A 169667-nucleotide genomic window follows, 5' to 3' on the forward strand; every position below is an offset into this window, starting at 1 on the left:
CCACCACCTCCGCGAAGATCGTGGTGGCGGGCGGGTTCGGCGTGGGCAAGACGACCTTCGTGGGCGCCGTGTCGGAGATCAACCCGCTGCGCACCGAAGCCGTGATGACCGCCGCGTCCGCCGGGATCGACGACCTGACGCACACCGCAGACAAGACCACCACCACGGTGGCGATGGACTTCGGCCGTATCACGCTGGACCAGGACCTGATCCTGTACCTGTTCGGTACGCCGGGCCAGGACCGGTTCTGGTTCATGTGGGACGATCTGGTACGCGGCGCGATCGGCGCGGTGGTGCTGGTGGACACCCGCCGACTGGCGGACTGCTTCCCGGCGGTGGACTACTTCGAGAACTCGGGTCTGCCGTTCGTGATCGCGCTGAACGGGTTCGACGGGCATCAGCCGTACACGCCGGACGAGGTGCGCGAGGCGCTGCAGATCGGTCCGGACGCGCCGATCATCACCACCGACGCGCGGCACCGGGCGGAGGCGAAGAGCGCGCTGATCACGCTGGTCGAGCACGCGCTCATGGCACGCCTGCGCTGAACATCTCTGCGCCGGGCGGTCAAAAGAGTCTCCTCCCCGCTTCCCACGCTACCCGGGAGCGACACCTCCACACATGCGCACGGCAGGGCCCCGCACACCGCGAGTGTGCGGGGCTTACCCTTGAGTGTCATCTCCCACCCGCGATCAACGAGGGGCAGCACCACCCGTGCGCATCGCCAGATTCTCCATCGACGGCAACGTCGCGTTCGGAGTCGTGGAAGGGGACGCCGGCAGTGGCGACGGCCCTGTCCTCGACATCATCAAGGGCCACCCCTTCGCCGAGTTCGAGCGCTCGGGCAAGAGGGTCCCCCTGGACAAGGTGCGGCTGCTGCCGCCCGTGCTCCCGAACAAGGTGGTGGCCATCGGGCGCAACTACGCCGAGCACGCGGCGGAGATGGGCGGCGAGGTCCCCGAGGTGCCGGTCGCGTTCTTCAAGCCCTCCACCTCGGTGATCGGCCCCGGCGACCCGATCGTCTACCCCTCCTTCTCCCACGAGGTGCACCACGAGGCCGAGCTGGCCGTGGTCATCGGCCGGATGTGCAGCCAGGTGCCCCGGGAGCGGGTGGCGGACGTGATCCTCGGCTACACCTGCGCCAACGACGTCACCGCCCGTGACGTCCAGCGCACCGAGTCCCAGTGGGCCCGGGCCAAGGGCTTCGACAGCTCCTGCCCGCTGGGCCCGTGGGTGGTCACCGACGTCGACCCGGCGGACCTGGCCGTCATGTGCACCGTCAACGGCGAGCAGCGGCAGCTCGGCCGCACCGGCCAGATGGTGCGCTCGGTGGAGGACCTGGTCGTCCACATCACCGAGGCGATGACACTGCTCCCCGGGGACGTCATCCTCACCGGCACCCCGGCGGGCGTCGGCCCCATCAACGTCGGCGACGAGGTCGCCGTCACCATCGAAGGCATCGGCACTCTCACCAACAAGGTGATCAAGCGTGGCTAGCGCATCTGACGTACGCGTACGGTTCTGTCCCTCGCCGACCGGCAACCCACATGTGGGCCTGGTCCGCACCGCCCTGTTCAACTGGGCGTTCGCCCGGCACCACGGCGGCACCCTGGTCTTCCGCATCGAGGACACCGACGCGGCCCGCGACTCCGAGGAGTCCTACGAACTGCTGCTGGACTCGATGCGCTGGCTGGGTCTGTCCTGGGACGAGGGCCCCGCGGCGTTCGACAGCGCCTCCGGCACGGGCGGCGGCCCGCACGCCCCCTACCGCCAGTCGCAGCGCCTGGACATCTACGCCGACGTCGCGCGGAAACTGATGGAGGCCGGCCACGCCTACCGCTGCTACTGCACCGCCGAGGAGCTGGAGGAGCGGCGCGAGGCCGCACGCAAGGCCGGGAAGCCCTCCGGCTACGACGGCAAGTGCCGCACCCTCAGCGAGGAGCGCAAGGCCGAGTACGAGGCCGGAGGCCGCGCCTCCATCGTCCGCTTCCGGATGCCGGACGAGGCGATCACCTTCACCGACCTGGTACGCGGCGAGCTGACCTTCGCCCCGGAGAACGTCACCGACTACGGCATCGTCCGCGCCAACGGCGCCCCGCTGTACACGCTGGTCAACCCGGTCGACGACGCCCTGATGGAGATCACCCACGTCCTGCGCGGCGAGGACCTGCTCTCCTCCACCCCCCGCCAGATCGCGCTGTACCGGGCGCTGGCGGAGATCGGCGTCGGCAACGGGAGCACGCCTGAGTTCGGGCACCTGCCGTATGTGATGGGGGAGGGCAACAAGAAGCTCTCCAAGCGCGACCCGCAGTCCTCGCTCAACCTCTACCGCGAGCGCGGCTTCCTCCCCGAGGGCCTGCTCAACTACCTGGCCCTGCTGGGCTGGTCGATCGCCGAGGACCGGGACATCTTCTCGCTGGAGGAGATGGTCGCCGCCTTCGAGATCGGCGAGGTCAACGCCAACCCGGCGCGCTTCGACATCAAGAAGTGCGAGGCCATCAACGCCGTCCACATCCGGGACCTGGACACCAAGGAGTTCGTCGCCCGCTGCGAGCCGTGGCTGACCGCCCCGCACGCGCCCTGGGCGCCCGAGAACTTCGACCGCGCCGCCTTCGAAGCGCTCGCGCCCCTGGCCCAGACCCGTCTGACGGTCCTGTCCGACATCACCGCCAACGTCGACTTCCTCTTCCTGGACGAGCCGGTCGAGGACGAGGCGGCCTGGACCAAGGCCATGAAGCCCGGCGCGGACGCCCTGCTGCGCACCGCGCGGGCCAAGCTGACCGAGGCGGAGTGGAACGCCGAGGCACTCAAGGCGGCCGTCCTGGCCGCCGGCGAGGAGCACGGGCTCAAGCTCGGCAAGGCCCAGGCCCCGGTCCGCGTCGCCGTCACCGGCCGCACCGTCGGCCTGCCCCTGTTCGAGTCCCTGGAGGTCCTGGGCCGGGAGCGCACCCTGGCCCGCGTGGACACCGCCCTGGCCAAGCTGGAGGCCGCCGCGCAGGCGTGAGCCGTCGACGAGGGGCGTGGAAAACCCTGTGGGAGAGGCCGGGAGCTCTGCTCCCGGCCTCTCCGGGCTCGTAGGGCGGACCCCGGGGGCCCCGATCCTTCACCCGTCGTGGTCACGTCGCGTGCGGGAACGGTGTCCGCGGCGGGTGTCTCCGGCCGCCGGCGACCCGGCGGGAACTCGTTTTGGAGCACGGGCTTCGATCGGGTAATGTTCTTCCCGTCGCCAGGCGGAACGGGCCGAAAGGCCGGAGACGCAAGGCGGTCACCAGGACAAAAGTTCCACAAGAGCTTGAGTTCCGGTGGGGTATGGTGTAATTGGCAGCACGACTGATTCTGGTTCAGTTAGTCTAGGTTCGAGTCCTGGTACCCCAGCGTGATCTTCCCAGCAAGATCCAGGCCCCCGTTGTGTAGCGGCCTAGCACGCCGCCCTCTCAAGGCGGTAGCGCCGGTTCGAATCCGGTCGGGGGTACTCGCGGTCCTTCGGGACCGCTGCTGGGCCCCCGTTGTGTAGCGGCCTAGCACGCCGCCCTCTCAAGGCGGTAGCGCCGGTTCGAATCCGGTCGGGGGTACAAGAACGAGGAGGGGCCCTCCGCTTCGGCGGAGGGCCCCTCCTCGTTGCTTCGCCGGTGCGTCCGCGCGGTCATCGCGGCAGGCGCATCGGCGGGGCGTTTCAGCCGCCGTTGCGGCGCAGCGCCTCGGTGAGGCGGCCGGCCGCCTCCACGATCGCCTGGGCGTGCATCCGGCCCGGGTGGCGGGTCAGGCGCTCGATCGGGCCCGAGACCGACACCGCCGCCACCACGCGGTTGGACGGGCCGCGTACCGGCGCCGAGACCGAGGCGACGCCGGGCTCGCGCTCGCCGATGGACTGGGCCCAGCCACGCCGCCGCACTCCCGAGAGGGCCGTCGCCGTGAAACGGGCGCCCTGCAGCCCTCGGTGCAGCCGCTCCGGCTCCTCCCAGGCCATCAGGATCTGGGCCGCCGAGCCGGCCTTCATCGGGAGGGTGGAGCCGACCGGCACTGTGTCCCGCAGTCCGGACAGCCGTTCCGCCGCGGCGACGCAGATCCGCATGTCCCCCTGGCGGCGGTAGAGCTGGGCGCTCTCCCCGGTGATGTCGCGCAGGTGCGTGAGCACCGGGCCCGCCGAGGCGAGCAGCCTGTCCTCGCCCGCGGCGGCGGCCAGCTCGGCCAGCCGCGGACCCAGGATGAAACGGCCCTGCATGTCGCGGGCCACGAAGCGGTGGTGTTCCAGTGCCACCGCGAGCCGGTGCGCCGTGGGGCGCGCGAGCCCGGTCGCTCCGACCAGCCCGGCGAGGGTGGCCGGACCGGACTCCAGAGCGCTCAATACCAGAGCCGCCTTGTCGAGTACGCCGACGCCGCTAGAGTTGTCCATGCAACGATATTCGCGTCTCACATTACGAAACGCAAGTTCCTTTTCCCCGTGAACCCGCCAAGCTGGGGTGACAGTCGCCACCCCGCCCTTGCGGAGGCGGCGGCACGGATGTCGAGACGAGGCCGGCAGTGCGGCCGGTCGGAGGGAAAGCGATGGGACGGACACTCGCGGAGAAGGTCTGGGACGACCACGTCGTCCGGCGCGCGGAAGGCGAGCCCGACCTCCTCTTCATCGACCTGCACCTGCTGCACGAGGTCACCAGCCCCCAGGCGTTCGACGGGCTGCGCAAGAACGGGCGCCGGGTGCGGCGCACCGACCTCACCATCGCCACCGAGGACCACAACACCCCCACCCTCGACATCGACAAGCCCATCGCCGACCCCGTCTCGCGCACCCAGCTGGAGACGCTGCGCAAGAACTGCGCGGAGTTCGGAGTGCGGCTGCACCCGCTGGGCGACGTCGAGCAGGGCGTCGTCCACGTCGTGGGGCCGCAGCTGGGGCTGACCCAGCCGGGCATGACGGTGGTCTGCGGCGACAGCCACACCTCCACGCACGGCGCCTTCGGCGCGCTGGCGTTCGGCATCGGCACCAGCCAGGTCGAGCACGTGCTGGCCACCCAGACCCTGCCGATGGCGCCCTTCAGGACCATGGCGGTCACGGTCAACGGCGAGCTGCCCGAGGGGGTGACGGCCAAGGACCTGATCCTGGCGATCATCGCCCGGATCGGCACCGGCGGCGGACAGGGCTATGTGATCGAGTACCGCGGCGAGGCCATCGAGAAGCTGTCGATGGAGGCGCGGATGACCATCTGCAACATGTCCATCGAGGCCGGCGCCCGCGCGGGCATGATCGCTCCGGACGACACCACCTTCGCCTATCTGGAGGGGCGCGAGCACGCGCCCAAGGGCGCCGACTGGGACGCGGCCGTGGAGTACTGGCGCACCCTGCGCACCGACTCCGGCGCCGTCTTCGACCACGAGGTGGTCATCGAGGCGTCCGAGCTGGCGCCGTTCGTGACCTGGGGCACCAACCCCGGCCAGGGCGCGCCGCTGAGCGCGAGCGTGCCGGACCCGGCGTCCTTCACCGACCCCAGCGAGAAGCTGGCCGCCGAGAACGCGCTGAAGTACATGGGCCTGACCGCCGGGCAGCCGCTGCGCGAGATCGCCGTGGACACCGTGTTCGTCGGCTCGTGCACCAACGGCCGTATCGAGGACCTGCGCGCGGCAGCCGCCCTGCTCCGGGGCCGGAAGGTCGCCGACGGGGTGCGGATGCTGGTGGTGCCCGGCTCGGTACGGGTGGCGCTGCAGGCCGTCGAGGAGGGCCTGGACAAGGTGTTCACCGAGGCCGGCGCCGAGTGGCGGCACGCGGGCTGCTCGATGTGCCTGGGCATGAACCCCGACCAGCTCAAGCCCGGTGAGCGCTCCGCGTCCACCTCCAACCGCAACTTCGAGGGCAGGCAGGGCAAGGGTGGCCGTACCCATCTGGTCTCCCCGCAGGTGGCCGCCGCCACCGCGGTCCTGGGCCATCTGGCCTCGCCCGCCGACCTGTCCGATGTACGCGAGCCCGCGGGAGTCTGAGGAAAAGCCATGGAAGCCTTCACCACCCACACCGGCCGCGCCGTCCCGCTGCGCCGCTCCAACGTCGACACCGACCAGATCATCCCCGCGCACTGGCTGAAGAAGGTCACCCGCGACGGCTTCGAGGACGGTCTGTTCGAGGCCTGGCGCAAGGACGAGGAGTTCATCCTCAACCGGCCGGAGCGGCAGGGCGCCACCGTGCTGGTGGCCGGGCCCGACTTCGGCACCGGCTCCTCGCGCGAGCACGCCGTCTGGGCGCTGCAGAACTACGGCTTCAAGACCGTGATCTCCTCCCGCTTCGCCGACATCTTCCGCGGCAACTCGCTGAAGAACGGTCTGCTGACCGTCGTCCTGCCGCAGCGAACCGTGGACGCGCTGTGGGAGCTGACGGAGGCCGACCCGACGGTCGAGATCACCGTCGACCTGGTGGCCCGCAAGGTCACAGCGCCCGGCGTCGAGGCGGACTTCGAACTGGACGAGAACGCCCGCTGGCGGCTGCTGGAGGGGCTGGACGACATCAGCATCACCCTGCGCCACGAGGAGGACATCGCCGCGTACGAGGCGAAGCGTCCCTCCTTCAAACCGCGGACGCTCACCGTCTGACGACCGGCACTTCGGCGACCGCCCGCCGCGGCGGACGTACGCGCACCCCTTCGAGCGCCCCCGGCTCCACGAGCCGGGGGCGCTCCGGCGTACGGGCGGACGTACGGGGGGAAGGGGAGGAAGGGGGGAAGGGAAGAAAGGGCCAAGTGCCCTGCCGCCGCGCACGGTTGCCTCACCCGTACGGGTCCGCCCGCGGCGTGTTGGGGCCGGCCGGGGCGACAACTCACCCCCAATGGCACAATCGGTGCATGGACAGCGACGGCCAACTTCCCCTCTACGACCTCGTCGCCGACCGGCTGAAGGACGCGCACACCATGGTGCGTGCGATGCAAGTGCCCGATGACGTACGGGCGGCGCTCGCCCGCAGGCTCCTCGCCGTCACGGCCGCCGCGAAGCACGACCTGGCCGGTGCGGCACGCCGGCTGGACCGGCTGATGGAGGACATCGGGACCGGCGACGGCCTCCTCCCCGGAGAACGGGAGGACCGGCGCGCGGACCGAAGTGCGTGATGGTCTATTTCGTTGCGACACAAGGGTGATTCGCACGTTTCGCGTTTGATTTGCGGTAAATATCTGCCTAACGTGCGAAAAAGCTTGGACAGATTCGTTCCGGCAATGCCTCCGAAGGGGAAGACGTGAACAAGGCGCAGCTCGTTGAAGCAATTGCCGACAAGCTCGGCGGACGGCAGCAGGCCGCCGACGCGGTCGATGTGGTGCTGGACGCGATCGTCCGTGCGGTCGTCGCCGGCGACCGGGTCTCGGTCACCGGTTTCGGCTCGTTCGAGAAGGTCGAGCGCCCGGCCCGCTACGCCCGCAACCCGCAGACCGGCGAGCGCGTCAGGGTCAAGAAGACCTCCGTTCCGCGTTTCCGCGCCGGCCAGGGCTTCAAGGACCTGGTCAGCGGCGCCAAGAAACTCCCCAAGGGCGGCGAGGTGGCCGTGAAGAAGGCACCCAAGGGCAGCCTCTCGGGCGGAGCCGGCGCCACCACCCGCAAGGCGGCCGCCAAGAAGGCCGCCGCCAAGAAGTCGGCTCCGGCGAAGAAGGCCGCCGCGAAGAAGACCGCGGCGAAGAAGTCCACCGCCAAGAAGACGACGGCCAAGGCCACCCCGGCGAAGAAGGCGGCGGCGAAGAAGTCCACCGCCAAGAAGACGGCCGGAAAGAAGAGCGCCGGAAAGGCCGTCGCCAAGAAGGCGCCCGCCAAGAAGGCCCCCGGCCGCAGGACCTCGGCGCGCAAGAGGGCGGCGACCCGCAGGAAGTGAGCCGGGCACACGGACATGCGGTGACCGCGCCGGGCCGGACTCCAGCGGAGCCCGGCCCGCGGTCCGTTCAGGGGCCGCGGGCCGCAGGCGTCCGCCCGTCCGCCCCCCCGTCCGCCCGGCTCGTCTAGGCTCGGCGCCATGCAGGCCACCGCGTACACCTATGACCCCGCGACCCGCAGCGGCAGCGTGCTCCTCGACGACGGCACACCCCTCCCCTTCGACGCCGAGGCGTTCGACGCGGGGGGCCTGCGGCTGCTGCGCCCGGGCCAGCGGGTGCGGATCGAGACCGAGACCGAGACTTCGGCCGGAACCGGAACCGGAACCGGAACCGGCGCCGAGGGCGGGCGGCGCCGGATCACGCTGGTGACGCTGCAGACGTTCTGAGCGTGTGAGGGCCCACTCCCAGGGCCAGTGCCGCGGCCAGATCCTCACCGGTGTCCACGTCCCGCCGGACGCTGTCCACCCCGGACAGCGTGATCTCCGCCGCGCCGGAACGCAGATGACGGGCGCGCGAGGCGCCTCCGAAGGCCGGGGCCAGTGCCGCGCCGCCGGACGCGGCGAGCAGCGTGGTGCCGACCCCGGCGGCATCGGCCAGGAAGGCCCGGCGGTGCGCCCGTGCCGCATCCAGCACCCGGGCCAGTTCCGCGGGGCGCAGGGCGGGCAGATCGGCGTTGAGCGCGGCCACCGGTGCGCCGGGGTGATTTGACCGTACGGCCGCCTCGCCGTGCTCCAGCGCGGCGTTCAGCCCGGCGCCCGGCGCGTCCGGCACGATCCGCGCCCCCAGGGCGGCCAGTTCCGCCCCCGCGCGCGGATCGTCCGTGACGATCACCACACCCCCCACCGCCGCGCAGGCCAGTGCCGCGGTGACGGTGTCCTGGGCGAAGGCCAGGGCCAGTGCGGGCCGCAGTCCCCTCCCCACCGCCGGGGCCAGCCTGTTCTTCGCCAGCGCCAGGGGCTTGAGAGGCACCACCAGGGTCCACCCCCGGGCCGCCGCGGCCCGCGCCGCCGTCTCGTCGTGGTGCATCGGCACCATTCTCACCCGCCCCGGAGCCGCCCGGGGCTTCGCGGGGTTACGGTGTGCTCGACAGGGCGACGACCCGGGGCGACACTTGTGCGGTTGTTCCCCGGCGGCGCGTGCCGCAGCAGGCAAGAGGAGATGGTGTCCGGGTGTCCCGCCGCAGAATCGGCTTCTGGTACCGCTTTGCCGCGGTTTTGGCGAAACCGCCCCTGGTGGTGCTGTTCAAGCGGGACTGGCGCGGAATGGAGCATATTCCTCAAGAGGGCGGATTCATCACCGTGGTGAATCACAACTCCTATCTGGATCCGCTCTCCTACGCCCACTACCAGTACAACACCGGTCGCGTCCCCCGTTTCCTGGCCAAGAACTCCCTGTTCAAGGGTGGGTTCGTGGGCGCGGTGATGCGCGGCACCGGGCAGATCCCCGTCTACCGCGAGACCGCCGACGCCGTGAGTGCCTTCCGCGCCGCTGTCGAGGCGATCGACAAGGGCGAGTGCGTGGCGTTCTACCCCGAGGGCACCCTCACCCGCGACCCGGACATGTGGCCGATGGAGGGCAAGACCGGCGCCGCCCGCGTCGCCCTGATCACCAGGGCGCCCGTCATCCCCGTCGCGCAGTGGGGCGCCAACGAGGCCGTGCCGCCGTACGCGGGGATCAAGAAGATCCGGTTCTTCCCGCGCAAAACGCTGAAGGTGCTGGCCGGACCGCCCGTCGACCTGTCGCGGTTCTACGACCGCGAACCCACCGCGGAACTGCTGCGCGAGGTCACCGGCGTCATCATGGACGCGATCACGCAGCTGCTGGCCGAGGTGCGCGGCGAGCCCGCGCCCGCCCAGCGCTACGACCGCCGACGGATGCTTCCGCGGGGCCGGCGCGAACCCGGTGCGAGGACGGCCGTGGCAGGCGAGCCCGCGGGACGCGCCGCCGGCGAGGAGGCGGCCGTCGGCCAGGAGCCCGTCGGCCGGGTGGCAGCCGAGGGAGAGAGCGCGTGACGCGAGTCGCCGTCTACGGCACCGGATCCTGGGGCACCGCCTTCGCGATGGTGCTCGCCGACGCCGGCTGCGAGGTGACCCTGTGGGGCCGCCGCGCGGAGCTGGCCGAGGCGGTCAACACCACCCGCACCAACCCCGACTACCTGCCGGGGGTCGTCCTTCCCGAGGCCGTGCGCGCCACCACCGACCCCGCCGAGGCCGCGGCCGGGGCCCACTTCACGGTGCTGGCCGTGCCCTCCCAGACCCTGCGCGGGAACCTCTCGGCCTGGAAGCCGCTGCTGCCGCCGGACACCGTGCTCGTCTCCCTGATGAAGGGCGTCGAACTCGGCACCGCCAAGCGGATGAGCGAGGTGATCGAGGAGGTCGCCGGGGCCGGCCCGGACCGGATCGCCGTACTGTCCGGTCCCAACCTCGCCCGCGAGATCGCCGAGCGGCAGCCCGCCGCCTCCGTCGTCGCCTGCCGCGACGAGGAGGTGGCCCGCGGGCTCCAGGCCGCCTGCCACACCCCCTACTTCCGCCCCTACACCAACACCGACGTCGTCGGCTGCGAACTGGGCGGGGCGGTGAAGAACGTCATCGCGCTGGCGGTCGGCATCGCCGACGGCATGGGCCTGGGCGACAACGCCAAAGCCTCGCTGATCACCCGCGGTCTGGCCGAGACCACCCGGCTCGGCCTGGCCATGGGCGCCGACGCGCACACCTTCGCCGGCCTGGCGGGCCTGGGCGATCTGGTCGCCACCTGCTCCTCGCCGCTGTCGCGCAACCACACCTTCGGCACCAACCTCGGCAGGGGCATGACCCTGGCGGAGACCGTCGCGGCGACCCGGCAGACCGCCGAGGGCGTCAAGTCCTGCGAGTCGGTGCTGGACCTGGCCCGGCGGCACGGTGTCGACATGCCCATCACCGAGACCGTCGTCGACATCGTCCACGACGGCAAGCCGCCGCTGGTCGCCCTCAAGGAACTGATGTCGCGCAGCGCCAAGGCCGAGCGCCGCTGACCGCCCACCACCGTCACGTCAGGTAATCTCGCCCGGATATGAGCAGCCAGTCCTTCTCCCCAGGCCCCCAGACGCCCCCGCCCGGCCGGCGGCCGCGCGTCGCCGTCGTCTTCGGTGGCCGCAGCTCCGAGCACGGGATCTCCGTGGTCACTGCGGGCGCCGTGCTGCGCGCCATCGACCGCGGCGCCTACGACGTCCTGCCCATCGGTATCACCGCCGACGGCCGCTGGGCGCTGACCGCCGACGATCCCGAGCGGATGGCGATCGCCGACCGCGCCCTGCCGAGTGTGGAGCAGCTCGCCGAGTCCGACACCGGCTCCGTGCTGCTGCCCTTCGAGCCGGACAACCGCGAGGTCGTCTACAGCGAGCCGGGCTCGGTGCCCAAGGTGCTCGGGGAGGTCGACGTCGTCTTCCCCATGCTGCACGGCCCGTACGGCGAGGACGGCACCCTCCAGGGCCTGCTGGACCTGGCCGGGGTGCCCTACGTCGGGTCGGGTGTGCTGGCCTCGGCGGTCGGCATGGACAAGGAGTACATGAAGCGGGTCTTCACCTCCTTCGGGCTGCCCGTCGGGCCCTACACGGTGGTCAGGCCGCGCGAGTGGGAGCGGGACGAGAAGGCCGCGCGCAGGAGGATCGTGGACTTCGCGGCCGACCACGGCTGGCCGGTCTTCGTCAAGCCCGCCCGGGCCGGGTCCTCCTTCGGCATCACCAAGGTCGACGACCTGGCGGGCCTGGACGAGGCGATCGCCGAGGCGCGGCGCCACGACCCCAAGATCATCGTCGAGTCGCTGCTGCGCGGCCGTGAGATCGAGTGTGGCGTCCTGGAGTTCGAGGACGGCCCGCGCGCCAGCCTGCCGGCCGAGATCCCGCCGGCCACGGCCCACGACTTCTACGACTTCGAGGCCAAGTACATCGACTCCGCCGAAGGGCTGGTGCCCGCCCCGCTGACCGGCGAGCAGACCCGCGAGGTCCAGGAGCTGGCGGTGCGCGCCTTCGAGGCGGCCTCCTGCGAGGGCCTGGTCCGCGCGGACTTCTTCCTGCTGGACAGCGGCGAGTTCGTCATCAACGAGATCAACACGATGCCCGGCTTCACGCCCATCTCCATGTACCCGCGGATGTGGGAGGCCAGCGGGGTCGGCTACCCGGAGCTGGTCGACCGCCTCATCAGGGCCGCACTGCGCCGCCCGACCGGCCTGCGCTGAACCGGCCCGCGCCGCTCGGCCCGTGCGGATCCGGCCCGGACCCGCGGAGGGAAGGCGGGCCCGGGGCGGACGCGGCGGGACGTCACAGCGGCTTCTCCGGGACCGTCTCCCGCACCGCGTCGGCGAGGTCCACCAGGGCGTTGACCTCGGGCGCGTACGCGTCGGGGACGGTCACCCGGACGAATACCTCGCGGTCGAGGAGGGTGAACCGGTGGCCGCCGTCCCGCTTCTCCAGCAGCCAGGAGACCCCGTTGACGTCCACCGACTCGGAGACGGGGTTGTAGTGTTCACCGCCGGGCGTGAGGACCTCGGGCCGCGGCACCCCGCAGCCCAGTTCGATCGCGGGATCGCCCCACACGGCGGCGAACCGCGTCTCGGGCTCGATCTCGCCCCGGGGCTGTCCGTCCACCTCCTCGGGCAGCGCGCCGTACAGCTCGCGGCAGATGCCGGCGGCCTCGCCCGTCGGGCTCGGCACGGGCGGGCCGGGGCGGTCGCCGCCGGACGCACAGCCCGCCGCCGCGGCGAGCACGGCGAGCAGGACGGCGGGCGCACGGAGGGCGGACGGCAGGGACCGGCGGGGTGCGAAGCTCACCGGGCGAGCATACGGGGGAGCTACAGATGCACGACCGGGCAGGTCAGGGTGCGGGTGATGCCTTCCACGTGCTGGATGCGGGCCACCACCATGCGGCCCAGGTCGTCCACCGTTTCGGCCTCGGCCCGCACGATCACGTCGTAGGGACCGGTCACGTCCTCGGCCCGGACCACTCCCGGAATCGCGCCGACGACCTCGGCGACGGACGACGCCTTGCCGACCTCCGTCTGGATCAGGATGTACGCCTGTACCACGGAACCTCCAGGGCGGCTACGAGGATCATGTGGGAAGAAGGGACGCCACGGTACCGCGTCGCCCGTGCCGCCGGGGAGACCCGTACCGCGGGCGGGCGCGGCGGGACGGCGACGCGGAGGGACGGACCGGCGGCCGCGGCGGTACCGTTCGAGCGCACAGAAGGAGGGGCACGACGATGCTGAGTTCTCCCGGGGGGCAGCCTCCCCCCGGATTCCCCGGGGGCGCCCCCAGGACCCCCGGCCGTACCGTGGGGGAGCTCGGGGAGTTCGGACTGATCCGCGAGCTGACCTCGCGGATCACCCCCACCCCGGCCGTACGGATCGGCCCGGGCGACGACGCGGCCGTGGTCGCCGCGCCCGACCGGTGCGTGGTGGCCAGCACCGATCTGCTGCTGGAGGGGCGGCACTTCCGGCGTGACTGGTCCACCGCCTACGACGTCGGCCGCAAGGCCGCGGCGCAGAACCTGGCCGACATCGCCGCCATGGGAGCCGAGCCCACCGCGCTGCTGCTCGGCCTCGTCGTGCCCGCAGAACTCCCCGCCACCTGGCCCACCGAGCTGATGGACGGCCTCCACGACGAGTGCCAGGTCGCGGGCGCGGCCGTGGTCGGCGGGGACGTGGTGCGCGGCGAGACCATCACCGTGGCCATCACCGCGCTGGGCGACCTGCACGGACGCGAGCCGGTCACCCGCTCCGGGGCGCGGCCCGGCGACGTCGTCGCGGTGACCGGCTGGCTGGGCTGGTCGGCCGCCGGGTACTCGGTGCTCGCCCGCGGGTTCCGCTCGCCGCGGGCCTTCGTCGAGGCCCATCGCCGCCCCGAGCCGCCCTACCACGCGGGCCCGGCGGCGGCGGAGCTGGGCGCGACGGCGATGACGGACGTCAGCGACGGGCTCATCGCCGACCTCGGGCACATCGCCGAGGGCAGCAAGGTCCGTATCGACATCCGCTCGTCGGCCCTCGACGTCCCCGTCCAGATGTCCGACATCGGGCAGGCGGTGGGCATCGACCCGCTGCAGTGGGTCCTCACCGGGGGCGAGGACCACGCGATCGTCGCCACCTTCCCCGCGGACGCCAAACTCCCCGCGCGCTGGCGCCGTATCGGCGAGGTGCTCCACCCCTCCGCCGCGCCGCAGGTCACGGTGGACGGCGCCCCGTGGGACCGGGCGGGCGGCTGGGACCATTTCGGCGACTGACCCGCCGACGCTGCCGCTCTCGCGAACCTGGTCGCTCGCCGGGGGGTACTCAATCGATGGTTGCCGTGAACATGGGCGCGAGTCGCCCGACGGAGGAGGCGGCCTAGGCTGCGGGCATGCGTACACCACCACCGCGCGTCCTGACCGTCGCCGGGTCCGACTCCGGCGGCGGGGCGGGCATCCAGGCCGACCTGAAGACCATGCTCGCGCTCGGCACCCACGGGATGAGCGTGCTCACCGCCGTCACCGCGCAGAACTCCCTGGGCGTGCAGGGCGCCTGGGAACTGCCCGCCGAGGCGGTGCGGCAGCAGTTCCGCAGCGTCGTGGACGACATTGGGGTGCAGGCGGTCAAGACCGGCATGCTGGCCACCGCCGAACTGGTCGCGACCGTCGCCGGTCTGCTGGACGGCCTCACCGCGCCCGTGGTCGTCGATCCCGTCGGGGTCTCCAAGCACGGCGACCCGCTGCTGGCCGCCGAGGCGCTGGAGACGGTGCGCGCCGAACTGCTGCCCAGGGCCACCGTCGCCACCCCCAACCTGGACGAGGTCGCCCAGCTCACCGGCGTACGGGTGGAGCGCGAGGCCGATCTGCCGCGCGCGGCGGAGGCGGTGCTGGCGTACGGGCCGCGGTGGGCGCTGATCAAGGGCGGCCACCTCGGGGACGGGGCGGACGCGGTGGACCTGCTCACCGACGGCGCCGCCGAGCACTGGCTGCGCGCGCCCCGCCACGACAACCGCCACACCCACGGAACCGGCTGCACCCTGGCCGCCGCGATCGCCGCACGGCTGGCGCAGGGGCGCCCGGTCCCGGAGGCGGTCGCCGACGCCAAGGAGTACGTGACGGGCGCCATCGCCGCGGGCTTCGCGCTCGGCGGCGGCATAGGCCCCGTGGACCACGGCTGGCGGCTGGGGCGCAAGACCCCCGGAGGAGGGTTCGAGCTCTGAGCGGGGGGCCTGAGCGGCCGTTCCGGCCCACCGCACGGCAACGCCGGAAGGCCGGTCCACCAGAGGTGGACCGGCCTTCCGGCGCAACCGGCAAAGTGGCCGCGCTGGGCGTTGCGTCAGCGCGAGACCGGATCACCCCCGCCGCACGGCGGGGGAGAGGTCATGCGTTCAGCGCGAGACCTTGCCGGCCTTGATGCACGAGGTGCAGACGTTGAGCCGCTTCGGCGTCCGACCGACCATCGCACGCACCCGCTGGATGTTGGGGTTCCAACGGCGGGGCGTACGGCGGTGCGAGTGCGAGATGTTGTTGCCGAAGCCCGGCCCCTTGCCGCAGACGTCGCAGTTGGCAGCCACGGGTCACTCCAAAGACTTCAGATGCACTTACAGTGAAATCCCGGCGTCGGCAGGATCAGAGGATGACCGGCACTGCCAGGGAATTGAGTAGAGCCCGAGCGGATCGGGCAACCGGGGAAGCATACCTCGCCCCCGTCCGGACCACGAAATTACCACGGCCCCGCACCGCCGCCCCGACCCCGTCCCCGGCCGCGGCGGGCACTAGCCTTCGCCCGTCGCAGATGTCCTTCCCGGCCGTCCGGCCGCAAGCCCCCAGGAGGCCCGTCCGTGCCGCACCCGCTCGACGCCGCCGCGGTACGGGAGTGGAGCGCCCAGACGCTCGACGCGCTGGGCCGCGCCCGCGAGACCATCGACGCGATCAACGTCTACCCGGTCGCGGACGCCGACACCGGCACCAACCTCTACCTGACCGCGGAGTCCGCCGCCCGGGCCGTCGAGGCCGCCTGCGCGGGGGAACCCACCGCGGCCCAGGCGGTGCGGGCCATGGCGCACGGCGCGCTGATCGGCGCGCGCGGCAACTCCGGGACGATCCTGGCGCAGCTGCTGCGCGGCATGGCCGAGGAGATAGCCGAGGCCGAGAACGGCGGGGACGGCGGGAGCGGCGGGACGTGCGGGCGCGGTGAGGACGACGGGGAACCGCTGCGGCGCGCCCTGGTGCGTGCCGCGGTCGCGGCGCGTGCCGCGGTCGCGCACCCGGTGGAGGGCACCGTGCTCACCGTGGCCGCGGCGGCGGCCGACGCCGCGTCGGCCACCGCCGGGGACTGCGCCGCGGTGGCCCGCGCCGCCTGGGCCGCGGCCCGCGCGGCCCTGGAGGCCACCCCCGAGCAGCTCCCGGTGCTCTCCCGCGCGGGCGTGGTGGACGCGGGCGGATACGGACTGGTCACCGTGCTGGGCGCGCTGGTGGCCGCGCTCTGCGGGGAGCGGCCCGAGGTCCCGCCCGCCCGGCGTTCCGGAACGCCGGGCCCGGGCCGGCCCATGAACCCGTCCATGAACCCGCCCATGAACCCGTCCCCGGATCCGGACGGCGGTGGCCGCACGGCCCCGGGGGAGTCGGCCGGCCCGGCCTACGAGGTCGTCTACCTGCTGGAGGCCGGGGACGACGCGGTGGCCGCCCTGCGCACCCGGCTCGACGCCCTGGGCGACTCCCTGGTGGTGGTCGGCGGCGACGGACTGTGGAACGTCCACGTCCATGTGGACGACGCCGGCGCCGCCGTGGAGGCCGGGATCGAGGCCGGACGCCCCTTCCGTATCCGGATCACGCACTTCGGCGCCCAGAGCGGCGACCGGCACGTCGGCCGTACGCCCGCGCACACCCCCGGTCGTGCCGCCCACCGTGCCGTGGTCGCGGTGGTGCCCGGTGACGGGCTGGCCGAACTGTGCGCCGCGGCGGGCGCCACCACCGTCACCGCGCGCCCCGGGGAGCCGCCCGCCAGTGGGGAGCTGGCGCAGGCGCTGCTGCGCACGGGCGCGCCCGAGGCCGTCCTGCTGCCCAACGACCCCGAACTGCGGCACACCGCCGCCGCGGCCGCCGAACAGGCCCGCGCCGAGGGGCTGCGGGTCGCCATCATCCCCACCCGCTCCCCGGTGCAGGGCATCGCCGCGCTCGCCGTGCACGAGCCCGGCCGCCGCTTCGACGAGGACGTCGTCGCCATGACATCCGCGGCCGGGGCCACCCGGTACGGCGAGTTGTGCGTGGCCGAACGGCAGGCGTGGACCACCGCGGGCGTCTGCCAGGCCGGGGACGTCCTCGGCCTGATCGAGGGGGACGTGGCGCTGATCGGCACACAGGCGGCGGACGTGGCCGCGGCCGTACTGGACCGGATGCTCTCGGCGGGCGGCGAGCTGGTGACCCTGGTGGTCGGCGCGGGCGCGCCCGGGGACCTGGCCGAGTACCTGGAGGACCATGTGCGCCGCAACCACCTGGCCGTCGACACACTCGTCCACGAGGGACGGCAGAGCGGCCCGCTGCTGATCGGCGTGGAGTGAGCGCGGCGGGCGGGCCGGGCGGGTCGCACGGCCCGCACTGTCGGCGGCGTGGTGTGCAATGGGGGACGTGCCCGCGTTGGAAGAGAACACGCAAGACCCCCTGACGGAACCGCTGCGAAAGGTGCTCGGCGGCACCACCGCGAAGGTGATGGCCGAGCATCTCGGCCTGCACACCGTCGGCGACCTGCTGCACCACTACCCGCGGCGGTACGCCGAGCGCGGCGAGCTGACCCGGCTCGCCGACCTGCCGCTGGACGAGCACGTCACCGTCGTCGCCCAGGTCGCCGACTCCCGGGTGCTCACCTTCAACCAGGGCCGCGGCAAGCGCCTGGAGGTCACCCTCACCGACGGCAGCGGCCGCCTCCGGCTGGTCTTCTTCGGCAGGGCCGTCCACCACCACCACAAGGAGCTGCTGCCCGGCCGCCGGGGGATGTTCGCGGGCAAGGTCGGCGTGTTCAACCGGAAGCTCCAGCTCTCCCACCCCGCCTACGAGCTGCTGGACGCGGGCAGCGGGGCGGAGGCGGTGGACGCCTTCGCCGGCAGGCTCATGCCGATCTACCCGGCGTGCAAGCAGCTGGAGTCGTGGAAGATCGCCAAGGCCGTCGCCACCGTCGTGGACTCCCTGCCGGCCACCGGCTGGGCGGGCGTCGCCGATCCGCTGCCCGCCGCCCTGCGCGCCGAACGCGGCCTGCCGACGCTGCCGGAGGCGCTGGAGAAGGTCCACCGGCCGCGCACCAAGGCGGACGTGGAACTGGCGAGGGCCCGGCTGAAGTGGGACGAGGCGTTCGTCCTCCAGGTCGCGCTGGCCCGCCGCCGCCTGGCCGAGGGCCAGCTGCCGGCCGTGGCACGCAGGCCGCGCGAGGGCGGGCTGCTGGACGCCTTCGACGCCCGGCTGCCCTTCACCCTCACCGACGGCCAGCGGGCCGTCAGCCGGGAGATCTTCGACGACCTGGCCACCGAGCACCCCATGCACCGCCTCCTCCAGGGCGAGGTCGGTTCCGGCAAGACGCTGGTGGCGCTGCGCGCCATGCTCGCGGTGGTGGACGCCGGCGGGCAGGCCGCGATGCTCGCCCCCACCGAGGTGCTGGCCCAGCAGCATCACCGCTCGATCACCGAGATGATGGGGGAGCTGGCCGAGGGCGGGATGCTCGGCGGTGTCGAGCACGCCACCAAGGTCGTGCTGCTCACCGGCTCGATGGGGGCCGCCGCCCGCCGCCGGGCCCTGCTGGACCTGGCCACCGGCGAGGCCGGGATCGTCATCGGCACCCACGCCCTGATCGAGGACAAGGTGGGCTTCCACGACCTGGGCCTGGTCGTGGTCGACGAGCAGCACCGCTTCGGCGTCGAGCAGCGCGACGCCCTGCGTTCCAAGGGCAAGCAGCCCCCGCACCTGCTGGTGATGACCGCCACCCCCATCCCGCGCACGGTCGCCATGACGGTCTTCGGTGATCTGGAGACCTCCGTGCTGGACCAGCTCCCGGCCGGGCGCTCGCCCATCGCCAGCCATGTCGTACCCGCCGCCGAGAAGCCCCACTTCCTCGCCCGCGCCTGGGAGCGGGTGCGCGAGGAGGTGTCGGCCGGACACCAGGCCTACGTGGTCTGCCCGCGCATCGGCGACGAGGAGGAGCCCGCGGGCGCCCGGCGGAGTGGCGGACGTGGCGCGGAAAGCGGGGCCGGGGCGGGAAGTGGGGACGGCGAGGGAGGCGCCGACGGCGAGGGCGCCGACGGCGGAGGCGAGCGCCGCCCGCCGCTGGCCGTCCTCGACGTCGCCGGACAGCTCGCCGACGGGCCTCTCAAGGGCCTGCGGGTGGCCGCGCTGCACGGCCGGATGCAGCCGGACGCCAAGGACGAGGTGATGCGCCGCTTCGCCGCGGGCGAGCTGGACGTCCTGGTCGCCACGACCGTCATCGAGGTCGGGGTGAACGTGCCGAACGCCACCGTGATGGTGATCATGGACGCGGACCGCTTCGGCGTCTCCCAGCTCCATCAGCTGCGCGGCCGGGTCGGGCGAGGCAGCGCGCCGGGACTGTGCCTGCTGGTCAGCGAGACCCCCGAGGGCAGCCCCGCCCGCGCCAGGCTGGGAGCGGTCGCCGCGACGCTGGACGGCTTCGAGCTGTCCCGCATCGACCTGGAGCAGCGCCGGGAGGGCGATGTGCTGGGCCAGGCGCAGTCCGGCACCCGCTCCTCCCTGCGGATGCTCGCCGTCATCGACGACGAGGAGGTCATCGCGGCCGCCCGGGAGAAGGCGACGCAGATCGTCGCCGACGATCCCGGACTGGAGCGCCTGCCCGAGCTGCGCGCGGCCCTGGAGGCCCTGCTGGACGCCGAGCGCGAGGAGTACCTGGAGAAGGGCTGACGGGAGCGGACGGATCCGCCGTCCGTCCGCCGCGCGCCTATCGTGGTGGGGCGGCGGCCCGCCGCGCCCGGGCACACCGGCCCCGCCCGGGCGCCCCGAACCCGGACACCCTGACCCCGAACACCCTGGAGACGGTGAAGCGATGACCCGCGTGATCGCCGGAGCGGCCGGCGGACGACGCCTGGCGGTGCCGCCCGGCCAGGGCACCCGCCCGACCTCCGACCGGGCGCGCGAGGGGCTGTTCTCCACCTGGGAGTCGCTGCTCGGCCCGCTGGCGGGTCTGCGGGTGCTCGACCTGTACGGGGGCTCGGGCGCGGTCGGCCTGGAGGCCCTCTCGCGCGGCGCGGCCCACGTCCTGCTGGTCGAGTCCGACGCCCGGGCCGTGCGCACCATCCGCCGGAACGTCCGCGGCCTCGGCCTGCCCGGTGCCGAGGTGCACGCCGGCCGGGCGGAGCAGACGGTGCGCGCGCAGGCCCCCGCAGAGCCGTACGACGTGGTGTTCCTCGATCCGCCGTACGCCGTCGGGGACGAGGAGTTGCGCGAGATCCTTCTCACACTCCGTGCCCGGGGGTGGCTCGCGGGCGGCGCCCTCGCCACCGTGGAACGGAGCACCAGGGGCGGCGAATTCCACTGGCCCGCCGGTTTCGAGGGGCTGCGGTCCCGCCGCTACGGCGAGGGGACGCTCTGGTACGGTCGCGCCGCCGAAGAAGCCGAAGAGGTCACCGACGCGTCATGACCCGTACGGAGAGCGAGGAAACGCCAGTGCGCCGCGCCGTCTGTCCGGGGTCCTTCGACCCCATCACCAACGGACACCTCGACATCATCTCCCGCGCCTCCAGGCTCTACGACGAGGTGTACGTCGCGGTGATGATCAACAAGTCCAAGCAGGGCCTTTTCGCCGTCGAGGAGCGCATCGACCTGATCCACCAGGTCACCGCCGAGTACGGCAACGTGCGCGTGGAGGCCTTCCACGGCCTGCTGGTGGACTTCTGCAAGCAGCGTGACATCCCGGCCATCGTCAAGGGCCTGCGGGCGGTCAGCGACTTCGACTACGAGCTGCAGATGGCCCAGATGAACAACGGACTGTCCGGGGTGGAGACGCTGTTCGTGCCCACCAACCCGACCTACAGCTTCCTCTCCTCCAGCCTGGTCAAGGAGGTCGCGGCCTGGGGCGGCGACGTCTCCCACCTGGTGCCGCCCCAGGTGCTCCAGGCCCTGCGAGAGCGGCTGTCCCGCTCCTGACGCATCAGGCCGCCCCGCCCCGCCCGGCCGCGGCCGGTTCCGGGGAGCGGGCGGGCCCCGTGCCGGACCGGTTCCCGCATCCGCTGTCGCACCGGCGGCCGCTGCCCGTACAGTCGCTCCCGTGGACGTACAGCAGAAACTCGACGACATCGTCGCGGCGGTCGAAGGCGCCCGATCCATGCCCATGTCGGCCTCCTGCGTGATCAACCGCGCGGAGCTGCTGGGGATGCTGGAGGAGGTGCGGCAGGCGCTGCCCGGCTCGCTCGCCCAGGCCCAGGAGCTGATCGGCGACCGGGAGCAGATGATCGCCGAGGCCCGGCAGGAGGCCCAGCGGATCATCGACTCCGCGCAGGCCGAGCGCGGCTCGCTGGTCTCCGGCACCGAGATCGCCCGGCGCGCGCAGGAGGAGGCCGACCGCATCCTCGCCCAGGCGCGCCAGGAGGCCGAGGGGATCCGGGCCGAGGCCGACGACTACGTCGACAGCAAACTCGCCAACTTCGAGGTCGTCCTCAGCAAGACCATAGGCTCGGTCGACCGGGGGCGGGAGAAGCTGCTGGGCCGGGACCCGGGCGCCGGCCCCTACGGCGAGGAGAGCGGCGAGGACATCCCGGAGCGCTCCGCCGACCCCGCCGAGCTGCGGGAGCGCGCCGACGCCTATGTGGAGACCCAGTTCCGGGCCTTCGAGGCGGTGCTGTCCAAGACCCTGGAGGCGGTCGGGCGCGGCCGGCAGAAGCTCACCGGCCACCGGCCCATCGACGAACTGGGCGCCCATATGGCCGCCCAGGACGAGCACGGGCAGCAGAGCGACGCCGACTACCTCGCGGACCTCGCCGCCGTCTCCCACGAGCCGCGGCAGGCGCAGCAAGCCCCACAGGCCCCCGCGCAGCAGCCGCAGCAGCCCGCGTACGAGCCGCAGTCCCAGCAGTCGCAGCAGGACCCCTACACCTACCAGCAGGGCGGTTACGGCTATCCGCAGGAGGGCTATCCGCAGGAGTACGGGCAGCCGCGGCAGGACCCGTACGCCTACCAGCAGCAGTCCCCGCAGCAGTCGGCGTACCAGCCGCAGCAGGCGCAGCAGGGCGGTTACGGCTATCCGCAGGAGGGCTATCCGCAGGAGTACGGGCAGCCGCGGCAGGACCCGTACGCCTACCAGCAGCAGTCCCCGCAGCAGTCGGCGTACCAGCCGCAGCAGGCGCAGCAGCCCGCGGCGCTCGACGAGACCAGCTTCTTCGACACCAGCATGATCGACATGGAGCAGCTGCGGCAGTACGAGCAGGGCCGCTAGCCCGACGGCCCGGCACTCCACCGGCCCCGCATCCCGCCGGGTCGGCCCGGATTGGGTCCGGGGCGGCCGGTCCAGTATCCTGGCCATTCGGTCGTGGTCCGCCCGCGACGTTCGGCTGCCCAGAACGCAGGAATCGGAGCCAGCCGGTGTCAGACCGTAGAAAGCAGGAAGCCCTGAACGCCCCCCTCGACCATCGTTCCCCCCTCGTGCTGGACACGCGCGAGCTGGGGCGCCGTCCGGGTGCGCTCAAGGAGTTCTCCCGGACGGTCCCGGCTCCCGGGGATCTCGGCATCGAGGTCATCGGGGTGCCGGAGGGCTCGCCCATGGAGCTCGACCTCCGCCTGGAGTCGGTCATGGAAGGGGTGCTCGTCACGGGCACCGCCCGTGCGCGGCTGAAGGGGGAGTGCGTAAGGTGTCTGGAGCCGCTGGAGCAGGAATGCGAGGCGGACTTCCAGGAGATGTTCTCCTACCCCGACGCCGACGACCGGAGCCGCTTCGCGGACACCGGCGACGACGCCGAGGACGAGGAGACGTTCCAACTCGAGGGCGACCTGCTCGACCTCGAGCCCGTGCTGCGCGACGCGGTGGTGCTGTCACTGCCGCTGCAGCCGGTGTGCCAGGAGGACTGCCCCGGACTCTGCCCCCGCTGTGGGGCGAGGCTCGCGGACGACCCCGGGCACGACCACAACGAGGCCGTCGACATCCGGTGGGCGGCTCTCGAAGGACTCGCCGGCTCCATGCGGGACGGCGAGAAGGACGAAGACAACGCACCCCGCACTGCCGGGGACGATCCACAGGAGAAATAGCCGTGGCTGTTCCGAAGCGGAAGATGTCGCGCAGCAACACGCGCCACCGCCGGTCGCAGTGGAAGGCTGCGGTCCCGACCCTGGTGAAGTGCGAGCGCTGCCAGGAGCCCCGTCAGCAGCACATCGCGTGCCCGAACTGCGGCACCTACAACCGCCGCCAGGTCCTCGAGGTCTGATCGGCTGGTGACGGGCTCCATGTCAGACGCCACTACGCCCGGAGGCACCCCCCGCAACGACGGGGGTGAGACGGCGCAGAGGGCGGGTCTGGTGGACGCGGCCTCGTCCCACACGCTTCTGGAAGGGCGGCTCGGGTACCAGCTCGAGTCCGCCCTTCTGACGCGTGCACTGACGCACCGCAGCTACGCGTACGAGAACGGCGGCCTGCCCACCAACGAACGCCTGGAGTTCCTGGGGGACTCCGTGCTGGGCCTGGTGGTCACCGACACCCTTTACCGCACCCACCCCGACCTGCCCGAGGGTCAGCTCGCCAAGCTTCGCGCGGCGGTGGTCAACTCCCGCGCGCTGGCGGGAGTCGCCCGCGGTCTCGATCTGGGCGCCTTCATCCGGCTCGGCCGGGGCGAGGAGGGCACCGGCGGCCGGGACAAGGCGTCGATCCTCGCCGACACCCTGGAGGCCGTGATCGGCGCGGTCTACCTCGACCGGGGGCTGGAGGCGGCCAGCGAGCTGGTGCACCGGCTCTTCGACCCCCTGATCGAGGAGTCCTCCAACCTCGGCGCCGGACTCGACTGGAAGACCAGCCTCCAGGAACTGACCGCGGCCGAGGGGCTGGGGGTTCCGGAGTATCTGGTCACCGAGACCGGCCCCGACCACGAGAAGACCTTCACGGCTGCCGCCCGCGTCGGTGGTGTCGCGTACGGCACCGGCACCGGCCGCAGCAAGAAGGAGGCCGAGCAGCAGGCGGCGGAGGCCGCCTGGCGTGCCATCCGGGCCGCCGCCGACCAGCGGGAGGGCCAGACCGCCGAGAAGGTCTCCTGACCGGCCCCGACCTCGCTTTGCCGCGCCTTTCGCCCACCCGCCCGGAATCCGGACGGGTGGGCGCGTCGTTCCACCAGTGACCCCACACCGCCTCCCGCTGACGCGGGATCTTCGTCGACGAGGAGCCTTCGTTGCCAGAGCTGCCCGAGGTCGAGGTCGTCCGGCGCGGACTCGAGCGCTGGGTCGGCGGCCGCACCATCGCCGGAGCCGAGGTGCTGCACCCCCGCGCGGTCCGCCGCCACCTCGCCGGAGCGGAGGACTTCACCGGCCGGCTGAGAGGGGCGCGTGTCGGCGCGCCCCGGCGCCGCGGCAAGTACCTGTGGCTGCCGCTTGAGGACACCGGCCAGTGCGTCCTGGCCCACCTCGGCATGAGCGGGCAGCTGCTCGTCCAGCCCCAGGGCGCCCCCGACGAGAAGCACCTGCGCGTCCGCGTCCGCTTCGCCGACGACGCGGGCACCGAGCTGCGCTTCGTCGACCAGCGCACCTTCGGCGGACTGTCACTGCACGCCACCACGGAAGACGGTCTGCCCGACGTCATGGCGCACATCGCCCGCGATCCGCTGGACCCGGCCTTCGACGAGATGGCCTTCCACGCCGCCCTGCGCCGCCGCCGCAGCACGCTCAAGCGGGCACTGCTCGACCAGTCCCTGATCAGCGGGGTGGGCAACATCTACGCGGACGAGGCGCTGTGGCGCTCCCGGCTGCACTACGACCGCCCCACCGCCACCCTCACCCGCCCGCGCACCGCCGAACTCCTCGGCCACGTCCGCGACGTGATGAACGCGGCCCTCGCCGTCGGCGGCACCAGCTTCGACAGCCTCTACGTCAACGTCAACGGGGAGTCGGGCTACTTCGAACGCTCCCTGGACGCCTACGGCCGGGAGGGCCTGCCCTGCCGCCGCTGCGCCGCCCCGATGCGCCGCAGCCCCTGGATGAACCGCTCCAGCTATTTCTGTCCGCGCTGTCAGCGCCCGCCCCGCCCGGTGCGCTGAACACCGCCCGCCGCCCGCACGCGGTGGCGGGTGCCCGGCGGGAGGCCGGTCAGAAGCCGAAATTCTGCGTCCACCAGGGGCCGCCCTCGGCGAAGTGCGCGCCCACGCCCAGGGTCCGGTAGTCGCAGTTGAGGATGTTGGCGCGGTGGCCGGGGCTGTCCATCCAGGCGTCCATCACCGCCTGTGCGTCGGCCTGGCCGCGGGCTATGTTCTCGCCGCCGAGGTTGTCGATGCCCGCCGCCTCGGCGCGGTCCCAGGGGGTGTCGCCGTCGGGGCCGGTGTGGGAGAAGAACCCCCGGTCGGCCATGTCCCGGCTGAAATCCCCGGCCAGTTCGGCCAGTTCGGGATCGGCGGTGACCGGACGGCAGCCGGCCTCGGCCCGTTCCAGGTTGACCAGTCTCAGTACCTCCGCCTCGGCGGCCGTCTCCTCGTCGAGGGAGGGGAGGCCGGGCGCGGTGGGCTTCCGGGAGGAGGCGGAGGGATCGCCAGGGCTTCGGGAGGGCTCGCGGACGGCGTCGTCGCCCGCGCTGTACTTCTCGGCGGGGGGCGTGCTGTCGCGTGAGGGGGTGGGCTCGGCCGCCCTCTCGGACGGCGTGGCCTCGGGTTTCTCCGGCTTCCGGTCGCGCGAGGGCTCGGCGCCGGGGGAGGCGGTCCGGCCGTCGCCGAGGCCCGCGGTGGGATCCTCGCCGCGGTCGTCCGGGGCCGGTGTCGTCGCGCCCTGGGACCGCAGGTCCCGCAGATCGTCCGGGGCCACGCCGGAGGGGGAGGCGAACCCGCCGACGGTGTAGTCGCCGTTCGGGCCGGGCAGCAGTCCCGAGGCCACCGCCACGGCTCCCATCGCCATCGCGGCCGAGGCTCCGAGGAGGCCGGTGCGGACGGGGGCGGCGCTCCGCTTGCGGTGCGGACCGCGGTGGCGTCCGCCCGCCGCGTGGCGGTCGGAGGTGACGGGGGCCGGTGCTGGAACCGGTTCGGCGCGGCGGTGGCGTCCCATCTGCTGCAGTCCTCACGTGATCGGCGTCACTTGTGTCACTCGAAAGAGTGAGTCCCGTTGCGGCGTGACTGTACGGCATCCACATGGGGCGGAGGAGCGGACGGCGCAAACCCGGGAGGCGGGAGAGGACGGGGCGTATGGGCGGGGCGTGTGGGAGCGGCGCGCGTCCGGATAGCGTGCGCCCATGGGTACGAACACGGAGGGTGCCGGCGAGGGCGCGACCGGGGAGGCCGTGCGGATGACGGCCTGGGTGCGCGGACAGGTGCAGGGGGTCGGCTTCCGCTGGTTCACCCGGGCCAACGCGCTGCGGATCGGCGGTCTGGAGGGCTTCGCGCTCAATCTCGGCGACGGCCGGGTCCAGGTGGTCGCCGAAGGGCCGCGCGATCGCTGCGAACTGCTGCTGGCATGGCTCCGAACGGGTGATACGCCGGGCCGGGTCGAAGGCGTGACCGAGATCTGGAGTCCGCCGCGCGGCGGCTACGAGGGCTTCGCGATCCGATGATCCAAAGTGGTTGCCTTTCCCCGCGTGACGTGCAAGGCTGCGGCCAGCGTCACCCCCGCGGGACCCCGCGAGCCCTCCGGCAGATTGAGTGCCGTCGAGTCAAGGCCGCCGGGGCGTGTGGCGTGATCGTGTTGACCGCCAAAACTTTTGGTGAGACGCTGGAAGCCCCGCGCACCGCAGCTGTTCTGCCTTGGGAATGAAGGCCGAACGGCAACCGCGGGTACGAATCCCTCACGACCCACCACCGTTCCGGTCGGTCACTTCAGTGTGGAGGACCATCCATCATGGCAAAGGCGCTTCTCGGTTACGTCGGCGGTTCCGACCCCCGAGTCCTCGCCGAGATGCGACGGCTGCAGCAGCGTGTTCAGGACCTGGAATCCGAGCTGGTACGGATCCAGGCCGAGAACGACGCGCTGTCGGCCGCCGCTGCACGGCACGGCGACTCGTTGCTGGAGAGCATCGACGTATCCAAGGCGGAGCCTGCGCTCACCTGACCTCCCGGTCCGGGGAACGCAGCGCCAAGCCGCTGGAGAAAACTGCAAGGGACGCTTCGGCGTCCCTTCGTCGTTTCCGGCCGGAGCCGTGACGCTTACCGTGTGATGTGCCCCACCCGTTCAGCGGCGAAACCCGCTTCGGTCGTGAAACAGACACCTGGGAGTAAAGTCCGGATACGTGCACCTCAAGAGCCTGACCCTGCGCGGGTTCAAGTCCTTCGCCTCGGCCACGACGCTGCGCTTCGAGCCGGGCATCACCTGCGTGGTGGGCCCCAACGGCTCCGGCAAGTCCAACGTCGTGGACGCCCTGTCGTGGGTGATGGGCGAGCAGGGTGCCAAGTCGCTGCGCGGCGGCAAGATGGAGGACGTCATCTTCGCCGGGACGGCCGGCCCCTCCGGCCGTCCCCCGCTCGGCCGTGCCGAGGTCTCCCTGACCATCGACAACTCCGACGGCGCCCTGCCCATCGAGTACGCCGAGGTCACCATCACGCGGATCATGTTCCGCAACGGCGGCAGCGAGTACCAGATCAACGGCGACACCTGCCGTCTGCTGGACATCCAGGAACTCCTGTCGGACTCCGGCATCGGCCGTGAGATGCACGTCATCGTCGGGCAGGGCCAGCTCGACTCCGTCCTGCACGCCGACCCGGCCGGCCGCCGGGCCTTCATCGAGGAGGCCGCCGGCGTCCTCAAGCACCGCAGACGCAAGGAGAAGGCGCTGCGGAAACTGGACGCGATGCAGGCCAACCTCGCCCGCGTCCAGGACCTCACCGACGAACTGCGCCGCCAGCTCAAGCCGCTGGGACGGCAGGCGGCCGTAGCCCGCCGGGCGGCGGTGATCCAGGCGGACCTGCGCGATGCCCGGCTGCGGCTGCTGGCCGACGATCTGGTGGCCCTGCGCGCGGCGCTGAAGGCCGAACTCGCCGACGAGGCCGCGCTCAGGGAGCGGAAGGAGTCGGTGGAGGCCGGCCTCGGGGAGGTGCTGCGGCGGGAGGCCGCGCTGGAGCAGCAGGTCAGGGAGTTGTCCCCGCGACTGGAGCAGGCGCAGCAGACCTGGTACGAGCTGTCGCAGCTCGCCGAGCGGGTGCGCGGCACCGTGAGCCTGGCCGACGCCCGGGTCCGCAGTGCGTCCGCCGAGCCCGTCGAGGAGCGCCGGGGGCGCGACCCGGAGGACATGGAGCGCGAGGCGGCCCGGGTCCGCGAGCAGGAGGCGGAGCTGACGGCCGCGCTGGAGGCGGCGAGCCGGGCGCTGGAGGACACCGTCGCCCACCGGGCGGAGCTGGAGCGCGCCCTGGCGGACGAGGAGCGGCGGCTGAAGGACGCCGCACGTGCCATCGCCGACCGCCGCGAGGGGCTGGCCCGGCTGCACGGCCAGGTCACCGCCGCCCGGGGCCGGGCCGCCTCCGCGCAGGCCGAGATCGACCGGCTGGCCACCGCCCGTGACGAGGCGGCCGAGCGCGCGGCGGCGGCCCAGGAGGAGTACGAGGCGCTGCGGGCCGAGGTGGAGGGCCTGGACGCGGACGACGCCGAGCTGGCCGAGGGCCATGAGGCGGCCGGACGGGAGCTGGCCGAGGCCGAGGCGGAGCTGAGCGCGGCCCGCGAGGCGCTGTCGGCCGCCGAGCGGGAGCGCGCGGCGACCGCCGCCCGCCGTGACGCCCTGGCCCTGGGACTGCGCCGCAAGGACGGCACCGGGGCCCTGCTCGGCGCCGGTGACGAGCTGACCGGACTGCTCGGCCCGGCCGCCGAACTCCTCACCGTCACCCCCGGTTTCGAGGTGCCCGTCGCCGCCGCTCTCGGCTCGGCCGCGGACGCCGTGGCCGTGGACGGTCCGGCCGCGGCCGCCGACGCCCTGCGCCTGCTGCGCGGGCAGGACGCCGGCCGTGCGGCGCTGGTGCTCGGCGGCGCGCCTTCACAGGAGCCCCCCGAAGCCCTGGACGTACCCGGTGCGCGGTGGGCCGCGGAGCTGGTGTCGGGGCCGGAGGTCCTGCTGCCCGCCGTGCGGCGGCTGCTGCGCGGGGTGGTGGTGGTCGGCGCCCTCCAGGACGCGTTGGGGCTGGTGACCGCCCGTCCGGAGCTGACCGCCGTCACCGCCGAGGGGGATCTGCTCGGCGCCCACTTCGCGCAGGGCGGTTCGGCCGGGGCGCCGTCGCTGCTGGAGGTGCAGGCGTCGGTGGACGAGGCCGCCGCGGAGCTGGCCGAGCTGGACGGCCGGTGCGAGGCGCTGGCCGAGGAGCGGGAGAGGGCCCGGGAGCGGCGGCGCGAGTGTGCCGCCCGGGTCGAGGAGCTGGGGGCGCGGCGCAGCGCGGCCGACAGGGAGAGGTCGCAGGTCGCCGGTCGCCTCGGGCGGCTGGGCGGGCAGGCGCGGGCCGCGGCGGGGGAGGCCGAGCGCGCGGCGGCGGCCGTGGCCAGGGCCGAGGAGGCGCTGGCGCGGGCCCGTGAGGAGGCCGAGGTACTGGCCGGGCGGCTGGCGGCGGCGGAGGAACAGCCGGGCGAGGAGGAGCCGGACACCTCGGTGCGCGACCGGCTGGCGGCCGACGGCGCCAACGCCCGCCAGACGGAGATGGAGGCCCGCCTCCAGGCGCGCACCCATGAGGAGAGGGTCAAGGGGCTCGCCGGGCGGGCGGACTCCCTGGACCGGGCGGCGCGTGCCGAACGGGAGGCGCGGGCGCGTGCGGAGCGCCGGCGCGCCCGGCTGCGGCACGAGCGGGAGGTGGCCTCGGCCGTCGCCTCCGGCGCCCGGCAGTTGCTGGCGCATGTGGAGGTGTCGCTGGCGCGGGCCGGGGAGGAGCGGGAGGCCGCCCGCGGCGCCAAGGCCGAGCGGGAACGCGAACTGGCCGCCGAACGCGACCGGGGGCGGCAGCTGAAGGAGGAACTGGACAAGCTCACCGACTCCGTGCACCGCGGCGAGGTGCTGGGCGCCGAGAAGCGGCTGCGGATCGAGCAGCTGGAGACCCGGTCCCTGGAGGAGCTGGGGGTGGAGCCGGCCGTGCTGGTCCGCGAGTACGGCCCCGACCAGCCGGTGCCGCCGTCGCCGCCCGCCGAGGGGGAGGAGCTGCCCGAGGATCCCGGTCACCCGCGCAACCGCCCGGTCGCCTTCGTCCGCGCGGAGCAGGAGAAGCGGCTGCAGGCGGCCGAGCGGGCGTACCGGCAGCTGGGCAAGGTGAACCCGCTGGCGCTGGAGGAGTTCGCGGCCCTGGAGGAGCGGCACCGCTTCCTCAGTGAGCAGCTGGAGGACCTGAAGAAGACCCGCGCGGACCTGCTGCAGGTGGTCAGGGAGGTCGACGAGCGGGTCGAGCAGGTCTTCACCGAGGCGTACCGCGACACGGCCCGCGAGTTCGAGGGTGTCTTCTCCCGGCTGTTCCCCGGCGGCGAGGGACGGCTGGTGCTCACCGACTCGGAGAACATGCTCACCACGGGGGTGGACGTCGAGGCCCGGCCGCCGGGGAAGAAGGTCAAACGGCTGTCGCTGCTGTCGGGAGGCGAACGCTCGCTGACGGCCGTGGCGCTGCTGGTGTCGATCTTCAAGGCGCGGCCCAGCCCGTTCTACGTCATGGACGAGGTCGAGGCGGCGCTGGACGACACCAACCTCCAGCGGCTGATCGGGATCATGAGGGAGCTCCAGGAGAGTTCCCAGCTCATCGTGATCACCCACCAGAAGCGGACCATGGAGGTCGCCGACGCCCTCTACGGCGTCTCGATGCAGGGCGACGGGGTGTCCAAGGTCATCAGCCAGCGGCTCCGCTGAGCCTCTCCGGTGCGGGACGGCGTGGGACAGCGCGGAACAGCGCGGAACAGCGCGGAACAGCGCCCCTGCGGGCCTTCACTCATGCTTCACTTCCCGAACGGAAAACGTTACATCCTGAGCCTGCGCCAGATCACTTCCATCTATTGACTTCAACTTCTGAATGAATAGTCTCTGCGGGGTCGACCATGCCTTCAAACGGCGGCATGCGGTTGCGTGTGCCGGGTAAAAGGCGGCAACCACTTGGCACCCCACCCGGCACCGCCGCCGGGGATCGCAGGAGTACACACCGTGACCAGCACCGCACAGGTGAGGCCGGACGGACCGGGCGCCCCGGCCGGACGGCAGCAGCACATCAGACACGTCGTCTTCATCGCCGCCGCGGCGGCGATGGGAGGCTTCCTCTTCGGCTACGACAGCTCCGTCATCAACGGCGCGGTCGAGGGCATCCGGGGCAGATTCGACATCGCCTCCGGCGTGCTCGCCCAGATCATCGCCGCCGCCCTGATCGGCGCCGCGATCGGCGCCGCCACCGCGGGCCGGCTCGCCGACCGGCTCGGCCGCATCCGGGTGATGCAGATCGCCGCGGTGCTCTTCGCCCTCAGCGCCGTCGGCTCCATGCTCCCCTTCACCATGTGGGACCTGGCCTTCTGGCGGACCCTGGGCGGCGTCGCCATCGGCATGGCCTCGGTGATCGCGCCCGCCTACATCGCCGAGGTCGCCCCCACCGAGCACCGCGGCAGGCTCGCCTCCTTCCAGCAGGCCGCTATCGTGCTGGGCATCGCCGTGTCCCAGCTGGTCAACTGGGGCGTGCTCAACCTCGCCGGCGGTAAGCAGCGCGGCAGTCTGCTGGGCGTCGAGGCCTGGCAGCTCATGCTCGGCATCGAGGTCGTCCCCGCCCTGCTGTACGGACTGCTGACTCTGCGCATACCCGAGTCCCCGCGCCACCTCGTCGCCCAGGGACGCACGGACGAGGCCAGGGCCGTCCTCGCGGACGTCGAGGCCCAGGGGAGCGACCTGGACGCCCGGATCGCCGAGATCCGCGAGCGCATGCGCGGCGAGCGCAGGCCGAGCCCGCGCGACCTGCTGGGCGGCCGCTTCGGCCTGCTGCCGATCGTCTGGGTGGGCATCGGCCTGTCGCTGTTCCAGCAGCTGGTCGGCATCAACGTGATCTTCTACTACAGCGCGTCGCTGTGGCAGTCGGTCGGCATCGACCCCGGCAGCTCGTTCTTCTACTCCTTCACCACCTCGATCATCAACATCGTCGGCACGGTGATCGCGATGCTCCTGGTGGACCGGGTCGGACGCAGGCCGCTGGCCCTGACCGGCTCCGCGGGCATGGCGCTCTCGCTCGGCGCCGCGGCCTGGGCCTTCTCCCACAAGAGCGGCACCGGCGACGACATCACGCTGCCCGACGCCCAGGGCACGGTCGCGCTGATCGCCGCACACTCCTTCGTGCTCTTCTTCGCCCTCTCCTGGGGCGTGGTGGTCTGGGTGATGCTCGGCGAGATGTTCCCGGGCCGCATCCGCGCCGCCGCCCTCGGTGTCGCCGCCGGAGCACAGTGGCTGGCGAACTGGCTGATCACCGTCACCTTCCCGAGCCTGTCGGACTGGAACCTGTCGGGCGCGTACGTCATCTACACCGCCTTCGCGGCCCTGTCGATCCCGTTCGTCCTGAAGTTCGTGCCGGAGACCAAGGGCAGGGCGCTGGAGGAGATGGGCTGACCCGCATCCAGGCCCCGCACCCCGGCCCCGCCTCCGCGGCGACGAGCGCCGTTCCGGCCCGCCCCACGGGCCGGAACGGCGCTCGTCCGCGTCCTTGACCGATACTGGGACGCGTTGTGACTCCGGCTCCGAAGGAGCTTCTCGCCCGGCCCGAACGGCTCTGCGTCACGGGCAGACCCTGCCCGTGACGCAGGTAACTCTCTAGGGAACCATGGACATCCTCATTCTCGTTGTCGTCATCGCCGTGGTCGCCGTCGTGGCGATCGGCGGACTGGTGGTCACCGGCGTCCGCAGGAAGAAGACGCCACGGCTGGACCGCTCCGCACCACCCCCGACCATCACCGCGCCTCCGACCGAACCGCAGGTCGGCGAGGAGGCCGGGCCTCCCCGCGCGGAGGAACGCCGCACCATCGAAGAGGTCGAGCTGCCGCAGCCCCCGGTCGGGGCGACGGACGCGGAGGCGGCGGCGCCTCCCGCGCCCCCGCAGCCCGAGGCCCCCGAGATCGAGGTGCCCGCGCCCACCGCCGGACGCCTGGTGCGGCTGCGCGAGCGCCTGTCGCGGTCGCAGAACACCCTGGGCCGCGGACTGCTCACCCTGCTCTCCCGCGACCACCTCGACGAGGACACCTGGGAGGAGATCGAGGACACCCTGCTCACCGCCGACGTCGGCGTCGCCCCCACCCAGGAACTGGTCGAGCGGCTGCGCGAGCGGGTGAGGGTGCTGGGCACCCGCACCCCCGCCGAGCTGCGCACGCTGCTGCGCGAGGAGCTGCTGGCCCTGATCGGCACCGACCTGGACCGCACCGTCCACACCGAGGGCGGTGTCTCCTCCGAGGGCGTGGTGCGGCCGGGCGTGGTGCTGGTCGTCGGCGTCAACGGCACCGGCAAGACCACCACCACCGGCAAGCTCGCCCGCGTCCTGGTCGCCGACGGCAGGTCGGTCGTGCTCGGCGCCGCCGACACCTTCCGCGCCGCCGCAGCCGACCAGCTCCAGACCTGGGGCGAGCGCGTCGGCGCCCGCACCGTACGCGGGCCCGAGGGCGGCGACCCGGCTTCGGTCGCCTTCGACGCGGTCAAGGAGGGCATCGGCGAGAGCGCGGACGTGGTGCTCGTCGACACCGCGGGACGGCTGCACACCAAGACCGGTCTGATGGACGAGCTGGGCAAGGTCAAGCGAGTGGTGGAGAAGCACGGCCCGGTCGACGAGGTCCTGCTGGTCCTGGACGCCACCACCGGCCAGAACGGGCTGATCCAGGCGCGGGTCTTCGCCGAGGTCGTGGACATCACCGGCATCGTGCTCACCAAGCTCGACGGCACGGCCAAGGGCGGCATCGTCATCGCCGTCCAGCGCGAGCTGAACGTCCCGGTCAAGCTCGTGGGCCTGGGCGAGGGAGCGGACGATCTGGCGCCGTTCGAGCCGGAGGCGTTCGTCGACGCCCTGATCGGCGACTGACGCACCGGGGCACCGGGCGCCCCGCCGTGCGCGGCCGAGGCCGCGGCGGGGCCCGGCCCGGGTCCGGCGGGGCGCCCGGGGGTTCAGGAACCGGGCAGCTCGCGGTGGCAGACGTACGCCAGAGTGCCCAGCAGCAGCCTGGCCTGCGGGGGACGGCCGGCCCCCTCCAGAGTGGGCGGCCGCAGCCACCGGACCGGGCCGAGCCCGCCGAGGTCGGAGGGCGGAGCGGTGACGTGGTCGCCCGGGCCGAGGCCGTGCAGATCCAGTACGGCGTCGTCCCAGCCCATCCGGTACAGCAGACGGGGGAGGCCGGCGGCGGCGCCGGTGGCCACGAAGAACCAGGCGCGGCCGTGCGGGGTGACGGCGACCGGCCCGAGCGGCAGTCCCATCCGTTCCAGCCGGGCCAGCGCCCGGCGCCCGGCGGACTCGGAGACCTCGATGACGTCGAAGGCGCGGCCCACCGGCAGCAGCAGGGCCGCGCCCGGGGTCCGCTCCCAGGCCGCGGTGGCCTCGTCCAGCGTCGCGCCGGCCGGCACCAGGAGCGACTCGTCCAGGGGGTGTGCGCCGGGGGAGGGGCACCGCGGGGCGCCGCAGGAGCACTCGGTCCGGCCGCCGGCGCGCGTGGCGCGCGCCCCCGGGACCACGTCCCAGCCCCACAGACCGGTGTACTCGGCCACCGCTGTGCCCACCGGGGCGCGGCGGTGGCGCCGGGTGCCGGACCGCAGCTCCCGGAGCTCCCGGATCTCGCGGATGCTGCCGATTGTGAAGCCCATGCCCCCTCCAACGGGTTCCGCGTGCTCTTGGTTACGAAACCGTCGCACAGAGCGACGCCGGGCGGTCCGGGTCGAAGCGGGGCGACGGGATCTCTGTGAGGGGGCGCGCCGGTCTTCGCGCGCCCCGGTGTGCATCGCTTCAACCGGTTGTGGCCGCCCTGGATCAAGTGAACCGCGCGAAACGCTGCTTGAGTTCACCCGAAGGGGTGGCGAATGGTGGCGGTTTTGCAATTTCACTCGCCACGCCAGTGATCGTAGGATTACTTTCGGTTCACACGGTGACACAGAGGCACGGAGAGACGCCCGGCGTGCGCCTATGCCAGAGGCATGCCGAGAGGGCATCCGAGCACAGGACGCGTACGGGCCGGGATGGGGGCGTTCCAGTGGGCGGCAACGGCAGCAGCGGCGGAGTCGGCACCGCCGGGAAGCGCCCGAACGGACAGCTCGCCTCGTGGTTCGCGCGCAGCGGCTGGTCCAAGGGGGAGCTGGCCCGGCAGGTGAACCGCCGGGCACGCCGGACGGGCGCGCACCACATCAGCACCGATACCTCACGGGTGCGCCGCTGGCTCGACGGCGAGCAGCCCCGCGAGCCGATCCCGCGGATCCTCTCCGAACTGTTCTCCGAACGCTTCGGCTGTGTGGTCACCGTCGAGGAGCTGGGACTGCGCGCCGCCCGCCGGACGGCCTCCGACGGCGGTGTGGACCTGCCCTGGACGGGGCCGCAGACCGTGGCGATGATCAGCGAGTTCTCGCGCAGCGACCTGATGCTGGCCCGCCGGGGCTTCCTCGGCACCTCCCTGGGCATGGCCGCGGGCCCCGCGCTGATCGAGCCGATGCAGCGCTGGCTGGTGCCCGCCCCCGCCCCCGCCGCGCCGGTTCCCGGCGCACGGGGCGACCGCCGGCTGTCGGGCCCGGAGCTGGAACTGCTGGAGCAGACGATCGTGATGTTCCGCCGGTGGGACGCCCAGTGCGGAGGCGGGCTGCGGCGCAAGGCCGTCGTCGGCCAGCTCCACGAGGTCACCGACCTCCTCCAGGAGCACCACGACGAGCCGGTGCGGCGGCGGCTGTTCCGCGTCACCGCGGAGCTGGCGGAGCTGGCCGGCTGGATGAGTTACGACGTCGGGCTCCAGCCGACCGCGCAGAAGTACTTCGTCCTCGCCCTGCACGCGGCCAAGGAGGCCGGCGACCGGCCACTGGGCTCGTACGTGCTGTCCGGCATGGGCCGGCAGATGATCCATCTGGGCCGGCCCGAGGACGCGCTGGAGCTGGTGCACCTCGCGCAGTACGGCGGCCGGGAGGACGCCACCCCCCGCACCCAGGCCATGCTCCACGCGGTGGAGGCGCGCGCGTACGCCAACATGGGCCGGCCCGACAAGTGCCACCGGGCGGTGCGGATGGCCGAGGAGACCTTCGCCGAGGCCACCGAGGGGGACGGCGACCCGGACTGGATCGGCTTCTTCTCCGAGGCCGAGCTGAACGCCGAGAACGCCCACTCCTACCGGGACCTCGCCTATGTGGCGGGCCGCAGCCCCGCCTACCTCTCGCTCGCACAGCCGGCGATGCGCAGGGCCGTGGAGCTGTTCGGCCGAGAGTGCGGCGGTGGCAACGGCCACCAGCGCTCCTACGCGCTCAACCTCGCCGGCATGGCCACCGTCCACCTGCTGCAGCGTGAACCCGAGCAGTGCGCCGAGATGGCCGGCCAGGCGCTGGCGGTGGCGAAACGCCTGCGTTCGGAGCGGGTCGACAACCGCATCCGCAAGACCGTGGCCACGGCGGCCCGCGAGTTCGGGGACGTCGCGGAGGTCGTCGAGCTCACCGAGCGGCTCGCCGACGAGCTGCCCGAGACCGAGACCGAGAACGAGACCGAGGTCGCCCTCGCGGGCTGAAGGGGCCCGAAACCGGCCGCACCCGTCTCCGTCCCTCCCCCTCCGTGCTCGTCCCGTCCGCCCCGCATCCGCTCCACCGTCCCTTCCCGGCCGCCCGCCGCCCGGCCCCCGGGTTGTCATACGACCGTGCCGACCGGTCAGGCCCTGTCTGACAAATCCCGCCCGCTCCGCGCGGCCGCCGTGCCCGGCCGGGGCGGTACGCCGCACGGGCGGCCGGGGCCGGGCCGGTGGCGCGGTTTTGGCCCACGGGCTTGTTCACCCGGGCGTAACAGAGAGCGCGCCTTCGTCACGGCCGTGAAACGCCGCGCCGCATCGGCGGAAACGGAGCTCCTGGAATCTGTGGCTCATCCTGATCCCCCAGATCCGCCCCCACGGGTCGCGTACGCGAGGAGACGCCCACATTGAACGGCGCGGATACCGCTTTCGTACTGATCAGCGCGGCGCTGGTCATGTTGATGACGCCCGGCCTGGCCCTTTTCTACGGCGGCATGGTCCGGGTCAAGAGCGCACTGAACATGCTCATGATGTCCTTCATCTCCCTGGGCATCGTGAGCGTCCTCTGGGTCCTGTACGGCTACTCGCTCGCCTTCGGCACCGACACCGGCGGTCTGATCGGCAGCCTTGAGCACATCGGTCTGAGCGGCATCGGCGTCGAGGCGCTGACCGGCGGCGACGAGGGCATCCCGGTCCTCGCCTTCGTCCTCTTCCAGCTCATGTTCGCCGTTCTGACGCCCGCCCTCATGAGCGGCGCCCTGGCCGACCGCGTGAAGTTCAGCGCCTGGGCGCTGTTCATCACGCTGTGGGCCACGGTCGTCTACTTCCCCGTCGCCCACTGGGTGTGGGCCGAGGGCGGCTGGCTGTTCGAGCTGGAGGTCATCGACTTCGCGGGCGGCACCGCCGTCCACATCAACGCCGGAGTCGGCGCCCTGGCCGCCGTCCTGGTCGTCGGCAAGCGCATCGGTTTCAAGCGGGAGCCCATGCGGCCCCACAGCCTCCCGCTGGTGGTCCTGGGCGCGGCCCTGCTGTGGTTCGGATGGTTCGGCTTCAACGCCGGCTCCGCGCTGGGCGCCAACGGCACCGCCGCCACCATGGCCCTGAACACCCAGGTCGCCACCGCCGCCGCCATCCTGGGCTGGCTGCTGTACGAGCGGATCCGGCACGGCGCCTTCACCACCCTGGGGGCCGCCTCCGGAGCCGTCGCCGGCCTGGTCGCCATCACCCCCGCCGGGGCGCACGTGAACGCCGTGGGCGCGATCGTCATCGGCCTGGTGGCCGGTCTGGTCTGCTCCTGGGCCGTCAGCCTGAAGTACCGGCTCGGCTACGACGACTCCCTGGACGTCGTCGGAGTCCACCTCGTCGGCGGCGTCATCGGCACCCTGCTGGTCGGCGTCCTGGCCACGGACGGCGTGGGCGGCCTCACCCAGCTCGGCAAGCAGGCCGTCGGGGCCTTCTCGGTGATGGCCTTCTCCTTCGCGGTCTCCTGGATCCTGGCCAAGCTGGTCGACGTGGTCGTCGGCTTCCGGGCGGACGAGGACGACGAGACCGCCGGGCTGGACCAGGCGTACCACGCCGAGACCGCGTACGACTTCAGCTCGGTGGGCGGTTCGCCCGCGTCCCGCAACGCGGCCGGCGCCGCCGGCCACGACGGCAGCGCGACGGCCTCGCCGTCCGCGAAGGAGAACGACAAGAAGGTGGACGCGTGAAGCTCATCACCGCAGTCATCAAGCCGCACCGGCTCGACGAGGTCAAGGACGCCCTGCAGGCGTTCGGAGTGCAGGGACTGACCGTCACCGAGGCCAGCGGATACGGCCGGCAGCGCGGCCACACCGAGGTGTACCGCGGCGCCGAGTACACCGTCGACCTCGTCCCCAAGGTCCGGGTGGAGGTCCTGGTCGAGGACGAGGACGCCGAGCAGCTCCTCGACGTGGTCGTCAAGGCCGCCCGGACCGGCAAGATCGGCGACGGCAAGGTCTGGAGCGTCCCCGTCGAGACGGCGGTACGCGTCCGCACCGGCGAACGCGGCCCGGACGCGCTGTGAGTCGGCCGGAACGGGGGACCGCGTGACCACGGGACCCGGTGACCCCGGCAACTACGCGGCGGCCCGGCTGCGCCTCCTCACCGCAGGGGCGCGGCCCGGGCCGCCGCGCCGCCGGGCCCTGTCCGACCTCACCGACGCCTGGCTCGCCTCGCTGCTGGGCGACGCGGGCGAGGGGGTCGCGCTCGTGGCCGTCGGCGGCTACGGACGGGGGGAGCTCTCCCCGCGCAGCGATCTGGACCTGCTGCTGCTGCACACCGGCCGCGGCACACGCGAGGTCGCCGCCCTCGCCGACCGCCTCTGGTACCCCGTGTGGGACCTCGGGATCGCCCTGGACCACTCGGTGCGCACCCCGAAGGAGGCGGAGAGGGCCGCGGCCGGCGACCTCAGGGTGCAGCTCGGCCTGCTCGACGCCCGGCACATCGCCGGAGACCCGGAGCTCACCGCCGCCCTGCGCACCCGGATGCTCGCCCGCTGGCGCGCCGCCGCCCACCGGCTGCTGCCCGAGCTGCGCGAGGCGGCCCGGGAGCGCGCCCGCCGCCACGGCGAGCTGCGCTTCCTCCTCGAACCCGACCTGAAGGAGGCCCGCGGCGGTCTGCGGGACGCCACCGCCCTGCGCGCGGTGGCCGCCTCCTGGCTGGCCGACGCGCCCCGCGAGGGGCTGGACGAGGCCCACCGCACCCTCCTCGACGTACGCGACGCCCTCCACCTGGCCACCGGCCGTGCCACCGACCGGCTCGCCCTCCAGGACCAGGACCAGGTCGCCGCCGCCCTCGCGCTGGAGGACGCGGACGCGCTGCTGCGCCGCGTCTACGAGGCGGCCCGGGTGCTCTCCTACGCCTGCGACGTGACCTGGCGCGAGGTCGACCGGGTACTGCGCGCCCGCCGCCCGCGACCGCGGCGCGCCGGGCGGCCCGCCGAGCGCACCCCGCTGGCCGACGGTGTCGTCGTGCAGGACGGCGAGGTGGTGCTCGCCCGGACCGCGCGCCCCGAGCGCGACCCCGTACTGCCGCTGCGTGCCGCCGCGGCGGCCGCCCAGGCCGGGCTGCCGCCGTCGCGCCCCGCCCTGCGGAGGCTGGCCGCCGCGGCGCCGCCGCTTCCGGTGCCCTGGCCGGCCGAGGCCCGTGAGGAGTTCGTCACCCTCCTGGGGGCGGGCGAGGCCGCCGTCGCGGTGTGGGAGGCCCTGGACGCGGAGGGCCTGGTCACCGCCTGGCTGCCCGAGTGGGACCGGGTGCGCTGCCGCCCGCAGCGCAACCCCGTGCACCGCTGGACCGTCGACCGCCATCTGATCGAGACCGCCGCGCGGGCCGGCGCGCACGTCCGCCGCGTCCGCCGCCCCGACCTGCTGCTGGTCGCCGCGCTGCTGCACGACATCGGCAAGGGCCGGCCCGGCGACCACAGCGTCGCGGGCGAGGCCGTCGTGCGCGACCTGGCCGCCCGGATGGGCTTCGACGCCGCCGACACCGCGGTCCTGGCCACCGCCGTCCGCCACCATCTGCTGCTGGCCGAGACCGCCACCCGGCGCGACCTGGACGACCCGGCCACCGTACGCACCGTGGCCGACGCCGTCGGCGACACCGGGGCCCTGGAGCTGCTGCACGCGCTCACCGTGGCCGACGCCCTGGCCACCGGGCCCGCGGCCTGGTCCGCCTGGCGAGCGGGACTCGTGGCCGATCTGGTGAGACGGACCGGCGCCGTGCTGGAGGGGGAGGGGGAGCCGGCAGGGGCCGCGGAGGCGGCCGGGGAGCGGGAGCGCTCCGCCCCGCGGCCCGCCGCCGGGGCCGAGCGGCTGGCCGCGCAGGCGTGGCGCACCGGCGGGCCGGTGCTCTCCCTGCGCACCCGGGCCCAAACCCCCACCGAGGCGGGCCGGGCAGGCCCCACCGAGGAGGAGACGGGCCCGGAACCGGTCGGCGCCGAACTGCTCGTCGCCCTGCCCGACCGGCCCGGCGTACTGCCCGCCGCGGCCGGCGTCCTGGCCCTGCACCGGCTGACCGTACACGCCGCGGACCTGCGCGCCGTCGATCCGCTCGGCGAGGGACGGGTGCTGCTGCTGAGCTGGCGGGTGGCCGCCGAGTACGGGTCGCTGCCGCAGGCCGACCGGCTCCGCGCCGACCTGGCGCGCGCCCTGGAGGGCTCCCTGGACATCCCCGCCCGGCTCGCCGAGCGCGAGCGCGCCCACCTGGGCAGCGCCCGCCGGCGCGGAGCCGGGGCCCCGCCGCCGAAGGTGACCGTCGCCCCGGCCGGATCACGGCTGGCTACGGTCATCGAGGTGCGCGCCCAGGACGCCCCGGGGCTGCTGTACCGCATCGGACGGGCCCTGGAGGACGCCGGCGTCACCGTGCGCAGCGCCCGGGTCGGCACCCTGGGCGCCAACGCGGTGGACGCCTTCTACGTCACCGGGCCCGACGGCGCCCCGCTGCCGCCGCGCGAGGCCGCCGGTCTCGCGGCGGAACTGGAGCGGGCCCTGGGCGGCTGACCGGACCGCGGGCGGGCGGATACTCTTGGAGGTCGACCGCCGACACCGCCACCAACGCGAAGGATCCGCGACCGACGTGTTCGACACTCTCTCCGATCGCCTCACAGCGACGTTCAAGAACCTCAGGGGCAAGGGCCGTCTGAGCGAGGCGGACATCGACGCCACGGCGCGCGAGATCCGTATCGCCCTGCTGGAGGCGGACGTCGCCCTCCCCGTGGTCCGGGCCTTCATCAAGCAGGTCAAGGAGCGCGCCCTGGGCGCCGAGGTCTCCAAGGCGCTGAACCCGGCCCAGCAGGTCATCAAGATCGTCAACGAGGAGCTGATCGGCATCCTCGGAGGCGAGACCCGCCGTCTGCGGTTCGCCAAGAACCCGCCGACGGTGATCATGCTCGCCGGTCTGCAGGGCGCGGGCAAGACCACGCTCGCGGGCAAGCTGGGCCGCTGGCTCAAGGCGCAGGGCCACGCCCCGCTGCTGGTCGCCTGCGACCTGCAGCGCCCCAACGCCGTCAACCAGCTCACGGTCGTCGCCGAGCGCGCGGGCGTGGGGATCTACGCGCCCGAGCCGGGCAACGGCGTCGGCGACCCGGTGAAGGTCGCCGAGGACTCCATCGAGTACGCCCGCACCAAGCAGTACGACGTCGTCATCGTCGACACCGCCGGCCGTCTGGGCATCGACGCCGAGATGATGCGGCAGGCCGCCGACATCCGCGACGCCGTCCGCCCCGACGAGACCCTCTTCGTCGTCGACGCCATGATCGGCCAGGACGCGGTCAACACCGCCGAGGCGTTCCGCGACGGCGTCGGCTTCGACGGCGTGGTGCTCTCCAAGCTCGACGGCGACGCCCGCGGCGGCGCGGCCCTGTCGATCGCGCACGTCACCGGCCGCCAGATCATGTTCGCCTCCAACGGCGAGAAGCTGGACGACTTCGACGCGTTCCACCCGGACCGCATGGCGTCCCGCATCCTGGGCATGGGCGACGTCCTCAGCCTCATCGAGAAGGCCGAGCAGACCTTCAGCCGGCAAGAGGCCGAGCAGATGGCCGCCAAGCTGGCCAAGGGACCCAAGGAGTTCACCCTCGACGACTTCCTGGCCCAGATGGAGCAGGTCCGCAAGATGGGCTCCATCTCCAAGCTGCTGGGGATGATGCCCGGCATGGGGCAGATCCGTGAGCAGATCAACGACATCGACGAGCGCGACGTGGACCGCACCGCCGCGATCATCAAGTCGATGACCCCGGCCGAGCGCACCGACCCCACGATCATCAACGGCTCGCGGCGGGCCCGCATCGCCCGCGGCTCCGGCGTGGACGTCAGCGCGGTGAAGAACCTCGTGGAGCGGTTCTTCGAGGCCCGCAAGATGATGTCGAAGATGGCCCAGGGCGGCATGCCGGGGATGCCCGGGATGCCGGGCATGCCGGGGACGGGTGGCGCCCGGAAGAAGGGCAAGCAGCAGAAGAAGGCCAAGGGCAAGCAGCGCTCGGGCAACCCGATGAAGCGCAAGGCCGAGGAGCAGGCCGTGGCCGAGCGCCGCGCCGCGGGGCAGGGCGGCGCCTTCGGACTGCCCGGCGGCCAGGGTCCGGAGGACTTCGAGCTGCCCCAGGAGTTCAAGGACATGCTCCCGCCCAAGTGACCGCCCGAGTGACCGCCCGGGCGACCGCCAGGGGGGCGCCGCCGCCCGCCGCGTGCCGGCGGCGCCCTCAGGTCATGGCGACCACGTAGCGGAACAGGTTCTGCATCCACACGGTGCCGTCCGGCCGTACGTGCGGGCGCAGCGCCTCGGCCAGCTCCTTGGCGACCTGCTCCTCGTCCGTCGCCCGGACGGCCGCGTCGTACAGCCCGGTCGAGACCAGCCCGCGCACCGCGCTGTCCAGGTCGGCGTAGCCGAAGGGGCACGCGACCCGGCCCGAACCGTCGGGGCGCAGCCCGGCCCGTCGCGCCAGGTCCTCCAGATCGTCCCGGCCGCCCGGCCGCCAGCAGCGGCCCGCCGCGCGCTCCGGCTCGGCCGGCCGCTGCGCCAGCCGCTGCGCCACCCGCAGAGCGGGGGCCGCGGCGCACCGCTCGGCCGGCCCCCAGCCCGCCAGTACCACCGGCACCCCGCGGCCGGCCGCCTGGGCCACCCGGGCGAGCACGGCGGCGTCGGGCAGGGTGTCGAAGGCGGTCACCAGCGTCGGCGGCGGTCCCTCGCGCAGCGCCGCGCCGTCCGGTCCGCCGTCCGGACCGCCCGGCAGCACCCGCGCGGTCCAGTGCCGCGCGCCCCACTGCGGCTCCGGCAGCAGCCGCTGCCGGGCCAGCTCCAGGCGTGCCTCGTCGGTGTCCGCCCCCGTGACGGTCGCGCCCCGGGCCGCCGCCATCACCAGCGCCAGGCCCGAGCCGCAGCCCAGGCCCAGCACATGGGAGTGCCGTCCGACCTCGAACCGCTCGTATACCGCCTCGTAGAGCGGAACCAGCATCCGTTCCTGAATCTCCGCCCAGTCCCGGGTGGGCCGCGGGAGGTGCCGCTGTGCGAGCGTGGGTGCCATCGCAACATCCCCATTCCGATGGAAGGATCGCCGGGTAACCGGCCGCCGTCTCGTCCCTTGATGAGGTCCTGGAAGTCCCCGAAAGCCAGGGAACTGCGCATCTGTCCCCGAGTCCAGAGGGGCGCCGGGGTGTTTCCACCCGCGCTTGCCCGCGCGCACTCCTACGTTCCCCCGGCAGTCCGGTTCACGCATCCGCAGCAGACCGCCGTAACATGCGCGACATGGCTAAGGCTCCCGTGCTCACCCCCCAGGCGGAGGACTTCCCGCGCTGGTACCAGGACGTGATCAACAAGGCCGGGCTGGCCGACAACGGGCCGGTGCGGGGCACCATGGTCATCCGGCCGTACGGGTACGGGCTCTGGGAGCGGATGCAGCGGGAGATGGACGCCCGCATCAAGGCGGCGGGCGCCGACAACGCCTACTTCCCCCTGTTCATCCCCCAGTCCTACCTGACCAGGGAGGCCGAGCACGTCGAGGGCTTCGCCCCTGAGCTGGCCGTGGTCACGCACGGCGGGGGCAAGGAGCTGGAGGAGCCGGTGGTCGTCCGGCCGACCTCCGAGACGATCGTCAACGAGTACTTCGCCAAGTGGGTGCAGAGCTACCGCGATCTGCCCCTGCTGATCAACCAGTGGGCCAACGTGGTGCGCTGGGAAATGCGTCCGAGGGTCTTCCTGCGAACGAGTGAGTTCCTGTGGCAGGAGGGGCACACCGCCCACGCCACCTACGAGGACGCGCGCGACTACGCCGCCCGCGTCCACCGCGAGGTCTACGCCGACTTCATGGAGAACGTCCTGGCCATGGACGTCGTGCTGGGCCGCAAGACCCCCAGGGAGCGCTTCGCGGGCGCCGTCAACACCCTCACCCTGGAGGGCATGATGGGCGACGGCAAGGCCCTGCAGATGGGCACCAGCCACGAGCTGGGCCAGAACTTCGCCAGGGCGTTCGACACCCGCTACCTGTCGAAGGACGGGGAGCGGGAGCTGGTCTGGCAGACCTCCTGGGGCACCTCCACCCGGATGGTCGGAGGCCTGATCATGATGCACGGCGACGACGACGGCCTGCGGATCCCGCCGCGCCTGGCCCCCGTCCAGGCCGTCGTCCTGGCGATCAAGGGCGACGACGCGGTGCTGGCGAAGGTCCGCGAGGTCGGCGACCGGCTCGCCGCGGCCGGCGTCCGGGTGAAGGTGGACGACCGCACCGACGTCCCGTTCGGCCGGCGGGCGGTGGACTGGGAGCTCAAGGGCGTGCCGCTGCGCGTCGAGATCGGCCCGCGCGACCTGGAGAACGGCACCGCGATGCTGGTGCGCCGCATCGCCGGGGGCAAGGAGCCGGTGGCGGCCGACGCCCTGGCCGAGCTGTGCCCGGGGATCCTGGAGGAGGACCAGGCGCTGCTGCTGCGCCTCTCCCGCGAGCGCCGCGAGGCCCGCACCACGGACGTACGGACGGTGGAGGAGGCGGCCGAGGCCGCCACCGGCGGCGGCTGGGCCCGCATCCCCTGGGCCGACCTGGGCCCGGAGGGCGAGGCGCGGCTCGCGGAGCAGTCCGTCACGGTGCGCTGCCTGGTCGGCGAGGACGGATCGGTACCCGAGTCCGACGACGCCCCCGGTACGGTGGCCGTGGTCGCCCGCGCCTACTGAGACGCTCCGGTGCCGAGGCACGCCCGGGAACGTTCCGCGGCGCCGCCCGGGGTCCGGCGGGCGCTCCGCCCACACGCCGGCCGGACCCGCCCGGGTGAGTCCTCCCGGATCGGCATACCCGTCCTGTCGGCGCGCATCAACCCGAACCGGCGGGTAGGTGCAAATTATTTGGGATGCCCCGTAATCGGAACACCGGGACACTCTGGCTCGTTGTGCACGACGTGAGCACGACACCACCTGTACTCGCCGCCGAGCTGGCACTCGCGTGGGCCGACATTCAACGGCACCACCCGGAGCTGCCCGACCTGGCCGCGCCCGAATCGCTGATCGGGGAGTCGTCGTCCGCCTGCGGCGCCGAGCTCTCCTTCGAACGGCTGCTCCACGAGGCCGTCCACGGGATCGCCGCCGCCCGCGGAGTCCGGGACACCTCGCGTGCCGGCCGCTACCACAACCGCCGCTTCCTGGCGATCGCCGAGGAACTGGGCCTGGAGCACCCGGAGGAACCGCATCCGAGCAGCGGCTTCTCGCTGGTCGTGATGAAGCCCGAGACCAGAAGGCGCTACCGGCCCGTCATCGAGAAGCTGCAGCGCGCCCTGCGCGCCCACAGCGTCGCCACCACCACCGACACCTCCCGGGCCTTCCGCGGCCCCGCCGCGCGGCACGGTTCGTCGGGTGGCGGGGTGCGGGTCAAGGCCGTGTGCGACTGCGGGCGCAACGTCCGGGTCGTCCCGTCCGTACTGGCCCAGGCGCCGATCATGTGCGGGGCCTGCGGGAAGCCGTTCCGCATTCCGGACAAGGAGAAGGAGGCGGTCGGGGTGGGCTGAGGCGCCGCGGATCCGCGCCGGGCCGGGGGGCCGGGGGAGGCCGGGGCACCGGCTGCCCCCGCGGGGTGCGGCACAAGAGGTGTGGCACAATGGGCGGCTGTACTCGACAGCCGCACAGGACCCCTCTCTCCTCCGGCTGACGCGTCCACTCGGACACTCGGGTACCACAACCCCACGTGGCATCCCGCCGTGTCCAACCACGCCAAAGACCAGGAGACACCACAGCCGTGGCAGTCAAGATCAAGCTGAAGCGACTGGGCAAGATCCGTTCGCCTCACTACCGCATCATCGTCGCCGACTCCCGTACCCGTCGCGACGGCCGGGCCATCGAGGAGATCGGTCTGTACCACCCGGTGCAGAACCCCTCCCGCATCGAGGTCGACTCGGAGCGCGTCCAGTACTGGCTGGGCGTCGGCGCGCAGCCGACCGAGCCGGTCCTGGCCATCCTGAAGGTCACCGGCGACTGGCAGAAGTTCAAGGGTCTGCCGGCCCCGGAGCCGATGAAGGTCGCCGAGCCCAAGGCCGACAAGCGCGTTCTCTTCGAGGCCGCCGCCAAGGAGTCGGCGGACGAGCCCAAGGGTGAGGCCATCACCCAGAAGGCGAAGAAGGCCGACAAGAAGGCGGACGAGGCCGAGGCCGCCGCCGAGTCGACCGAGGCGTGACCATGCTGGAAGAGGCCCTCGACCATCTGGTGAAGGGCATCGTCGACCACCCCGACGAGGTGCAGGTCGCCGCCCGCAACCTGCGTCGCGGGCGCGTGCTGGAGGTCCGGGTCCACCCCGACGACCTCGGCAAGGTGATCGGCCGCAACGGCCGTACCGCACGCGCGCTGCGCACCGTCGTGGGCGCTCTCGGCGGGCGGGGCGTCCGCGTCGACCTCGTCGACGTGGACCAGGTCCGCTGAGGGCCGCGGCAGACAACGCAGAGCACCGGCACGGGCCGGGAGCGGCACCGCCGCTCCCGGCCCGTGCCGTGACCGCCGGTGTACGGGAACCGGCGAGAACCTGGAGTGACGAGCAGTGCAGTTGGTAGTCGCGCGCATCGGCCGTGCCCACGGGATCAAGGGCGAGGTCACCGTGGAGGTGCGCACCGATGAACCCGAGGTGCGCCTCGCCCCCGGCGCGGTCCTGGCCACCGACCCCGCCTCCGCGGGCCCCCTGACCATCGAGTCCGGGCGCGTCCACAGCGGCCGGCTGCTGCTGCGCTTCGAGAGGGTCGGGGACCGCACCGCCGCCGAGGCACTGCGCAACACCCTGCTGATCGCCGAGGTCGACCCGGAGGAGACCCCCGAGGACCCCGACGAGTACTACGACCATCAGCTGATCGACCTCGACGTCGTCACCCGCGACGGAACACCCGTCGGCCGGATCGAGGAGATCGCCCACCTGCCCCACCAGGACCTGCTCGTGGTGCGCGGGCCCGACGGCGGCGAGGTGCTCGTCCCCTTCGTCGGTGAGATCGTCCCCGAGATCGACCTGGACGGGCAGCGGGCCGTCATCGATCCGCCGCCGGGACTCATCGACGACCGGGCCGAGATCGCCGGATCCCGCACCGGGAGCGGTGCGCGGGCCGGCGGGGACGAGGAGGACGGCGGGGACGGGGAGTACGGCGCCTGATGCGGATCGACATCGTCACGATCTTCCCCGAGTACCTGGAACCGCTGAACGTCTCCCTGGTGGGCAAGGCGCGCGCCCGCGGCCTGCTCGACGTACGCGTCCACGACCTGCGGCAGTGGACCCACGACCGGCACAACACCGTCGACGACACCCCCTACGGCGGCGGCCCCGGCATGGTGATGAAGCCCGAGCCGTGGGGCGAGGCGCTGGACTCGGTCGTCGCCTCGGGCGGGGACGGTCAGGAGGAGGGGCCGGTCCTGGTCGTCCCCACCCCCAGCGGCAGCCCGTTCACCCAGGAGACGGCCGTCGAACTGGCCGCCGAGCCGTGGCTGGTCTTCACCCCCGCCCGCTACGAGGGCATCGACCGCCGCGTCGTCGAGGAGTACGGCGAGCGCCTGCGGGTGCGCGAGCTGTCCATCGGCGACTACGTGCTGGCCGGCGGCGAGGCGCCCGTACTGGTCATGGTGGAGGCCGTCGCCCGGCTGCTGCCCGGAGTCCTGGGCAACGCCGACTCCCACCGCGACGACTCCTTCGCGCCCGGCGCCATGGCCGACCTGCTGGAGGGTCCCGTCTACACCAAGCCGCCGGTGTGGCGCGGCCGGGACATTCCCGAGGTGCTGCTCAGCGGCCACCACGGCAGAATCGCCCGCTGGCGCCGCGACCAGGCGTTCCGCCGCACCGTGAGCCACCGCCCGGACCTGGTCGAGAGATGCGACCCCGCCGCGCTGGACGCCGACGACCGCAGGCTGCTGGCGGAGCTGGGCTGGGCCGAGCGGCCCGACGGCCGATTTGGGCCCGTGGCCGAAGGCGTGGAAGAATAGGCCGCTGCCTCGCGTCCGGCGCGCGACCCTGCCACAGGGGGACCAACGCCCGACCGGTACGGCGGCTCACCGAACCCAACGAACGATTCCGCCGATGACCTGTGGCATCGGCGAGGAAAGCAGACGGTCATGCACCTTCTCGACAGCGTCGACTCCGCTTCGCTGCGCAGCGACATCCCCACCTTCCGCCCCGGTGACACCGTCAACGTCCACGTGCGCGTCATCGAGGGCAACCGCTCCCGTGTGCAGCAGTTCAAGGGTGTCGTCATCCGCCGCCAGGGCTCCGGCGTCCGTGAGACCTTCACCGTCCGCAAGGTCAGCTTCAGCGTCGGCGTGGAGCGCACCTTCCCGGTGCACACCCCGGTCGTCGAGAAGATCGAGGTCGTCACCCGCGGTGACGTCCGCCGCGCCAAGCTGTACTACCTGCGCGAGCTGCGCGGCAAGGCCGCCAAGATCAAGGAGAAGCGCGAGCGCTGATCCGAGACCGGTCCGCGCGGCGGAGCACCGGGCGCCCCGGTGTCCGGTGCCGCCCGCGGGGCACGGCCCCCGTGCCGCTGTCCGCACCGGTGTCCGCCGCGCCGCCGGGTTAGGCTCTCGGCTCGATGAACACCGACGAACAGCACACGCGACCGACGGAGCGCGACCGCTCCTCCCACCCCGTACGGGGAGGGGGGCGCCGGTCGCGTTTCGTGCGTCCGGGGGCCGCGGTGGCCGCGGCCGCCGTGCTGCTCCTGCTGGTCCACACGTTCGCGGCGGAACCCTTCCGCATCCCGAGCGGCTCGATGGGGAACACCCTCAAAGCGGGCGACCGCGTTCTGGTGAACAAGCTGGCGTACCGTTTCGGCAACCTTCCGGCGCGCGGAGACGTTGTTGTGTTCGACGGCACCGGTTCGTTCGACCGGGAGCCGTCGCGGGGGACCGACTACGTCAAGCGGGTCGTCGGAGTCGGCGGCGACAGGGTCAGGTGCTGCGACGAGCGGGGGAGGATCGAGGTGAACGGCGAACCGGTGGACGAGGCCTACCTGTATCCCGGCGACCGGCCCTCGGCCGTCCCGTTCGACATCGCGGTCCCCGGGGGGAAGCTGTGGGTGATGGGCGACCACCGCTCCCGGTCGAGCGACTCCCGGGACCACCTCGGGTCCCCCGGCGGCGGCACCGTACCGGTGGACAGGGTGATCGGCCGGGCCGACTGGATCGTCTGGCCGGCCGGCCGCTGGACCTCCCTGCGGGGCCGGGATGGGTAGGCGCGGACGGCCGCGCGACGGTCGGCGGGCGGCCGTCCGCGGCGACGGCACACCGCCGGAGCCCCGGACCACGCTGCGCGGCCCCGGCGAGGGCCGGGCCGACCGGCGGCGCGCCGCCAAGCGGATCAGACGGCGCCGGCGGCTGTCGGTGACCAAGGAGATCCCCGTCCTGGTGGGCGTCGCACTGCTGATCGCACTGGTGCTCAAGACGTTCCTGGTACAGGCGTTCGTCATCCCCTCCGGCTCGATGGAGCAGACGATCAGGATCGACGACCGGGTGCTGGTGGACAAGCTGACGCCCTGGTTCGGCTCGCGCCCCGAACGCGGCGACGTGGTGGTCTTCAAGGACCCCGGAGGCTGGCTTCCCCCCGGGGAGGAGCCGGAGCGGGACGACCCCGTGGGCATCAAGCAGGGCAGGCAGTTCCTGACCTTCATCGGCCTGCTGCCCTCCGCCGAGGAGCAGGACCTGATCAAGCGGGTCATCGGCATCGGCGGGGACACCGTCGTGTGCTGCGACGAGGACGGCCGGGTGACGGTCAACGGCACACCGCTGAACGAGCCGTACCTCCACCCGGGCAACGCGCCCTCGCGGATGCGCTTCGAGGTGAAGGTGCCCGAGAACCGCATCTTCGTGATGGGCGACCACCGCTCCAACTCCGCCGACTCCCGCTACCACCTGCAGGACCCGGGGAAGGGGACCATTCCCGAGAGCCTGGTGGTGGGCAAGGCCGTGGTGATCGCCTGGCCCTACTCCCACTGGCGACGGCTGGAGGAGCCCGAGACCTACGCGTCGGTGCCGGATCCGCGCGGCGAGACCGCCTCCGCGGCCGCGGGCGCCGACAATGACGGAGACGAAGACATGGCGCACATCCCGAGCCCTGCGGAACTCCCGCTCGTTATGGGAGTGGCAGGCGTGGGTCTGCACCGGCTGAGGCGCGGGCTGCGGCGCGGTAAGAGCGGTATCGGTGTGAGGAGTGGATGTGGGGGACGTGGCGGTCGGAGCGCGCTCCGACGCGGACGGGCCCGAGCGGCGGGCCGAAGGCGAGCCCGTGGAGCGCGGTGAGGAAACGGCCGCGGGCCCGGACAGCGGAGAGAGAGTGACGGAAAAGAAGCAACGCTCCTTCCTGAAGGAACTGCCCATCCTCATCGGCATCGCGCTGCTGCTGGCCCTGGGGATCAAGACGTTCCTGCTGCAGGCGTTCTCCATCCCCTCCGACTCGATGCAGAACACCCTCCAGCGGGGCGACCGGGTGCTGGTGGACAAGCTGACGCCCTGGTTCGGGGCCGAGCCCGAGCGCGGCGAGGTCGTCGTCTTCCACGACCCGGGCGGCTGGCTCGACCCGTCGGTCCAGCAGGACACCAATGTGTTCCAGGACTTCATGAGCTTCATCGGCCTGATGCCCTCCGCCGAGGAGCAGGACCTGATCAAGCGGGTCATCGCGGTCGGCGGCGACACCGTGGCGTGCGAGAAGAACGGCCCCGTCACGGTCAACGGCAAGGCCCTGGAAGAGGGGGCCTACGTCTACCCCGGAGACTCCCCCTGCGGCAGTGAGGGCTTCGGCCCGGTCAAGGTCCCCGAGGACCGGATCTGGGTGATGGGCGACCACCGCTCCAACTCCCTGGACTCCCGTTTCCACCAGCAGCTCCCCGGACAGGGGACGGTGCCCGTGGACGAGGTCGTGGGGCGGGCCGTGGTCAAGGCGTGGCCGATCGACCGCTGGGGCACCCTCCCGGTGCCCGACACCTTCGCCGAGAAGGGCCTGGCCGCGGCTCCCGCGGCGCTGGGCCTGGTGGGCGCGGTGCCGCTGGTGATGTGGCGGCGGCGCCTGGGGGCGAGGGCCGTGAAGGGGAACGTGGAAGAGGCCGCCGGAGCGTCTGGGACGGCGTCCGGAACCATGAGCGGGACGGACGGGCGGGCCGAGGGCTGACCCGGGACCGTACCCGGGGGTAGGGTGCGGCGCAGACCGCCGGTGGACCCAGACCTTTTCCGGGAGCGCGAGTGAGCAGAGTCGAACGTACCGGGAAAGGCCGCGGTCGTACGGGCCAGGTGCCGTCGTCGGTGGCCGTGGCGGTCGGCTGCGCCCTCTTCCTGGGCGGCTTCGTCTGGGCCGCGGTGCTGTACCAGCCCTACGCCGTGCCCACCGACTCCATGTCGCCCACCGTCGAGGCCGGGGACCGGGTGCTGGCCGAGCGCATCGACGGCGACGAGGTCCGGCGCGGTGACGTCGTCGTCTTCCTCGATCCGCTGTGGGGCGACATGCCGATGATCAAACGCGTCGTCGGTGTCGGCGGCGACACCGTGGAGTGCTGCGACGAGCGGGGGAGGATGACCGTCAACGGCGATCCCGTCGACGAGCCGTACCGGCTGGAGCGGGAACGCGCCTCCTTCACCACCTTCGAGGCGTCCGTGCCCGAGGGGCAGCTCTTCCTCCTCGGCGACCACCGGGAGGGGTCACTGGACTCGCGCACGCACCTGGAGGACGCCAACAACGGCTCCGTGCCCCGGGACGCGGTGACGGGCCGGGTCGACGCCACCGTCTGGCCGCTGGGCCACGCGGGCATGGTCGAGCGCCCGGCCGGTTTCGCGGACCTGCCCGGCGGGACCTCCCGGCCGGGGCCGCTGGGCCCCGCCCTGGCGGCGATCGGGGCCGGCGCCCTGCTGATCCTCGGCGGTGCCGGGCACGGGGCGATCGGCTCGGTCCGCGGCAAGCGCGCGGGGCTGACGCACAATGGGGGAACGCACGGCTGAAGGGGAACACGCCATGAGCGCCGAGGATCTCGAGAAATACGAGACCGAGATGGAGCTGAAGCTCTACCGGGAGTACCGGGACGTCGTCGGCTTGTTCAGGTACGTGATCGAGACCGAACGCCGTTTCTATCTCACCAACGACTACGAGATGCAGGTGCACTCGGTTCAGGGCGAGGTCTTCTTCGAGGTCTCGATGGCCGACGCCTGGGTGTGGGACATGTACCGGCCGGCCCGCTTCGTCAAGCAGGTGAGGGTGCTCACCTTCAAGGACGTGAACATCGAGGAGCTGAACAAGAGCGATCTGGACCTGCCCGAGGACTCCGACTTCAAGAGGTGAGCCCGGAGCCGGCCGTCGCTTCCATCACTCCCGTCGCTTCCGTCGCTCCGTCAAAGCCGCGCCTGTGGGATGCCCCTTGCGGGTGAGCGGGATATCCACAACCGGTCGGTAGTCCACCGAATCGGACCATGATCATCCGCCCTGCCTCCCCGGCCGCCACAGTCGGCGCCGGAGGTGGTACCGATGAACGGCAGGAACGCACTCGGGCGCTACGGCGAGGACCTGGCCGCCCGGCGGCTGCGCGAGATGGGCATGGCCGTCCTCGAACGGAACTGGCGCTGCCGGGGCGGCGAGATCGACATCGTCGCCCGGGACGCCGACGCACTCGTCGTCTGCGAGGTCAAGACACGCCGGGCCGGCCCGTACGGGCATCCGATGTCGGCCGTGACCCCGCGCAAGGCCGCGCGGCTGCGCAGACTCGCCTCCCAGTGGCTCAGCGAACGCTGGCTCGCCCGGTACGGCCGCCCGCCGACCGGGGGTGTGCGCATCGACCTCGTCGGCGTCGTCCTGCCCGAGCGCGGCGCCCCCCGGGTGCAGCACGTGAAGGGGGTGGCCTGACATGGGCTTCGCCCGTACCTGCTCGGTCGCCCTCGTGGGCGTCGAGGGCGTGGTCGTCGAGGTCCAGGCCGATCTCGAACCGGGGCTGGCCACCTTCACCCTCGTCGGCCTGCCGGACAAGAGCCTGGTGGAGAGCCGCGACCGGGTCAGGGCCGCGGTCGTCAACTCCGGTGTCGACTGGCCGCAGAAGAAACTCACCGTCGGGCTCAGCCCCGCCTCGGTGCCCAAGAGCGGCAGCGGGTTCGACCTGGCGGTCGCCTGTGCGGTGCTCGGAGCCGCCGAACGGATCGACCCCCGCGAACTCACCGGACTCGTGATGATCGGCGAGCTGGGTCTGGACGGGCGCGTCCGGCCCGTCCGCGGTGTCCTGCCCGCGGTCCTGGCCGCCGCGGACGCCGGATACCGCCAGGTCGTCGTCGCCGAGCAGACCGCGTCCGAGGCCGCGCTGGTCCCCGGCGTCTCCGTCCTCGGAGTCCGCTCCCTGCGCCAGCTCGTGGCCGTCCTCACCGACGAACCCGTCCCCGAGGAGGAGGGCCCGGAGGGGCACGGCACCGACGCCACCATGCTCGCCGGTCTCACGGTGCCCGGCGCGGGCGGAGGGATCGCGGGGCTGGGCGGCGAACGCCGGGTGGACCTCGCCGAGGTCGCCGGTCAGAAAGCCGCCCGCAGGGCTCTGGAGGTGGCCGCCGCGGGGCGCCACCACATCTTCTTCAAGGGACCGCCGGGCGCGGGCAAGACCATGCTGGCCGAACGGCTCCCCGGGCTGCTGCCGCCGCTCACCCCCAAGGAGGCACTGGAGGTCACCGCCGTCCACTCCGTCGCCGGGGCGCTGCCGCCCGGCCAGCCGCTGGTCGAGCGGCCTCCCTACTGCGCTCCGCACCACTCGGCCACCACCGCCTCCCTGGTGGGCGGCGGCAGCGGTCTGCCCAGGCCCGGGGCCGTCTCCCTCGCCCACCACGGCGTGCTCTTTCTGGACGAAGCGGCCGAATGCGGCGCACGGGTGCTCGACGCACTGCGCCAGCCGCTGGAGTCGGGGCAGGTCGTCGTGGCCCGGGCCCAGGGCATGATGCGCATGCCCGCCCGCTTCCTGCTCGCCCTCGCCGCCAACCCGTGCCCCTGCGGCCGGCACGGCTCCCGGGGCGGCGGCTGCGAGTGCAGGCCCTCGACGGTCAGACGCTATCGGGCACGGCTCTCCGGGCCGCTGCTGGACCGCGTCGACCTCCGGGTCACCGTCGAACCCGTCACCCGCTCCGAGCTGACGGCCTCCGGCGCCCGGCCGGAGTCCACCGAGACCGTGGCCGCCCGCGTACTCACCGCACGTGAGCGCGCCGCCGTCCGCTACGCCGACACGCCATGGCGCACCAACAGCGAGGTCCCCGGCCACGAACTGCGGACCCGGTGGCCCGGGAGCCCGGGGTCGCTCGGCCGGGCCGAGGAGGACATGGAACGCGGTCTGCTCACCGCACGAGGCCTGGACCGCGTCCTGCGGGTCGCTTGGACCCTGGCCGACCTCGCCGGGCACGACCGGCCCACCGCCGAGGACGTGGACGGCGCGCTGGAACTGCGCACCGGGGTACGGCGCGGCACGGCACTCGCCGGAGGCCGGGCGTGACCGGCCGTGAGGAGCGAGTGGCCCGGGCGGCGCTCACCAGGATCGGGGAGCCCGGAGACGAGGCGATGAACCGGTGGCTCGACCGGTACGGGGCGGTGGAGACGCTCAAGGCGTTCGGATCCGACTCCCCGCTGCCCGGCGCGTCCCGGGCCCGCTGGGCCGGGCTGCGCAAGCGCGCGCGAGGACTCGACCCCGAGGCCGACCTCGACACGATCGGTGGGCTGGGCGGGCGCTTCGTCTGCCCGGGTGACCCCGAGTGGCCGAGTCAGCTGGAGGACCTGGGCGACGGACGCCCCGTGGGCCTGTGGGTGCGCGGCAGGGCCTCGCTGCGGATGTGGGCACTGCGGTCGGTCGCCGTCGTCGGCTCCCGGGCGTGCACGGACTACGGCGCCCATGTAGCCGCGACGCTCGGTTCCAGCCTGGCCTCCCGTGGCTGGACGGTGGTCTCCGGCGCCGCGTACGGAGTGGACGGCGCCGCGCACAGCGGGGCTCTGGCGGTGGAGGGAGCGACCGTCGCGGTCCTGGCCTGCGGGGTCGATGTGGCTTACCCGCCGGGCAACGGCGAGCTGATCCGGCGCGTCGGGGAGCAGGGACTGCTGGTCGCGGAGCTGCCGCCCGGCGACCACCCCACCCGCAGCCGTTTCGTCCTGCGCAACCGCGTGATCGCGGCCCTCACCCGCGGCACCGTGGTGGTGGAGGCGGAGCTGCGCAGCGGCTCGCTGGTCACCGCGCGGCGGGCTCTCGGGTTGGGCAGGCTCACCATGGGCGTTCCAAGACCCATACACCAGGGTGCCGCTCCGATTCCGGCTCCAGACCGCCGCCTGACCGAAACAACCCTCCATCTGACTTCTCTGACCGACGCCCCCGGTCGTTAACGCTAGGCTGATTTGCACTCACGTAGAGCAGCAGACGCGGACGATCGGGGGACAGCCATGACGCGCACCGCTGTGGGCGGGGATGAGGAGGAGCCCGAAAGGAGCAATGCGGGGAGGAGCGGCGTAGCTGTCAGCGGCAGCATCTACGGCTCGGTTGTGCAATTCGTCAACACTGGGTCGATTGAGAGAAACCCTGCTCCATCAGAGCCCGACCTGGCGACCCAGCGGCAAAACTTCTTCTTCGACTTCCTCAAGCAGGCGCTCAAGCAAGCCGAGACCACGTTCCGGCTGAGCGTGTTCTTCATGTCCGGCGGGGCGCTCATCTTGCTGGTCGGCGGCTGCCTGGCGCTGGCCAACGCAGGCAACCCGGACTGGAGCTACCTGCCGGTACTGACCGCGCTGAGTGGTCTGTTGATCACCTCATGTGGCGGTGCGTTCGCCCTTCACTCGCACCGGGCACGCAAGCATCTGACCGAGCAGGCCGAGCGCATCCACAAGAACATCCAGGACGACCGCACCCTTGAGCAGGCCACCGCCCTGATCGACCGCATCGAGGATGACGACCTTCGGGACCGTCTCAAGAGCGTGACCGCGCTGCGGACCCTCGGTCTGTCTCCTGACCCCGGCACGGTCACCGACCGCCTGTTGCCGGGCCAGGGCGGAACGACAGGTGAGATCGAACCCGGCGGCTCTACCCGCTGACAGCCTGAGAGCCCCGGAGGTCACGGCGACCTCCGGGGCTCGCAGGCTGTCAGGGGCGGTTACCGCGTCCTCTGGCGATGCCCTCGCGAACGATGTCCTCCCAGCCCAGGTCGGCGGCCACCCGCAGCGCGTCCTTGGCGGTGACCACGTCGCCCGAGACCTGCTGGATCTGGTGACCGCCGATCCCGGCCGCGATGAGCAGCGACTTGAGTTTCGAGTCGTGCCCGGCGGCGAACGTGCGGTGAGTCGTGTCGGCGCAACCGGTGTCCCTCCGTTGCCAGACCTTGTCGCCCTTGGCCCCCTCGTGGACCAGCACCAGATACGAGTAACTGCCGCACGTGCAGGGGCGGTTGGAAGGTGTCGTTGTCGTCATGGGCGAGAGCATAAGGGCGGCAAGTGATGATCTGTACAGGGTTGCGCCGGAATGGCGTGATCAGGCGGTACGGGCAGGTGGTCGGCCGGAGCCGTCGCACCGAGGGCACTCGCACGGCGGCCACACTCCCGAGATCAGCGGAACGTCGGGCAGCCGTTCGGGTGGCGACGCCCAACGGCTGACCTCCTGTCGCCGCCTCGTCACCGGGTTGACCTTGTAGACCCTGATCCAGAAATCGGCCACGTGTCGCGCCCCCTTGTGTCGCACTCACCAGGACTTATCGAGTTATCGCGCTGATCGAGTGTACGCGTGCTCTCGTGCTCTCGGTAGCGCACCGTGGTACGTGCTCGTAGCGTCGCCAGCGTGAGTGATCTTGAGCTTGACCGCAGCAAGCCGGTGTGGAAGCAGGTGGCCGCCGAGGTCGAGCGGCGCATCGACGCCGGTACGTACCCGGCTGGCGAACGCCTGCCCGGTCTGGTGGCTCTGTCGACCGAGTTCGGCGTGGCGGTGTCGACGATCCAGAAGGCGCTGGCGCACTTGAAGACTCAGGGTGTCGTGCGCGTCGAGCTTGGGCTTGGCACGTGGCCGGTGCCTCCGGCCGACCGGGGTTAAGCACCCCGCGCCCACGGACGCCCACGGAAGACCACGAGACGGCCACCCCCGGCCCAGACGCCCGGGGTGGCCGTTCTGTGCGCCCGGAGACCCCACCGGAGCCCGGGACGACCCCACACCGCGCCACCGGCCCGGCCGGGGGACCGCCGGGGTGTCATGTTGGCGTTCCGCGACTTGGCCGGCCGCACGACGAGTGACCGCGCTGGAACGTCCCGTGCACCGGTAATACCGCACAGACCGTGGGCCGTGCTGTACTGGGTGCATCCGGGCGGCACAGCCCCCGGTCAGACCCCTCGCTTATGGCGAGTTGAGGTCCAAGTTTCCGCATGGCGGCGAATTCCACCTGACATTCCTGTCCCTGGAGCCTGCCATGAAGTTCGAGTTCGAATTCGACCCTGACGCGCTGCGTCGCATCAGGCTGGAGCGCGGTCTGTCCCAGAACAAGCTGGCCGCCAAGGTCGGCCGCCCGGCCACCGACATCAGCCGGATCGAGCGCGGGCGAGGCGGCCTCTCCGTCCCCGCGCTGGCCACCCTTGCCCGCGCCCTCGACGCCCCGATGGACGCCTTCATCAAGGCAGCGGATGACCGAGAGCCGGTGTCGGCGTGATGGAGATGCGCGACGCCCGACCGATGACGGAGTCCGAGCGAAAGAGGCTCCTCCGAATTCTCTTCGGTCCGAAGAAGTAGCCCGAACATGAATCGACCCCCGGGGGTGGCGGCCAAACCAGCCCGGGGGTCAGAGAGAAAGCGACACCCCCATGAAAACCCAGACCTTCCCCTCTGCGCAAGCGCAGGACGAGGTGCCTCAGCACGACACCAGCCGCGCCGCGTACTTCGCTGATCTGGGCTTCGGCGTGGTGCCGATGCCGACCAACAAGAAGATGCCGACCTACAAGGGCTGGCCGGACCTCGCCATGACCGACCCGGAAGAGGTCGAGGAGATGTGGCGGTCGTTCGCGCCGCACGGGTGGCAGAACATCGCGCTGACCCTGGCGAACTTCACCGTCGTGGACGTCGACCCCAAGAACGGCGGCACGGCCTCGCTGGCCAAGCTGGAGGCCGACTACGGATCGTTGCCGCTGACCCGGACCCACCACACGGCATCCGGACCCGACAGCCTCCACTTCATCTACCGGGCCGACCCCGCCCGGCCGCTCAAGAGCGCGCCACTCGACCCGGGCCGGTACCCCGGCATCGACATCAAGACCGGGCGCGGGTCGCTGATCGTCGCACCCGGGTCGGTGATCGGCGGGAAGCGGTACGAGGTGGTCAGCGACCGCGAGCCCATCGTGGCCCCTCCGTGGCTCTCGGAGATCCAGCAGGCCGCCCGGCACCCGGGCGGGTCCTCCGTGCGCTCCCGTACCCCGTCCCGGGCCGCCGCGACCCCTGCGGGGAGCCACCCCGGCGGCGCGAGCCTGGCGGAGCTGCGCGCGCTACCGCCGGACCACCCCGGGCGCGATAACGCCTGGCTGTGCCGGGTGGCCGGGCACCTCGCCCGCAAGCACACCGACTACGACACCTACCTCCGTGAGCTGCGCGAGATCGACAGCGAATCCGAGGTGCCTCACGAGGAGGACCGATTCATGAAGACCGCCCGTTCGATCTGGGAGCGCGAGCAGGCCAAGGAGCAGCCGAAGATCAGCGCGCCGACCGCTGACAGGCCCAAGTCGATTCTGTGGCACCACGATCACACCGACCTGGGCAACGGGCGGCGACTCCGTGACCTCCACGGCGAGGACATGCGCCACGCCCCCGGGTGGGGCTGGCTGACCTGGGACGGTCGACGGTGGGCGCGCGGTGACGGCCAGGCCCGGCGGTTCATGCACAACGTGGCCGACAAGATCTCCGAGGCGATCGAGGAGATGGAAGAGAAGCAGCGCGGCGAGGACCTGATGCGCTGGTTCGGCCGATCCTGCTCCGGGCCGGGCATCAGCGCTGCGCTCAGTGAGGCGTCGGTGATGCTGCCGATCGAGACGGAGATCTCAGACTTCGACGCCGACCCGTACAAGCTGCTCGTCGGTAACGGCGTGGTGGACTTGCGGACGGGCGAGCTGCTGCCGGTTGACCGGAAGTACCTGCTGACCCGGGGCACGACGGTCGAGTACGACCCGAACGCCAAGTGTCCGATGTGGATGGACTTCCTCGGCTGGGCCTTTCAGGGCGACATCGAGATGATCGAGTACATCCAGCGCATGTTCGGGATGTGCCTGATCGGCAACAACGCGCACCAGGTCGCGTTCTTCCTGTACGGGCCTGGTCGGTCGGGCAAGACCACCCTGACGCGAGTGTTGTCGAGGCTGCTCGGTGACTACGCCACCTCGGCCGATCTCAGCGTCTTCAACGAGTCGAGCAGCGGACACAACGAGCCCTTGGCCCGGCTGGCGGGTGCGCGGCTGGTCGTGTTCTCCGAGACCCGGCAGGGCCAGCGCATCAACGAGGCGCAGTTCAAGAAGTTCACGGGCGAGGACACCCTCACGGCCTCGTACAAGAACAAGAGCTGGTTCGAGTTCCTGCCCGCGTTCACGCCGGTCATGTTCGGTAACGCTCAGCCGTCCATCGCCTTCGACTCCGGCGTCGAGCGACGCATGAAGGTCATCCCGATGCGAGCGCAGATCAGCGACGGCCAGAAGAACCCGAAGCTGGTCGAACAGATGATGCTGAACGAGGGTCCGGCCATCATGGCGTGGGCGGTCGAGGGGGCCCGGCTGGCAGCAGCCGAGAGCTTCGTGCCTGACCCGCCCCAGGTCGCCCAGGCGGTCAAGGAGTACAAGCGCGAGAACGACCACATCGGCGACTTCATCGAAGAGTGCTTGGTCTTCACCGAGGGAGCCACCGTGGCCAGCGACGTGATCTGGGTCCGGTACACGGCGTGGGTGCAGGCGGGCGGCGTGGACTTCGTGAAGAAGGCCGACGACCGGGCCGGTAAGAGCCTGCTGGTCCGGATGCTCAAGACCTGGAGCATCGAGAACGGAACGCCCATCGAAACCTTCAAGTCCAGCAACGTACGGAAGCTGCGCGGGGTCGCCCTGAGCGAGTGACCCGCAGGACGCGGGCGCGGGTGGAGCAGTCGGCCACCCGCGCCCCCGTTGCGTGTCCGGGTACTTGCGTCTCGCACAAGGTACATAGGTACGGGCTAGGTACGTTCCGGAGCCGCTTACTGCCAAAAAAGAAGCTAGGGCGATTCGGTTCTGGGTGTACCTAGCCCGTACCTATGTACCTTGTCGGCCGCGCAAGTGCCGGACCCCCCGGTGGCCTCTCGTGGGATCTTGGCGGGTCGGGAGGGCTGAGGGCCGGGACGGTATCTCCGAGGGCCCGGGAGAGCAGGGCCGGGCCCGGACGCCCGGAGCCACCCCACGAGGCCACGGGAGATACCACCGGAGGCCACGACGACACCAGCGCGCGGCGCGCGGCGTGGCTGGCAGGGCTCCGCGGCTGTCACGAGTCGTTTCAGAGCGAACACGGGAAGTGCGGCCGGCGGGGTTGACCGCCAACACAACGAAGCCCCCTCAAGCAATGCCTGAGGGGGCTTCGCCGCCGTCAACGACCCTTCCGACCGGTGGAGACAGTTCCAGTAAAAGCCACGGCGGCGGTGGCCGCAATGCTTTGCGGAAAACGCAACCCCCGAATGGTATTTTGTGCGGCCCTCCGCACGTGCTGGAATTTTTACATGGACGGAGCGAGCATCCGGGAGCTTCGACATTCCCGGGGCATGACGCAAGAGGAATTCGCCGCAGCGGTGGGAACCTCGCGGTTCATGGTGAACCGGTGGGAAGCCGGAGTTCACCGACCGAACCTCGAAAGTCTCAAGAAGATCGCGCAGGCGACCGGAAAGCCACTCGGTGAAATCGTGGAGGAGGTGAAGAAATGAGCGAGTACGTGATGGCAGAAAGCGGGTGGGTGTCGATCGACAGCGGAACAGCGGCCAGCGTCGACTGGTGGCAGATCGACAGCCAGGGCGTGACGCCGATGACCAAGGGACCGGAAGGCGCGTACGGCCAGACCCCCGCCGCCGCCACGGTGGTCCGAGCCAGCGGCATGGACGCGCTGCGGATCGCCACCATGCAGAAGCTGGTGAAGCTGGCCGGGCAGGCCACCACCACCCGGCAGCTCGACGCCATCGAGCAGGCGGCAGCCGTGGTCATGAGGGGGCCGCGTGGCTGACGAGGTGGCGCAGGCGCAAGGACCGGTACAGGGTCGCGCGTGGGAAGTGGTACGCCTGATCGGTCAAGGGTTCGGCCGGAACGAGATCGCCCGAATGACCGGGGTGTCCACAGCGACCGTTTCCCGAATCGCTCAGCGCAACGGCCTGAGCTTTGACCGCACCCAGACCGAGAAGGCTCTCAAGGCCCGAATTGCCGACCTCAATCTGAGGCAGGCCGGGCTGGCCGAATCGCTGGCGGACCGGGTGGCCATCGCCATTGCTTACCTCGACGCTTCGGCCAATTACCGAGACTGGGCTTTCGCCTCCAAGGCGATTGGCGACCTGACTCAGGCTTACATCCGAATGAAGCCGCAGCGCGACGAGGGTGCCGACCTCGAAGACACCAAGGACTTCCTTGTTGACCTCAAGAAGCAGCTCGGCGCGGTACGCGACGACTTCGAGCGAATGCACGGCGTCCCGTTCGACAGCGACGAGGCCAAACGAATCATCAACCAGGAGGACAGCAGCAATGACGAATCGTGAATTCAGCCAGGTCGTGCAGGGCCCGATGACGCCGGACGGCCCGAGCGTGGACGACCTGCGGGCACAAATGCACGGCGGACAGGTGGCCGGGCGGTTCTTCACCTCCGGCGACGCCGGGCGGGTGCACACGGCCACCGTCACCAACGGCCAGTCGGAGGACGGCGACGGCACCGTGACCGACGAGGAGATGGCCCGGTACCGGCGGGTCGCCACCCACCAGGGTCGGCGCGAGGCACCCGACGAGCGCAGCCACGTCCTGAGCCGCGACCCGCTCACCGGCCAGATGGTGCGCACCTACGCCGACGGCACCACCGAGGCCGTGGACGAGCAGGCCCGGCGCGCGGCCCGGCGCGGCGAGGACTGACACAGACCGGCACCCGGCACGGGTGTGGTCGTACCCGTGCCGAGCCGCACCCGAGCGCAACGAGAGACACAGGAGAAGCAACCGATGAACGCAGACCCGATGACCCGCGCCCGGCAGGCGATCGAGGCCGAGGAGGCCGCCCGGCTGGAAGCCAAGGCCGAAGAGATCGCCGCCGCCGACGAGCGCGCCCGGCAGGCCGCCGAGCGTGAAGCCCAGCGCGAGAAGCTCAAGGCGGATGCTGAGGCCGCCATGACGGCCGAGGGCATCACGCTGCCCGACCTGGCCCGGAAGTTCGACGCGGCGGTTGCCGCCCTGGCCGACCTGGCCCGAGCCGCCTGCAACCGCAACGAGGTGATCCGGCAGCACGCGGCTGGCCTGGAGGCCGCCCAGCTCCCCAACGCTCAGCGGACCCCCGCGCCGGAGCTGCTGGCCAGGGCGGTGGTCGTGGCCGCCAGCGAGGTCGGCACCGTCGACAACGGTCTGAACCGTCTGGCCAGCGACCTGCGTGCGCACTCCGGCCCGCTGGCCCGGCTGACGCCCGTCGAGCGCGCCGACCGCTGACGCGGCCCAAGACACAGAAGCGGCCACCCCGTCACGCCTGCAAGCCAAGGCGGGGTGGCCACCCACACAGACAAGGAAACCACGGTGAAGTTCCGCACTGAAACCCGCATTCGACGGGTCGAGAAGGTCGTCGACGGCAAGGTGCACGAGGTCGATCAGAAGTACAAGGTCGAGGTGCCGGTGCCGCCGCGCGACCTTGACGCCACGGTCCTGCGAGCGGTCACGGTCGGCACCTGCCTGGTGGTGGCGGGGGCGGTGGCCTGGTCGACGGTCAGCATCGGCGATCTGCTGAGCCAGGCCGCCCCCACGTGGGTCAGCTACCTGGTTGCCGCCGTGTTCGACCTCGCGTGGATCGGCTGCCTGGCGGTGGAGTGGCTGGCCCGGTTCGACCAGCGCAGGGCCAGGCTGCCGAAGGTCGCCGGTTGGGTGGCGCTGGCGGTGTCGATGGCGGCCATCTTCACGCACGGCGCGCTGGCCGGGTCGATGTGGGTCGGCGTGTTCGGCGCGCTGGTGTCGGCCATCGCCAAGGGCATGTGGTTCGTGGTCATGCGGCACCAGACGTGCGAACTGGACGACGAGACGCGGCAGTGGGTCGAGGCCGAGCGCAGCGAGGTCAACGGCCAGCGCGCTCTGGCGGCCATCACCCGGCAGCTCAACCGGACCCGGGCCGCGACCGCCGACGAGCTGGCCGCCCTGGACTCCGGCCGGATGCTGGTGTCCGCCCGGACGGACAGTGTCCGGACGCCGGACGGACGCCGGACGGACACCCCGGACACGGTGTCCGGACAGCCGGACACCCGGATTCCCGCACCCGCTCTGACCGGCCCGGACGCCCGGACGGACACGCCGGACGCCCTGTCCGCTCTGGCCAAGGAGGCGTCCGGCCCGGCGGACCTCGTCCGGACACTGTCCGGACACGGTGTCCGGCTGGACGAGGTGGCCACGGTGGCCGCTCGTCTGCGGCCCGACATGAACGCCGACAGCATCCGGCGCACCGCCAAGCGCATGCAGGAGAAGCAGGGCCAGCCCATGCAGGGCGGCTACGCCTGAGCCCGGGAGGCCGGGATACCTCGTCCCGGCCTCCCGTGGGGTCTCGGAGCGCACAGAAGACCGCCCCGGGGCCCCGGGCCCGGCCCACCCACGAGAGGCCGCCGGAGATACCACGGAAAGCCCCGGCCGGCCCGACCTTAACGACCCGCGCAGAGAAGCAGAGGACCACAGACATGACCACCACCAAGGCGTTCCGGCCGGAATTCCGGACCCGCGACGGACGGAAAGTCAGCTTCGCCGCCTCGTACACCCACGACACCGCCGCCAAAAGGCGGGCCGGACTGACCAAAGCCGGGCGGCCGAAGGTGGCCACGGTGGGCGCTGGCACGATCGTCCGGCGGCCTCGGCGGTGGATTCCGTGGGCGGTATTCGGCGCGAATTCCGCAGCCATCGGCGGCACGCACGCGGTGGCCGAGCTGGGCCCCGTGGTGGGTGGGGGAGCGGCGGTCGGAGTGGTGTACGTCGGGTACAAGGCCGCCCGCTGGACGGCGGGGGAGGTGGCCTACTGGTCGGTGAAGCTCCGGCAGATCAGAGGCCGCCAGCAGGTGGCCGAGGAGGCCGTCCCCGCCCAGCGCATCCCGGCGGACACGGTCGCCTACCCGGACCCCGCGCGGTAACGAGCCGTAGTTGGAAACTGTGAATTGTAAGTGTGGCTGCGGCCCTCCCCGCCCCCTGCGTGCCCAGGCACGGGGGGCATGGGGGAGGGCTGCGGCTGTGTCACACTCACACTTCACAATTACGAGAAGTGACAGACGCGGTGGTAATTGAATAGTCGGCCATCGGCTTGAGCAGGCCCATGCCGGGCACCTGCTTGTGCCGGGTCAGTGGCTTTCTTGCACCACCAACTGGAACTCGACATCGCTGGTGTTCACCACGTCGGTGCCGTTGTTGAACAGCACGTACAGCGGGGTGGTGTCGCTGTAGACAGCGTTGGTCTCGCTGCCGGACTGCGAGGTGTCGCCCTGGTTGCCCGTGGTGTACGCCAGGCTGCCAGCGGCGGAGGTCGGGCGCACGGTCAGGGCTTCTATCCAGGTCGAGCCGATCTTGTAGGCCAGCCCGGCCGACTGCTCGCCGCTGGTCGCTGCTGCCATGTCGGTGGGGTTGTAGGCCCGGAATGCCAGCACCCGGCCGATCGTGGACGGGCCACCGCCGGGCGACGGCACCGCGATGCTGTGCACCTCGCCGTGTGTGTATTCGGTCAGGGCGAGCGTGAATGAATGAGTGCGAATGTTCGGCATGATGAACCCTCCTGGGAAGCGACTGCGCCAAGACAAGTGAAGCAGTCGCGGATTTCCGCTGCCAGATAAAGCCCATTCCGTATCCCCACTTGTGTCTGGCGCAAATCGGCTGATTGAATGGAATTCCCGGCGAGCGCCGGGTTTTTTGATTTCGCCGAAAAGGGAGTTTTGAAATGGCCGCCAAGACCGCCGCCGAGCCGACCGCCTGCACCTGCTCGCAGTTCGAGGCTGACGGCAAGACCACCGGTTGCACCGCCACCACCGCCCGGCTGTTCGCCCCCGGCCACGACGCCAAGCTCAAGTCGTTCCTGATCCGGGCGGGGGCCGAGGGCCACCAGGTGACCCGCACCGACGCCAGCGGCCACCGCACCATCACCAGCGCCGCCGACGCGGCCAAGGGGTTCAAGTTCGCCTACATGATCACCAGCGGCATCAAGCGCGCCCAGGACAAGGCCGCCGCCAAGAAGGACAAGGGCACGGGCCGAAAGAAGGTCGCCACCAAGAAGCCGCAGGTCGTGACCGCCAAGGTCGGCCGGTGGCTGCGCACCGGGGTCATCGAGGGCGACGAGTTCGTCTACACCGACGCCAGGGGCAACGAGCGCCGGACCGCCAAGTTCACCGTCCAGGGCTGATCAGCGGCCGGGCGGTGGGTGGAGCCACCGCCCGGCCGGACCGCTGAGCAACAAGGAGACCCAGCAGCATGCACACCCAGGGAACCATGCGGGCGGCCATCTACGCCCGCGTCAGCACCGACGAGCAGACCAGAGGGTTCGGCCTCGGCATCCAGGAGGAGGCAGGCCGGAAGTACGCCGACAGCCGGGGGTGGTCGGTCGTCGACGTGTACAAGGATGAGGGCGTGTCGGGGTCGCTGGCCCAGCGGCCGGAGTTCGACCGGTTGATCGCCGACGCCCGAGCTGGCCGCATCGACGCCGTGATCGTGCACCGCTTCGACCGCGTCGCGCGCACGGTCGGCACCTTCTACCGGCTGGCCGAGACGCTCAAAGAACACGAGGTCGGCATCGCGTCGGTCACCCAGGACATCGACACCACTTCCACGGGCGGCAAGGCCATGCTCGGTGTGCTGGCCACGTTCGCCGAGATGGAGTGGAACACCATCCGGGAGCGGACACAGGGCGGGTTGCAGAAGAAGGCCGAGGCAGGCGGGTGGCCGGGAGGTCAGCCGCCGTACGGCTACCGGATCGAGGGCAAGGGCAAGCGCGGGTCGCACCTGGTCATAGACGACCGTGAAGCCGAGGTTCTGCGGGAAGCGCGCCGGATGCTCGTTGAAGAGGGACTGTCCACGCCCGACGTGGCTGCCCGGCTGAACGCGCAGGGGCTCATGACCAGGTCCGGCCGACCGTGGAGCTACGGCAACCTGCGCAACAAGCTGGTGTCGCCCGCCGTGACCGAAGCCAAGGTCATTTTCCGGAACGCCAGCCGCACGGGGTCGGGGCACTCGGTCAAGGTCGGCAAGGACGGCACCCCCAGGCACGGCGAGTCGGTCACCATCGGGCTGCCGCCGATCTTCACGCCTGACGAGGCGGCCGAGCTGCGCCGGGCGCTGGGGCAGTCGGCCACCGGCAAGCCCAAACCGCAGGCCAGCGTCTACCCGTTGTCGACGCGGCTGTACGGGTTGTGCGGGTCGCATTACAGCGGGATGCGCCGCCCCGGTGGCCGCAAGTACAGGTGCAGTGGTCGCCGGCCTAAATTTGAAGGGGCTCCGGTGTGCGACTGCGAGATGATCGACGCCGACGCGGTGGAGGCCGCCGTGTGGGGCGACGTGGTCAAGCTGCTGAGCGACCCCGACCGCCTCAAGACCATGGCAGCCGAGTGGGTGGGGCTCGCCGGTAGCGACCAGGCCACCCACGCCGACCGCATCGCGGACCTCGACCGCCAGATCAGGGAGCGGCAGGACGCCCTGAACCGCGCGGTCGAACAGCAGATCAGAGCCGACAGCGCAGCCCTGGCCACCGCGCTGCGGGCTGCCGTCACCAAGCTGGCCGAGGAGGTCGAGCAGCTCCAGGAGATGCGGGCCGAGGCCGAGGCGTGGCAGGCCGAGTCAGCCGCCGCCGAGCAGCGCGCCCGGGACCTGGAGACGCTGGCCACCGTGGCGCGTGACCGGCTGGCCGACATGACCCCGACCGAGCAGGCCGAGGTGCTGGCGTTGCTGGACGTGCGGGTCACGGTCACCGGGCCGACGCCGAAGACGCAGGTCGGGCAGGCGTGCGGGCTGGCTCAGTGGTTTGTGGACCACGGGCGGCTGGTGCCGGGGCCGCTGACCGATGAGGCGTGGGCCAAGGTCGAGCCGATCGTGAAGGCGTGGGAGCCGTCGAACCACCGGCTTCTTGACCACCGCCGCGTGATTGACGGGGTGCTGTTCAAGCTGCGGACCGGGTGCACGTGGCGCGAGGTCCCGGCCGAGTACGGCAAGTGGTCGGCGCTGCACACCCGGGCGTTCCGGTGGCTGCGGGCGGGGGTGTGGGCCGACCTTATTAATGCGCTGCCGAATGAGGGGACGCCCGTGCCTGCCGCCGTGCCGCCGCTGCGGATCGAGGGGCGGGTGGACCCGCGCACCCTGGCCGGGCGTGACGACAGCGGGGACCTGGCTGCATCGGTGTCCCCGGCCCGGTGACCAGCGGGCTGTCGGCGGGCGTCCACCAGCTCCTGCGCGGTGAGGGCATCGTCGTCACCGACGCCGCCGAGATCGTCGAGCTGGTCGGCGCGATCGGCGAACTGGCCCCCGAGAAACGCGGGCCCATGGTGCCGCGCGACCTGCTGTCCCCGGAGGCGGCACGCGTTCTGGAGGCGCTGCCCGCCCGGGGTGCGCTCGGCGTCGAGTCGGTGGCGCGCGCCGCCGCTCTCGCGGAGGACCGCGTGCTCGTCCGCCTCCAGGAACTGCGGTCACTGGGATTCCTCGAACGTGTCGGTGACTACTGGCAGTTGGCCAGAGCGGCCAACCAACACACCAACAGGTGACGAGGCGGTCCTTGACCCGGGGCGATCGAGTGAAAGGGTGAGAGGCATGATCGCTGAACGCTTCATTCCGCATGGCCCGGCCGCGCCGTTCCGGCCACCGGGGTAACCCCGGGGTGCGGGCAGCGGAACGTATCTGCGCATGCCCGACCGGCCGCCACTCGCACTGAGCGACGCCGCAGTCACGCTACGCTCCGAAGGTTCCCGGCCCCTTCGTACGCCACTCACCGGCGTCAGCGCACAGATCACGGCAGAACGGCTCAAGACGACGCATGCCCCATCACATCCCCGGGCCCGACCGCACGGCCACGGCAGAACCGACTGCGGCCGACGACGCCGCACGCCCTGCCCCGCCCGGATCGCTCGACGAACTGTGGCGGTCGTACAAGTGCACGGGCGACGAGCGACTGCGGGAACAGCTGATCCTTCACTACTCGCCCCTGGTCAAGTACGTGGCCGGACGCGTCAGTGTCGGCCTGCCCGCCAACGTGGAGCAGGCCGACTTCATCTCCTCCGGGGTCTTCGGGCTGATCGACGCCATCGAGAAGTTCGACCCGGGCCGCTCGATCAAGTTCGAGACCTACGCCATCACCCGCATCCGCGGAGCCATGATCGACGAACTGCGGGCGCTCGACTGGATTCCCCGCTCGGTGCGGCAGAAGGCCCGTGCGTTCGAGCGTGCCCACGCCGCGCTGGAGGCGACGCTGCGGCGTACACCGTCGGAGGCCGAGGTCGCGGACGAGATGGGGATCCCGCTGGAGGAGCTCCACGGGATCTTCAGCCGGCTGCCGCTGGCCAACGTGGTCGCTCTGGAGGAGGTGCTCCACAGCGGCGCGGAGGGCGGCGACCGGCTGAGCCTCATGGACACCCTGGAGGACACGGCCGCCGACAACCCCGTCGAGATCGCCGAGGACCGAGAGCTGCGACGGCTGCTGGCCCGGGCGGTCAACACCCTGCCCGAACGCGAGAAGACCGTGGTGACCCTCTACTACTACGAAGGGCTCACCCTCGCCGAGATCGGGCAGGTGCTCGGGGTCACGGAGAGCAGGGTCAGCCAGATCCACACCAAGTCCGTACTGCAGCTTCGGGCCAAGCTCGCCGATGTCGGTCGCTGAACCGGTACCGCCCTCCCTACAGTGGGACCCGTGCCCAGGATTCGAGCGGCCTCCGTGGCCGAGCACCGGACGATGCAGCGCGACGCCCTGCTGGAGGCAGCACGATCCCTGCTGTCCGAGGGCGGCACGGAGGCGCTGACCTTCCCCGCGCTGGCGGCCCGCACGGGACTGGCGCGCTCCTCCGTCTACGAGTACTTCCGCTCCCGCGCCGCCGTCGTCGAGGAGTTGTGCGCCGTCGACTTCCCCGTCTGGGCGGCGGAGGTGGAGGACGCCATGGAGCGGGCCGACACCCCCCAGGCGAAGGTGGAGGCCTATGTGCGGCGGCAGCTTGCCCTGGCCGGCGACCGGCGCCACCGGGCCGTCGTGGCCATCTCGGCCGGCGAGCTGGACCCCGGAGCCCGGGAGAAGATCCGTGCGGCCCACGGCGGACTGATCACCATGGTGGTGGACGCCCTCGCGGCCCTCGGCCACGACGAGCCGCGGCTGACGGCCACTTTGCTGCAGGGCGTCGTGGACGCCGCGGTCCGCCGTATCGAGCTGGGCGCCGCCGAGGACCCGGACCGGATCACGCGGGCCGCCGTGTCGATGGCGCTCCACGGAGTCGCGGGCTGAGTCCCTTCCCTCCGTCCGCCCCGCCCTTTCGCCGGGCGCCGTGTTCGTTCCCCCGGGAGGGTCTCTCCGCGCGAGGCCGGACGTGGCGGTGCCGGGCCCAGAACGCGGCCACGGCCAGGACCAGTGCCGTCCCCACCCCGGGCGGACCGGCGGACGGGGAGCTCTGGGCGGCCGCCGTCCGGATCGCGTCGTCCCGCCCGCTCTCCGGTTCCCCCGGAAGCGGAACCCCCAGCACCGGAAGGAGCCGGGAGGGGCCGCGGTCGAGCAGATAGAGCGGATCCAGGTAGGCGTCACCGCGGCGCAGCCCCCAGTGCAGGCACCCCGCCGGGCAGTGGAAGCCGTCCGCCTCCAGCACACCCACCACATCCCCCGCCGCGACTCGGTCGCCCTCGCGTACCCGTGCGCCGACCGGCTCGTACGTCGTACGCAGCGGAGGGGATCCCGTGCCCGCGAGTTCGACCGAGACCACCCCGCGCCCGGCGACCTCCCCCGCGAACGAGACCCGGCCCGCGGCCACCGCGCGCACCGGCTCCCCGGGACGAGCCACCAGGTCCACACCGCGATGGCCGGCCGACCACCGCCGGGGCGGCGGCTCCCAGCCGCGTCCGACCGCCCCCGGCACCGGCCTGACCCGGCCGGAGCCGGACGGGCCGTCCCCGGGAGCGGCACGGGCCGCGGCCGTCCCCGCGGTGAGGAGCGGCAGCACCAGGCAGGGCAGCACCAGACAGAGCGGCAGGAGGAGGGGCAGGCAGAGCGACATGCAAAAGGGCGTGCGGCGCGGCGGCGCGGCGCGGATTCGGCGTCCCATGAGCACAGCGTGGCGCGAAGGCACGGGGCGCGGAGGATCTCGGACGAGGGCTGTGGAGTACCGGCCGGCTGTGGACAACCGCGTCACCCGGTCCGGGGACGACACCACCCGTCGCGGCGGCACCCGCGCCCCACGCGTGTCGCCCGCCGCTTCCCCGGTCCCGTACACTTCTGGTGCGATCCGGGTCACCGGATCGACTTCGCACGCCCCGCCGCCTTCCACGGGCGGCAGCGCATCTCGGTCCTCGAAAACGGTCTCCGGGCCGCCAACTTCGCAGGCAAGCGCATCAGGGCGTCAGGAGCGGCGGCCGTCCGGCCGCCGTGTACAACCGAGTGATCCAAGGAGATACGGCCATGGCCGTCGTCACGATGCGGGAGCTGCTGGAGAGCGGCGTCCACTTCGGGCACCAGACCCGCCGCTGGAACCCGAAGATGAAGCGCTTCATCTTCACCGAGCGCAACGGCATCTACATCATCGACCTGCTCCAGTCGCTGTCGTACATCGACCGCGCCTACGAGTTCGTCAAGGAGACCGTCGCCCACGGCGGCTCCATCATGTTCGTCGGAACCAAGAAGCAGGCCCAGGAGGCCATCGCCGAGCAGGCCACGCGCGTGGGCATGCCCTATGTCAACCAGCGCTGGCTCGGCGGCATGCTGACCAACTTCTCGACCGTCCACAAGCGCCTGCAGCGCCTGAAGGAGCTCGAGCAGATCGACTTCGAGGACGTGGCCGCCTCCGGCCTCACCAAGAAGGAGCTCCTGGTCCTCTCCCGCGAGAAGGCCAAGCTGGAGAAGACCCTCGGTGGTATCCGCGACATGCAGAAGGTGCCCAGCGCCGTCTGGATCGTGGACACCAAGAAGGAGCACATCGCCGTCGGTGAGGCGCGCAAGCTCAACATCCCGGTCGTCGCGATCCTCGACACCAACTGCGACCCGGACGAGGTCGACTACAAGATCCCGGGCAACGACGACGCGATCCGCTCCGTCACCCTGCTCACCCGTGTGATCGCCGACGCCGTCGCCGAGGGCCTCATCGCCCGCTCCGGTGCCGCCGGCGAGGGCAAGGGCGAGAAGGCCGCGGGCGAGCCGCTCGCCGAGTGGGAGCGCGAGCTGCTCGAGGGCGACGCCCAGAAGGCCGCCGAGTCCAAGGAGGGCGAGGCCCCCGCCGAGGCTCCGGCCGCCGCCGAGGCTCCGGCCGCCGCCGAGGCCGCCGAGGCTCCGGCCACCGAGGAGCAGGCCGCCCCCGCCGAGGGCGAGAAGCCGGCCGAGCAGGCCTGACCGACGCCACAGGTGGTACGGCCGGGGGCAGTGCCATGAGCGCCGCCCCCGGCCGCATGCCCGTCCCGTAGATCGATCCATCCTCATCGACCTTCCGAGAAGAGATTCACCGACCATGGCGAACTACACCGCCGCTGACGTCAAGAAGCTCCGCGAGCTCACCGGCGCCGGCATGATGGACTGCAAGAAGGCGCTGGACGAGGCCGAGGGCAACGTCGACAAGGCCGTCGAGATCCTCCGCGTCAAGGGCCAGAAGGGCGTCGCCAAGCGCGAGTCCCGCACCGCCGAGAACGGCGCCGTCGTCTCCCTGATCGCCGACGACAAGAAGTCCGGTGTGCTGGTCGAGCTCAAGTGCGAGACCGACTTCGTCGCCAAGGGCGACAAGTTCCTCGCCGTCGCCGACGCCATCGCCGCCCACGTCGCCGCCACCTCCCCGGCCGACATCGAGGCGCTGCTCGCCTCCGAGATCGAGCCCGGCAAGAGCGTCCAGGTGTACGTGGACGAGGCCAACGCCACTCTCGGCGAGAAGATCGTCCTCGACCGCTTCGCGCAGTTCTCCGGCGGCTACGTGGCCGCCTACATGCACCGCACCAGCCCGGACCTGCCCCCGCAGGTCGGCGTCCTGGTCGAGCTGGAGCAGGAGAACGCCGAGGTCGCCAAGGACGTGGCGCAGCACATCGCCGCGTTCGCGCCGAAGTTCCTCTCCCGCGAGGACGTCCCGGAGGAGACCGTCGCGAACGAGCGCCGTGTCGCCGAGGCCACCGCGCGTGAGGAGGGCAAGCCCGAGCAGGCCCTGCCCAAGATCGTCGAGGGCCGCGTGAACGGCTTCTTCAAGGAGAGCTGCCTCCTGGACCAGCCCTTCGCCAAGGACAACAAGAAGTCCGTCCAGAAGATCCTGGGCGAGGCCGGTGTCACGCTGAAGCGCTTCGCCCGCTTCCGCGTCGGCGCCTGATCCGTAGGCCCGCTCCCGGTTAGGGTCGGGTTAACGGGGGCCCGTCCCGGTGCGTGACGCACTGAGCGCAGGCGTGTACGGACCGGACGACCGCAGTTGTGACGAGGAGGCCATTGCCGCTTTCGGGGACCGAGAGGAACCATCGGCAATGGCCTCCTCACGCGTGTGCACGAGGAGATCCGCATGAAACAGGGCAACGACCCCGGAGGCAAAGCCTCCGACAAGGACCACGACCGCCGCCGCTTCCTGCTGAAGCTCTCCGGTGAGGCGTTCGCCGGCGGCGGAGGGCTCGGAGTCGACCCCGACGTCGTGCACAAGGTCGCCCGCGAGATCGCAGCCGTGGTCCGTGACGGCGCCGAGATCGCCGTCGTCATCGGCGGCGGTAACTTCTTCCGCGGCGCAGAGCTCCAGCAGCGCGGCATGGACCGGGCCCGGTCCGACTACATGGGCATGCTCGGCACGGTCATGAACTGCCTCGCCCTCCAGGACTTCCTGGAGAAGGAGGGCATCGACTCCCGTGTGCAGACCGCCATCACCATGGGTCAGGTCGCCGAGCCGTACATCCCGCTGAGGGCCGTGCGGCATCTGGAGAAGGGGCGCGTGGTCATCTTCGGCGCCGGCATGGGCATGCCGTACTTCTCCACCGACACCACCGCCGCCCAGCGAGCCCTGGAGATCGACGCCGAGGCGCTGCTGATGGGCAAGAACGGCGTGGACGGCGTCTACGACTCCGACCCGGCGACCAACCCCGACGCGGTGAAGTTCGACGCCCTGGAGTACGGCGAGGTCATCGCCCGCGAGCTGAGGGTGGCCGACGCCACCGCCATCACCCTCTGCCGCGACAACAAGCTCCCGATCCTCGTCTTCGAGTTGCTGGCCGAGGGGAATATCGCCAGGGCGGTCCGGGGTGAGAAGATCGGCACGCTGGTGAGCGACCAGGGCTCCCGGGCCTGACGCCCACGGCGGACACGAAACGACGTCCGTACGGGAGCCGCCGCACACGGCACCGTACGGCAACTCCGTGCCGCACGATGGGCACGGTACGGGGATGGACAACAGCCTGCCGGTCGGACACCGTGCAGGAATCAGGGCTTTCCGGCTCAATTCATCGAACCAGGAGCACGTGGTGATCGAAGAGACCCTCCTCGAGGCCGAGGAGAAGATGGAGAAGGCGGTCGTCGTCGCCAAGGAGGACTTCGCCGCGATCCGCACCGGCCGTGCGCACCCGGCGATGTTCAACAAGATCGTGGCCGACTACTACGGCGCGATGACCCCGATCAACCAGCTCGCGTCGTTCTCGGTGCCCGAGCCGCGCATGGCCGTGGTCACCCCGTTCGACAAGAGCGCGCTGCGCAACATCGAGCAGGCCATCCGTGACTCCGACCTCGGCGTCAACCCCTCCAACGACGGCAACATCATCCGCGTCGTCTTCCCGGAGTTGACCGAGCAGCGCCGCCGGGAGTACATCAAGGTCGCCAAGGGCAAGGCCGAGGACGCCAAGATCTCCATTCGCAGCGTCCGCCGCAAGGCCAAGGAGGCCATCGACAAGGCCATCAAGGACGGCGACATCGGCGAGGACGAGGGCCGCCGCGCGGAGAAGGAGCTCGACGACACCACCTCCAAGTACGTCACGCAGGTGGACGAACTGCTCAAGCACAAGGAAGCCGAGCTTCTCGAGGTCTGAGGTTTCGAGGCTGCGATTTTCGTGAACGACTCATCCTGGGGAGCACCACCGTCGGGCGCCGGGCCCTCCGGTCGCCCCGGCCACCCCGCCCATCCCGGCCACTTCGGATACCGGAGCACCCCCGAACAGGGTTTCTCCTCCCCGCTTCGCGCAGAGGTGGCCCAGGCCCCGGCGGGTTACATGCACGAGGACGCCGAAGCGTCGCAGACTCGGCGTATGCCCATCGTGCCCGACGCCCCCGGCGGTGACCAGGACGATCGTGACGGCCGGGCGGCCGGGCGGCCGTTCGGCGGCCCCGCCCCCGGCGGCCGGCCCGGGCCGCGGACCGGTCCCGGAGCGGAGCCCGCGGCCCCCTCGCCCAGGGGCCGTTCCTCGGGCCGTAAGCGGGCGGGCCGCGACCTGCGCGCCGCGATAGGGGTCGGCCTGGGGCTGGGTGCCGTCATCATCGCCTCGCTCTTCGTCTACAAGCACGTCTTCGTCGGTGTGATCGTCGCCGCCGTCGTGGTCGGGCTGTGGGAGCTGACCTCCCGTCTCGCCGAACGCAAGCAGATCAGTGCGCCGCTGGTGCCGCTGGCCGTCGGCGGCGCCGCGATGGTCGTCGCCGGTTACGTCCGCGGCGCGGAGGGTGCCTGGGTGGCCACCGCACTCACCGCGCTGGCCGTACTGGTGTGGCGGATGACGCAGGACCCCGCCCAGTATCTGCGGGACGTCACCGCCGGTGTCTTCGCCGCCTTCTACGTCCCTTTCCTGGCCACCTTCGTCGCCATGATGCTCGCCGCCGACGACGGCCCGCAGCGGGTGCTCACCTTCCTGCTGCTCACCGTCGTCAGCGACACCGGGGCGTACGCGGTCGGCTGGCGCTTCGGCACGCACAAACTCGCCCCGCGCATCAGCCCCGGCAAGACCCGTGAGGGCCTGCTGGGGGCGGTGGCCTTCGCGATGGCGGCGGGCGCGCTGTGCATGCACTTCCTCATCGACGGCGGCACCTGGTGGCAGGGCCTGCTGCTGGGCCTGGCCGCGGCCGTCAGCGCCACCCTGGGCGACCTCGGCGAGTCCATGATCAAGCGGGACCTGGGCATCAAGGACATGGGCAGTCTGCTGCCCGGCCACGGCGGCATCATGGACCGCCTGGACTCCCTGCTGCCGACGGCCCCCGTGGTCTGGCTGCTGCTGGTCGTCTTCGTCGGCGCGGGCTGACGGCCCGGCTGACGTCCCGTCCTCCGCGATGCTTCGGGGGCCGCCGCACCTGTGCGGCGGCCCCCGAAGCATCGCGGAGGACGGGATGCCGGGTGGTTACGCGCTCCGGCGAGGCGGCGTTCGCTCCGACCCCGGATACAGCCCCCGCGGCATCCGCGGCCCGGAGCGCCGGAGTCGATCTGCGACACTGGACGGGTTATGCCTGCACCCGGAGAACTCACCTTTGTCGCGCCGCGCGGGGCCGCCAGGCCGCCGCGGCACCTCGCCGACCTCGCCCCGGCCGAGCGGCGCGAGGCCGTCGCCGCGATCGGCGAGAAGCCGTTCCGCGCCCAGCAGCTGTCGCGGCACTACTTCGCCCGGTACGCCACCGACCCCGCCGCCTGGACCGACATCCCGGCCGCCGCGCGCGAGAGGCTGGCGGGAGAGCTGCTGCCCGAGCTGATGACCGTGGTGCGGCACGTCAGCTGCGACGACGACACCACCCGCAAGACGCTGTGGCGGCTGCACGACGGGACGCTGGTGGAGTCGGTGCTGATGCGCTACCCGGACCGGGTCACCATGTGCGTCAGTTCCCAGGCCGGCTGCGGCATGAACTGCCCCTTCTGTGCCACGGGACAGGCCGGGCTGGACCGCAACCTGTCCACCGCCGAGATCGTCCACCAGATCGTCGAGGGCATGCGCGCCCTGCGCGACGGCGAGGTGCCCGGAGGCCCCGCGCGGCTGTCGAACATCGTCTTCATGGGCATGGGCGAGCCGCTGGCCAACTACAAGCGGGTCATCGGCGCCATCCGCCGCCTCACCGACCCCGAGCCCGACGGCCTGGGCCTGTCCCAGCGCGGTATCACCGTCTCCACCGTCGGACTGGTCCCGGCGATCCACCGCCTGTCCGACGAGGGCCTCAGGTGCCGGCTGGCGGTCTCCCTGCACGCGCCCGACGACGAGCTGCGCGACACCCTGGTGCCGGTCAACACCCGGTGGAAGGTCCGCGAGGTCCTCGACGCGGCCTGGGAGTACGCCGAGAAGTCCGGCCGCCGTGTCTCCATCGAGTACGCCCTCATCCGGGACATCAACGACCAGGCGTGGCGAGCCGATCTGCTGGGCCGGCTGCTGGCGGGCAAGCGGGCGCACGTCAACCTCATCCCCCTCAACCCCACGCCCGGCTCCAAGTGGACCGCGTCCCGGCCCGAGGACGAGCGCGCGTTCGTCGCCGGGCTGGAGGCGCACGGCGTGCCGGTGACCGTCCGCGACACCCGCGGGCAGGAGATCGACGGCGCCTGCGGCCAGCTCGCCGCCACCGAGCGCTGAGGACGCGCCAGCCACTGGTACGGTGGCGATGACCTCAGCGGTCGCACACAGTAGCGAAACAAGCGGAACACCAGTACCGAAACAGCCAAACCGACAGGGGAGCGCGTACAGCGCTGAGAGTGCGGTGTCACCGGGAGAGGGCCGAGAGGCCGCCCGGGGAGCCGCAGACCCTCGGACCTGATCCGGTTAGTACCGGCGTAGGGAGTCAGAAGAAAGTGCACATCAAGTTCCGGCGCGCCCTGGGCGCCGCCGTCCTCGGCACGCTCACCCTCTCCACCCTCGCCGCGTGCGGCGGCTCGCAGTCCTCCGGGGACGGCGGGGAGGAGGGGAAGGGCGGCAGGACGGTCACCCTGGTCGCCCACGACTCCTTCGCGGCCTCCGACGCCGTGCTGGAGGAGTTCACCGAGAAGACCGGCTACAGGGTGAAGGTGCTGCGCGGCGGCGACGCCGGCTCCTCCCTCAACCAGGCGATCCTGTCCAAGGACAACCCGCAGGGCGACGTCCTCTTCGGCGTCGACAACACCCTGCTCTCCCGCGCCCTGGACAACGGCCTGTTCGCGCCGTACGAGGCGGAGGGCCTGGCGAAGATACCCGCGCGGTACCAGCTCGACGCCGGGGAGCACCGTGTCACCCCCGTCGACTCCGGCGACGTCTGCGTCAACTACGACCGCGCCTACTTCGAGGAGCGCGGCATCGCCCCGCCCGAGACCCTCGACGACCTCGCCGAGCCCGCCTACAAGGATCTGCTGGTCACCGAGAACGCCGCCACCTCCTCGCCCGGTCTGGGCTTCCTGCTGGCCACCGTCGCCGAGTACGGCGAGGGGTGGCAGGAGTACTGGAAGAAGCTGAAGGCCAACGGTGTCGAGGTCGTCGACGGCTGGGAGCAGGCGTACTACGACCGCTTCTCCGGCTCCTCCGGCGGCAAGGGCAAGGGCGACCGGCCGCTGGTGGTCTCCTACGCCTCCAGCCCGCCCGCCGAGGTCCTGGGCGCGGACCCCGCGCCCGAGCAGGCCCCCACCGGGGTGGCCACCGGCACCTGCTTCCGCCAGATCGAGTTCGCCGGACTGCTGAAGGGCGCGGACAACCCCGCCGGCGGCAAGGCGCTGCTGGACTTCATGACCGGCCGTTCCTTCCAGGAGGACCTGCCGCTGCAGATGTTCGTCAACCCCGTGCGCGAGGACGCGGAGCTGCCCGAGGTCTTCACCCGCTACGGCGAGACCGTCGACGAACCCCGCACCATGGCACCCGAGAAGATCGCCGAGAACCGCGAGGCGTGGGTCAAGGCGTGGACCTCGGCCGTCGTGAGGTGAGGACGGGCCTACGCGCGGGGACGGCGGCGCGCCTCGCGCTCGCGGCGGTGCCGGCCGTCTTCCTCGCGCTGTTCTTCGTCTACCCCGTCGCCGCCATCACCGCCCGCGGGCTGTACGACGGCGGGCGGTGGCGCCCGGACCGGATCGCCGCCGTCCTCACCGATCCCGACATCGTCGGCGTGGTGTGGTTCACGCTGTGGCAGGCGGTGGCCTCCACCGCGCTCACCCTGCTGCTGGCGCTGCCCGGCGCGTATGTGCTCGCGCGTCTGGACTTCCCCGGCCGGCGGATGCTGCGGGCGGCGGTCACCGTGCCGTTCGTGCTGCCCACCGTCGTCGTCGGCTCCGCCTTCCTGGCCCTGCTCGGCCGCGGCGGGCTGCTGGACCAGTGGTGGGGGGTGCGGCTGGACACCGGTGTCACCGCCATCCTGCTGGCCCACGTCTTCTTCAACTACGCGGTGGTCGTGCGCATCGTCGGCGGCCTGTGGGCGCAGCTCGACCCACGTCAGGAGGAGGCCGCACGGGTGCTCGGCGCGGGCCGGTGGACCGCCTGGCGCACCGTGACCCTTCCCGCGCTCGTCCCGTCGGTGGCCGCCGCCGCGCTGATGGTCTTCCTGTTCACCTTCACCTCCTTCGGCGTCGTCCAGATCCTCGGCGGCCCCCGCTACGCCACGTTGGAGGTGGAGATCTACCGGCAGACCGCCCAGCTGCTGGACCTGCCCACCGCCGCGGTCCTGACGCTGCTGCAGTTCGCCGCGGTCGCCGCCCTGATGGCCTTCCACTCCCGCGCCCTCCGCCGCCGCAGGACGGCCCTGGGCCTGGTCGACGCCGCCCGCACCGCCCGCCGCCCCCGCGGGGCCGGACAGCGGGCGCTGCTGGCCGGAGTGCTGGTCCAGATCGCCGTGCTGCTCCTGGCCCCGCTCGCCGTGCTCGCCGAGCGCTCCCTGAGCGGCCCCGACGGCTACGGGCTGCACCACTACCGCGCCCTGGGGTCGGCCGACGCGGCCGGCGGCACCTTCACCGTCGCCCCGCTGGAGGCGGTCGGCAACTCCCTGGCCTACGCGGCCACCGCCACGGCCGTCGCCCTGGCCGTCGGCATTCCGGCCGCGGTGGCCCTCACCCTGCGCGGTCCGGGAGGACGGGCCGGGCGGTTGCTGCGCGGCCTCGACGCGCTGCTGATGCTCCCGCTGGGCACCTCGGCGGTCACCGTCGGCTTCGGGTTCCTCATCGCGCTGGACGCCCCTCCGCTGGACCTGCGCTCGTCGTGGATCCTGGTCCCGCTCGCCCAGGCCCTGGTCGGCATCCCCTTCGTGGTGCGGACCCTGCTGCCGGTGCTGCGGGCCGTGGACGTCCGGCTGCGCGAGGCCGCCGCGGTGCTGGGCGCCTCGCCGCCGCGCGTGTGGCGCGAGGTCGACCTGCCGCTGGTGCGGCGGGCGCTGCTGGTCGCCGCGGGCTTCGCCTTCGCCGTCTCCCTGGGCGAGTTCGGCGCCACCGTCTTCATCGCCCGCGCCGACGCCCCCACCCTGCCCGTCGCCGTCGCCCGTCTGCTGGGCCGGGCCGGAGAGGCCAGCTACGGCCAGGCCATGGCGCTCAGCACGATTCTGATGCTGCTGTGCGCGGCGACCCTGCTGGCGCTGGAGGGCGCCCGCACCGACCGATCGGGGGAACTGTAGGGATGGCCTCGCTGCGACTGGACGGCGTCACCGTGCGCTTCGGTGAGCGCACCGCCCTGGACGCCGTCGACCTCGACGTCGCCGAGCACGAGATCGTCTGTGTGCTCGGCCCCTCCGGCAGCGGCAAGTCCACCCTGCTGCGGACCGTCGCCGGACTGACGGAGCCGGACGCCGGACGGGTGCTGCTCGCCGGCCGCGACCAGCGGGGTGTGGCTCCGCACCGGCGCGGGGTGGGCCTGATGTTCCAGGACCACCAGCTCTTCCCCACCCGCGACGTCGGCGGCAACGTCGCCTTCGGGCCGCGCATGCGCGGCGAGCCGCGCGCGGAGATCCGGGGGCGGGTGGCCGAACTACTGGAACTGGTCGGCCTGCCCGGGGCGCGGAAGCGGCCCGTGTCGGCTCTCTCCGGCGGCGAGCAGCAGCGCGTCGCGCTCGCCCGCGCGCTCGCGCCCCGCCCCGGCCTGCTGATGCTGGACGAGCCGCTGGGCCAGCTCGACCGTTCCCTGCGCGAGCGGCTCGTGGTGGAGCTGCGGCAGCTCTTCCGCCGCCTGGGCACCACCGTGCTGGCCGTCACCCACGACCAGGGCGAGGCGTTCGCGCTCGCGGACCGGGTGGTGGTGATGGAGGCCGGGCGGATCGCCCAGACCGGCAGCCCGGTGGACGTGTGGCTCCGGCCCGCCTCGGAGTTCGTCGCCCGCTTCCTGGGCTTCACCAACCTCGCCGCGGCGGTCGTGCGGGGGCGGATCGCGGACACCCCCTGGGGCGCGGTGCCCGTACCGCCCGGCGCGCCTCAGGGGCCGTGCACCCTGCTGGTGCGCCCCGCCGGAGTACGGCTCACGGACCCCGGCGGGGGACTGCCGTGCACCGTCACCGCCCGCACCCTGCGCGGCGGCGGCTCCTCGGAGATCTCCCTGCTGCTCGCACCCGAGCGCGGCCCCGCGCTGGAGGCGTCCTGCCCCCTGCACACGGCGCCCGACCCGGGCACCGCCGTGTCCGCGGCCTTCGACGCGGCCGAGGTGGTCGTCCTGCCCGCGCGGTGAGCGCGAACGGGGAGAAGTGGGGAAACAGGGGAAACGGGGAAAGCGGGGAAGGGGAACGGGCAGGGCGATGCGGTGCGGCAGGCCCGTCCTCACCGCACCAGCGGCATCGAGGCCAGCTCCGCGACCAGCCAGGCCGCCGACACCAGCACACCCAGCAGAGCCGCCACCCGCAGCGCGGCGGCGGCGCGCAGCAGCCGGCTCGGTACACCCAGCCGCCGCAGCCCGTCGTTGGCGGGAGCGCGGGCCGCACGGAACTCCGACGCCGCGCTCAGCGCGCCCGCCACCGCGCACACCACGACCACCGCCGCCCCCAGCGCGGCCAGCGGCCCCACGGCCGCCTCCCCGTCGCCGGGGACCGCTCCCGACCCGTGCAGCCGGACCGCGGTCAGGGCCCCCGCCGTCACCGCGCACAGCACTCCCGCCGGGTGGCCCACGCGCGGTGCCTCCTCACGCAGCACCCGGCCCGACAGCAGCCGCAGCACCCCCGGCCGGCCCGCCGCCAGCAGCAGCCCGCACAGATGGACCAGGCCCGGACCGGCCAGCACCAGCCCCGCGGCGATCAGCAGCCAGCCGGCCACGATCCCCGGTCCCAGGGCGTCCGGCGGGCCCGGCAGCGGCGCCCGCGGGCCGGCGGAGGCGATGAACCGCTCGGCGGCGTAGGTCTCCAGGGCCAGACCGGCCGCGGTGACCGCCACGCCCCAGGGCAGTCCGGCGGGCACCGGCGGCGGCCGGTGGGGGAGGACGGCGGGGGGTTCCGTCCGGTGGTCGCGGGGTGCCACCCGCATCCGGGCGGCCACCGCGCTCGCCCCGGCGGCGGCCAGCGGAGGCACCGCCAGCAGCGTCAGCGCCGCGGCCCGCGGCAGTGGGTGCCCGGCGCCCAGCAGTTCGCCCGCCGCCCCGGCCAGCGGCACCCTTTCCAGTGCCCCGCCGGGCGTGCCGCCGAGCGCACGGCCGAGCACACCGTCGAGCCCGCCGCGCAGATGGAGGAAGACCGGCAGGGCCAGTGCGCACCCCAGCGCGCAGTACAGGCCCGTGGTGAGCGCCGCCAGCAGCGGCAGCCGCGCGGGCCCCACCCCGACCGCGTCCAGCCCGGCCCGGGGGCGTACGCCCGGATCGCTGCGGACGGCGGCGACGGCCAGATGCGCACAGGCGGCCAGCGGCACCACGCACCACAGCAGCCGGACCGCCGCCGCGCCGGGCCGCTCCGGGTGGGCGACGGCATGGCCCAGGGCGCTCAGCAGCAGGAACCCCACGGCTCCGGCGGCGCAGGCGACCAGCGCCCGCCGTGCCAGCGCCGAGGGGTGAAAGGTGCGTACTAGGCGGAGAGCGAGCACGCTGCCCTGCCCTCCGGACCGGGCTTCACGGGCGCGTCCGTGGGCGCCGGGGCGTCGGCGCCCACCCGGCGGCCGTCCACGAGCGTGACCGCGCGGTCCGCCACGCCCGCCACCCTGGCGTCGTGGCTGGCCAGCACCACCGTGATCCCGTGCGAGCGGGCCGCGGTGGTCAGGGTGCGCAGCACCTGGGCGCGGTCCGCCTGGTGCAGCGGTGCGGTCGGCTCGTCGGCGAAGACCACCGCGGGGGAGTGCGCCAGCGCGCGGGCGATGGCCACCCGCTGCCGCTGCGCCTGCAGCAGCGCGCCCGGCCGGCTTCGGGCGCAGTGTCCGACATCCAGCCGCTCCAGCCACTCGCACGCCGTGCGGCGGGCCCGGCGCCGCCCGGTGCCCGACAGCAGCAGCGGCAGCGCGGCGTTCTCCCACACCGTCAGCTCCGGCAGGAGGTGGGGTTCGCCGCCGACCCAGCCGAAGCGGTCACGGCGCAGCCGCTCGCGGGCGGGCGCCGACAGGGTGTGCAGGGGGACTCCGTCGAACCACACCTCGCCCCGCGCGGGCACCAGTCGTCCCGACAGGCAGCCCAGCAGCGTGGACTTGCCGCAGCCGCGCGGTCCGGTGACGGACAGGACCTCGCCCTCGCGGACCTCGACGCACACGTCCAGCAACGCGGGCGAGCCCTCGTGCTCGTGGTGCAGCCCACGTGCCCAGAGCAGGTCCTCGGGTGCGGTCACCATGACGGGCACCTCCGCTCCTCGCCTTCGGGTCGTGCCTCCTCCCTGACGGGGTACAACGAGCGCCAGGGGGGATCGGTCACTGGCACGGTACGGACCGCGGCCGCGGCCGGGACGGTGGCGGGCGCGGGAGCCGCCCAGTTTCCACCGAATGGTCCTTCGGGGAACCCTCCTCCAGTATTTCCGCCATTCGGGTGTCCGGAGCGGAAGAAATCCCGGCCTGGTGGGTGTGTCCAACACGTTCTTCGATGGTTAGGGTGGGTGTCCCACTCATCGGACAACAGAGCAGGAGCGCGCGAAGATGGGTACCGAACTGCGTCGGCTGCGCAACTACATCGACGGGGAGTTCCGGGACGCCGCCGACGGGCGCACCACCGAGGTCGTCAACCCGGCGACCGGCGAGGTGTACGCGACGGCGCCGCTGTCCGCCGCCGCCGACGTCGACGCGGCCATGGCCGCCGCGGAGGCCGCCTTCCCGGCCTGGCGCGACGCCACCCCCGGCACCCGCCAGACCGCCGTACTCAAGATCGCCGACGCGATCGAGCGGCGCGCCGACGAACTGCTGGCGGCCGAGTGCGAGAACACCGGCAAGCCGCTGGAGCTGACCCGGCAGGAGGAACTGCCGATGATGCTCGACCAGATCCGCTTCTTCGCCGGCGCCGCCCGCATGCTGGAGGGCAAGTCCGCCGGCGAGTACATGGAGGGCATGACCTCCTTCGTGCGGCGCGAGCCGGTCGGCGTCTGCGCCCAGGTCGCGCCGTGGAACTACCCGATGATGATGGCCGTGTGGAAGTTCGCCCCGGCGCTGGCCGCGGGCAACACCGTCGTCCTCAAGCCGTCGGACACCACCCCGGCCTCCACGGTCCTGCTCGCCGAGATCATCGGCGGGGTGCTGAAGGAGCTGGACCTGCCCGCCGGGATCTTCAATGTCGTCTGCGGCGACCGCGACACCGGCCGGCTGATGGTCGAGCACCGCGTCCCGGCGATGGCCTCCATCACCGGCTCGGTCCGCGCGGGCATGGAGGTCGCCGGCAGCGCGGCCAAGGACGTCAAGCGGGTCCACCTGGAGCTGGGCGGCAAGGCCCCCTGCGTGGTCTTCGAGGACGCCGACATCCCGGCCGCAGTCGAGGGCATCCGCGACGGCGGTTTCTTCAACGCCGGGCAGGACTGCACCGCGGCCACCCGCGTACTGGTCCACGAGTCGGTCCACGACGAGTTCGTCGCGGCCCTCACCAAGGCCGCCGCCGAGGTGAGGACCGGCGACCTCGACGACCAGGACTGCTTCTACGGCGCCCTGAACAACCCCACCCACCTGGAGAAGGTCACCGGCTTCATCGAGCGCCTGCCCGACCACGCCAAGGTCGAGACCGGCGGCCACCGTGTCGGCGACAAGGGCTACTTCTTCGCCCCGACGGTGGTCTCCGGCCTGCGGCAGGACGACGAGATCGTCCAGAACGAGGTCTTCGGCCCGGTCATCACCGTCCAGAGGTTCACCGACGAGGCCGAGGCCGTGCGCCACGCCAACGACGTCGAGTACGCCCTGGCCTCCTCGGTGTGGACCAAGGACCACGCCCGCGCGATGCGGATGTCCAGGGCGCTGGACTTCGGCTGCGTGTGGATCAACACCCACATCCCGCTGGTCGCCGAGATGCCGCACGGCGGCTTCAAGAAGTCCGGCTACGGCAAGGACCTCTCCGCGTACGGCCTGGAGGACTACACCCGCGTCAAGCACGTGATGACGGCGCTCTGAGGCGCCCGCGCGCCCGGCGCGACACCGCACCATCCGGCCCCGCGCCCCTCCCGGGCGCGGGGCCGGGGCGCTTCCGGCCTCCTGGCGTCAGCCCCGCCAGGAGGCCAGGTAGGCGTCGATCTCGGCGGACAGGGACGACTTGACCCGCGCGGGCGCGAACGAGGCCGTCACGGCGTTCTTCGCCAGCTCCGCCACCCCGGCCGCGTCCAGTCCCAGCAGCCGGGCGGCGATCTCGTACTCGGTGCACAGGTCGGTGCCGAACATCGGCGGGTCGTCGCTGTTGACGGTGACCGGCACTCCCGCCTTGACCATCTCCGCGATCGGGTGCTCGTCCAGCGAGGCCACGGCGCGGGTGGCGATGTTGGAGGTCGGACAGACCTCCAGCGGGATGCGGTGCTCGGCCAGGTACGCCAGCAGCTCAGGGTCGCGCACGGAACTGGTGCCGTGCCCGATGCGCTCGGCGCGCAGGGAGTCCAGGGCGTCCCAGACGGTCCGCGGCCCGGTGGTCTCGCCCGCGTGCGGGACGCTGTGCAGCCCCTCGGCGATCGCGCGGTCGAAGTACGGCTTGAACTGCGGGCGCGGCACCCCCACCTCCGGACCGCCCAGCCCGAAGGAGACCAGGCCCTCGGGACGCAGCTCGCAGGCCAGCCGGGTGGTCTCCTCGGCCGCCTCCAGCCCCGCCTCGCCGGGGATGTCGAAGCACCACCGCAGAGTGACGCCCAGCTCGGCGGCCGCGGCCCGGCGGGCGTCCTCGATGGCCTCCATGAAGGCGCGCTCGGGTATGCCGCGCCGCGTCGAGCTGTAGGGGGTGACGGTCAGCTCGGCGTAGCGGATGTTCTGGCGGGCCATGTCCCGGGCGACCTCGTAGGTCAGCAGCCGGACGTCCTCGGCGTCGCGGACGAGGTCCACCACGGACAGGTAGACCTCGATGAAGTGGGCGAAGTCACTGAAGGTGAAGAACTCCGCGAGCGCGTCCTCGTCGGCCGGGACCGCGGAGTTCGGGTGCCGGGCGGCCAGCTCGGCCACGATGCGGGGGGAGGCCGATCCGACGTGGTGGACGTGGAGTTCGGCCTTGGGAAGGCCTGCGATGAACGCGGACAGACCGCCGCTGCCGGAGCTGGGCAAGGTTCCTCCAGATGGACGAGAGCGCGGCCATGGTAGGCGGGAGCCGGGCGCGGCGCACGCACGCCTACGATGGCCCGACACTCGACGAGGAGGGGACATGCCGGAGAACCCGGGCCCGGGGGAGGGCGTACCGCTCGGCAAGGCCGGCGGGCAGCAGGCCGGTGCGCCGCCGTCCGTCCGGCCGGCCGTGACTGCGTTCGTGCCGCCGGCCGGACAGCCGCAGCAGCCGCAGCCGCCCGGGCAGGGGTACGGGCAGGGATACGGACAGGGGCATGCGTACGGCGGCGGTCCGTGGCCGGGGACCGCGCCCCAGCCCGGCCACGGGTACGGGCCGGCGAGTCCGGTGCCCGGCTGGGTGCCGCCTCCGCCGCCCCCGCAGACCAGCGGCATCTGCACCGCGGCGATGGTCCTCGGCATCGTCAGCATGGTGCTGGTGACGACCTTCTACGGCGCGGTCCTGGCCGTCGTCACCGGGCCCGTCGCCATCGGCCTGGGCATCGCGGCGCGCCGCAGGGTCAAGCGGGGCCAGGCGTACGGCAGCGGCCAGGCGACGGCCGGGCTCGTCCTCGGGGTGGTCTCCTTCGTGATCTCGGCCGCGATCACCGCGCTGGGCACCTGGTTCTTCCTCAACATCGACCGGTTCGAACCGGCGGAGGAGGAGTGGCACGAGGACACCAACCACACCCAGGTGGTGGACCGGGCGCCCGCCTTCGGCGGGTACGGTCCGTCCGCCGGGGAGGTCTAGGAGCCGTCCGGCGGGCGCGGGCGGCCCCCGGGCCCGGGCCGTCCGGGCCGCGCGGGCCCGCCGGAGGCGGCGAGGACGCCGGCCAGCAGCGGCACGCCCAGACACCAGCTGCCCAGCACGTCCAGCGGCCAGTGGTATCCCCGCCACACCAGCCCCGCGCCCACGGCGGCGCACACCAGCGCGGCCGCCGCCGGCAGCGCCCACCGGCCCCATCGGAGCCATCGCGGCCGCGCGCGGCCGCGGGACAGCACCAGCAGCGCGGCGGCGCCGTAGGCGACCACGGCCGTCGCCGCGTGGCCGGAGGGGAAGTAGCCGGTGCCGCCGAGCGGGCCGGGCCGGCCGGTCAGCGCCTTCAGCGGCGCCACCAGAGCGGGTACGGCGGCCATCGCCGCGGTGGCCGCCAGGACCACCGGCGGCGGGCGGCGCCGGCCCGCGCGCGCCCACACGTACGCCAGCGCCGCGGCCAGGACGGGCAGCGCGACCTCGATGTTGCCCAGGTCGGCGAGGAACTCGGCGAGAGCGGTCGGCGGGGCGTCCTCGCGCATCCGGCGCGCCAGGCGCTCGTCCTCCTCCGCCAGCGGCCCGTCGGCGGTCACCTGCCAGGTGACCGCGGTGAGGAGCAGCAGGGGAAGGACCACCGCCGAAAGCACCGTCAGGAGCACGGCCGGGAGCGGGAGCGGCCGGGGGACGCGGAACGGCGGCCCCGGAACAGGGGGGAGGGTTCCGGGGCCGCCGTGGCGACCGGTCACCGCTCGCCCCGGGGGGTGTGGGGCGGGCGGCCGTCCGATCGGTGAGGAGTGTGCGCGAAGGCACAGCCGGGCCGGATGAGGGGAATCACCGGCTCGGTACCGTCCGCGGAGGCCCGTGGACGGGACACCGCGTTCTTCCGAGGAAGACCGTACGGCAGGCGGCGGGCGGCGGACAGGCGTGTCACCGCAAGGCCATGGCCCCCGCACACATTCTTCACGCAGCTCCCCATTCCGGGATCATCCCGGGTGTCACCCCAGGCTCGCCAGGGCCTCCTCGACGACGTCCAGGCCCTCGTTCAGCAGATCCTCCCCGATGACCAGCGGGGGCAGGAAGCGGACCACGTTGCCGTAGGTGCCGGTGGTCAGCACCAGCACGCCCGCCTGGTGGCAGTGCCTGGCCACGGCGGCGGTGGCCTCGGGGTCGGGCTCCTTGGTGCCGGGCTTCACCAGCTCGACGGCGATCATCGCGCCCCGGCCGCGGACCTCGCCGATCACGCCGTGCTGCTGGGCCATCTTCTCCAGCCGGGGCTTCATGATCTCCTCGATGCGGCGGGCCTTCGCGTTCAGGTCCAGCTCACGCATCGTCTCGATCGCGCCCAGCGCGGCGGCGCAGGCCACCGGGTTGCCGCCGTAGGTGCCGCCGAGGCCGCCGGAGTGCACGGCGTCCATGATCTCGGCGCGGCCGGTGACGGCGGCCAGCGGCAGACCGCCGGCGATGCCCTTGGCGGTGGTGATCAGGTCCGGGACGATCCCCTCGTCCTCGCAGGCGAACCACTGGCCGGTGCGGCAGAAGCCGGACTGGATCTCGTCCGCGACGAAGACAATGCCGTTGTCGCGGGCGAACTCGGCGATGCGCGGCAGGAAGCCCTTGGCGGGCTCGATGAACCCGCCCTCGCCCAGCAGCGGCTCGATGACGATCGCGGCCACGTTCCGTGCCCCGACCTGCTTGGAGATCTGGTCGATCGCCTGGGCCGCGGCCTCCTCGGCGCAGTTGTCCGGGCCGGTGGGCCAGCGGAAGGGATAGGCGACCGGCACCCGGTAGACCTCGGGCGCGAACGGTCCGAAGCCCTGCTTGTAGGGCATGTTCTTCGCGGTCAGCGCCATGGTGAGGTTGGTGCGGCCGTGGTAGCCGTGGTCGAAGACGACGACGGCTTGGCGCCCGGTGTACGAGCGGGCGATTTTCACGGCGTTCTCGACCGCCTCGGCACCGGAGTTGAACAGCGCCGACCGCTTGGCGTGGTCACCGGGGGTGAGCCTCGCCAGTTCCTCGCAGACCTCCACGTAGCCCTCGTAGGGGGTCACCATCACACAGGTGTGCGTGAACAGCTCCAGCTGGGCGGCGGCGCGGCGCACCACGGCCTCGGCGCTGTTGCCGACCGAGGTCACGGCGATGCCGGAGCCCAGGTCGATGAAGGAGTTGCCGTCGACGTCCTCCAGGACGCCGCCCCCGGCACGGGCGGCGAACACGGGCATGACCGCCCCCACGCCCGCCGCCACGGCCGCCTGCTTGCGGGCCGCCAGCTCCTGTGACTTCGGTCCGGGGATCGCGGTGACGACGCGGCGCTCCTGGGGGAGGGCGGAACCTTTGGGCATTTCGCTCATGACGGACTCCTCGGGCTCATCGGTGCGAAGGGGTGTTCATGGGTGTGGTTTCTCGCAGGCTAGGGCTGGGGAGGGTGCGTCGACATGCACCGCCGCGGAGAAGTGTCCGTGTCGTGTTGGCCGCGGTGGACATGGCCGGTTGTGTACGGCGGTCAACCGCCTTTGCCGGGGGCTAGATTGGGACGGTGGACGGGCGAGGGCGTGCCGGACGAGGAGCTGGGCGGGGCATGGTGAACGGCGGGGCGCACGGGGCATGGGGGGCAGGAGATCCGGGGGACCCGCGCGGGGTGCGCGGCGGGCGGGGGGACCTGCCGGCGATGCCGCCGGCCCCGCCCGCGCCCCCGATGCCGCGGCAGGCGCCCTCGGCCGGGCCGTCCCTGGGCGAGTGGCTGCGCGCCCCGCGCCCCGAGGCGGACCCCGGCATCTGGCGGTACGGGCACCGGCCCAGGCCGCCGGAGGACCCCGACCGGCTGGGCGACCGGCAACTGCTGGGCGGGGCGGCACTGGCACTGGTGTGCGCTCTGCTGGTGTGGTCGCTGAACTACAACGGTTACATCCCGCCGCTGATGTGGCCGCTGGACTGGTTCACCCCCGATTCCTGGAAGGGCGTCTCGGGTGACGTCGATGCCTTCATCGCCGCCGCATACGCCTACTACGCACTTCTCGCGGCCCTGTTGGCCTGGGGTTTCGGGAAGATCGGGCACTGGGGGGAGATCTGGCGGCGCTACGTGCGCCCGCGGCTGCGCGGGCCGGGCGGGCCGGGCGGGCCGGGCGGGCCGGAGGGGGCCGGGGGAGGAGCCGGACGGCCGGCCGCCCCGGCGGCCGCGCCCCCCGGCGGGCCCGCCGATCCGGCGCTGTGGCCCCAGTTGCGGGCCGTGGGCGAGCACGCCGCGGCCGACCGGCTGACGGCCGAGATCCACGGCGGCGGGATGAACGACGTCGACTACGTCCGGATCGACCGCGCCTGGCAGGCGGTACGGGCGCGGTACGAACAACTGCCCGCCTTCACCGAGGCCGTGCTCGACCGGGGAGCCGCCGCCTTCGCCCACCCCTCCGGCGACCGCGACCTGCCCGTCCGGGCGGCCCGGCACGACCTGCTGACCGGGCAGGTGCGGCTGGGCGCCGCGTCCGACGAGGAGCGCAACCCGTACGCCTACCGGGGTGCCCGCCTCGCACTGGAGCCCGCGCTGCTGAGCACCTCGATGCTGGTGGTGGGGCCGTCGGCGGCGGGCAAGACCAGCCGGGTGGTGCGGCCGGTGGTGGAGTCCCTGGCCCTCCAGGCCCTCACCGGGCGGGCCGCCGTGGTCGCCGTGGGCACGGCGGGTGCCGGGCTTGGCCCCGACGAGGCCTACGACGTGGTGATCCGGCTCGGCGACCCCGGCTGCGCCCACGACCTCGACCTCTACGGCGGCACCGACGACCCGGACGAGGCCGCCGCCGTCCTGGCCGAGGCGATGGTCGGGGACGCGCCCGGCGGCCCGGCGGGCCCCGGTGGTGCGGGCGGTTTCGGTGGTGAGGCCGACACCCGCCGCGCCGCCACCGCCCTCGCCCAGCTCATCGGCCCCCACCGGGCCGCCCACGGCCGCTTCCCGTCCGTGCCGGAACTGCGCGAACTGCTCGACGGGGTGCCCGTCGCGCTCGCCGCGCTGCGCCAGGCGTGCGAGGCCGCCGGGGACGGCGCCGCCCTGCGTGAACTGGACGCCCGCGAGCGCCAGTCGGAGCGGCCCGGCGATCCGGGACCGCTGCTCGCGGACCGGATCGCACTGCTGGACCGGCCCGCGTTCGCCGGGTTCTTCGGCACCGGCCGCACCGGCGGCGCCCCCCGCCCCTTCGCCATGCGCGACCTGGCGCATCCGCTGCGGGTGCGGATCGACCTGCCCGAACGCGGTCACGCGGAGGCGTCCCGGCTGCTGGCCCGGCTGCTGCTCGCCCAGTTCACCGCCTGTGCCCGCGACCGCGACGAGCGCTCCCTGTTCGCCTGCCTGGTGCTCGACGACGCCGCGCACACCCTCACCCCCGCCTCCGTACGCGCCGTCCAGCGGCTGCGGACCGCCAACGCGGGGGTGGTGCTGGCGCTGCGCAGCCTGGACGAGGTGCCCGAGCCGCTGCGTGCGGCGGCGGTGGGGGCGGTCGGCTGCCGGGTGGTGCTGTCGGGGGTGAGCACCTGGGACGGCGAGGTGTTCGCGCAGGCGTGGGGGCGGGACTGGGTGAAGACCGAGGACGTCACCCACAACCCCGACTTCTCCGGAGGCGCGCTCCGGCGTGCCCTGCGCGGGATCCGGGCCCTGTTCACGGGGGTGCGGGCGACCACCCGCTCGGTCACCGTGCGCACGGTCCAGCGCGAGCGCTGGTCCGCCTCCGACCTCGCGCACAAGGTGCCGCCGGGCCACGCGGTGGTGTCGCTGACCACCGTCCGGGGCGAGGCGAGCCCGCCGGTCCTGGCCCGGCTCGGGGAGTAGCCGGGGCGCGCGGACGGACCGGAGAAGGCGGACCGGAGAGGGCGTACGACGGCGCGTACGGCTGTACGGTCAGTAGTAGTGCGGCCTTATCCTTGCTACCGCACGGACAAAACCCGCCGCCCTCCTCTCCCGCCCGCCGGGCCGCCGGCCGGCGGTCGAACGCCGGAAAGGGCCCCAGATCAGCCATGCCGATCACCCTCGCCTCGCTGGTCCAGAACTCCTCCCTCAAGCTCGCCGTCCTCGCGGGCGAGGGGCGGCTGGACGCCCCGGTGCGCTGGGCGCACGTCAGCGAGCTGGCCGACCCGGTGCCGTATCTGGACGGAGGGGAGCTGCTGCTGGTCACGGCGATGAAGCTCGACGTCGAGGACGCGGAGGCGATGCGCCGCTACGTCGCCCGGCTGGACGCCGCCGGTGTGGTCGGACTCGGCTTCGCGGCCGGAGTCGCCTACGACACGGTGCCCCCGGCACTGCTGGACGCCGCCCGCGAGGCCGGTTTCCCGCTGCTGGAGGTGCCCCGGCGCACTCCGTTCCTGGCCATCGTCAAGGCGGTCTCGGCGGCAGGCGCGGCCGAGCAGTACCGCGCGGTCAAGGCCGGGTTCGAGGCCCAGCGGGAGATGACCCGTGCCGTGCTCTCCGCGCGCGGCACATCCGGTCTGCTGGCGAAGCTGGCGGCCCATGTGGACGGCTGGGCCGCGCTCTACGACGTCTCCGGCGCGCTGGTCGCCGCCGCCCCGTCCTGGGCCTCCCGCCGCGCCGCCGAGCTGACCGACGAGGTGCGGCGGCTGCGCGACCGCTCCGCCACCGCGAGCGCCGTGGTGAGCGGGACCGGCGGCCGGGCGGGCGACCGGGTGGAGCTGCAGTCGATCGGTTCCGGGCGCCGGGTCAGGGCCGTGCTCGCGGTCGGCACCGGCGCACCGCCGGGCACCGCCGAGCGCTACGCCGTCAACTCCGCCGTGGCGCTGCTGACGCTGACCACCGAGCGGTCCCGGGCCCTGCTGGAGGCCGAGCAGCGACTGGGCGCGGCGGTACTGCGGATGCTGCTGGCGGGGGAGGCCGACCACGCCCGGGCGGTCGCCGGTTCGCTCTACGGCACGCTGCTGGACGAGCCGCTGCGGGTGGTCGTGGCCGAGGGCGCGTCGGCACGGGGCAAGGCGGCGGGCGCCCGGGAGCCCGGTGCGGGCGGGGCCGCGGGCGCTACTCCCGAAGAGGCGGGCGAGCCGGGAGGCGCCCTGCCCGCCGGGGTGGAGGCGCTCGCGGAGAAGACCGAGTCGGCCGCCGCCCGGGCGGGGGAGTCCGTCCTGCTGGTCCGGCACGACCGGCGACTGGTGGCACTGGTGGCGGACGGCGGCGCCGCGGCGGCGGCCTGCGCGGACTTCGCGAGCCGGACCGAGACGGCGGCCGGGGGCGGCCCGGTGGGCGCCGGCCCGATGGGCGCCGGTACGGAACACGGGGTGGTCGTCGGCGTCTCGGCGCCCGCCGGACTCGCCTCCGTGGCCGCGGCGTTCAAGCAGGCCGGGCAGGCGCTGTCCGTCGCCCGCCGCCGCGGCCGGGCACTGGTCGAGCACGAGGACGTGGCCTCCGGCTCGGTCCTCCCGCTGCTGGCCGACGAGGCGGTGCGCGCCTTCGCCGACGGGATGCTGCGCGCGCTGTACGAGCACGACGCGCACGGCCGCGGCGACCTGGTCGCCTCGCTGCACGCCTGGCTCTCCCGGCACGGGCAGTGGGACGCGGCCGCCGCCGACCTCGGCGTCCACCGGCACACCCTCCGCTACCGGATGCGGCGGGTCGAGGAGATCCTCGGCCGGTCGCTGGACGATCCGGACGTGCGGATGGAGCTGTGGCTGGCGCTCAAGGCGACGGCGACCGTGCCCCCGGTCCAAAGGGACCGGGGGCGGCCCCGCAGGGGCTGAGACCCGGAGGGACCGGGACCCGGGCCTCCCGGACCCGGGACGGCCGGATCCGGGAGGCCCGGGCGCGGTCAGGACACGGTCAGGGCACCGTCAGGGTGTCAGGAGCAGTACTGCTGCTCCTTGCCGATCGAGCGGTACATGCAGTCGGCGTTCTCCATCAGCAGCAGGACGGCGTCCTCGTTGCGGCTGGTCTCCCGCTCGATCACCTCGTCGGGCGGGTAGAAGCCGTCCCGCCCGTTCGGGCCGGGGTACATCTCGAAGGTGTAGCTGAAGATGCGGTGCTCGGCCCACAGCCAGTCGTTGATCGTGCCGTCGGTGATGTAGAGGTCGCTGGACTGCTGGGGGGTGTATCCGTTGGACGCGGCCATCGCCCTGCCGACGGTGGCGAAGGCGTTCCGGTCGTCCTGGGTGAGCCCCGGAGCGGTGTCGCTGTAGGTGTAGCCGTAGGGCCACAGCACCAGCTCGCTGTAGGTGTGGAAGTCGATGTGCGCCTTGATCTGCTGCTGCCCGCCCACCACACGGCCGCGGACGAAGTCGGCGACGACCTTCACCTCCGGCGCGGACCCGGCGGACGGGCCGCGGTAGGTGGCGCTGTAGGGGCTGGAGGAGGAGCCGCCGCAGCAGCCCCACTTGTAGTACCAGTTGCGGTTGAGGTCGGTGCCGACGTACCAGGAGCCGGAGTTGGGCTGGCGGTTCTTGCGCCAGCTGCGGTAGCTGCCCGAGGCGATGTCGTACTCGCCGCCGTCGGGGTTGACGTCGGCGATCACCCACAGCTCGCGGCTGTCGACCATGCGGGTGATGCGGGAGTCGCTGCCGTACCGCTCGCCGAACTCGCGGATCACGTACAGCGCCATCTCCACGGTGAGGTGCTCACGGGCGTGCAGGTGGTGGGTGAACAGCACCTCCGGCTCGCTCTCGTCGGCGGAGACGTTGTCGCTGATCTTGACGGCGACGATGTCGCGGCCCTGGTAGGTCTTGCCGATGACCTTCTTGGCCATGATGTCCGGGTACTCCCGCACATACCCGTCGATGGCCGCCATGGTCTCGGCGTAGTTGTGGTAGCCGGAGTCGCTCGGCGGGTAGTCGAGGGTGTTCACCCCGTCGCTTCCGGCGCCCCGCTGCGGGGGAGCGGGCAGGGCGGTGAGGCGGTGGCCGGCTTTCCGCAGCTTCTCGGCCTGCGCGGCGTCGGCGGTGACCACCACCGAGTGTTCGCGCACCGCGTCGATGGCCGTACCCGTACGGGCGATGGCCGTGCGCTGTTCGGCGCCGGTGACCCCGGCGATCTCGTACTGCCGCTCGCCGGCGGGGGTGGCCCGCCGGCCGTCGTCGGGAGGGGCGGCGGTGGCCTGCGTCCCGAGCGGAACGGCCAGTGCGAGGGTGAGGAGGAGGGCGGCGGTGAGGGTCCGCCGCCCGTGAGGACGTCTACGCATCGCGTCTCCTGGGGTGTCCAGTTCGACGGGTGGGGGTGGTGCGTTCCGTGCCGTGTCATGGTCGCGGCAAAACAGCGGGCGGGCAACCGGGCCCTTTCCGACAAAGCGGTGCGCGGAACAACCCGAGTGATACGTGCCGGACAAGAGTCCCGTACGGCCCCGGCCCCTACGGTGGTGCCAGGAGCCGGCCGCGCAGCAGCCGGGCCCCGACCACACCTCCACCGCTCCACCACTTCGGAAGGGCCGGGATACGCAGTGACCACAGCGACTTCCCCACACGCGTTCTGGCTCGCCGGCCGCGAGGCGACCGGCGACGAGACCTTCGAGGTCACCTCGCCCTGGGACGGCCGGACCGTCGGCACCGTCAGCGTCCCCACCGAGGCCCAGGTCGAGCAGGCCGTGGCCGCCGCGGCCGAGGTGGCCGCCGAGTTCGCGGCCACCCCCGCGCATGTGCGCGCCGCCGCCCTGGACCACGTCCACCGGCGGCTGGCCGAGCGCGCCGAGGAGATCGCGAAGCTGATCTCCGCCGAGAACGGCAAGCCCATGAAGTGGGCCCGCGGCGAGGTCGGCCGCTGCGTGTCGGTCTTCCGCTGGGCCGCCGAGGAGGCCCGCCGCTTCAACGGCGGCACCGCGCAGCGGCTGGACACCGACGCGGGCGGGACCGGCCGTCTCGCCCTGACCCGGCGCTTCCCGCGCGGACCGGTGCTGGGCATCGCACCGTTCAACTTCCCCCTCAACCTGTGCGCCCACAAGGTCGCCCCGGCCATCGCGGTCGGCACGCCGATCATCCTCAAGCCCGCCCCGGCCACCCCGCTGTCCGGGCTGCTCATCGGTGAACTGCTGGCCGAGACGGACCTGCCGGCCGGCTCCTGGTCGGTGCTCCCCGTCCCCAACGACCGCATGCCGTCCCTGGTGGCCGACGAGCGCCTGCCGGTCATCTCCTTCACCGGCTCCGGCCCCGTGGGCTGGTCCATCCTGGACACCGTGCCCCGCAAGCGCGTCACCCTGGAGCTGGGCGGGAACGGCGCGGCCGTCGTGCTGGCCGACTACTCCTCCGACGCCGACCTGGACCGGGCCGCGCAGCGCATCGCGACCTTCTCCAACTACCAGGGCGGCCAGTCCTGCATCTCCGTCCAGCGCGTCATCGCCGACGCCTCGGTCCACGACCGGCTGGTGCCCCGGGTGGTCGAGGCCGTCGAGGCGCTGGCCACCGGCGACCCGTCCGACGACGCCACCGACGTCGGCCCGCTGATCAGCGAGGACGCCGCCAGGCGGGTGGAGTCCTGGGTCGACGAGGCGGTCGCGGCCGGTGCGAAGCTGCTGACCGGCGGCAAGCGCGACGGAGCCACATACGCCCCCACCGTCCTCGCGGACGTGCCCGCCGACACCGCGGTCTCGTGCGAGGAGATCTTCGGCCCCGTGCTCACGCTGACCTCGGTCGACGGCGAGGAGGCCGCCTTCGCCGCGGTCAACGACTCCAGGTACGGCCTGCAGGCCGGGGTGTTCACCCACGACGTGCAGGCGGCCTTCCGCGCCCACCGCGCCCTGGAGGTCGGCGGCGTGGTCATCGGCGACGTGCCCTCCTACCGCGCCGACCAGATGCCCTACGGCGGCACCAAGGAGTCCGGCGTCGGACGCGAGGGCGTGCTGTTCGCCATGGAGGACTACACCTACGAGCGGGTGATGGTCCTCACCGGCCTGGACCTGTAGACGCCGCCCCCTCGCCCGGTTCGCCGCGGTCCGGTCCTCCTGCCGGGGCCGGACCGCGGCGCGGGCCCGCCCGTCGTCAGGTGGCTTCGGCGGAAGAGGGGCCGTCGAAGCCCAGACGGGCCAGTCTGAGGGAGCCGTGCAGGGTGACGCGCAGATCGCGCACGCCCGAGGGCGGATCGTCCAGGCGGGCCCGCACGGTGGTGTACGTGTAGCGGTCGCCGGTGCGGGGGACGGTGAGGCGGGCCAGAACGCGGCCCAGAACGCGGCCCTCACCGCCCTCACCGCCCTCACCGCCGCCGTCCAGGCGCAGGACGATCTCCGCCTCGCCGGGCTCGGCGCGCGCCGCCTCCACCGTCACCGAACCGGCACCGGGGCCGAAGTCGCAGTCGTGGAAGACCAGTTCGGCCGCCCCCGGGCCGGCCGGGGCGACCGCGTCACCCCGCTCCCGGCTCAGATCCACCAGCTCGGTGCCGCTCTGCCCGTCGTAGTCGGCGGCCCGGATACCGCCCACCGGACGCGGGGCGCCGGGCTCGCCGTCGACGCGGAAGACCGCGCTGCGGCGGATGTCGGCGCTGGAGGCGCCGAGGTCGGCGGCGTAGGAGCCCGGGGCCACCCGCCACCGGCCGTGGGCCACGTCCCACAGACCCAGGGCCCGGGAGGCCGGGACGGTGAACTCCACCTCCCGCGACGCGCCCGGGTCCAGCCGGATCCGGCGGTGGGCCGCCAGCGCGCGGTGCGGGCGGGGCAGCCGGCGTCCGGCCACCTCGACGGCGCGCACGTAGAGCTGGACCACCTCGTCGCCCGCCATCGCACCGGTGTTGGTCACCGCGCAGCGGACGGTCAGCATCCGGCCGTCGCAGAAGACCTCCGGCTCGCCGTACCCGAAGGAGGTGTACGACAGGCCGTGACCGAACGGGTAGAGCGGTGTGCCGTCGAAGTACAGGTAGGTGGTGCGCGAGCCGATGACGTCGTAGTCCAGCAGACCGGGCAGATCGGTGTCGGCGGCATACCAGGTCTGCGGCAGTCGCCCGCCCGGTGAGACGTCGCCGGCCAGCACGGCGGCCAGCGCGTCCCCTGCCGCCTGCCCGCCGTGGGCGGTCCACAGCAGGGCGGGCAGTGCCTCGTCGGCGTCGCCCACCGCGTACGGATAGGCGGAGGTGAGCACCAGCGCGGTACGCGGGTTGACGTCGCGGGCCGCCCGCCACAGCCGGTCCTGCCGCGGCGGCAGGGCGAGGGTGGTGCGGTCCTCGGTCTCGCGCCCGCCGATGTGCGGGTCGTTGCCCGCGACGACGACCACCACGTCGGCCTCCCGGGCGGCGGCGCGCACCTCGTCCTCGCCGCGCCGGACGGTCTCGACGGTGAACACCGTGCCCGGCCCGCCCTCGGCGGCAACCCGGACGCCGTCGGCGGCGACTTCCACGTACCGGCCCGTCCCCCGGTGCCTGAGGAGGTGTCCGCCGCCGTGGGGCTCCAGCTCGAAGGTCTCCTGGACCACCCAGCCGCCCGGCTGCTCGGCCGAGGCGCGTACGAAGCCGTCCTCGGCGACCGACAGATAGCGGCCGCTGTCCGCGCGCAGCGTCAGCACCCCACCGCCCCAGTCCACCGGCGCGAACTCCTCACCGGCGCCGGCGCTCACCGTCAGCGGCGGCAGATCGGTGCGGCCGCGCAGCAGCGCCGGGTCCAGCGCGCCCCCGGCCGCCGGATCGCCGGCCCCCCGCTCACCGGGGCCGGCCCCGGGCACGGCCAGCCATCCGCCCGGACAGCGCAGCCGCACCCGGTCGGCGCCCTCGGCGTACACCACCCGGTCCGCGCCGAACCGCTTCCGCAGACCGTCCAGGGGAGTGGAGCGGCGCAGCAGCGCACCGCTGTACCAGTCGAGCTTGCACTCGTCGGCCAGCAGCCCGACGACCGCGACCCGCACCCCCTCCGCCAGCGGCAGCAGACCGTCGTTGCGCAGCAGGACGACCGCCTGCTCGGCGGCCTCGCGCGCCAGCTCCCGGTGCCCGGGGGTGTCGAACGCGGCGTCCACGTCGAGGGGTTCGGGGTCGAACTCGCCCAGCGCGCACCGCATCGCCAGCAGCCGCAGCACCGCCGCGTCCACATGCTCCTGTCCGATCAGCCCGCGCTCCAGCGCGCCGCGCACCCGGGAGGTGATCGGCGAGGAGTCCTCGCCGTGGTCGGTGAAGCTGTCCACCCCGGCGCGCAGGGCGGCGGCGGTGGCCTCCTCGTGAGTGTCGAAGTAGCCCTGGGAGTCGGCCAGGTTGCTGGGCGCGCCGGCGTCCGAGCACACCACCAGGTCGTGGTCGCACCAGGTGCGCAACTGCTCGGCCAGCAGTGGCGAGAGGTGGTTGGGGCGGCCGTTGACCAGGTTGTACGCGGGCATCACCCCGGCCACCGCGCCCGCCTCGACGGGGCCGCGGAAGGCCGGCAGCTCGTACTCGTGCAGCACGCGCGGGCGCACCGAGGCCGAGGAGGTGTCGCGGTCGGTCTCGTTGTTGTGCGCCAGCCAGTGCTTGAGCACCGGGGCGGTGCGCCATCGGGTGGGGTGGTCGCCGCGCAGGCCGCGGGTGTAGGCGGTGGCGATCGCGGCGGTCAGATGAGGGTCCTCGGAGTAACCCTCCTCGTTGCGCCCCCACAGCGGATGGCGCAGCAGGTTGACCGTGGGCGACCAGACGTTCAGCCCGACGCGCGGATCGCGGGCCCGCATCGCGCGCACCTCCCGCCCGACGGCCTCGCCCACCCGCCGCACCAGCTCGTCGTTCCAGGTCGCCCCGAGGCCCACGGCCTGGGGGAAGACGGTGGCCGGGCCCATCCAGGCCACGCCGTGCAGCGCCTCCTGGCCGGTGCGGAAGGCCGCGACGCCCAGACGCTCCACGGCCGGGGCGAACTGGTGCAGCATCGCGACGCGCTCGTCGGGTGTGAGCCGCGCCAGCAGGTCGGCGGCGCGCTCACGGGCCGGCAGCGCCGGATCGCGGAAGGGCGGCTGGTCGGTGCTCACGTGCGGAAGGTCCCCTCCGGAAGATGGGCGGCCGCCACCGCGCGGCGGTGCGCGCGGCGGTGCGTGCTGTGGCGTGTGCCGTGGTGTGGCGGTACACGATTCGAAGCGCTTCGATGCTGGGGTGAGGGCGGGGCGGGTGTCAAGGAGCTGAGCGGAAGACAGCCGCCCGGACCCGTGAACTGCCTGTATCCAGGCCGCTTGCGGTACCTCGATGTTTCTTCGCCGCGACCCTTGCGCGGTATGACCCTCGCACTTAATCTCGGCGCAACATCGAAGCGCTTCGACCGACCTGCCCGACCGGCGGGGCCGCACGCCGTCCGTCCCGCCCGTCCCGCCGACGCGCCGCCACGAAGGGTTGCCGCCATGTCCCAGACCACCAGCCCCAGCCGGAGAACCTTCCTCGCCTCGACGGCCGTCGCCGCCGCGGCGGTGGGCGGTCTGCCGCTGCTGTCGGCGTGCTCCTCCGAGGGCGGCGGCAACCGGAACGAGGGCACGACGACGAAGAAGGACGCGGCGAAGATCCTCCCGGCGTACGTCGCCTCGAAGGTCGTCGAGCCGGACATTCCCGGCGAGAACGGCTCGCGCCCCGGCTTCACCGGCAAGGCGGAGCCGTACGACGCGCTGCCCGCCTCCGTCCCCGAGAAGATGGGCAGGGGCGGCGAGGTCGCCATCATGAGCCCGCTGTGGGGCACCCCGCCCGAGAAGGACTGCGCCTACTACCGGGCCGTCGACAAGGCCACCGGGGTGAAGGTCGACTGGCAGACCCAGGACGGCAACACCTACGGCGAGAAGCTCGGCGCCGTCCTCGCCTCCAGCGGCATCCCCGACATGGTGGTCATCCCCAGCTGGGAGATGCAGGGCAAGATCCCCAGCGCCATCGGCAGCCGCTTCGCCGACCTCGGGCCGTACCTGTCGGGCGACAAGGTCAAGGACTACCCCAACCTCGCCGCGATCCCCACCGCCGCCTGGCAGATGTCCATCTTCGGCGGAAAGCTCAGAGGACTGCCGATCCCGGCCGGCGCGGTCGACATCATCATCCCCTACTACCGCCAGGACGTCTTCGAGGACAAGGGCTGGGAGGTGCCCACCAGCCCGCGGGAGTTCATGGACCTCGCCAAGGAGATCACCGCGCCCGAGTCCAAGGTGTGGGCGTGCGAGGACATGAAGTGGACGGCGTTCAACATCTTCGGCGTGCTGCCGGACAAGCCCTACTGCTGGCAGTGGCAGGGGGACAAGCTCGTCCACCGCATCGAGACGGACAACTTCCTCGAGGCGCTGGAGTGGACCCGCAAGCTCTACGCCGCCGGCGTCGTCCACCCCGACGCCAAGACCGGCCGGGGCGACGCCGGCACCCGCTTCACCGCCGGCCAGTCGATGATCATGAACGACGGCAACGCCAAGTGGTACGGCTGGACCTTCGAGCAGAGCGGGCAGAACCCCGACTTCCGCGTCCAGGGCATGGACATCTTCGGCCACGACGGCGGCGACCCGCAGCTGTACTTCGCCAACCCGGCCGGCATCTGGGCCTTCGTCAACCGCAAGGCCTCCGAGGAGACCGTCCAGGAGTGCCTGGCCATCGCCAACTTCGCCGCCGCTCCCTACGGGACGAAGGAGAACCGCCTGGTCAGGTACGGGGTGGAGGGCACCCACTACACGCTCAAGGACGGCGTGCCCACCAAGACCGGGCAGGGCGTCACCGAAGTCCAGGACACCTACTTCTTCACCGCCAGTGCCGAGGCCGTCGCCGCCTTCCCCGACCACCCCCAGGTGGTGCGGGACTGGTGCGGCTGGCAGCAGCGGATGGGCGCCTTCATGAAGAAGCCCCTGCTGTACGGGATGCAGGTCCGCGAACCCAACCGCTGGACCAATCTGAGCGACCAGTTCGAGGACCTGGAGAACGACGTGGTGCGCGGCCGCAAGAAGGTCTCCGACATGCAGAAGGCCGTCGAGGACTGGCGCCGGGCCGGCGGCGACGACCTGCGCGACTGGTACCGGAAGCTGATCGAGGACGCCGGCGAGTCCGCCGCCTGACGCACCCGCGCCCACAGGCCCCCGGCCCGGCGGCGCGGCGCCCACCGCGGCGCACCGCACCACCGGGCCGGGACCGGAACGACGCTGACGAGGAGAGTCCCGTGTCCCACAGCACGGCCCCCGGCGAGGCACCGGCCGGCGGCACCGGACCCACCGGGATGGCCCCGGTCCCCCATCTGGCCCCGGCCGCCCCGGCCGGCTCGCCGACCGCGGACGGGGAACCGCCGCACGCGGACGGCGGCGGAGGCGGGGACGGATACGGAGGCGGGAGCGGGGGCCGGGGCCGGGGTAAGGCCAAGACCGAGGCATCCCCGCCCCCCGGCGGCATCACCCGGCGGCACCGGCTGCGCCGCGACCGCGCCCTGGTCCTGATGACGCTGCCCGCCCTGCTGCTGGTCCTGGTCTTCGCCTACGTACCGCTGCTGGGCAACGTCGTCGCCTTCAAGGAGTTCGACCCCTACCTCGGCGACTCCTTCACCGAGTCCTTCACCCTCAGCCCCTGGATCGGCGGCGAGAACTTCCAACGGATGTGGGAGGACCCCTACTTCTGGTCGGCGGTCGAGAACACCCTGCTGATCTTCCTCATCCAGCTGGTGTTCTTCTTCCCCGTCCCCATCCTGCTGGCCCTGCTGATCAACAGCATCATCAGCCCCCGGGTGCGCGCCTGGGCGCAGGGCGTGCTCTACCTGCCGCACTTCTTCTCCTGGGTGCTGGTCATCACCGTCTTCCAGCAGATCCTCGGCGGCGCCGGGATCATCGCCCAGACCATGCGCGAGAGGAGCTGGGGCGGCGGCTTCGACCTGATGACCGACCCCGGCTTCTTCAAGTTCCTGATCACCTTCCAGGCCATCTGGAAGGACGCCGGCTGGGGCATCATCGTCTTCCTCGCCGCGCTGGCCGCCGTCAACCACGAGCTGTACGAGGCCGCCGCCGCGGACGGCGCGGGCCGGTGGCGGCGGATGTGGCACATCACCCTGCCCGCGCTGCGTCCGGTGATCGCCCTGCTGCTGGTGCTGCGCGTCGGCGACGCCCTCACCGTCGGTTTCGAGCAGATACTCCTGCAGCGCACGGCGGTGGGCACCGGCGCGGCCGAGGTGCTGGACACCTATGTGTGGAACGTCGGTCTGGAGAACGGCGACTTCGGCTACGCGGCGGCCGTCGGCATCGTCAAGGGCGTCTTCGGCCTCTGCCTGGTGCTGGCCGCCAACAAGACCGCCCATCTGCTGGGCGAGCAGGGGGTGTACAAGAAGTGAGCGTGCTGACCGAGGACCGAGGGAAAGAGGGCGCCGGATCCCGGATGCGCCCCGTCTGGGAGGAGCCGCCCAGCGGTGTCGGCACCGCCGCCAAGGGCGCGGTACTGGCCGTCGCCTGCCTGGCGATCCTCTTCCCGCTGTGGATCGTGGTCGTCACCAGCCTGTCGTCGGCCGAGACCATCCGCGAAGCCGGCGGCCTGGTGATCGTGCCCGACGGCATCACCTTCGAGGCCTACCGCGAGCTGCTCTCCGGCGGCCAGGTCACCCGGGCCACCGTCGTCAGCGCCTGCGTCACCGTCACCGGCACGCTGTTCAGCATGGCCGTCTCGGTGCTGTGCGCCTACGGCCTGTCCCGCCCGGGCTCCTTCGGCCACCGGCCGATGCTGATGACACTGCTGGCGACGATGTTCTTCGGCGCCGGACTGATCCCCACCTACCTGCTGGTCCAGTCCCTCGGGCTGATCGACACCTACGCCTCGCTGATCCTGCCCAGCGCGGTGAGCGTGTTCAACATCCTGGTGCTGCGGGCGTTCTTCATGAACACCGCGCCGGAGCTGATCGACAGCGCCCGCATCGACGGCGCCGGCGAGTTCCGCATCCTGTGGCAGATCGTGATGCCGCTGTCGAAACCGGTGCTGGCGGTGATCTCGCTGTTCTACGCGGTCGGCTACTGGAGCGCCTGGTTCAACGCCTCCATCTACCTCAACGACCAGACCAAGATGCCGCTCCAGGTGGTGCTCAACCAGATCGTCCTCAAGGGCGAGCGGCCCGCGGGCATGTCCCAGATCATCAACACCGGCCAGATCCACACCCTCTCGGTGCAGATGGCCGTGATGGTGCTGGCCCTGGTGCCGGTCGCCGTGCTCTCGCCCTTCGTCCAGAAGCACTTCAAGAAGGGCATGCTCATCGGCGCGGTCAAGGGCTGACCGCCGTACCGCTGCCGCCACCGCCGGACCACCACCTCTCCACCTCCACCGCCACCCCGGACCGACCCGGTCACCACCACAGCACCCGGGCGACCGCGGCGCCCGCTACGGAAGGCATCCTGTGACACCCCCGCCCAGGCCCACTCTCGCCGATGTCACCCGCGGCCGGATCCTCTACGGCGGCGACTACAACCCCGAGCAGTGGCCCGAGTCCGTCTGGCAGCAGGACATGGCGCTGATGCGCGAGGCGGGCGTCAACCTCGCCACCGTCGGGGTCTTCTCCTGGGCCCGCCTCGAACCCCGCCCCGGCGAGCGCGACTTCGGCTGGCTCGACCGCGCCTTGGACCTGCTCCACGGCAGCGGGATCGGCGTCTGCCTGGCCACCCCCACCGCCTCCCCGCCCCCCTGGATGGGCGCCCGCCACCCCGAGACCCTGCCGCGCGACGAGACGGGTGCGGTGGTCTGGTACGGCTCGCGCAACCACTTCTGCGCCTCCTCGCCCGTCTACCGCGACCACGCCCTGGGCATCACCGCCGACCTGGCCGACCGCTACGGAGACCACCCCGCCCTGCGGCTGTGGCACGTGAACAACGAGTACGGCACAGCCTGCTGGTGCGATACCACCGCAGCCCACTTCCGCCGCTGGCTGCGCGACCGCTACAAGAGCCTGGACGCGCTCAACGAGGCCTGGGGCACGGCCTTCTGGAGCCAGCGCTACGGCGACTGGGACGAGATCATCCCACCGCGCCGCGCGCAGTACATGGTCAACCCCACCCAGGAGCTGGACTTCCGCCGCTTCACCAGCGACGCCCTGCTGGAGTGCTTCACCGCCGAACGCGACGCCCTGGCGGAGCGCACCCCGCACATCCCCGTCACCACCAACTTCATGCCGCTGTTCGTCGGCCAGGACGGCTGGACGTGGGCCGAGCGCGAGGACGTCGTCTCCGTCGACCTCTACCCCGACCCCGCCCACCCGGAGGGAGACGACGGCGCCGCGTGGGGAGCGCTGGTGCAGGACCTCACCCGCTCCCAGGCACGCGGCCCCTGGCTGCTGATGGAACAGGCCGCCGGCCCCGTCAACTGGCGCGGCGTCAACCACCCCAGGCCCGAGGGCCTGACACGGCTGTGGTCACTGCAGGCCGTGGCGCGCGGCGCGGACGGGATCTGCTTCTTCCAGTGGCGCCAGTCGCGGCAGGGCAGCGAGAAGTTCCACTCCGGGATGGTCTCCCACGCCGGACCGCGCGGCCGCACCTTCCGCCAGGTGCGCGAACTGGGCGCCGACCTGGGCCGCCTGGGCGCGGTCACCGGCTCGCCCGTGACCGCGCGGGCGGCCGTACTGCACGACTGGAACTCCTGGTGGGCCACCCTGCCCGCCGGCCGTCCCTCGGACCTCCTCACCTACGAGCGGCCGCTGCGCGCCTGGCACCGCGCCCTGTGGGAGTCCCATCTGACCTGCGACCTCGCCCACCCCGAGAGCGATCTGGACGGCTACGCCCTGGTCGCCGTCCCCCATCTGTACCTGCTCACCGACGCCGCCCTGGACAACCTCGCCTCCTACGCACGCGGCGGCGGCACCCTGGTGTGCGGCTTCTTCACCGGCGTCGCCGACACCGACGACCGGGTGCGCGAGGGCGGCGTGGACGTCCGGCTGCGCGAGGTGCTGGGCATCGGCACCGTGCACGAGTGGTGGCCGCTGGACGAGGGCCAGGCCCAGCCGCTCGCCCCCTTCGGGGACTCTGTCGAAGAGGGCGCCGCCGGGCCCACCGGCACCCTGTGGCGCGAGGACTTCGAGACCCTGCCCGGCACCGAGACCGTGGCCGCCTACCGGGGCGGCGAACTCGACGGCCGTCCCGCGGTCACCCGCCACTCCTTCGGCGAGGGCACCGCCTGGTACCTGTCCACCCTCCCCGATCCCGCCGCGCTGCGCGCCCTGCTGTCCCGCGCGGCCGGCGAGGCCGGGCTGCGGCCTCCGCTTCCCGGACTGCCCACGGGAGTGGAGGCCGTACGCCGCGGCGCCCGGCTGTTCCTCCTCAACCACCGGCGCGAGCCGGCAACCGTCCCCCTGCCCGTCCCGGCGACCGACGAGCTCACCGGGCGGCGGCACGAGCGGGCGGTCACGCTCGGCCGCCACGGCGCCGCCGTCCTGCGCGAGGACCCGCCCGTATAGGGCGGCGGGCGATCCCCGCACACGGCGGAAACGGCGACGGCGCCGGCGGATCGCATCCGCCGGCGCCGTCCGCTCGACCGGGAACCGCCTACCGCCTCAGTCCTCCCTCACCGGAAGCCGTGCGCCGTCCCGCAGGAACAGCGGGATCCGCTCCAGCGGCGCGGGCACGGTGACCGGTCCGCCGCCGGGGTACCTCTCACCCGTCCAGGCGTCCGTCCACTCCGCGCCCGCCGGCAGGTGCACGGTGCGCTCCCGGGCGCCGGCCTCCAGCACGGGCGCCACCAGCAGATCCGGCCCGAACAGGTAGGCGTCGTCCACCTCCCAGGCGGCCGAATCACCGGGGAACTCCAGGAACAGCGGACGCATCGGCGGCAGTCCCTCGGTGTGGGCGGCGCGCATCTGCTCCAGCACGTACGGCTTGAGCCGCTCGCGCAGCCGCAGGTACGCCTCCAGGATCTCCCCGGCCTCCTCGCCGTAGGACCACACCTCGTTGGGCCCGCCGGTCATGTCCGGGCCCAGCGGCATCCCCGGATCGCGGAAGCCGTGCAGCCGCATCAGCGGGGAGAGCGCGCCGAACTGGAACCAGCGCACCATCACCTCGCGGTAGGCCGCATCGTCCGGGTCGCCGCCGTGGAAGCCGCCGATGTCGGTGTTCCACCACGGGATGCCCGACAGCGCGGTGCTGAGCCCGGCCGCGATCTGGCGGCGCAGGGTGGCGAAATCGGTGCCGATGTCACCGGACCACAGGGCGGCGCCGTAGCGCTGGGAGCCCGCCCAGGCCGACCGGTTCAGCGAGACGATCTCGGTGACGCCCTCGGCTGCCAGGCCGTCGTGAATGGTACGGGCGTTCTCGCGCGGATAGAGGTTGGACACCTCCAGCCCCGGACCGGCGTGGTAGCGCAGGTTCGCCGCGAAGCCGGGCTTGAGCTCCGGCTCGCCCGCGTCCAGCCAGAACGCCGTGATGCCGTACGACAGGTAGTTCTCCCGGATGCGGGACCACACGAAGTCACGGGCGTCGGGGTTGGTGGCGTCGTAGAAGGCGACCTGGACGGGCTCGGCCACCCCCTTGTCCGGCCAGTCGGCGTGCGCCATCGGCCCGTACTCGGTGCCGATGAACAGGCCCTGCTGCTCCATGGGCCGGTGGTTCTCGCTCAGCGGCGAGACCGACGGCCACACCGAGACCACCAGCTTCACCCCCAGCCCCTCCAGCTCCTTGACCATGGCGGCCGGGTCGGGCCACTCGGCCGGGTCGAACCTCCACTCGCCCAGATGCGTCCAGTGGAAGAAGTCGCAGACGATCGCCGACAGCGGCAGCCCGCGCCGCTTGTACTCCCGTGCCACCGACAGCAGTTCGTCCTGGGTGCGGTAGCGCAGCTTGCACTGCCAGAAACCGGCCGCCCACTCCGGCAGCATCGGGCTGCGGCCGGTGGCGGCCGAGTAGCGGCGCTGGGCGTCGGCCGGGTCGCCGGCGGTGATCCAGTAGTCGATCTGGCGGGCGGAGTCGGCCACCCAGCGGGTGCCGTTGTGCGCCAGCTCCACCCGTCCGACGGCCGGGTTGTTCCACAGCAGGGTGTAGCCGCGGCTGGAGGTCAGCACGGGGATGGAGACCTCGGCGTTGCGCTGGACGAGGTCGACCACCGCGCCCTTGTGGTCCAGCAGCCCGTGCTGGTGCTGGCCCAGCCCGTACAGCCGCTCGCCGGAGTAGGCGGCGAAGCGCTGCTCCAGGCGGTGGTAGCCGTTGCCGGTGGCGGTGTGCAGCCGGGAGCCGGGCCACCAGAAGTGCGCGCGGTCCTCGGACAGCAGCTCGGCGCCGTCGCCGGTGCGCACGAAGCGCAGTATGCCGTCGGCGCTCACCACGGCGGTGATCGCGTCGCAGGTCACCCGCGCGTGGTCGTCCTCGATCCGGATGTCCGGCCCGTCCCCGGCGGGCGGCGGGTCGGCCAGGAGCGCGCCGGGCAGTCCGTCCAGGACCGGGCCGCCCAGCCGGGCGCGCACCCGTACGGCGTCCGGACCCCAGGGCTCGACGCGTATGGTCTCCTGCCGTCCGCGCCACTCCAGCGCGCCGTCGTGGGTGCGGAAGGTGCCGCGGGTGGGGGAGGACTGGGCCAGGGAGGAGGGGGGAGGGGAGAAGGCGGGTGTGGACACGGGGCTCCTGAGGGGCTCGTCGGTGTGCGGACCGGTCGCGGGCGGGAAGAGCGGGAAGAGCCGGGGAGGCCGGGGGAGGACGGGGAGCGGCGGATGAGGGGTCAGCGGGCGGCGGGGGCCGGGCCGGAACTGGCCCGCGCCGTCAGCCGCGGGGGCAGCAGTTCCAGACGCTCACCGCGCTCCCCGCGCACCCTGGCCATCACCAGCTCCACCGCGCGGCGGCCCATCTCGTGGGCGGGGATGGCCACCGAGGTCAGGCGCACGGACGCCTGGACCGCCACCTGGTCGGGGCAGATGGCGACCACCGAGACGTCCTCGGGCACGGCCCGGCCCTGCTGGCGCAGCAGGCTCAGCAGCGGGTCGATGGCGGCCTCGTTCTGCACGACGAAGCCGGTGGTGCCGGGACGCTCGTCGAGGATGCGCGAGAGCGTCCCGGCCATCGCCGCGTAGCTGCCCTCGCACGGCCGGTGCAGCAGCCGCACGCCCAGCTCGGCGGCGCGGGCGCGCAGCCCGTCGCGGGTGCGCTCGGCGAAACCGGTGTGCCGCTCGTAGACGGCGGCCGCCTCGCCGACCACCGCGACGTCGCGGTGGCCCAGCTCGGCCAGGTGCTCCACGCACAGCGCGCCGGTGGCGGTGAAGTCCAGGTCGACGCAGGTCAGCCCGGACGGGTCGGCGGGGATGCCGATGAGCACGGCGGGGCGCCCGGCGTCGCGCAGCAGCGGCAGGCGGGCGTCGTCCAGTTCGACGTCCATCAGGATCATCGCGTCGGCCAGCCCGCTGCCCACCACCCGCCGTACCGCCTCCGGGCCCTCCTCGCCGGTCAGCAGCAGCACGTCGTGGTCGTGGGCGCGGGCGGTGGTGGCGACGGCCAGGGCGATCTCCATCATCACCGGCACGTACATGTCGGTGCGCAGCGGCATCATCAGGGCGATGACGTTCGACCTGCTGCTGGCCAGCGCCCGCGCGCCGGCGTTGGGGTGGTAGCCCAGCTCGCGGATGCTCTGCTCGACGCGTTCGCGGGTGGCGGCGGAGATGGAACGCTTTCCGCTGAGGACGTAGCTCACGGTGCTGGCGGAGACTCCGGCGTGCCGGGCGACCTCGGCGAGGGTGACCATGGGCTCTCCAGGGCGGTGCGGGAAGCGGCTGAGGTGAAGCGCTTCGACAGGGAATCTGCGGACCGACCCTAAACCCGACCTGACCGCCTGTCCAGATGCTCTGCGAAGGGTTGTCGAAGCGCTTCAACAAGTGGTCGCATACGGGTGCACCGCACCCCGGAAACGGTACGTACCGCGCACAACGGGTACACGCATCGCGCAGCACCCGTTGCGCAGCACCCGTTGCGCAGTCCCCGGCAGTCCCCGGCAGTCCCCGGCAGTCCCCGGCAGTTCTCCGCAGTACCCGGCAGTGCGAGGTGAACCGCGATGACCGTCTCCGAACGCGAAGCACGACAGGTGGCCGAGGCCGCGAGGGAGCAGCACTGGCGCAAGCCGAGCTTCGCCAGGGAACTGTTCCTCGGCCGCCTCCGCCTCGACCTGATCCACCCCCATCCCCGGCCCGCCGAGACGGACGCCCGGCGCGGCGAGGAGTTCCTCGCCAGGCTCCGGGCCTTCTGCGAGACGGAGATCGACGGCCCGCGCATCGACCGCGAGGGCCTGGTTCCCGACGAGGTGGTCAAGGGACTCAAGGAACTCGGCGCGCTCGGCATGAAGATCGGCCCCGAGTACGGCGGCCTGGGCCTGAGCCAGCTCCACTACAACCGCGCCCTGGCCCTGGCCGGATCGGCCAGCCCCGCCGTCGGCGCGCTGCTGTCGGCGCACCAGTCGATCGGCGTGCCCCAGCCGCTGAAGATGTTCGGCACCGAGGAGCAGAGGAAGGCGTTCCTGCCGCGCTGCGCCCGCGGCGACATCTCGGCCTTCCTGCTCACCGAACCGGACGTCGGCTCCGACCCGGCCCGCCTGGCCACCACCGCCGTACCCGACGGCGACGCCTACGTCCTGGACGGCGTGAAGCTGTGGACCACCAACGGCGTCGTCGCCGACCTGCTGGTGGTCATGGCCCGCGTACCGGCCTCGGAGGGCCACAAGGGCGGCATCACCGCCTTCGTCGTCGAGGCCGACTCCGAGGGCATCACCGTGGAGAACCGCAACGCCTTCATGGGCCTGCGCGGCATCGAGAACGGCGTCACCCGCTTCCACCGCGTCCGCGTCCCGGCCGCCAACCGGATCGGCCCCGAGGGCGCCGGGCTGAAGATCGCGCTGACCACCCTCAACACCGGCCGCCTCTCCCTGCCCGCGATGTGCGCCGGAGCGGGCAAATGGTGCCTGAAGATCGCCCGCGAGTGGTCCGCGGCCCGCGAGCAGTGGGGCAAGCCGATCGCCCGCCACGAGGCCGTCGGCAGCAAGATCTCCTTCATCGCCGCCACCACCTTCGCCCTGGAGGCCGTGCTCGACCTCGCCTCCCAGATGGCCGACGACGACCGCAACGACATCCGCATCGAGGCCGCCCTCGCCAAGCTCTACGGCTCCGAGATGGCCTGGAAGATGGCCGACGAGCTGGTCCAGGTCCGCGGGGGGCGCGGCTTCGAGACCGCCGACTCCCTCGCCGCCCGCGGCGAGCGCGGCGTACCGGCCGAGCAGATGCTGCGCGACCTGCGCATCAACCGCATCTTCGAGGGCTCCACCGAGATCATGCACCTGCTCATCGCCCGCGAGGCCGTCGACGCCCACCTGTCGGTCGCGGGCGATCTGGTCGACCCCGACAAGACCCTCACCGACAAGGGCCGAGCCGCCGTCCGCGCCGGCGGCTTCTACGCTCGCTGGCTGCCCAAACTGGTCGCCGGGCCCGGCCAACTGCCCGGCTCCTACCGTGAGTTCCACCCCGCCGGCCATCCCGACCTGGCCGCCCACCTGCGCTACGTCGAACGCGCCTCCCGCCGCCTGGCCCGCGCCACCTTCCTGGGCATGTCCCGCTGGCAGGCGAAGCTGGAGGGCAGGCAGGGCTTCCTCGGGCGGATCGTGGACATCGGCGCCGAACTGTTCGCCATGAGCGCGGCCTGTGTGCGGGCGGAGATGCTGCGGGTCCGCGGCGAGGACGGCCGCGCCGCCTACCAGCTCGCCGACGCCTTCTGCCGCCAGGCCCGCCTCCGGGCCGAGGAACTGTTCGGCCGGCTGTGGGACAACACCGACGACATCGACCGCAAGGTCGTGCGCGGCGTCCTGGGCGGCGCGTACACCTGGCTGGAGGAGGGCGTCGTCGACCCCTCCACCCCCGGCCCCTGGATCGCGGAGGCCGCCCCCGGCCCCTCCACCCGCACGGACGTCCACCGCCCCATCCCCTGACCGGGGCGAGACAGCTTTCTAATATGTGGCCGTTGCAGCGGAGATGCACATCCGTCGCCGGGGGTGGACGGTTCCCAGCTCGGCGCCCACTTCGGGGTGGCCACCGACACCGCCTGGCGGTACGTCCGTGAGGGCATCGAGGCGCTCGCCGCTCATGCCCCCACGCTCACCGAAGCACTGGAAGCCACCGGAGACGAGCGCCGACTGCTGCTGGACGGCACACCCATCCCCGCCTGGCGCTGCGCCGCGCAGGCCACCGAGACCAACCCGGACTCGTTGTGCAACACCAAGCACTGCGTCTGTGGGTGGCTACTCCGGCACGGGGAGGCCCGCGGCGCGGGCCAGGACGCGGGCCGTGGTGCGGCCGGCCTCCAGGGCGCCCGCGGCGCGGGCCGGGACGCAGCGCTCCCGCGCGGGGTCGTACTCGGTCATCACCGCGCCCGCGTGGTCGGTGTCGGTCTCGGTGAGGGTGACCGGCCATCCCCACCGGTCGAGGGCGGGCACGAAGTCCCGCGAGTGGTGGACGTCCGCGATGTCGTCGGCGGTGCCGTGCACCAGGTGGACGGGCACCGGACCGGCGGGCGTCATGGCCAGCGCGTCACTCAGGTCGCCCAACTCCATCTCCGGGCGCTCCCAGAGGTACCTGCCCGCGATCCCGGCGACCGCCGCGGGCCGCCACCCGTCCACCAGCTCGGGCCGTACCGCGACGCTCACCGCGGCGTACGCGCCCAGCGACCAGCCGGCCAGTACGATCCGTTCGGCGTCGCCGCCGAACTCGCCCGCCCGCTCCCGGGTGAAACGCACCGAAGCCCGCAGATGCCCCCAGCCGCCGTCGGGCGCGTCCGGGCGCCAGTCGGGCACCACGACCACCAGTCCCAGCGAGGCGGCCTCACGGGCGAGCGGCGCGAGTACGTCCCGCTCGTTCGGCCCCCTGCCGTGCCAGAGGAGGACAGCGGGCACGGCGGCCGGGCCGTGGGCGGGTCGGTGGACGTCCAGTAACCGGCCGCCGGGTTCGTGGACGATGCCTTGCTCGGTGCTGACAACGATCTCGTTCACGCCTGGTCGAACGACCCGGTGCGGGCGAAGGTGCCGAGTATCCGGTGGGCGGGGTGGCTTCCCGCAGACCCGTGGGCGCGCCCGGCTCAGTGCCCCCGGTCCCCGAGGGACTCCAGCAACTCGCGCAGTAGTCCGGCGAGTTCGCCTTGCCGGTTGTCGGTGAGCCCGGACAGGACGCGGTGCTCGGTGGCGAGGTGGTCGGGCAGCACCCGGTCGATCAGGGCGCGCCCCTCTTCGGTGAGGGTGACGTGCACGCCGCGGCCGTCGGTCTCGCTGGGGGAGCGCGCCACCAGGCCACGTGCCTCCAGCCGGTCCAGGCGCTGGGTGATGGCCCCGGAGGTGACCATGGCCGAGCGCATCAGCTCGGCCGGGTTCAGCCGGTACGGCGGCCCGCTGCGGCGCATGGTGGCCAGGACGTCGAAGGACGCGTGGTCCAGGCCATGGGCGGCGAACGTGCGGCGCAGTTCGGCGTCGATCAACCGGGAGAGGCGGCCCAGCCGCCCGATCACCCCCATCGGGGAGGTGTCCAGGTCGGGGCGCTCGCGGGCCCACTGCTCCAGCACTCGGTCGACGTGATCGGCCATGGCCTCACCCTACTCGGTTCCTTAGCGGTGAGAGATGCGTCACCCACCATGGTTGGATTGCTTAGCGGTGAGGTACTTTTTCTTAGTGCTAAGTAATCGAGCCGAAATCCTGCTGGCCACCGCCCTGGCCCCGGCCATCTGGGGCACCACCTACCTCGTCACCACCGAACTGCTGCCGCCCGACCGCCCGCTGCTGGCCGCCGTCCTCCGCGCCCTGCCCGCCGGGCTCCTCCTCCTGGCCCTCACCCGCCGCCTGCCCACCGGGCAGTGGTGGTGGCGCGCGGCGGTGCTCGGCACCCTCAACATCGGGGTGTTCCTCGCGCTGCTGTTCGTCGCCGCCTACCGGCTCCCCGGTGGCGTCGCGGCCACCGCCGGAGCGGTGCAGCCCCTGATCGCCGCGGGACTGTCCGCCGCCGTGCTGGGCGAGCGGTTCACCCTCCGCACCGCGCTCGCCGGAGTGGCGGGCGTGGCCGGGGTCGGACTGCTCGTCCTGCGGGCCGACGCACGGCTGGACGCGGTCGGCGTCGCCGCCGCGCTCGGCGGCGCGGCCGTCATGGCCACCGGCGTCGTCCTCGGCAAGCGGTGGACCACGCCCGCGCCCCTGCTCGCCGTAACCGGCTGGCAGCTCGTCGCGGGCGGGCTGCTGCTGCTCCCCGTCGCCCTGGCCGCCGAGGGGCCACCGCCCGCCGGGCTGACCGCCGGCAACCTGCTCGGCTACGGCTACCTGTCGATCGTCGGCGCGGCACTCGCCTATGCCCTGTGGTTCCGGGGGATCCGCGCCCTGTCACCCACCACCGTCACCTTCCTCGGCCTGCTCAGCCCGCTGGTCGCCACCGCACTCGGATGGCTGGTGCTCGGCCAGCACCTGACCTGGGCGCAGACGGCGGGCGCGCTCACCGTTCTGGCCGCCCTCGTCGCGGCCTGGACCCGGCCCCGTCCCGCAACCGGCGCACCCGCCGGGCCCGCCGGGCCCGCTGTGCCCGCCGTATCCGCCGAAGTCAAGACCCCCGAACCCCAGAGGAGTTGAAAGCCATGAAAACCATGCACATCACCGTCTTCGGAGCCACCGGCAGCGTGGGCGGCCAGGTAGTGGCCGAGGCGCTGGCCCGGGGCCACCGGGTCACCGCCGTCGTCCGCGACGCGGCCCGCCTGTCCGAGCTGCCCGCCACCGTTCTGGGCCGTACCGGCGACGCCCGCAGCGCCGAGGACGTGGCCGAACTGAGCACCGGCCGGGACGTGGTGGTAGGCGCCACCCGCCCGGCCCCCGGCCGTGAGCGCGAACTCGCCGCCGCCACCCGGACCCTGCTGGCGGGCGCGGCCGGGGCGGGCGCCCGGTTACTGCTCGTCGGCGGCGCCGGAAGCCTGACCGTGCCCGGTACCGGCGGCCGCACCGTCCTCGACGACCCGCGGTACCTCCACCCCGACTGGCGGGCCGTTGCCGAGGCCGGCGCCGGGCAACTGGCGGTCTGCCGCGCCGACACCTCCGCAGCGGACTGGGCGTACCTCAGCCCGCCCGCCCGGCTGGAGCCGGGGGAGCGCACCGGCCGCTACCGGCTGGGCGCCGACGAACTCATCACCGACCCCGGGGGCGTCTCCCGTGTCACGGTGGCCGACCTTGCGGTGGCCCTGCTGGACGAGGCGGAGAGGCCCCGGCATCACCGCAGGCGGTTCACGGTGGCGTACTGACGCGGGAAGCGGTGCCCGCCCGGGGATCGGACCGTTTTCGCACCTGCGGTCAGGAAGCCGCCGATCCCCGGGCAAGGGGTGAAGCGGTGGCTCATGGCCGGACCAGGGATATACTCGACTGTCAGATGGATATATTCGGAGGTGTGGCCGTGGCCAAGACGCTGATCGACATCGATGAGAAACTGCTCGCCGACGCCGCGATCGCCTTCGGGACCAAGACCAAGAAGGACACGGTCACGGCCGCCCTGCGCGAGGGTGTGGAGCGCAAGCGCCGTGCCATAGCGCTCGCCCGGCTCGCGGCGAAGGCGGACGCCGGAGCGTTCGACGAACTCCTGGAGAAGAAGAACTACCGACCGTGACCGCCGCCGTCTACCTGACCGACACCAGCGCCCTGGTACGCATCCTCCGGCAGCCCGCGCGCGACACCTGGGAGAAACCCCTGACCGAGGGGATCATCGCGCGCTGCCCGGTGACCGAGGTCGAGTTCCTGTACAGCGCCCGGAACACCGAGGACCGCGCCGAGCTGGTGGCAGACCTCGACGCGATCTTCGGCTGGAGCCCTCTGGACGACCGGGCCGTGTCCCGCGCCTGGGACGTCCAGAGGGAGCTGACGAAGGTCGGTCGGCATCGTTCGGCCGGAGCCGTGGACCTCCTGATCGCCGCCACGGCCGAACTCCAGGGTCTGACACTGCTCCACTACGACCGCGACTTCGAGACCATCGCCGAGATCACCGGCCAGCCCACCCAGTGGCTGGCTCCGCCGGGATCGCTCTGATCCCGCTTCTGCTCACACCCGGCCGAACGGCTCGGCGTAGGCGAAGGTGTCACACAAGCAGGGGGGTCCTCCTGGGCCGGGGCGGCTGGCCGCGAACGGTGCGACAGGGCTTCCGGTCGATTCCGGGAACGTGACGGTGAGCAGACCGTCGGTGAAGCGGATCGTGGTGGGAATGGCGGCTCGAAGCCGCATCGCAAAGGATCATGCTGGTGGAGCCGGCCTGTGTCCGTCCGGATCACGGGCAGCGAAAGCAAGGCGACACCGGAGTGGACATCGTGGTGGTTCTGCTCCCAGCCCCTGCCCCCACCGCCGCCCGGATCGCCGGGCCCCCCAGGCTCGTACCTCGCCTCATGGCTGGTCCGCTCCGGTGTCGATGCTCCGCTCGTGCCTTGTGGCGGACCGATCCGCGCGACGGCGGTTGTCGGAAACCAGCCGGTATGCCTTTGCCCCGCAGAAGGTCGTACTACAGGATGCCTCTGTACCAGCGGGGGCTGCACCAGTGGAGGCAGAGACCGGCTCGCCCCTGGCCGGACGCATGAGGGGGGAACATGTCGTTCGACGATGAGTGGAATCAGCTCGTGGCGGAGGCGAGTCGCAGGCGCGAGGCGCAGACACGGCTCGCGTCCGCGGAGGAAGGTGGCCGGAGTGGGGCCGACCTGGCAAACGCGGACTTCGGACTGGAGGACGGACCGATCCGGTCGAAGGCGTCGGGCATCCGCACGGCCAACACCGACGCCCGGTCGAAGTCGAGACTGGCCGATGCGCGGGCGGCGGGAACAATTCACTCCGGTTGGTTTGCCGGTGCCGCGAGCGACGACTGCGTGAACGCCTGGCAGAAGCGGCTCCACGGTCTGAGCGACCTGGTCGAGGACGCCGCCGACGCGCTGACGAAGGCGATGGACCAGCAGATCGACCAGGACCGCTCCACGGCGGCCGGACTTCGGGCGTCGGCCCGCTGGCTGGAGGGCGCCTGATGGTCTCCGTCCCCGAACTCGATACCGCCAGTCCCCGGAAGTGGCGGGACGCGGCCGACGACGCGGTGGCCGCGGCGAAGCAGTGCGACGGACTCGCCTCCTACGCCCGTGACGAGGTGGCCGGGACACTCCGGACCTGCTGGGTGGGCGACACCGGCAAGGCCGCCCGCAGCCGCTTCGTCAGGCACGCCGACGACTACGAGGCGGCAGCCGTCGCCTTACGCGCCCTGGCGCGCGTCTACGACGATCTCGCCGACGACATCGCCGACGCGCAGAGGGACCTGCACAGCGCACTCGACTACGCACGCAGGCACGACCTGAAGGTGGACGACAGCGGCCGTGTGCAGTCGACCCAGTCCGTCATGGGCCCCAGGGGCGGCGGCGAGCACCTGGAGCCGGTGAAGCACGCCCGCGACATCATCTCCGCCGCGCTGTCGAAGGCCACCCGGGCGGACATCGAGGCCGCGCGGACCCTGCGCACCATCGAAGGTCTCACCGACATCGGTGATCCGAAGCTGGTGAGAGACGCACTCAAGGACGACAGTCCACTGGGCATCGCGCTACGCCTGTCGGGCGGGCTCGACGGGCTCCACCGGATCAACGTCCCGCCGACAGTCCTCGCCGCGGTGGACCGGGCCGCGCTGGAGACGGGCATGAGCCGGAAGCTTCTGCTGGCCGTCCTGTGGCAGGAGCAGCAGTGGCACCAGAACCACAGCCCCAGCCTGCGCGGACCGGTCACCGAGTTCGGCCGGCTCTTCAACTGGAGCCTCGCCGTTGGACCGAAGCCGGACAAGTCGCTGGGGATCACCCACATCAAGCTGGAAACGGCGCGGGAGGTTCTGGAGAAGAACCGCGAGGTATTCAAACTGACCGACGGAAGATACATGAGTGAGCTGACTGACGCCGAACTCGCTGCCGAGATCGAGGCAAACCCCCAGTTGGACGTTCGGCTCAGTGCCTACCACCTGAAGGAGCTCAAGGAGGATCCATACGGTTCCAGGTCGGACAAGGACCTCTTCGTACTCTATGCCGCCGACACTCCCGAGGTTCGGGAGTTGAATGAGACGTACGGCGATGAATCTGGCCGGCGCGGAGGTGATATCAAGACTCGAGGGGAGAACTGGGACAGGATCGAACCGCACCTGGAGGACGCCATGGCGTGGGAAGCTCTCGGTGACGAAGAGCGCGCTCAAGCCGTGGAGCAGTTGAAATCGCAGACCCCGGTGCCGCGAGACGTCTATATCGAGCCGATCTACAGCGACGGTGGCCCGGTCGGCGGTGTTGGCGAGAAGGATCCCGATCTCGGTCCGCTCACTCCGTCTCCGAGCCCGGCTCCGCCCCCGACTCCCCCCGCGGGGGGCTGAGGCATGCAAAGAGTCGTGCCGACTCTGGTCTCATGCCTCCTGGCGGTGGTTCTCACCGCCTGCTCGTCATTCACGCGAGAGGATCCGGAGCCGCTTATCCCCCTCCCTGAGAACGTTCCGGCGAAACCGGTGTTCAAGACCGCGGACGAGGTGGTGGCGGCTCTTGAGCGTGGAGGTGTCGAATGTGTGGTCCTACGGCGAAGGGGAGGTGGTTCCGGCCTCGACTGCGCGGCCGAGATCGATGGTGTGAGGGTCGAGAACGAGGTGCATGTGCTCGACACCGAAGAGTTCACCCGTGATGAGGTGGGGGACTCCATTGCCAGTTGGCGAACACCCCCGCGTCCCCGCACCATCGTCGCCGCCGGCAACTGGTACATCCGCGTGCTGAACCCCGCATACGCGCCCCAGGTGGCCGAGGCGCTTGACGCCGTTGTCCTTCCACCACTGTTCCCGCTGCCTGACATTCCGAAGAAGCCTCGCTACAAGGATCTCGACTCGCTCGCGGATGCGCTGGATGCCTCCGTGGGGTGTGAGAGGCGTGAGAGGGAGAAGGACGCGGCGGACGCGATGACGTGCGTGACGGAGCGGTCGGAGGAGCCCTGCGCCTATCTGGAACTGCACGACACGTCCGCCGAGCGCGATGACGCGCTGCGCCTGGCCATCAGCGTGCCGGAACTTCCCAGGTTCATCGTCACGGCGGGGAACTGGTCCATCCAGTTCTGCGACAGGTCCCTGGGGCGCGAGGCGGCCGACGATCTGGGAGGAGTCGTCGTCTCCTGAACCGGATTCGCTGTCAGCAGGGCGCCCGGGCCCCGACGGCAGCGGGCAGTCGGCCCGCCGCGAACGCAAGCGGTCCGCGACGGCGGATCCACATGGAATCGCGCAGCGCCCAGGAGGAGTTTTCGGCTCTGCACCCGCTCACACCCGGTCGAACGGCTCGGCGTAGGTGAAGACGCCGCGCAGGGCGGGGTCTTCGGGGTCGTACGCGGCGAGTGTGCGGACCTGGAAGTACTCGCCCCAGGCGGGATCGGGCGGGGTGATGCCGTACTCGGTGGAGGTGCGGAAGCCGAAGCGGCGGTAGTAGGCGGGCTCGCCGAGTAGGGCCACCAGCGGTTCGCCGAGGGCGTCGGCGGCGCCGAGTGCGGTGTGCATCAGTGCCGAGCCGGTGCCGCGTCCCTGGTGGCCGGGGTGGACGCCGATGGGGCCGAGCCCCAGTGCGGGCGTGGTGCCGATGTGCCCCCGGGTGCACACCACATGGCCGACGACCTCGCCGCCGGGGCCCTCGGCCACCAGCGACAGCGTGGGCAACCACGCCTCGCAGCCGCGCAGTTCGTCCAGCAGGGTGACCTCCACCGGGCCGGGCGGCGAAGGCCGCACCGGTCACGGCGCGTACGGCGGAGATGTCGGCGGGGCTCTCGCGTCGGATCAGCACCGGGGCAGTCTGCGCCGCCGCCCAGGGCGCGGGCAACGGGATTACGCCCCGCCGGTGGGTGGTCAGTTCCCCGCGCGCACCCGCTCCAGGAAGACCGCCCACGGCGCGGCGCCGAAGGCGAGCGCCGGCCCGGCGGGGTCCTTGGAGTCCCGTACGGCGGTGTGTCCGCCGGGCAGGGCTGCGGCCTCCACGCAGTTGGTGTTGCCGCTGTGCGACGAGGCGGTCCATATGACGCCGAGCGCGGAGGAGTCGGTTATGCGCTTGCTCATGAGTTCTCTTCCTTCAGGTCGCGGATCAGCCGGAGCGAGGCGTCGCGGGACAGCGCGTCGGCGACGATGCGCCGGAAGGCCGCCGAGTACCGCTCCACCTCGGGCCTTTCCTCGATGTACAGGGAGTTCGTCAGGTGCTCCAGCAGCACCACGTCGTGGTCCTGGCTCTCGGGGAAGCTCAGTACCGTGAACGCACCGCTCAACCCGGGATGCGGCCCGGCCGTGGACGACATCACCTGGAGCGTGACGTTCGGCAGCTCGGACAGGTCCAGGAGCCGCTGTAGCTGGTCTCGCATGATCTGCGGCCGGTCCGTGATCCGTGTGCACAGGGCGCTCTCGTTCACCACCGCCCAGATCTCCGGAGGGCTGGACTGGGTGAGTACGGACTGGCGCGCCTGGCGGACCTCCACGAGGCGGTTCACCTCTTCCGGCGCCTCGGTCATATTGAGGGCGGAGATGATCTCGCGGGCGTAGGCGGCGGTCTGGAGCAGTCCGGGAACGAAGCCGCACTCGTAGGTCTGCACCGCCCTGGCGTCCGACTCCAGGCTGATGAAGTCCGCGTAGACGGGAGTGAGGACGTCGGTGTACCGCTGCCACCAACCACGCTGACCGCCGTCCCGGGCCAGCCGGAGAAGCGCCTGCCTCCTGGGCTCGTCCTGTACTCCGTAGAAGTCCAGAAGCGCTTCGACGTCGCCCTGCTTCGCGGCGGTGCGTCCTGTCTCGACGCGGGACACCTTGGCGTTGTGCCAGCCGAAGTTCCGGGCGACGGTCTCGGTCGTGTACTTCAGTCCCTCGCGCAGCGAGCGCAGTTCCGCGCCGAGTCGCCTGCGCCTCACCGTGGGACCGCTCATCAGGGCACGCCTCCTTGTCCGTTGACGAGTCTGCCGCATCTATCTGACGGCACGTCGAGCCCGACACAGTAGACCAGACAGGACGCAGAGGTATATGCCATTCATGCAGATCTGCATGAATGGATTGCGATTCTGCGTGACGCTGCGGCACTCTGAGTGTAGAGCGCTTCAGCTCTCCGTGATCGAACGTCAGGAAGGCATCGCCTTGCACGCAACGCCAAGCAAGAGGGACGCGCGGTACGACCGGGTGCGGGACCGGGTGACCGTCCCCGTCACCGTCCACGGGGACGACGGCATGTCCGTCGAGACCGAGATGGTGCTGGAGCCGGGGCAGCTGGAGCCGCACTACGCACAGCTCGGCCGGCTGATCGAGCGCCGCGACCGGTGCGAGCGGACGGAGGGGTGGGCGTGAGCGCCGCGCCGCTGCCGAGGCGGGCCGCCTCCGAGACGGTGATCGAACTGCCCGCCGACACCCCCGACGACCGCCTCAACGGCCGGGCCTGCGTCCACTGCGGCACCCGTACCGCGCCGCTCGCCTACGCCGGGTGGGCGCGGGTCGCCACAGGGCGGCCCAGTGGGCATCTGTCCTGCCCGGTCAGCGCCTGCGCCGACTGCCGGACGCGGTGGGCGCGGCGGTCGGCGCGGTGACGCGCTACGCGCTCGCGGTGGCCGAGACCGTCCTGACGGCGCTCACCGTGCTGTCCGCATCCGGCGCCGCCTGGCTCCTCGCCTCCGGGTGAGCGGCAACGGTTGTCGGAAGGAGGCGGCCCGGCGGCGGTCTCACCTTCGGGGAGAAGCCGCCGTCAAGAGGCCGCCGTCAATCCGACGGCGTCGAGAGCGCCGTCCCCGCACCCCGTGCGACCTCGCCGTCCACGGCCGGGGCGGCGGTGGAGGGGGCTGCGCACCGGCCGGCGGGCGGGCCCTACGCCACCCGGCCGGTGCCCGCCCGGCGTCCGGCGGGGTGGCGGCCAGGTGGCGCGGTGCGGCGCGGCGCGACGCGGTGTCCGGGCCGTCTCGCGGACCGGACACAATAGGGGGATGACCGACAGTCCCGCTCCCCTCGCAGACCCGCATCTGCGCCACCCGGCCGACGTACCCGCCGGGGGCGGCCCGCGCGACATCGTGATCCTGGGCTCCACCGGATCGATCGGCACCCAGGCCGTCGACGTGGTGCTGGCCAACCCCGACCGCTTCCGGGTGACCGCGCTGTCCGCCGCGGGCGGCCGGGTGGAGCTGCTGGCGGAGCAGGCCCACCGGCTGAAGGTCCGCACCGTCGCGGTCTCCGACCCGGGCCGGGCCGGCGAGCTGCGCGAGGCGCTGCGCGCCCGCTACGGCTCGGCCGAGCCGCTGCCCGAGGTGCTGGCCGGGCCGGACGCGGCCACCGAACTGGCCGCGTCCGAGTGCCACACCGTCCTCAACGGCATCACCGGCTCCATCGGCCTGCGCCCCACCCTGGCCGCCCTTCGGGCGGGCCGCACCCTCGCCCTGGCCAACAAGGAGTCCCTGATCGTCGGCGGTCCGCTGGTGAGGGCGCTGGCCGAGCCGGGGCAGATCGTCCCCGTCGACTCCGAGCACTCCGCGCTGTTCCAGGCGCTGATGAGCGGCACCCGCGCCGAGGTCCGCAAGCTGCTGGTGACCGCCTCCGGCGGCCCCTTCCGGGGACGCACCCGCGAGGAGCTGGAGCACGTCACGCCCGAGGACGCCCTGGCCCACCCCACCTGGGCGATGGGCCCGGTGATCACGGTCAACTCCGCGACCCTGGTCAACAAGGGCCTGGAGGTCATCGAGGCGCACCTGCTGTACGACATCCCCTTCGACCGCATCGAGGTCGTCGTCCACCCGCAGTCCTACATCCACTCGATGGTGGAGTTCGCGGACGGCTCCACCATCGCCCAGTGCGGCCCGCCCGACATGCGGCTGCCCATCGCGCTCGGCATCGGCTGGCCGCACCGGGTGCCCGACGCCGGACCCGTCTTCGACTGGTCCAAGGCGATGAGCTGGGAGTTCTTCCCGCTGGACGAGAAGGCCTTCCCGTCCGTGGCGCTGGCCTGCCACGTCGGGGCCCTGGGCGGCACCGCACCGGCGGTGTTCAACGCCGCCAACGAGGAGTGCGTCGAGGCGTTCCTGTCCGGCGGGCTGCCCTTCAACGGCATAGTGGATACCGTCGCCGCGGTGGTCGAGGAGCACGGCACCCCCAAGGGGAGCGAACTGACCCTGGACGAGGTGCTCGACGCCGAGACATGGGCGCGCGCCCGCGCCCGCGAACTGGCGGCACACATGACACGACCGACGGCGGAGGCACGCGCATGACGACGGTGATGACCATCCTCGGCATAGTCGTCTTCGTCGTCGGCCTGCTGTTCTCCATCGCCTGGCACGAACTGGGCCACCTGTCCACGGCCAAGATGTTCGGCGTCCGCGTGCCGCAGTACATGGTCGGCTTCGGCCCCACCCTGTGGTCGCGGAGGAAGGGCGAGACCGAGTACGGCGTCAAGGCGATCCCGCTGGGCGGCTACATCCGCATGATCGGCATGTTCCCGCCCGGTGACGACGGCGCCGTCCGGCAGCGCTCCACATCCCCCTTCCGGGGGATGATCGAGGACGCCCGCGCGGCGGCCTACGAGGAGCTCCAGCCGGGCGACGAGAAGCGGATGTTCTACACGCGCAAGCCCTGGAAGCGCGTGATCGTGATGTTCGCCGGCCCGTTCATGAACCTGGTGCTGGCCGTGGCGATCTTCCTCGGCACGCTGATGACCTTCGGCATCAGCACCACGACCACCACCGTCTCCTCCGTCTCCGAGTGCGTGGTCAAGGTCTCCGAGCGCACCGACACCTGCCCGAAGGGCGCCCCCGACTCCCCGGCCAAGGCCGCCGGCCTGAAGCCCGGCGACACCATCGTGGCCTTCAACGGGGCCGAGGTCACCGAGTGGGACGAGCTCCAGCGGCGCATCCGCGACACCATCGGACCGGCCACCATCACCGTCGAGCGCGACGGCGAGCGCCAGGTCCTCCAGGCGGACCTGGTGAAGAACCAGGTCGCCAAGTCCGACGGGCGCGGCGGCTATGTCGAGGGCGAGTACGTCACCACCGGCTTCCTCGGCTTCTCCCCGGCCACCGGAGTGGTCGAGCAGTCCTTCCCGCAGGCCGTCGACCGCATGGGCGACATGATGATCGCCGGCGCCGAGGCTCTCACCCGCCTGCCGGAGAAGATCCCCGGCCTGTGGAACGCGGCCTTCGCCGGCGCCGAGCGCGAGCAGGACTCCCCGATGGGCGTGGTCGGCGCGGCCCGCGTCAGCGGGGAGATCTTCGCCCTGGAGATCCCGGCGGAGCAGCGGGTGGCGATCACCCTCCTCACCCTCGCCCTGTTCAACCTCTCGCTGTTCCTGTTCAACATGCTGCCGCTGCTGCCGCTGGACGGCGGCCATATCGCGGGGGCCCTGTGGGAGTCGCTGCGCCGGGGCCTGGCCAGGGTGCTGCGCCGCCCCGACCCCGGCCCGTTCGACGTGGCGAGGATGATGCCGGTGGCGTACGTGGTGGCCGGTGTCTTCGTCTGCTTCACGCTGCTGGTGCTCATCGCGGACGTGGTCAACCCCGTACGCCTGACCGGCTGACGCGGCGGTGCGGGGCCGCCGGCGCGTGCCCGCGGCCCCGCACCGCGTACGGCGGACCACGGTGTGCCCCGGCCCCCGGGCGTACCGTAATCTCGGAGGCCGGAGCCCGCCGCCGAACGGGGCACTGGACCACAGCTTGGGGTTGCACACCACAATGACAGCCATTTCGCTCGGAATGCCGTCCGTACCGACCAAACTGGCCGACAGACGGGTCAGCCGGAAGATCCAGGTCGGCTCGGTGGCCGTCGGAGGCGACGCCCCGGTCTCCGTGCAGTCGATGACCACCACCGTCACCGCCGACATCGGCGCCACGCTCCAGCAGATCGCCGAGCTGACCGCCTCGGGCTGCGAGATCGTCCGGGTGGCCTGCCCCTCCCAGGACGACGCCGAGGCGCTGCCGGTCATCGCGAAGAAGTCCCAGATCCCGGTGATCGCGGACATCCACTTCCAGCCCAAGTACGTCTTCGCCGCCATCGACGCCGGCTGCGCGGCCGTGCGCGTCAACCCGGGCAACATCCGGCAGTTCGACGACAAGGTCAAGGAGATCGCCAAGGCGGCCTCCGACGCCGGCGTCCCCATCCGCATCGGCGTCAACGCCGGCTCCCTGGACAAGCGGCTGCTGGCCAAGTACGGCAAGGCCACCCCCGAGGCGCTGGTGGAGTCCGCGCTGTGGGAGTGCTCGCTGTTCGAGGAGCACGGCTTCCGCGACATCAAGATCTCGGTCAAGCACAACGACCCGGTGGTGATGGTCAACGCCTACCGGCAGCTCGCCGCCCAGTGCGACTACCCCCTCCACCTGGGCGTCACCGAGGCCGGTCCGGCCTTCCAGGGCACCGTCAAGTCGGCCGTCGCCTTCGGCGCCCTGCTGAGCGAGGGCATCGGCGACACCATCCGCGTCTCGCTGTCCGCGCCGCCGGTGGAGGAGATCAAGGTCGGCATCCAGATCCTGGAGTCCCTCGGTCTGCGCCAGCGCCGGCTGGAGATCGTCTCCTGCCCCTCCTGCGGCCGTGCCCAGGTGGACGTCTACAAGCTCGCCGACGAGGTCACCGCCGGGCTGGCGGGCATGGAGGTCCCGCTGCGGGTGGCCGTCATGGGCTGCGTCGTCAACGGGCCCGGCGAGGCCCGTGAGGCCGACCTCGGAGTCGCCTCCGGCAACGGCAAGGGCCAGATCTTCGTCAAGGGCGAGGTCATCAAGACCGTCCCCGAGTCGAAGATCGTCGAGACCCTCATCGACGAGGCCATGAAGATCGCCGAGCAGATGGAGAAGGACGGCGTGATCTCCGGCGAGCCGGAGGTCTCCGTCAGCTGACCGACCGGCCGGGGCCGCCCGCCACGACCCGGGGGTAAAGTCGAAAAGACGCTCCCCCGCCACCACGGCCGCACGGTGAGGCACCCCACGTGTTGACGACCACCACCACCCGTGTCGTCGAGCCCCAAGAGCTCGACGACGCCCTCGCGGTGCTCGACCGCGAGCCGGTCAACAACGCCTTCGTCGCCGCCCGTGTCCGGGTCGCCGGCCTGGACCCGTGGCGGCTGGGCGGCGAGATGTGGGGCTGGTACCACCGCGGGCGGCTGGAGTCCCTGTGCTACGCGGGCGCCAACCTCGTCCCCGTCTGCGCGGGGCGGGAGGCGGTGCGCGCCTTCGCCGAGCGGGCACGTCGCCAGGGGCGGCGCTGCTCGTCCGTCGTCGGCCCGGCCGGGCCCACAACCGCCCTGTGGGCCCGGCTGGAGCCGCACTGGGGGCCGGCCCGCGAGGTCCGCCGCCACCAGCCGCTGATGGTCGCCGACCGCATGCCGTCCGGGATACGGCCCGACCCGTATGTGCGGCGCGTCCGCAAGGACGAGATGGACGTGCTGATGCCCGCCTGCGTGGCGATGTTCACCGAGGAGGTCGGCGTCTCGCCGATGGCCGGGGACGGCGGGCTGATCTACCAGGCCCGGGTTGCCGAACTGGTGGGCGCCGGCCGGTCGTTCGCCCACATCGAGGACGGCCGCGTGGTCTTCAAGGCCGAGATCGGCGCCGTCACACCGCGGGCGTGCCAGATCCAGGGCGTGTGGGTCGCGCCCGAGCACCGCGGCCGGGGTCTGTCCGTCGCCGGCATGGCGGCGGTGCTGCGCTACGCGCTGACCGAGGTCTCCCCGGTCGTCAGCCTCTACGTCAACGACTACAACACCGCGGCCCGCGCCGCCTACCGCCGGGTCGGCTTCCGCGAGGTCGGGGCGTTCATGAGTGTGCTGTTCTGAACGATTCCGGGAGGTGCCCGAAGGCAGCGGGAGGCGTCGGGCGATCCCGAACGGGCCGGTGCCCGCGCGGGTGTTCGCCGGATCCACCCGGTCCCTCCAGTAGGGTCGTTGACCATGGAAGACGCCCAGGTCGGTCCCCTGGACCTCGCAGCCCGCGTGGACGAGGCACTCGCCGTACAGGCCGTCGCCTTCGGACTGACCGACGACGAGGTGGGGGTGCGCCGCCACATCGTGCTGCGGCACGCCGCCTCCCCCGGAGTCCGGGCACTGGGCGCCACCACACCGCGGGGGCGGCTGGTCGGCTTCGTCTACGGCATGCCCAACGACCGCACGCAGTGGTGGTCCACGGTCGTCGAGCCGTACCTGCGGCGCAACGGGAACGCCGGGTGGCTGGACGACGCCTTCGTCATCACCGAACTGCACGTCCACCCGGCGTACCAGAAGCACGGCCTCGGCCGGGAGCTGATCACCACGATCACCGACTCCGCCGCCGAACCGCGCTCGATCCTCTCCGCGATCGACACCGAGAGCCCGGCCCGCGCCCTCTACCGCTCGCTGGGCTACCGCGATCTGGCCCGTCATGTGCTGTTCCCGAGCGCCGGGAGCCCGTACGCGGTGATGGGTGCGCCGCTGCCGCTGCGGCGGTGAGGCGGGTCCGGCCGGGGGTCCGGGGGGTGGCCCCCGGGAGGTGGAGTCCGAGCGCCGGGAGCCCGTACGCGGTGATGGGTGCGCCGCTGCCGCTGCGGCGCCGGTAGTCTCCTGGGCGGGCCGCATCACCGGTGCGGCTCCGCAAACCGACCCACCGCACGCAGGAGAAACCCATGGCAGCCCGTGTCCAGCGCATGTCCCGGCTCATGCTGAAGACGCTGCGCGAGGACCCGGCCGACGCCGAGACCATCAGCCACAGGCTCCTGGTCCGCGCCGGCTACGTACGCCGCACCGCCGCCGGGATCTGGACCTGGCTGCCGCTGGGCAAGCAGGTCCTGGAGAACGTCACCCGGATCGTACGCGAGGAGATGGACGCCATCGGCGCCCAGGAAGTACTGCTCCCGGCCCTGCTTCCGAAGGAGCCCTACGAGACCTCGGGGCGCTGGGAGGAGTACGGCGACCTGCTGTTCCGGCTCAAGGACCGCAAGGGCGCCGACTACCTCCTCGGGCCCACCCACGAGGAGATCTTCACCCAGGTCGTCAAGGACCAGTGCACGTCCTACAAGGACCTGCCGGTGATGCTCTACCAGATCCAGACCAAGTACCGCGACGAGGCCCGGCCGCGCTCGGGCGTCCTGCGCGGCCGGGAGTTCCTGATGAAGGACTCCTACTCCTTCGACACCTCCGACGAGGAGCTGGCCGAGTCCTACCGGCTGCACCGCGAGGCGTACCTGCGGATCTTCACCCGGCTCGGCCTGGATCACCGGGTCGTCTCCGCCGTCTCGGGCGCGATGGGCGGCTCGGCCTCCGAGGAGTTCCTCGCCCCGGCCGCCGCCGGCGAGGACACCTTCGCCGACTGCCCGGCCTGCGGCTACGCGGCCAACACCGAGGCCGTCACCTTCCCGCTGAAGCCGGCCGACCCCATGGGCCACCCGCCCATCGAGGAACTGGACACCCCCGACACCCCCACCATCGAGACCCTCGCCGGCCACCTGGGCGTGCCCGCCTCCGCCACCCTGAAGAACCTGCTGGTCAAGGTGGACGGGGAGATCTGGGCCGTGGGCGTGCCCGGCGACCGCGAGGTGGACCTGGGCAAGCTCACCGAGCACCTGGCGCCCGCCGCGGTGGAGCTGGTCACCGCCGAGGACTTCACCGGCCGCCCCGCCCTGGTGCGCGGCTACGTCGGCCCGCAGGAGCTGGCCGGCACCGCCTTCCGCTACATCGCCGACCCGCGCGTGGCCCCCGGCACCTCCTGGATCACCGGGGCCAACAAGCCCGACACCCACGCCCGCAACGTGGTGTGCGGCCGCGACTTCGAGGTCGACGAGTACCTGGACGTGGTCACCGTCGAGGACGGCGACCCCTGCCCGTCCTGCGGCGCCGGGCTGAAGCTGGACCGGGCCATCGAGATCGGCCACATCTTCCAGCTCGGCCGCAAGTACGCCGACGCCTTCTCCCTGGACGTGCTCGGCCGCGAGGGCAAGCCCGTCCGCGTCACCATGGGCTCCTACGGCATCGGCGTCTCGCGCGCGGTGGCCGCGCTCGCCGAGCAGACGGCCGACGGCCAGGGCCTGTGCTGGCCGCGCGAGGTGGCGCCGGCCGACGTCCACGTCGTCGCCGCCGGCAAGGGCACCCAGATCGAGATGGCCCTGGAGCTGACCGAGAGGCTGGCCTCGGCCGGAGTGCGCGTCCTGGTGGACGACCGTACGGGCGTCTCGCCCGGTGTGAAGTTCACCGACGCGGAGCTGATCGGCGTGCCGGAGATCCTGGTGGTGGGCCGGGGCGCGGCCAAGGGCCTGGTGGAGCTGAAGGACCGGCGTAGCGGCGAGCGCGAGGAGGTCCCGGTGGACGAGGCGGTGGAGCGGCTGGTCCGCTCGGCCGGCGAAACCGCCTGAGCCGTCGCCGCGGGCCCCGGTCAAGGGGCCCGCGGCCAGGGTTCACAGCCAGCCGGCGAACTCCAGCAGCGCCTCGCCGTCGGCGCGGTCGCCGGCGGCGATGTGCCGCGCGCCCGACTCCACCGCCCGGTACAGACTCCAGCCGCGCAGCCGGTCGCGGTCCACCTCCAGGGAGTTCGCCAGTTTGGCCACCCGGCGCCGGGCGATCGCCGGAGCGCCGGATCCGGCGGCCAGGTCGTGCAGCCGGTCGCGGACCAGCCGCGCCAGGTCGTACGCCCGCTCGCCCACCAGCGGATCGGGGCCGACCACCAGCCAGTGCGCCCGCCCCGGATCCCCCGACAGCACCGTGCCCTGCCGGAAGTCGCCGTGCAGCAGCACGTCCTCGGGGGCGTCGGCGAGCAGTTCGGAGCGCAGCGCCAGGGCCTCGTCGGCCAGCGGGCGGGCCTCCTCGGGCACATGAGCGCGGATGCCCTCCACGGCCCGGCCGGTGTGCTCCTCGACGCCTGTGAAGGGGTGTTCGCCGTCGGGGACGCCCGGGGGCGAGGGGGACACCCACAGCCGGTGCAGCGCCGATACCGCCTCCAGGGTGGCCTTCGCGTCCGGCAGCGAGCGCAGCGACACATCCGCGTGCAGCCGCTCCAGCAGCAGCGCGCCGTCCTCGGGTGCGGCGTCCAGCAGCCGTACCGCGCCGTGTCCCTCCCAGCGGGATAGCGCCGCCGCCTCGTCCGCCGCGCCGACGGCGCGCAGCTTCAGCGCGGCCGGCGAGCCGTCCGCCCGGCGGACCAGGACGACCAGGCTGCCGCGTCCGCCGGGGGAGACCACCCGCTCGGCCGTCAGCTCCCAGCGCTCCAGCGACGCCCGCACCAGGCCGGGCAGCCGTGCCAGCCAGGGGGAGTCCGCGCCCAGGAAGCGCACCAGCCGCTGCGGGGGTTCGACGTGCGGAGCCGATGTCATGCCGGGCGTCCCTTTCGTCGTCGGCGTTGCGCGGAGGAGCCCTTCAGAGGGACTCCGGGCCCGCCGGCGCGGCGCGCTCGGCGAGACCTGGGAAGGGTACGCCCGTGCCGCGCCAGCGTGCCGCGCGGACCGCGGCCTCCCGCAGCGCGGCTGCCGCCTCCCGCCGCAGCCCGCCCTCGCCGGCCCGGACCAGATCGGCGTAGACGGCGGCCACCCGCTCCTCCAGTTCGGCGGCGAGCCGCACCGCCGCGGCGCCGTCCGGGACCGGGTAGGGCAGGGAGTAGGCCGCCGCGGCGGGCTCGGGAGTGCCGCCCATCCGCCGTACCGCGCGGCGCAGTGCGTCACGGCGCGCGCGGTGGGCGTCGTGGGCCTGCCGCGCCTGCGCGCGCCGGTCCTCGGCGATCCGCCCGCCCACGACGCCGTAGCCGTAGACGGCGGCGTGCTCGGCCGAGAGCGCGGCCTGCAGGGCGGTCAGCGCGGGGTTCTCCTTCCCGCCGGGGGGAGAGGACGCTGGGGAGCCCGCGGAGGCGGCCGTGGCCGCCGCGGGGCTCGTCGCGGGAATCGTCGCCTGGTTCATCACTCGCCGTCCGTGAGCAGGTAGACGTGGACCGCCCCGGCCGCCGCGACGGACGCGAGCAGCCGGGCGAGCTCGGGCGGTGCGCCGTCGAGGGCCCGGGTGAGGGCGTCGGCGGCGGCGCGTTCGGCGTTCGCGAGGACGGCCAGCGCGCGTTCGGGATCTGCGGGTACGCCCGCCCCGGCGCCCCGGGAGGCGTCCGGGGCCGGGGAGCCGCCGGGGCTCGCGGAGGCCTTCGGGGTCCCGGAGGGCTTCGGGCTCGCCGGACCGCCGGACTCCGTTCCGCCGAAGGCCCTCACATGCCGCGCCACGTCCGCCCGCAGCGGCTCCAGCCGCCCTGCCAGGTCCGGGTGCGCGGCGAGGGTGCGGTCGTAGCGGGCCAGCAGCGCGGTGCCGCCGCGTGCGGCGGCGCGGCGCAGTCGCTCGTCCGCGGAGGCGAGCCTGCGTTCGGCGGCCGTCGGCTCCTCCTGCGAGCAACCGGTCAGCAGCAGCGCGGCGGCGCCCGCCGCACCGGCGGCCAGCAGGCTCCGCCGGCGGGGACGCGGGTCGATCGGCACGGGCGCTCCCAGGGGAGGTGGTTCGGCGGCGCGGGGGGACGGGCGGCGATCACCGCGGATGTGAGCGTACCCGTGTTCGTACCGTCCCCCTCGGCGGGGCACCGCCGCGCCCCGCGCGTGCCCCGTGCGGGGGACGGCCGCCCGGCGCAGCGCCTCCGGCCGTCCGGGCCGTCTGGTCGGCGCGGCCCGCGGCAGACGATAGGCTTGACTCCCGTAACCCCAGGACTGGACGTTCCCACAACAGCACACGCGGCCGAGGAGTCACCCGGATGAGCACCACCCAGAGCGAGAGGCTGCGAGGACTGCTGGAGCCTCTCGTCACCGCGAAGGGGCTGGATCTCGAGGAGATCACCGTGACTCCGGCCGGAAGACGGCGGGTGCTGCGCGTGGTGGTGGACTCCGACGACGGCGTGCGGCTCGACACCTGCGCGGAGCTGAGCCGCGAGGCCTCCGAGGCGCTGGACGAGACCGACGTGATGGGCGGCGCCCCGTACGTCCTGGAGGTCACCTCACCCGGCACCGACCGCCCGCTGACCGAGCCGCGGCACTACCGCCGCGCCGTCGGAAGGCTGGTCAGGGCGCAGCTGACACAGGAGGCGGGCGGCGGCGAGCTGGTCGCCCGCGTCGGCGCGGCGGACGAGGACGGCGTGGACGTGGAGGTGCCCGGCGTCAAGGGACGCAGGCCCACCGCCCGCCGGCTCGCCTACACCGAGATCGCCAGGGCCCGGGTGGAGATCGAGTTCAACCGCAAGGCCGCCGAGAAGGCCGAGAAGGCGCGTCAGGCTGCGGCCTCTGACGAAGAGAGCCAGGAGGAGGCGTAGCCGTGGATATCGACATGAGTGCCCTGCGGGGTCTGGTGAGGGAGAAGGAGATCTCCTTCGACCTGTTGGTCGAGGCGATCGAGGCCGCTCTCCTCATCGCGTACCACCGTACCGAGGGAAGCCGCCGCCAGGCCCGTGTGGAGCTGGACCGCTCCACCGGCCATGTGACGGTGTGGGCCAAGGAGGACCCCGCCGACCTGCCCGAGGGCGCCGAGCCGCGCGAGTTCGACGACACCCCCTCCGGGTTCGGCCGGATCGCCGCGACCACCGCCAAGCAGGTCATCCTGCAGCGTCTGCGGGACGCCGAGGAGGAGGTCACCCTCGGCGAGTACGCCGGCCGCGAGGGCGACATCGTCACGGGAGTCGTCCAGCAGGGGAAGGATCCGCGCAGCGTCCTTGTTGACATCGGCAGGCTCGAGGCGATCCTGCCTCCGCAGGAGCAGGTGCCCGGCGAGGACTACTCGCACGGCACCCGGCTGCGCACCTATGTCGTGCGGGTCGCCAAGGGCGTACGCGGCCCGTCGGTGACCCTCTCGCGCACCCACCCCAACCTGGTGAAGAAGCTCTTCGCCCTGGAGGTGCCCGAGATCGCGGACGGCTCGGTGGAGATCGCGGCCATCGCACGCGAGGCCGGGCACCGCACCAAGATCGCGGTGCGGTCCACCCGTGCGGGCCTGAACGCCAAGGGCGCGTGCATCGGCCCGATGGGCGGCCGGGTGCGCAACGTGATGGCCGAGTTGCAGGGCGAGAAGATCGACATCGTGGACTGGTCGGACGACCCGGCCGAGATGGTGGCCAACGCGCTCTCGCCCGCCAGGGTGAGCAGGGTGGACGTCGTGGACGCCACGGCCCGGTCGGCCAGGGTCACCGTGCCCGACTACCAGCTCTCGCTGGCGATCGGGAAGGAAGGGCAGAACGCCCGGCTCGCCGCCCGGCTCACCGGCTGGCGGATCGACATCCGTCCGGACGTCGAGCAGAGCGGGGAGCGCGGTGGGGAGCACCGGGAGAGCGGCGCGGAGAGGGGCTGAGAGGTCTGTCACCGTCCGTACCCCCGCGGCGACCCCGCCGGCGGCACAGTTGGCGCGGGGAGGTAGACTGAAGAGTGTCTGACCGGACGCGTGCCCGCGCATGCCCTGAACGCACCTGTGTGGGTTGTCGGGAGCGGTCGGGCAAGGGCGATCTGCTGCGTGTGGTGCTGGTCGGGAACAGATGCGTTCCGGATCATCGCGGTACGCTGCCCGGCCGGGGCGCTTATCTGCACCCCGCACCGACCTGTGTCGACCTGGCGGTCCGCCGCCGGGCGTTCCAGCGGGCCTTCCGGGCCGGCGGACCGCTCGATACCGCGGAACTGCTGCAGGCAGTACCGCGGGCAACACCGTAAGACAGCAAGCACGCACGACGCCCGTACGGCACCCCGCCGTGCGGGAGAGGTACCTCGCGAGTTGGAAGTAGGTCGAGATTGCGATGAGCACTCGATGAGTACGCGATGAGTACGCCCATGCAGTAGCGAAGGTCCGGCGGACGAATCCCCCCGGACCGTAAGGAGCGAAGTGGCTAAGGTCCGGGTATACGAGCTCGCCAAGGAGCTTGGAGTCGAGAGCAAGGTCGTCATGGCCAAGCTCCAGGAACTCGGTGAATTCGTCCGTTCGGCGTCCTCGACGATCGAGGCGCCGGTGGTACGCAAACTGACCGACGCGTTCGACGCGGGCAACGGCGCCGGAGGCGCCAAGAAGTCCGCGGCGAAGCCCGCCGCCCCCCGCAAGGCGGCCCCCAAGCCGGGCGCCCCGAAGCCGGGTGCCTCCGCACCCCGCCCGGGTGCCCCCAAGCCCGGCGCGCCCAAGCCCCCGGCCCCCGCGGCCGAGGCGCCCAGGAGCGCGCCCCAGAAGAACGTCCCGGGTCCGGGTCCCGCCAGGAGCGGCCCGACCCCGCCGACCCCCGGACCGCGTCCGGCCCCGGCCAAGCCGGGCCCGGCGCAGCCTCCGGCTCCGGCCAAGCCCGAGTTCACCGCGCCGCCGTCCGGTCAGGGCGCGCCGCGTCCGGGTGCGCCGAAGCCGGGTGGCCGTCCCGCCCCGGCGGGCCAGGACCGCCGCGGTCCGGGCGGTCCCAAGCCGGGCGGTCCCAAGCCGGGCGCCCGTCCGGCCGGCCCGCGTCCGGGCAACAACCCCTTCACCTCCGGCGGCTCCACCGGCATGGCGCGCCCGCAGGCGCCCCGTCCGGGCGGCGCCCCGCGTCCCGGCGGCCCCGGCGCCCCGGGCGGTCCGCGTCCCGGAGCCGGCCAGGGCGGCCCCCGTCCGCAGGCTCCCGGCGGCGGTCGTCCCAGCCCCGGCAACATGCCGCGTCCGCAGGGCGGACAGGGTGGCGCCGCGGGTCCGCGTCCGGGCGGCAACCGTCCGAACCCGGGCATGATGCCGCAGCGTCCGGCCGCGGGTCCGCGTCCGGGCCCCGGCGGCCGCGGCCCCGGCGGCGGCGCGGGCCGTCCCGGCGGTGGCGGCGGTGGCCGTCCCGGCTTCGCCGGCCGTCCCGGTGGCGGTGGCGGTGGCGGTCGTCCCGGTGGCGGTGGCGGCTTCGCCGGCCGTCCCGGTGGTGGCGGCGGCTTCGGCGGCCGTCCCGGTTTCGGCGGCCGTCCCGGCGGCCCCGGTGGCCGCGGCGGCACGCAGGGCGCCTTCGGCCGTCCCGGCGGTCCGGCGCGCCGCGGCCGCAAGTCGAAGCGGCAGAGGCGCCAGGAGTACGAGGCCATGCAGGCCCCGTCCATCGGCGGCGTGATGCTGCCGCGCGGCAAGGGCGAGACCGTCCGGCTGTCGCGCGGTGCGTCGCTCACCGACTTCGCGGAGAAGATCAACGCCAACCCGGCGTCGCTGGTCCAGGTGATGTTCAACCTGGGCGAGATGGTCACCGCGACCCAGTCGGTCTCCGACGAGACGCTTCATCTCCTCGGCGAGGAGATGAACTACGTCGTCCAGATCGTCAGCCCGGAGGAGGAGGACCGCGAGCTGCTCGAGTCCTTCGACATCGAGTTCGGCGAGGACGAGGGCGGCGAGGAGGCACTCGTCTCGCGTCCGCCGGTGGTGACCGTCATGGGTCACGTCGACCACGGTAAGACGCGCCTGCTGGACGCGATCCGCAAGACCAACGTCATCGAGGGCGAGGCCGGCGGCATCACCCAGCACATCGGTGCGTACCAGGCGGCCACCGAGGTCAACGGCGAAGACCGGAAGATCACCTTCATCGACACCCCGGGTCACGAGGCGTTCACCGCCATGCGTGCCCGCGGTGCGAAGTCGACCGACATCGCGATCCTGGTGGTGGCGGCCAACGACGGTGTGATGCCCCAGACGGTCGAGGCGCTCAACCACGCCAAGGCGGCCGAGGTGCCGATCGTGGTGGCGGTCAACAAGATCGACGTCGAGGGCGCGGACCCGACCAAGGTGCGCGGCCAGCTCACCGAGTACGGGCTCGTGGCCGAGGAGTACGGCGGCGACACCATGTTCGTCGACATCTCCGCCAAGCAGGGCCTGAACATCGACGGGCTGCTGGAGGCCGTGGTCCTGACCGCGGACGCCTCGCTCGACCTGCGGGCCAACCCGGAGCAGGACGCGCAGGGCATCGCGATCGAGGCCCACCTCGACCGCGGCCGCGGCGCGGTGGCCACGGTGCTGGTCCAGCGCGGCACCCTGCGGGTCGGCGACACGGTCGTGGTCGGCGACGCCTACGGCCGCGTCCGGGCGATGCTCGACGACAAGGGCAACAACGTCCAGGAGGCCGGCCCGGCGACCCCGGTCCTGGTGCTGGGTCTGACCAGCGTCCCCGGCGCGGGCGACAACTTCCTGGTGGTCGACGAGGACCGCACGGCCCGGCAGATCGCCGAGAAGCGCGCCGCCCGCGAGCGCAACGCCGCCTTCGCCAAGCGCACCCGCAGGGTCTCCCTGGAGGACCTGGACAAGGTGCTCAAGGCCGGCGAGGTGCAGCAGCTCAACCTCATCATCAAGGGCGACGCGTCCGGTTCGGTCGAGGCCCTGGAGTCCTCGCTGCTCCAGCTCGACGTCGGCGAGGAGGTCGACCTGCGCATCCTGCACCGCGGCGTGGGTGCGGTCACCGAGACCGACATCGACCTGGCGACCGGCTCCGACGCCATCGTCATCGGCTTCAACGTGCGCGCCGAGGGGCGTGCCACGCAGATGGCCGAGCGCGAGGGCGTGGACGTCCGCTACTACTCGGTCATCTACCAGGTGATCGAGGAGATCGAGGCGGCCCTCAAGGGCATGCTCAAGCCGGAGTACGAGGAGGTCGAGCTGGGCACGGCGGAGATCCGCGAGGTCTTCCGCTCCTCCAAGCTCGGCAACATCGCGGGTGTCATCATCCGCTCCGGCGAGGTCAGGCGGAACACCAAGGCCCGCCTCATCCGCGACGGCAAGGTCGTGGCGGAGAACCTCAACATCGAGGGTCTGCGCCGCTTCAAGGACGACGTCACCGAGATCCGCGAAGGCTTCGAGGGCGGTATCAACCTCGGAAACTTCAACGACATCAAGGTCGACGACGTCATCGCGACGTACGAGATGCGGGAGAAGCCCCGCGCCTGATGCCAGCCGGTGGGTGCCACCGGTGAACGGCCACGGAGCCTCCCGCCCCGGCGGGGGGCTCCCGGCCGTTATATGCGTCGATCACCGGGAACCGTTGCGTGTACGGTTTCCCGTGTCCTGCCGGGAGTCGGCAGGGCTTCGCCCCACGAGGCCCCACGGGTCGGCTGGACCCGCATCCCATGTACGTAGGCACACTCTCGTTCGACCTGCTGCTCGGCGACGTACGGTCGCTGAAGGAGAAGAGGTCGGTCGTCCGCCCGATCATCGCGGAGCTGCAGCGCAAGTACACGGTGAGCGTCGCGGAGGTCGGGGACCAGAACATCCACCGCAGGGCCCTGATCGGCCTCGCGACGGTCTCCGGGGACGCCGGGCACGTCTCGGACGTGCTCGACCGGTGCGAGCGGCTGGTGGCCGCCCGGCCGGAGGTGGAGCTGCTGTCGGTGCGGCGGCGGTTCCACGGGGACGAGGACTGAGCGCGTCCGGTGCGCAGCCCCGACCGGACCGAACCGAACGATCCGAAACAGAAGGAAGCAGACACATGACCGACACCGCGCGGGCACGCAAACTGGCCGACCGCATCCGGGTCGTGGTCGCGGAGACCCTCCAGCGGCGGATCAAGGACCCGCGGCTCGGCTATGTGACGATCACCGACACCAGGGTCACCGGCGACCTGCGGGAGGCGACCGTCTTCTACACGGTCTACGGCGACGACGAGGAGCGGGCGGCCTCCGCCGCGGCGCTGGAGAGCGCCAAGGGCGTACTGCGCTCGGAGGTCGGGCGGCAGACCGGCGTGCGCTTCACGCCGTCGCTGACGTTCGTCCCGGACGCGCTCCCGGAGAACGCCCGGACCATCGACGACCTGCTGGCCAGGGCCAGGGCGTCGGACGCCCAGGTGCGCCAGGCGTCCTCGGGCGCCACGTACGCGGGCGAGCCCGACCCGTACCGCAAGCCCGTGAGCGAGGAGGACGCCGAGGACATCGGTGACGCCGAGGACACGGGGGACGCCGGGGGCCGGGCGGACGGCGAGGACGCCTGACCCGTGGCACGCAAAGGAACCCAGGAGCCCGGCGGGCTGGTCGTCGTCGACAAGCCCGCCGGCTTCACCTCCCACGACGTGGTCGCCAAGATGCGCGGCATCGCCCGTACCCGCCGGGTCGGGCACGCCGGCACGCTGGACCCGATGGCCACCGGTGTCCTCGTCCTGGGCATCGAGAAGGCGACCCGGTTGCTGGGGCACCTGGCGCTGACGGAGAAGGAGTACGTCGGCACCGTCCGCCTCGGCCAGAGCACCGTCACCGACGACGCGGAGGGCGAGATCACCTCCTCCACGCCGGCGGACGGCATCGCCCGCGAGGCGATCGACGACGGCGTCGCCAAGCTGACCGGCGACATCCTCCAGATCCCCTCGAAGGTCAGCGCGATCAAGGTCGACGGAAAGCGGTCCTACGCCCGGGTGCGCGAGGGCGAGGAGGTGGAACTGGCCGCCCGGCCGGTCACCGTCTCCTCCTTCACCGTGCACGACGTGCGGCACGGGAGTGCCGAGGACGGCACCCCCGTGCTGGACCTGCTGGTCTCCGTCGTCTGCTCCTCCGGCACCTACATCCGGGCGCTCGCCCGCGACCTGGGCGCCGGACTGGGAGTCGGCGGCCACCTCGCGGCGCTGCGCCGCACCCGGGTCGGCCCGTACGGCCTGGACGCGGCGCGCACCCTGGAGCAGCACCAGGAGTCGCTGACCGTCATGCCCGTCGGCGAGGCGGCCGCGGCCGCCTTCCCGCGCTGGGACGTGGACGAGCGGCAGGCGAGGCTGCTGGCGAACGGCGTGCGGATCGCCATGCCCCCGTCCGGCCGTCCCGGACCGGTCGCGGTCTTCGGGCCGGGGGAACGCTTCCTCGCGCTGGTCGAGGAGCAGGGGGGCAGGGCCAGGAGCCTGGCCGTCTTCGCCTGACCCGGTCCGGCGAAGACGGTGGTACGCACCGTGGGTGCGGGCGCCGAGTCCGGCGCCCGCACCCACGATCCCCCTCCTGTGCGCAACCGGATCCCTGTCCACCAGGAGGACCGGAATCACCCCGCCGGGCGGGCGCGCGGAGTGAATCACGGCGCGCGCCGGGGCGCTTTTCGGCAGGAGCCCTCCGGCGCGGGTCCCCGTGCGAACACGACGGGGGGTCATGGCACCCTTGGACCCGGCACCATCCACTGGCATTCGGCGAGGAGCGGGCACTGTGCAGCGCTGGCGTGGCTTGGAGGACATCCCCGAGGACTGGGGGCGCAGCGTCGTCACCATCGGCTCCTATGACGGGGTGCACCGCGGGCACCAGTTGATCATCGGCAGGGCGGTCGACCGCGCCCGCGAGCTGGGCGTACCGGCCGTCGTCGTCACCTTCGACCCGCACCCCAGCGAGGTCGTGCGGCCCGGCAGCCACCCGCCGCTGCTCGCTCCGCACCACCGGCGCGCGGAGCTGATGGCCGGCCTGGGCGTGGACGCGGTTCTGGTCCTGCCCTTCACCGAGGAGTTCTCGAAGCTGTCACCTGCCGACTTCGTGGTGAAGGTACTGGTCGACAGACTCCACGCCCGCACCGTCGTCGAGGGGCCCAACTTCCGTTTCGGCCACCGGGCGGCCGGCACCGTGGAGACCCTGGCCGAGCTGGGCCGGACGTACGACTACGACGTGATGGTCGTCGACCTGTTCGAGCGCGGGGAGGCGGGCGGCGGTGAGCCGTTCTCCTCCACCCTCACCCGCCGCCTGGTCGCAGAGGGCGACGTGATGGGGGCCGCCGAGGTGCTGGGCCGGCCGCACCGGGTGGAGGGCGTCGTCGTCCGCGGCGCGCAGCGCGGACGCGAGATGGGCTATCCGACGGCCAACGTCGAGACGCTGCCGCACACCGCGATCCCCGCCGACGGCGTCTACGCCGGATGGCTGGTGGTGGAGGACGAGTCGATGCCCGCCGCGATCTCCGTCGGCACCAACCCGCAGTTCGAGGGGACCGAGCGGACGGTGGAGGCGTACGCCATCGACCGCGTGGACCTCGACCTCTACGGGCTCCACGTCGCGGTGGACTTCCTGGCCTACATCCGCGGCCAGGAGAGGTTCGACACGCTGGAGGGGCTGCTGGAGCGGATGGCCGAGGACGTGCGGGTGGCGAAGGAGCTGCTGGGCTGAGCGTTCCGGCCCGCGTACGGCGGACGGACGGAAGGACGGGCCCGCCGGCCCGAACCCCTTGAGGGGCTCGGGCCGGCGGGCCCGTTCACGTTCCGCGGCGGCGCGGCGCCGTCACCGCTCCGGCTGCTGCCACTGCGCGCCGGGTGCGGGCGGCCCCGCGGCACCGGGCGGCTGCTGGTGAGGGTGCTGCTGGGGGTGCTGTTGCGGCTGAGGCTGCGGCTGCGAGGGGCCGGGCCCGCCCGGATACGGCTGGTGGCCGGGGTGCGGCGGCTGCTGTGGCTGCTGCTGGGGATACGGCTGGGGCTGCCCGTAGGGCTGCTGGGGGTGCGGCTGCGGCGGGTAGGGGGCCTGTGCCTGCTGCCGGCCGGGCTGCGGCTGCTGCTGGGGCTGACCGGGGACGGGCGGCGCGGTCAGCGGCGGGTTCCCGCCGGGCGACCACAGGCCCTGCTCCTGCTGGTGGCGTGAGAAGTCCTCGGCGATCAGGGCGGCGAGGTTGAAGTACGCCTCGCGCGTCCTGGGCCGCATCATGTCCAGATCCAGCTCCGCGCCCGCCGCGAGGTGCTCGTCGAACGGGACGACCACCACATCGCGGCAGCGCGTCTTGAAGTGCGCCACGATGTCGTCCACCTTGATCATCTTTCCGGTCTCGCGGACCCCGGAGATGACCGTGATGCTGCGCTGCACCAGATCGCCGTAACCGTGGGCGGAGAGCCAGTCCAGCGTCGTACTGGCGCTGCTGGCGCCGTCCACGGACGGGGTGGAGATGACGATCAGCTGGTCGGCGAGGTCGAGGACGCCGCGCATCGCGCTGTAGAGCAGGCCGGTGCCCGAGTCGGTGAGGATGATCGGGTACTGCTGGCCCAGCACGCCGATGACACGGCGGTAGTCCTCGTCGTTGAAGGTCGTCGAGATCGCCGGGTCGACGTCGTTGGCGAGGATCTCCAGGCCGGAGGGGGCCTGCGAGGTGAACCGGCGGATGTCCATGTAGCTGTTGAGGTACGGGATCGCCGTCACCAGGTCGCGGATCGTCGCACCCGTCTCGCGCCGCACCCGGCGGCCGAGCGTGCCCGCGTCCGGGTTGGCGTCGATCGCGATGACCTTGTCCTGCCGCTCGCTGGCCAGCGTCGCGCCGAGCGCCGTGGTGGTCGTCGTCTTGCCGACGCCGCCCTTGAGGCTGATCACCGCGATGCGGTAGCAGGACAGCACCGGGGTGCGGATGAGACCGAGTTTGCGCTGCCGCTCGGCCTCCTCCTTCCTGGCTCCGATGCGGAAGCGGGAGCCGCCGCGGTTGCTCTGCGGGCGGGGCTTCTTCTTCTGGTTCAGCAGGCGTTCGGAGGACAGCTCCACCGACGCGGTGTACCCGAGCGCGCCCGGCCGACTCGGAGGCTGCTGCCGGGGGTCGGGCCAGGCGGAGCCCGCACGGGGGTCCTGAGGCGGCTGCTGCGGTTGCTGCGGGCCGGGTGCGGAGGGCTGGGCCGGAGGCAGCGGCTGGGAGGGGCCGGCCTGAGGGAAGCCGTAACCGCTCTGCGGAGCCGGAGGGTTGGGCGCTGCCTGCGGCTGCGGCTGCGGCTGCGGTTGGGGCTGCGGTTGGGGACGGGGGAAGCCGTAACCGTCCTGGGAGGCGGGCTCCGGGGGCGGCATGGGGACTCCGGCCTGACCGGTCACGGGCCCAGGGGGCGGACCGGGCTGCTGTGCGGCCGGAGGCTGGGGCCGAGGCGGCTGCTGTCCCTGCGGCTGGGGGAAGCCGTAACCGCTCTGCGGAGCCGGAGGGTTGGGCGCGTTCACGGGCTGCGGGCGCTCGGGCTCGGCCTTGGGGGCGGCGGGTGGCTGGGGGAAGCCGTAACCACCCTGCGGGACAGGAGGGTTGGGCGCAGCCGGCGGCTGGGGCTGTACCTGCGGCTGCGGAAGGGGGTAACCGTCCTGCGGCGCGGGCGGGTTGGGCGCGGCCGGTGCCGGTGCACCGGCCGGAGGAGCGGCGGGCTGGAAGTGCGGCGGCAGCGGCGGCAGCCCGACCGGTGCACCGCCCTCCGGAGCGGTCTGCCACGGCGGCTGAGCAGGGGGCTGCGGAGCGGAGCCGTGCGGCTCACCGGCGGCTCCGGTTTCGGGCCCGGCGGCCGTCTCGGGCTCCTCACCCGCGTCGTCCTCGGACCGGGGCCGGGGCAGGGCCTCGGAGTCGGCGGACGGCACCGGTGCCGGGGACGCCTCGTCGGCGGGCACGCCGCCGGACGGCTCACCGTCCACGTTCTCCGGCCGGCCGTCCCCGCCCTCGGCGGACTCCTGGGCCGCCCGCCGTTCGGCGATCTCCCGGCGCAGCGTGGCGGAGGAGAAACGCATGGTCGCGTCGGTGACGGGGCCGTCGCCGGCGGGATGCTCCGCCTGTCGGCCGTCCCGCGCATCGGGTCCGTCCCCACCGCCGTCAACGGCCTCCGGCGCCGGGCCGGTCCGCGGCTCGCCGGACTCCTCCCGGACGTCCGCCGCCGGAGTCTGGGGCGGTGTCACCGGGGGGAAGGCGGGAGGCGCACCGGCACCGGTACCGGTACCGGTACCGGCGTCCGCGTCCCTCCCGTCCGTCTCCGCTCCGCCCGCGGAGCCCGCGGAAGCGGCCGGCGCCTGCGGAGCGGGGCCGGTGTTCCGCGTGTACCAGGCAGGCGGTGTGTAGTCGATGGTGAACTCGCCTGTGGCGTCGAGTTCGTCCTTGGGCAGGTCGTCGCCGGGTTCGATCCCGTCGACGCGGATCTCGTCCCGGTCGCTGTTCACAATGCCTCCTGCTGATCTGGTCGAGCACCCCGGTCGAACCGCGCGGACCGCTCCCTGACGACGGGCGGGCGCTGCCACCGGCCCCGCCGCCGCGGCCTCCGGCCCGTTCCTTCGGAATGTCCTGCCGCGCGCACGCCCACCCTAGTCGCCACAGGCGCCGAAACGGCATGCCGGTGCTGTCCCACTCGGACAACGGCCCGATGACGGGACGACAGACGGACAGCGGGCAGGCGGCAGGGCGGGCGGCGGGCGTCAGTCCAGCCGCCGGGCCACGCCCAGCAGCCCCGTCTCGGCGTCGGTGGGCCGGGTCAGCACGAACCGCCGGTCCCGGCCCGTGCACCACAGCGTCACACCGTCGGCGAGCGTGGACAACGCCTCGGACTCCTGCCGGGACAGGGAGAGGATTCTGCCCACCTGCCGGGCCTCCTCGGGGGAGACCTGCTGGACACCGGCGAGCGAGGCGCCTCTGAGGAGCCGGGGAGCCACCGGGCTCAGATACGGAAGCAGCGTCAGCACCGACTGCCAGGGCCCCGAGGAGACCCGTCCGCGCGGCGGCTTCATCCCGCAGTCCCGGATCACCACGACCGGCGAGACGGCCGTGGCCCCCAGCGGCGGCACCCGGCCGACGTCATGGAGCGTCATGCACTGCTGGTCACCCCCCGCGGCCCGGGCCAGGCCCGTCCACGCCTGGGGCCGGCCGGTCTCGACGGCCACCCGCGCGCCCGTGCCCGCCGCACGCAACGCCAGCACCTGAGCCGTCCACAGCCCGCCGATCAGCACCACGTCGTGAGGAGCCGGGTGGTGGAGGCCGATGACGGCCGGACGGTCCTCGACGTCGACCCCGGCCACCACCCCGTCGTCACCGACCGGCAGGGCGAGCGCGTCCAGCTGTTCCACGGACAGGACATGACGGGCCGTCCGCGGCCCGCGCAGTCCGAACCCCAGACGGGGACGTGCGGCCGTGCGCACCGAGTCGGCGGATCCGGGCATCAGCGCGTCCCTCCCAGCGGCAGTGTCGCCAGCACCCCGGGCACCTGCTCGCGGTCCAGCCGGGCGATTCCGACACGGCGCTCCCGCGCCAGCCGCTCCAGTACATGCCGGGCACTGACCAGTTCGGCGTCGCTGCGGGCGGTGATGCGCACATGTCCGCGTATCGCGACCGAACGGCTCCCGCCCCGGCTCAGGGTCAGGCCGAAGGTGGTGGCCAGGGCGGGCAGCCCCGTCAGCGACGCCACCAGCGACGGCAGCGGAGCGGCCCCCGGCCCCAGCTCGGGCCAGCGCGCCACCGCGTACGTGGTGTGCCAGCGGTCGTCGCACCGCCAGGCACGGGCCTTCTCCTCGGTGCGCCGTGCGGGAGCGGAGTCGGGACGCCCGGCCCGCGCCGTGGCCGCCGGACTCGCCCCGGCCGATGTCGCCAGCGCGGTGACCAGCTCCTGCTCCGGCAGCAGCGTCGCCCGGAACCCCGCACCGGCCAGCCGGCTCGCCAACTGGTCCGCGGCGCGCACCAGACAGCGCTGCGCGCCCTCCAGTCCGTCCCCGCGCGCCTGGACCGCCTCCCGGCACAGCTCCGGGTCGAGCTTGAGGGCCACCCAGGTCACCCGTACGGCCGGTGCGCCGCACGACGCCTGGAGGGGGCCGTAACTGGAGGCGGCCACCGACTGCGCCGGCAGATGCGGCGCCGGGGCGGGCTGGGTGTACTGCACCGCCTGTACCGACTCCAGCCGGATGCCGTCCACCTCCAGGGCCTCGGAGAGCAGCCGCAGCGGCAGGGGCCGCTCGTCGGGGCCGGGGCGCAGAGCGGAGGGGCGGGGCTCGACGCGCAGCACGGCCGTCAGGAACGTGCCGTCCCCCACCATGCCGACACCGCGCCGTTCGCGGTCGACGTAGGTCAGGCTGCGCAGGGCCGGATCGCACTCGACGGCCGGGGCCAGACCCGGGTCGGTGCCCGGCGGCAGCCCCCCGGCGGCGGCCCGCCGCCTGCGACGGCGCAGCGCCACGACGGTGCCCAGCCACTCCGGGAGCGGACGGCCGCGCCGCCGAAGCACCGTCACGAGCAGCAGGGCGACGGCCACCACGGCCGCCGGGATCACCAGGACCTCGTGCACGGCGGCCGCGGCCAGCACTCCCGCCGCGGCCAGCTCGGCCAGAACCAGATGGTGCAGCCGGAGCGGCCCCAGGCCGCGGCGTGCCTCGGCGCGCGGCGTGGCCGGGCGCACCGGACGCGGCCTCGCGGGCTCGGGGCGTGCGCCGTCCGGCGCCGGGCTGTCGGGCGCGGACGTGGCGGTCCGGGCCCGCGTGGCGGTCCCCATCCCCTGTAAATCCCCTTGTGTCCGTAATCGCCCTGACGTTCCAGGGCGTTGGTCGGGCGATCACCCTACCGGAGCAGCGAGGGCCGATCGCCAACGGGCATAGTAGGGGCCCGGACCGACAGAAGACAGCAGTGGCGGTGCTCCGGAATCCCGGGGGACACTGGGCCCACCAGTGGGGAGAAACAGCGAGAGATGGCATCACGGCGGGACGAGCTCAACGCCTACACCTTCGCCAAGAAGCGGCTGGTCTCGGCATTCCTCCAGCCCACACCGACCGGGACCGAGGAGGGGGCGCCGCGTCCGCTGCGGGCGGTACTCCCAGGGCTGGTCATCGGGGTGGTGATCCTGGCGGGCTTCGGGGCCTGGGGAATGTTCAAGCCCAAGGCGCCCAAGGGCTGGGACAACCCCGGTGAGAAGGTCATCATCGGCAGCGAGTCCACCACCCGCTACGTCGTCCTCGAAACCAGGGGGAAGAAGCAGCTCCATCCGGTGCTCAACCTGGCCTCCGCGAAACTCCTGCTGGACCCCGGCAAGTTCGGGATCGTCGAGGTCGACGAGAAGGTCCTCGACAGCGGGAAGATCCCGCACGGCGCCACCATCGGCATCCCCTACGCACCCGACCGGCTGCCCGGCAAGGACGAGGCGACGAAGGCCAAACGCTGGGCGGTGTGCGTCCAGCCCGGTGACGACGGCGTGCAGAAGGCGGTCTTCGTCCTCGCCGACCGGGACGCCAAGCGGGTCGAGGGGAAGAACCGGCTGCGCGGCGGCCAGGTGATGTACGTCAGGGGCCCCGGCAAGGAGCTCCACATCGTCGACGCGCAGGGCACCGCGTACCCCATCGAGGCGGACGACACGCTGCTGCGCACCGTCGTCGGCAACACGCGGCCCCAGGACGTCACCGGCGACTGGCTCAAGACCTTCAAGCAGGGCGATCCGGTCCAGTTCCCCAAGGGGATCGAGGAGATGGGAACCCCGGCCGGAGCCCCCGGCGACCTGGACGCCGAGGCCAACCAGGTCGGCATGGTGCTGCGCGCCCCCTCCGGCACCGGACACCAGCACTACGTGGTGCTCAAGGGCCAGATCAGGCCGGTCACCGACTTCATGGCCAAGCTGCTGCTCAACAGCCCGCAGGCCACCGCGCTCGGCCAGCAGGGCAAGGCCCGGGAGGTCAGCGCCGGCACCATCCGGCCCGAAAGCACCTTCTACGGCAGCAGCCGGAACTGGCCCGAGGCGGAACCGAGCGCGGTCAACCGGGCGGACAGCGGCCGGAACGCCCTGTGCGGCGTGCTGCGCGGCGTCGACGAGAAGAAGGGCACCACGACACTCAGCACCTGGGCGGGCGAGGACTATCCGGCCACCCTGCCCAACGGGGCCACCAACGCCTACGTGACCCCCGGATCGGGCCTGCTCTTCCGCCAGGTCACGGGGCGCGACACCGGGTCCGGCGGAGTCTTCCTGGTGACCGACACCGGCCTGCGCTACGCGGTGCAGGCGAACACCGACAGCGGCCGGGACGAGTCCGAGATCGGCACGGACGGCAGGAAGAAGGACCCGGCGCAGAGCGTCCAGGAGGGCAACCAGGCGCAGATCATGCTCGGTTACCAGGGTGTCCGGCCGGTGCCGGTGCCCGCCGCCTGGTCGGGCTTCCTGCCGACCGGACCGAGGCTGAGCACGAGCGCGGCGAAGCAGCCGCAGGGTTCCTGAGCCGGGAGAGCGCGAGATGACGGACACTTCGGCCCCCACCACGCCCGTCCCGACGAGGTGGGCGGCGCTCCCGACGGCCGCGGCGATCGGCCTGACGGCCCTGGGCGCCGTCACCGGCCCTCTGGCCTGGGCACCGCCGGCCGCCGCGGACACCGGGCAGTGCACCTTCCCCGCCAAACCCTTCGAGGGCAGGCCCTGGTCGCTGAAACGGGTGATCCTGGACCAGCTGTGGGAGAAGACGAAGGGCAAGGGCGTCAAGGTCGCGGTCATCGACACCGGAGTGGACGACGACCACCCCCAGTTGAAGGAGGCGGTCGACGCCGAACTGGGCATGAGCAACCTGCCCGCCCCCGAGAAGGACGAGTACGGCAACGCCCCCGAGCCACCCGCGAAGGACGGCACGGAGGACACCGTCGGCCACGGCACCAAGGTCGCGGGCATCATCGCCGCACGCCCGGCGGAGAACACCGGCTTCGTCGGCATCGCCCCCGACGCGACCATCATCCCCATCCAGCAGAACGACGCCGCCGGGAGGGGAAACACCGACAGCATGGCCGAGGCCATCGACCACGCGGTCGACGTCGGGGCGAGGGTCATCAACATCTCCCAGGACACCACCAGGGCCCTCAAGCCCAACTCGAAACTCGAGCAGGCGGTGAACCGCGCACTGGCCAAGAAGGTCGTCATCGTCGCCTCGGCCGGCAACGACGGCCTGGGCGGCAACGTGAAGGAGACCTATCCGGCCTCCTACGAGGGAGTCATCGCCGTCGCCTCCTCCGACCGCAACAACGAGCGGGCGCCCTTCTCCCAGTCGGGTGACTTCGTGGACGTCGCCGCGCCCGGCGTCGACATGATCTCCACGGTCCCGGGCGGAGGCCACTGCGCCGACAACGGCACCAGCTTCTCGGCGCCCTATGTGGCGGGCGTGGCGGCCCTGCTCGTGGCCGAGCACCCGGACTGGGAACCGCACCACATCGCGGCCCAGATCGCGCAGACCGCCGAGCGGTCCGTACCCGGGCACGACCGCCATGTGGGCTGGGGCGTCGTCGACCCCGTCCGGGCGCTCACCGAGGACGACAGACCGATCGAGAAGCCGGTGGCCCGCGAGGGCGTGGACCGGGCCGAACCGCCCACCCCGGCCGAACTCCACCTCGGCGAGACCCCGCAGGAACGCGACAGGCGCCTGGGCACCTACACGGTGGTCGGCGGAGGCGTCCTGGTGTCGGTGATAGCCGGGGGTTCGCTGGTGTACCGGGACTGGCGGCGCAGACGGGGACCGGCCGAGGGGCGCGCCCCCGGTGCCGGGACGCCCATGTGACGTGCCGGAGAACCGGGTTGCCGTCGTGTCACAGGCAGTGGCTAGAGTGATGGGGCACAGATCGGGATGTGCGTTGGAGCAGGCGGAGGGGGAGCCTGATGGGGGTGCCGGCCGAGAAGCTCAAGGGTGAACTCGAGTCGCTCAAGGATTTCAAGAACCGGGTCGACAACATCCTGGAGGAGCTGGAGAGTTCGCCCGCCTCTCCCACGAGGGTCGGACAGCAGGAAGTGAAGCGGTCCTCCTTCGGGGGCGAGTTCGCCGAGGCGGACGGCGTCTACTCGCAGTACGCCCGGGTCCACACCCAGCTCACCAAGCTCTCCGGAGTCCTCGGCGACCAGATCGAGGCCATGCGCATCGCCGTCCACGGCGCCGACGTCGGTTTCGGCAACCTGGAGGACGACCTGAAGCGGCGTTTCTGGGAACTCCAGACCAGGGCCCACCAGTACCAGCAGCAGCAAGCGGCGGACAAGCAGCCGCCCAAGGACGAGGCCACCGGGGTCACCTACTGACGGGGGAGGTACGACCATGACCGACCAGAAGGACGGGCAGAACGGGCAGGACAGACCCGAGGAGCCGTTCGTCGCGGCACAGCTCGTCATGACCGACCTCAAGCGCAGCGGCGCCCTCGTCCCGGTCGACCTGTTCGGGGGCACGGCCGCGCGCAACAGCACCATGGGCACCACGGACTTCGAGAACAAGGATCTCGAAGAGATGTTCTCCCTGGTGGACGACGCGGACCCGGCCGACATCGAGAACGCCGCCGACACGCTCTGGGACGCGGGCGGCAAGATCAGACAGGTCGGCGACGACCTCAAGAAGCACATTGACAAGGTCGACTGGGAGGGCGAGTTCGGCGACAGCTTCCGCGAGTGGGGCCGGAAGCTGAGCAGGAACACCCTGCTCCTCGCGGACTTCACCGAGAAGGCCAGCACCCAACTGAAGGCCGCCGGTGTCGGCCTGTCCATGGTGCGTGGCGGCATGCCCGAGCGCGACCCGGCGGTCATGGCCGCGCCGCGCCTGGAGAGCATCCCGCCCGAGGAGCGCGACGAGTCCAACGAGAAGTACAAGCTGGCCAAGAAGAAGGAGGACAACCGCCAGGAGGCCATCAACCAGATGAACCGCCTGGCCTCCTACTACAAGGTCTCGCACGACAACATGAAGGACCTGGAGGAGCCGGAGTTCGGCCCGATGCCGAACGTCGGCATGCCGCCGGCGCCGCGCGAGGAGGGGAGAAAACCCGTCCCCGGGGGCGGGGGTGTCTCCGCGTCTCCTGGCCATGGAGGCGGGGGGACGGTGAGCGGCTCGCAGGCCACCGGCATGGGAGCGACGCCTTCCGCTACGAGCGAGCCCGGCTTCGTCGGGGGAGCCCCCGCTCCTCAGGAGCCTGTGCGCACGGATCTCAACACCGTCGCTCCCGTGGCGCCTCCCGCACCCGCCGACACCGGTCCGCGCACCTCGCCCGCCCCGGTGGGTGGTGGGCCCGCCACGCCCGGGCCCACCCTGCCCGGCCCTGCCCCCGCTCCTACTCACAGGGGAGGGGGGAACCTCAAGCAGGTGGGGACATCCAGGCTCCCGACCACACACGCTCCCGGCCAGGGGCCTGGCCAGACCGGCACGGGGCGTGCGGGTGGCCAGCCCGCCGTTCCGCCGACGAACAACCGGAACCCCCGTCCGGTCACAGGCTCCGGCCCTTCCGTGGGAAGGGCGCCCACCGCGACGACACCACCCATGGGGCGGGGCGGCAGCGGCATCTTCGGGGGAACTCCGCAGCAGGGCCAAGGGACGTCCAACGGACCTCGTCTCCCGCGCGGAACCGTGGTCGGAGCGGAACACGGCATGACGGGACGCCCTCCGGGGGGAGCCGCGGGTACGGGAGCGGTCGGCTCGGGGGCGGGCAGCGGCTCCACCGGGCGCAGGCCGGGCGCGGCGACCGGCGGCGGTGTCGTCGGAGCTCCCCGGAACACCCCGGGACAGGGTGGCGCGGTACGTCCCTTCACACCTGGTGGCTCCGGGCTGGCCAGAGGTGGCACAGGCGGAACGGGTGGGAGCGGTCAGAGCACGACGGGCGCGCTACCCCGCGGCGGAAGCGCCAGCCCCCGTGAGGAGAACCGGAAGGACTCCCGCAGGCCCGACTACCTCACCGAGGACGAAGAGACTTGGCGGACGGGGCGCAACGGAATCGCCCCTCCGGTTATCGACTAACCCACGACAGAGAGCGGCGATGACGGCAGGACACGACCACGGCCGCAGGTTGCCGTCGCAGGGGATGCGACGGCGCCTGTTCTCCGTGCTGGCTGTAACCGGTGCATGGACCGTATGCCTCGTCGGGACGGCACCTGTAGCTCAAGCGGACGGTGTCCGTTCGCAGCAGTGGTACCTGGACGCCATGCGGGCCGAGGAGATGTGGAAGGTCAGCACGGGCGAGGGCGTCAAAGTGGCCGTCATCGACAGCGGCGTCAACGACTCCACCGATGCTCTCCGGGGCCAGGTGCTGCCCGGGGAGGACATGACAGGGGCTCCAGGGGAGGCCACCGACGACTACCTCGGCCATGGGACGGACATGGCTGAAGTCATCGTTGGTACGGGGAAGAACGGAAGCGTTCGAGGGCTGGCCCCTGGAGCGAAGGTCATCCCGTACCGAATTCCACTGAAGGGTCTCAACAGCAAGTCCGAAACCAGCGGCTATGTGAAGGCGCTCCGTGCGGCGGCCGACAGTGACGCCAAGATCATTAACATGTCCTTCGGGGGTCCGTACTACGACCCAGCCAGAGCAGAAGCGGTCGAGTACGCCATCGGAAAAGGGAAACTACTCTTCGCTTCCGTCGGAAACGACGCCGAAGGGAAGAACAGACCGGAGTATCCCGCCTCGTACCCCGGCGTCGTCGGCGTGGGCGCCACTGACGAGAAGGGCGAGGTGACGGGCTTCTCCCAGTACGGCGTCAATGTGGACCTGTCCGCCCCGGGAAGCGAGATGCCCGGATGGTGCGACGAGAGTTTCCAGAAGTACTGCGTCAGAGACGGAGGCACCAGTTCGGCCACCGCCATCGCCTCAGCCTCGGCGGCCCTGATCTGGGCCAAGAACCCGGACTGGACGGCCAATCAGGTCCTGCGTGTGCTCGTGGACACCGCCGGGCGCAAGGACCGGAAAGAGGGGGCCTCCAGCGTCTACATCGGATACGGTGCCGTCCGGCCCCGCATCCACCTCCTCGAAGGCAAGGGCGACCCCGGAGACCCGGGCACGAACCCGATCGAGGCCACGGAACCGACCCTCCCGCCGGAGGCGTCCTCCTCCGAGGGGGAGAGCGACGGCAAGAACGACCGGGACGGCGCCGGGGGAGCGGACGAGGACCGGAAGGACCAGGGCGGGGCCGCGGCCGCCGCGTCGGAGGACGACGGCAGTCTGTGGATCTACCTGGGGGCGGGTGCCGCGGCGGCCATCGTGGTCGCCGGCGCATTCGTTCTCGTGCGGAGGACGATCCGCGGGACATGACGGGGGCCCGTACGCGGAGCACCCATGACGACCAGCCAGTGAACACCATCAACCCGATTCGAGGAGAACGGTATGTCCGGAGAAGGTGGCGGCGACTTCCAGTCAAATGATGCCGACCTCAAGTCGCTGATCGGTCAGGTCAACGACATGCAGGCCAAGCTCAAGAGCAAGATCTCCAACCTGAACGCCGTGGTCGACACGATCCAGGGCGCGTGGAAGGGCGATGCCGCGAGCTCCTACGACCGGCTCCAGCGGGAGACGAACGAGTACGCCCGGAAGCTGGACGGCAGGCTCCAGATGATCGAGGAGGCCCTCCAGGCGAGCAAGGACGGGTTCACCGCCAACGAGATCGACCAGATGGAGAAGTTCAACCAGCTGGCGAAGGCGAGCCCGATCAGCGACTTCGCCGGTACGGGCATCACCCCGACCGTCAAGTAACAGCCGTACAGAGAAGACAGGGGCCGAAATGACCATCAAGATCACCTATGGCACCGTCGTCGCCGCGGCGGAGGACGTCCGCAATGCGGCCAAGGAACTGACGAACCAGCTCAACGACCTCGAGGACAAGGTGATGAAGGTCGTCAACACCTGGGACGGTGAGGCGAAGCAGGCCTTCAGGGCCAAGCACGCCGGCTGGAGCCGGGACGTCAGCGGCCTGAACACCACCCTCAACGCCATCGCCGACAACCTGGTCGAGTCGACCAATGGCTACCAGCGGACGGACCGCAAGGCGGCTCAGCGGTTCGAGTTCTGAACCCTCGGGTCTGCCGCGAGCACATCGGCGGGCGCCCGGTGACCGGACACACATCCGGCCACCGGGCGCCCGCCCGCTTCCCGCCCGATTTCCGGCCCGTCTCCCGGCCGGTGAGAGGTCCGGGGCGCGAGGTCTCAGGGCTTGAGGTCGAACTCCCCGTCGCGGACCCCGAGGACGAAGGCCCGCCACTCGGCGGCGGTGTAGCGCAGCACGGTGTCGGGGTCCTTGGAGTTGCGCATGGCCACGGCGCCGCCCGGCAGATGGGCGATCTCCACCTTCTCGTCCTCCGGACCGCCGGGCGCGCTCTCCCACACGGCGTCGGAGATGTCCATCGCGTACAGCTCGTCCTTCTCCTGCTGAGTCCCCATCAGTGTCCTTCCTCGACGGACGCCGGCGACGGGAGCGTGCCCCCGTGCCACGCCGTACCGCGGATCCGCGGTACGGCCTCGGTGAATCTGGGGGGCACGGCGCGGCGCTGTGCGGCTCACGGCCCCCGGGCAAGATAACAGCCCGGTGCGCGCTCCGAGGGGCGTCCGCGCAACCTCCCGACCACGGGGAACGCCGGTTCGAGACGGCTCGCGGACACGTTCGGGATTCGCTGTCCGCAGCGGCCCGCGACGGGGTGTGGGGAGCGGTCGATGGGGTTCTCCGGTACGGGGGAAGACCTTGAGGCGGCGGCACGGCCCGCGAGGCCGGACGTACCGCCGCCCGTGAGGGTCAGTTCGGGGGCAGCCAGCCCACCTGGACCAGCGGGGCCCCGCGCTTGCGGGAGACGAAGTGGCCCCGGCCGGGCGGCATCGGCCGGCCGCGGACGTTGCCGAGGAGGTCGCCCTCGCCGGGGTCGGCGGAGAGGACCACACCCTGGGCCCCGAGCTCCTTGATGCGCTGCATGAACGGCTCGTAGGAGGCGCGGGAGGCCCCGGCGGAACTGCGGGCGATGATGAAGCAGACGCCGATGTCCCGGGCGAAGGGCAGGTGCTCGGAGAGCATCGCCAGCGGGTTGCCGCCGGAGGTGGAGACCAGCTCGTAGTCGTCGATGACCATGAACATCTTCGGGCCGTGCCACCAGCTGCGGTCGCGCAGCTGCTGCGGGGTGACGTCCTCCGGCGGGGTGCGCTTCTCCATCAGGTCCTTCATCGCGGCCATGTGCGTGTCCATGGCGTTGGACATGGCGGCGTACACGATCAGGTGGGAGTCGGGGATGTCGCCCAGCAGCGAGCGCCGGTAGTCGGCGACGACGATGCGCGCCTCGTCGGGTGTGTAGCGCTCACAGATCTGCTTGGCCAGCAGACGCAGCAGCGCCGTCTTGCCCGACTCGCTCTCGCCGAAGACCAGGAAGAACGGGTCGGTCTCGAAGTCGACGAAGACCGGCTGCAGGGTGTTCTCGTCGATGCCGAAGGCGACGCCGTACCGCGGGTGGTCGCCGCCCCCGGGCAGCCGGTCGGCGGGCAGCTCGCGCGGCAGCAGCCGCACCGGCGGGGCCGCGGGCCCCTGCCAGGCGTCGGCCACCGCCCGGGTCAGCGCGGCGGTGGCGTCGGAGAGCTCCTCGTCGGAGGCGACGCCGTCGATACGCGGCACCGCGGTCATGAAGTGCAGCTTCTCCGGCGTCTGGCCGCGCCCGGGGACGCCGGGGGGTACGTTCGCCGCGACCTTGCGGTCGAACTCGGAGTCCATGGTGTCGCCCAGCCGCAGCTCCAGCCGGTTCAGCAGCTGGTCCTTCAGGGCCGGCCGCACCTCCATGTACCGGGAGGCCGCCACCACGACGTGGATGCCGTAGCCCAGACCGCGGGAGGCGATGTCGGTGACGACGGCCTCCAGCATCTCGTACTCCTGCTTGAAGGCGCCCCATCCGTCGATGACCAGGAACACATCACCCCACGGCTGGTCGGTGATCTCCCCGCGGGCCCGGCGGCGCCGGAAGGTGGCGATGGAGTCGACGCCGCCGGCCCGGAAGTACTCCTCGCGCTGGTTGAGCACACCGGCGACCTCGGCCACGGTCCGCCGTACCCGCTCCGGGTCCAGCCGGGATGCGATGCCGCCCACGTGCGGCAGGTCCCTCACCGCCGTCAGACCGCCGCCGCCGAAATCCAGCCCGTAGAACTGGACCTCCTGCGGGGTGTGGGTGAGGGCGAAGGAGGCGATCAGGGTGCGCAGCAGGGTGGACTTGCCCGACTGCGGACCGCCGACGACCAGCATGTGGCCCGCGGCGCCGGAGAAGTCCCGCAGCAGCGTCTCGCGCCGCTGTTCGAACGGCTTGTCCACCAGGCCCAGAGGCACCGTCAGCCGGCCCGCGTGCTGGTAGTCCGGCTGGGTCAGACCGCGGCCGGGAGCCACCGTCAGACCGGGCAGCAGCTCGTCCAGCGGCGATGCCTGGTCCAGCGGCGGCAGCCACACCTGATGGGCGGCCGGGCCCTGGTTCTCCAGCCGACGCACGACGACGTCCAGAACGGTGTCGGCCAGCGCGTCGTCGTCGGCAGGGGCGGCGGGCACGGGGGCCGGGGCGGGCTCGGCGCGCCGGGGGGCGGGCACCGGCACCGGCCTGGCGGTGAAGAGCACCGGCCGGCGCTCGGCGGGCAGCGGCCCGCCGGCGGCCCCGGCGGAGACGGAGGCGCCGGAGCGGTAGGTCCCGGAGACGTATGCGGCCTTGAAGCGGACCATCTCGTCGGTGCCGAACTTCAGATAGCCCGAGCCGGGCACCGACGGCAGGTGGTACGCGTCCGGCACGCCCAGCGCCGCGCGGGACTCGGCCGCGGAGAAGGTGCGCAGACCGATCCGGTACGACAGATAGGTCTCCAGACCGCGCAGCCGGCCCTCCTCCAGACGCTGCGAGGCCAGCAGCAGGTGCACGCCCAGCGAACGGCCGATGCGGCCGATCTGGATGAACATGTCGATGAAGTCCGGCTTGGCCGTCAGCAGCTCGCTGAACTCGTCGATGACCAGCACCAGCGAGGGCAGCGGGATCAGCGGGGCGCCCGCGGCCCGGGCCCGCTCGTAGTCGTGGACGTTGGCGTAGTTGCCGGCGTCGCGCAGCAGTTCCTGGCGGCGGTTGAGCTCGCCGCGGATGGAGTCGCCCATGCGGTCGACCAGCGAGAGGTCGTCGGCCAGGTTGGTGATGACGGCCGCCACGTGCGGCATCTGAGACATCCCGGCGAAGGTCGCGCCGCCCTTGAAGTCCGCCAGTACGAAGTTCAGCGTCTCCGAGGAGTGCGTGACCGCCAGGCCCAGGACCAGGGTGCGCAGCAGCTCCGACTTGCCCGAACCGGTCGCGCCGACGCACAGGCCGTGCGGACCCATGCCATCCTGCGCGGCCTCCTTCAGATCCAGCATGACCGGCTGGCCGGCCTCGCCCACGCCGATGGGCACCCGCAGCCGCTCGGCCGTCGACCGTGGTCGCCAGGTGCGCCGTACGTCGACCGAGGCGGCGTCGCCCAGGCTCAGCAGGTCGGTGAACTCCAGGTTCGCCAGCAGCGGTTCGTCGTCGTCGCCGCCCGTGCCCATGCGCAGCGGGGCGAGCTGCCGGGCCAGCGCCTCGGCGGCCTCGGCGGAGAGGGAGTCGGGCCGGCCCTGGTACACCGCGCCGTGCGCCGACTCCAGCCGCAGCTCGCCGGGGCGTACGACCACCGACAGGCCGCCGCGCGGACTGCCGATGTCACCGGGGACGACCTCGATGACGGTGACCCCCTGCAGCCCCTCGGCGGAGGCCAGCATCGAGTCCGGGGGCACCACGGAGCCGCCGTCCAGCACGACCACCACATGCGGCTGGTCCAGCAGCGGCGGTGCGGAGGAGTTGAAGCGGGGGCGGCCCTCCAGTTTCGCGCCCAGCAGATGCTCCAGGCCCGCGGGGTCGCCCGTGATCAGCCGTCCGCTGCCCGCGCCGTCGGCGACACCGGGGACCTGGACATGGGGCAGCCACTTGGCCCACTCCCAGCGCTCGGCGCCGTCCCGCCCCGTCACCACGCCGACCATCAGGTCCTCGGGGGAGTGCAGGGTGACCAGGGAGGCGAGCATGGCGCGGACGGCACCGTGCACCGAGTCCGGGTCGCCGCTCACCGTCAGGTGGTAGAAGGCGCGCAGGGAGACGGCCATCGGCAGGTTCGCGACGGTGCCCTGCGTCTGCAGGAACTGGTGCATGGCACCGGCCGTCAGCGGCTCCAGTTCGTCCACCGGCGCCGTCTCCGGAGCCACCAGCGCGGTGGCGAGCCGCTGCTCGCCCAGGCCGACACGCACGTGCACGAAGTCGTCGTCGCTCGCGCGCCGTTCCCACACCCGGCTGGGCGCCTCCCCGGCGAAGCGCGGGGAGGACTCGGCGACCAGGGCCCACAGCTGGTCCGGCGAGGGGTGCAGGTAGTACTGCGCGTCCCGCTGCATCCGCGCCGTTCTGCGGACCCTGCGCCTGGTCTGGGCCAGGTACTTGAGGTAGTCGCGGCGCATCTGGGCCATCTCGCCCTGTGTGCCCCGCCGGTACCGCACGATGGTGGCGATGAGCATGGCCAGGGTGGACGCGATCATGATCACGCCCATGATGCGCATGAACGGATGGGCGTTCGGCATGAAGAAGAAGACCACCGAACCGCCCATGCCCAGCATCGGCAGAAGCTGGAACAGCACGCTCTCCTGCTGTCCTCGCGGGAGTTCGGGCGGTGGTTCAAGCCTCAGATCCTCGCCGGGCACGCTGGGCGGCAGCACCCGCGGCGGACGCTTGACGACGATCTGGCTCACGGAAGCATCAATCCCTCGGGCAGAGCGGGACGGTGGTGTGTCTGCCGACGCCCCCGTGGCGACGGACCCCGTCCGCGCGGGGCGATACTACTGGCAGCCGACGGTGCCGGGGGGCGGTAGGGTGGCGCGCGACATATGCGCAGCGTGAGCGGCCGGCCAGGGGTGAAAAGCCGCGGGAGAACGCGGGATTACCGCAAAAGGTCCGTGCGCATCGTGTGGAGCCAGTGAGCCAGCGAGCAGCCCACGAGGGGGATCTCAAGGTGAGTACGACTGCACCGGCAGCCGCCACCGGCTTCTGCCGGGTCACCATCGTCGCGCCCGACAGCCGTATCGACGTGGCACTCCCCGAGGACGTCCCGGTCGCCGACCTGTACCCCGAGATCCTCCGCCTCAGCGGCCAGGCCTCCGCCGAGGGCGCACCCGTCGGCTACCACCTGGTGCGCCGCGACGGCGGTGTGCTCGACAGCGCCCGCTCCCTGGCCGCCCAGCAGGTCCTGGACGGCGAGGTCCTCAGCCTCCGCCCGTTCGCCGAGTCGCTGCCGCCGGCCGTCTTCGACGACGTCTCCGACGCGGTCGCCTCCGCGGTCTCGAAGGACCGCAGGATGTGGAGCGAGGACCTGATGCGCGGCGCCGGGCTGGTCGGCGGCGTGGTGCTGCTGTCGCTCATGGCCTTCGTGCTGTGGTTCGCCGATCCGGTCCGCCACGACATGCACAGCCTGCCGGGCGTCCTCGCCGCCGTGACCGGAGTGCTGCTGATCGCCTTCGCGGCGGTACGGGCCCGGGTGTACGAAGACCGCCCCAGCGCGACGGCGCTCGGACTCGCCTCCCTGCCGCACGTGATGATCGCCGGCTCCGGGCTGCTGCCCCTGGCGGACGGCGGCGGCATCGGCAGACTCCAGTTCCTGCTCGGATGCGTGGCCGTCCTCGTCGCCTCCGCCGCCCTGATCGCCGCCACGCCGGGCGGGGACGGCCCGTTCGTCGCCGCCGCCTTCGCCGCCGCCATCGGCACCCTGGCCACCTTCACCGGCATCCTCGCCGAGCTGAGCCCGGTGCAGACCGCGGCCGTGTGCGCCCCCGTGGCGATCGGCGCCATCGCCTTCCTGCCCGGCCTGTCCGCCCGGTTCGCCCGGCTCCCCATCGGCTACAACGCGCCGCGCACCGGCACCATGCGCTACGACGAGGACCCCGACGCCGCCCCCGACACCGCCGGCCCCGTCGACGCGGACCGCATCGCGGCCCAGGCCCGCCGCGGCCACGAGACGCTGCTCGGCCTCGTCGGCGGCTGCTCGGCCGTCACCGTCGCCTCGGCGGCCGTCCTGGGCTTCTCCGACTCCGGCTGGGGGCAGCTCCTCGCCCTGGCCGCCGGCCTGGCGGCGCTGACGCGCGCCCGCCTGTTCCGCTACACCGCCCAGGTCGCCTGCACCCTCGCCGCGGGACTGGCCGCGCTGGCGCTCCTCGCCCTCGGTCTGGCCCTCAACCCGCCCGCCGACCTGGTGGGCGAACTGCTGGCCGGGGACAGCGGTCCGCTGGATCTGCGCACCGTCTGGCTCTCGGCCGCCCTGGCCGGCGCGGCGGCACTGGCCACGGCCATCGGCCTGATCGTGCCGCGGCGCGGCGTCACTCCCTTCTGGGGCCGTTTCCTCGACTTCGCCGAGGGCTTCGTCCTGCTGTCGCTGATCCCGCTGTGCCTGGCGGTGCTGGACGCCTACTCCGCGGCACGGAGCATGACGGGCTGAGACGGACCTCCCGGCCGGCCCGGGGGCTCGGCCGCGCCGGGGGCTCGGCTGCTCGGTGGCGGCCCGCGGCGAGCGGCCCGTCGCACGGCTGGTAGGGTTGTCGGCGGCCGTTTGTGTACGCGTCTTCCGGTGACCACCTGGAGGCAGCGCCCAGCGGACCCCGCCTCCCGAGTCGTGGAAGATCCCCTGCGCGGAAGACCAGGGGCACTCGGTGGCCTCGACGAAAACCCAAGGAGTATCGCGTGTCGCTCGACGCCGCTACGAAGAAGCAGATCATGGCCGAGTTCGCCACCAAGGAAGGCGACACCGGCTCCCCCGAGGTCCAGGTCGCGATGCTCACCCGCCGCATCTCGGACCTCACCGAGCACCTGAAGACCCACAAGCACGACCACCACTCCCGCCGGGGCCTGCTGCTCCTGGTCGGCCAGCGCCGCCGCCTGCTGCAGTACCTGGCGAAGAAGGACATCCAGCGCTTCCGCGCGCTGGTCGAGCGCCTGGGCATCCGCCGCGGTGCGGCCGGCGCCCGGTAGTACGCCGTGAGAGGGAGCGGTTCCCGGCAGGGGAACCGCTCCCTTCGCCGTACTCGCGGCACCTCACAGGCACTCACGGAGACCGGAAGCTTTGTAGTCTGGTCCCACAACGACATATGAGAACGAGGCGGAGCGCCTTCACGCCGCCGGTCCTCGGTAGTGGCCCCCGGGCGAAAAGGCCCCGGGAGCTTCGATCGAAGACCGGCCCGCACGGGAAGACGCTCCACCGCAACCGTCCGCGCCACACGGGCACGGACGCAGACGAGGAGAATTCCCTGGTGGAGAACGAGACCCACTACGCCGAGGCCGTCATCGACAACGGATCCTTCGGCACCCGTACCATCCGTTTCGAGACGGGCCGCCTGGCCCGCCAGGCCGCCGGCTCCGCCGTGGCCTACCTGGACGACGACACCATGGTGCTGTCGGCCACCACCGCCTCGAAGCATCCCAAGGAGCAGCTGGACTTCTTCCCCCTGACGGTCGACGTCGAGGAGCGGATGTACGCCGCGGGCAAGATCCCCGGCTCCTTCTTCCGCCGCGAGGGCCGCCCCAGCGAGGACGCGATCCTCACCTGCCGCCTGATCGACCGCCCGCTGCGCCCGTCTTTCAGGAAGGGCCTGCGCAACGAGATCCAGATCGTCGAGACGATCCTCGCGCTCAACCCCGACCACCTCTACGACGTGGTCGCCATCAACGCCGCCTCCTGCTCCACCCAGCTGGCCGGTCTGCCCTTCTCGGGCCCGATCGGCGGCACCCGCGTCGCCCTGATCCGCGGCCAGTGGGTGGCCTTCCCCACCCACAGCGAGCTGGAGGAGGCCGTCTTCGACATGGTCGTCGCCGGCCGTGTCCTGCCCGACGGCGACGTGGCGATCATGATGGTCGAGGCCGAGGCCACCGAGAAGACCGTCGAGCTGGTCAAGGGCGGCGCCGAGGCGCCGACCGAGGAGGTCGTCGCCGCCGGCCTGGAGGCCGCCAAGCCCTTCATCAAGGCCCTGTGCAAGGCCCAGGCGGACCTGGCAGCCAAGGCCGCCAAGCCGGTCGGCGAGTTCCCGATCTACCTGGACTACCAGGACGACGTGTACGAGGCGCTTCAGGCGGCCGTCCGCGACGAGCTGTCCCAGGCGCTGACCATCGCCGGCAAGCAGGAGCGCGAGACCGAGCTCGACCGCGTCAAGGCGCTGGCCGCCGAGAAGCTGCTGCCGCAGTTCGAGGGGCGCGAGAAGGAGATCTCCGCGGCGTACCGCTCGCTGACCAAGGCCCTGGTCCGCGAGCGCGTCATCAAGGAGAAGAAGCGCATCGACGGCCGCGGGCTGACCGACATCCGCACCCTGGCCGCCGAGGTCGAGGCGATCCCGCGGGTCCACGGCTCGGCGCTGTTCGAGCGCGGCGAGACCCAGATCCTGGGCGTCACCACCCTCAACATGCTCCGCATGGAGCAGCAGCTCGACACCCTCTCGCCGGTGACGCGCAAGCGCTACATGCACAACTACAACTTCCCGCCGTACTCCACCGGCGAGACCGGCCGCGTCGGCTCCCCCAAGCGCCGCGAGATCGGCCACGGCGCGCTGGCCGAGCGGGCGATCGTCCCGGTGCTGCCCACCCGCGAGGAGTTCCCGTACGCCATCCGCCAGGTCTCCGAGGCGCTGGGCTCCAACGGCTCGACGTCCATGGGCTCGGTGTGCGCCTCCACCATGTCGCTGCTGAACGCCGGCGTGCCGCTCAAGGCGCCGGTCGCCGGCATCGCCATGGGCCTGATCTCCCAGGAGATCGAGGGCGAGACCCACTACGTCACCCTCACCGACATCCTCGGTGCGGAGGACGCCTTCGGTGACATGGACTTCAAGGTCGCCGGCACCCGCCAGTTCGTCACCGCCCTCCAGCTCGACACCAAGCTGGACGGCATCCCGGCCTCCGTGCTGGCCGCGGCCCTCAAGCAGGCCCGCGACGCCCGCCTGCACATCCTGGACGTGATGAGCGAGGCCATCGACGTCCCGGACGAGATGTCCCCCAACGCGCCGCGGATCATCACCGTGAAGATCCCGGTCGACAAGATCGGCGAGGTCATCGGCCCCAAGGGCAAGATGATCAACCAGATCCAGGAGGACACCGGCGCCGACATCACCATCGAGGACGACGGCACCATCTACATCGGCGCCGCCGACGGCCCGGCCGCCGAGGCCGCCCGCGCCACCATCAACGGCATCGCCAACCCGACGATGCCCGAGGTCGGCGAGCGGTACCTGGGCACGGTCGTGAAGACCACCACCTTCGGAGCCTTCGTCTCCCTCCTCCCGGGCAAGGACGGCCTGCTGCACATCTCGCAGATCCGCAAGCTCGCCGGCGGCAAGCGCGTGGAGAACGTCGAGGACGTGCTGGGGGTCGGCCAGAAGGTCCAGGTCGAGATCGCCGAGATCGACCAGCGCGGCAAGCTGTCGCTGATCCCGGTCCTCGAGGAGGACGAGAAGGAAGGCACCGAGACCACCGACGCGAAGGACACCGCGACCAAGTGACGCGCACGCCCCGTACGACGGCCCGCCCCACCGCCCCGGTGGGGCGGGCCGTCGCCCGTCCTCATCACGCCTCCCGACCGGCCGCCGGACCCGTGCCCGCCCACACCCCCGGACACTGGTCCCCGTCGGCCACCGCCGCCGGAAACGGCGTGGGCACCGTCCGCAAGACCGTGCTCCCCGGCGGCCTGCGGGTCGTCACCGAGTCGGTACCGACCGTCCGCTCCGTCACCTTCGGCATCTGGGCGCGGGTCGGCTCCCGGGACGAGACGCCCGCGCTGGGCGGCGCCACCCACTACCTGGAGCACCTGCTCTTCAAGGGCACCGGGCGGCGCAGCGCCCTGGACATCTCCGCGGAGATCGACGCGGTCGGCGGTGAGATGAACGCCTTCACGGCGAAGGAGTTCACCTGCTACTACGCCCGGGTCCTGGACACCGACCTGCCGCTGGCGGTCGACGTCGTCTGCGACATGCTGACCGGCTCGCTGATCCGCTCCGAGGATGTCGACGCCGAGCGCAACGTCGTCCTGGAGGAGATCGCCATGACCGAGGACGATCCCGGGGACTGCGTCCACGACCTGTTCGCCAGGACCATGCTCGGCGACACCCCGCTGGGCCGCCCGGTCCTGGGCACCACCGACACCATCAACGCCCTCACCCGCGACCAGATCGCCCGGTTCTACCGCCGGCACTACGACCCCACCCACCTGGTCGTCGCCGCCGCCGGCAACCTCGACCACGACACGGTCGTACGCCAGGTGAGCGAGGCCTTCGAACGCGCGGGCGCCCTGGGCCGCACCGACGCCGAGCCCGTCGCCCCCCGGAGCGGCTCGCGCCGCATCCGCACCGCGGGCCGCGTCGACCTGCTGGACCGCGCCACCGAGCAGGCCCACGTCATCCTCGGCATGCCCGGGCTGTCCCGCACCGACGAACGCCGCTGGGCGCTCGGAGTGCTCAGCGCGGCCCTGGGCGGCGGGATGAGCTCCCGGCTGTTCCAGGAGGTGCGCGAGAAGCGCGGGCTGGCCTACAGCGTGTACTCCTACACCTCCGGCTTCGCCGACTGCGGACTGTTCGGCGTGTACGTGGGCTGCCGCCCCAACCTGGTCCACGACGTGCTGAAGATCTGCCGCGACGAGCTCGACCACGTCGCGTCGCACGGCCTGGGGGACGAGGAGCTGCGCCGCGCCATCGGCCAGGTCTCCGGCTCCACGGTCATGGGCCTGGAGGACACCGGCGCGCTGATGAACCACATCGGCAAGGGCGAGCTGTGCTGGGGCGAGCAGCTGTCGGTCGACGGGATGCTCGCGAAGATCGCCTCCGTCACCCCCGACGACATCCGCTCGGTGGCCCGCGAGATCCTGGGATGGCGGCCCTCGCTGTCGGTCATCGGGCCGCTGACCGACCGGCAGAGCGCCCGCCTGGACGAAGCCGTCGCCTGACCGCGGTCCCGACAGGCCCGCCCGGTCGGTTCCGCCCGATCCCGGGCCCCGCAGGGACCCGTACCCGTGAAAGGGAACACGCACATGAGCAAGCTCCGCGTAGCAGTCCTCGGCGCGAAGGGCCGCATCGGCTCCGAGGCGGCCCGCTCCGTGGAGGGCGCCGACGACATGGAACTCGTCGCCGCCCTGGACAAGGACGACTCCCCGGAGGCGCTCACCGAGGCGGGCGCCCAGGTCGCGGTGGACCTGACGCACCCCGACGCGGTGATGGGCAACCTCGAGTTCTGCGTCGGTCACGGCATCCACGGCGTCGTCGGCACCACCGGCTGGACCGACGAGCGCCTCGGGAAGCTGCGCACCTGGCTGGAGGCCTCCCCGGGCACCGGAGTGCTGGTCGCGCCGAACTTCTCCATCGGCGCCGTGCTGACCATGCGCTTCGCCCGGCAGGCCGCCCGCTTCTTCGAGTCCGCCGAGGTCGTCGAGCTGCACCACCCGAACAAGGCCGACGCGCCCTCCGGCACCGCCACCCGCACCGCCCGGCTCATCGCCGAGGCGCGGGCCGAGGCGGGCTGCCCTCCGCAGCCGGACGCCACCACCTCCGCCCTCGACGGCGCCCGCGGCGCGGACGTGGACGGGATTCCGGTGCACGCGGTGCGGCTGCGCGGACTGCTGGCGCACCAGGAGGTGCTCTTCGGCGACACCGGCGAGACCCTCACCATCCGCCACGACTCACTGCACCACAGCAGCTTCATGCCCGGCATCCTGCTGGGAGTACGCCGTGTGACGGGCACCCCCGGCCTCACCGTGGGGCTGGAGCACTTCATGGACCTGGACTGAGAACCATGGGCGGAAAGATCACCTACGCCTTCCTCGCCGTCTCGCTGGTCGCCGTCTTCGCGGTGGTGGCCATGCAGGGCGTGCTGCTGCTGAGGACGGGCGAGCCCGCCGCGATGGGGATGGGGGCCGTCGCCTTCGTCCTTCCGTGCGTCGGCGCCTGGTTCCTGTGGCACAACACCCGCTTCGCGCGGAACGCCGGCCGTCTGGCGCGGGAGCTGGAGGCCGAGGGCGGGCTGCCGCAGGACGGGCCCGCGCGGACGGCGGGGGGACGCGTGGACAAGGCGTCGGCCGACGAGGTCTTCGCCCGGCGCAAGGAGGAGACCGAGGCCGCTCCGGACGACTGGCGCTGCTGGTTCCGGCTGGCCGTGGCCTACCGCGACGCCCGGGACACCCCGCGGGCCCGCAAGGCCATGCAGCGCGCCATCGCGCTGCACGACGGCGGGCCCGTGCGGGAGACCGCCGCCTGAACGGCGTCTGCCGCCCCCGGGCCCGCCGGACCGGTGAGGGCTAGGGGCGGGCCTAGGGGCGGCGGTTCTCCGCGGCCCAGCCCTCGACCACGTCCGCCGCCTGGTCGAAGGAGCCGGGGCGGGACAGGAAGTCGGCGTTGTGGTCGGTCAGCACCGGCCTCAGCGCCTCGCCGCGCCGCGGTTCGACGAGCAGGGCCTGACCCTGCACGGTCCGCGGCAGGCCCAGCCATTTCACCGGCTGCTGCACGGTGCGTACGGCCGAGACCTCGCGCCAGGAAAGCGTCGTGGTCGAGATCAGGCCCACCTGGCGTATCCCGCGGGCGCCGACCCACACTCCCACCCGCAGCAGCCGCAGCGCGTACGCGATCACCAGCGCCGCGACCAGCAGGCACACGACCGCCTCCGCGGTGGCGCCCGCCATGGCGATGATCAGGGTGGACATCAGCATGTAGGCGGCGAGCAGCAGCGCCAGCGCCGCTCCGGCGACCCGCCAGGGGCCCGGCCGGTAGGGGCGCCGCCATCTCTCCCGCTCCTCGTACGGCAGCGGTTCTTCGGAGGCTGTGGCGTCCAGTTCGCCGTCGGCCGTCAGGAAGTGCAGTGGCACGGGATCCTCGCTCACGGACACAGTGGGTGGGGGCCTGTGAGCGAGGAGATTATCAGCGGCTCTCGGCGGCGGTCGGCTGGTCCGGCCTGCCGTCCTGCGGACGTGGGGTCTCCAGGGCCGGCATCCCCAGGAGCAGGGATCCCACGAGGCCGGCGACCACGACCACCCCCAGCAGCACGCGACCGGCCAGGTCCGTCCTCGACGGACGGCGGCGCGGGGGAGTGACGTTACTGCGGAAGTGCCCGGAGTCGGCGACGAAGGCGAAGGGCACGGACTCCTCGCGGCGGACCATCTGCTGCTGCTCCTCAAAGGGGGATCTGTACTGCCACGGGGAGAACGTCCGGGCGTTCGGGCAAGTGCCCGTTTTCTGCGGCTTCCGGAAGAATATCAGCGACCGTGTCCGTCGCCGTGTCCGTCGCCGCGCCCGCGGGGGTGAGCCGGGGGGGCGAGGTCACCTACCGGTTCGCCCCCGCCATAGGCTGTGCGCCACCTCGACTTCCCGCGTGGCACGACCGAAAGGATTCCCGGTGTCCGACGCCCCCGACATCCGCTTCCGCAGTGACATGACCGTCGAGCTGGTCAAACACTCGGCCGCAGACACCGACGTGCTGTGGGCGGCGCGGGTCTCCACCGCGGGTGAGCAGTCCCTGGAGGAACTGGAGAAGGACCCGCAGCGCTCCAGGGGGCTGATCAACTTCCTGATGCGCGACCGGCACGGCAGCCCGTTCGAGCACAACTCGATGACCTTCTTCATCAGCGCGCCGCTGTTCGTCTTCCGCGAGTTCCACCGCCACAGGGCCGGCTGGAGCTACAACGAGGAGAGCGGCAGGTACCGGGAGCTGGAGCCCGTCTTCTACGTGCCGGACACTTCCCGCAAGCTGGTGCAGGAGGGACGTCCGGGCAAGTACCGGTTCGTCGAGGGCACGGCCGAGCAGCACCGGGGCACCGTCCGGACCCTTGAGGACAGCTATCGCCGCTCCTACGAGGCGTACCAGGAGATGCTGGACGCCGGCATCGCCCGCGAGGTCGCCCGCGCGGCCCTTCCGGTCGGTCTCTACTCCTCGATGTACGCCACCTGCAACGCCCGGTCGCTGATGCACTTCCTGGGGCTGCGCACCCAGCACGAGCTGGCGAAGGTGCCCTCGTTCCCACAGCGGGAGATCGAGATGGTCGCCGAGCGGATGGAGGCGCACTGGGCCGGTCTCATGCCGCTGACGCACGAGGCGTTCAACGCCAACGGGCGGGTCGCGCCGTAGCGCACGGACCGCTGCGATCTATGTCCGGATTGCGGCTTTTGGGAATGTTCGTCTACGCTTTTCCCACGGACCCGGCACTGTCTGAACCCCCGAGCGGACAGTGCCGGGCTCCTCAACCGCCTCCCGAGGGCGCACCGGACCTCAGGCTGCGAGTAGCGTGGGACCCATGGCTCCGACCTCCACACCGCAGACGCCCTTCGGGCGGGTCCTGACCGCGATGGTCACGCCGTTCACCGCGGACGGCGATCTCGACCTCGACGGCGCGCAGCAGCTCGCCGCCCACCTGGTGGACGCCGGTAACGACGGCATCGTCGTCAACGGCACCACCGGCGAGTCCCCGACCACCAGCGATGCGGAGAAAACCGAGCTCGTGAGGGTCGTGGTCGAGGCGGTCGGAGACCGCGCCCACGTCGTCGCCGGAGCCGGCACCAACGACACCCGGCACAGCCTGGAACTGGCCCGTGCGGCCGAGCGGGCGGGCGCCCACGGCCTGCTGGCCGTCACGCCGTACTACAGCAAGCCCCCGCAGGAGGGCCTGTACCGGCACTTCACCGCCATCGCCGACGCCACCGGCCTGCCGGTCATGCTCTACGACATCCCCGGCCGCAGCGGCGTCCCCATCAACACCGAGACCATCGTCCGACTGGCCGAACACCCCAGGATCGTCGCCAACAAGGACGCCAAGGGCGACCTGGGGCGCGCGAGCTGGGCCATCGCCACCAGCGGACTCGCCTGGTACAGCGGCGACGACATGCTCAACCTCCCGCTGCTGTCCGTCGGCGCCGTCGGTTTCGTCTCGGTCGTCGGCCATGTGGTCGCCCCCGAACTGCGCGCTCTGCTGGACGCCCACCTCAGCGGCGACGTCACCAAGGCGACGGAGATCCACCAGAAGCTGCTGCCGGTCTTCACCGGCATGTTCCGCACCCAGGGCGTGATCACCGTCAAGGCCGCCCTCGCGCTCCAGGGGCTGCCGGCAGGCCCTCTGCGCATGCCGCTCGTCGAGCTGATCCCGGAGGAGACCGAGCAGCTCAAGCGCGATCTCGCCGCCGGCGGGGTACAGCTCTGAAACAGACTTCACAACTGGATACGGACCAACAACTGCAAGTGCACGACGATCGCGCGCCACGTGCCCGCCAGGGTGCGTGGCGTGCGTGGTGAGGAGAGACTTTTGAGTCACCCGCATCCCGAACTAGGCCCGCCGCCGCCCCTGCCCGACGGCGGCCTGCGCGTCACCCCGCTGGGCGGCCTGGGGGAGATCGGCCGCAACATGACCGTCTTCGAGTACGGCGGCCGGCTGCTCATCGTCGACTGCGGCGTCCTCTTCCCCGAGGAGGAGCAGCCCGGAGTCGACCTGATCCTCCCGGACTTCAGCTCCGTGCGGGACCGGCTGGACGACATCGACGGCATCGTCCTGACCCACGGCCACGAGGACCACATCGGCGGCGTCCCGTACCTGCTGCGGGAGAAGCCGGACATCCCGCTGATCGGCTCCAAACTGACCCTGGCCCTGATCGAGGCCAAGCTCCAGGAGCACCGCATCCGTCCCTACACCCTCGAGGTGACCGAGGGCGACCGCGAGCGCATCGGCCCGTTCGACTGCGAGTTCGTGGCGGTCAACCACTCCATCCCGGACGCCCTGGCCGTCGCCGTCCGCACCCCCGCGGGCATGGCCGTGCACACCGGCGACTTCAAGATGGACCAGCTTCCGCTGGACCGCCGCCTCACCGACCTGCGAGCCTTCGCACGGCTGGGGGAGGAGGGCATCGACCTGCTGCTGTCGGACTCCACGAACGCCGAGGTGCCGGGCTTCACCCCGCACGAGCGCGACATCTCCCAGGTGCTGCGCCAGGTGTTCGCCGGAGCGCGCAAGCGCATCATCGTGGCGAGCTTCGCCAGCCATGTCCACCGCATCCAGCAGATCCTCGACGCGGCCCACGAGTACGGCCGCCGTGTCGCCTTCGTCGGCCGGTCGATGGTCCGGAACATGGGCATCGCCCGGGACCTGGGCTACCTCAAGGTTCCTGCGGGGCTCGTCGTGGACGTCAGGACGCTGGACGATCTGCCGGACGACGAGGTGGTGCTCGTCTGCACCGGATCGCAGGGCGAGCCGATGGCGGCACTGTCGCGGATGGCCAACCGGGACCACCAGATCCGCATCGTTCCCGGCGATACGGTGATCCTGGCCTCCTCGCTGATCCCGGGCAACGAGAACGCGGTCTACCGGGTGATCAACGGGCTGACCCGCTGGGGTGCCGACGTCGTCCACAAGGGCAACGCCAAGGTCCATGTCTCCGGCCACGCCTCGGCCGGCGAACTGCTGTACTTCTACAACATCTGTCGGCCCAGGAACCTGATGCCGGTCCACGGTGAGTGGCGCCATCTGCGCGCCAACGCGGAACTGGGCGCGCAGACCGGTGTGCCCAAGGACCACATCGTGATCGCCGAGGACGGCGTGGTGGTCGACCTGGTCGACGGCAGGGCCAAGATCGTCGGAAAGGTCCAGGCGGGCTACGTCTACGTCGACGGCCTGTCTGTTGGCGACGTCACCGAGTCGTCGCTGAAGGACCGCCGGATCCTGGGCGAGGAGGGGATCATCTCGATCTTCGTGGTGGTGGACAGCACCACCGGCAAGATCACGGGCGGCCCGCACATCCAGTCCCGGGGTTCCGGTATCGACGACAAGGACTTCGAGTCGGTGATCCCCAGGATCGACGAGGCACTGGCCAAGTCGGCTCAGGACGGCATCTCCGAGCCGCACCAGGTGCAGCAGCTCGTCCGCCGTGTGGTGGGCAGGTGGGTGTCGGACAACTACCGCCGCCGGCCCATGATCCTCCCCGTGGTCGTCGAGGTCTGAGGCTCAACCGAGGGCGGGGCACCCGGATTTGCATCCGGGCGCCCCGCTCCAGTACGTTTAAGCCTCCGCCGAACGGGAACCGGAACCAGTCCTGCACTGGCAGGTTCCCGGCAGCCGGAATCAGTGAACGGGACGGAAACGGACCGGAAAATGGTTCTGGTAAGGTTGGAAACATCGAAGGGAAGCGCCCGGAGGGGCCCCGGAAGGGGTGCCGAAGGAAGCGTCCGTTCCTTGAGAACTCAACAGCGTGCCAAAAGTCAACGCCAGATATGTTGATACCCCGTTCCCGGGCCGCTCGGCCGGGGAATGAGGTTCCTTTGAAACATCACACAGCGAGGACGCTGCGCACCGCGGAAATCATTCCTTTCCGCCGGTGCCGCTCTGCGCGGATGTGACACCCCGAGTACGGGGAAAGGCATTCACGGAGAGTTTGATCCTGGCTCAGGACGAACGCTGGCGGCGTGCTTAACACATGCAAGTCGAACGATGAACCTCCTTCGGGAGGGGAAGAGTGGCGAACGG

Annotated in this window: 154 protein-coding genes, 3 tRNA genes, 1 rRNA gene, 2 pseudogenes and 1 riboswitch; of the genes and pseudogenes, 125 read left to right on the forward strand and 35 right to left on the reverse strand. The window is 72.4% G+C overall.

Translation table 11 applies throughout. The features are described from left to right. The 6 genes from BM237_RS17435 to BM237_RS17460 form a co-directional block, all read left to right on the forward strand. Positions 1–545: GTP-binding protein (locus tag BM237_RS17435; RefSeq protein WP_101254505.1), on the forward strand; the 545-nt coding region annotated here is incomplete at its 5' end. A gap of 166 nt (positions 546–711) precedes the next feature. Next, the gene (locus BM237_RS17440) at positions 712–1494 is read left to right on the forward strand and encodes a fumarylacetoacetate hydrolase family protein (protein WP_093850622.1); all 783 of its coding nucleotides are present in this window, start codon (positions 712–714) and stop codon (positions 1492–1494) included. After that, a complete protein-coding gene (gltX, locus tag BM237_RS17445) occupies positions 1487–3001 on the forward strand; it encodes a glutamate--tRNA ligase (RefSeq protein WP_093850623.1) in 1515 nt (504 codons plus the stop codon). The genes BM237_RS17440 and gltX overlap by 8 nt, the downstream gene beginning before the upstream one ends. A gap of 299 nt (positions 3002–3300) precedes the next feature. Then, positions 3301–3372: transfer RNA gene (locus tag BM237_RS17450), tRNA-Gln, on the forward strand. A 24-nt stretch (positions 3373–3396) separates the two neighbouring features. Beyond that, positions 3397–3469: transfer RNA gene (locus BM237_RS17455), tRNA-Glu, on the forward strand. 27 nt (positions 3470–3496) lie between these two features. Then, positions 3497–3569, forward strand: a tRNA-Glu gene (locus tag BM237_RS17460). A gap of 101 nt (positions 3570–3670) precedes the next feature. Here BM237_RS17460 and ndgR read toward each other — a convergent pair. After that, the gene (ndgR, locus tag BM237_RS17465; RefSeq protein WP_093850624.1) at positions 3671–4390 is read right to left on the reverse strand and encodes an IclR family transcriptional regulator NdgR; all 720 of its coding nucleotides are present in this window, start codon (positions 4388–4390) and stop codon (positions 3671–3673) included. A 152-nt stretch (positions 4391–4542) separates the two neighbouring features. Here ndgR and leuC point away from each other — a divergent pair, with 152 nt between their 5' ends. The 5 genes from leuC (at position 4543) to BM237_RS17490 (ending at position 8212) form a co-directional block, all read left to right on the forward strand. After that, positions 4543–5967: a 3-isopropylmalate dehydratase large subunit gene (gene leuC / locus BM237_RS17470; protein ID WP_093850625.1), complete on the forward strand. Its 1425-nt coding sequence runs from the start codon at positions 4543–4545 to the stop codon at positions 5965–5967. Positions 5968–5976: 9 nt separating this feature from the next. Continuing rightward, positions 5977–6570, forward strand: a complete 594-nt coding sequence (leuD, locus tag BM237_RS17475) for a 3-isopropylmalate dehydratase small subunit (RefSeq protein WP_093850626.1) — start codon at positions 5977–5979, stop codon at positions 6568–6570. A 248-nt stretch (positions 6571–6818) separates the two neighbouring features. Next, positions 6819–7079 carry an SCO5555 family protein gene (locus BM237_RS17480; protein ID WP_093850627.1) on the forward strand — a complete coding sequence of 87 codons (261 nt, stop codon included), beginning with the start codon at positions 6819–6821 and terminating at the stop codon, positions 7077–7079. A 125-nt stretch (positions 7080–7204) separates the two neighbouring features. Further along, positions 7205–7828: an HU family DNA-binding protein gene (locus tag BM237_RS17485; RefSeq protein ID WP_093850628.1), complete on the forward strand. Its 624-nt coding sequence runs from the start codon at positions 7205–7207 to the stop codon at positions 7826–7828. 138 nt (positions 7829–7966) lie between these two features. Next, positions 7967–8212: a hypothetical protein gene (locus BM237_RS17490; protein ID WP_093850629.1), complete on the forward strand. Its 246-nt coding sequence runs from the start codon at positions 7967–7969 to the stop codon at positions 8210–8212. Here BM237_RS17490 and cofC read toward each other — a convergent pair. Next, on the reverse strand, positions 8184–8852 hold the full coding sequence (gene cofC, locus BM237_RS17495; RefSeq protein ID WP_093850747.1) for a 2-phospho-L-lactate guanylyltransferase: 669 nt from the start codon (positions 8850–8852) through the stop codon (positions 8184–8186). The genes BM237_RS17490 and cofC overlap by 29 nt on opposite strands. Positions 8853–8995: 143 nt before the next feature. Between cofC and BM237_RS17500 the strand changes: the two genes are divergently transcribed. The 3 genes from BM237_RS17500 to BM237_RS17510 are packed head-to-tail and all read left to right on the forward strand — an operon-like array spanning position 8996 to position 12038. Beyond that, entirely contained in the window at positions 8996–9838 is an 843-nt protein-coding gene (locus BM237_RS17500) for a lysophospholipid acyltransferase family protein (RefSeq protein ID WP_093850630.1), read from the forward strand. After that, positions 9835–10836, forward strand: coding sequence for an NAD(P)H-dependent glycerol-3-phosphate dehydrogenase (locus tag BM237_RS17505; RefSeq protein ID WP_093850631.1), 1002 nt, complete (start codon positions 9835–9837; stop codon positions 10834–10836). The genes BM237_RS17500 and BM237_RS17505 overlap by 4 nt, the downstream gene beginning before the upstream one ends. A 38-nt stretch (positions 10837–10874) precedes the next feature. Beyond that, complete coding sequence (locus BM237_RS17510; RefSeq protein ID WP_093850632.1) at positions 10875–12038, forward strand: D-alanine--D-alanine ligase family protein; 1164 nt, start codon at positions 10875–10877, stop codon at positions 12036–12038. A gap of 82 nt (positions 12039–12120) precedes the next feature. Here the strand turns inward: BM237_RS17510 and BM237_RS17515 are convergent, their stop codons facing one another. Both BM237_RS17515 and BM237_RS17520 read right to left on the reverse strand, forming a co-directional pair. After that, positions 12121–12630, reverse strand: coding sequence for a DUF3515 domain-containing protein (locus BM237_RS17515; protein ID WP_175541045.1), 510 nt, complete (start codon positions 12628–12630; stop codon positions 12121–12123). Between the two features lie 20 nt (positions 12631–12650). Then, entirely contained in the window at positions 12651–12884 is a 234-nt protein-coding gene (locus BM237_RS17520; RefSeq protein WP_093850634.1) for an Lrp/AsnC family transcriptional regulator, read from the reverse strand. 248 nt (positions 12885–13132) lie between these two features. On the opposite strand from BM237_RS17520, the gene BM237_RS17525 reads away from it, so the two are divergent. Beyond that, positions 13133–14077 (forward strand): thiamine-phosphate kinase, encoded by a 945-nt coding sequence (locus BM237_RS17525; RefSeq protein WP_245793723.1) that lies wholly within the window; start codon positions 13133–13135, stop codon positions 14075–14077. Between the two features lie 116 nt (positions 14078–14193). Continuing rightward, complete coding sequence (gene thiD / locus BM237_RS17530) at positions 14194–15021, forward strand: bifunctional hydroxymethylpyrimidine kinase/phosphomethylpyrimidine kinase (RefSeq protein ID WP_093850636.1); 828 nt, start codon at positions 14194–14196, stop codon at positions 15019–15021. Between the two features lie 168 nt (positions 15022–15189). On the opposite strand, the gene rpmB is transcribed toward thiD, so the two are convergent. Further along, positions 15190–15375 (reverse strand): 50S ribosomal protein L28, encoded by a 186-nt coding sequence (gene rpmB / locus BM237_RS17535; RefSeq protein WP_031508248.1) that lies wholly within the window; start codon positions 15373–15375, stop codon positions 15190–15192. A gap of 267 nt (positions 15376–15642) precedes the next feature. Here rpmB and BM237_RS17540 point away from each other — a divergent pair, with 267 nt between their 5' ends. From BM237_RS17540 to mutM, 9 genes are all read left to right on the forward strand, one after another. Then, complete coding sequence (locus tag BM237_RS17540; RefSeq protein WP_093850637.1) at positions 15643–17361, forward strand: DAK2 domain-containing protein; 1719 nt, start codon at positions 15643–15645, stop codon at positions 17359–17361. Positions 17362–17419: 58 nt separating this feature from the next. Further along, the gene (gene recG, locus BM237_RS17545; RefSeq protein WP_093850638.1) at positions 17420–19717 is read left to right on the forward strand and encodes an ATP-dependent DNA helicase RecG; all 2298 of its coding nucleotides are present in this window, start codon (positions 17420–17422) and stop codon (positions 19715–19717) included. 142 nt (positions 19718–19859) lie between these two features. Beyond that, a complete protein-coding gene (gene rsmD / locus BM237_RS17550; RefSeq protein WP_093850639.1) occupies positions 19860–20453 on the forward strand; it encodes a 16S rRNA (guanine(966)-N(2))-methyltransferase RsmD in 594 nt (197 codons plus the stop codon). A gap of 26 nt (positions 20454–20479) precedes the next feature. Next, positions 20480–20959: a pantetheine-phosphate adenylyltransferase gene (gene coaD / locus BM237_RS17555; RefSeq protein ID WP_217655886.1), complete on the forward strand. Its 480-nt coding sequence runs from the start codon at positions 20480–20482 to the stop codon at positions 20957–20959. Positions 20960–21080: 121 nt separating this feature from the next. After that, on the forward strand, positions 21081–22244 hold the full coding sequence (locus tag BM237_RS17560) for a cell division initiation protein (RefSeq protein WP_093850641.1): 1164 nt from the start codon (positions 21081–21083) through the stop codon (positions 22242–22244). Positions 22245–22390: 146 nt separating this feature from the next. After that, complete coding sequence (locus tag BM237_RS17565; RefSeq protein ID WP_093850642.1) at positions 22391–23050, forward strand: YceD family protein; 660 nt, start codon at positions 22391–22393, stop codon at positions 23048–23050. Between the two features lie 2 nt (positions 23051–23052). Continuing rightward, positions 23053–23226, forward strand: a complete 174-nt coding sequence (gene rpmF, locus BM237_RS17570; protein ID WP_031508259.1) for a 50S ribosomal protein L32 — start codon at positions 23053–23055, stop codon at positions 23224–23226. Between the two features lie 19 nt (positions 23227–23245). After that, positions 23246–24046 carry a ribonuclease III gene (gene rnc, locus BM237_RS17575; RefSeq protein ID WP_175541046.1) on the forward strand — a complete coding sequence of 267 codons (801 nt, stop codon included), beginning with the start codon at positions 23246–23248 and terminating at the stop codon, positions 24044–24046. A gap of 131 nt (positions 24047–24177) precedes the next feature. Next, on the forward strand, positions 24178–25038 hold the full coding sequence (mutM, locus tag BM237_RS17580) for a bifunctional DNA-formamidopyrimidine glycosylase/DNA-(apurinic or apyrimidinic site) lyase (protein WP_093850643.1): 861 nt from the start codon (positions 24178–24180) through the stop codon (positions 25036–25038). Positions 25039–25087: 49 nt separating this feature from the next. On the opposite strand, the gene BM237_RS17585 is transcribed toward mutM, so the two are convergent. Continuing rightward, positions 25088–26029 (reverse strand): CAP domain-containing protein, encoded by a 942-nt coding sequence (locus BM237_RS17585; protein WP_093850644.1) that lies wholly within the window; start codon positions 26027–26029, stop codon positions 25088–25090. Positions 26030–26213: 184 nt separating this feature from the next. Here BM237_RS17585 and BM237_RS17590 point away from each other — a divergent pair, with 184 nt between their 5' ends. The 5 genes from BM237_RS17590 (at position 26214) to ftsY (ending at position 33945) form a co-directional block, all read left to right on the forward strand. After that, the gene (locus BM237_RS17590) at positions 26214–26531 is read left to right on the forward strand and encodes an acylphosphatase (RefSeq protein WP_093850645.1); all 318 of its coding nucleotides are present in this window, start codon (positions 26214–26216) and stop codon (positions 26529–26531) included. 284 nt (positions 26532–26815) lie between these two features. Beyond that, entirely contained in the window at positions 26816–27025 is a 210-nt protein-coding gene (locus tag BM237_RS17595) for a hypothetical protein (RefSeq protein ID WP_093662111.1), read from the forward strand. A 178-nt stretch (positions 27026–27203) separates the two neighbouring features. Then, on the forward strand, positions 27204–30770 hold the full coding sequence (smc, locus tag BM237_RS17600) for a chromosome segregation protein SMC (protein ID WP_093850646.1): 3567 nt from the start codon (positions 27204–27206) through the stop codon (positions 30768–30770). 288 nt (positions 30771–31058) lie between these two features. Further along, positions 31059–32492 (forward strand): sugar porter family MFS transporter, encoded by a 1434-nt coding sequence (locus BM237_RS17605; protein WP_093850647.1) that lies wholly within the window; start codon positions 31059–31061, stop codon positions 32490–32492. A gap of 211 nt (positions 32493–32703) precedes the next feature. Continuing rightward, complete coding sequence (gene ftsY / locus BM237_RS17610) at positions 32704–33945, forward strand: signal recognition particle-docking protein FtsY (RefSeq protein ID WP_093850648.1); 1242 nt, start codon at positions 32704–32706, stop codon at positions 33943–33945. Between the two features lie 83 nt (positions 33946–34028). On the opposite strand, the gene BM237_RS17615 is transcribed toward ftsY, so the two are convergent. Further along, positions 34029–34718 carry a bifunctional DNA primase/polymerase gene (locus BM237_RS17615; RefSeq protein WP_093850649.1) on the reverse strand — a complete coding sequence of 230 codons (690 nt, stop codon included), beginning with the start codon at positions 34716–34718 and terminating at the stop codon, positions 34029–34031. Positions 34719–35101: 383 nt separating this feature from the next. On the opposite strand from BM237_RS17615, the gene nsdA reads away from it, so the two are divergent. The 5 genes from nsdA (at position 35102) to ffh (ending at position 42745) form a co-directional block, all read left to right on the forward strand. After that, complete coding sequence (gene nsdA, locus BM237_RS17620; RefSeq protein WP_093850650.1) at positions 35102–36604, forward strand: transcriptional repressor NsdA; 1503 nt, start codon at positions 35102–35104, stop codon at positions 36602–36604. A gap of 401 nt (positions 36605–37005) precedes the next feature. Continuing rightward, entirely contained in the window at positions 37006–38307 is a 1302-nt protein-coding gene (locus BM237_RS17625; RefSeq protein ID WP_093850651.1) for an ammonium transporter, read from the forward strand. Further along, positions 38304–38642 (forward strand): P-II family nitrogen regulator, encoded by a 339-nt coding sequence (locus tag BM237_RS17630; protein WP_093662123.1) that lies wholly within the window; start codon positions 38304–38306, stop codon positions 38640–38642. The genes BM237_RS17625 and BM237_RS17630 overlap by 4 nt, the downstream gene beginning before the upstream one ends. Positions 38643–38664: 22 nt before the next feature. Continuing rightward, entirely contained in the window at positions 38665–41115 is a 2451-nt protein-coding gene (locus BM237_RS17635) for a [protein-PII] uridylyltransferase (protein WP_093850652.1), read from the forward strand. Positions 41116–41191: 76 nt separating this feature from the next. Beyond that, positions 41192–42745: a signal recognition particle protein gene (gene ffh / locus BM237_RS17640; RefSeq protein ID WP_093850653.1), complete on the forward strand. Its 1554-nt coding sequence runs from the start codon at positions 41192–41194 to the stop codon at positions 42743–42745. Between the two features lie 67 nt (positions 42746–42812). On the opposite strand, the gene BM237_RS17645 is transcribed toward ffh, so the two are convergent. Beyond that, the gene (locus BM237_RS17645) at positions 42813–43634 is read right to left on the reverse strand and encodes a methyltransferase domain-containing protein (RefSeq protein WP_093850654.1); all 822 of its coding nucleotides are present in this window, start codon (positions 43632–43634) and stop codon (positions 42813–42815) included. Positions 43635–43855: 221 nt separating this feature from the next. Between BM237_RS17645 and proS the strand changes: the two genes are divergently transcribed. The 16 genes and pseudogenes from proS to BM237_RS17725 all read left to right on the forward strand — a co-directional run bounded on the left by proS (position 43856) and on the right by BM237_RS17725 (position 56609). Then, a complete protein-coding gene (proS, locus tag BM237_RS17650; RefSeq protein ID WP_093850749.1) occupies positions 43856–45271 on the forward strand; it encodes a proline--tRNA ligase in 1416 nt (471 codons plus the stop codon). A 173-nt stretch (positions 45272–45444) separates the two neighbouring features. Continuing rightward, complete coding sequence (locus BM237_RS17655) at positions 45445–46095, forward strand: hypothetical protein (protein WP_093850655.1); 651 nt, start codon at positions 45445–45447, stop codon at positions 46093–46095. Positions 46096–46322: 227 nt separating this feature from the next. Next, positions 46323–46757 (forward strand): 30S ribosomal protein S16, encoded by a 435-nt coding sequence (gene rpsP / locus BM237_RS17660; RefSeq protein WP_093850656.1) that lies wholly within the window; start codon positions 46323–46325, stop codon positions 46755–46757. 2 nt (positions 46758–46759) lie between these two features. Then, positions 46760–46999, forward strand: coding sequence for an RNA-binding protein (locus BM237_RS17665; RefSeq protein WP_093850657.1), 240 nt, complete (start codon positions 46760–46762; stop codon positions 46997–46999). Positions 47000–47114: 115 nt separating this feature from the next. Further along, positions 47115–47711 carry a ribosome maturation factor RimM gene (rimM, locus tag BM237_RS17670; protein ID WP_093850658.1) on the forward strand — a complete coding sequence of 199 codons (597 nt, stop codon included), beginning with the start codon at positions 47115–47117 and terminating at the stop codon, positions 47709–47711. Then, entirely contained in the window at positions 47711–48532 is an 822-nt protein-coding gene (trmD, locus tag BM237_RS17675; RefSeq protein ID WP_093850659.1) for a tRNA (guanosine(37)-N1)-methyltransferase TrmD, read from the forward strand. Before rimM ends, trmD begins: the two co-directional genes overlap by 1 nt. Before the next feature lie 129 nt (positions 48533–48661). Further along, the gene (gene rplS / locus BM237_RS17680) at positions 48662–49009 is read left to right on the forward strand and encodes a 50S ribosomal protein L19 (RefSeq protein ID WP_093850660.1); all 348 of its coding nucleotides are present in this window, start codon (positions 48662–48664) and stop codon (positions 49007–49009) included. A gap of 125 nt (positions 49010–49134) precedes the next feature. Next, positions 49135–49776 (forward strand): signal peptidase I, encoded by a 642-nt coding sequence (lepB, locus tag BM237_RS17685; protein ID WP_093850661.1) that lies wholly within the window; start codon positions 49135–49137, stop codon positions 49774–49776. Then, positions 49769–50839 (forward strand): signal peptidase I, encoded by a 1071-nt coding sequence (gene lepB, locus BM237_RS17690; protein ID WP_093850662.1) that lies wholly within the window; start codon positions 49769–49771, stop codon positions 50837–50839. The genes lepB (BM237_RS17685) and lepB (BM237_RS17690) overlap by 8 nt, the downstream gene beginning before the upstream one ends. Then, positions 50766–51704, forward strand: coding sequence for a signal peptidase I (lepB, locus tag BM237_RS17695; protein ID WP_093850750.1), 939 nt, complete (start codon positions 50766–50768; stop codon positions 51702–51704). The genes lepB (BM237_RS17690) and lepB (BM237_RS17695) overlap by 74 nt, the downstream gene beginning before the upstream one ends. A gap of 71 nt (positions 51705–51775) precedes the next feature. Next, positions 51776–52525: a signal peptidase I gene (lepB, locus tag BM237_RS17700; RefSeq protein WP_245793705.1), complete on the forward strand. Its 750-nt coding sequence runs from the start codon at positions 51776–51778 to the stop codon at positions 52523–52525. A gap of 13 nt (positions 52526–52538) precedes the next feature. After that, the gene (locus BM237_RS17705; protein WP_093662147.1) at positions 52539–52862 is read left to right on the forward strand and encodes a DUF2469 domain-containing protein; all 324 of its coding nucleotides are present in this window, start codon (positions 52539–52541) and stop codon (positions 52860–52862) included. Positions 52863–53045: 183 nt separating this feature from the next. After that, positions 53046–53420, forward strand: a complete 375-nt coding sequence (locus tag BM237_RS17710; RefSeq protein ID WP_093850664.1) for a YraN family protein — start codon at positions 53046–53048, stop codon at positions 53418–53420. 1 nt (position 53421) lies between these two features. After that, positions 53422–55032: a YifB family Mg chelatase-like AAA ATPase gene (locus tag BM237_RS17715; protein ID WP_093850665.1), complete on the forward strand. Its 1611-nt coding sequence runs from the start codon at positions 53422–53424 to the stop codon at positions 55030–55032. Between the two features lie 17 nt (positions 55033–55049). Continuing rightward, positions 55050–55823 (forward strand): annotated as a pseudogene (gene dprA / locus BM237_RS17720) (DNA-processing protein DprA); the annotation flags it as partial. A 141-nt stretch (positions 55824–55964) separates the two neighbouring features. Then, on the forward strand, positions 55965–56609 hold the full coding sequence (locus BM237_RS17725; protein WP_175541047.1) for a TRADD-N-associated membrane domain-containing protein: 645 nt from the start codon (positions 55965–55967) through the stop codon (positions 56607–56609). 49 nt (positions 56610–56658) lie between these two features. Here BM237_RS17725 and BM237_RS17730 read toward each other — a convergent pair whose 3' ends face one another. Continuing rightward, positions 56659–56982 carry a hypothetical protein gene (locus tag BM237_RS17730; RefSeq protein WP_175541048.1) on the reverse strand — a complete coding sequence of 108 codons (324 nt, stop codon included), beginning with the start codon at positions 56980–56982 and terminating at the stop codon, positions 56659–56661. 363 nt (positions 56983–57345) lie between these two features. On the opposite strand from BM237_RS17730, the gene BM237_RS17735 reads away from it, so the two are divergent. The 10 genes from BM237_RS17735 (at position 57346) to BM237_RS17780 (ending at position 64870) form a co-directional block, all read left to right on the forward strand. Continuing rightward, positions 57346–57594 (forward strand): GntR family transcriptional regulator, encoded by a 249-nt coding sequence (locus tag BM237_RS17735; protein ID WP_093850667.1) that lies wholly within the window; start codon positions 57346–57348, stop codon positions 57592–57594. A 370-nt stretch (positions 57595–57964) separates the two neighbouring features. Continuing rightward, positions 57965–58201 (forward strand): helix-turn-helix domain-containing protein, encoded by a 237-nt coding sequence (locus BM237_RS17740; RefSeq protein ID WP_093850668.1) that lies wholly within the window; start codon positions 57965–57967, stop codon positions 58199–58201. Positions 58202–58352: 151 nt separating this feature from the next. Beyond that, positions 58353–60632, forward strand: a complete 2280-nt coding sequence (locus BM237_RS17745; protein ID WP_093850669.1) for a phage/plasmid primase, P4 family — start codon at positions 58353–58355, stop codon at positions 60630–60632. A gap of 629 nt (positions 60633–61261) precedes the next feature. Beyond that, positions 61262–61462: a helix-turn-helix transcriptional regulator gene (locus tag BM237_RS29355; protein ID WP_281253937.1), complete on the forward strand. Its 201-nt coding sequence runs from the start codon at positions 61262–61264 to the stop codon at positions 61460–61462. After that, the gene (locus tag BM237_RS17755; protein ID WP_093850671.1) at positions 61459–61755 is read left to right on the forward strand and encodes a hypothetical protein; all 297 of its coding nucleotides are present in this window, start codon (positions 61459–61461) and stop codon (positions 61753–61755) included. Before BM237_RS29355 ends, BM237_RS17755 begins: the two co-directional genes overlap by 4 nt. Continuing rightward, the gene (locus BM237_RS17760) at positions 61748–62278 is read left to right on the forward strand and encodes a helix-turn-helix domain-containing protein (RefSeq protein ID WP_175541050.1); all 531 of its coding nucleotides are present in this window, start codon (positions 61748–61750) and stop codon (positions 62276–62278) included. The genes BM237_RS17755 and BM237_RS17760 overlap by 8 nt, the downstream gene beginning before the upstream one ends. Further along, positions 62265–62642: a hypothetical protein gene (locus tag BM237_RS17765; RefSeq protein ID WP_139238125.1), complete on the forward strand. Its 378-nt coding sequence runs from the start codon at positions 62265–62267 to the stop codon at positions 62640–62642. Before BM237_RS17760 ends, BM237_RS17765 begins: the two co-directional genes overlap by 14 nt. Positions 62643–62726: 84 nt before the next feature. Beyond that, positions 62727–63203, forward strand: a complete 477-nt coding sequence (locus BM237_RS17770) for a hypothetical protein (protein WP_093850673.1) — start codon at positions 62727–62729, stop codon at positions 63201–63203. 84 nt (positions 63204–63287) lie between these two features. Continuing rightward, entirely contained in the window at positions 63288–64253 is a 966-nt protein-coding gene (locus tag BM237_RS17775) for an MFS transporter (RefSeq protein WP_093850674.1), read from the forward strand. A 173-nt stretch (positions 64254–64426) separates the two neighbouring features. Beyond that, positions 64427–64870, forward strand: a complete 444-nt coding sequence (locus BM237_RS17780; protein ID WP_093850675.1) for a hypothetical protein — start codon at positions 64427–64429, stop codon at positions 64868–64870. 204 nt (positions 64871–65074) lie between these two features. On the opposite strand, the gene BM237_RS17785 is transcribed toward BM237_RS17780, so the two are convergent. After that, positions 65075–65377 carry a hypothetical protein gene (locus BM237_RS17785; RefSeq protein ID WP_139238126.1) on the reverse strand — a complete coding sequence of 101 codons (303 nt, stop codon included), beginning with the start codon at positions 65375–65377 and terminating at the stop codon, positions 65075–65077. A 287-nt stretch (positions 65378–65664) separates the two neighbouring features. On the opposite strand from BM237_RS17785, the gene BM237_RS17790 reads away from it, so the two are divergent. The 5 genes and pseudogenes from BM237_RS17790 to BM237_RS17810 all read left to right on the forward strand — a co-directional run bounded on the left by BM237_RS17790 (position 65665) and on the right by BM237_RS17810 (position 70191). Further along, positions 65665–66123 (forward strand): hypothetical protein, encoded by a 459-nt coding sequence (locus BM237_RS17790; protein ID WP_093850677.1) that lies wholly within the window; start codon positions 65665–65667, stop codon positions 66121–66123. Between the two features lie 86 nt (positions 66124–66209). Continuing rightward, entirely contained in the window at positions 66210–68123 is a 1914-nt protein-coding gene (locus tag BM237_RS17795; RefSeq protein ID WP_245793724.1) for a recombinase family protein, read from the forward strand. After that, positions 68090–68467, forward strand: a pseudogene (locus BM237_RS17800) (DNA-processing protein DprA); the annotation flags it as partial. The gene BM237_RS17795 and the pseudogene BM237_RS17800, both read left to right, overlap by 34 nt. 269 nt (positions 68468–68736) lie before the next feature. Then, positions 68737–69579: an RNA polymerase sigma factor WhiG gene (whiG, locus tag BM237_RS17805; RefSeq protein WP_093850679.1), complete on the forward strand. Its 843-nt coding sequence runs from the start codon at positions 68737–68739 to the stop codon at positions 69577–69579. A gap of 54 nt (positions 69580–69633) precedes the next feature. Further along, positions 69634–70191 (forward strand): TetR/AcrR family transcriptional regulator, encoded by a 558-nt coding sequence (locus BM237_RS17810; RefSeq protein WP_093850680.1) that lies wholly within the window; start codon positions 69634–69636, stop codon positions 70189–70191. Here BM237_RS17810 and BM237_RS30550 read toward each other — a convergent pair. Then, on the reverse strand, positions 70145–70999 hold the full coding sequence (locus tag BM237_RS30550; protein ID WP_425443706.1) for a murein hydrolase activator EnvC family protein: 855 nt from the start codon (positions 70997–70999) through the stop codon (positions 70145–70147). The two genes, BM237_RS17810 and BM237_RS30550, sit on opposite strands and share 47 nt — an antisense overlap. A gap of 353 nt (positions 71000–71352) precedes the next feature. Between BM237_RS30550 and rpsB the strand changes: the two genes are divergently transcribed. The 9 genes from rpsB to BM237_RS17860 all read left to right on the forward strand — a co-directional run bounded on the left by rpsB (position 71353) and on the right by BM237_RS17860 (position 81434). Next, positions 71353–72276, forward strand: coding sequence for a 30S ribosomal protein S2 (gene rpsB, locus BM237_RS17820; RefSeq protein WP_093850682.1), 924 nt, complete (start codon positions 71353–71355; stop codon positions 72274–72276). 115 nt (positions 72277–72391) lie between these two features. Beyond that, positions 72392–73228, forward strand: a complete 837-nt coding sequence (tsf, locus tag BM237_RS17825) for a translation elongation factor Ts (protein ID WP_093850683.1) — start codon at positions 72392–72394, stop codon at positions 73226–73228. Positions 73229–73411: 183 nt separating this feature from the next. After that, complete coding sequence (gene pyrH / locus BM237_RS17830; protein ID WP_093850753.1) at positions 73412–74182, forward strand: UMP kinase; 771 nt, start codon at positions 73412–73414, stop codon at positions 74180–74182. A gap of 172 nt (positions 74183–74354) precedes the next feature. Next, positions 74355–74912, forward strand: coding sequence for a ribosome recycling factor (gene frr / locus BM237_RS17835; RefSeq protein ID WP_093662313.1), 558 nt, complete (start codon positions 74355–74357; stop codon positions 74910–74912). A gap of 21 nt (positions 74913–74933) precedes the next feature. Next, on the forward strand, positions 74934–76109 hold the full coding sequence (locus BM237_RS17840; protein WP_425443707.1) for a phosphatidate cytidylyltransferase: 1176 nt from the start codon (positions 74934–74936) through the stop codon (positions 76107–76109). A gap of 198 nt (positions 76110–76307) precedes the next feature. Continuing rightward, the gene (gene rlmN, locus BM237_RS17845; RefSeq protein ID WP_093850685.1) at positions 76308–77414 is read left to right on the forward strand and encodes a dual-specificity RNA methyltransferase RlmN; all 1107 of its coding nucleotides are present in this window, start codon (positions 76308–76310) and stop codon (positions 77412–77414) included. A gap of 85 nt (positions 77415–77499) precedes the next feature. Then, positions 77500–77635, forward strand: a riboswitch (TPP riboswitch). Beyond that, positions 77630–78724, forward strand: coding sequence for a thiamine ABC transporter substrate-binding protein (locus BM237_RS17850; RefSeq protein WP_093850754.1), 1095 nt, complete (start codon positions 77630–77632; stop codon positions 78722–78724). Its footprint overlaps the riboswitch before it by 6 nt. Then, entirely contained in the window at positions 78700–80394 is a 1695-nt protein-coding gene (locus BM237_RS17855; protein ID WP_425443709.1) for an ABC transporter permease, read from the forward strand. The genes BM237_RS17850 and BM237_RS17855 overlap by 25 nt, the downstream gene beginning before the upstream one ends. A 2-nt stretch (positions 80395–80396) precedes the next feature. Next, the gene (locus BM237_RS17860; RefSeq protein ID WP_093850687.1) at positions 80397–81434 is read left to right on the forward strand and encodes an ABC transporter ATP-binding protein; all 1038 of its coding nucleotides are present in this window, start codon (positions 80397–80399) and stop codon (positions 81432–81434) included. An 89-nt stretch (positions 81435–81523) separates the two neighbouring features. Here the strand turns inward: BM237_RS17860 and BM237_RS17865 are convergent, their stop codons facing one another. Next, complete coding sequence (locus BM237_RS17865) at positions 81524–82768, reverse strand: hypothetical protein (RefSeq protein ID WP_093850688.1); 1245 nt, start codon at positions 82766–82768, stop codon at positions 81524–81526. Next, complete coding sequence (locus BM237_RS17870; RefSeq protein ID WP_093850755.1) at positions 82750–83499, reverse strand: ABC transporter ATP-binding protein; 750 nt, start codon at positions 83497–83499, stop codon at positions 82750–82752. Before BM237_RS17870 ends, BM237_RS17865 begins: the two co-directional genes overlap by 19 nt. Positions 83500–83797: 298 nt before the next feature. Between BM237_RS17870 and BM237_RS17875 the strand changes: the two genes are divergently transcribed. Next, positions 83798–85246, forward strand: coding sequence for a gamma-aminobutyraldehyde dehydrogenase (locus tag BM237_RS17875; RefSeq protein ID WP_093850689.1), 1449 nt, complete (start codon positions 83798–83800; stop codon positions 85244–85246). A gap of 87 nt (positions 85247–85333) precedes the next feature. Here BM237_RS17875 and BM237_RS17880 read toward each other — a convergent pair whose 3' ends face one another. Continuing rightward, a complete protein-coding gene (locus BM237_RS17880) occupies positions 85334–86371 on the reverse strand; it encodes an adenosine deaminase (RefSeq protein ID WP_245793707.1) in 1038 nt (345 codons plus the stop codon). A gap of 97 nt (positions 86372–86468) precedes the next feature. On the opposite strand from BM237_RS17880, the gene BM237_RS17885 reads away from it, so the two are divergent. Then, positions 86469–87116: a DUF4190 domain-containing protein gene (locus BM237_RS17885; protein ID WP_093850691.1), complete on the forward strand. Its 648-nt coding sequence runs from the start codon at positions 86469–86471 to the stop codon at positions 87114–87116. Here the strand turns inward: BM237_RS17885 and BM237_RS17890 are convergent. Continuing rightward, positions 87113–87778: a phosphatase PAP2 family protein gene (locus BM237_RS17890; RefSeq protein WP_245793709.1), complete on the reverse strand. Its 666-nt coding sequence runs from the start codon at positions 87776–87778 to the stop codon at positions 87113–87115. The genes BM237_RS17885 and BM237_RS17890 overlap by 4 nt on opposite strands. 336 nt (positions 87779–88114) lie before the next feature. After that, a complete protein-coding gene (gene gabT, locus BM237_RS17895) occupies positions 88115–89458 on the reverse strand; it encodes a 4-aminobutyrate--2-oxoglutarate transaminase (RefSeq protein ID WP_425443710.1) in 1344 nt (447 codons plus the stop codon). 326 nt (positions 89459–89784) lie between these two features. Between gabT and BM237_RS17900 the strand changes: the two genes are divergently transcribed. Both BM237_RS17900 and BM237_RS17905 read left to right on the forward strand, forming a co-directional pair. Then, positions 89785–91926, forward strand: coding sequence for an ATP-binding protein (locus BM237_RS17900; RefSeq protein WP_245793711.1), 2142 nt, complete (start codon positions 89785–89787; stop codon positions 91924–91926). 185 nt (positions 91927–92111) lie between these two features. Further along, complete coding sequence (locus BM237_RS17905) at positions 92112–93836, forward strand: PucR family transcriptional regulator (RefSeq protein ID WP_093850694.1); 1725 nt, start codon at positions 92112–92114, stop codon at positions 93834–93836. A 98-nt stretch (positions 93837–93934) separates the two neighbouring features. On the opposite strand, the gene BM237_RS17910 is transcribed toward BM237_RS17905, so the two are convergent. Further along, positions 93935–95266, reverse strand: coding sequence for a M14 family metallopeptidase (locus BM237_RS17910; protein ID WP_093850695.1), 1332 nt, complete (start codon positions 95264–95266; stop codon positions 93935–93937). A 255-nt stretch (positions 95267–95521) separates the two neighbouring features. On the opposite strand from BM237_RS17910, the gene BM237_RS17915 reads away from it, so the two are divergent. Next, positions 95522–96976 (forward strand): aldehyde dehydrogenase family protein, encoded by a 1455-nt coding sequence (locus tag BM237_RS17915; protein ID WP_093850696.1) that lies wholly within the window; start codon positions 95522–95524, stop codon positions 96974–96976. Between the two features lie 76 nt (positions 96977–97052). On the opposite strand, the gene BM237_RS17920 is transcribed toward BM237_RS17915, so the two are convergent. After that, entirely contained in the window at positions 97053–99974 is a 2922-nt protein-coding gene (locus tag BM237_RS17920) for a glycoside hydrolase family 3 C-terminal domain-containing protein (protein WP_093850697.1), read from the reverse strand. A gap of 363 nt (positions 99975–100337) precedes the next feature. Between BM237_RS17920 and BM237_RS17925 the strand changes: the two genes are divergently transcribed. The 4 genes from BM237_RS17925 to BM237_RS17940 all read left to right on the forward strand — a co-directional run bounded on the left by BM237_RS17925 (position 100338) and on the right by BM237_RS17940 (position 106351). After that, positions 100338–102005: an extracellular solute-binding protein gene (locus BM237_RS17925; protein ID WP_093850698.1), complete on the forward strand. Its 1668-nt coding sequence runs from the start codon at positions 100338–100340 to the stop codon at positions 102003–102005. 158 nt (positions 102006–102163) lie between these two features. Continuing rightward, positions 102164–103258, forward strand: a complete 1095-nt coding sequence (locus BM237_RS17930; RefSeq protein ID WP_093850756.1) for an ABC transporter permease — start codon at positions 102164–102166, stop codon at positions 103256–103258. 44 nt (positions 103259–103302) lie between these two features. After that, positions 103303–104184, forward strand: coding sequence for a carbohydrate ABC transporter permease (locus tag BM237_RS17935; protein ID WP_093850699.1), 882 nt, complete (start codon positions 103303–103305; stop codon positions 104182–104184). A gap of 121 nt (positions 104185–104305) precedes the next feature. Continuing rightward, positions 104306–106351 carry a beta-galactosidase gene (locus BM237_RS17940; protein ID WP_245793716.1) on the forward strand — a complete coding sequence of 682 codons (2046 nt, stop codon included), beginning with the start codon at positions 104306–104308 and terminating at the stop codon, positions 106349–106351. 96 nt (positions 106352–106447) lie between these two features. Here BM237_RS17940 and BM237_RS17945 read toward each other — a convergent pair whose 3' ends face one another. Further along, positions 106448–108496, reverse strand: coding sequence for a glycoside hydrolase family 31 protein (locus tag BM237_RS17945; protein WP_093850700.1), 2049 nt, complete (start codon positions 108494–108496; stop codon positions 106448–106450). A 101-nt stretch (positions 108497–108597) separates the two neighbouring features. Further along, entirely contained in the window at positions 108598–109611 is a 1014-nt protein-coding gene (locus BM237_RS17950; protein WP_093850701.1) for a LacI family DNA-binding transcriptional regulator, read from the reverse strand. A gap of 306 nt (positions 109612–109917) precedes the next feature. Here BM237_RS17950 and BM237_RS17955 point away from each other — a divergent pair, with 306 nt between their 5' ends. Next, a complete protein-coding gene (locus tag BM237_RS17955) occupies positions 109918–111834 on the forward strand; it encodes an acyl-CoA dehydrogenase family protein (protein ID WP_093850702.1) in 1917 nt (638 codons plus the stop codon). A gap of 309 nt (positions 111835–112143) precedes the next feature. On the opposite strand, the gene BM237_RS17960 is transcribed toward BM237_RS17955, so the two are convergent. Then, positions 112144–112890, reverse strand: a complete 747-nt coding sequence (locus BM237_RS17960; RefSeq protein ID WP_245793717.1) for an alpha/beta hydrolase — start codon at positions 112888–112890, stop codon at positions 112144–112146. Positions 112891–112976: 86 nt separating this feature from the next. Continuing rightward, positions 112977–113474 carry a MarR family winged helix-turn-helix transcriptional regulator gene (locus BM237_RS17965; RefSeq protein WP_093850703.1) on the reverse strand — a complete coding sequence of 166 codons (498 nt, stop codon included), beginning with the start codon at positions 113472–113474 and terminating at the stop codon, positions 112977–112979. A gap of 85 nt (positions 113475–113559) precedes the next feature. Between BM237_RS17965 and BM237_RS17970 the strand changes: the two genes are divergently transcribed. The 7 genes from BM237_RS17970 (at position 113560) to BM237_RS29360 (ending at position 119053) form a co-directional block, all read left to right on the forward strand. Continuing rightward, entirely contained in the window at positions 113560–114501 is a 942-nt protein-coding gene (locus tag BM237_RS17970) for an EamA family transporter (RefSeq protein ID WP_175541051.1), read from the forward strand. A 5-nt stretch (positions 114502–114506) separates the two neighbouring features. Beyond that, complete coding sequence (locus tag BM237_RS17975; protein WP_425443708.1) at positions 114507–115160, forward strand: NAD(P)-dependent oxidoreductase; 654 nt, start codon at positions 114507–114509, stop codon at positions 115158–115160. A gap of 149 nt (positions 115161–115309) precedes the next feature. Beyond that, on the forward strand, positions 115310–115519 hold the full coding sequence (locus BM237_RS17980; protein ID WP_093850760.1) for a type II toxin-antitoxin system VapB family antitoxin: 210 nt from the start codon (positions 115310–115312) through the stop codon (positions 115517–115519). Beyond that, positions 115516–115935 (forward strand): PIN domain nuclease, encoded by a 420-nt coding sequence (locus BM237_RS17985; RefSeq protein WP_093850705.1) that lies wholly within the window; start codon positions 115516–115518, stop codon positions 115933–115935. The genes BM237_RS17980 and BM237_RS17985 overlap by 4 nt, the downstream gene beginning before the upstream one ends. 548 nt (positions 115936–116483) lie before the next feature. Next, positions 116484–116909 (forward strand): hypothetical protein, encoded by a 426-nt coding sequence (locus BM237_RS17990; protein WP_093850706.1) that lies wholly within the window; start codon positions 116484–116486, stop codon positions 116907–116909. After that, on the forward strand, positions 116909–118273 hold the full coding sequence (locus tag BM237_RS17995; protein ID WP_093850707.1) for a hypothetical protein: 1365 nt from the start codon (positions 116909–116911) through the stop codon (positions 118271–118273). The genes BM237_RS17990 and BM237_RS17995 overlap by 1 nt, the downstream gene beginning before the upstream one ends. A gap of 15 nt (positions 118274–118288) precedes the next feature. Next, a complete protein-coding gene (locus BM237_RS29360; RefSeq protein WP_175541052.1) occupies positions 118289–119053 on the forward strand; it encodes a hypothetical protein in 765 nt (254 codons plus the stop codon). Positions 119054–119191: 138 nt separating this feature from the next. On the opposite strand, the gene BM237_RS18005 is transcribed toward BM237_RS29360, so the two are convergent. The 3 genes from BM237_RS18005 to BM237_RS18015 form a co-directional block, all read right to left on the reverse strand. Continuing rightward, positions 119192–119650 carry a GNAT family N-acetyltransferase gene (locus BM237_RS18005; RefSeq protein ID WP_245793718.1) on the reverse strand — a complete coding sequence of 153 codons (459 nt, stop codon included), beginning with the start codon at positions 119648–119650 and terminating at the stop codon, positions 119192–119194. 117 nt (positions 119651–119767) lie between these two features. Then, on the reverse strand, positions 119768–119974 hold the full coding sequence (locus tag BM237_RS18010) for a DUF397 domain-containing protein (protein ID WP_093850708.1): 207 nt from the start codon (positions 119972–119974) through the stop codon (positions 119768–119770). After that, positions 119971–120825 carry a helix-turn-helix domain-containing protein gene (locus tag BM237_RS18015; protein ID WP_093850709.1) on the reverse strand — a complete coding sequence of 285 codons (855 nt, stop codon included), beginning with the start codon at positions 120823–120825 and terminating at the stop codon, positions 119971–119973. The genes BM237_RS18010 and BM237_RS18015 overlap by 4 nt, the downstream gene beginning before the upstream one ends. A gap of 205 nt (positions 120826–121030) precedes the next feature. Between BM237_RS18015 and BM237_RS18020 the strand changes: the two genes are divergently transcribed. The 8 genes from BM237_RS18020 (at position 121031) to BM237_RS18055 (ending at position 129223) form a co-directional block, all read left to right on the forward strand. Next, on the forward strand, positions 121031–121237 hold the full coding sequence (locus BM237_RS18020) for a hypothetical protein (RefSeq protein WP_139238127.1): 207 nt from the start codon (positions 121031–121033) through the stop codon (positions 121235–121237). Then, positions 121234–121473 carry a hypothetical protein gene (locus BM237_RS18025; RefSeq protein WP_093850711.1) on the forward strand — a complete coding sequence of 80 codons (240 nt, stop codon included), beginning with the start codon at positions 121234–121236 and terminating at the stop codon, positions 121471–121473. Before BM237_RS18020 ends, BM237_RS18025 begins: the two co-directional genes overlap by 4 nt. Before the next feature lie 390 nt (positions 121474–121863). Further along, positions 121864–123135, forward strand: coding sequence for a 1-deoxy-D-xylulose-5-phosphate reductoisomerase (dxr, locus tag BM237_RS18030; protein WP_093850712.1), 1272 nt, complete (start codon positions 121864–121866; stop codon positions 123133–123135). Further along, a complete protein-coding gene (locus BM237_RS18035; RefSeq protein WP_093850713.1) occupies positions 123132–124436 on the forward strand; it encodes a M50 family metallopeptidase in 1305 nt (434 codons plus the stop codon). The genes dxr and BM237_RS18035 overlap by 4 nt, the downstream gene beginning before the upstream one ends. 154 nt (positions 124437–124590) lie before the next feature. After that, positions 124591–125745 carry a flavodoxin-dependent (E)-4-hydroxy-3-methylbut-2-enyl-diphosphate synthase gene (gene ispG, locus BM237_RS18040; RefSeq protein ID WP_093850714.1) on the forward strand — a complete coding sequence of 385 codons (1155 nt, stop codon included), beginning with the start codon at positions 124591–124593 and terminating at the stop codon, positions 125743–125745. Positions 125746–125834: 89 nt separating this feature from the next. Further along, positions 125835–126680 carry a GNAT family N-acetyltransferase gene (locus BM237_RS18045; RefSeq protein ID WP_093850715.1) on the forward strand — a complete coding sequence of 282 codons (846 nt, stop codon included), beginning with the start codon at positions 125835–125837 and terminating at the stop codon, positions 126678–126680. Between the two features lie 114 nt (positions 126681–126794). Further along, positions 126795–127328: a GNAT family N-acetyltransferase gene (locus tag BM237_RS18050; protein ID WP_093850716.1), complete on the forward strand. Its 534-nt coding sequence runs from the start codon at positions 126795–126797 to the stop codon at positions 127326–127328. Between the two features lie 173 nt (positions 127329–127501). Beyond that, on the forward strand, positions 127502–129223 hold the full coding sequence (locus BM237_RS18055; RefSeq protein ID WP_093850717.1) for a proline--tRNA ligase: 1722 nt from the start codon (positions 127502–127504) through the stop codon (positions 129221–129223). A 42-nt stretch (positions 129224–129265) separates the two neighbouring features. On the opposite strand, the gene BM237_RS18060 is transcribed toward BM237_RS18055, so the two are convergent. Genes BM237_RS18060 through BM237_RS18070 form a run of 3 tightly spaced genes read right to left on the reverse strand, consistent with a single transcriptional unit; the run spans position 129266 to position 131308 of the window. After that, positions 129266–130177, reverse strand: coding sequence for an aminoglycoside phosphotransferase family protein (locus tag BM237_RS18060; RefSeq protein ID WP_093850718.1), 912 nt, complete (start codon positions 130175–130177; stop codon positions 129266–129268). A gap of 43 nt (positions 130178–130220) precedes the next feature. After that, complete coding sequence (locus tag BM237_RS18065; protein WP_093850719.1) at positions 130221–130754, reverse strand: ferritin-like domain-containing protein; 534 nt, start codon at positions 130752–130754, stop codon at positions 130221–130223. Further along, positions 130754–131308: a hypothetical protein gene (locus BM237_RS18070; protein WP_245793719.1), complete on the reverse strand. Its 555-nt coding sequence runs from the start codon at positions 131306–131308 to the stop codon at positions 130754–130756. Before BM237_RS18070 ends, BM237_RS18065 begins: the two co-directional genes overlap by 1 nt. A 269-nt stretch (positions 131309–131577) precedes the next feature. Between BM237_RS18070 and rimP the strand changes: the two genes are divergently transcribed. The 8 genes from rimP (at position 131578) to BM237_RS18110 (ending at position 139864) form a co-directional block, all read left to right on the forward strand. Then, positions 131578–132129, forward strand: a complete 552-nt coding sequence (gene rimP / locus BM237_RS18075; protein WP_093850720.1) for a ribosome maturation factor RimP — start codon at positions 131578–131580, stop codon at positions 132127–132129. 2 nt (positions 132130–132131) lie between these two features. Next, the gene (gene nusA / locus BM237_RS18080; RefSeq protein ID WP_093850721.1) at positions 132132–133157 is read left to right on the forward strand and encodes a transcription termination factor NusA; all 1026 of its coding nucleotides are present in this window, start codon (positions 132132–132134) and stop codon (positions 133155–133157) included. 74 nt (positions 133158–133231) lie between these two features. After that, a complete protein-coding gene (locus tag BM237_RS18085) occupies positions 133232–133510 on the forward strand; it encodes a YlxR family protein (RefSeq protein WP_093850722.1) in 279 nt (92 codons plus the stop codon). A gap of 169 nt (positions 133511–133679) precedes the next feature. Beyond that, positions 133680–136706: a translation initiation factor IF-2 gene (infB, locus tag BM237_RS18090; RefSeq protein WP_093850723.1), complete on the forward strand. Its 3027-nt coding sequence runs from the start codon at positions 133680–133682 to the stop codon at positions 136704–136706. Between the two features lie 179 nt (positions 136707–136885). Further along, positions 136886–137179, forward strand: a complete 294-nt coding sequence (locus BM237_RS18095) for a DUF503 domain-containing protein (protein WP_093850724.1) — start codon at positions 136886–136888, stop codon at positions 137177–137179. Positions 137180–137244: 65 nt separating this feature from the next. Further along, the gene (gene rbfA / locus BM237_RS18100; protein ID WP_093850725.1) at positions 137245–137742 is read left to right on the forward strand and encodes a 30S ribosome-binding factor RbfA; all 498 of its coding nucleotides are present in this window, start codon (positions 137245–137247) and stop codon (positions 137740–137742) included. A 3-nt stretch (positions 137743–137745) separates the two neighbouring features. After that, positions 137746–138651 (forward strand): tRNA pseudouridine(55) synthase TruB, encoded by a 906-nt coding sequence (truB, locus tag BM237_RS18105; RefSeq protein ID WP_093850726.1) that lies wholly within the window; start codon positions 137746–137748, stop codon positions 138649–138651. A 274-nt stretch (positions 138652–138925) separates the two neighbouring features. Next, entirely contained in the window at positions 138926–139864 is a 939-nt protein-coding gene (locus BM237_RS18110) for a bifunctional riboflavin kinase/FAD synthetase (RefSeq protein WP_093850727.1), read from the forward strand. Between the two features lie 111 nt (positions 139865–139975). Here the strand turns inward: BM237_RS18110 and BM237_RS18115 are convergent, their stop codons facing one another. From BM237_RS18115 to eccE, 3 genes are all read right to left on the reverse strand, one after another. After that, positions 139976–142621 carry an SCO5717 family growth-regulating ATPase gene (locus tag BM237_RS18115; protein ID WP_093850728.1) on the reverse strand — a complete coding sequence of 882 codons (2646 nt, stop codon included), beginning with the start codon at positions 142619–142621 and terminating at the stop codon, positions 139976–139978. Between the two features lie 252 nt (positions 142622–142873). Continuing rightward, complete coding sequence (locus BM237_RS18120; protein ID WP_093850729.1) at positions 142874–143611, reverse strand: hypothetical protein; 738 nt, start codon at positions 143609–143611, stop codon at positions 142874–142876. Beyond that, the gene (gene eccE / locus BM237_RS18125; protein WP_093850730.1) at positions 143611–144930 is read right to left on the reverse strand and encodes a type VII secretion protein EccE; all 1320 of its coding nucleotides are present in this window, start codon (positions 144928–144930) and stop codon (positions 143611–143613) included. Before eccE ends, BM237_RS18120 begins: the two co-directional genes overlap by 1 nt. A 192-nt stretch (positions 144931–145122) precedes the next feature. Between eccE and eccB the strand changes: the two genes are divergently transcribed. From eccB to BM237_RS18160, 7 genes are all read left to right on the forward strand, one after another. After that, positions 145123–146634 (forward strand): type VII secretion protein EccB, encoded by a 1512-nt coding sequence (gene eccB / locus BM237_RS18130; RefSeq protein ID WP_093850731.1) that lies wholly within the window; start codon positions 145123–145125, stop codon positions 146632–146634. 16 nt (positions 146635–146650) lie between these two features. Beyond that, positions 146651–147952, forward strand: a complete 1302-nt coding sequence (gene mycP, locus BM237_RS18135) for a type VII secretion-associated serine protease mycosin (RefSeq protein WP_093850732.1) — start codon at positions 146651–146653, stop codon at positions 147950–147952. Between the two features lie 98 nt (positions 147953–148050). Then, entirely contained in the window at positions 148051–148461 is a 411-nt protein-coding gene (locus BM237_RS18140; protein ID WP_093850733.1) for a DUF2563 family protein, read from the forward strand. Between the two features lie 16 nt (positions 148462–148477). Next, a complete protein-coding gene (locus BM237_RS18145; RefSeq protein WP_093850734.1) occupies positions 148478–150154 on the forward strand; it encodes a WXG100 family type VII secretion target in 1677 nt (558 codons plus the stop codon). A gap of 184 nt (positions 150155–150338) precedes the next feature. Continuing rightward, entirely contained in the window at positions 150339–151442 is a 1104-nt protein-coding gene (locus BM237_RS18150) for a S8 family serine peptidase (RefSeq protein WP_245793721.1), read from the forward strand. Positions 151443–151514: 72 nt separating this feature from the next. Further along, entirely contained in the window at positions 151515–151880 is a 366-nt protein-coding gene (locus BM237_RS18155) for a WXG100 family type VII secretion target (protein ID WP_093850736.1), read from the forward strand. Positions 151881–151908: 28 nt separating this feature from the next. Continuing rightward, positions 151909–152196 carry a WXG100 family type VII secretion target gene (locus tag BM237_RS18160; protein ID WP_093850737.1) on the forward strand — a complete coding sequence of 96 codons (288 nt, stop codon included), beginning with the start codon at positions 151909–151911 and terminating at the stop codon, positions 152194–152196. A gap of 134 nt (positions 152197–152330) precedes the next feature. Here the strand turns inward: BM237_RS18160 and BM237_RS18165 are convergent, their stop codons facing one another. Both BM237_RS18165 and eccCa read right to left on the reverse strand, forming a co-directional pair. Beyond that, the gene (locus BM237_RS18165; protein ID WP_031508379.1) at positions 152331–152564 is read right to left on the reverse strand and encodes a DUF397 domain-containing protein; all 234 of its coding nucleotides are present in this window, start codon (positions 152562–152564) and stop codon (positions 152331–152333) included. Positions 152565–152913: 349 nt separating this feature from the next. Continuing rightward, positions 152914–156915, reverse strand: coding sequence for a type VII secretion protein EccCa (gene eccCa, locus BM237_RS18170; protein WP_093850738.1), 4002 nt, complete (start codon positions 156913–156915; stop codon positions 152914–152916). A gap of 260 nt (positions 156916–157175) precedes the next feature. On the opposite strand from eccCa, the gene eccD reads away from it, so the two are divergent. The 6 genes from eccD to BM237_RS18200 all read left to right on the forward strand — a co-directional run bounded on the left by eccD (position 157176) and on the right by BM237_RS18200 (position 164431). Further along, a complete protein-coding gene (eccD, locus tag BM237_RS18175; protein ID WP_093850739.1) occupies positions 157176–158651 on the forward strand; it encodes a type VII secretion integral membrane protein EccD in 1476 nt (491 codons plus the stop codon). Positions 158652–158893: 242 nt separating this feature from the next. Beyond that, positions 158894–159181, forward strand: coding sequence for a 30S ribosomal protein S15 (gene rpsO, locus BM237_RS18180; RefSeq protein WP_093662273.1), 288 nt, complete (start codon positions 158894–158896; stop codon positions 159179–159181). Positions 159182–159459: 278 nt separating this feature from the next. After that, positions 159460–161691: a polyribonucleotide nucleotidyltransferase gene (locus BM237_RS18185; RefSeq protein ID WP_093850740.1), complete on the forward strand. Its 2232-nt coding sequence runs from the start codon at positions 159460–159462 to the stop codon at positions 161689–161691. Between the two features lie 92 nt (positions 161692–161783). After that, on the forward strand, positions 161784–163127 hold the full coding sequence (locus tag BM237_RS18190; RefSeq protein WP_245793727.1) for a M16 family metallopeptidase: 1344 nt from the start codon (positions 161784–161786) through the stop codon (positions 163125–163127). An 84-nt stretch (positions 163128–163211) separates the two neighbouring features. Further along, positions 163212–163964, forward strand: coding sequence for a 4-hydroxy-tetrahydrodipicolinate reductase (dapB, locus tag BM237_RS18195; RefSeq protein WP_093850741.1), 753 nt, complete (start codon positions 163212–163214; stop codon positions 163962–163964). A gap of 5 nt (positions 163965–163969) precedes the next feature. Continuing rightward, complete coding sequence (locus tag BM237_RS18200; protein WP_093850742.1) at positions 163970–164431, forward strand: hypothetical protein; 462 nt, start codon at positions 163970–163972, stop codon at positions 164429–164431. Positions 164432–164483: 52 nt separating this feature from the next. Here BM237_RS18200 and BM237_RS18205 read toward each other — a convergent pair whose 3' ends face one another. Next, positions 164484–165035 (reverse strand): SCO5741 family PH domain-containing membrane protein, encoded by a 552-nt coding sequence (locus tag BM237_RS18205; RefSeq protein ID WP_093850763.1) that lies wholly within the window; start codon positions 165033–165035, stop codon positions 164484–164486. Positions 165036–165087: 52 nt separating this feature from the next. Further along, positions 165088–165327 (reverse strand): hypothetical protein, encoded by a 240-nt coding sequence (locus BM237_RS18210; protein WP_093850743.1) that lies wholly within the window; start codon positions 165325–165327, stop codon positions 165088–165090. Positions 165328–165598: 271 nt separating this feature from the next. On the opposite strand from BM237_RS18210, the gene thyX reads away from it, so the two are divergent. The 4 genes from thyX to BM237_RS18230 all read left to right on the forward strand — a co-directional run. Next, entirely contained in the window at positions 165599–166291 is a 693-nt protein-coding gene (thyX, locus tag BM237_RS18215) for an FAD-dependent thymidylate synthase (protein WP_217655889.1), read from the forward strand. 166 nt (positions 166292–166457) lie between these two features. After that, entirely contained in the window at positions 166458–167357 is a 900-nt protein-coding gene (dapA, locus tag BM237_RS18220) for a 4-hydroxy-tetrahydrodipicolinate synthase (RefSeq protein WP_093850745.1), read from the forward strand. 102 nt (positions 167358–167459) lie between these two features. After that, complete coding sequence (locus BM237_RS18225) at positions 167460–169145, forward strand: ribonuclease J (protein WP_093850746.1); 1686 nt, start codon at positions 167460–167462, stop codon at positions 169143–169145. A gap of 418 nt (positions 169146–169563) precedes the next feature. Beyond that, positions 169564–169667, forward strand: a 16S ribosomal RNA gene (locus tag BM237_RS18230); the annotation flags it as partial.

Source organism: Streptomyces mangrovi (genome assembly GCF_900114215.1).
GTDB lineage: Bacteria > Actinomycetota > Actinomycetes > Streptomycetales > Streptomycetaceae > Streptomyces > Streptomyces barkulensis.

Bases quoted from the DNA above. Each gene is read 5' to 3' on its own strand.
- ndgR (WP_093850624.1), bottom strand. From the start codon at position 4,390: ATGGACAACTCTAGCGGCGTCGGCGTACTCGACAAGGCGGCTCTGGTA.
- leuC (WP_093850625.1), top strand. From the start codon at position 4,543: ATGGGACGGACACTCGCGGAGAAGGTCTGGGACGACCACGTCGTCCGG.
- leuD (WP_093850626.1), top strand. From the start codon at position 5,977: ATGGAAGCCTTCACCACCCACACCGGCCGCGCCGTCCCGCTGCGCCGC.
- BM237_RS17480 (WP_093850627.1), top strand. From the start codon at position 6,819: ATGGACAGCGACGGCCAACTTCCCCTCTACGACCTCGTCGCCGACCGG.
- BM237_RS17490 (WP_093850629.1), top strand. From the start codon at position 7,967: ATGCAGGCCACCGCGTACACCTATGACCCCGCGACCCGCAGCGGCAGC.
- cofC (WP_093850747.1), bottom strand. From the start codon at position 8,852: ATGCACCACGACGAGACGGCGGCGCGGGCCGCGGCGGCCCGGGGGTGG.
- BM237_RS17510 (WP_093850632.1), top strand. From the start codon at position 10,875: ATGAGCAGCCAGTCCTTCTCCCCAGGCCCCCAGACGCCCCCGCCCGGC.
- thiD (WP_093850636.1), top strand. From the start codon at position 14,194: ATGCGTACACCACCACCGCGCGTCCTGACCGTCGCCGGGTCCGACTCC.
- recG (WP_093850638.1), top strand. From the start codon at position 17,420: ATGGGGGACGTGCCCGCGTTGGAAGAGAACACGCAAGACCCCCTGACG.
- rsmD (WP_093850639.1), top strand. From the start codon at position 19,860: ATGACCCGCGTGATCGCCGGAGCGGCCGGCGGACGACGCCTGGCGGTG.
- rnc (WP_175541046.1), top strand. From the start codon at position 23,246: ATGTCAGACGCCACTACGCCCGGAGGCACCCCCCGCAACGACGGGGGT.
- BM237_RS17585 (WP_093850644.1), bottom strand. From the start codon at position 26,029: ATGGGACGCCACCGCCGCGCCGAACCGGTTCCAGCACCGGCCCCCGTC.
- BM237_RS17590 (WP_093850645.1), top strand. From the start codon at position 26,214: ATGGGTACGAACACGGAGGGTGCCGGCGAGGGCGCGACCGGGGAGGCC.
- BM237_RS17595 (WP_093662111.1), top strand. From the start codon at position 26,816: ATGGCAAAGGCGCTTCTCGGTTACGTCGGCGGTTCCGACCCCCGAGTC.
- ftsY (WP_093850648.1), top strand. From the start codon at position 32,704: ATGGACATCCTCATTCTCGTTGTCGTCATCGCCGTGGTCGCCGTCGTG.
- BM237_RS17615 (WP_093850649.1), bottom strand. From the start codon at position 34,718: ATGGGCTTCACAATCGGCAGCATCCGCGAGATCCGGGAGCTCCGGGAG.
- BM237_RS17645 (WP_093850654.1), bottom strand. From the start codon at position 43,634: ATGGCACCCACGCTCGCACAGCGGCACCTCCCGCGGCCCACCCGGGAC.
- proS (WP_093850749.1), top strand. From the start codon at position 43,856: ATGGCTAAGGCTCCCGTGCTCACCCCCCAGGCGGAGGACTTCCCGCGC.
- BM237_RS17655 (WP_093850655.1), top strand. From the start codon at position 45,445: ATGCCCCGTAATCGGAACACCGGGACACTCTGGCTCGTTGTGCACGAC.
- BM237_RS17665 (WP_093850657.1), top strand. From the start codon at position 46,760: ATGCTGGAAGAGGCCCTCGACCATCTGGTGAAGGGCATCGTCGACCAC.
- trmD (WP_093850659.1), top strand. From the start codon at position 47,711: ATGCGGATCGACATCGTCACGATCTTCCCCGAGTACCTGGAACCGCTG.
- rplS (WP_093850660.1), top strand. From the start codon at position 48,662: ATGCACCTTCTCGACAGCGTCGACTCCGCTTCGCTGCGCAGCGACATC.
- lepB (WP_093850661.1), top strand. From the start codon at position 49,135: ATGAACACCGACGAACAGCACACGCGACCGACGGAGCGCGACCGCTCC.
- lepB (WP_093850662.1), top strand. From the start codon at position 49,769: ATGGGTAGGCGCGGACGGCCGCGCGACGGTCGGCGGGCGGCCGTCCGC.
- BM237_RS17705 (WP_093662147.1), top strand. From the start codon at position 52,539: ATGAGCGCCGAGGATCTCGAGAAATACGAGACCGAGATGGAGCTGAAG.
- BM237_RS17710 (WP_093850664.1), top strand. From the start codon at position 53,046: ATGAACGGCAGGAACGCACTCGGGCGCTACGGCGAGGACCTGGCCGCC.
- BM237_RS17715 (WP_093850665.1), top strand. From the start codon at position 53,422: ATGGGCTTCGCCCGTACCTGCTCGGTCGCCCTCGTGGGCGTCGAGGGC.
- BM237_RS17725 (WP_175541047.1), top strand. From the start codon at position 55,965: ATGACGCGCACCGCTGTGGGCGGGGATGAGGAGGAGCCCGAAAGGAGC.
- BM237_RS17730 (WP_175541048.1), bottom strand. From the start codon at position 56,982: ATGACGACAACGACACCTTCCAACCGCCCCTGCACGTGCGGCAGTTAC.
- BM237_RS17740 (WP_093850668.1), top strand. From the start codon at position 57,965: ATGAAGTTCGAGTTCGAATTCGACCCTGACGCGCTGCGTCGCATCAGG.
- BM237_RS17745 (WP_093850669.1), top strand. From the start codon at position 58,353: ATGAAAACCCAGACCTTCCCCTCTGCGCAAGCGCAGGACGAGGTGCCT.
- BM237_RS29355 (WP_281253937.1), top strand. From the start codon at position 61,262: ATGGACGGAGCGAGCATCCGGGAGCTTCGACATTCCCGGGGCATGACG.
- BM237_RS17755 (WP_093850671.1), top strand. From the start codon at position 61,459: ATGAGCGAGTACGTGATGGCAGAAAGCGGGTGGGTGTCGATCGACAGC.
- BM237_RS17765 (WP_139238125.1), top strand. From the start codon at position 62,265: ATGACGAATCGTGAATTCAGCCAGGTCGTGCAGGGCCCGATGACGCCG.
- BM237_RS17770 (WP_093850673.1), top strand. From the start codon at position 62,727: ATGAACGCAGACCCGATGACCCGCGCCCGGCAGGCGATCGAGGCCGAG.
- BM237_RS17780 (WP_093850675.1), top strand. From the start codon at position 64,427: ATGACCACCACCAAGGCGTTCCGGCCGGAATTCCGGACCCGCGACGGA.
- BM237_RS17790 (WP_093850677.1), top strand. From the start codon at position 65,665: ATGGCCGCCAAGACCGCCGCCGAGCCGACCGCCTGCACCTGCTCGCAG.
- BM237_RS17795 (WP_245793724.1), top strand. From the start codon at position 66,210: ATGCGGGCGGCCATCTACGCCCGCGTCAGCACCGACGAGCAGACCAGA.
- whiG (WP_093850679.1), top strand. From the start codon at position 68,737: ATGCCCCATCACATCCCCGGGCCCGACCGCACGGCCACGGCAGAACCG.
- BM237_RS30550 (WP_425443706.1), bottom strand. From the start codon at position 70,999: ATGGGACGCCGAATCCGCGCCGCGCCGCCGCGCCGCACGCCCTTTTGC.
- rpsB (WP_093850682.1), top strand. From the start codon at position 71,353: ATGGCCGTCGTCACGATGCGGGAGCTGCTGGAGAGCGGCGTCCACTTC.
- tsf (WP_093850683.1), top strand. From the start codon at position 72,392: ATGGCGAACTACACCGCCGCTGACGTCAAGAAGCTCCGCGAGCTCACC.
- pyrH (WP_093850753.1), top strand. From the start codon at position 73,412: ATGAAACAGGGCAACGACCCCGGAGGCAAAGCCTCCGACAAGGACCAC.
- rlmN (WP_093850685.1), top strand. From the start codon at position 76,308: ATGCCTGCACCCGGAGAACTCACCTTTGTCGCGCCGCGCGGGGCCGCC.
- BM237_RS17860 (WP_093850687.1), top strand. From the start codon at position 80,397: ATGGCCTCGCTGCGACTGGACGGCGTCACCGTGCGCTTCGGTGAGCGC.
- BM237_RS17870 (WP_093850755.1), bottom strand. From the start codon at position 83,499: ATGGTGACCGCACCCGAGGACCTGCTCTGGGCACGTGGGCTGCACCAC.
- BM237_RS17875 (WP_093850689.1), top strand. From the start codon at position 83,798: ATGGGTACCGAACTGCGTCGGCTGCGCAACTACATCGACGGGGAGTTC.
- BM237_RS17885 (WP_093850691.1), top strand. From the start codon at position 86,469: ATGCCGGAGAACCCGGGCCCGGGGGAGGGCGTACCGCTCGGCAAGGCC.
- gabT (WP_425443710.1), bottom strand. From the start codon at position 89,458: ATGCCCAAAGGTTCCGCCCTCCCCCAGGAGCGCCGCGTCGTCACCGCG.
- BM237_RS17900 (WP_245793711.1), top strand. From the start codon at position 89,785: ATGCCGCCGGCCCCGCCCGCGCCCCCGATGCCGCGGCAGGCGCCCTCG.
- BM237_RS17905 (WP_093850694.1), top strand. From the start codon at position 92,112: ATGCCGATCACCCTCGCCTCGCTGGTCCAGAACTCCTCCCTCAAGCTC.
- BM237_RS17910 (WP_093850695.1), bottom strand. From the start codon at position 95,266: ATGCGTAGACGTCCTCACGGGCGGCGGACCCTCACCGCCGCCCTCCTC.
- BM237_RS17925 (WP_093850698.1), top strand. From the start codon at position 100,338: ATGTCCCAGACCACCAGCCCCAGCCGGAGAACCTTCCTCGCCTCGACG.
- BM237_RS17930 (WP_093850756.1), top strand. From the start codon at position 102,164: ATGGCCCCGGTCCCCCATCTGGCCCCGGCCGCCCCGGCCGGCTCGCCG.
- BM237_RS17935 (WP_093850699.1), top strand. From the start codon at position 103,303: ATGCGCCCCGTCTGGGAGGAGCCGCCCAGCGGTGTCGGCACCGCCGCC.
- BM237_RS17950 (WP_093850701.1), bottom strand. From the start codon at position 109,611: ATGGTCACCCTCGCCGAGGTCGCCCGGCACGCCGGAGTCTCCGCCAGC.
- BM237_RS17955 (WP_093850702.1), top strand. From the start codon at position 109,918: ATGACCGTCTCCGAACGCGAAGCACGACAGGTGGCCGAGGCCGCGAGG.
- BM237_RS17965 (WP_093850703.1), bottom strand. From the start codon at position 113,474: ATGGCCGATCACGTCGACCGAGTGCTGGAGCAGTGGGCCCGCGAGCGC.
- BM237_RS17975 (WP_425443708.1), top strand. From the start codon at position 114,507: ATGAAAACCATGCACATCACCGTCTTCGGAGCCACCGGCAGCGTGGGC.
- BM237_RS17990 (WP_093850706.1), top strand. From the start codon at position 116,484: ATGTCGTTCGACGATGAGTGGAATCAGCTCGTGGCGGAGGCGAGTCGC.
- BM237_RS17995 (WP_093850707.1), top strand. From the start codon at position 116,909: ATGGTCTCCGTCCCCGAACTCGATACCGCCAGTCCCCGGAAGTGGCGG.
- BM237_RS18010 (WP_093850708.1), bottom strand. From the start codon at position 119,974: ATGAGCAAGCGCATAACCGACTCCTCCGCGCTCGGCGTCATATGGACC.
- BM237_RS18015 (WP_093850709.1), bottom strand. From the start codon at position 120,825: ATGAGCGGTCCCACGGTGAGGCGCAGGCGACTCGGCGCGGAACTGCGC.
- dxr (WP_093850712.1), top strand. From the start codon at position 121,864: ATGACCGACAGTCCCGCTCCCCTCGCAGACCCGCATCTGCGCCACCCG.
- BM237_RS18035 (WP_093850713.1), top strand. From the start codon at position 123,132: ATGACGACGGTGATGACCATCCTCGGCATAGTCGTCTTCGTCGTCGGC.
- ispG (WP_093850714.1), top strand. From the start codon at position 124,591: ATGACAGCCATTTCGCTCGGAATGCCGTCCGTACCGACCAAACTGGCC.
- BM237_RS18050 (WP_093850716.1), top strand. From the start codon at position 126,795: ATGGAAGACGCCCAGGTCGGTCCCCTGGACCTCGCAGCCCGCGTGGAC.
- BM237_RS18055 (WP_093850717.1), top strand. From the start codon at position 127,502: ATGGCAGCCCGTGTCCAGCGCATGTCCCGGCTCATGCTGAAGACGCTG.
- BM237_RS18060 (WP_093850718.1), bottom strand. From the start codon at position 130,177: ATGACATCGGCTCCGCACGTCGAACCCCCGCAGCGGCTGGTGCGCTTC.
- BM237_RS18065 (WP_093850719.1), bottom strand. From the start codon at position 130,754: ATGAACCAGGCGACGATTCCCGCGACGAGCCCCGCGGCGGCCACGGCC.
- rimP (WP_093850720.1), top strand. From the start codon at position 131,578: ATGAGCACCACCCAGAGCGAGAGGCTGCGAGGACTGCTGGAGCCTCTC.
- BM237_RS18095 (WP_093850724.1), top strand. From the start codon at position 136,886: ATGTACGTAGGCACACTCTCGTTCGACCTGCTGCTCGGCGACGTACGG.
- rbfA (WP_093850725.1), top strand. From the start codon at position 137,245: ATGACCGACACCGCGCGGGCACGCAAACTGGCCGACCGCATCCGGGTC.
- BM237_RS18120 (WP_093850729.1), bottom strand. From the start codon at position 143,611: ATGCCCGGATCCGCCGACTCGGTGCGCACGGCCGCACGTCCCCGTCTG.
- eccE (WP_093850730.1), bottom strand. From the start codon at position 144,930: ATGGGGACCGCCACGCGGGCCCGGACCGCCACGTCCGCGCCCGACAGC.
- eccB (WP_093850731.1), top strand. From the start codon at position 145,123: ATGGCATCACGGCGGGACGAGCTCAACGCCTACACCTTCGCCAAGAAG.
- mycP (WP_093850732.1), top strand. From the start codon at position 146,651: ATGACGGACACTTCGGCCCCCACCACGCCCGTCCCGACGAGGTGGGCG.
- BM237_RS18140 (WP_093850733.1), top strand. From the start codon at position 148,051: ATGGGGGTGCCGGCCGAGAAGCTCAAGGGTGAACTCGAGTCGCTCAAG.
- BM237_RS18145 (WP_093850734.1), top strand. From the start codon at position 148,478: ATGACCGACCAGAAGGACGGGCAGAACGGGCAGGACAGACCCGAGGAG.
- BM237_RS18150 (WP_245793721.1), top strand. From the start codon at position 150,339: ATGCGGGCCGAGGAGATGTGGAAGGTCAGCACGGGCGAGGGCGTCAAA.
- BM237_RS18155 (WP_093850736.1), top strand. From the start codon at position 151,515: ATGTCCGGAGAAGGTGGCGGCGACTTCCAGTCAAATGATGCCGACCTC.
- BM237_RS18160 (WP_093850737.1), top strand. From the start codon at position 151,909: ATGACCATCAAGATCACCTATGGCACCGTCGTCGCCGCGGCGGAGGAC.
- BM237_RS18165 (WP_031508379.1), bottom strand. From the start codon at position 152,564: ATGGGGACTCAGCAGGAGAAGGACGAGCTGTACGCGATGGACATCTCC.
- dapB (WP_093850741.1), top strand. From the start codon at position 163,212: ATGAGCAAGCTCCGCGTAGCAGTCCTCGGCGCGAAGGGCCGCATCGGC.
- BM237_RS18200 (WP_093850742.1), top strand. From the start codon at position 163,970: ATGGGCGGAAAGATCACCTACGCCTTCCTCGCCGTCTCGCTGGTCGCC.
- BM237_RS18210 (WP_093850743.1), bottom strand. From the start codon at position 165,327: ATGGTCCGCCGCGAGGAGTCCGTGCCCTTCGCCTTCGTCGCCGACTCC.
- thyX (WP_217655889.1), top strand. From the start codon at position 165,599: ATGACCGTCGAGCTGGTCAAACACTCGGCCGCAGACACCGACGTGCTG.
- dapA (WP_093850745.1), top strand. From the start codon at position 166,458: ATGGCTCCGACCTCCACACCGCAGACGCCCTTCGGGCGGGTCCTGACC.